At 71.1% G+C, this 183,539-nt stretch carries 154 protein-coding genes, 5 tRNA genes, 3 pseudogenes and 2 riboswitches (1 of these 164 running past the window's edge); of the genes and pseudogenes, 61 read left to right on the forward strand and 101 right to left on the reverse strand.

The annotated features are described in order from the left end of the window. From ACIBK5_RS27030 to ACIBK5_RS27045, 4 genes are all read right to left on the reverse strand, one after another. Nucleotides 1-533, reverse strand: partial view of a DivIVA domain-containing protein gene (locus ACIBK5_RS27030; protein WP_399023299.1) — the 5' end (the start) only. The gene continues 607 nt to the left of window position 1, outside the view; 533 of the gene's 1,140 nt are visible here — the first part of the coding sequence; it begins with the start codon at nt 531-533; its stop codon lies beyond the left edge, outside the window. Between the two features lie 69 nt (nt 534-602). Continuing rightward, complete coding sequence (gene coaD / locus ACIBK5_RS27035) at nt 603-1,082, reverse strand: pantetheine-phosphate adenylyltransferase (protein WP_053668759.1); 480 nt, start codon at nt 1,080-1,082, stop codon at nt 603-605. 26 nt (nt 1,083-1,108) lie between these two features. After that, nucleotides 1,109-1,696 carry a 16S rRNA (guanine(966)-N(2))-methyltransferase RsmD gene (gene rsmD / locus ACIBK5_RS27040; RefSeq protein ID WP_399023300.1) on the reverse strand — a complete coding sequence of 196 codons (588 nt, stop codon included), beginning with the start codon at nt 1,694-1,696 and terminating at the stop codon, nt 1,109-1,111. 85 nt (nt 1,697-1,781) lie between these two features. Beyond that, nucleotides 1,782-4,928, reverse strand: a complete 3,147-nt coding sequence (locus ACIBK5_RS27045) for a helicase-related protein (protein WP_399023302.1) — start codon at nt 4,926-4,928, stop codon at nt 1,782-1,784. A gap of 188 nt (nt 4,929-5,116) precedes the next feature. Between ACIBK5_RS27045 and ACIBK5_RS27050 the strand changes: the two genes are divergently transcribed. Next, a complete protein-coding gene (locus ACIBK5_RS27050) occupies nt 5,117-6,955 on the forward strand; it encodes an HSP90 family protein (RefSeq protein ID WP_399023552.1) in 1,839 nt (612 codons plus the stop codon). After that, on the forward strand, nt 6,952-9,903 hold the full coding sequence (locus ACIBK5_RS27055) for a tetratricopeptide repeat protein (RefSeq protein WP_399023303.1): 2,952 nt from the start codon (nt 6,952-6,954) through the stop codon (nt 9,901-9,903). Before ACIBK5_RS27050 ends, ACIBK5_RS27055 begins: the two co-directional genes overlap by 4 nt. Nucleotides 9,904-10,053: 150 nt before the next feature. Here ACIBK5_RS27055 and ACIBK5_RS27060 read toward each other — a convergent pair whose 3' ends face one another. Continuing rightward, on the reverse strand, nt 10,054-11,892 hold the full coding sequence (locus tag ACIBK5_RS27060) for a DAK2 domain-containing protein (RefSeq protein WP_399023305.1): 1,839 nt from the start codon (nt 11,890-11,892) through the stop codon (nt 10,054-10,056). 247 nt (nt 11,893-12,139) lie between these two features. Between ACIBK5_RS27060 and rpmB the strand changes: the two genes are divergently transcribed. After that, nucleotides 12,140-12,325, forward strand: coding sequence for a 50S ribosomal protein L28 (rpmB, locus tag ACIBK5_RS27065; protein ID WP_004924906.1), 186 nt, complete (start codon nt 12,140-12,142; stop codon nt 12,323-12,325). Nucleotides 12,326-12,423: 98 nt separating this feature from the next. On the opposite strand, the gene thiD is transcribed toward rpmB, so the two are convergent. Together thiD and ACIBK5_RS27075 are read right to left on the reverse strand one after the other, a co-directional pair. Continuing rightward, on the reverse strand, nt 12,424-13,215 hold the full coding sequence (gene thiD / locus ACIBK5_RS27070; protein ID WP_399023307.1) for a bifunctional hydroxymethylpyrimidine kinase/phosphomethylpyrimidine kinase: 792 nt from the start codon (nt 13,213-13,215) through the stop codon (nt 12,424-12,426). Further along, on the reverse strand, nt 13,212-14,177 hold the full coding sequence (locus ACIBK5_RS27075; protein ID WP_382496958.1) for a thiamine-phosphate kinase: 966 nt from the start codon (nt 14,175-14,177) through the stop codon (nt 13,212-13,214). Before ACIBK5_RS27075 ends, thiD begins: the two co-directional genes overlap by 4 nt. A gap of 206 nt (nt 14,178-14,383) precedes the next feature. Between ACIBK5_RS27075 and ACIBK5_RS27080 the strand changes: the two genes are divergently transcribed. Beyond that, entirely contained in the window at nt 14,384-14,617 is a 234-nt protein-coding gene (locus ACIBK5_RS27080) for an Lrp/AsnC family transcriptional regulator (RefSeq protein WP_399023310.1), read from the forward strand. Between the two features lie 59 nt (nt 14,618-14,676). Beyond that, the gene (locus ACIBK5_RS27085; RefSeq protein ID WP_399023311.1) at nt 14,677-15,156 is read left to right on the forward strand and encodes a DUF3515 domain-containing protein; all 480 of its coding nucleotides are present in this window, start codon (nt 14,677-14,679) and stop codon (nt 15,154-15,156) included. Nucleotides 15,157-15,180: 24 nt separating this feature from the next. Here ACIBK5_RS27085 and ACIBK5_RS27090 read toward each other — a convergent pair whose 3' ends face one another. Genes ACIBK5_RS27090 through ACIBK5_RS27100 form a run of 3 tightly spaced genes read right to left on the reverse strand, consistent with a single transcriptional unit; the run spans nt 15,181 to nt 18,208 of the window. Next, nucleotides 15,181-16,338: a D-alanine--D-alanine ligase family protein gene (locus ACIBK5_RS27090; protein ID WP_399023313.1), complete on the reverse strand. Its 1,158-nt coding sequence runs from the start codon at nt 16,336-16,338 to the stop codon at nt 15,181-15,183. A 59-nt stretch (nt 16,339-16,397) separates the two neighbouring features. Further along, a complete protein-coding gene (locus tag ACIBK5_RS27095; RefSeq protein ID WP_399023315.1) occupies nt 16,398-17,408 on the reverse strand; it encodes an NAD(P)H-dependent glycerol-3-phosphate dehydrogenase in 1,011 nt (336 codons plus the stop codon). Then, nucleotides 17,405-18,208, reverse strand: coding sequence for a lysophospholipid acyltransferase family protein (locus ACIBK5_RS27100; protein WP_399023316.1), 804 nt, complete (start codon nt 18,206-18,208; stop codon nt 17,405-17,407). Before ACIBK5_RS27100 ends, ACIBK5_RS27095 begins: the two co-directional genes overlap by 4 nt. A 159-nt stretch (nt 18,209-18,367) precedes the next feature. On the opposite strand from ACIBK5_RS27100, the gene cofC reads away from it, so the two are divergent. Beyond that, nucleotides 18,368-19,006 carry a 2-phospho-L-lactate guanylyltransferase gene (cofC, locus tag ACIBK5_RS27105; protein WP_399023318.1) on the forward strand — a complete coding sequence of 213 codons (639 nt, stop codon included), beginning with the start codon at nt 18,368-18,370 and terminating at the stop codon, nt 19,004-19,006. A gap of 9 nt (nt 19,007-19,015) precedes the next feature. Then, entirely contained in the window at nt 19,016-19,219 is a 204-nt protein-coding gene (locus ACIBK5_RS27110) for a hypothetical protein (protein ID WP_184598572.1), read from the forward strand. Nucleotides 19,220-19,320: 101 nt separating this feature from the next. On the opposite strand, the gene ACIBK5_RS27115 is transcribed toward ACIBK5_RS27110, so the two are convergent. The 4 genes from ACIBK5_RS27115 to leuC all read right to left on the reverse strand — a co-directional run bounded on the left by ACIBK5_RS27115 (nt 19,321) and on the right by leuC (nt 22,637). Continuing rightward, entirely contained in the window at nt 19,321-19,962 is a 642-nt protein-coding gene (locus tag ACIBK5_RS27115) for an HU family DNA-binding protein (RefSeq protein ID WP_215118325.1), read from the reverse strand. Nucleotides 19,963-20,098: 136 nt separating this feature from the next. Then, the gene (locus ACIBK5_RS27120; RefSeq protein WP_359757513.1) at nt 20,099-20,329 is read right to left on the reverse strand and encodes a hypothetical protein; all 231 of its coding nucleotides are present in this window, start codon (nt 20,327-20,329) and stop codon (nt 20,099-20,101) included. A 277-nt stretch (nt 20,330-20,606) separates the two neighbouring features. Then, nucleotides 20,607-21,200 (reverse strand): 3-isopropylmalate dehydratase small subunit, encoded by a 594-nt coding sequence (leuD, locus tag ACIBK5_RS27125; RefSeq protein WP_399023321.1) that lies wholly within the window; start codon nt 21,198-21,200, stop codon nt 20,607-20,609. Nucleotides 21,201-21,206: 6 nt separating this feature from the next. Beyond that, nucleotides 21,207-22,637 carry a 3-isopropylmalate dehydratase large subunit gene (leuC, locus tag ACIBK5_RS27130; RefSeq protein WP_399023323.1) on the reverse strand — a complete coding sequence of 477 codons (1,431 nt, stop codon included), beginning with the start codon at nt 22,635-22,637 and terminating at the stop codon, nt 21,207-21,209. Nucleotides 22,638-22,833: 196 nt separating this feature from the next. Here leuC and ndgR point away from each other — a divergent pair, with 196 nt between their 5' ends. After that, the gene (gene ndgR, locus ACIBK5_RS27135) at nt 22,834-23,550 is read left to right on the forward strand and encodes an IclR family transcriptional regulator NdgR (RefSeq protein WP_184598579.1); all 717 of its coding nucleotides are present in this window, start codon (nt 22,834-22,836) and stop codon (nt 23,548-23,550) included. Between the two features lie 193 nt (nt 23,551-23,743). On the opposite strand, the gene ACIBK5_RS27140 is transcribed toward ndgR, so the two are convergent. The 10 genes from ACIBK5_RS27140 to ACIBK5_RS27185 form a co-directional block, all read right to left on the reverse strand. Next, nucleotides 23,744-23,816: transfer RNA gene (locus ACIBK5_RS27140), tRNA-Glu, on the reverse strand. Between the two features lie 44 nt (nt 23,817-23,860). Further along, nucleotides 23,861-23,932 (reverse strand) — tRNA-Gln (locus tag ACIBK5_RS27145). Between the two features lie 20 nt (nt 23,933-23,952). Beyond that, nucleotides 23,953-24,025: transfer RNA gene (locus ACIBK5_RS27150), tRNA-Glu, on the reverse strand. 41 nt (nt 24,026-24,066) lie between these two features. Beyond that, nucleotides 24,067-24,139 (reverse strand) — tRNA-Glu (locus ACIBK5_RS27155). 21 nt (nt 24,140-24,160) lie between these two features. Beyond that, nucleotides 24,161-24,232, reverse strand: a tRNA-Gln gene (locus ACIBK5_RS27160). A 90-nt stretch (nt 24,233-24,322) separates the two neighbouring features. Then, a complete protein-coding gene (locus ACIBK5_RS27165; RefSeq protein WP_399023325.1) occupies nt 24,323-25,054 on the reverse strand; it encodes an HAD family hydrolase in 732 nt (243 codons plus the stop codon). A 29-nt stretch (nt 25,055-25,083) separates the two neighbouring features. Beyond that, complete coding sequence (locus tag ACIBK5_RS27170) at nt 25,084-27,300, reverse strand: FlgD immunoglobulin-like domain containing protein (protein ID WP_399023327.1); 2,217 nt, start codon at nt 27,298-27,300, stop codon at nt 25,084-25,086. Nucleotides 27,301-27,470: 170 nt separating this feature from the next. Further along, nucleotides 27,471-28,955 (reverse strand): glutamate--tRNA ligase, encoded by a 1,485-nt coding sequence (gene gltX / locus ACIBK5_RS27175; RefSeq protein WP_399023330.1) that lies wholly within the window; start codon nt 28,953-28,955, stop codon nt 27,471-27,473. Beyond that, nucleotides 28,948-29,724 carry a fumarylacetoacetate hydrolase family protein gene (locus tag ACIBK5_RS27180; protein WP_399023332.1) on the reverse strand — a complete coding sequence of 259 codons (777 nt, stop codon included), beginning with the start codon at nt 29,722-29,724 and terminating at the stop codon, nt 28,948-28,950. Before ACIBK5_RS27180 ends, gltX begins: the two co-directional genes overlap by 8 nt. A gap of 173 nt (nt 29,725-29,897) precedes the next feature. Continuing rightward, entirely contained in the window at nt 29,898-30,089 is a 192-nt protein-coding gene (locus ACIBK5_RS27185; RefSeq protein ID WP_399023574.1) for a hypothetical protein, read from the reverse strand. 600 nt (nt 30,090-30,689) lie between these two features. On the opposite strand from ACIBK5_RS27185, the gene ACIBK5_RS27190 reads away from it, so the two are divergent. The 8 genes from ACIBK5_RS27190 (at nt 30,690) to ACIBK5_RS27225 (ending at nt 41,422) form a co-directional block, all read left to right on the forward strand. Next, on the forward strand, nt 30,690-34,571 hold the full coding sequence (locus ACIBK5_RS27190; protein WP_399023335.1) for a nitrate- and nitrite sensing domain-containing protein: 3,882 nt from the start codon (nt 30,690-30,692) through the stop codon (nt 34,569-34,571). A 9-nt stretch (nt 34,572-34,580) separates the two neighbouring features. After that, entirely contained in the window at nt 34,581-34,994 is a 414-nt protein-coding gene (locus ACIBK5_RS27195; RefSeq protein ID WP_030231800.1) for a roadblock/LC7 domain-containing protein, read from the forward strand. A 110-nt stretch (nt 34,995-35,104) separates the two neighbouring features. After that, a complete protein-coding gene (locus tag ACIBK5_RS27200; RefSeq protein ID WP_053668780.1) occupies nt 35,105-35,500 on the forward strand; it encodes a DUF742 domain-containing protein in 396 nt (131 codons plus the stop codon). Beyond that, entirely contained in the window at nt 35,481-36,056 is a 576-nt protein-coding gene (locus tag ACIBK5_RS27205; RefSeq protein WP_104781463.1) for an ATP/GTP-binding protein, read from the forward strand. The genes ACIBK5_RS27200 and ACIBK5_RS27205 overlap by 20 nt, the downstream gene beginning before the upstream one ends. A gap of 377 nt (nt 36,057-36,433) precedes the next feature. After that, nucleotides 36,434-39,763 carry a nitrate- and nitrite sensing domain-containing protein gene (locus ACIBK5_RS27210; RefSeq protein WP_399023337.1) on the forward strand — a complete coding sequence of 1,110 codons (3,330 nt, stop codon included), beginning with the start codon at nt 36,434-36,436 and terminating at the stop codon, nt 39,761-39,763. Between the two features lie 10 nt (nt 39,764-39,773). Continuing rightward, nucleotides 39,774-40,187, forward strand: coding sequence for a roadblock/LC7 domain-containing protein (locus tag ACIBK5_RS27215; RefSeq protein ID WP_003993185.1), 414 nt, complete (start codon nt 39,774-39,776; stop codon nt 40,185-40,187). 94 nt (nt 40,188-40,281) lie between these two features. After that, the gene (locus ACIBK5_RS27220; RefSeq protein ID WP_184598587.1) at nt 40,282-40,860 is read left to right on the forward strand and encodes a DUF742 domain-containing protein; all 579 of its coding nucleotides are present in this window, start codon (nt 40,282-40,284) and stop codon (nt 40,858-40,860) included. After that, complete coding sequence (locus ACIBK5_RS27225) at nt 40,841-41,422, forward strand: ATP/GTP-binding protein (RefSeq protein ID WP_009314218.1); 582 nt, start codon at nt 40,841-40,843, stop codon at nt 41,420-41,422. Before ACIBK5_RS27220 ends, ACIBK5_RS27225 begins: the two co-directional genes overlap by 20 nt. Nucleotides 41,423-41,590: 168 nt before the next feature. Here ACIBK5_RS27225 and ACIBK5_RS27230 read toward each other — a convergent pair whose 3' ends face one another. The 4 genes from ACIBK5_RS27230 to ACIBK5_RS27245 all read right to left on the reverse strand — a co-directional run bounded on the left by ACIBK5_RS27230 (nt 41,591) and on the right by ACIBK5_RS27245 (nt 46,882). Further along, complete coding sequence (locus ACIBK5_RS27230; RefSeq protein WP_391102602.1) at nt 41,591-41,785, reverse strand: acyl-CoA carboxylase epsilon subunit; 195 nt, start codon at nt 41,783-41,785, stop codon at nt 41,591-41,593. A gap of 35 nt (nt 41,786-41,820) precedes the next feature. Then, nucleotides 41,821-43,404, reverse strand: coding sequence for an acyl-CoA carboxylase subunit beta (locus ACIBK5_RS27235; RefSeq protein WP_399023340.1), 1,584 nt, complete (start codon nt 43,402-43,404; stop codon nt 41,821-41,823). A gap of 154 nt (nt 43,405-43,558) precedes the next feature. Then, a complete protein-coding gene (locus tag ACIBK5_RS27240; RefSeq protein WP_399023554.1) occupies nt 43,559-45,892 on the reverse strand; it encodes a polysaccharide lyase 8 family protein in 2,334 nt (777 codons plus the stop codon). Between the two features lie 156 nt (nt 45,893-46,048). Next, on the reverse strand, nt 46,049-46,882 hold the full coding sequence (locus ACIBK5_RS27245) for an SDR family NAD(P)-dependent oxidoreductase (protein WP_399023342.1): 834 nt from the start codon (nt 46,880-46,882) through the stop codon (nt 46,049-46,051). A gap of 382 nt (nt 46,883-47,264) precedes the next feature. Between ACIBK5_RS27245 and ACIBK5_RS27250 the strand changes: the two genes are divergently transcribed. Together ACIBK5_RS27250 and ACIBK5_RS27255 are read left to right on the forward strand one after the other, a co-directional pair. Then, nucleotides 47,265-47,870: a YceI family protein gene (locus ACIBK5_RS27250; protein ID WP_399023344.1), complete on the forward strand. Its 606-nt coding sequence runs from the start codon at nt 47,265-47,267 to the stop codon at nt 47,868-47,870. 235 nt (nt 47,871-48,105) lie between these two features. Beyond that, entirely contained in the window at nt 48,106-48,891 is a 786-nt protein-coding gene (locus ACIBK5_RS27255) for a S1 family peptidase (protein ID WP_399023348.1), read from the forward strand. 75 nt (nt 48,892-48,966) lie between these two features. Here the strand turns inward: ACIBK5_RS27255 and ACIBK5_RS27260 are convergent, their stop codons facing one another. Both ACIBK5_RS27260 and ACIBK5_RS27265 read right to left on the reverse strand, forming a co-directional pair. Continuing rightward, nucleotides 48,967-49,545: a YdeI family protein gene (locus ACIBK5_RS27260; RefSeq protein ID WP_399023349.1), complete on the reverse strand. Its 579-nt coding sequence runs from the start codon at nt 49,543-49,545 to the stop codon at nt 48,967-48,969. A gap of 39 nt (nt 49,546-49,584) precedes the next feature. After that, nucleotides 49,585-50,169, reverse strand: coding sequence for a TetR/AcrR family transcriptional regulator (locus ACIBK5_RS27265; protein ID WP_399023351.1), 585 nt, complete (start codon nt 50,167-50,169; stop codon nt 49,585-49,587). A 72-nt stretch (nt 50,170-50,241) separates the two neighbouring features. Here ACIBK5_RS27265 and ACIBK5_RS27270 point away from each other — a divergent pair, with 72 nt between their 5' ends. Next, nucleotides 50,242-51,180: a DMT family transporter gene (locus ACIBK5_RS27270; RefSeq protein ID WP_399023354.1), complete on the forward strand. Its 939-nt coding sequence runs from the start codon at nt 50,242-50,244 to the stop codon at nt 51,178-51,180. A gap of 161 nt (nt 51,181-51,341) precedes the next feature. Beyond that, nucleotides 51,342-52,517, forward strand: coding sequence for a Cmx/CmrA family chloramphenicol efflux MFS transporter (locus ACIBK5_RS27275; RefSeq protein ID WP_399023356.1), 1,176 nt, complete (start codon nt 51,342-51,344; stop codon nt 52,515-52,517). Nucleotides 52,518-52,556: 39 nt separating this feature from the next. On the opposite strand, the gene ACIBK5_RS27280 is transcribed toward ACIBK5_RS27275, so the two are convergent. After that, complete coding sequence (locus ACIBK5_RS27280) at nt 52,557-53,906, reverse strand: hypothetical protein (protein ID WP_399023358.1); 1,350 nt, start codon at nt 53,904-53,906, stop codon at nt 52,557-52,559. A 182-nt stretch (nt 53,907-54,088) separates the two neighbouring features. Here ACIBK5_RS27280 and ACIBK5_RS27285 point away from each other — a divergent pair, with 182 nt between their 5' ends. After that, entirely contained in the window at nt 54,089-54,748 is a 660-nt protein-coding gene (locus ACIBK5_RS27285) for an SLATT domain-containing protein (RefSeq protein WP_399023360.1), read from the forward strand. A gap of 352 nt (nt 54,749-55,100) precedes the next feature. On the opposite strand, the gene cimA is transcribed toward ACIBK5_RS27285, so the two are convergent. The 6 genes from cimA to ureA form a co-directional block, all read right to left on the reverse strand. After that, nucleotides 55,101-56,705 (reverse strand): citramalate synthase, encoded by a 1,605-nt coding sequence (cimA, locus tag ACIBK5_RS27290; RefSeq protein WP_399023361.1) that lies wholly within the window; start codon nt 56,703-56,705, stop codon nt 55,101-55,103. Between the two features lie 301 nt (nt 56,706-57,006). Further along, nucleotides 57,007-58,254 carry a TolB family protein gene (locus ACIBK5_RS27295; protein WP_399023363.1) on the reverse strand — a complete coding sequence of 416 codons (1,248 nt, stop codon included), beginning with the start codon at nt 58,252-58,254 and terminating at the stop codon, nt 57,007-57,009. A 141-nt stretch (nt 58,255-58,395) separates the two neighbouring features. Then, nucleotides 58,396-59,001: a TetR/AcrR family transcriptional regulator gene (locus ACIBK5_RS27300; RefSeq protein ID WP_399023365.1), complete on the reverse strand. Its 606-nt coding sequence runs from the start codon at nt 58,999-59,001 to the stop codon at nt 58,396-58,398. 16 nt (nt 59,002-59,017) lie between these two features. After that, a complete protein-coding gene (locus tag ACIBK5_RS27305; protein ID WP_399023367.1) occupies nt 59,018-60,055 on the reverse strand; it encodes an agmatine/peptidylarginine deiminase in 1,038 nt (345 codons plus the stop codon). Between the two features lie 9 nt (nt 60,056-60,064). Further along, nucleotides 60,065-61,789, reverse strand: a complete 1,725-nt coding sequence (locus tag ACIBK5_RS27310) for an urease subunit alpha (protein WP_399023369.1) — start codon at nt 61,787-61,789, stop codon at nt 60,065-60,067. Further along, the gene (gene ureA / locus ACIBK5_RS27315) at nt 61,786-62,490 is read right to left on the reverse strand and encodes an urease subunit gamma (RefSeq protein WP_399023371.1); all 705 of its coding nucleotides are present in this window, start codon (nt 62,488-62,490) and stop codon (nt 61,786-61,788) included. The genes ACIBK5_RS27310 and ureA overlap by 4 nt, the downstream gene beginning before the upstream one ends. 146 nt (nt 62,491-62,636) lie before the next feature. Here ureA and ACIBK5_RS27320 point away from each other — a divergent pair. Further along, nucleotides 62,637-64,046 (forward strand): annotated as a pseudogene (locus ACIBK5_RS27320) (cytosine permease); the annotation flags it as partial. A 395-nt stretch (nt 64,047-64,441) separates the two neighbouring features. On the opposite strand, the gene ACIBK5_RS27325 reads toward ACIBK5_RS27320, so the two are convergent. Both ACIBK5_RS27325 and ACIBK5_RS27330 read right to left on the reverse strand, forming a co-directional pair. Further along, a complete protein-coding gene (locus ACIBK5_RS27325; protein ID WP_399023373.1) occupies nt 64,442-65,530 on the reverse strand; it encodes a branched-chain amino acid aminotransferase in 1,089 nt (362 codons plus the stop codon). A gap of 244 nt (nt 65,531-65,774) precedes the next feature. Next, nucleotides 65,775-66,818 carry a 3-isopropylmalate dehydrogenase gene (locus ACIBK5_RS27330; protein ID WP_399023375.1) on the reverse strand — a complete coding sequence of 348 codons (1,044 nt, stop codon included), beginning with the start codon at nt 66,816-66,818 and terminating at the stop codon, nt 65,775-65,777. A gap of 118 nt (nt 66,819-66,936) precedes the next feature. On the opposite strand from ACIBK5_RS27330, the gene ACIBK5_RS27335 reads away from it, so the two are divergent. Next, nucleotides 66,937-68,523 (forward strand): purple acid phosphatase family protein, encoded by a 1,587-nt coding sequence (locus ACIBK5_RS27335; RefSeq protein ID WP_399023377.1) that lies wholly within the window; start codon nt 66,937-66,939, stop codon nt 68,521-68,523. 46 nt (nt 68,524-68,569) lie between these two features. On the opposite strand, the gene ACIBK5_RS27340 is transcribed toward ACIBK5_RS27335, so the two are convergent. From ACIBK5_RS27340 to ACIBK5_RS27355, 4 genes are all read right to left on the reverse strand, one after another. Further along, entirely contained in the window at nt 68,570-68,701 is a 132-nt protein-coding gene (locus tag ACIBK5_RS27340) for a hypothetical protein (protein WP_005479955.1), read from the reverse strand. Nucleotides 68,702-68,945: 244 nt separating this feature from the next. Then, on the reverse strand, nt 68,946-69,488 hold the full coding sequence (locus ACIBK5_RS27345) for a GNAT family N-acetyltransferase (RefSeq protein ID WP_399023379.1): 543 nt from the start codon (nt 69,486-69,488) through the stop codon (nt 68,946-68,948). A gap of 74 nt (nt 69,489-69,562) precedes the next feature. Continuing rightward, nucleotides 69,563-71,194, reverse strand: coding sequence for an L-glutamate gamma-semialdehyde dehydrogenase (pruA, locus tag ACIBK5_RS27350; RefSeq protein ID WP_399023381.1), 1,632 nt, complete (start codon nt 71,192-71,194; stop codon nt 69,563-69,565). Between the two features lie 54 nt (nt 71,195-71,248). Beyond that, the gene (locus ACIBK5_RS27355; RefSeq protein ID WP_399023383.1) at nt 71,249-72,229 is read right to left on the reverse strand and encodes a proline dehydrogenase family protein; all 981 of its coding nucleotides are present in this window, start codon (nt 72,227-72,229) and stop codon (nt 71,249-71,251) included. A gap of 191 nt (nt 72,230-72,420) precedes the next feature. Here ACIBK5_RS27355 and ACIBK5_RS27360 point away from each other — a divergent pair, with 191 nt between their 5' ends. From ACIBK5_RS27360 to ACIBK5_RS27385, 6 genes are all read left to right on the forward strand, one after another. Continuing rightward, the gene (locus ACIBK5_RS27360; RefSeq protein ID WP_399023385.1) at nt 72,421-73,734 is read left to right on the forward strand and encodes a PucR family transcriptional regulator; all 1,314 of its coding nucleotides are present in this window, start codon (nt 72,421-72,423) and stop codon (nt 73,732-73,734) included. A gap of 14 nt (nt 73,735-73,748) precedes the next feature. After that, the gene (locus tag ACIBK5_RS27365; RefSeq protein ID WP_399023387.1) at nt 73,749-74,393 is read left to right on the forward strand and encodes an HAD family hydrolase; all 645 of its coding nucleotides are present in this window, start codon (nt 73,749-73,751) and stop codon (nt 74,391-74,393) included. Between the two features lie 85 nt (nt 74,394-74,478). Further along, the gene (locus tag ACIBK5_RS27370) at nt 74,479-75,975 is read left to right on the forward strand and encodes an ABC transporter substrate-binding protein (protein ID WP_399023389.1); all 1,497 of its coding nucleotides are present in this window, start codon (nt 74,479-74,481) and stop codon (nt 75,973-75,975) included. Nucleotides 75,976-75,980: 5 nt separating this feature from the next. Beyond that, on the forward strand, nt 75,981-77,726 hold the full coding sequence (locus tag ACIBK5_RS27375) for an ABC transporter permease subunit (RefSeq protein WP_399023556.1): 1,746 nt from the start codon (nt 75,981-75,983) through the stop codon (nt 77,724-77,726). Beyond that, nucleotides 77,716-78,684 (forward strand): ABC transporter ATP-binding protein, encoded by a 969-nt coding sequence (locus ACIBK5_RS27380; protein WP_399023390.1) that lies wholly within the window; start codon nt 77,716-77,718, stop codon nt 78,682-78,684. Before ACIBK5_RS27375 ends, ACIBK5_RS27380 begins: the two co-directional genes overlap by 11 nt. Next, nucleotides 78,681-79,394 carry an ATP-binding cassette domain-containing protein gene (locus tag ACIBK5_RS27385; protein WP_399023392.1) on the forward strand — a complete coding sequence of 238 codons (714 nt, stop codon included), beginning with the start codon at nt 78,681-78,683 and terminating at the stop codon, nt 79,392-79,394. The genes ACIBK5_RS27380 and ACIBK5_RS27385 overlap by 4 nt, the downstream gene beginning before the upstream one ends. Here ACIBK5_RS27385 and ACIBK5_RS27390 read toward each other — a convergent pair. After that, the gene (locus ACIBK5_RS27390; protein ID WP_399023394.1) at nt 79,348-79,932 is read right to left on the reverse strand and encodes a TetR/AcrR family transcriptional regulator; all 585 of its coding nucleotides are present in this window, start codon (nt 79,930-79,932) and stop codon (nt 79,348-79,350) included. The two genes, ACIBK5_RS27385 and ACIBK5_RS27390, sit on opposite strands and share 47 nt — an antisense overlap. Before the next feature lie 97 nt (nt 79,933-80,029). On the opposite strand from ACIBK5_RS27390, the gene ACIBK5_RS27395 reads away from it, so the two are divergent. Beyond that, a complete protein-coding gene (locus ACIBK5_RS27395) occupies nt 80,030-81,571 on the forward strand; it encodes an MFS transporter (protein ID WP_399023396.1) in 1,542 nt (513 codons plus the stop codon). Between the two features lie 19 nt (nt 81,572-81,590). Here ACIBK5_RS27395 and serA read toward each other — a convergent pair whose 3' ends face one another. The 6 genes from serA to ACIBK5_RS27425 form a co-directional block, all read right to left on the reverse strand. Next, the gene (gene serA, locus ACIBK5_RS27400) at nt 81,591-83,180 is read right to left on the reverse strand and encodes a phosphoglycerate dehydrogenase (RefSeq protein WP_399023398.1); all 1,590 of its coding nucleotides are present in this window, start codon (nt 83,178-83,180) and stop codon (nt 81,591-81,593) included. Nucleotides 83,181-83,452: 272 nt separating this feature from the next. Next, on the reverse strand, nt 83,453-84,451 hold the full coding sequence (gene ilvC, locus ACIBK5_RS27405) for a ketol-acid reductoisomerase (protein ID WP_399023400.1): 999 nt from the start codon (nt 84,449-84,451) through the stop codon (nt 83,453-83,455). A 121-nt stretch (nt 84,452-84,572) separates the two neighbouring features. Next, nucleotides 84,573-85,097, reverse strand: a complete 525-nt coding sequence (gene ilvN, locus ACIBK5_RS27410) for an acetolactate synthase small subunit (RefSeq protein WP_010048631.1) — start codon at nt 85,095-85,097, stop codon at nt 84,573-84,575. A 21-nt stretch (nt 85,098-85,118) separates the two neighbouring features. Beyond that, nucleotides 85,119-86,969, reverse strand: coding sequence for an acetolactate synthase large subunit (locus ACIBK5_RS27415; RefSeq protein ID WP_399023402.1), 1,851 nt, complete (start codon nt 86,967-86,969; stop codon nt 85,119-85,121). Between the two features lie 225 nt (nt 86,970-87,194). Beyond that, the gene (locus ACIBK5_RS27420; protein WP_399023404.1) at nt 87,195-90,209 is read right to left on the reverse strand and encodes a putative bifunctional diguanylate cyclase/phosphodiesterase; all 3,015 of its coding nucleotides are present in this window, start codon (nt 90,207-90,209) and stop codon (nt 87,195-87,197) included. Between the two features lie 343 nt (nt 90,210-90,552). Further along, complete coding sequence (locus tag ACIBK5_RS27425) at nt 90,553-91,503, reverse strand: 2-hydroxyacid dehydrogenase (RefSeq protein ID WP_399023406.1); 951 nt, start codon at nt 91,501-91,503, stop codon at nt 90,553-90,555. A 77-nt stretch (nt 91,504-91,580) separates the two neighbouring features. Here ACIBK5_RS27425 and ACIBK5_RS27430 point away from each other — a divergent pair, with 77 nt between their 5' ends. Together ACIBK5_RS27430 and ACIBK5_RS27435 are read left to right on the forward strand one after the other, a co-directional pair. Continuing rightward, nucleotides 91,581-92,579: an aldo/keto reductase gene (locus ACIBK5_RS27430; RefSeq protein WP_399023408.1), complete on the forward strand. Its 999-nt coding sequence runs from the start codon at nt 91,581-91,583 to the stop codon at nt 92,577-92,579. Between the two features lie 207 nt (nt 92,580-92,786). Then, entirely contained in the window at nt 92,787-93,959 is a 1,173-nt protein-coding gene (locus tag ACIBK5_RS27435) for a PQQ-dependent sugar dehydrogenase (RefSeq protein WP_399023410.1), read from the forward strand. Nucleotides 93,960-93,964: 5 nt separating this feature from the next. Here the strand turns inward: ACIBK5_RS27435 and ACIBK5_RS27440 are convergent, their stop codons facing one another. From ACIBK5_RS27440 to ACIBK5_RS27470, 7 genes are all read right to left on the reverse strand, one after another. After that, complete coding sequence (locus tag ACIBK5_RS27440; protein ID WP_399023412.1) at nt 93,965-94,147, reverse strand: DUF6191 domain-containing protein; 183 nt, start codon at nt 94,145-94,147, stop codon at nt 93,965-93,967. A gap of 49 nt (nt 94,148-94,196) precedes the next feature. Then, on the reverse strand, nt 94,197-97,241 hold the full coding sequence (locus ACIBK5_RS27445; RefSeq protein WP_399023558.1) for an AAA family ATPase: 3,045 nt from the start codon (nt 97,239-97,241) through the stop codon (nt 94,197-94,199). 89 nt (nt 97,242-97,330) lie between these two features. After that, nucleotides 97,331-97,516: a hypothetical protein gene (locus ACIBK5_RS27450; RefSeq protein WP_399023414.1), complete on the reverse strand. Its 186-nt coding sequence runs from the start codon at nt 97,514-97,516 to the stop codon at nt 97,331-97,333. 210 nt (nt 97,517-97,726) lie between these two features. Further along, nucleotides 97,727-98,299 carry a hypothetical protein gene (locus tag ACIBK5_RS27455; protein ID WP_399023416.1) on the reverse strand — a complete coding sequence of 191 codons (573 nt, stop codon included), beginning with the start codon at nt 98,297-98,299 and terminating at the stop codon, nt 97,727-97,729. A 35-nt stretch (nt 98,300-98,334) separates the two neighbouring features. Then, nucleotides 98,335-98,907 carry a GNAT family N-acetyltransferase gene (locus ACIBK5_RS27460; RefSeq protein WP_399023418.1) on the reverse strand — a complete coding sequence of 191 codons (573 nt, stop codon included), beginning with the start codon at nt 98,905-98,907 and terminating at the stop codon, nt 98,335-98,337. After that, nucleotides 98,885-101,131, reverse strand: a complete 2,247-nt coding sequence (locus tag ACIBK5_RS27465) for an MMPL family transporter (RefSeq protein WP_399023421.1) — start codon at nt 101,129-101,131, stop codon at nt 98,885-98,887. Before ACIBK5_RS27465 ends, ACIBK5_RS27460 begins: the two co-directional genes overlap by 23 nt. A gap of 158 nt (nt 101,132-101,289) precedes the next feature. Further along, nucleotides 101,290-101,760 carry a hypothetical protein gene (locus ACIBK5_RS27470; RefSeq protein WP_399023422.1) on the reverse strand — a complete coding sequence of 157 codons (471 nt, stop codon included), beginning with the start codon at nt 101,758-101,760 and terminating at the stop codon, nt 101,290-101,292. A 191-nt stretch (nt 101,761-101,951) separates the two neighbouring features. Between ACIBK5_RS27470 and ACIBK5_RS27475 the strand changes: the two genes are divergently transcribed. Continuing rightward, nucleotides 101,952-102,755 (forward strand): methyltransferase domain-containing protein, encoded by an 804-nt coding sequence (locus ACIBK5_RS27475; protein ID WP_399023424.1) that lies wholly within the window; start codon nt 101,952-101,954, stop codon nt 102,753-102,755. Between the two features lie 63 nt (nt 102,756-102,818). On the opposite strand, the gene gatB is transcribed toward ACIBK5_RS27475, so the two are convergent. From gatB to ACIBK5_RS27525, 10 genes are all read right to left on the reverse strand, one after another. After that, nucleotides 102,819-104,333, reverse strand: a complete 1,515-nt coding sequence (gene gatB / locus ACIBK5_RS27480) for an Asp-tRNA(Asn)/Glu-tRNA(Gln) amidotransferase subunit GatB (RefSeq protein WP_399023426.1) — start codon at nt 104,331-104,333, stop codon at nt 102,819-102,821. 15 nt (nt 104,334-104,348) lie between these two features. Continuing rightward, nucleotides 104,349-104,588, reverse strand: a complete 240-nt coding sequence (locus tag ACIBK5_RS27485) for a hypothetical protein (protein ID WP_215118383.1) — start codon at nt 104,586-104,588, stop codon at nt 104,349-104,351. Beyond that, entirely contained in the window at nt 104,585-106,078 is a 1,494-nt protein-coding gene (gene gatA, locus ACIBK5_RS27490; RefSeq protein WP_399023428.1) for an Asp-tRNA(Asn)/Glu-tRNA(Gln) amidotransferase subunit GatA, read from the reverse strand. The genes ACIBK5_RS27485 and gatA overlap by 4 nt, the downstream gene beginning before the upstream one ends. 5 nt (nt 106,079-106,083) lie before the next feature. Further along, nucleotides 106,084-106,380 carry an Asp-tRNA(Asn)/Glu-tRNA(Gln) amidotransferase subunit GatC gene (gene gatC, locus ACIBK5_RS27495; protein ID WP_031485327.1) on the reverse strand — a complete coding sequence of 99 codons (297 nt, stop codon included), beginning with the start codon at nt 106,378-106,380 and terminating at the stop codon, nt 106,084-106,086. Nucleotides 106,381-106,479: 99 nt separating this feature from the next. After that, a complete protein-coding gene (locus ACIBK5_RS27500) occupies nt 106,480-108,777 on the reverse strand; it encodes a putative bifunctional diguanylate cyclase/phosphodiesterase (protein WP_399023430.1) in 2,298 nt (765 codons plus the stop codon). 258 nt (nt 108,778-109,035) lie between these two features. Continuing rightward, a complete protein-coding gene (ligA, locus tag ACIBK5_RS27505) occupies nt 109,036-111,231 on the reverse strand; it encodes an NAD-dependent DNA ligase LigA (protein WP_399023431.1) in 2,196 nt (731 codons plus the stop codon). A 15-nt stretch (nt 111,232-111,246) separates the two neighbouring features. Next, nucleotides 111,247-112,203: a methionine synthase gene (locus ACIBK5_RS27510; protein WP_399023560.1), complete on the reverse strand. Its 957-nt coding sequence runs from the start codon at nt 112,201-112,203 to the stop codon at nt 111,247-111,249. Nucleotides 112,204-112,460: 257 nt separating this feature from the next. Beyond that, nucleotides 112,461-113,159 carry an SDR family oxidoreductase gene (locus tag ACIBK5_RS27515; RefSeq protein WP_399023433.1) on the reverse strand — a complete coding sequence of 233 codons (699 nt, stop codon included), beginning with the start codon at nt 113,157-113,159 and terminating at the stop codon, nt 112,461-112,463. Between the two features lie 26 nt (nt 113,160-113,185). Continuing rightward, nucleotides 113,186-113,725 (reverse strand): TIGR00730 family Rossman fold protein, encoded by a 540-nt coding sequence (locus tag ACIBK5_RS27520; RefSeq protein ID WP_391102489.1) that lies wholly within the window; start codon nt 113,723-113,725, stop codon nt 113,186-113,188. Continuing rightward, nucleotides 113,722-114,525 carry a class I SAM-dependent methyltransferase gene (locus ACIBK5_RS27525; RefSeq protein WP_399023435.1) on the reverse strand — a complete coding sequence of 268 codons (804 nt, stop codon included), beginning with the start codon at nt 114,523-114,525 and terminating at the stop codon, nt 113,722-113,724. Before ACIBK5_RS27525 ends, ACIBK5_RS27520 begins: the two co-directional genes overlap by 4 nt. A gap of 80 nt (nt 114,526-114,605) precedes the next feature. Between ACIBK5_RS27525 and ACIBK5_RS27530 the strand changes: the two genes are divergently transcribed. Continuing rightward, the gene (locus tag ACIBK5_RS27530) at nt 114,606-114,929 is read left to right on the forward strand and encodes a DUF427 domain-containing protein (protein WP_399023438.1); all 324 of its coding nucleotides are present in this window, start codon (nt 114,606-114,608) and stop codon (nt 114,927-114,929) included. 61 nt (nt 114,930-114,990) lie between these two features. Next, nucleotides 114,991-115,773, forward strand: coding sequence for an alpha/beta fold hydrolase (locus ACIBK5_RS27535; protein WP_399023439.1), 783 nt, complete (start codon nt 114,991-114,993; stop codon nt 115,771-115,773). A gap of 178 nt (nt 115,774-115,951) precedes the next feature. Here ACIBK5_RS27535 and mnmA read toward each other — a convergent pair whose 3' ends face one another. Then, nucleotides 115,952-117,082: a tRNA 2-thiouridine(34) synthase MnmA gene (gene mnmA, locus ACIBK5_RS27540; RefSeq protein WP_399023441.1), complete on the reverse strand. Its 1,131-nt coding sequence runs from the start codon at nt 117,080-117,082 to the stop codon at nt 115,952-115,954. Nucleotides 117,083-117,142: 60 nt separating this feature from the next. Between mnmA and ACIBK5_RS27545 the strand changes: the two genes are divergently transcribed. Further along, on the forward strand, nt 117,143-117,820 hold the full coding sequence (locus tag ACIBK5_RS27545; RefSeq protein WP_399023443.1) for an N-acetylmuramoyl-L-alanine amidase: 678 nt from the start codon (nt 117,143-117,145) through the stop codon (nt 117,818-117,820). A gap of 41 nt (nt 117,821-117,861) precedes the next feature. Here ACIBK5_RS27545 and ACIBK5_RS27550 read toward each other — a convergent pair whose 3' ends face one another. The 3 genes from ACIBK5_RS27550 to ACIBK5_RS27560 all read right to left on the reverse strand — a co-directional run bounded on the left by ACIBK5_RS27550 (nt 117,862) and on the right by ACIBK5_RS27560 (nt 119,689). Next, complete coding sequence (locus ACIBK5_RS27550; RefSeq protein ID WP_399023444.1) at nt 117,862-119,031, reverse strand: cysteine desulfurase family protein; 1,170 nt, start codon at nt 119,029-119,031, stop codon at nt 117,862-117,864. A 187-nt stretch (nt 119,032-119,218) separates the two neighbouring features. Then, nucleotides 119,219-119,485: a DUF4190 domain-containing protein gene (locus ACIBK5_RS27555; RefSeq protein WP_382497112.1), complete on the reverse strand. Its 267-nt coding sequence runs from the start codon at nt 119,483-119,485 to the stop codon at nt 119,219-119,221. A gap of 36 nt (nt 119,486-119,521) precedes the next feature. Continuing rightward, complete coding sequence (locus ACIBK5_RS27560) at nt 119,522-119,689, reverse strand: hypothetical protein (RefSeq protein WP_184598666.1); 168 nt, start codon at nt 119,687-119,689, stop codon at nt 119,522-119,524. Nucleotides 119,690-119,804: 115 nt separating this feature from the next. Between ACIBK5_RS27560 and ACIBK5_RS27565 the strand changes: the two genes are divergently transcribed. Next, nucleotides 119,805-120,443, forward strand: a complete 639-nt coding sequence (locus tag ACIBK5_RS27565; RefSeq protein ID WP_399023446.1) for a TetR family transcriptional regulator — start codon at nt 119,805-119,807, stop codon at nt 120,441-120,443. A gap of 117 nt (nt 120,444-120,560) precedes the next feature. Here the strand turns inward: ACIBK5_RS27565 and ACIBK5_RS27570 are convergent, their stop codons facing one another. After that, entirely contained in the window at nt 120,561-120,992 is a 432-nt protein-coding gene (locus tag ACIBK5_RS27570; RefSeq protein ID WP_399023448.1) for a hypothetical protein, read from the reverse strand. Nucleotides 120,993-121,101: 109 nt separating this feature from the next. Beyond that, nucleotides 121,102-121,962, reverse strand: a complete 861-nt coding sequence (locus ACIBK5_RS27575) for a thioesterase family protein (protein WP_399023450.1) — start codon at nt 121,960-121,962, stop codon at nt 121,102-121,104. 143 nt (nt 121,963-122,105) lie between these two features. On the opposite strand from ACIBK5_RS27575, the gene ACIBK5_RS27580 reads away from it, so the two are divergent. Beyond that, a complete protein-coding gene (locus ACIBK5_RS27580) occupies nt 122,106-123,341 on the forward strand; it encodes an alpha/beta hydrolase (RefSeq protein WP_399023452.1) in 1,236 nt (411 codons plus the stop codon). Here the strand turns inward: ACIBK5_RS27580 and ACIBK5_RS27585 are convergent. The 9 genes from ACIBK5_RS27585 to ACIBK5_RS27625 all read right to left on the reverse strand — a co-directional run bounded on the left by ACIBK5_RS27585 (nt 123,232) and on the right by ACIBK5_RS27625 (nt 133,187). Next, complete coding sequence (locus ACIBK5_RS27585) at nt 123,232-123,924, reverse strand: trimeric intracellular cation channel family protein (RefSeq protein ID WP_399023454.1); 693 nt, start codon at nt 123,922-123,924, stop codon at nt 123,232-123,234. The genes ACIBK5_RS27580 and ACIBK5_RS27585 overlap by 110 nt on opposite strands. A 46-nt stretch (nt 123,925-123,970) precedes the next feature. Next, nucleotides 123,971-125,128 carry an ABC transporter ATP-binding protein gene (locus ACIBK5_RS27590; RefSeq protein WP_399023456.1) on the reverse strand — a complete coding sequence of 386 codons (1,158 nt, stop codon included), beginning with the start codon at nt 125,126-125,128 and terminating at the stop codon, nt 123,971-123,973. After that, on the reverse strand, nt 125,125-126,207 hold the full coding sequence (locus tag ACIBK5_RS27595; RefSeq protein ID WP_399023458.1) for an ABC transporter ATP-binding protein: 1,083 nt from the start codon (nt 126,205-126,207) through the stop codon (nt 125,125-125,127). Before ACIBK5_RS27595 ends, ACIBK5_RS27590 begins: the two co-directional genes overlap by 4 nt. Next, a complete protein-coding gene (locus tag ACIBK5_RS27600) occupies nt 126,204-127,214 on the reverse strand; it encodes an ABC transporter permease (protein ID WP_399023562.1) in 1,011 nt (336 codons plus the stop codon). The genes ACIBK5_RS27595 and ACIBK5_RS27600 overlap by 4 nt, the downstream gene beginning before the upstream one ends. A 90-nt stretch (nt 127,215-127,304) precedes the next feature. After that, nucleotides 127,305-129,071 (reverse strand): ABC transporter substrate-binding protein, encoded by a 1,767-nt coding sequence (locus ACIBK5_RS27605; protein WP_399023460.1) that lies wholly within the window; start codon nt 129,069-129,071, stop codon nt 127,305-127,307. Nucleotides 129,072-129,079: 8 nt separating this feature from the next. Further along, the gene (locus ACIBK5_RS27610; protein WP_399023462.1) at nt 129,080-130,078 is read right to left on the reverse strand and encodes an ABC transporter permease; all 999 of its coding nucleotides are present in this window, start codon (nt 130,076-130,078) and stop codon (nt 129,080-129,082) included. Between the two features lie 342 nt (nt 130,079-130,420). Then, nucleotides 130,421-131,221 (reverse strand): enhanced serine sensitivity protein SseB C-terminal domain-containing protein, encoded by an 801-nt coding sequence (locus tag ACIBK5_RS27615; protein WP_399023464.1) that lies wholly within the window; start codon nt 131,219-131,221, stop codon nt 130,421-130,423. A 163-nt stretch (nt 131,222-131,384) separates the two neighbouring features. After that, nucleotides 131,385-132,173: an enhanced serine sensitivity protein SseB gene (locus tag ACIBK5_RS27620; RefSeq protein ID WP_399023466.1), complete on the reverse strand. Its 789-nt coding sequence runs from the start codon at nt 132,171-132,173 to the stop codon at nt 131,385-131,387. Between the two features lie 345 nt (nt 132,174-132,518). Continuing rightward, on the reverse strand, nt 132,519-133,187 hold the full coding sequence (locus ACIBK5_RS27625) for an AAA family ATPase (RefSeq protein ID WP_399023564.1): 669 nt from the start codon (nt 133,185-133,187) through the stop codon (nt 132,519-132,521). A gap of 182 nt (nt 133,188-133,369) precedes the next feature. Next, nucleotides 133,370-133,470, forward strand: a riboswitch (glycine riboswitch). A gap of 1 nt (nt 133,471) precedes the next feature. Next, a riboswitch (glycine riboswitch) is annotated at nt 133,472-133,597 on the forward strand. 35 nt (nt 133,598-133,632) lie between these two features. Here ACIBK5_RS27625 and gcvT point away from each other — a divergent pair. The 6 genes and pseudogenes from gcvT (at nt 133,633) to ACIBK5_RS27655 (ending at nt 139,692) form a co-directional block, all read left to right on the forward strand. Then, nucleotides 133,633-134,754 carry a glycine cleavage system aminomethyltransferase GcvT gene (gene gcvT, locus ACIBK5_RS27630; RefSeq protein ID WP_399023468.1) on the forward strand — a complete coding sequence of 374 codons (1,122 nt, stop codon included), beginning with the start codon at nt 133,633-133,635 and terminating at the stop codon, nt 134,752-134,754. Nucleotides 134,755-134,900: 146 nt separating this feature from the next. Then, a complete protein-coding gene (gene gcvH, locus ACIBK5_RS27635) occupies nt 134,901-135,278 on the forward strand; it encodes a glycine cleavage system protein GcvH (protein ID WP_399023469.1) in 378 nt (125 codons plus the stop codon). A gap of 14 nt (nt 135,279-135,292) precedes the next feature. Further along, nucleotides 135,293-136,555 (forward strand): serine hydroxymethyltransferase, encoded by a 1,263-nt coding sequence (gene glyA / locus ACIBK5_RS27640; protein ID WP_399023471.1) that lies wholly within the window; start codon nt 135,293-135,295, stop codon nt 136,553-136,555. A 158-nt stretch (nt 136,556-136,713) separates the two neighbouring features. Next, a complete protein-coding gene (locus ACIBK5_RS27645; RefSeq protein WP_399023473.1) occupies nt 136,714-138,081 on the forward strand; it encodes an L-serine ammonia-lyase in 1,368 nt (455 codons plus the stop codon). A gap of 54 nt (nt 138,082-138,135) precedes the next feature. Beyond that, nucleotides 138,136-138,288 (forward strand): annotated as a pseudogene (locus ACIBK5_RS27650) (IS256 family transposase); the annotation flags it as partial. Between the two features lie 417 nt (nt 138,289-138,705). Next, on the forward strand, nt 138,706-139,692 hold the full coding sequence (locus ACIBK5_RS27655) for a helix-turn-helix domain-containing protein (RefSeq protein ID WP_399023475.1): 987 nt from the start codon (nt 138,706-138,708) through the stop codon (nt 139,690-139,692). Here ACIBK5_RS27655 and ACIBK5_RS27660 read toward each other — a convergent pair. The 3 genes from ACIBK5_RS27660 to ACIBK5_RS27670 all read right to left on the reverse strand — a co-directional run bounded on the left by ACIBK5_RS27660 (nt 139,607) and on the right by ACIBK5_RS27670 (nt 141,874). After that, nucleotides 139,607-140,134, reverse strand: a complete 528-nt coding sequence (locus tag ACIBK5_RS27660) for an amidase family protein (RefSeq protein WP_399023477.1) — start codon at nt 140,132-140,134, stop codon at nt 139,607-139,609. The genes ACIBK5_RS27655 and ACIBK5_RS27660 overlap by 86 nt on opposite strands. Before the next feature lie 131 nt (nt 140,135-140,265). Then, the gene (locus tag ACIBK5_RS27665) at nt 140,266-141,318 is read right to left on the reverse strand and encodes a methyltransferase (protein ID WP_399023479.1); all 1,053 of its coding nucleotides are present in this window, start codon (nt 141,316-141,318) and stop codon (nt 140,266-140,268) included. Between the two features lie 379 nt (nt 141,319-141,697). Next, nucleotides 141,698-141,874 carry a hypothetical protein gene (locus tag ACIBK5_RS27670; RefSeq protein WP_399023481.1) on the reverse strand — a complete coding sequence of 59 codons (177 nt, stop codon included), beginning with the start codon at nt 141,872-141,874 and terminating at the stop codon, nt 141,698-141,700. Between ACIBK5_RS27670 and ACIBK5_RS27675 the strand changes: the two genes are divergently transcribed. Then, the gene (locus tag ACIBK5_RS27675) at nt 141,869-142,585 is read left to right on the forward strand and encodes a helix-turn-helix domain-containing protein (RefSeq protein ID WP_399023483.1); all 717 of its coding nucleotides are present in this window, start codon (nt 141,869-141,871) and stop codon (nt 142,583-142,585) included. The two genes, ACIBK5_RS27670 and ACIBK5_RS27675, sit on opposite strands and share 6 nt — an antisense overlap. A 154-nt stretch (nt 142,586-142,739) precedes the next feature. Here the strand turns inward: ACIBK5_RS27675 and ACIBK5_RS27680 are convergent, their stop codons facing one another. Beyond that, entirely contained in the window at nt 142,740-143,642 is a 903-nt protein-coding gene (locus tag ACIBK5_RS27680) for a trimeric intracellular cation channel family protein (RefSeq protein ID WP_399023484.1), read from the reverse strand. 627 nt (nt 143,643-144,269) lie between these two features. On the opposite strand from ACIBK5_RS27680, the gene ACIBK5_RS27685 reads away from it, so the two are divergent. Continuing rightward, nucleotides 144,270-144,998 (forward strand): SDR family NAD(P)-dependent oxidoreductase, encoded by a 729-nt coding sequence (locus ACIBK5_RS27685; RefSeq protein ID WP_399023486.1) that lies wholly within the window; start codon nt 144,270-144,272, stop codon nt 144,996-144,998. Between the two features lie 15 nt (nt 144,999-145,013). Here the strand turns inward: ACIBK5_RS27685 and ACIBK5_RS27690 are convergent, their stop codons facing one another. Further along, nucleotides 145,014-145,211: a hypothetical protein gene (locus ACIBK5_RS27690; RefSeq protein ID WP_399023488.1), complete on the reverse strand. Its 198-nt coding sequence runs from the start codon at nt 145,209-145,211 to the stop codon at nt 145,014-145,016. A 39-nt stretch (nt 145,212-145,250) separates the two neighbouring features. Between ACIBK5_RS27690 and ACIBK5_RS27695 the strand changes: the two genes are divergently transcribed. Then, nucleotides 145,251-146,663 carry an MFS transporter gene (locus ACIBK5_RS27695; RefSeq protein WP_399023490.1) on the forward strand — a complete coding sequence of 471 codons (1,413 nt, stop codon included), beginning with the start codon at nt 145,251-145,253 and terminating at the stop codon, nt 146,661-146,663. 129 nt (nt 146,664-146,792) lie between these two features. After that, the gene (locus ACIBK5_RS27700; protein ID WP_399023492.1) at nt 146,793-147,350 is read left to right on the forward strand and encodes a glycoside hydrolase family 25 protein; all 558 of its coding nucleotides are present in this window, start codon (nt 146,793-146,795) and stop codon (nt 147,348-147,350) included. A gap of 13 nt (nt 147,351-147,363) precedes the next feature. Here the strand turns inward: ACIBK5_RS27700 and ACIBK5_RS27705 are convergent, their stop codons facing one another. Together ACIBK5_RS27705 and ACIBK5_RS27710 are read right to left on the reverse strand one after the other, a co-directional pair. Further along, entirely contained in the window at nt 147,364-148,050 is a 687-nt protein-coding gene (locus ACIBK5_RS27705) for an NADPH-dependent F420 reductase (protein ID WP_399023566.1), read from the reverse strand. Between the two features lie 42 nt (nt 148,051-148,092). Further along, a complete protein-coding gene (locus ACIBK5_RS27710; RefSeq protein WP_399023495.1) occupies nt 148,093-148,806 on the reverse strand; it encodes a FadR/GntR family transcriptional regulator in 714 nt (237 codons plus the stop codon). 208 nt (nt 148,807-149,014) lie between these two features. Between ACIBK5_RS27710 and ACIBK5_RS27715 the strand changes: the two are divergent. Continuing rightward, nucleotides 149,015-150,730: pseudogene (locus ACIBK5_RS27715) on the forward strand (2-isopropylmalate synthase). Next, the gene (locus tag ACIBK5_RS27720; RefSeq protein WP_399023497.1) at nt 150,727-151,518 is read left to right on the forward strand and encodes an ABC transporter ATP-binding protein; all 792 of its coding nucleotides are present in this window, start codon (nt 150,727-150,729) and stop codon (nt 151,516-151,518) included. Before ACIBK5_RS27715 ends, ACIBK5_RS27720 begins: the two are co-directional and overlap by 4 nt. Nucleotides 151,519-151,624: 106 nt before the next feature. Here the strand turns inward: ACIBK5_RS27720 and ACIBK5_RS27725 are convergent, their stop codons facing one another. The 7 genes from ACIBK5_RS27725 to ACIBK5_RS27755 all read right to left on the reverse strand — a co-directional run bounded on the left by ACIBK5_RS27725 (nt 151,625) and on the right by ACIBK5_RS27755 (nt 158,423). Beyond that, nucleotides 151,625-151,837, reverse strand: a complete 213-nt coding sequence (locus ACIBK5_RS27725; RefSeq protein ID WP_399023499.1) for an EF-hand domain-containing protein — start codon at nt 151,835-151,837, stop codon at nt 151,625-151,627. A 56-nt stretch (nt 151,838-151,893) separates the two neighbouring features. Continuing rightward, a complete protein-coding gene (locus ACIBK5_RS27730) occupies nt 151,894-152,808 on the reverse strand; it encodes a MerR family transcriptional regulator (RefSeq protein ID WP_399023501.1) in 915 nt (304 codons plus the stop codon). Between the two features lie 55 nt (nt 152,809-152,863). Then, entirely contained in the window at nt 152,864-154,042 is a 1,179-nt protein-coding gene (locus ACIBK5_RS27735) for a YncE family protein (RefSeq protein WP_399023502.1), read from the reverse strand. A gap of 111 nt (nt 154,043-154,153) precedes the next feature. After that, nucleotides 154,154-154,762, reverse strand: a complete 609-nt coding sequence (locus tag ACIBK5_RS27740) for an ATP-binding protein (RefSeq protein ID WP_399023568.1) — start codon at nt 154,760-154,762, stop codon at nt 154,154-154,156. Nucleotides 154,763-154,943: 181 nt separating this feature from the next. Continuing rightward, nucleotides 154,944-155,711, reverse strand: a complete 768-nt coding sequence (locus ACIBK5_RS27745; RefSeq protein WP_399023504.1) for an enoyl-CoA hydratase/isomerase family protein — start codon at nt 155,709-155,711, stop codon at nt 154,944-154,946. A 79-nt stretch (nt 155,712-155,790) separates the two neighbouring features. Next, nucleotides 155,791-157,023 carry an Ig-like domain-containing protein gene (locus tag ACIBK5_RS27750; RefSeq protein WP_399023506.1) on the reverse strand — a complete coding sequence of 411 codons (1,233 nt, stop codon included), beginning with the start codon at nt 157,021-157,023 and terminating at the stop codon, nt 155,791-155,793. A 155-nt stretch (nt 157,024-157,178) separates the two neighbouring features. After that, complete coding sequence (locus tag ACIBK5_RS27755; RefSeq protein WP_399023509.1) at nt 157,179-158,423, reverse strand: Ig-like domain-containing protein; 1,245 nt, start codon at nt 158,421-158,423, stop codon at nt 157,179-157,181. Between the two features lie 188 nt (nt 158,424-158,611). On the opposite strand from ACIBK5_RS27755, the gene glgX reads away from it, so the two are divergent. Together glgX and ACIBK5_RS27765 are read left to right on the forward strand one after the other, a co-directional pair. After that, nucleotides 158,612-160,864, forward strand: a complete 2,253-nt coding sequence (gene glgX / locus ACIBK5_RS27760) for a glycogen debranching protein GlgX (RefSeq protein ID WP_399023511.1) — start codon at nt 158,612-158,614, stop codon at nt 160,862-160,864. A gap of 182 nt (nt 160,865-161,046) precedes the next feature. Continuing rightward, on the forward strand, nt 161,047-162,453 hold the full coding sequence (locus ACIBK5_RS27765; protein ID WP_399023513.1) for a sulfatase: 1,407 nt from the start codon (nt 161,047-161,049) through the stop codon (nt 162,451-162,453). Here ACIBK5_RS27765 and ACIBK5_RS27770 read toward each other — a convergent pair. From ACIBK5_RS27770 to ACIBK5_RS27785, 4 genes are read right to left on the reverse strand one after another with little or no spacing between them, the layout of a single operon-like run. Next, complete coding sequence (locus ACIBK5_RS27770; protein ID WP_399023515.1) at nt 162,450-163,091, reverse strand: response regulator; 642 nt, start codon at nt 163,089-163,091, stop codon at nt 162,450-162,452. The two genes, ACIBK5_RS27765 and ACIBK5_RS27770, sit on opposite strands and share 4 nt — an antisense overlap. Further along, complete coding sequence (locus tag ACIBK5_RS27775) at nt 163,084-164,337, reverse strand: sensor histidine kinase (RefSeq protein ID WP_399023570.1); 1,254 nt, start codon at nt 164,335-164,337, stop codon at nt 163,084-163,086. Before ACIBK5_RS27775 ends, ACIBK5_RS27770 begins: the two co-directional genes overlap by 8 nt. A 44-nt stretch (nt 164,338-164,381) precedes the next feature. After that, the gene (locus ACIBK5_RS27780) at nt 164,382-165,131 is read right to left on the reverse strand and encodes an ABC transporter permease (RefSeq protein ID WP_399023517.1); all 750 of its coding nucleotides are present in this window, start codon (nt 165,129-165,131) and stop codon (nt 164,382-164,384) included. Beyond that, nucleotides 165,128-166,030 (reverse strand): ATP-binding cassette domain-containing protein, encoded by a 903-nt coding sequence (locus ACIBK5_RS27785; RefSeq protein ID WP_399023519.1) that lies wholly within the window; start codon nt 166,028-166,030, stop codon nt 165,128-165,130. The genes ACIBK5_RS27780 and ACIBK5_RS27785 overlap by 4 nt, the downstream gene beginning before the upstream one ends. Nucleotides 166,031-166,213: 183 nt before the next feature. Here ACIBK5_RS27785 and ACIBK5_RS27790 point away from each other — a divergent pair, with 183 nt between their 5' ends. The 7 genes from ACIBK5_RS27790 to ACIBK5_RS27820 all read left to right on the forward strand — a co-directional run bounded on the left by ACIBK5_RS27790 (nt 166,214) and on the right by ACIBK5_RS27820 (nt 178,119). After that, nucleotides 166,214-168,025 (forward strand): ABC transporter ATP-binding protein, encoded by a 1,812-nt coding sequence (locus ACIBK5_RS27790; RefSeq protein ID WP_399023521.1) that lies wholly within the window; start codon nt 166,214-166,216, stop codon nt 168,023-168,025. Beyond that, a complete protein-coding gene (locus ACIBK5_RS27795; protein ID WP_399023522.1) occupies nt 168,022-169,884 on the forward strand; it encodes an ABC transporter ATP-binding protein in 1,863 nt (620 codons plus the stop codon). Before ACIBK5_RS27790 ends, ACIBK5_RS27795 begins: the two co-directional genes overlap by 4 nt. Before the next feature lie 22 nt (nt 169,885-169,906). Continuing rightward, entirely contained in the window at nt 169,907-171,661 is a 1,755-nt protein-coding gene (locus tag ACIBK5_RS27800) for an ABC transporter ATP-binding protein (RefSeq protein ID WP_399023524.1), read from the forward strand. Continuing rightward, nucleotides 171,658-173,445: an ABC transporter ATP-binding protein gene (locus tag ACIBK5_RS27805; protein ID WP_399023526.1), complete on the forward strand. Its 1,788-nt coding sequence runs from the start codon at nt 171,658-171,660 to the stop codon at nt 173,443-173,445. The genes ACIBK5_RS27800 and ACIBK5_RS27805 overlap by 4 nt, the downstream gene beginning before the upstream one ends. A 152-nt stretch (nt 173,446-173,597) precedes the next feature. Next, nucleotides 173,598-175,679 carry a M4 family metallopeptidase gene (locus ACIBK5_RS27810; RefSeq protein WP_399023528.1) on the forward strand — a complete coding sequence of 694 codons (2,082 nt, stop codon included), beginning with the start codon at nt 173,598-173,600 and terminating at the stop codon, nt 175,677-175,679. Nucleotides 175,680-175,885: 206 nt separating this feature from the next. Then, entirely contained in the window at nt 175,886-177,529 is a 1,644-nt protein-coding gene (locus ACIBK5_RS27815) for a M4 family metallopeptidase (protein WP_399023530.1), read from the forward strand. 68 nt (nt 177,530-177,597) lie between these two features. Continuing rightward, on the forward strand, nt 177,598-178,119 hold the full coding sequence (locus tag ACIBK5_RS27820) for a DUF1990 domain-containing protein (RefSeq protein WP_399023532.1): 522 nt from the start codon (nt 177,598-177,600) through the stop codon (nt 178,117-178,119). 48 nt (nt 178,120-178,167) lie between these two features. Here the strand turns inward: ACIBK5_RS27820 and ACIBK5_RS27825 are convergent, their stop codons facing one another. Further along, entirely contained in the window at nt 178,168-180,786 is a 2,619-nt protein-coding gene (locus tag ACIBK5_RS27825) for a glycosyltransferase family 1 protein (RefSeq protein ID WP_399023534.1), read from the reverse strand. A 289-nt stretch (nt 180,787-181,075) separates the two neighbouring features. Here ACIBK5_RS27825 and ACIBK5_RS27830 point away from each other — a divergent pair, with 289 nt between their 5' ends. Together ACIBK5_RS27830 and ACIBK5_RS27835 are read left to right on the forward strand one after the other, a co-directional pair. Further along, nucleotides 181,076-182,278 (forward strand): S8 family peptidase, encoded by a 1,203-nt coding sequence (locus ACIBK5_RS27830; RefSeq protein ID WP_399023536.1) that lies wholly within the window; start codon nt 181,076-181,078, stop codon nt 182,276-182,278. A gap of 215 nt (nt 182,279-182,493) precedes the next feature. Continuing rightward, a partial coding sequence (locus ACIBK5_RS27835) for a maltotransferase domain-containing protein (protein ID WP_399023538.1) occupies nt 182,494-183,539 on the forward strand: 1,046 nt, incomplete at its 3' end.

A 183,539-nucleotide genomic window follows, 5' to 3' on the forward strand; every position in this document is an offset into this window, starting at 1 on the left:
TACTCGTCGGCGGTACGGCGCAGGGTCTCCGGGTCGCGGCTCCGCTCCGGGGCGTCCTCGTCCTCGTAGCCCTGCTCGTCGACCCCGGGGCCGGTACCGAGCAGCTTCTCGCGGCCGCGGCCGACGGAGCCGAGGGTCTTGGTGAGGACGACCTCGAAGTTGGCGAGCTTGGAGTCGACGTAGTCGTCGGCCTCGGCGCGGACCTCCTCGGCCTCCTGGCGGGCCTCGGCGAGGATCCGGTCGGCCTCGGCCTGGGAACGGCGGGCGACCTCGGTGTCGGAGATCAGGGAGCCGCGCTCGGCGTGCGCCTGCCCGATGATGCGCTCGGCCTCCTGGCGGGCGTGCTCGACCATCTGCTCGCGGCCGCCGATCAGCTCCTGGGCCTGGGCGAGCGAGTCGGGCAGCGCCGCGCGCACCTCTTCCAGCAGCGAGAGCAGTTCGGCGCGGTTGACCACGCACGAGGCCGACATGGGCATGGACCGGGCGCCGGAGACCGCGGAGACGATCTCGTCGAGCTTCTTCTGCACGTCCACGGTGTGCTCGCCACTCTCTACGGATGCGTTGGAGACGGACGGGACGACTGTAGTCCCCTCAGTGGTCCATCAGTCCTTGCGCAGGCGCTCGTTGAGGACTTCGAGGACCTCCGCCGGGACCAGGTGGGAGACGTCCCCGCCCCAGGTCGCGACTTCCTTGACCAGGGAGGACGACAGGAAGCTGTAGGTGGGGTTGGTGGGGATGAAGAGGGTCTCCACACCCGAGAGGCCGTTGTTCATCTGGGCCATCTGGAGCTCGTAGTCGAAGTCGCTGACCGCGCGCAGGCCCTTGACGATGGCGGGGATGTCGCGCTGCTTGCAGAAGTCGACGAGCAGGCCGTGGAAGGCCTCGACGCGGACATTGCCGTACTCGGCGGTGACCCGGCGGATCAGGTCGATCCGCTCCTCGATCTCGAACAGGCCCTTCTTGGCCTGGTTGATCATCACCGCGACATAGACCTCGTCGTACAGCCTGGAGGCGCGGGAAATGATGTCGAGGTGTCCGTTGGTGATCGGGTCGAACGACCCGGGACAGACGGCGCGGCGCACTTGTGTTCCCTCGCTCTCCGGTCCGGTCATCGTGCGTCTTCGCACGTAGAGGCGGCGCGACCGTACCAAAACGTTCCCTCGCCGTAGCGACGGGCCCGGAGGGCTTCGAAACCCTCGGGCCACCGGAATTCACCGCCTCTGGTGCTGCGCTCCACGGTGACGAGGGCTTCTTCGGCGAGCCAGCCCTCGGTGCGGAGTGTGAGCAGGATCTCGCGAAGATCGTCGTCCGTGACGGCGTACGGGGGGTCGAGGAAGACGAGGTCGTACGGTTCGCCGGAGGGCGGCGTACGGATGATCTGTTCCGCTTTGCCCGATCTGACTTCGGCGCCGGGGAGTCCGAGGTTCTTCACGTTGTCGCGGACCGTGCGGGTCGCTCGCGCGTCGGCCTCTACGAGGAGGGTGTGGCCCGCGCCTCGGGAGAGGGCCTCCAGGCCGACCGCGCCTGATCCCGCGTAGAGGTCGAGGACGCGTTCGCCTTCCAGGGGGCCGCCGAGGAGGGACTGCCAGGTGGAGAAGAGGCCTTCGCGTGCGCGGTCGGAGGTGGGGCGGGTGCCGGTGCCGGGGGGTACGGCGAGTCGACGTCCGCCGGCTGTGCCGGCGATCACGCGCGTCATCTGTGGTCCTTGGTCGTGGGCGGCTTCGGGTTCATTGTGGCTGGTCGCGCAGTTCCCCGCGCCCCTGAAAGAGGGTTGGTCCCCCTCACCCCTTCTCCAGGTACTGCTCCCGTTCCTCATCCAGTAGGGCGTCCAGAGCCGTTCGCAGTGCCGGGAGGTGGGTCAATTCCGGGTCGGTGGCCACTACCGCCGTCGCCTCCTCCCTCGCCTCCGCGATGATCTCCTCGTCCTCGATGACGGCGAGGACCTTCAGGGATGTCCTGGCGCCCGACTGGGCCTGGCCGAGGACGTCGCCCTCGCGGCGTTGTTCCAGGTCGATGCGGGAGAGTTCGAAGCCGTCGAGGGTGGCGGCGACGGCGTTCAGGCGCTGGCGGGCCGCGCTCGCCTCGGGCATCTCGCTGACCAGGAGGCACAGGCCGGGCGCCGAGCCACGGCCGACGCGGCCGCGCAGCTGGTGGAGCTGGGAGACGCCGAAGCGGTCGGCGTCCATGATCACCATCACGGTGGCGTTGGGGACGTTGACGCCGACCTCGATGACCGTGGTGGCGACCAGGACGTCGGTCTCCCCCGCGGCGAAGCGGCGCATGACCGCGTCCTTGTCGTCGGGCTGCATACGGCCGTGCAGGACCTCCACCTTGATGCCCTTCAGCGGGCCCTTGGAGAGCTGGTCCGCCACGTCGAGGACGGCGAGGGGCGGGCGCTTCTCGGCGGCGTCCTCCGGGGACTCGGGGGACTTCTTCTTGCCGGACTTCCTGGGGTCGTCCTCCTCGTCGCCGATGCGGGGGCAGACGACGTACGCCTGATGGCCGTTCGAGACCTCCTCGCGGACCCGTTCCCACGCCCGGGCGAGGAAGTGGGGCTTGTCGGAGGCCGGGACGACATGGCTGGCGATCGGCGAGCGGCCGGCCGGGAGCTGGTCGAGGACGGAGGTCTCCAGGTCGCCGAAGACCGTCATGGCCACTGTGCGCGGGATGGGCGTGGCGGTCATGACCAGGAGGTGAGGGGGCTGTTTGCCCTTGCCGCGCAGGGCGTCGCGCTGCTCGACGCCGAAGCGGTGCTGTTCGTCGACCACGACCAGGCCCAGGTCGTGGAACCGCACCTTGTCCTCGATCAGCGCGTGCGTGCCGATGACGATGCCGGCCTCGCCGGTGGTGAGGTCGAGCAGGGCGTGCCGGCGGGCGGCCGCGCCCATGGACCCGGTGAGCAGCACCACCTTGGTGGCCTGCTCGGCCCCGCCCAGCATGCCGCCCTCGGCCAGTTCGCCCATCATCTCGGTGATGGAGCGGTGGTGCTGCTGGGCGAGGACTTCGGTCGGCGCGAGCATGGCGGCCTGCCCGCCGGCGTCGACCACGGCGAGCATGGCGCGCAGGGCCACCATGGTGTTGTGGGTGACGGTGAAGTTGTCGGTGACGTAGGCACGGCTCGGGTGGGCGACGCTGATGCACTGGACGGGCTTGCGGCCCACATACTCGACTGCCCGGATACCGCGCCGGAACGTGTTGTACTTCGGCCTCGGGCGCACGCGTTCGGCTTTGCGGGTGAGCCTGAACGGGGCGTACTCGTCCGGCAAGGACACCGAGACGTTGTATGCGGCCTTCTTCGAGAGAACCCGCGCCCGACCGCCCAGCGACCGCACGAGCCAGGCGACGTCCTCCGCGAGCCGGCGCGAATCCGAGCAGAAGGAGACGCCCAAGCCGTCGGTATGCACGGTGCCATCTGTGTCCAGAAGCCCTTGGAGCAGGGCGAGGCGGTTCTTGACCGAGGTGTTCTTGAAGTCGCCCGGGACGAACTTTCCGTGGGAGGGCGCTCCCCAGAGGCCCAGGTCACGCAGGGCCTGGATCACGGGGTTACGTACCTCGTCGTCCATGGTGGAGAGCCGGAGATTGTGCCGGAACGAGCCGTCTCCCAGCAGCAGACCGAAGAGGTACGGATCGAGGGGTGGTCCGGAATCGCCGCCGAGATCGACCGGCCTCGCCACAGGGATGTACCACTTCGAGGACCCGTTGGCCTTGAACGTGTCCGCGCGGATCTCCCGCGTCGTCATGACCTTGGGCGCCTGGCCCCGGTGCCGGCCACCGCTCGTGCCGACGATCCAGAGGTGCTCGTCATCGCACTCCACGGAGCTTCCGTCGGACAGGATCAGGCGCCACACGTCGCGCTCCCCCTGCGGGAAGACCCCGTCGACCAGCGCGATGTCCCCGTCCGGCACCACCACTTCCTCCCCGACCCGGAGATCGCCCATGCGGCGGAAGCCCATGGGCGTGAGCACCAGCGAGTCGAGAGGCTGGGCCTTGCCCGAACCGACCTCCCCCTGGAGCAGCCGGTGCATCGGGTGGTCGGTGGCCAGGTCGTCGAAGATCTCTCTGGAGACGCGCTGCTGGCCGTCGGTGAGGGTGAAGGGGAGGCGGGCGTCGAAGGAGGAGAGGAGGCCGTCGGGGGTGGGCCTGCGGGGAACCGCCGGGAGTTGGGCGTCCGCGTGGCGGCGACGGGCCAGGGCTACCTGGAGGACGAAGGCCTCGTCCCACTTGAGGCGGGCGCGGGCGTCCTCGATGTCCGCCTTGGTGTGCGGGCGGTGGATCTTCAGCAGGGCCTCGGGGAGGGGGACCAGGCCGCGGCCCTGGCGCAGGGAGTCCGGCAGCGGGTCGACTGCCTCCTGGGCCGTGGGCAGGACCGTCTGGAGCGCCTTGCCGATCTTCCAGGACTCCAGCTTGGCGGTGGCAGGGTAGATCGGGATCAGCGCGCCGGCCCAGGTCTCGACGGACTCGTCGGTGTCGTCGGGGTTGCCGCGCAGCAACTCGTAGGCGGGATGGGCGAGTTGGAGGCGGCGGTTGAAGACGGAGACCTTGCCAGCGAACATCGCGCGGGTGCCCGGCAGGAGTTCCTTGTGGGGCTTGTGAACACCGGCGCCGAAGAAGACCAGTTGGAGGCGGCCGCTGCCGTCCGTGATGGTGACCTCCAGGCGCTGGCCCTTGCCGCGCGGGGCCTTGGCGGAGGCGAAGGTGTGCAGGCGGGCGTCGGCGACCTGGGCGACCACCGTGACGTGCTCGTCCATGGGGAGCTCGGCGAGGTGGGTGAGCTGGCCGCGCTCCTCGTATCTGCGCGGGTAGTGATGGAGGAGGTCTCCGACGGTGAGCAGGCCGAGGTGCTCGGCCATCACCTTCGCGGTGGCGGGGCCGAGCACCGACTTCAGCGGTTGTTGCAGCGGTTCTTCCAGTGCGGGCACGAGATCCATTGCACACCACACCACTGACATTGCCGTAGAGGCCGCGGCGGACGTTGCCGTATACGTCCCGGAAATCCCTGGTCAGACGGCTGGTTCGGGCCTTAGGATGGCGCGCTCCCGGCCCTTCTTCGCGGTCACCGCCCCACCGGGACCGCCCGACCCCGCGCCGTCGCGAGTCCCCCATCGGCGCCGTGATGATGGATTCCGAGACCTCACAGGCTTCCCAGGCACCCCGTTCGCCCCAGTCACCTCATACGTTCCAGGTCGACCTGCGTGGTCTGGTGGACCTGCTCTCCCACCACCTCTACTCCAGTCCCAAGGTGTATCTGCGCGAGCTGCTGCAGAACGCGGTGGACGCCATCACGGCCAGACGCACGGACGAGCCCGACGCCCCGGCCCGGGTGCGGCTGTACGCGGAGGGCGGCGCGCTGCGTGTCGAGGACACCGGCGTGGGGCTCACCGAGGCGGACGTGCACAGCCTCCTCGCAACGATCGGGCGCAGTTCCAAGCGTGCCGAGGGTCTTCAGGAGGCCCGCTCCGACTTCCTGGGGCAGTTCGGCATCGGGCTCCTGGCCTGTTTCGTCGTGGCCGAGCGGATCCGGGTGGTCAGCCGCAGCGCCCGTACGCCCGGGGCGCCGCCCGTGGAGTGGACGGCCCGGGACGACGGTTCGTACACCGTGCGGACGCTGCCGGACGCCGAGCGGCCCGAACCGGGCACGACCGTGCACCTGGTGGCCCGGGCGGGAGCGGCGGAGTGGCTCACGCCCGAGCGGGTCGCGGCCCTGGCACGGGACTTCGGATCGCTGCTGCCGTACGACGTGCGGGTGGGCGACGAGGCGGTCACCGACCTCCCGGCGCCCTGGGACCGCTCGTATCCGAGCCCGGCGGGCCGCCGCGTCGCCCTCGCCCGGCACTGCCACGACCTGTTCGGCTTCACCCCGCTGGACACGATCGACCTGGCCGTGCCGCTGGCCGGCATCCGCGGGGTGGCGTATGTGCTGCCGTCGGCGGTCAGCCCGGCCCAGCGCGCGGGTCATCGCGTGCATCTCAAGGGCATGCTGCTGACCGAGCGGGCCGAGCAGCTCCTGCCCGACTGGGCGTTCTTCGTGCGCTGCGTACTGGACACGGACAGCCTGCGGCCGACGGCCTCGCGCGAGTCGCTGTACGAGGACGAGACCCTGGCCGCCGTACGGGAGGCGCTCGGCGAGCGGATCCGCGCGTGGCTGACGGGCCTGGCGGCCGGTGATCCGGAACGGCTGGGGGTGTTCCTGTCCGTGCACCACCTGGGGGTGAAGTCGCTGGCCCGGCACGACCGGGAGATGCTGCGCACGATGCTGCCGTGGCTGCCCTTCGAGACGACCGACGGGCGGCTGTCCCTGGAGGAGTTCGCGCAGCGGCACCCGGTGGTGCACTTCACGCGGACCGTCGAGGAGTACCGGCAGGTCGCGCCGATCGCGTCCGCGCAGGGCATCGGCGTGATCAACGGCGGTTACACGTACGACAGCGAGCTGGTGGAGGCGCTGCCGTCGGTGCGGCCGGGGACGGTCGTCGCCGAGCTGGACGCGGACACCGTGACCGCCCATCTGGACGCCGTCGACCCGGCCGAGGAGCTGGCCCTCTCGGACTTCCTGGCGGCGGCCCGGGCCCGGCTCGACCAGCTGGGCTGCGATGTGGTGCTGCGCGCCTTCCACCCGCTCTCGGTGCCCGCGCTGCACCTCGACGACCGGGACGCCCGGCACGAACAGGCCCGGGCCGACGCCGAGGCGCAGGCCGACGACCTGTGGGCGGGCATCCTCGGCTCCCTGCGCGGCAGCGCTCCCCGCGCGCGTCTGGTGCTCAACCACCTCAATCCGCTGGTCCGGCGGATCAGCGCGCTGCGCGACCCCGAGCTGATCGGCACGGCGACGGAGTCGCTGTACGGGCAGGCCCTGCTGATGGCGCAGCGGCCGCTGAGGCCCGCCGACTCGGCGCTGCTCAACCGCGCGTTCCTCGGTCTCCTGGAATGGGCCACGCACAGCGAGGAGGGTCAGGCATGAGTGAGATCACCGACTTCGACGCGCTGCGCCGGGCGATGGCGGAGAACTCCGAGGAGCCGGAGGGGCCCGCCCGCAATGCGCGCGCGGAGGAACTGCTGACGGCGGCCGAGAAGCTGAGCGTCCCACTCGCCGTGATCGAGGCGCTCGGGCACCAGCTGAAGGTCTACAACTACAGCTCCGAGAAGGGGAAGATGTTCGTCCCCTTCGCCCGCCTGCTGCGCCTGTGGGACGAACACCCCGAGGACTTCGACGCGTACGAGACCCACTCGCTGCACTGGGTCTTCAAGTGGGTGTCGTCCGGCATGCTCGACCAGCCGCACATCCCGCTCGCGTCGATCGAGAAGTGGCTCGGTGAGATGGAGCACCGCTACCGGCTCGCCGGGCACTCCGAGCGGGCCGTGCGCAGCGCCGAGCACAGTGTGGCCGCGCATGTCGGGGACATCGCGCGGGCCGAGCGGGCGTACGCCGCCTGGCTGGCCGCCGACCGGGACAGCATGGCCGACTGCCACGCCTGCGAGCTGCACGGGCAGGGCTGGTGGCAGGCGGAGCGGGGCCGGGACGCGGAGGCCGTGGAACTGTGGCGGCCGGTGCTGGAGGGCGAGTACGCCTGCGCCCACGAGCCGCACACGGCCCTCGCCTCCTCCCTGGTGCCGCTGCTGCGGCTGGGCCGCCTGGACGAGGCACGCGCGCACCATCTGCGGGGCTTCCGGCTCGTACGGGCCATGGAGAGCATGCGCGGCGCGTACGCGGAGCACGTGGAGTTCTGCGCGCTGACCGGCAACGAGGCGCGCGGCCTGGAGCTGCTCGCGGAGCGGCCCGCGTACTTCACGGACGAGGGGCAGCCGCAGAGCAAGCTGGACTTCATGAGCGTGGTGGCCCTGCTCATGGACCGGCTGACCGGACTCGGGCTCGGCGACCGGCAGGTGCCGGGCCCGGCCGGCCGGGAGTGGACGGCCCGGGAACTGGCCACGCACGCGCGTGCGGAGACCCTCGCCCTGGCGACGCGCTTCGACGAGCGCAACGGCACGGCATACGTCAGCGAGCGGGCACGCGCGCGTATGGCGCGGGAACCCCTGGTGGAGCGGCTGCCGCTGGGGGTGCGGTCGGTGCGGACGGTCCCTCCGCCGGCTCCCCCGGCCGTGTCGACCGCGGTCACCGGGCAGCCGGATCCGCCCGCCCTGCTGGCCGAGGCACGGCGGCTGTCGGACACTCTGCGGCCGGGCGCCGTGGAGGCCTGGGCGGCGGTCGCCGGGGCCGCGGAGGGCGTCGAGCTGGACCCGCGCGACCGGGCCGAGATCGCGGACCACGAGGCCATGGGCCTCGGCCCCGGGGGTGCCGAGCTCTTCGAGCGGGCGGCCGGACTGTACGCGGAGGCGGGCGATCCGGGCGAGGCCCTGGCGGCACGCACGCGTGCGGCGTACGTACGCGCTCTCGGGGGTGAGGTGGCCGACGCGGTCACGGCCGTGGCCGGCCCGTACGACGAGATCCTCGCGCTGTACGCCGCCGGCGGCACGGGCCTGCGCCAGACGGCGTCCGTCGTGATGGGACGGGCCCGGATCCTGATGCGCCGGGCGCACGCGGCCGAGGGTCCCGGGACGGAGGCGGTGCTCGCGGAGGCCGAAGCCGCCGTCCGCGAACTCCTCGCGCTCGTCGACGGGCGGACCGGGGAGGACGTACGGCTGGCGGCGCGGGAAGCCGAGGCGCAGGCGATGCTCGCCGAGCTGTCGGGACTGGCCGGGGATCTGGAGTCGGCCGCAGAGCTGTTCGCACGGGGCGCGGCGGCGTTCGTCGCGGCGGGGCTGCCCTGGTACGCGGTGGAGTACGAGGCCCGGCTGGCGTCCCTGGCCCACCACCTCGGCGACATGGCGGAGGCGGAACGGGCGCTGCGGGCGGCCCTGGAGCACGGCGGGGCACAGCTGGAGGCGCCGGGGAGGGCCCAGCTGCACCTCCAGCTCGCCGAGGTGACCGGCGGCCGGGGCGAGGCCGTGGAGGCCGCGGAGCACGCCCTGCAGGCCGCGCACTGGGCCGACGAGGCGGGCGAGAGCGCGACGCTGGGTGCCTGGGCACGGCAGCAGCTCGGCGGCTTCCTGCTGCGGCAGGAGCGGTGGGCCGAGGCCGCCGAGGTGCTGGAGTCGGCGCTGCCCGATCTGACCGCCGAGACGCACGGCGACGGGGCGGTCGTGCAGGCGCGGTGGTGGCTCGGCGACTGCCTGAGCGAACTCGGCGAGCACCGCGCGGCGGCCGAACGGCGGCTGCAGGCAGCCGAGATCGCCCGGCACTGGCCCGAGCAGCAGGACCACGCCACCCTCGCCCATCTGGCCGGTGAGTCGCTCGGGCAGGCCGGGCTGGCCACCGAGGCGGACCGGGCCTACACCCGCGCGGGCGACCTGTGGCGCGAACTCGGCAACACCCATGGGCTGGTCCGCTCCCAGCGCGCCCGCGCCTGGCTGGCGTTGCAGGCGCCGGACGGGCTGAGCGAGGCACGGGGCCTGATGGCGAGCGCGGTCCGGGCCTGCGAGACGGCACGGGACGAGGCCGCCGACGAGGAGTCCCGGCTCCCGCTCACGGCCGAACTCGGCCACACCCACCGGCAGTTCGGCGACCTGCTGGCCCGTTCCGTCGCCGAAGGCGCCGAAGGCCTCGAAGGCGCTTCGGCGCGGGCCGTGTTCGAGGAGGCCCTGTCCCAAGTGATCCGGTCGGTAGAGGTGTTCTCGGCGCTCGGGGACGGCGCCCTGCACAGCCGCACCGGCGCCGAGCTGGCCGCGGGCTGGCTGGAGGCCGACCTGGGCCGCTCGGCCGAGGCCGTGGCACGCGCGCGTGCGGTGCTGGCGGCGTACGAGGGACACGACGACTCCGACGACACGGGAGCCGGCGAGGGCCAGGAGGTGCGGGCCCGGCGGGCGGAGGCCGGGCACATGCTCCAGTCCGTGGCGGAGCGGCAGGGGTGAGTCCCGGGCCTGCTCCACACCGGTCCCGTCCTGCCCCGCGCCGATCCTGGCCTGCTCCACGCCGATCCTGGCCTGCCCCGCGCCGGTCCTGGCCTGCCCACGCAGACCCTGGCCTGCCCCACGCAGATCCTGACCCGTGCCGGTCCTGGCCTACTCCACGCCGATGAGGAGCAGCGCTCCTTGCCGTCCGCCCCGGTACACGACCGTGTCGACGGCGAGGTACCCCTCGCGGACCCGGCCCTCCAGGTGCTCGGCGATGGCCTCGGGGGCGTCGTCGCCGAGCACCAGGGTGACCATCTCGCCCCCGGCCGTGAGCATCCGGTCCAGGACGGTCCCGGCGGTGGCCGCGACGTCCGTGCCGATCACGGCCACGTCGCCGTCGATCAGGCCGAGGACGTCGCCTGCCTGGCAGATGCCTGCCATCGTCCAGGACTGGCGTTCGGCGACGGTGACCTCGGCGTAGCGGGTCGCGCCGGCCGCCGAGGTCATCGACACGACGTCCTCGTCGAAGCGGCGCTCCGGCTCGTGCACGGCCAGCGCGGCGATGCCCTGGACCGCCGAGCGGGTCGGGATGAGAGCCACGCGGATGCCCTCCGTACGGGCCTGCTCGGCCGCCGCCGCGGCGGTGTGACGCAGTTCGGCGTCGTTGGGCAGCAGCACGACCTCGCGCGCGTGGGCCCGCCGTACGGCCTGTACGAGCTCGCCGCTCGCGGGCGGCTCCCCGGGGCGTGCGAGCACGGTGGTCGCGCCGGCCTCGGCGTACAGCCCGGCCAGGCCCTCACCGGGCACCACGGCCACGACGGCACGCTGGGCGCGCTCCCGGGGCGGCCGCTCGGCGCCGGTGGTGTGCACGTCACCGGCACCGAAGTGCGTGATGCGGACCCGGTACGGCCGCCCCGCCTCGATGCCGGCCTCGACGGCGGCGCCCGCGTCGTCGACATGGACATGGACGTTCCACAGCCCGTCACCGCCGACCACGACGAGGGAGTCCCCGAGGGCGTCGAGCCGCTCCCGCAGCCGCGTCACGGCCGCGTCCTCGGCTTCCAGGAGGTAGATCACCTCGAAGGCGGGCCCGTCGCGGCCCGGATCGGTGGTGCTGTCGGCGCACTCGTGCAGATCCTCGTCCGGGCCGAGGTACGCCCCGGCCAGGCTCTCAGCCGCCCCGTCCCCGGACCCCCTGGCCCCCGGCACGCTCGCCGCACCAGCCACACCAGCCGCTCCGGCCTCACCAACCGCACCACCGGCCCCCGCAGCCGCATCAGCCGCCGCAGCCGCAGCCGCGCCCTCCACCCCCGCGCTCACCCGCACCGCACCCGCCGCCACCGCCCGCGGCGTCTCCCCCGTGAACGTCTCCACCAGCGCCCCGAGCACCGCCACCAGCCCTCGCCCACCGGCGTCGACCACCCCGGCGCGTTCCAGGACGGGCAACTGGCCGGGCGTCGCGGCGAGAGCCGTGCGCGCTCCCTCGTAGGCCGCCCGGGCCACCTTCCCGCAGTCGCCCTCGGCACCGTCGGCGGAGTCGGCGGCGGCCGAGGCGACCGTGAGGACGGTGCCCTCGACGGGGTGGGCCACGGCCTGGCGCGCGGAGTCGGCCGCGTGCCGCAGGGCGAGCCGCAGGCCCTGGCCGTCGGCGTGGGCGGCCTCGTCGCCGGCCAGCACCTGGGCCATGCCGCGCAGCAGCTGGGCGAGGATGGTCCCGGAGTTCCCGCGGGCACCGATGAGCGCCCCGTGCGCCATCGCCCGGACGGCATCGGCGAACGTCGGCCCCTCGGGACCCGCCCCCGCCGCATGGCCCGCGAACACCGCCTCGACCGCGGCGACCGCGGACTCCACGGTCAGGTACAGGTTCGTGCCGGTGTCCCCGTCCGCCACGGGGTAGACGTTGATCGCGTCGATCTCCTCACGCGCCCGCCCCAGCGTCTCGAGGGCGAGACCGCACCAGGTGCGCACCGCGAGAGCATCGAAGAATGTCTGCGGCACCTGCGCCACCGTGCCTCCCTCAGCTGCTGGACGTGGCACGCAGCGTAGTCTCCGGAGCGGCCCTCACCGGAAGCGGGCCAGGTGAGACCACCGCCCGACCATGGTAGTTTCGTCGTCCTGGGGCAGTCGTTGTATGCTGCTCCGGTTGCCCGATCCCAATCGGGCCATTCCCCTGGCACCGCCACTCAGATCTTCGATCCTGATCCCGGCATGCCGGGATCAACCGTAAGTGCATCTGAAGTCTTTGGAGTGACCCGTGGCTGCCAACTGCGACGTCTGCGGCAAGGGGCCGGGCTTCGGCAACAACATCTCGCACTCGCACCGCCGTACGCCCCGTCGCTGGAACCCGAACATCCAGCGTGTGCGTACCGTGGTGGGCGGGACGCCGAAGCGCGTGAACGCTTGCACCTCGTGCATCAAGGCCGGCAAGGTCTCGCGCTGACGCTCAGCCAGCGCGCGGCCACTGCTGGTTCGCTCAGAGAGCCGGTCCACCTCAGGTGGACCGGCTCTTTGTCATGCCTGAGCGCCGCACCCGAGCGGCTACGCGTCGCCGCGGAACCGCCAGCCGTGGTCGACCGGCCCGATGCCCCCGCCGAGCGCGAAGCCGGCCGCGACGGCTCCCGTGACGTACTCCTTGGCCGCCGCCACCGCCTCCGGCACCGACCGCCCCTTCGCGAGCTGTGAGGCGATCGCGGAGGCCAGGGTGCAGCCCGTGCCGTGCGTGTGCCGGTTGTCATGGCGCGGCGCCCGCAGCCAGTGCTCCTCGGAGCCGTCGGTGAGCAGATCGACGGCGTCCCCGGGCAGATGCCCGCCCTTGATCAGCACCCACCGCGGCCCGTACGCGAGCACGGCCGCCGCGGCCCGCCGCAACTGCTCCTCCGACTCGACCCGCACCCCCGTCAGCTGGGCCACCTCGTCGAGGTTCGGGGTGGCGACCGTCGCCACGGGGAGCAGCTTCGTACGGACGGAGTCCAGCGCCGAGGCGGCGAGCAGGGAGTCGCCGTGCTTGGAGACGCCCACCGGGTCGACGACCGCGGGGGCGTCCGTCCCCGCGAGCAACCCGGCCACCTCCTCCACGAGTTCCGCGGAGGCCAGCATCCCGGTCTTGACCGCCTGCACGCCGATGTCGTCGACGACACTGCGGTACTGGGCCCGCACGGCCTCCACGGGCAGTTCCCAAGCCCCCTGCACACCGAGGGAGTTCTGCGCGGTCACCGCGGTGACGACGCTCATGCCGTGCACGCCGAGCGCGAGCATCGTCTTCAGGTCGGCCTGGATGCCCGCGCCTCCGCCGGAGTCGGAGCCTGCCACGGTGAGGACGTTGGGGATCATGACTCTATGTCTCCGAAGTGGTCCCAGCCGCCCTTGCTGGTCCACGGCGCCCCGTCGACCGTGACCTGGGGCAGCGCCGAGGGGTTGAGGACCTCGCCGATGACCTTCCAGCGCGCGGGCAGTTTCACGTCCGACGGGAACGTCGCCACGATCGCGTGGTCCTCTCCCCCGGTCAGCACCCACTGCATCGGGTCGACGCCGACGGCCTGACCGATGTCGTTCATCTGGGTCGGGATGTCGATCGCCCCGGAGCGGATGTCGATCCGCACCTTGCTGGCCTCGGCGATGTGCCCGAGGTCGGCGATCAGCCCGTCGCTCACATCGCACATCGCGGTCGCCCCGAGCCCGGCGGCGGCCGGACCCGCGTGATACGGCGGCTCGGGACGACGGTGGGCCTCGACGAACGCGCGCGGCGAGCGGAACCCCCGCGACAGCACCGCGTACCCGGCCGCCGACCAGCCCAGCCAGCCGGTCACCGCGACGAGGTCGCCGGGCTGCGCGCCCGCCCGTGTCACCGGCTCCTGGTTGCGCAGATCGCCGAGCGCCGTGATCGACACCATGATCGAGTCCCCGCGTACGACGTCACCGCCGACCACGGCGGCTCCCGCCACCTGGCACTCGTCGCGCAGGCCGTCCATCAGCTCGCTCGGCCAGGTCACCGGCAGGTCGGCCGGGACGACAAGACCGAGCAGCAGCGCGGTCGGTACGGCGCCCATGGCGGCGATGTCGGCCAGGTTCTGCGCGGCCGCCTTGCGGCCCACGTCGTAGGCCGTCGACCAGTCCCGGCGGAAGTGCCGGCCCTCCACCAGGATGTCCGTGCTGGCCACGACCCTGCGGTCGGGCGCGGCCACCACGGCGGCGTCGTCGCCGGGGCCCACCCGGACCGCCGGGGTGGTGGTCAGACGGGAGGTGAGCTCCCTGATGAGCCCGAACTCACCGAGCTCACCAACAGTGCCCTTCATTGCCCTTTCTCCCCTTCTGTCCCTGTCCATACCCGGTCGCGAGGCATCCCTGGCCTCGCTACGGTCGAAGTGACCGTCACGTTCTGCCGGATGCGCACCCCGGCGCGCAAGACCCGGTCCCCGCGGGTCTCCCCGTGGTGAGCGGCGACGCGATACCGTGGCGTTCCTTTTCCCCACATGATCCTCGTGGCCGCCCTGGAGGTTCCGTGGTACAGGCGTACATCCTGATCCAGACGGAGGTCGGCAAGGCGTCGACCGTCGCCGAGACGATCAGCAAGATCCCTGGGGTCGTCCAGGCCGAGGACGTGACAGGACCGTACGACGTCATCGTGCGGGCCCAGTCCGACACCGTCGACGATCTCGGTCGTCTGGTGGTCGCCAGGGTCCAGCAGGTGGACGGCATCACCCGCACCCTGACCTGCCCGGTCGTCCATATCTAGCCCCCGTCTACCCTGTGCCGGTGAACTCTTTCCGTCACCGGCACCGTTCTGTCTTCCGCATGTTCCGCCTGCCCGCTCTCGCGCTGTTGATCACTGTCGCGGGCTGTTCCTCAGCAGACGACAGCGCGTCGGCGGCGGTTCCCAGTCCGGGCGTCAAGGCGACCGAACTGTGCCGGAACCTGGACAAGGTACTGCCCGCGAAGGTGGACGGAGAGCGCCGCGAGGATCCCGAGCCCGCGTCGGCGCTGACGGCGGGCTGGGGCAGCCCGGCGATCATACTGCGCTGCGGTGTTCCGCAGCCGCCCAAGATGATCGATCCGAAGGTGGCGGACGGACGTGATCCGGACGCTGTCGCCGGAGGTGTGAACGGGGTGGACTGGCTGATGGAGGAGCGGGACGACGGCGGGCACGTCTTCACCACCGCCAACCGGGAGGCGTACGTGGAAGTGCGCGTGCCCGAGGGGCCGGACAGCTCCGGGGTGCTGATCGATCTGGCTGCCGCTGTGAAAAAGGCGATCCCCGAGGGGATCGCCTCCTGACGCCTCTCGCGACCCGCCGTCGATTCAGCGCAGGCCCGTCGAACGGCCAAGTGCCGCCTGCACCAGGCGGTCCACCAGCTCCGGGTAGGACACCCCGCTCGCCTGCCACATCTGCGGATACATCGAGATGGGCGTGAAGCCGGGCATCGTGTTGATCTCGTTGATCACGAACTCGCCGTCCTCGGTGAGGAAGAAGTCCGCGCGGACCAGGCCCTCGCAGGACGCCGCCTCGAAGGCGTCGACCGCCAGGCGCTGGACCTCGGCCGTCTCCTCCGGCGTCAGCGGCGCGGGCACGATCCCCGGCGTCGAGTCGATGTACTTGGCCTCGAAGTCGTAGTACGCGTGCGCCTCGGGCGTGGGGATCTCGGCGGGGGCCGATGCGCGGGGGCCGTCCTCGAACTCGAGGACGCCGCACTCGATCTCGCGGCCGCGCAGCGCGGCCTCCACCAGGATCTTCGGGTCGTGCCGCTGGGCCTCGGCGATCGCCTCGTCGAGTCCGGAGAGGTCGTCGACCTTGGTGATGCCGATCGACGAACCGGCGCGGGCGGGCTTCACGAACAGCGGCCAGCCGTGCTCGCCCGCGAAGTCCACGATCTTCTTGCGGGCGCCGGTCTCGTCCCTCTCCCACTCGCGCGGGCGGACCACCACGTACGGGCCGACCCGGAGTCCGAAGGAGGTGAACACCCGCTTCATGTACTCCTTGTCCTGGCCGACGGCCGAGGCGAGCACACCCGAACCCACGTACGGGACGCCGGAGAGCTCCAGGAGGCCCTGGAGGGTGCCGTCCTCGCCGTACGGGCCGTGCAGCACCGGGAAGACCACGTCGACCTCGCCGAGCGCCTTGGGAACCGATCCCGGCTCGCTGTAGACGACTTCGCGGTTGGCGGGGTCGACCGGGAGGATCACTCCGCCCTCGTCCGACTCGGCGAGCGCGTCGACACTCGGCGGGCGCCGGTCGACGATCGCCATCCGCTCCGGTTCGTCCGCCGTGAGCGCCCAACGGCCGTCCTGGGTGATGCCGATCGGCAGGACGTCGTACTTGGTCCGGTCGATGGCCTTGAGGACGGCGCCGGCGGTGACCACGGAGATCCCGTGTTCGGAGCTGCGCCCGCCGAACACGACGGCCACACGCGGCTTGCGAGGCGGCTGCTCTGGGCTCTGGGGGAGGTTCTCGGTGCTCATATCGGCTTGAGAGTACCCGTTGGTAGGGCCCGGAGACAGCGCCCCCGGCGTCGCGTCGCTCAGCGTCGTTCGGGCTTCGCGCTGCGCGACATCAGCTCCTTGAGGGCCACCACCGGAGGCTTGCCCTCGTGCACGATTTCGACGACCGTCTCGGTGATCGGCATGTCGACTCCGTGCCGCCGGGCCAGATCCAGCACCGACTCGCAGGACTTGACGCCCTCGGCGGTCTGCTTGGTGACCGCGATGGTCTCCTGGAGGGTCATGCCCTTGCCGAGGTTGGTGCCGAACGTGTGGTTGCGGGACAGCGGCGAGGAACAGGTGGCCACCAGATCGCCCAGGCCCGCGAGTCCGGAGAAGGTCAGCGGGTCGGCGCCCAGGGCCATGCCGAGCCGGGTGGTCTCGGCGAGACCGCGGGTGATGAGCGAGCCCTTGGCGTTGTCGCCGAGGCCCATGCCGTCCGCGATGCCGACGGCGAGACCGATGACGTTCTTCACCGCGCCGCCGAGTTCACAGCCGACGACGTCGGTGTTGGTGTACGGGCGGAAGTACGGCGTGTGACAGGCGGCCTGGAGCCGCTGGGCGACGGCCTCGTCGGTGCAGGCGACCACGGCGGCGGCCGGCATCCGCGCGGCGATCTCCCGGGCCAGGTTGGGCCCGGTGACCACGGCGATCCGCTCCGGACCGACCTTGGCGACGTCGTCGATGACCTCGCTCATGCGCATCGCGGAACCGAGTTCGACGCCCTTCATCAGTGACACGAGGACCGTGCCGGGAGCGAGCAGCGGGCTCCACTCGGCGAGGTTGCCGCGAAGGGTCTGCGAGGGGACGGACAGGACCGTGAAGTCCGCGTCCGCGGCGGCTTCGGCGGGGTCCGTGGTGGCCCGTACGTTCTCCGGGAGCTCGACGCCCGGGAAGTAGTCGGGATTGGTCCGGGTGGAGTTGATCGCCTCCACGACCTCCGGGCGGCGCCCCCACAGGGTGACCTCGCACCCCGCGTCGGCGAGCACCATGCCGAACGCCGTACCCCACGAACCGGCGCTCAGGACCGCCGCCTTGACCGGCTTGCTCACTTGCCCAGCCCCTCTTCCTGCGCCGACTGCACCGACTGCACCGATTCCTGCCCGCCCCGCTGTGTCTGCGCCTGGGTGCGGCGCCGCTGTTCGACCCGCTCCCGGCGCGGGTCGTAGGGCGTGGCGGGCGCCTTCTCCCCGCGGATCTCCTCCAGCTGACAGGTGACGGCGGCCATGATGACCTCGGTGGCTTCCTTCAGGAGATCCGCGGTCATCTCCTGGTCGTAGAACCGCGTGAGGTCCACGGGCGGCCCGGCCAGCACGCGGTGCGTCTTGCGCGGCAGGAGGTGCGGCTTCTTCGCGTACGGCGGCAGCAGCTCGTTGCAGCCCCACTGGGCGACGGGGATCACCGGGCACTTGGTCTCCAGGGCCACGCGCGCCGCCCCGGTCTTGCCGGTCATGGGCCAGCCTTCCGGGTCGCGGGTGAGTGTGCCCTCGGGATAGAAGGCGACGCATTCACCGCGGTTCACGGCGTCGATCGCGGCCCGGAAAGCGCTGAGCGCGTCCGTGCTCTCGCGGTAGACGGGGATCTGCCCGGTGCCCCGCATGGCGGCCCCGACGAATCCGCTCTTGAAAAGCCCGCTCTTCGCGAGGAATCGCGGGACACGCCCGGTGTTGTACTGAAAGTGCGCGTAAGCGAAGGGATCGACGTGCGAATTGTGGTTCACCGCGGTGATAAATCCACCATCAGCCGGAATGTGCTCGATTCCGCGCCAGTCCCGCCTGAGCAGAACCACCAGCGGCGGTTTGCAGATCACCGCAGCGAAGCGGTACCAGAAGCCGATTCTGCGGCGGGGCACGCGGACACCTTCCTCTAGGGCCTGAAGCGGGGGCCACCGGGGGGCCGCACAAGTGTCGCCCCAGGCCGCCGGTCTGTCGAGAACACCGTACGCCCCGACCTGCCCGCCGCCCGATGCCCCGGGTGACAATGACCGCGACAAGAGAGGGACGGAACACCTGTGCAGTGGACGTTGGTCGTACCCCTGAAACCCCTGGCCCAGGCCAAGAGCAGGCTTGCGGACACCGCGGACGACGGGCTGCGGCCGGGCCTGGCGCTCGCCTTCGCCCAGGACACCGTGGCGGCGGCGCTGGCCTGTCCCGCGGTACGGGATGTGGCAGTCGTCACGGACGACGCCCGGGCGGGCCGTGAGCTGGCGGTACTCGGCGCCGCGATCATCCCCGACGAACCGGGAAGCGGCCTCAACGCCGCTCTCGCACACGGGGCGGGGATCATACGGTCCACTCGTCCCGGAAGTCCGGTGGCCGCGCTCAACGCCGATCTGCCTGCACTGCGCCCGCCGGAATTGACTCGGGTACTCGACGCGGCAGCTGAATTCCCGCGCGCATTTCTCCCGGACGCGGCCGCAATCGGAACGACCCTGCTGGCCGCCGCCCCGGGCCGTGAATTGCTCCCGGCCTTCGGGACCGATTCCCGGGCCCGGCACCACGCGTCCGGGGCCGTGGAACTGGGCCTCGCCGGCGTGGATTCCGTACGCCAGGACGTGGACACCGGCGACGACCTGCGCAACGCGCTGGCCCTGGGGGTCGGTCCTCATACGGCCGCGGCCGCCGCGCGATTGCTGATCCCCGGGCAGTAGGCTGCGGCCATGCAGGCGACCGCTTATACGTACGACCCCGAAAGCCGCAGCGGGCAGGTGCTCCTGGACGACGGCACCCCGGTGCCCTTCGACGCGCCGGCGTTCGACGCGGGGGGTCTCAGGCTGCTGCGCCCGGGGCAGCGCGTGCGTATCGAGGTGGAAGGCGCGAAGGACGACCTCAGGATCACTCTGGTGACACTGCAGACCCTCTGACCTCTGCTTGCACGACCTCTGCTTGATCGACCTGTGCCTGAACACGCCGCGGGCCGGACTCCATGCGGGAGTCCGGCCCGTCGCGTGAGTACCCGGCGCCCTTACTTCTTGCGGGCGGTGGTCTTCTTGGCGGTGGTCTTGCGCGCCGTCGACTTCTTGGCGGGCGCCTTCTTGGCCGTGGCCTTCTTCGCCGGGGCCTTCTTGGCGGTGGTCTTCTTCGCGGCGGTGCTCTTGGCGGTCGCCGTGGTCTTCTTGGCGGGCGCCTTCTTCGCCGTCGTCTTCTTCGCGGCCGCCGTCTTCGTGGTCGCCTTCTTCGCCGTCGTCTTCTTGGCGGTGGTCTTCTTCGCGGCGGCCTTCTTCGCGGTCGCCTTCTTCGCTGCGGCCTTCTTCACCGTCGCGCCGGCACCGCCGGTCAGGCTGCCCTTCGGCGCCTTCTTGACCGAGACCTCGCCGCCACGCGGCAGCTTCTTCGAGCCGCTGACCAGGTCCTTGAAGCCCTGACCCGCACGGAAGCGCGGAACAGAGGTCTTCTTGACCCGAACCCGCTCGCCCGTCTGGGGGTTACGGGCGTACCGGGCCGGACGGTCGACCTTCTCGAACGAACCGAAGCCGGTGACGGAAACCCGCTCACCCGAGACGACCGCGCGGACGATGGCGTCCAGTACGTGGTCGACAGCATCGGCGGCCTGCTGACGGCCGCCCATCTTGTCGGCAATCGCTTCTACGAGCTGCGCCTTGTTCACGTCTTCCCCTTCGGAGACATCGCCAGAACGAATGTGTTCAAGCTTTTTCGCACGTTAGGCAGATATATACCGCAAATCAAACACGAAACGGGCTTCTCACCCTTGTGCCGCAACGAACTCGGCGGTGTCGTCCGGTTCAGCGTTCCTCGTCGGGGAGACGTCCCTCGTCGAGGTCCGCGGTGAACCGTTCCAGCCGCCTTGCCGCGTCGGCGAGATCGTGCTTGGCCGCGGCCGTAATGACCAGCAGCTTCCGGGTCAGCGCCATCCGTACGCCCTCCGGGACTTGCAGTGCGCGCACTCTTGCGTGCGCTTCCTTGAGTTGGCCCGCGACTGCCGCATAGAGCTCGAGTTGGCCGTCGTGTTCCATGCACAGATTGTGCCATCTGGGGCGAGTTGTCGCCTGCGCAGGGGACAACTGCCGCCGCAAACGGCCTTCCGGGCACGCGCGGAAGTCGCGGCTGTACACCTCGCGTACCCCGACAACCACCGGCATAACGCGGGAAGTTGAGCGTCGCATTCCGGGCGGGCAGGGCCGTTCGGGTGCAGAAACGGCTGTACCCCCGATCGGGCTGATCGGGGGTACAGAGGGGGTGTTGCGGTGGCCGAAAGTCGCCTTGTTCAGAGGCGGCGGATCGTGCTCCGGATCAGAGCTGGATCGTCTGCGGCTTGAAGGCGGGACGCTTCGCCTCGTACGCGGCGATGTCCTCCTCGTTCCGGAGGGTGATCGAGATGTCGTCGAGGCCGTTCAGCAGCCGCCAGCGGGAGTTCTCGTCCAGCTCGAAGGCGGCGGTGATGCCCTCGGCGCGCACCTCGCGGCTCTCCAGGTCGACGGTGATCTCGGCCTGCGGGTCCTTCTCGGCGAGCTCCCACAGCGCGTCCACGATCTTCTGCTCCAGAACGACCGTGAGCAGGCCGTTCTTGAGCGAGTTGCCGCGGAAGATATCGGCGAAGCGGGAGGAGATCACGGCCTTGAAGCCGTAGTTCTGCAGCGCCCAGACGGCGTGCTCACGGGAGGAGCCGGTGCCGAAGTCGGGGCCGGCGACCAGGACGGTCGCGCCCTGCCGCTCGGGCTGGTTGAGCACGAACGTCTCGTCCTTGCGCCAGGCCTCGAACAGCCCGTCCTCGAACCCGTCGCGCGTGACCTTCTTGAGCCAGTGGGCGGGGATGATCTGGTCGGTGTCGACGTTGCTGCGGCGCAGCGGGACGGCCCGGCCGGTGTGGGTGGTGAAGGCTTCCATGACTGATCAGACTCCAGCGGGCGTACGGGTGTCGGCGGCGGACAGGTCGGCCGGGGAGGCCAGGTGGCCCAGGACGGCGGTCGCGGCCGCGACCTGCGGCGACACCAGGTGCGTACGGCCGCCCTTGCCCTGCCGGCCCTCGAAGTTGCGGTTGGAGGTGGACGCGGAGCGCTCACCCGGGGCCAGCTGGTCGGGGTTCATGCCCAGACACATCGAGCAGCCCGCGTGCCGCCATTCGGCGCCGGCGTCCTTGAAGACGACGTCCAGACCCTCGGAAACGGCCTGCAGACCGACCCGCGCGGAGCCCGGGACGACCAGCATCCGTACGCCGTCGGCGACTTTGCGGTCCTTCACGATCTCGGCCGCGGCCCGCAGGTCCTCGATGCGGCCGTTGGTGCAGGAGCCTACGAAGACGGTGTCCACCTTGATGGAGCGCAGCGGCTGACCCGCCTCCAACCCCATGTACTCCAGGGCCTTTTCGGCGGCGAAGCGCTCCGATGCGTCTTCGTACGAAGCAGGGTCGGGGACGGACGCCGAAAGGGGTGCGCCCTGGCCGGGGTTGGTGCCCCAGGTGACGAACGGCGCCAGCTCGGTGGCGTCGATGACGACCTCGGCGTCGAACTCGGCGTCCTCGTCCGTCCTGAGCGTCTTCCAGTACTCGACGGCCGCGTCCCAGTCGGCGCCCTCGGGGGCGTGCGGACGGCCCTGGAGGTACGCGAAGGTGGTCTCGTCCGGGGCGATCATGCCCGCGCGGGCACCGGCCTCGATCGACATGTTGCAGATGGTCATGCGGGCTTCCATCGAGAGCTTCTCGATGGCCTCGCCGCGGTACTCCAGGACGTAGCCCTGGCCGCCGCCGGTGCCGATCCTCGCGATGATCGCCAGGATCAGGTCCTTGGCGGTGACGCCGTCGGGCAGTTCGCCGTCGACCGTGATCGCCATGGTCTTCGGGCGGGACATCGGCAGCGTCTGGGTGGCCAGCACGTGCTCCACCTGGGAGGTGCCGATGCCGAACGCCAGCGCGCCGAAGGCGCCGTGCGTGGAGGTGTGGGAGTCGCCGCAGACGACGGTGGTGCCGGGCTGGGTCAGGCCCAGCTGAGGCCCGACGACGTGCACGACGCCCTGCTCGACGTCGCCCAGCGGGTGCAGGCGCACGCCGAACTCGGCGGCGTTCTTGCGCAGTGTCTCCAGCTGGACCCGGGAGACCGGGTCGGCGATGGGCTTGTCGATGTCGAGGGTGGGGGTGTTGTGGTCCTCGGTGGCGATGGTGAGGTCGAGGCGCCGCACCTTGCGGCCGCTCTTGCGGAGGCCGTCGAAGGCCTGCGGGCTGGTCACCTCGTGCAGCAGGTGCAGATCGATGAAGAGAAGGTCGGGCTCGCCCTCGGCGCGCCGGACGACATGGTCGTCCCAGACTTTCTCCGCGAGTGTCCTACCCATCGCTGTTCCCTCCGGCCGACGACGATCCGCCGGCCCAACTAGAGATCTTGAGGAGGCGGGCCCGCGCCCCTGGATTCCGGGCATCCGCCGCCAGGCCCGTACGTCACGGGCCGTTGTGACTTCGTGTCTTCAAGAGTGGCGGGTTCCACGGAAAATTGAACTTGCGTTTCACAGAGTGAGACGCGAGTATCGTTTCATGGACAACAGTAGCGGCGTCGGCGTTCTGGACAAGGCGGCCCTCGTCCTGAGCGCTCTGGAGTCCGGTCCGGCCACCCTCGCGGGCCTGGTCGGCGCTACCGGACTGGCACGACCCACGGCCCACCGCCTGGCCGTGGCCCTGGAACACCACCGCATGGTGGCGCGTGACATGCAGGGCCGTTTCATTCTCGGCCCCCGCCTGGCAGAACTCGCCGCGGCAGCGGGTGAGGACCGTCTCCTCGCCACCGCCGGCCCGGTGCTCACCCATGTCCGTGACATCACGGGCGAGAGCGCGCAGCTCTACCGCCGCCAGGGCGACATGCGGATCTGCGTGGCCGCGGCGGAGCGTCTGTCCGGCCTGAGGGACACGGTCCCGGTCGGCTCGACGCTCACGATGAAGGCCGGCTCCTCGGCACAGATCCTGCTGGCCTGGGAGGAGCCGGAGCGGCTGCACCGCGGTCTGCAGGGCGCCCGTTTCACGGCGACGGCCCTGTCGGGCGTACGGCGCCGGGGCTGGGCCCAGTCGATCGGCGAGCGCGAGCCGGGGGTCGCGTCCGTCTCCGCGCCGGTGCGGGGGCCGTCGAACCGTGTGGTGGCGGCCGTGTCGGTGTCCGGGCCGATCGAGCGTCTGACGCGGCACCCGGGGCGAATGCATGCGCAGGCTGTGATCGATGCGGCGGGGCGCCTCTCCGAGGCGCTGCGACGGACCGGCTGAACCGACTGATCACCCTTGGGGAGAGCAGGCCTCAACGCCGCGGCAGGCTTTCCCCCCGACCCAGCGCCATGGCGGGGGCGGTTTCGTCGTCGGGTGCGGGCCCGGCAGTGGTTGCTCGCGCAGTTCCCCGCGCCCCCAAACAACGGGCGTACGAAGAAGGCCCCCCACCGCAGTGGAGGGCCTTTCTCTGATGTACCCCCGACCGGATTCGAACCGGCGCTACCGCCTTGAGAGGGCGGCGTGCTAGGCCGCTACACAACGGGGGCGTGGAGCCTGCAAGCGTTTAGTACTGCACCGCCGCAGGTCCGAGCTGGTCTACCTGGACTCGAACCAAGACTAACTGAACCAGAATCAGCCGTGCTGCCAATTACACCATAGACCAATGTGGTTTAGACCAGTCAGTACCCCCGACCGGATTCGAACCGGCGCTACCGCCTTGAGAGGGCGGCGTGCTAGGCCGCTACACAACGGGGGCCCTAGCAGTTCCGAGATGATCGTCGATCCTTCGGAACCCTGTACCCCCGACCGGATTCGAACCGGCGCTACCGCCTTGAGAGGGCGGCGTGCTAGGCCGCTACACAACGGGGGCCTTGCAGATGAGCTCTGCGAGCTGGCCTACCTGGACTCGAACCAAGACTAACTGAACCAGAATCAGTCGTGCTGCCAATTACACCATAGGCCACTGGAACGCAAGCCCCTGAGGGGGTTCTTGTTCTAGTTGTGCGCCTGGGGTTCCGGCCTTCCGGCCCGGCCCCGCGGCGCAGGAAGAACATTACCTGAAGGTGGACGGGGCTCCAAAACGACTATCCGTGCCGAGCAGAGAGGGCAGTTCGGCGAGGGAGGCGACGCGGTGCGGACCGACGGGCGGCTCGATCGTGGCGTACATGCCGCCGCGGTCGATCCACACCGACAGCAGCCCGGCGTCGGCGGCGCCCCGCCCGTCGATCTCCGGGTGGTCACCGACGTAGGCGACCTGGTGGGGCGGCAGATCCAGGGCCGTGCAGGCGGCGAGGAACGCGCCGGCCTCGGGCTTGGAGACGCCGAGTTCCGCTGCGCACAGGATGCTCTCGAAGCGGTCGTGGACGCCGAGGACGCGGAGCTTGTGGTCCTGGACGTGGATGCTGGAGTTGGAGAGCACGGCGTGCCGGTGGCTGGCGGCGAGGGCGTCGAGGACGGGCAGGACGTCCGGAAAGAGGGTCCAGACCTCCTCGTAGTGGTCGCGGTAGCGACGGAACCACGCGTCGGCCTCGGCGTCGGTCAGCTGCTGGCCCAGGAACACCCGTACGCGGTCGCGCCGCTGGGCCTCGAAGGTGGCCTCCCCCGCCGCGAAGCGCGCCCATTGCAGGTCGGTGATCTCCCGCCAGCGGGCGAGGGCCTGGTCGACGGTGTCGTAGTCGTCGAGCAGGCCCTCGGTCATCAGGTGGGCGCGCATGCCGAGGCGGTCGGCGGTGGTGTAGTCGAAGAGGGTGTCGTCGACGTCCCAGACCACGGCTTGGATGCTCATGGTCCGACCGTACCCACCGCGCCCCGCGCTCAGCCCAGGGTCATCGTGCCGGAGAGCGTGAGGTCCGGCCCCTGGCCGTCGCGCGGGCGGGCGCTGAGCTTCCAGGTGTAGCCGCCGGAGGGCGCCCCGGCGCCGGTGTCGGTGGTGCCGTCCCAGGCGGGGCGTACGGCGGCGCCGGTGGAGGTGCCGGTCAGGGTGCGGACGGCGGTGCCGGAGGCCGTGGTCAGGGTGAGGGTCCAGGTGGACGGCTTGTTCAGCTGCCAGACCGGTGACCAGGGGAACGATCTGCCGATCACGGTCGGCGAGTAGACCTGGGCCTCCGTCTGCGCGAGCGGCGAGGTCGGAACGCCGCTGGGGACGATCGACACCTCGCCGTAGGTGCCGTTGAGGTAGGCGATGTGGCCGCCGAAGCGGTCGACGGCCCAGCGGCCGTTGCTGCCGCCGGTGTTCTGGTCGGTGGCCGGCAGTCTCACCAGGGCGCGGGTGGTGGCCGTGCCGGTGTGGAAGTCGGTGAGCAGCAGGTCGTGGGTGGTGCGGTTCTCGCGGAGCAGGAAGCCGTCGGCGAGGCGGGCCGGGCCGATGTCGGCCGGGACCGTGATCCTGCGGTTGGTGGCCCGGTCGTAGACGCCCGCCGAGGTGCCGCAGGACCAGTACAGCCAGGTGTTGACGGCCTGGATGTCGGTGGGCGTGCAGGGGGCGCCGGTGGCGATGGTGGTGGTCGTGCCGGTCTTGAGGTTGCGGCCGGTGACCGCGCCCTGGGTGCTGCCCGGGGCCCACAGGGTCTGTCCCCAGACGGCGGCGGCGGTGCGGGCGCGGGTGAGGGTGGTCGTGCCGCTTGTCGCGGCGCGCGGGAAGTCGGTGATCCGCTGGGTGCCGGAGCCGCCGTTGTAGAGCGCGTAGCGGCCGCTGCTGCCGGCGAGGCGGCCCGCGGAGTCGCCGTCCGTGGGGGCGTTGACGACGGTCGTGGTGTCGAGGCCGACGTTCAGGACCGCTTCCCTGCCGTCGGTGTCCGTCCACAGGGAGGCGACGCGGCCGTCGCCCAGGGCCTCCAGCTGGGGGCAGGCGGCGTCGCCGGTGAGGCAGCGGGGCGCTGCCAGACCCGGACTGCGGCGGGTCTGGGAGCCGGTGGGCTTGCCGGCGGCGTCCAGTTGGAAGCTGTTGTACCGGTGGGAGCCGCCCGGCGTGGTGCCGTAGAGGAACAACTCGCCGCCGGCGACGGCCAGTGCCTCCACTCCGGTCGAGAAGGCGGGGACCTGGGCCACCTTGGTGGTGGTGAGGCCGCCGTTGCCGGTGGGGGTGATGCGGTGGATGTTCCAGTCGAGGCTGGAGGGTCCGGCGGTGGCGAGGGCGCCGCCGTCCAGGGTCGGGCCGATGCCCCCGAAGGACGAGGTGAGCACGGTGCTCGTGGCGCCGGTGGGGAGGGAACGGGCGGCGAGCGCGGCTTCGGTGCCACCGACGACGAAGGTGGGGTTGCCGATGAGGAGTCGGTCGCCGACGACGGCTTCGAGCTGGGCGTCGGTCCTGGTGAGGGCGGTGGGCTCGGTGCCGGGTCCGGCGTCCACCCGGATCGCCTTCCAGTCGGCGACCAGCCAGCGGTCGTTGAAGGCGAGCTGCGGGGTCGCCTCGTCGGCGTTGACGTACGTGCGGAAGGCGCCGTCCGCGAGGTCGACCAGGCCCACGGAGGTCTTGTCGTCCAGCACGTACACGATCGCGAGACGGCCGACCGAGCCGCCGGTGCGGTAGTAGACGGGGCGGGCGCCCGCGGGGAGGCCGGTGACCGGGGTGTCCGTGGTGGTGCCGTCGGCGGCGGCGCGCAGCACGTGCAGGGCGCCCGTGCCGTCCATGGTGAGCACGCTCCAACCGACGGTGGCCCGGACGGCGTGGCCGGAGGGGATCGTGACGGTGGCGGTGACGCCCGTGGAGCGGTGCTTCTGCGTGACCGTCTGGCCCGAGCGGGTGTTCACGACGTCGGTGCCGCTGGCCAGGTCGTCCGGACCGGCATGGGCAGGGGGGACCGCGTCGGGGTAGTCCACCGTGGTGACCGAGGTGGTTCCCGGCCGGTACTGGAAGCCGGACGCGCCGGCCCACGGGTAGTCGACGGTCACGCGCTTCTCGGTGACGAGCCGCACCGTGCCCACCGGCTCCCCGGCGTCGGGTGCCGCCTGCGCGGGTGCGGACAGCACGGTGCAGGACAGGGCCACCACCCCGCCGACGGCCGTGTGGACAAGTCTTCGTGAACGGCTCATGTTCCCTCCCCCGGTACCAGGGCGCACACGCGCACCGTGTGCACAGGGGGCATCCAACGTCTCCGCAGGGGACGGGAGTTGGCCGGAAGGGTGAACTCCGGGTGACGGCTGGGCGGACACGACGAGGGCGGCGTCCGAAGCGGACGCCGCCCTCGTCGGTGGGTGGTGCGTTACGCGGCCAGCTTCGCCAGCGCCGCGTCGATCCGGGCCAGGGTCCGCTCCTTGCCCAGGACCTCCAGGGACTCGAAGAGCGGCAGGCCGACCGTGCGGCCGGTGACGGCGACACGGACGGGGGCCTGGGCCTTGCCGAGCTTGAGGCCATGTGCCTCACCGGCGGCCAGGACGGCCTCCTTCAGCGACTCGGCGGAGGTCCAGTCGGCGGCCTCCAGCTTCTCGCGGGCGGTGCGCAGGAGGGCGTCCGAGCCTTCCTTCATGGCCTTGGTCCAGCTGGCCTCGTCCTCGGCCGGCTCCGGCAGGAACAGGAAGTCGACGTTGTCGGTGATCTCGGAGAGCACCTTGAGACGGGTCTGCGCGTGCGGCGCGATGGCCTGCCACTTCGCCTCGTCGAAGGCCTCCGGGGCCCAGGGGGCGAACGGGGCCTGGAGCCAGGGGCGGCAGCGCTCGGTGAAGTCCTTCACATCCAGCAGGCGGATGTGGTCGCTGTTGATGGCCTCGCACTTCTTCAGGTCGAAGCGGGCCGGGTTGGGGTTCACGTCGGAGATCTCGAAGGCCGCGATCATCTCGTCGATCGAGAAGACGTCCTGGTCGGCGGAGAGGGACCAGCCGAGCAGGGAGAGGTAGTTGAGCAGGCCCTCGGGGAGGAAGCCGCGCTCCCGGTAGAGGTTGAGGGAGGACTGCGGGTCGCGCTTGGAGAGCTTCTTGTTGCCCTCGCCCATGACGTAGGGCAGGTGGCCGAAGGAGGGGGTCTCCTTGGCGATGCCCAGCTCGGTCAGCGCCTTGTACAGGGCGATCTGGCGGGGGGTGGAGGAGAGCAGGTCCTCGCCGCGCAGGACGTGGGTGATCTCCATCAGGGCGTCGTCGACCGGGTTGACCAGCGTGTAGAGCGGGGCGCCGTTGGCGCGGACGATGCCGTAGTCCGGGACGTTCTCCGGGGTGAAGGTCAGCTCGCCGCGGACCAGGTCCGTGAAGGTGATCGTCTCGTCGGGCATCCGGAAGCGGACGATCGGCTCCCGGCCCTGGGCCTTGTACTCCTCGACCTGGGCGTCGGTCAGCTCGCGGCAGTGGCCGTCGTAGCCGGAGGGCTTTCCGGCGGCGCGGGCGGCCTCACGGCGGGTGTCCAGCTCGTCCTGGGAGCAGTAGCAGCGGTAGGCGTGGCCGGCGTCGAGGAGCTTGGCCGCGACGTCCTTGTACAGGTCCATGCGCTGCGACTGGCGGTACGGCGCGTGGGGGCCGCCGATCTCGGGGCCCTCGTCCCAGTCGAAGCCCAGCCAGCGCATCGAGTCGAGCAGCTGGGTGTACGACTCCTCGGAGTCGCGCGCCGCGTCGGTGTCCTCGATGCGGAAGACCAGAGTGCCCTGGTGGTGCTTGGCGAACGCCCAGTTGAACAGGGCGGTGCGCACCAGGCCCACGTGGGGGTTACCGGTGGGCGACGGACAGAAACGGACGCGTACGGGAGTGCCGGGTGCGCTAGCCACGCTTGACAACCTTGTTGGTGAGAGTGCCGATGCCTTCGATGGTGACGGCGACCTCGTCGCCGACGTTCAGGGGGCCGACCCCAGCCGGGGTGCCCGTGAGGATCACGTCGCCGGGGAGCAGCGTCATGGCCTCGGAGATGTTGACGATCAGGTCCTCGATGGAGTGGATCATCTCGCTCGTACGGCCGAGCTGGCGCTGCTGGCCGTTGACGGTGAGCTGGATGGTGAGGTCGGCCGGGTCCAGGTCCGTCTCCACCCAGGGGCCGAGCGGGCAGGAGGAGTCGAAGCCCTTGGCCCGGGCCCACTGCTTCTCGCGCCGCTGGACGTCGCGGGCGGTGATGTCGTTGGCGCAGGTGTACCCGAAGATCACGTCCCGGACGCGCTCGCGCGGGACCTCACGGCACATCCGGCCGATGACGACGGCCAGCTCGGCCTCGTGGTGCAGTTCCTCGGAGAAGGAGGGGTACTGGATGTCGTCGCCGGGGCCGATCACCGAGGTGGAGGGCTTGAAGAAGGCGAAGGGGGCGTCGGGGACCTCGTTGCCCAGTTCCCTGGCGTGCTCGGCGTAGTTGCGGCCGAAGGCCACGACCTTGTTGGGGAGCACCGGGGGCAGCAGCCTGACCTTGCTGACCGGCACCTTCGTCCCGGAGAGCTCGAAGTCCGCGAACGGGATGCCCTTGATGATGTCCAGGACTAGCTCGTCCTGCTTTTCGCCCTCGATGGCGCCGAAGGCGACGTTCCCGTCGATGGAGAATCTGGCGATGCGCACGGGATGCTTGGCCCCTTGACTGAAGCGGCTGGAGTCTGACGCTCCAGGCTAACGCGGGCGGGTGTCCGCGCCGTGCTCATGATGAAGGGCGCCCCCCGCTGCCGGAGGGCGCCCTCGATGTTCGTGTCCTGCCGCCTTGAGCAGTCGGCGGCCGGTGCGCGTACTACCTGGTGTCACACCGCGGCCGCGGCGGCCGCGACGGGGACCTCGATGAGGATGGTGCGCTTGGGGTTGGCGGTCTGTGCGGGGAGTTCGACGCTGTGCTCCGGCTGCTCCGGCGTCTGCAGTTCGCCGGCGTCGTCCAGGTGCGCCAGCGTCGTGCGTCGCGGGTTGGCGATCTTGTGGAACATCGTCGTCGTCTTCACTGTTTACTTGACCCTGTCCTGTGACGGCGCCGGGCGGGTCCATGGACCTCGCGCCGGGCGCGGGTTGTCGGTTTTGCCATCTCTGTAAAGCGTCAGGCTAAACATGGGATTCCCGGCCCAATCGCGGAGGGGCCATGATCAGCATGTGAGTTTCCTCACGAATCAGAGTCCGAATCGGTCAATCCGGACTCATGCCCCACCCCCACGAAACGGACATTGACCCCCTGAAGCCATCATTCCGCTCCTGATCATGGCGACTGGGACACCCCTCAGGGCTTGACGACTCGCGGGCTTACGTCCGAAATGGACGAACTCACTTTCTACGTCCGGTGATCCGGCCCTCACGTGGTGTCACCTATGTCACGGCCTGGCCTACGGGCCTTGTTGGAGATCCTGTGCTGTGCTGGAATCTCACGGACCGCCGCAGGATCGAGCCGGCGCACAGGGGGCGCACAGACGCGCCGAGTGGCGGCGAGAAGGGGGAGCCAGCGCCGGTCACTCAAGACCACCACGGGGGCGTACTCAGGGCGTCCCCAGAACGCCGACACCGTGCCCCGCCGCTGACGCGACGGGGTGCCTGGTCCAGAGGTTGCGACGCTAGTGCAGGGACGTTTCAAGAGGGATGGCAGCGCTTCGGCGGAGCCGGAGCCGCACGGCGGGACTGGCGCCATGAAGGGCGGCCCCGCGCCCCAGCACGCCCAGAACCCGGGCTCGGCCGGCGACGGCGGTGAGCACTCGGGGCGGTCCGGTCCATCGGCCCCCTCGGGGGCCTCGAACCCGTCCCCGCCGCTGAAGCCGCCGACGGGCCCCACCGGCCCCGGCCCGCGAATAGCCCTGCGCAACTGGCGCATCTCCACCCGGCTGGTCTCGCTGCTCGCTCTCCCGGTGGTCGCGGCCACCTCGCTGGGCGCGCTGCGTATCAACCAGTCCATGGACGACATCCAGCAGCTCGACAACATGAAGCTGCTGACGGACATGACCAAGCAGGCCACCGAGCTGTCGGCCGCGCTCCAGGAGGAGCGCGACCAGTCGGCCGGCCCGCTCGCGCACGGCGGCAAGGCGACCGACTTCACGGTCAAGGGTCTGCGCGAGAAGACCGACCGGGCGATGAAGAACTTCCTCGACAGTTCCGAGGAGATCGACAGCGCCAGCAAGGAAGGCAACCTCAAGGGCGTCCGCGAGTACCTCATCCAGCTCGCCGGCGAGCTGGGCGACCTGGCGCAGATCCGCAAGAGCGCCTACGCCTCCGAGGGCAACTCCACGCAGACGATCGAGGCGTACCACCGTCTGATCGAGAACCTGGTCGACCTCTCCCAGGACATGGCCGAGGCGACCAGCAACCCGGACATGATCCAGCGCACCCGGGCACTGGCGGCCTTCTCCTCCGCCAAGGAGTACTCCTCCATCCAGCGCGCGGCCCTCGCGGCGGCGCTGCCCGCGAGCAACACCACGACCGGCAAGCTCTCGCCGAACGACCGGCTCTACGCCGAGTCGTCCCTGGAGAGCCAGAAGTCCGAGATCCGCAGCTTCAAGAGCATCTACGGCGAGGACGCCGCCGCCGAGCTGCTGAAGCCGATCGAGGACGGCGGCAACTCCACGATCAAGGCCACCGACACCTACGCGGGCCGTGCCCTGGTCTCCGCGAGCGGTCTCGCCCAGCAGGACAAGCGGTCCTACCGCGACTGGCTGGACGACAGCTCCACCAAGATCCAGCAGATGAAGAACATCGAGCACACGCTGCTCGAGGAGATGGAACAGAAGGCCCGCGAGCTGCGCAGCGCCACGGAGCGCGACGCGATCATCTCCGGTGCGCTGATCCTGATCGTGCTCGGTGTGTCGCTGGTCGGCGCCTTCGTCGTGGCCCGCTCCATGATCCGCTCGCTGCGCCGCCTGGAGGAGACCGCGACCAAGGTCGCCTCCGACCGGCTGCCCGAGCTGGTCAAGCAGCTCTCCGAGTCCGACCCGCAGGACGTCGACACGTCCGTGGAGTCGGTCGGTGTGCACTCCCGGGACGAGATCGGCCGGGTGGCCGCGGCCTTCGACGACGTGCACCGCGAGGCGGTCCGCCTCGCCGCCGAGCAGGCCCTCCTGCGGGGCAACGTCAACGCGATGTTCACCAACCTCTCGCGCCGCTCCCAGGGTCTGATCCAGCGCCAGCTGTCGCTGATCTCCGAGCTGGAGTCCCGCGAGGCCGACCCGGACCAGCTGTCCTCGCTGTTCAAGCTCGACCACCTCGCCACCCGCATGCGCCGTAACGGTGAGAACCTCCTCGTCCTCGCGGGTGAGGAGCCCGGCCGCCGCTGGACCCGCCCGGTCCCGCTGGTCGACGTGCTCCGCGCCGCCGCGTCCGAGGTGGAGCAGTACGAGCGCATCGAGCTGGCCGCCGTGCCGACCACCGAAGTGGCCGGCCGGGTCGTCAACGACCTCGTGCACCTGCTCGCCGAGCTGCTGGAGAACGCGACCTCGTTCTCCTCGCCGCAGACCAAGGTCAAGGTCACCGGTCACGCGCTGCCCGACGGCCGGGTGCTGATCGAGATCCACGACACCGGTATCGGTCTGTCGCCGGAGGACCTGGCCGCGATCAACGAGCGGCTCGCCTCTCCCCCGACGGTGGACGTCTCCGTCTCCCGCCGCATGGGTCTGTTCGTGGTCGGCCGTCTGTCGCAGCGGCACGGCATCCGCATCCAGCTGCGCCCGTCCGACTCCGGTGGTACGACCGCGCTGGTCATGCTGCCCGTCGACGTCGCCCAGGGCGGCAGGAAGCCCCAGCCCAAGCAGCCCGGCCAGCCGCCGCTCGGCGGTGGCGGTCCGGCCGCGGCACAGGCCGCCGCCGGTGTGGCCGCGGCCCGCCGTGGCGCCGGTGCCGGCCAGGGCGGCGGCGCGCTCGGGGCGGGTCCCTCCGCCGCCGGTGCCTTCGGTGCCGGTGCGTCCGGCGCGGGCCGGCTCGGTCCGGGCCAGAGCCCGCGGGCCGCGCTGCCCGGACGGGACGCGGACGGCGGCCGTCCGGGAGCGCCGGGCGGAGCGCGCGGACCCCAGGGTCCCGAGAAGTCCCCGTCGTTGTTCGACCAGGGTGCTCCCTCCGCGCCGCCGCAGGGCCGTCCGGCTCCGGCCGGTGCCGGGTTCGGGCAGCAGGCCCCGGGTGCCCCGCAGGGCATGCAGGCCGCGGGCACGAACGGACCGCAGGGTCAGGACGCCTTCGGTGGCGGCCGAGGCTCGCAGCGCCCGGGCGGCAACGCCGAGCAGGGCCAGGGCCGTCGGCCGCAGCTCCCGCCGCGCGGCGGTCCGCGGGCCGAGCTGCCCGGTGGCGACCAGCAGCCGCGCGTGCCGAGCTGGAGCGACGAGAACGCCCAGCCGCCGGTGCCGCGTGCCTCGCTGGACACCCCGCGTGGTCACGAGGAGCCGGACGTCTCCCGTACGTCCCAGATGCCGCGGATCGACGACCGGCAGGGCCCGGGCGCGACGGCGGAGCTCCCGGCCGTGCCGCGTGACGACGACCGGCAGGGCCCCGGCTCGCCCGCCGACTTCGGCATGGGCGGCCCCCAGCACTCGGACCGGTTCGCCTCCGGCACGAACGGATCGCAGGACCCGGGTCAGTTCGTCCGCCCGGACGTCTTCGGCTCCCCGGCCGGGCGCCGCGACCCGTCGTCCACGACGGGCCAGTACCCGGCACCGCAGGCCCCCCAGTCCTACGACAACGGCTCCACGGGCCAGTACCCGGCACCTCGCCAGGACAACAGCGGCAGCCAGTACCCCGGGCGCCAGGACAACGGGCCGACCGGCCAGTATCAGGCGCAGCGCCAGGACAACGGCTCCACCGGCCAGTACCCGGCACCCCGCCAGGACGGCGGCTCCGGCCGGCCCACCCTTCCGGGTCCGGCCACGCCGGCCGACCCCGGTGGCACGGGCCAGTTCGAGCGGCCGCAGGTCAACGGCGGCCGGGGCGGGTCCGACTTCGGCGCACCGCGGCCGCCCGCCCCGCAGGCCCGGCCCGTCCGGCAGGAGCCCGAGGCCCTGCCGCCGGCGTCCGGTCCGGGCGACGGGCGTACGCCGCTGTACGACACACTGGAGACCAACTGGTTCCACGGCCAACACGGCCAGCAGGAGCAGCAGCCGCAGAACAACGGCTCGGCTCCGTCCCCGCAGCAACCGCAGGGGCCCACCGGTCCGCAGCGGTCGTCCGCACCCGCCGGCTGGCGCAGTTCACCCAACGACGACCTCGGCCGCCAGGCCGAGCGCGTCCGCCAGCCCGCCGCGGGCGGTGTCACCACCTCCGGCCTGCCGCGCCGTGTGCCCCGGGCGAACCTCGTCGCGGGCACGGCTCAGCAGCAGCCGGCGCAGCAGAGTGGTCCGCAGATCTCCCGGGCGCCCGATGACGTCCGGGGCCGGCTGACCAATCTCCGTCGCGGTATCGCACAGGGTCGTCAGGCCGGGTCCACCCAGACCGGCAGCTTCCCTCGACCCTCTCACCAGCAGGAGCGTTAGTTGAGTCCGATGAGCCAGGCGGCACAGAACCTCAACTGGTTGATCACCAACTTCGTGGACAACACCCCCGGGGTGTCCCACACCGTCGTCGTGTCCGCCGACGGTCTCCTCCTGGCGCTGTCGGAGGGCTTTCCGCGCGACCGCGCGGACCAGCTCGCGGCCGTCGCCTCCGGCCTGACGTCACTGACGGCAGGCGCCTCCCGGATCTTCGAGGGCGGCGACGTCGCTCAGACGGTCGTGGAGATGGAGCGGGGGTTCCTCTTCCTGATGTCCGTCTCGGACGGCTCGTCGCTGGCCGTCCTGGCACACCCCGAATGCGACATCGGCCTCGTCGGCTACGAGATGGCGCTCCTGGTCGACCGCGCGGGCGCGGTCCTCACCCCCGACCTGCGAGCTGAGCTCCAAGGCAGTCTGCTCCACTGAACGGCCCGGCACCACCCGTCTCACCACATCACCGTCCGGCCGCCACACACCCCACACAGGCCCCGTCAGACGGCTCGACTGACCGACTTGCTGTCCCGCCCGGAGGACCCATGACCCCGCCCCCCGCCTCTCATGATCCGTACGCGGAGCCGTACGAGGACGAGGGCGACCAGCCGCTGGTACGGCCCTACGCCATGACCGGCGGCCGGACGCGGCCGCGCTACCAGCTGGCCATCGAGGCTCTGATCAGCACGACCGCGGACCCCGCGGCGCTCATGGGGCTGCTGCCGGAGCACCAGCGCATCTGCCACCTGTGCCGTGAGGTGAAGTCGGTCGCCGAGGTCTCGGCGCTGCTCAACATGCCGCTGGGTGTGGCCAGGATCCTCGTCGCGGACCTCGCGGAGGCCGGTCTCGTCGCGATCCACCAGCCGGGCGGCGACGACGCCACCGGTGCACCGGACGTGACACTGCTCGAAAGGGTGCTCAGTGGACTTCGCAAGCTCTGACGCGGGTCGTTCCACCACGTCCGCGAAGATCGTGGTGGCGGGCGGCTTCGGCGTGGGCAAGACCACGTTCGTCGGCGCCGTCTCGGAGATCAACCCGCTGCGCACGGAGGCCGTCATGACCTCCGCAAGCGCGGGGATCGACGACCTGACCCACACCGGGGACAAGACCACCACCACGGTGGCCATGGACTTCGGCCGTATCACCCTGGACCAGGACCTGATCCTGTACCTCTTCGGTACGCCGGGCCAGGACCGCTTCTGGTTCATGTGGGACGACCTGGTGCGCGGCGCCATCGGCGCGGTGGTCCTGGTGGACACGCGCCGGCTCGCCGACTGCTTCCCGGCCGTCGACTACTTCGAGAACAGCGGCCTGCCCTTCGTCGTCGCGCTGAACGGCTTCGACGGCCAGCAGCCCTACCAGCCCGAGGAGGTGCGCGAGGCGTTGCAGATCGGACCGGACACCCCGATCATCACGACGGACGCCCGCCATCGGGCCGATGCGAAGAGTGCCCTGATCACGCTGGTCGAGCACGCTTTGATGGCACGGCTGAGGTAGCACCCAATTCGAGAGCGCCATACGGCAGTTGTCGTAGATACACCGGAGCCGACTGTGTCTTTTGACACGGTCGGCCAAGGTGTTCATAACGTTTCGGCAGAGGAATCGGGTGGTACGGCCACGCGTCGCGCACATCCGGTCTCGCTGCGCGCACAATCGCCCCGCCTTTTGGCGGGGCTCGCTCTTTATGACCGTTTTATCTGGGGCTTACATCACTCGGAATCCCTGCCTCGGACTGTTTGGAAGAGCGCAGGTCGTCGTGCTGGAATGCCTGAACTGCCCAATAGTCAATGACGCACTCGTCCGTCGACGACGTGTTGGGCGCTGAGACACTGCGGCACAACGTTGGTGCCGACCGCCGAGAGGTTGTTGGTCGAGTGAGGCGAAGCAAGAACAGTCCCGAGCCGTCGGCCCGGGGCAACTTCACCCCGCCGCCGCGCACAGCGGCGCCCGCCCCCGTGCCCGGTTCGGAGCCGACGGCCACGCCTGCCGAGAGCAGCGGCCGTCTCTCCCCGCGCAACTGGCGCGTGGCGACCAGGCTCAACGCGATCCTGCTCATACCCGTGCTGGTCGGCCTCGTCATGGGCGGCTTCCAGGTGAAGAGCTCGATCGACACCTGGCAGGAGGCCGAGGACGCGGAGAACACCGCGCGCCTGGTGCGCGCTTCCCTGCTGTACGCCAACGCCCTCTACAACGAGCGCGACACCTCGGCCGCGCCCCTGCTGAAGGGCAGCGCCCAGACGGCCCAGGACAAGGCGACCGTCACCCAGGTCCGCAAGGCCACCGACGAGGCGGCCGACGCCTTCGACACGGCGGCCCAGAGCATGCCGGCCAAGCCCGGCCTCGAGCGCCGTCTGAAGCTGTTCCGCAAGGCGGAGCCGAAGCTGCAGACCCTGCGCCAGGTCGCGTACACCTCCAAGCTCAAGGGTGTGCAGACCGAGGAGGGCTACGTCGAGGTCGCCCACCCGCTGACCGAGTTCGCCAACGAGCTCGGCCTGGGCACCGGCAACATCACCAGCTACGGCCGGACCGTGTACGCCATCGAGCTCACCAAGGCGGCCCTGTCGCTGCAGCGCTCGATCGGCATGCACATCCTGGTCAAGCCGGGCCCGGACGACGGCAACCTGGCCAGCCAGCGCATCGCCCTGTCCTCGTACGCCTACCTCGAGCGCATCGCCATCGAGGAGTACATCGGCGGCGGTACCGAGCAGGACGCGGACAAGCTCAAGACGGCCGAGGCCAAGCTGAAGGCCGACGGCGCCGCGATGGCCCGGGAGGCCAAGGCCAAGAACCCGGACTACGTCCCCCCGCCGGCCAACCCGACGACGATGGTCTCGGCCGTCGCGACGCTGCCGAGCACCGACCCGAGCGCCCGCGCCGCACTCGCCGAGAAGGGCGTCACCGCCGAGAACTGGTGGGCGGTCAACACGCTCAAGTTCAACGCGTACGAGAAGATCGAGGCGGACATGGCCGACAAGGCCGTGGGCGAAGCCTCCGACATCGCCGACGACGCCCAGCGTGACGCCTACATCACCGGTGCCGCGGTCGTGGTCGCCCTGCTCCTCGCCTTCATCCTGGCCGGCGCGGTGGCCCGCCAGATGAGCCGCTCGATGCGCCAGCTGCGCAACGCCGCCTTCGGCATCGCCGAGCAGCGTCTGCCGATGCTGGTCGACCAGCTCTCGCGTACCGACCCCGGCCGCGTCGACACCCGGGTCCAGGCCATCCCGATCACCACCACCGACGAGATCGGCGAAGTCGCCCGCGCCTTCGACCAGGTCCACCGCGAGGCCGTCCGGCTCGCCGCCGAGCAGGCCCTGCTGCGGGGCAACATCAACGCGATCTTCACCAACCTGTCGCGCCGCAACCAGTCGCTGATCGAGGGCCAGCTGACCCTGATCACCGACCTGGAGAACAACGAGGCCGACCCGGACCAGCTGGAGAACCTCTTCCGGCTGGACCACCTCGCGACCCGTATGCGCCGCAACGGCGAGAACCTCCTGGTCCTCGCCGGCGAGGAGCCGGGCCGCCGCTGGGACCAGCCGGTCCCCCTCGTCGACGTGCTGCGCGCCGCCTCCTCCGAGGTGGAGCAGTACGAGCGCATCGAGCTGTCGGGCGTCCCGGAGGCCGAGATCCACGGCCGTGCCGTGACCGACCTCGTGCACCTGCTCGCCGAGCTGCTGGAGAACGCCACGACGTTCTCCTCCCCGCAGACCAAGGTTCGTGTGACCGCCACCCGTCTCCCCGACGGTCGGGTCATGATCGAGATCCACGACAAGGGCATCGGCCTCACCGCCGAGGACTTCGCGGACATCAACCACAAGCTGGCCAACCCGCCGACGGTGGACGCCGCGATCTCGCAGCGCATGGGCCTCTTCGTGGTCGGCCGGCTGTCCGACCGGCACGGCATCCGCGTCCAGCTGCGCCCCTCGGGCGAGCAGGCGGGCACGACCTCGCTGGTCATGCTGCCCGACGCGATCACCCACGGTGGTGGCGGCGAGCAGCACGTGGACCGCGACGAGTTCACCGTCTCGCAGATCATCCCCGAGCAGAACTTCGGCGGCGAGAACTTCAACCAGCAGCCCATGCGCACGGCCGCGGAGCTCGGCTTCGACGACAGCCGTTACTCCGAGGTCCCCGACGACATACGTGAGCTGGACCCCGTCGGCCGCTCCCTGATGCGCGAGGAGCGCAGGGCGGCCCTGGAGGCCCAGTCCCACGAGGAGCAGCCCGCCCTTCCCGGGCGGAACCCGCAGGACCCCGACGGGGGCCACGCGTACCCCGAGGAGTTCAACGGGCAGCAGGGCTACGACACGGGCCAGGCCTACGACACGGGCCAGACCGGCTACCCTCAGCAGCAGCCCTCCGCGTACGACCGTCAGGCGACCTACGGGGACCAGCAGGCGCAGTACGAGGAGCAGCGGCACACGGCGTACGAGGAGCCGCAGCGCCCCGCGTACGAGGAGCAGTACTACGCGCCGAACGGCGGCATGCCGCAGAACGACACCTTCTCGCCGAACGGCGGCTACCCGGACCCCTCCTATGCGGAGCCGGCCCAGCAGGAGCCCCCGTCGCAGGGTGCGGGCGTGCCCGAGAGCTTCCCCGCCTTCGAGCAGCGTCGTCACCAGGACGACTGGCCGCAGCAGGACGGTTACCAGAACGGCTACCCGAGCCAGTACCCTTCTCAGGCCCAGGAAACGGAATCTGCGCAGGCCGCTGACGCAAGTGAGCAGGACCGCGTAGGCTTCGACCGTCCGGGACCGGCCCACTCCGCCGCCCACTCGACGACCGACGCGGGGCTTCCCCGCCGCGGATCCACTGCGAGCGGTGCGAACGGCACGGGCGGCGCGCGGCACGTGAGCCAGGAGCCTCCGGCCTCCACCCCGGAGAGCAACGGCGACAGCGACTGGCGCTCGGCGAACGACGCGCGGTGGCAGCAGGCTTCGCAGCTCCGGAAGCCCAGGGCCGGCGGGGTCACCTCCTCCGGCCTGCCGAGGCGGGTACCCAAGGCCAACCTGATCGAGGGTGCCGCCGAGAGCACCCCCCAGGGAGGCCCCCAGGTCTCCCGCGCCCCGGAGGACGTCCGGGGCAGGCTGAGCAATCTGCGCCGCGGCGTGGAACGCGGACGCAACGCAGGCAGTGAAACGAACGGCCAGGCCACTAGGAATCAGCACAGTGGTCCTGACAGCACCTACAACCAGGAGCGTTAGTGTGAGCCCGATGAGCCAGGCGGCACAGAACCTGAACTGGTTGATCACCAACTTCGTGGACAACACCCCGGGGGTGTCCCACACGGTGGTGGTCTCCGCCGACGGACTCCTTCTGGCGATGTCCGAAGGCTTCCCCCGCGACCGCGCCGACCAGCTCGCGGCCGTCGCCTCCGGCCTGACGTCACTGACGGCAGGCGCCTCCCGGATCTTCGAGGGGGGCGCTGTGAACCAGACGGTTGTGGAGATGGAGCGGGGATTCCTCTTCATCATGTCCGTATCCGACGGCTCGTCCCTCGCGGTTCTCGCACATCCCGAGGCGGACATCGGTCTCATCGGGTACGAGATGGCGCTGCTGGTCGACCGAGCCGGTACGGTCCTGACACCGGACCTTCGTGCGGAGCTCCAGGGGAGCCTGCTCAACTAACGGACGGACGGTGCGTTTTGGCGTCCCGTGGCCGTAAAGTTTCGGGACGCGGCTCCACAGCGATGGGTGCCAGGCACAGTCGGAGGAGGAGAAAGTGGCAACACCCCCAGGCGGTTCGTCTTCGGGCAACTGGTCGTACGGCCCTGCCCAGGGCCAGAACGACGGTGCCCAGAACCCGAACCGTTACAACTTCCCCTCCACACCGAGCCACCGGCAGCCGTACGCGCCGCAGGGCCCCGGCCCGTCGCCGTACGACCAGCCACCGGCCCCGCGTATCCAGCCTGTGCAGCCCCAGCGCCGCACCCCCGAGCCGGCGCCCGCCGGGGCGTCGAACAACCCGCTGGTGCGTCCGTACGCCATGACCGGTGGCCGGACCCGCCCGCGTTACCAGCTCGCCATCGAGGCGCTGGTGCACACCACTGCGCAGCCGCACCAGATGCAGGGCCAGTTGCCCGAGCATCAGCGGATCTGCAACCTCTGCCGGGAAATCAAGTCGGTCGCCGAGATCTCGGCGCTCCTCACGATCCCTCTCGGCGTGGCCAGGATCCTCGTCGCCGACTTGGCGGAGGCGGGACTGGTCGCGATCCATCAGCCCGGCGGCGACGAGAACGCCGGCGGCCAGCCAGACGTGACACTGCTCGAAAGGGTGCTCAGTGGACTTCGCAAGCTCTAGCGGCGGTCCTTCCCGCTCCACCACCTCAGCGAAGATCGTGGTGGCGGGTGGCTTCGGCGTGGGCAAGACCACGTTCGTCGGGGCCGTCTCGGAGATCAACCCGCTGCGTACCGAGGCCGTCATGACGTCAGCTTCGGCCGGCATCGACGACCTCACCCACACCGGGGACAAGACGACCACCACGGTCGCCATGGACTTCGGCCGTATCACCCTGGACCAGGACCTGATCCTGTACCTCTTCGGTACGCCCGGTCAGGACCGCTTCTGGTTCATGTGGGACGACCTGGTGCGCGGTGCCATCGGCGCGATCGTGCTGGTGGACACGCGGCGTCTCGCCGACTGCTTCCCGGCCGTCGACTACTTCGAGAACTCGGGTCTGCCGTTCGTGATCGCGCTGAACGGGTTCGACGGGCAGCAGCCGTACAACCCGGACGAGGTGCGGGAGGCGCTGCAGATCGGGCCGGACACGCCGATCATCACGACGGACGCTCGGCATCGGGCCGATGCGAAGTCGGCGTTGATCACGCTGGTTGAGCACGCGCTTATGGCACGGCTTCGTTAGCCAGTAGATGTGGGGACAGCCCCCGGCGGCCAATGGGTTGCCGGGGGCTGTTGCGTTGCCGGGTGCGGGTTGTGGGTGGTTGTTCGCGCAGTTCCCCGCGCCCCCAAAAAACCAAAGACAAAAGCAAGAGGCCCCTCCGAAGAGGGGCCTCTTTTTCAAGTGCTGGGGTCAGCGCCAGCTGTGGGGGGCTCGGAAGCCCGGCTCGCGTTCCAGGCGGCGCCAGCCGGCCTTGACGCGGCCGCGGTGCGTCGGGGTCGGGTCGGTGGGGCGGGCGGCGGCGCGGGCCAGGAGGATCGCCGTGATGGCGGCGACTTCCTCGGGCTCGGCGTGGCCCTTCTCGACGCGGATGTCAGGCAAGTCCATGGGTGTCAGTCTCCGTGAGGAAGATGTCCGCAGGGTTACTGCGGCGGGTTGCCGTGCTTGCGGGACGGCAGGTCCGCGTGCTTGGTCTGGAGCATCGCGAGGGACTTGATCAGGACCTCGCGGGTCTCGGCGGGGTCGATGACGTCGTCGACCAGGCCGCGCTCCGCCGCGTAGTACGGGTGCATCAGCTCGGACTTGTACTCCTTGACCATGCGGGCCCGCATGGCCTCGGGGTCCTCGGCCTCGGCGATCTGGCGGCGGAAGATGACGTTGGCCGCACCCTCCGCGCCCATGACGGCGATCTCGTTCGTCGGCCAGGCGTAGGTGAGGTCGGCGCCGATGGACTGGCTGTCCATGACGATGTACGCACCTCCGTAGGCCTTGCGCAGGATCAGCGAGATCCTCGGCACGGTCGCGTTGCAGTAGGCGTAGAGCAGCTTCGCGCCGTGGCGGATGATCCCACCGTGCTCCTGGTCGACGCCGGGCAGGAACCCGGGTACGTCCAGAAGAGTGATGATCGGGATGTTGAAGGCGTCGCACATCTGGACGAAGCGGGCCGCCTTCTCGGAGGCCTCGATGTCCAGGACACCGGCGAGCGCCTGAGGCTGGTTGGCGACGATGCCGACGACCTGGCCGTCCATCCGGCCCAGCGCGCAGATGATGTTCCGCGCCCAGCGCTCGTGGACCTCCAGGTAGTCGCCGTCGTCGACGATCTCCTCGATGACCTTGGCCATGTCGTACGGCCGGTTGCCGTCCGCCGGGACCAGGTCCAGCAGGACGTCCGAGCGGCGGTCCACCGCGTCCGTGGCCTCCGCGCGGGGCGGGTTCTCACGGTTGTTCTGCGGGAGCATCGAGAGGAGGTAGCGCACCTCCGCGATGCAGGTCTCCTCGTCGTCGTACGCGAAGTGGCAGACACCGCTGGTCTCCGCGTGCACGTCGGCGCCGCCGAGGCCGTTCTGGGTGATCTCCTCGCCGGTGACCGCCTTGACGACGTCCGGGCCGGTGATGAACATCTGCGAGGTCTCGCGGACCATGAACACGAAGTCCGTCAGGGCGGGGCTGTACGCCGCGCCGCCCGCGCACGGGCCGAGCATCACCGAGATCTGCGGGATCACGCCCGAGGCCTTGGTGTTGCGCTGGAAGATGCCGCCGTAGCCGGCGAGGGCGGAGACGCCCTCCTGGATACGGGCGCCTGCGCCGTCGTTCAGTGAGACCAGCGGAGCCCCGGCCGCGATGGCCATGTCCATGATCTTGTGGATCTTGGTGGCGTGGGCCTCGCCCAGCGCGCCGCCGAAGACCCGGAAGTCATGGGCGTAGACGAAGACCGTGCGGCCCTCCACCGTCCCCCAGCCGGTGATCACACCGTCGGTGTACGGCTTCTTGGCCTCCAGGCCGAAGCCGGTGGCCCGGTGCCGGCGGAGCTGCTCGACCTCGCGGAAGGAATCCGGGTCGAGGAGCAGCTCGATGCGCTCCCGCGCGGTCAGCTTGCCCTTGGCGTGCTGCGCCTTGGTCGCCTTCTCGCTCGGTCCGGCCACCGCCTGCGCACGGATCTCGTGCAGTTCGGCCACGCGTCCGCGCGCGTCGGTCGGCTCACCCGGCGCCTCATCCAAAACGGTCATGTAGTGACCTTACGAAGCCAACCCAGGAAAGCGGGCCGTCGACTCCTCACAGTCTCCGGCGTGTTTTCCTGGTACCCCTGAACAGAACCATGGCGGAGTGCAGCCAATCCGACTGCTCAGGGGGTGTACGGCTTGTAGGGGTCACACAAAGACCTCAACCGAGAGTCACCTCACATCGGTGCATCGCGCATACCTCCCCCGGGGTGACCCGCAGCCTCAGTCGAGGGCCGGTCGAGAGCACCTCGACGCTCTCGTCCGCGCGGACGATCCGGCGGACCGGACGGTCCCAGGTGATCTCCAGCGGCTCGCCGGTGCGGGGCGGCTCGCTCGCACAGAGGGTAGCGGTACGGCCCCGGCGGACGGTCAGCACGCTCGCGCCGGCGGAAGCGGTGAGCGGGCCCGCCGTGCCTGCCTGCCAGAAGTTCGCGGCCGTGCAGCCGAGGGAGGGCACGGTGACCGCCTGGCAGGTCGCGTCGTTGGCGAGGACCGACAGCCAGTGGCGGTCGGCCGCGCGGCGTGCGACCGCGCGGCGGGACGCCCCGGGCATGAGGACGTAGGCGTATGTGGCGGCCTCGGGGTCGGTGCCGTGGTCGAGCCAGAGGGTCTGCCAGCGGCGGGTGCGCCGCTCCGGGGTGCTGCCGGTGTTGATGTCGGCCCAGGCGCCGGTGCGGTCCTCGCGGAGAGCCTTGGGCTCGCCGTCGAGCAGGACCCAGCCGCCGTGGTCCTCCAGGTGGGCCCAGTTCCGGTCCTTGTTCCGGCCCTGGACGAAGGTCTGGGTGCCGGACTCTCCGAGGTTGCGGTTGTCGACGATCGTCTCCACCGGGACGCCGTCGGCGCAGCTGATCCCGGCGCCGAGGCAGATCACCGCGTCCGCGACGCAGAACCAGGACTTGCGGGCCTGGAGGGTGGAGCCGAGGCCCCTGAGGTGCTGGCCGAGCGCCGCGTACGCGCCGTCGGTGGTGCCGCCGACCCAGCGTGCGTCCGGGCGGGCGGTGCCCCACTCGCCGCCTTCCCGGTCGGCGAGGCGTTGGGTGGAGACGGTGGTGCCGGGCAGGCGGTACCAGTCCACCGTCGGCCAGAACCAGTCCGTGTACTGGTCGCTCGTACCGGACCACCAGCTGACCATCCCCGCGCCGGTGTGCCAGCCGCGCGGGTGCTCGCCGTTGCCGCACTCGTAGTGGGCGATGCGGTCGCTGGCCATGGCGATGTTCACGGTGAAGCCCGGGCGGCGGTGGACGGCACGGTCCATGGCGGCGAAGAGGTGGTGTCCGGTGGGTTCGGGTGCGGCCGGGGCGGGCGAGGCGGCGATGGCGTGCAGCCGCGTCAGGTCGGCCACGCCGAACTGGGGTGCCGTCAGGATCGGGGTGACCGTGTCCCGTTCGATCCAGCCCTTGACGCGGGCGTGCCAGCGGTCGCGTTCGGCGGGGCTCGCGGCGGCCGCGAGGAGGGCGATGGCCGCGATGAGCTGCTGTCCGTGGAAGTGGTCGCTCCGCATGACCTTGCGGTCGTCGGTGGTGAGGTAACCACGGCTGACGGCCCGGCCGTTGACGCTGTCCATGACCAGTCCGTCGTGGATGAGCGGGGCGTAGGCGTGCTCGACGCTGTCGAGGATGATCTGCCGGTTCGGGTCGGTGACCGCCCAGTCGGATCCGGCGAGCAGGGCGAAGAGCCGGCCGAGGCCGTCGAGCATGACCTGTCCGTAGGTGCCCGAGTAGGCGACCCAGGTGTGCTGGACGAAGGAGCCGTCGGCGTGGAGGCCGTCGCCCCGGGTGACGTACGGGAAGACCGGGGAGAGCGCGTCACGGGCGAGGGCGATCTTGGCCGGGTCGCGGCCGAGGACGCCGCGCAGGGCGACGGAGCGGCACAGGTCGACGCGGTTGGCGCCGGTGGAGGTGCCGGTGTAGTCGCCGAGGGCCGAGTCGGGGACGAAGTGGTCGACGGCCGCGCAGGCGGCCCGGACGCGGGGGTCGCCCAGCTCGTCGTACAGGGCGGCTGTGATGTCGGTGAGCAGACGGGGGCTGCCGATCTGCCATTCCCACCAGTTGCCGTAGCGGGTGGTGGAGGGGTTGTAGACGGTCGCGGAGAGGTGGTCGAGGCCGCGCAGGACGTCCGCGAGGAGTTCCGGGTCGGCGGTCGAGCCGGTGCCCTGCTGGACGTAGGCCTGGGTCATGCTCCACAGACGGCCGTAGCTGAGCGTGATGCCGGCCGGCGGGTCGAAGGGGTGTCCGGGCCAGAGGGAGTCCGCCGCCGGGGCCATCGTGGCGCGCAGACGGCGCGCGAGTTCACCGGTCTCGGCGAGCCGGGACGCGTACGGCTCCGCGGCCGGGTCGTAGCCCTCGCCGAGGGCGATGCCGAGCCAGCGCCGGCGGAGGGTTTCGTACGGATCCTGGGCTTCGGGAGCAGCCGTGCCGTGGGGCGCGGGCCTCGCGCCCCCGGTCGCCGCCAGCGCCGCGGCCGCGAGCAGCAGAGCCCGGCGGCTGGGGCGCATCGGGGTGGCGGCGGTCTTGGCCGTACGGCGGGGGAAGACACGACGCTGGGGAGTCATGCCCATGCCCTACCACGGGGAGGCGGTCGCCTGAACGGAGGATTCGGCCGGAGTGACTGGGATGGGGGAACGAGGGGATGCGGCGCGTGCCGGCTCCGATCAGCCGAAGCGGTTCGGCATGCGGCGATATAGCCCCAGGGCCCTGAGGCGGCTCGGGAGGGTTCGCCAGGCGGGGGCGTGTGCCTCGTCGCGGTCCTGGCGTACGGACTGGAAGATCTCGCGGGCGACGGAGCCGGGCGAGACGGGACGGGGTGTGGTGCGGTCGTGAGGGCCGCCCCGGCGGGTGGAGCCGGCGCGGGCGGGCACGACGAAGGTCACGCCCACGCCCGTGCCGCGCAGTTCCTGGCGCAGTGCCTCGGCGAAGGCGGCGAGGCCCGCCCTGGCGGCGGAGTGCACCGCTTCCTCCCGTACGCCCGCGCGGCCCGCGACCGAGCCGAGCAGCACCACCCGGCCCCGGCCGGCCGCGATCATGGACGGCAGCACCTCGCGCACGAGGTGGAGCGTGGCGTTGAGGTCGAGGGCCAGCACCCGGTCGATGTCGGTGTGCGGCATGGCGGCGAACGGGCCCGTCCAGCCGATGCCCGCCCCGGCGACCAGGACGTCGATCCGGCCGGTCGCGTGCAGCGCGGACTGGGCCAGCAGGCGGGGGCCGTCCGGGGCGGCGAGGTCGGCGGGCAGTACGAGGGCCGAGGTGCCGGACGCCGTCCGCTCCAGGCACCGCCGGTCGCGTCCGTTGAGGAGCAGTTGCCAGCCGTCCATGGCGAAGCGCCGTGCCGTCGCCGCCCCGATGCCCGAGGAGGCGCCGGTGACGAGGGCCACGCGCCGGTCCAGACGCCGTGCCGGTCCGTGCTCGCGCACCCTGGAAGGGGCCGAGGGGCCGTGTGGTGCGGGGCCCGGTGGGTCGTAGGCCGAGCCGGAGCCGGTGAGTGTCATCGGTCGGTCTCCCTGCGCTGTACGTCCGCCGTGGTCTCGTCTGTCTCCATGCGGGGCCCTGCGGATCCCTTCACACGGAACCTCCTCTTCCAGGACACCGCCGTTCCAGTGCACCGCGCCAGCGCTGGAGCCCCCTCGCGGGCCCGGCCCACCCGGTCCGACGTGCCCGTTTCCGTAGGCGGTCCACGGGCCGGGCCCGTCCGTGACGGCCGCGGCAGGACCACCCCTGCGGGCCGCTCGGTGCCGCCAGGCGGCGGTATCGCGACACAGCCTCCATTGATGTTGAACATTGAACCGGAATAGGTCTACGGTGGTGCGCGTTGATGTAGTTCAAGATTCAACATCAAGAGTCGGCATCACATCACGCGCAGGAGGCGTACCCATGAGCATCTTCAGCCGCAAGGACACCGAGACCGCCACCGCCACGTCCGGGGCCGTACGGCCGGAGCTGGCCGCCCTGACCGGCGACTACACGATCGACCCCGCGCACTCGACGATCGGCTTCGTCGCCCGCCACGCCATGGTCACCAACGTCAAGGGCGGCTTCCAGGACTTCACGGGCACGCTGCACCTCGACGGCACCGACCCCTCGCAGTCCTCGGCATCCCTCGACGTCGTGATGGACAGCATCGAGACGGGCAACGCCGACCGGGACGGCCACCTCAAGAGCGCGGACTTCTTCAAGGCGGACGAGTTCCCGGCCATGACGTTCCGCTCCACCAAGGCGGAGTCCCTGGGCGGCGACGACTACCGCATCACCGGTGAGCTGACGATCCTCGGCACGACCCGCCCCCTCGCCATCGACCTGGAGTTCAACGGCGCCGCGAAGGACCCCTTCGGCAACGAGCGCGTCGGCTTCGAGGGCAAGGCGGAGATCCTGCGCTCCGAGTGGGGCCTGACCTGGAACGCCGCCCTGGAGACCGGCGGTGTCCTCGTCTCCGACAAGATCAAGCTCAACTTCGACATCTCGGCGATCAGGAACGCCTGAACCTCCTGAACCGCCCGCACCTCCGGCCACGCCGTACGGGACGACTCCGTGCGGTGTGGCCGAATCGGGCCTCTTGTGCGAGGACTCGCGGCGTTCTCATAATCCAGCAGCAGAATTTTGACCGGTCCATGCCAGCACATGGACGTTTTTTTGGCCCTGCTGCTGACATGAGCTCGTCAAACGGATGCTTCGGTTGCACATCTCCCCAGGTCAACCCCCCACGGAAGGCATCACGTTGAAGAGACTTCTCACGGCCCTCAAGAGATGCGCGGTCGTCGGCGCCGCCGCGCTCGCGATCGCCAGCCTTCAGCCCGTCACCGCGGCGCAGGCCGCGCCGTCGCCCGTCGTCGGCGGGACGCGTGCCGCGCAGGGCGAGTTCCCGTTCATGGTCAGGTTGTCCATGGGCTGCGGCGGCGCGCTCTATACCCAGCAGATCGTGCTCACGGCCGCGCACTGCGTGGGCAGTTCCGGCAACAACACGAGCATCACCGCCACCGCGGGGGTAGTCGACCTGCAGTCCACGAGCGGCCGGGTCCAGGTCCGCTCCACCAAGGTGCTCCGCGCGCCCGGCTACAACGGCACCGGCAAGGACTGGGCGCTCATCAAGCTCGCCCAGCCGATCAATCTGCCGACCCTGAAGATCGCCACGACCTCGCAGTACAACACCGGTGACTTCACCGTCGCCGGCTGGGGCGCCAACCGTGAGGGCGGCTCCCAGCAGCGCTACCTCCTGAAGGCGACCGTGCCCTTCGTCAGCGACGCCGCGTGCAAGGCCTACGGCGGTCTGTACAGCGGCCTCGTCGCGAACGAGGAGATCTGCGCCGGCTTCGACGCGGGCGGGGTCGACACCTGCCAGGGCGACTCCGGCGGCCCGATGTTCCGCAAGGACAACGCCGGCGCCTGGATCCAGGTCGGCATCGTCAGCTGGGGCGAGGGCTGCGCACGGCCCGAGGCCCCCGGCGTCTACACGGAGGTCTCCACGTTCGCCTCCGCCATAGCCTCGGCGGCGTCCACACTCTGACCCGCCCCTCAGCAGCGACAGAACAGCGCACGGGTCCGGTGCCGTCGGGCACCGGACCCGCCCGCCCGGCCGGGCTCATCGGTCCCGTCCGCCGGTCTCCAGCTTCGCCACCGCCGCGGCCACCTGTGCCGCCCTGGTCCGCGGCGTCCGGGCGCGGAGGACGCCGAGCATGGCGAGGTAGCGGTCCGTCCGTCCGAGTTTCCCGAAGGCCGCCGCGGCCCGTGGGCTCAGGGCCAGCGCCGCCGCGAGATCCTCCGGGACCTCAGCCTCCTGCTGGGACGCGTAGGCCGCTTCCCATCGCCCGTCCGCCTGCGCGGCGGCCACCTCGTCGCGTCCGCCGGGGCGCATCCGCCCGGCGGCGGTCAGTTCCTCGACCCGCCGGACGTTGACCATGGACCAGAGACTGCCCGGGCGCCGCGGGGTGATCCTCTGGAGGTAGTACGACCCGTCGAGGCCCTTGCGCTGCCCGGTGATCCACCCGTGGCAGAGCGCCACGTCGTTGACGTCGGCGGCACTGAGGGAGGGGATGCCCGATCCCTTCTTGGCGACCTTGACCCAGAGGCCGGGATGCGGGGCGGGGTGGGCGGTCAGCCAGGAGTCCAGGCCGGCCGCGGTGGCGAAGGTGAGCGGGTCCCTGCCGTCGGAGGTGGTCATGGCACCACCGTAGGGACCGAGTAGGACAGGATCCGTCCGCTACGCGAGCAGTGCGCGCGCCTGTTCGCGGGCGTCGGCGATGGCGTCCGGGAAGATGTTCAGACCGTGGGCGACGAGCGCGCCCTCGTGCAGCAGCATCAACGCCCGGGCCAGACGGGCCGGTTCATCCGGGGCGATGTCCGCGGCGAGGCCGGTGAACAGGGCGAGCATCCACTGCTTCTGGCCGGTGATGATCGGGTGGGCCGGGTGGGCGGGGTCGCTGATCTCGGCGTGGGCGTTGACCATGCTGCACCCCTTGGGGCTGCTGTCCCGCGCCCATGCGCGTGAGGCGTCGAAGACCGCCAGGACACGCTCCAGCGGGTCCGGCCCGGCCGTGTCGAGGCGCTCGCCGAGGAAGGCCCGCCAGCGCTCGTCGCGATCGGCGAGGTACTCCACGACGATCTGCTCCTTGGAGCCGAACCGGTCGTAGAGGGTCTTCTTCGTCACGCCGGCCTCCGCTGCGATGAGGTCGACCCCGACAGCGTGGATGCCGCGCTCGTAGAACAGCCGCGCGGCGGCCTCCAGGGCGCGGCGCGCGGCAGGCGTCAGTGTGATCCGGCGGGGGTTCTCAGCGGTGGTACCCATGGCATCCGAGTATACCGATCTGTATAGTCGCGAGGGAACGGGTATACCGATCTGTCTATTGGTTGTGATGTCGTGAACATCCTGCTCTCCCTCGCCTTCGTCCTGTGCTGGAGCTCCGGATTCATCGGAGCCAAGCTCGGTGCGGGCAGCGCGTCCGCGCTCACGGTCCTGATGTGGCGGTTCCTGCCGCTGGCCGTCGTCCTCGTCGCCGTCGCCGTCCTCACGCGGTCCGCCTGGCGGGGACTCACCACCCGGGACGTGACCCGGCAGGCCGTGATCGGGGTGCTGTCGCAGAGCGGCTATCTGCTGAGCGTCTACTACGCCATCCAGCTCGGCGTCTCCAGCGGCACCACGGCCCTGATCGACGGCGTCCAGCCCCTCGTCGCCGGAGCCCTCGCGGGACCGCTGCTCGGGAGCCATGTCTCGGGCCGGCAGTGGATCGGCCTGGGCCTTGGGCTGGGCGGCGTCGCCGTGGTCACCCTGGCCGACGCCGCCGCCGGGACCGGCGTGGCCTGGTGGGCCTATGCCATCCCGCTGCTCGGCATGCTGTCCCTGGTCGCGGCGACGTTCCTGGAGAGCCGGTCCCGCTCGCGGGTCGCTCCCTCGGTGTCACTGACCGTCCACTGCGTCACCAGCGCCGTTCTCTTCACCGTGCTGGCACTGGGCGCCGGAGCCGCCGCGCCGCCGGCCGAGGGCGGGTTCTGGGTGGCGGTCGCCTGGCTCGTGGGCCTGTCCACGTTCGGCGGGTACGGGCTGTACTGGCTGATCCTGAAGCGCTCCGGCGTCACCGAGGTCAACACCCTGATGTTCCTCATGGCCCCGGTCACGGCCGTCTGGGGCGCGCTCATGTTCGGCGAACCGTTCGGCGTCCAGACCGCCCTCGGGCTGGCCGTCTGCCTCACGGCCGTCGTCATCGTCCACCGCGGTGGGGGCCGGGGGAACGCGGCCCTGAACGCCGCCCGGAAAGACCGGCAGGAAAACCGGTGGACCCGGTCCTCCGAAGCCGCCTAACGTGCCTGTCGTGTCCAGCCCCGAGGCGTCCAGAGTGCGGCCACCGGCTCTCCGGTGGCTGCTTGTGATGTCGGGCCGCTGAGGCCCCTTCTTCGCTCCGCCGCCGGATCGCCGACCGACGTGTCGTGTTCGTCGTCGACTTCCGGGTGCGGAGTTTCTTCATGCCGTTCGCTCTTCTTCTGCTGGGCCTTGCCGTGTTCGCGCAGGGAACGTCCGAGTTCATGCTGTCCGGGCTGGTGCCGGACATCGCGCGGGATCTGGGGGTGTCCGTTCCCGCTGCGGGCGCGCTGACCTCAGCCTTCGCCGCGGGAATGGTCGTGGGGGCGCCGCTCGTGGCGGGCCTCGCTCGGCGCTGGCCGCGTCGGGGCACGCTGCTGGCGTTCCTCCTCGTCTTCCTCACCGTCCATGTCGCCGGTGCCCTCACCGGCAGTTTCGAGGTCCTTCTCGTCACACGGGTCGTGGGGGCGCTCGCCAACGCCGGGTTCCTCGCCGTCGCCCTCGTCGCCGCCGTGGACATGGTCCCGGCGGACGCGAAGGGCCGGGCGACGTCCACGCTGCTGGGCGGGGTGACGCTGGCGTGTGTGGCCGGGGTGCCCGCCGGGGCCGTGCTGGGCGGACTGTGGGGCTGGCGTACGGCGTTCTGGGCCGTGGCGCTGGTGTCGCTGCCGGCCCTGGTGGCGGTGGCGTGGTCCGTGCCGGGCGGGACGGCCGGGGGCGCGCCGCCCGCGCTGCACGGTGAGCTGCGCGCGCTGCGCGGCCCCCGACCGCTCGTCACCCTGTTGCTGGGCGCCCTGGTGAACGGGGCGACGTTCTGCACCTTCACCTATCTCGCGCCGCTGGTCACCGAGGTGACGGGGCTGGGCAGCGCAGGGGTGCCCGGGGTGCTCGCGCTGTTCGGGGCCGGGTCGTTCGTGGGCGTGACCGCCGCCGGGCGGTTCGCCGACCGGCGTCCCGTGCCGGTCCTCGCCGGCGGGGGCGTCGCGGTCGGCGTGGGCTGGTGCCTGCTGGCCGTCGGGGCCGGGCACCCGGTCCTGGCCCTCGGACTGGTCTTCGTCCAGGGGGCGCTGTCGTTCGGCGTCGGCTCCACGCTGATCGCCCAGGTGCTGTACGCGGCGCCGGGCGCGCCCACGCTGGCCGGGGGTTTCGCCACCGCCGCGTTCAACGTCGGCGCGGCACTCGGGCCTTGGGCCGGTGGCGCGGCGATCGGCGCCGGGTTCGGGTACCGGTCGCCGGTGTGGGTGAGCGCGGGTCTGATCGCGCTCGCGGCCGTCGTGGCCGGGGCGATGTGGCGGCACCGAGGGCGGCTCGCGGGCGTCCAGGAGCCGCTGCGGCGCTGAACTCAGGCGGCGGGGCGGAGCATCACGACGCCGCCGGGTTCAGAACCCACCCCCGAAGTCCCCGCCGCCGAAGCCTCCGCCGCCGAAGTCCCCTCCTCCGAAGCCGCCGCCGAAGTCGCCGGAGTCGAAGTTGGCGCCGGAAACGTCACCGCCCTCGTACCCGCCGAAGTCGCCGTAGCCGGAGCCGTAGTCAGCCGCGTAGGCGGGGGCGGCCATCATGCTGCCGAGCAGGGTGCCGACGAGGAGGCCGGGCAGGATGCCGCCGGCGAAGTAGCCGCCGGCCCAGGGGCCGTACGCCGGACCTGCCTCCCAGTACGGGCGGCGGCCGTAGTCGGTGTCGACCTCGCGGATCACCGGGTCCCGGCCTTCGGCGAGCCGGGCCTGGTCGGCCGCGCAGACCGGGACGTCGCGCACGGTGCCGCCCGAGGGTGTCCAGCTCGCGTCGGCGACCGAGGGGCCGTGGCGCGGGTCGAAGAAGCAGGGCGGGCGGCGCTCCGGCAGCCGGCCGCCCTCGCGCCGGGCCGCGAGTCGGGCCAGGGAGAAACGGCCGTCCTCCACGGTCTGGGTGACGGGCCGGACGTCCTCCGGCTTCGTCGCGGCCGCCATCAGGGACTTCGCCTGCTCGTAGGCGTCCAGGGCACGCTCGTAGTCGGCGCGCATCGCGTCGTCGGCGCCGGGTTCCCCGGGATGGAAGTCGAGGCGGTCCAGCTCCTCGCCGAAGGCGGTGATGTCCTCGTCGACCACCACCCGCAGCTTCTCCAGGGCGGCCCGCTGCTCCTCCTCGTGACGGCGCCGGTTGCGCCGGACCACCGCGTAGGTGCCCACGCCGCCGGCCGCGACCAGGGCGCCGAACGTGATCAGGCCGCCGACCGGTACGTCGGTGCCCGAGCCGTCGCTCCAGCTGCTCGGCGCCGAACCGCCCACGCTGCGCAGGGCGTCGTCGACGAAGTCGTTCAGCTGGGCCTTGGTGTCACCGGTGTCCTGCACGGCCGTGACCAGGTTGGACACCGCCTGGCGGCTCATCACCGCACTGTCGGCACGGGCGTCGAACTCATCTCCGAGGCGAATGCCGTACAGACCGCTGACGCCGGTCTCGGTACGCAGGTTCCGGAAGAGGTCCTGCGTGGGGACGTCGGACGGGAGGACCGCCACGAAGACGGGCTTGTCCGCGTCCTTGATCTTGTCGGCGAGCGCCTCGGCGTCCGAGGCGGCCAGCAGGTCGGAGGCGGCCGGATCGACGTAGACGGGGTTCTCGCGCAGTTCCTCGGCGACCTTCGAGAGGTCGGTGGCCGCGTGCGCGCCCGGCGCACCGGCCATCAGCGCCACCAGTACGGCGGCGACCGGCACGATCAGCAGACGTACGAGGGTACGCACCAGCGCGGCCTTCATATGTTCGAAACTACCTGAATCGGCACAGAAAGGGATATCGGTAGGAGCGGGGATTTCAAGACGCCACTGCGCCTACGATGCCTCTGGCTCACTGCCGTGGGCCGTGCCGGTCCCGGCCGGTCCACCGGTCGCAGCGGAAAGGGCGGATCAGGGGCATGTTCGGTAGACGCAGAGCAGCGGACATGACGGTGTCCGCACTCACCGAGCTGGACCGTTCGCGGGCGCGGGCGGACCTGTTGTGGGAGCTGTTCCGGCATGCCGAGGCGGAGGTGACGACGGCGATCGGCTGGTACCTGGAGCGGCGCCGGGGGCCGTCGCTCTGGTCGCGGTCGCTGCGGGCGCTGGCCGCGCTGCTGGGCATCGTCGGCACGCTCACTCCGCTGGTGCACGCGGCCGCCCCGACGACCGTGCAGCCCGAGTGGGGCTTCGTCTTCCTGGCCGGCGGGGCGGGCTGTGTCCTGTTCGACCGGATCTTCGGCTTCTCGGCGTCCTGGACGCGCTACATCCGTACGCAGCAGGCGCTACAGCAGATCCTCAAGAGGGCGCAGGCCGAGTGGGCGCAGACGTATCTGCGGGCCACGGACTCCCCCAGCGACAAGGAGCAGGCCGCGCTGCTCGGGGTGATCGAGCGGCTGCGGACGGATGCGCAGCGGATCATCGAGGACGAGGGCTCGGCCTGGGTCGGGTATCTGGCCGACGGTGTGGAGGAGCTGACCCGGTCCACGGGCCATACGCCCGGGCAGCGGCCTCATTCGGCGGGTCTCTTCCGTCTCGACCGCGCGCCGGGGCGGGAGCGGGTGGGCGATGCCCAGGTGCCACGCGCCCGCGACTCGGCCATGTGACTTCCCCGTGCTCGGCGTGGGTGCCGGGGCCGGGGCGTTGCGCAGCTCGGCGCGACGAGGTGCCGCTGCGCCCACCCGTGCCGCCCCTAGCGGCACGCTGCCCGCAGCTAGGGCGGCAGGCATGCCTGCAGCGGGGGCGGCACGCTGCCCGCAGCTAGGGCGGCGCGGGGGGCGCGGCTGGGGCGGCACATGCCCGCAGCGGGGACGACTACGCAAGGGGACGTGTCGGGGGGTGTTCGCCCGCAGTGGTTGGCGCGTCAACGGGCAGTGAGTCGGTTCGCAAGTCCATCGCGCCAATCCGAGGACGGACACCCCCCGGCGCGGCCCCGACCCACCACCCGCCCGCAACCGGCTACTCCGCCGGAGCCACCCCGGCCCGCAGCAGGCCGTACGTGTACGCGTCCTCCAGGGACTGCCAGCTCGCCGCGATGACGTTCTCGGCGACGCCCACCGTGGACCACTCGCCCGCGCCGTCGGACGTGGAGATCAGGACGCGGGTCGTGGACTGGGTGCCGTGCTTGCCTTCGAGGATGCGGACCTTGTAGTCCACCAGCTCCAGCTTGGCGAGCTGGGGGTAGATCTTCTCCAGACCCACCCGCAGCGCCCGGTCGAGGGCATTCACCGGACCGTTGCCCTCCGCCGTGGCGACGATGCGCTCGCCCTTGGCCCACAGCTTGACCGTGGCCTCGTTGGCGTGGGACCCGTCGGGCCGGTCCTCGACGATGGCACGCCAGGACTCGACCTCGAAGTAGCGCAGCGGTTTGCCCTGGACCTCGGTGCGCAGCAGGAGTTCGAAGCTCGCGTCGGCCGCCTCGTAGGTGTAGCCCTGGAGTTCGCGTTCCTTCACCCGCTCCACGACCCGGCCGACCAGCTCCCGGTCGCCGCCCAGGTCGATGCCGAGCTCCTTGCCTTTGAGCTCGATGGACGCGCGGCCCGCCATGTCGGAGACCAGCATCCGCATGGTGTTGCCGACCAGCTCGGGGTCGATGTGCTGGTACAGGTCCGGGTCGACCTTGATGGCCGAGGCGTGCAGCCCGGCCTTGTGGGCGAAGGCGGAGAGGCCGACGTAGGGCTGGTGCGTGGAGGGGGTGAGGTTGACGACCTCGGCGATCGCGTGCGAGATACGGGTCATCTCGCGCAGATGGCCCTCGGGCAGGACCTTCTTGCCGTACTTCAGTTCCAGCGCCGCGACGACCGGGAAGAGGTTCGCGTTGCCCACCCGCTCGCCGTAGCCGTTGGCGGTGCACTGCACATGCGTCGCCCCCGCGTCCACGGCGGCCAGGGTGTTCGCCACCGCGCAGCCCGTGTCGTCCTGGGCGTGGATGCCGAGCCGGGCGCCCGTGTCGGCCAGGACCGTGGAGACGACCGCCTGGATCTGCGCCGGGAGCATGCCGCCGTTGGTGTCGCAGAGGATCACCACGTCCGCGCCGGCCTCCGAGGCCGTACGGACGACCGCCTTGGCGTACTCCGGGTTCGCCCGGTAGCCGTCGAAGAAGTGCTCGCAGTCGACGAAGACCCGGCGGCCCTGCTCCTTCAGGAACGACACCGTGTCGCGGATCATCTCCAGGTTCTCGTCCAGCGTGGTGCGCAGGGCGAGTTCGACATGGCGGTCGTGGGACTTCGCGACCAGCGTGATCACCTCGGCGCCCGACTCCAGCAGCGCCTTGACCTGCGGATCCTCCGCGGCCTTCGCTCCCGCGCGCCGGGTCGCGCCGAACGCGACCAGCTGGGCGTGCCGGAAGTCGATCTCCTGCTGGGCGCGGGCGAAGAACTCGGTGTCCCGGGGGTTCGCGCCCGGCCAGCCGCCCTCGATGAAGCCCACGCCGAAGTCGTCCAGGTGCCGTGCGATGGCCAGCTTGTCGGCGACGGTGAGGTTGATGCCCTCCCGCTGGGCGCCGTCGCGCAGGGTGGTGTCGAAGACGTGGAAGGAATCGTCGAGCTCGCTGGTTGCGGTCATGGTCTCAAGGCTCCTGAGGATTGGATCTCGGTCGTACCGGAATGACCGGCTCCACCGCCCCCACATACTCCCTCGCGCTCTCGCTCCTGGCTGCGGGTGGGCCAGAAAAGCGAAAAACCTCTCGCGGGTGCGAGAGGTCTGCGCGCGGGTCGAGGACGACGGTGTCCGCCCGTACCTGGTCGTACGTGGCGGTCACTGCGGACCGGCGCGCCTGCTGCCAATAATCATGGCGAACGAGAGCACGGGGGCAGTCTGGCACAGCCCCCGCGCCTCGCTCACGGTTGTCTCAGGATGCGGTCGGTCACCTGATGTGTCGCACGTAGACGTGCGAGGTGTCGTACGTGTCGCCGGGCACGAGGTCGGGTGAGGAGCTGCTGAAGGCGACCGTGCGGCCGTGCCGGTCGAGCACCGGGGCGGACACGCTCTGGTCGTTCGGCCCGCCCTCGGCGTCCGGGCTGGCCAGGACCGTGCGCCCGGTGCGCAGGTCGCGGACGTAGGCGCGCGCCGTACGGTCCGGGTCGCCCGGGTCGGCCGAGACGAAGGCGAGGTACCGGCTGTCGGCGCTGAGCCGCGGAGAGGCGGTGAACGCGGCAGGGTCGGCGGCGTCGATCCGGCGCAGCTCCCCCGTCCTGAGGTCACGGACGAAGACGTTGTGCCCCTTGTTGGTGTCGCCCTGGGTCAACCGCGAGTCGAGCGAGTTGAAGACCGCGTACCGGCCGTCGGCGCTGACCTGCGGAAACTCGGTCTGCCCGTCGGACTTCAGCCCGTCCGGTGCCCGGTCGGCGTGGAACAGGTCACCGCTCGGCACATCACGGACCCAGGCGTCGCTCCAGTCACCCGAGGACGGGTGCGGGACGAAGAACTGGTAACCGACCCGGCTGCCGTCGGCGCTGATGGACGGGTTGGTGGCGGCGGTCTTCCGGTCGGCCGCGTCGGGCACCTGGCTGATGCGGACGGCCTCGCCGCTGGTGCGGTCGACGCGGTAGACGCGTCCCCAGACGTCGTCGCCCTGCGTGAACTCCGATCGCTGGGCGACGAAGGCGACATAGCGGCCGTCGGCGCTGATGGCGGGCTGCCTGCCGGTGTCGTAGCCGGTGTCGACGGTGTCCTCGACGCGCTGGAGGGTGCCGGTCTTCAGGTCCCTGACCCAGATGTGGCTGCGGCCGTCGCTCGCGGCGGTGGCGGCGAAGGCCAGGTACCGGCCGTTGCCGCTCAGGGCGACGTCGTCGACGGAGCCGTCCACGCCGTCGCTGGCCGACCGGATCGTGCCGGTCTCGAGGTCGCGCACGAAGGCGTCGGCGAGGCCGTCGGAGTCACCGGCGACGAGGTTGCCGGCGCGGGAGACGAAGGCCAGACGGCGGCCGTCGGCGCTGAGGCTCGGCCCGCCCGAGGAGGCGTCGCCGTCGGTGCCGTCCGGGGCGACGCTCGCCTTCTCGGTCCGCGGCACCGGTGCCGGCGCGGCGGTCGCGGGCAGCGCGACGGCGGTGCCGAGCGTGACGGCCAGGGCCACTCCGAGCGCGACGGACGTGGCCCTCCTGGTGCTGGTCATGTGCTGTTCCCCCTGTGGTCCCGCATCCCCGTGTCCCCGTGGACGCTTCTCCCCCGGCCCCGCGCCGAGGGCTCCCCAGAGCCAACATCACCACGGGCCAGGGGGTCAATCCGCCGAATTGAGTACAACGCGGGCGGGCGTTCAGGTGTCCGCGAGGAGGCTGTCCTCAAGGAACTCCCGCACATGCCCGAGGACTTGTGCCCGGTCGGTGCCGCGCAGCCCGATGGCCACGTGGATGGCGAAGCCGTCCAGCAGCGACCGCAGGCGGGTGGCGAAGCGGTCGGGGTCGACGCGGCGGAACTCGCCCCGCGAGATGCCCTCGGCGAGCAGGGCCACCAGGTCGCGGTGCCAGACGCCCTCGATGGCGGCCTGCCGGTCACGGGCGTCCGCGTCGACGGCAGCGGTCTGCGAGCGGTTCCAGACCTCCAGCCACAGGGTCCAGTGCGGGTCGCGATGGCCGTCGGGGACGTAGAGGTCGACATAGGCGTCGAGGCGTTCGCGGGCGGTGGCGGAACGCGTCAGCAGCCGCCCGCGCTCGGCGCCCAGCCGCCCCTCGCTCCACTCCAGGGTGCGCAGCAGCAGTTCGTCCTTGGAGCCGAAGTAGTAGAGCAGATGCCCGCTGCTCATCCCGACCTCGCGGCCGAGCGCCGCCATGGTGAGTTTCTCCAGACCGCGCTCGGCGATCATCTCCATGGCGGCGGCGAGCACGTCCTCGCGGGGCGGCGCCTGCCTGCGCCCACCGGCCATCTGCGGCTCCCGGGTTCTAGATCTTCGGCTGTTGCTGCGTGATGCAGTGGATGCCTCCACCACCAGCGAAGATCGTACGGGCGTCCACCAGTGTCACGGTCCGCTCGGGGAAGAGCCGGCGGAAGATGCCGGCCGCGAGTTCGTCGCGGGGGTCGTCGAAGCCGCACAGGACCACGCCGCCGTTGCAGAGGTAGTGGTTGATGTAGGAGTAGTCGGCCCAGTGGCCGTCGGCCTCGAGGACGGTCGGTGCGGGGACCTCCACCACCTCCAGGCGGCGGCCCCGCGCGTCCGTCCGGGACTTCAGCAGGCCGATGACCTCCTTGGTCACCTCGTGGTCGGGGTGGGCCGGGTCCGGCTGGGAGTGCGCGACGACCACGCCGGGCCGGGCGAAGGCAGCGACGATGTCGACGTGGCCGAGGGTGCCGAAACCGTGGGGCGGGTAGTCCCCGGTCAGTCCGCGCGGCAGCCAGATCGCCTTGCGGGTGCCGAGCTGGGCGTGGATCTCCTCCTCGACCTGCTCCCGCGTCCAGTGCGGGTTGCGCTCCGGCCCGAGCTGGACCGTCTCCGTCAGCAGGACGGTGCCCTCACCGTCCACATGGATCGCCCCGCCCTCGTTGACGAGCCGCGAGGCGTACGTCCGCGCCCCGGCGAGGTCCGCGACGTGTGCGGCGACCTTCGCGTCGTGCTCCCAGCGGGCCCACTCCTGAGCGCCCCAGCCGTTGAACGTCCAGTCCACGGCCGCCAGTCCGCCCTTCCCGTCGGTCAGGAAGGTCGGGCCGATGTCCCGCATCCAGGCGTCGTCGAGGTCGCGCTCGACGGTGTCGATGCCCTCGCCCAGCAGTGTGCGCGCCTGGTCCGACCGGCCCGGGCCGCACACCACCGTCACCGGTTCGAACCGGCGGACGGCCCGGGCGACCGCGGCCCAGGCGACACGGGCGGCGGCCAGCTCCCCCGGGTCGTCGAAGGTCGGGTTCTCGCCCGGCCAGGCCATCCAGGTGCGTTCGTGCGGGGCCCATTCGGCGGGCATGCGGAAGCCGTCGGCGGCTGCGGTCATCGTGGGTCCTCAGAGGAAGTAGAGACGGTTGAGGGAGACGGACTCGGCGGGATCCGAACGCAGGGGCTCGCCGTCGAGGGTGACCAGACCGGTGCGCTGGTCGACGTCGACCGTTCCGGTACGGGAGTTGCGGCGCAGATCGGCCGGGCCGATCCCGCGGGTGCCGCGCACGGCGACCCTGCGGCGGCGCGTCGGCATCGCGTCACGCCCCTGGTCCACGGCGGCCTGCGCCACGAAGGCCACCGAGATGTCGGCCGGTGTCGCCCCGTGCGCGCCGAACTGCGGCCCCAGCACGAGGGGTTCGCAGGTGTCGGTCGCCGCGTTCGGGTCGCCGGTCACGCCGTAGGCAGGGAAGCCGGACTTCAGCACGAGCTGCGGCTTGGCGCCGAAGTACTCCGGGCGCCACAGCACGATGTCGGCGAGCTTGCCGACTTCCAGCGACCCCACCTCGTGCGCGAGGCCGTGGGCGATGGCGGGGTTGATGGTCAGCTTGGCCATGTAGCGCAGGACGCGCTCGTTGTCGTGGCCGTGGTTGTGGCCGTCGTCGGTGGCGCCGGACTCGGCCTTCATCTTCCCGGCCATGGCGAAGGTGCGGCGGACCGTCTCGCCCGCGCGTCCCATGCCCTGCGCGTCCGACGAGGTGATGCCGATCGCGCCCAGGTCGTGCAGCACGTCCTCGGCGCCCATGGTGCCGGCGCGGATGCGGTCGCGGGCCATGGCGGCGTCGCCGGGCAGGTCGGTCTTGAGGTCGTGGACGGAGACGATCATCCCGTAGTGCTCGGCGACGGCGTCACGGCCGAAGGGCAGGGTCGGGTTGGTGGAGGAGCCGATGACGTTCGGCACGCCCGCCATCTTCAGCACGTTGGGGACGTGCCCGCCGCCGCAGCCCTCGATGTGGAAGGCGTGGATGGTGCGCCCCTCCAGGACGCGCAGGGTGTCCTCGACGGACAGGCACTCGTTCAACCCGTCACTGTGCAGGGCGACTTGGACGTCGTGCTCCTCTGCGACGCGCAGGGCGGTGTCCAGGGCGCGGGTGTGGGCGCCCATGTCCTCGTGCACCTTGAAACCGGAGGCGCCGCCCTCGGCGAGGGCCTCCTCGAGCGGGGCCGCGTGGGACGACGAACCCCGGCCCAGGAAGCCGATGTTGACCGGCCAGGCGTCGAACGCGTTGAACGCGTGCCGCAGCGCCCAGGGCGAGTTGACGCCGACACCCCACACGGGCCCGAACTCCTGCCCGATGATCGTGGTCACGCCGGAGGCCAGCGAGGCCTCCATGACGCGCGGCGACAGCAGGTGGACGTGGGTGTCGACGCACCCGGCCGTGGCGATGAGACCCTCGCCGGAGACGATCGACGTGCCGGTGCCGACGACGACGTCGACCCCGTCGAGGGTGTCGGGGTTCCCGGCCCGCCCGATGGAGCAGATCCGGCCCTCGCGGATGCCGATGGACACCTTGCGCACGCCCTGCACGGCGTCGATCACGACGACGTTGCTGATGACGACGTCACAGGTCTCCCGGACGGCGGCGGCCCTGAGGTGCAGTCCGTCGCGGGCGGTCTTGCCGAACCCGGCGAGGAATTCCTCGCCGTAGCGCTGGGAGTCGGACTCGACCTCGACGGTGAGGCCGGAGTCGCCCAGCCGGATCCGGTCGCCGGCACGCGGGCCATGGGTGGCGGCGTACTCGTAGGGGGTGAGGCGGCGGGCCTCGGCGGGGTGTCCTCCTGGGCGGCTCATCGACCGGCCTCCTGATCAGCTGTGTCCGGTACGCCGAGGTAGCCGCAGGCGGCGGCGCGGCGCAGTGCCTCCTCGCGGGCGCCGGGCGCGTCCAGCGCCCCGTCGACCAGACCGGCGAACCCGATCGCGATCCGGTCGCCGCCCATGGGCACCAGTCCGACCTCGACGCTCTCGCCCGGCCCGAACCGCACGGTGGACCCGGCGGGCACGGCGAGCCGCATCCCATAGGCACGCTCCCGTGCGAAGTCGAGCCGCGGGTTCGCCTCGAAGAAGTGGAAGTGGGAGGTGACGGAGACCGGCACGGTCGCGGTGTTGGTGACCGTCAGCCGCCCGGCCGGCTCGGGTTCGGCGTGCTCAGGCCCGGGCAGCAGCGCGCCCGGGGCGTCCGGCCCCGAGCCGCCGCCGATGGGGCAGGAGACGACCGCGAGCCGTGAGCCGTCGGCGAAGACCGCCTCGACGTGCACCTCGGTGACGACGTCGGCCACACCGGGCAGCACGTCGTCGGGCCCGAGCACCGTCCGCGCGCGCTCGATCGCCTCCGCGAGCCTGGCACCGTCGCGCGCGGCCTCGCACACGGTGTCCGCGACCAGCGCGGTGGCCTCCGGCACGTTGAGCCTCAGGCCGCGCGCCTTGCGGGCCCGGGCCAGCTCCGCGGCCGAGAAGAGCAGCAGCCGGTCACGTTCCGTGGGAGTCAGTCTCACGCCTCGGCACCTCCTTGCCATCCGACGGATTAGAGCATCACTCTAAACGCAGGATTCCCGCAACCCACCCGTTGACGGATCCACGCCGCTCACGTCACATTGAGCGTCGCTCTAAAAGTGATGGCGGCGTCGAAGGAGACCAGCCCATGCCGATCGAACAGCGCGGAGTCGACACCATCCCCGAGGAGGAGCGCACCAGCGGGCCGCGCGACCTCGTCTCGATCCTGCTCGGCTCCAATCTCTGCCTGGGCGTGATCGTCTTCGGCTGGCTGCCGCCGTCGTTCGGCCTGGACTGGTGGGGGTCGGTCAGCGCGGTGCTCGCGGGCACCGTGGCGGGGGTGGTGTTCACGGCTCCGCTGGCGCTGGTCTCGCTGCGCACGGGCACCAACCTGTCGACCTCATCCGGCGCCCAGTTCGGGGTGCGCGGGCGGCTGGTCGGCTCGGTGGTCGGGCTGCTGCTGGCCCTCGGCTACACCGCGCTGACCGTGTGGATCGGCGGGGACGTGATGGTGGGCGTGCTGGGCCGGCTGGCCGGACTGCCGCAGGACGGGATGGCGTACGGGGTCGTCTACGGGCTGCTCGCCGCGGCCACCGTCGCGGGCGCGGTGTACGGCTACCGTGTGCTGCTCGCGATGTCCCGGGTGCTGGCGTTCGGCATGACGGCCCTGCTCGCGCTCGGTGTGGCCGCCTACGCCCCGGGCTTCACCACCGCCGCGCTGCCGGAGGCCGGTGGCTATCTGCTGGGCGGGTTCTGGCCGACGTGGCTGCTCGCGGCCGTGGCGGCCGGACTGTCCGGGCCGATCGCGTTCATCACGCTGCTCGGCGACTACACCCGCTACATCTCCCCGGCCCGCCACCCCTCGCGCCGGGTACTGCACGCGACCTGGCTGGGGCTGACGCTGGGCCTGCTGGTGCCGCAGCTGTTCGGCACCTTCACGGCGTACGCGGCCGGGGCGGCCCTCGACTACGCGGGCCCGCTGGTCTCCGCCGCCCCGGCCTGGTACCTCGTCCCGCTCCTCCTCGCGGCCTCCGCCGGCTCGGTCGGCAACGCGGGCCTGATGCTGTACTCGATGGGCCTCGACCTGGACGCGATCCTGCCGCGCGCCTCCCGCGCCACGGCCACGTACACGGTCGCCGTCGTGGCCACGGCCTGTGTCTTCGCGGGGCACTACTACTCGACCGCGCAGCACGCGATGACGTCCTTCGTGCTGCTGCTGACGGCGATCGGCACGCCCTGGGCGGTCATCACCCTCATCGGCTTCGCCCGCTGCGGTGGGGTGTACGACGCGGAGGCCCTCCAGGTGTTCAACCGCCGCGCACAGGGCGGCGTCTACTGGTACCGCGCCGGCTGGAGCCTCCCGGCAACGCTCTCCTGGGCCGCCGGAGCGACCGTCGGCGTCATGGCGGTGTCCCTCCCGTCGTACGAGGGACCGCTGCTGTCACTGACCGGCGGGGTGGACTGCAGCTTCCTGCTGTCGGGCCTGGTGGGCGGGGTGACGTATGCGCTGACGACCCCGAGCGCGGCGACGCCGGCCCCCGGGGCGAACACGGCGAGCCGGGCTCCTTACCCGCCCGCTTCGGACGCCACCGCTGCTCAGGCTTCCTGCCCGACCGATTCCGGCGCCACCGCCGCTCAGGCTTCGCGCTCGACCGATTCGCACACCACCGCCGCTCAAGCTCCCTGCCCGACCGATTCCGACGCCACCGCCGCTCAGGCTTCGCGCTCGACCGATTCGCACACCACCGCCGCTCAAGCTCCCTGCCCGACCGATTCCGACGCCACCGCCGCTCAGGCTTCCCGTCCGACCGATTCGCACGCCACCGCCGGTCCGGCTTCCTGTCCGACCGATTCCGGCGCCGCCGCCGCTCAGGCTTCTCGTCCGACCGATTCGGGTGGTGGGTGGGCATAGGCCGGGGGTCCGGGGGCGGAGCCCCCGGAGAGCCGGGCCGCTCAGCCCAGCTGGTGCATCCAGCCGTGCTTGTCCGAAGCCGTACCGCGCTGGATGTCCAGCAGCGCCTGACGCAGCCGCAGCGTGACCTCGCCCGGCTCGCCCCCGCTCTGCTTCCACTCCGCCCCGGCCCTCTTCACCGTACCGACCGGCGTGATCACAGCAGCCGTACCGCAGGCGAACACCTCGGTCAGCGACCCGTTCTCCGAGTCCCGCTGCCACTGCTCGACCGAGACCCGCCCCTCCTCGGCCTCGTACCCGAGGTCACGGGCGACGGCGAGCAGGGAGTCCCGGGTGACGCCCTCCAGGATCGACCCGGTCAACGACGGCGTGACGATCCGGTCCCCGTACACGAAGTACAGGTTCATCCCGCCCAGCTCCTCGACCCACGTGTGCTCGACGGCGTCGAGGTAGCAGACCTGGTCGCACCCCTTCGTCGCGGCCTCGGCCTGCGCGAGCAGGGACGCCGCGTAGTTGCCGCCCGTCTTCGCGTCGCCCATACCGCCGGGGACGGCACGCACCCGGTCCTCGGAGACCCAGATGGAGACCGGCTTCACGCCGCCCGGGAAGTACGCCCCGGCCGGGGAGGCGATGACCAGGAACAGGTACTCGTTGGCCGGCTTCACGCCCAGCCCGACCTCGGTCGCGATCATGAACGGACGGAGGTACAGGGACTCCTCACCACCGTGCGCCGGAACCCACGCCTTGTCCTGCCTCACCAGCGCGTCGCACGCCTCGATGAACGTCTCGACCGGCAGCTCGGGCATCGCGAGCCGCCGCGCGGACCGCTGGAAGCGCTCGGCGTTCTTCTCCGGCCGGAACGTGGCGACCGAGCCGTCGGGCCGGCGGTACGCCTTCAGCCCCTCGAAGATCTCCTGCGCGTAGTGCAGCACCGTGGTGGCGGGGTCGAGGGAGATCGGCGCGTACGGCACGAGCTGTCCGTCGTGCCAGCCGCGGCCTTCCGTCCACTTGATCGTCACCATGTGGTCGGTGAAGTGGCGGCCGAACCCGGGGCTGGCCAGGATCGCGTCGCGTTCTGCGGCGGAGAGCGGGTTGGCGGAGGGCTTGAGCTCGATCGTGGGCGTCGTCATGGGTTGATGTCCTTCACCGGTTGTAGTGACGGGCCGCGCTCGGTACTGCGCTGAATGTGACCAGTGCTAGGACGTCCGAGCATTCCCTCATTCCGCGGCCTCGCGTTCGATTATCGCCCGTGGGCGGCGGAGGAAGGAACGGGGTGAATGCGACCCGGTGGTCGATGGTGACACCCGGCGGGGAACATGCGAAAGCCGCCGGGTGCGGATGCGACCCGGCGGCTCTGCGAAAAGCAGCGGCGGGTCAGCCGGCTACTCGTACGGCGAGCGCGTCGCCGATCTCCGTGGTGGAGCGGGCGGGCTTGCCCGTGCGCTCTGAGAGGTCGGCGGCGACCGCCTCGTCGATACGGTCGGCCTCGGCCTCGTGGCCGAGGTGGCGCAGGAGCAGGGCGACGGACAGCACGGTGGCGGTCGGGTCGGCCTTGCCCTGGCCGGCGATGTCCGGGGCCGAGCCGTGCACGGGCTCGAACATGGACGGGAAGTCTCCGGACGGGTTGATGTTGCCGGAGGCGGCCACGCCGATGCCGCCGGAGACGGCCGCGGCGAGGTCGGTGACGATGTCGCCGAAGAGGTTGTCCGTGACGATGACGTCGAAGCGCTCGGGCTGCGTGACGAGGTAGATCGTCGCCGCGTCCACGTGCATGTACTCGGTGGTGACCTCGGGGAACTCCTCGGCCACCTTGTTGAAGATGTTCGTCCACAGGTGCCCCGCGAAGGTCAGCACGTTGTTCTTGTGGATCAGCGCCAGCTTCTTGCGCGGACGGGCCTGGGCACGCGCGAACGCGTCACGCACGACACGCTCCACACCGAAGGCCGTGTTCACGGAGACCTCGGTGGCGACCTCGTGCTCGGTGCCCTTGCGGATCGTGCCGCCGTTGCCGGTGTACGGGCCCTCGGTGCCCTCGCGGACCACGATGAAGTCGATCTCCGGCTCGCCGGCCAGCGGGGTGGCGACACCCGGGAGCAGCTTCGACGGGCGCAGGTTGACGTGGTGGTCGAAGGCGAAGCGGAGCTTGAGCAGGAAGCCGCGCTCCAGGACGCCGGACGGCACGCTCGGGTCGCCGATCGCGCCGAGCAGGATGGCGTCGTGCTTCTTGAGGGCGTCGAGGTCGGCGTCGGTGAGGGTCTCACCGGTGGCGTGGTAGCGCCGGGCGCCGAAGTCGTACTCCTTCGTCTCCAGCTTCACATCCTGCGGGAGGACGGCGGAGAGGACCTTCAGCCCTTCGGTCACGACCTCCTGGCCGATTCCGTCACCGGGGATCACTGCGAGATTGATGCTGCGAGACATGCGGGCACCCTACTCCTCGTCCCATGGGATGACACACGGTGTCCGCGATACGGACACGTCGCCCCTCGTTCACCCGTATGTCGGACCGGTGTTGGGCCCAGCTGGGAAATTGACTCGCATGGAGACTCCCGACTTCGGCATTCCCCGGCGGCTCGCGGACCGGATGAGCATGGCGGAACAGCACGAGTACCTGCGGACACGGCTGTCGCGGCGGCGCACGCTGGTGACGGCCGGCGCGGTGGCGAGCGGGCTGCTGACCGGCTGCTCGGGGTCCGGCTCCGGCTCCGGCTCCGGCTCCGGGAGCGCCACGGCGACCAGGGACCCGTCGCCGAGCACATCGAAGGCGCCCGGCTCCTTCATCACCCCCTTCGGCCGCCATCTCGCCTTCGGCGCCGACCCGAAGACCCAGATGCGGATCTCCTGGCAGGTGCCGCTCGCGGTGAAGAAGCCGTACATCCGGGTCGGCACGCGCCCCGACGATCTCGGCCGCAAGGTCGAGGCGGAGCTGCGCGATCTGCACACCCCGGAGCTGAAGGGCGCACGGGCGGCGGTCGACCAGTTCTATCTGCACGCGGCACTGGACGGCCTGCGCCCGGGCACGACGTACTACTACGGCGTCGGCCACGAGGGCTTCGACCCCGCCTCCCCCGACCACCGGTCCACCATCACCTCCTTCCGCACGGCACCCGCGAGCCCGCCCGAGCGGTTCGTGTTCACCGCGTTCGGCGACCAGGGCGTCGGCGAGGAGGCGGCCCTCAACGACCGTCTGCTGCTGCGCCAGAGCCCCGCCTTCCATCTGCACGCCGGTGACATCTGCTACGCCGACCCGACCGGCAAGGGCAAGGAGTCGGACGTCTTCGACGCCGGGCAGTGGGACCGGTTCCTCAAGCAGACCGAGCCGGTCGCCAGGTCGGTGCCGTGGATGGTGACGACCGGCAACCACGACATGGAGGCCTGGTACTCACCGGACGGCTACGGCGGCCAGCTCGCCCGCTTCTCCCTGCCGGACAGCGGTTTCGACGCGCGTACGGCACCGGGCGTGTACGCCTTCACCTACGGCAACGTCGGCGTGGTCGCGCTGGACGCGAACGACGTGTCGTACGAGATCCCCGCCAACTTCGGCTACACGGAGGGGAGGCAGACGAAGTGGCTGGACAAGAAGCTCGGAGAGCTGCGGGCCGCCAAGGGCGTCGACTTCATCGTCGTCTACTTCCACCACTGCGCGTACTCGACGTCCACGCACGCCTCCGACGGCGGGGTGCGCGCCGAGTGGCTGCCGCTGTTCGCCCAGCACGAGGTGGACCTGGTGATCAATGGGCACAACCACGTGTACGAGCGGACCGACGCGGTCAAGAACGGCGAGGTGGGCAGGCCGGTGCCGGTCGGCGGGACGACGGACCCCAGGCGGGACGGGATCGTGTACGTCACCGCGGGCGGCGGCGGCAAGGAGCTGTACGGCTTCCCTGACGGCGTGAAGGAGAGCTACGAGGGGAACGCCGCCGACCACGAGTCCGTCGCCACGTTCCGGTGGACCAAGTCCCAGGACACCAAGGCGGAGTCGGTGCAGTGGTCGCGGGTGCGCTACCGCGGCTTCTCGTTCCTCTCCGTGGAGGCGGAGAGCGGCGCCGCGCCGAAGCTGAAGGTGTCGGCGCTGGCGTCGAGCGGTGAGCGGATCGACCATTTCGAGGTGCGGCGCGGGGCGTGAGGCCCCGCACCGCGCCCCGTCGGGCGGCTCCCGGTCCTGGGGCGGCTCAGTGGCCGGTGGATCCGCCGTTGTCCCTGCGGTCGAGGGCGCGCTGGAGCGCGGCGGCGGCGTTCTTGCGGTCGGACTCGGTCGTCCGGGAGACGTGACGGACTCGGCGGCGGACGGTCGTCTCGGCCATGGGAGATCGACTCCTTCGACAGCATGGAGCGCGGAGAGATGGGAGACGCCGGAGGGGGCGGGGAGCGGTGCCGCAGGGGTTGCCTGCACGGGGCCCGGCTCACGACCGCCATTCGCTTGGTCGAGCGAGACGTTCGGCTCCTACAAAAGTAAGGGAGGCCGGAGCGTCTGTCTCCACAATTACTCGGACTTCCTACTATCTGAGACGGTGGACTAGGTCACACCGAGCTGACCTGCACCGATTCTCAGAGCACGTCGCCGTCGCGCCAGTCGAAGACGAGTTCATGCCCGGGGTCGAGGGGACCTGCGAGGGCCGGCCGGACGTAGGTGCTGTCCTCCTCCTCAGGCAACCGGACGATGCCGTCCCGCGGGCTGAGGGCGTGCACCTCCCCGCCCCACAGCCGCCAGCCGCGGGAGGTGTAGAGGCGGGCGCCATCGTCACTGGCGGACAGGGCGCCGAAGTCGTAGGCACGCTCGACGACCCGCTCGAGCTCTCCCATGACCCGCCCGCCGAGGCCGCCGCGGCGGGCGTCGGCGCGGACCGCGACATTCTCGACGTACCCGGCCCGCAGCCACCGCCCACGGTGCCGCACCCGGCGCATCACGACAGCCCCGTGCGCGGCGAGCCCGGAGCCGTCCTGCACGAGCACGTGCATGCCGCCGAGACCATGATCCCAGTCCTCGTCCCCGAAGTCGCCGTCGAAGGCGGCGTCCAGCAGGCCGCGTACGGCGTCGAGTTCGGCGGGGGTCAGATCGGCGGTGTGGGCGGTGCGCACTCGGGTGGTCATCGGACCAGTCTTTCCCCCGGACATGCCGACGGGCCAGGTCTTTTCGACCTGGCCCGTCGGTGTGGCGGCTGGTGTCAGCCCATGTGCGGGTACGTGTAGTCGGTCGGCGGGACCAGGGTCTCCTTGATGGCGCGGGTCAGGGTCCAGCGCATCAGGTTCTGCGGGGCGCCGGCCTTGTCGTTGGTGCCGGAGGCACGGCCGCCGCCGAAGGGCTGCTGGCCGACCACGGCACCGGTCGACTTGTCGTTGATGTAGAAGTTGCCGGCCGCGTAGCGGAGCTTGTCCGCCGTGTAGGCCGCCGCCGCACGGTCGTTCGCGATGACCGAGCCGGTCAGGGCGTAGTCGGAGACGGACTCCATCTGGGTCAGCATCTCGTCGTACTTGTCGTCCTCGTAGACGTGCACGGCGATGACCGGGCCGAAGTACTCGGTGCGGAAGACCTCGTTCTCCGGGTCGCTGCACTCGATGACGGTCGGGCGGACGAAGTAGCCCTCGGAGTCGTCGTAGGTGCCGCCCGCGACGATCGTGCAGGAGGCGTCCTCCTTGGCGCGGTCGATGGCGGCCTTGTTCTTGGCGAAGGCACGCTCGTCGATGACGGCGCCGATGAAGTTCGACAGGTCGGTGACATCGCCCATCTTGATGCCGTCGACCTCGGCGGCGAGCTCCTCCTTGAAACCGGAGTTCCAGATCGAGGCGGGGATGTACGCGCGGGAGGTGGCGCTGCACTTCTGGCCCTGGAACTCGAAGGCACCCCGGGTGAACGCCGTCTTCAGGATCGCCGGGTCGGCCGACGGGTGGGCGACGAGGAAGTCCTTGCCGCCGGTCTCGCCGACGAGGCGCGGGTAGGTGCGGTACTTCTCGATGTTCGCGCCGACCGTCTTCCACAGGTACTGGAAGGTGGGGGTCGAGCCGGTGAAGTGGATACCCGCGAGGTCGCGGTGCTCCAGGGCGACCTTGGAGACCTCGATGCCGTCACCGGTGACGAGGTTGATGACGCCCTTGGGCAGACCGGCCTCCTCCAGCAGCTGCATGAGCAGCACGGCGGCGTGGGTCTGCGTCGGGGACGGCTTCCAGACGACGACGTTGCCCATCAGGGCGGGGGCCGTCGGGAGGTTGCCCGCGATGGCCGTGAAGTTGAAGGGCGTGACCGCGTAGACGAAGCCCTCCAGCGGGCGGTGGTCCAGACGGTTCCACACGCCCTGGGAGTTCGCCGGGGGCTGCTCCGCCAGCAGGTTGCGGGCGTAGGAGACGTTGAAGCGCCAGAAGTCGATCAGCTCACAAGGCGTGTCGATCTCGGCCTGCTGCGCGGTCTTGGACTGGCCCAGCATGGTGGAGGCGGCGAGCGTCTCGCGCCAGGGGCCGGAGAGCAGCTCGGCGGCGCGCAGGATGATCGCCGCGCGGTCGTCGAAGGACAGGGCACGCCAGGCGGGGGCGGCGGCCAGGGCCGCGTCGATGGCGTCCTGGGCGTCCTGCTGGGTGGCGTTGCGGTACGTGCCGAGCACGGCCTGGTGGTTGTGCGGCTGGACGACCTTGAAGGCCTCGCCGCCGCCCATCCGCTTCTCGCCGCCGATGGTGCAGGGCAGGTCGACGGGGTTGTCGGCCAGCTCCTTCAGCCTGGCCTCCAGCCGGGCACGCTCGGGCGAGCCGGGGGCGTAGCCGTGCACCGGCTCGTTGACGGGGGTGGGGACCTGGGTCACAGCGTCCATGTTTTCCCTAACTCCTTACTGAGCGGTGGTTCGGTCTCGGCCCTGGAAGGGCTGTCAGCCCTTGGTGAGCATCGATCGTGCGAAGAACCGCAGGTTGGCCGGTTTCTCGGCGAGCCGGCGCATGAAGTAGCCGTACCAGTCGGTGCCGTAGGCGGTGTAGACGCGCATGCGGTGGCCCTCGGCGGCGAGGCGCGACTGCTCGTCGCCGCGGATGCCGTAGAGCATCTGGAACTCGTACTCGTCCAGTTTGCGCCCGGCGCGGTGGGCGAGCTCCTGGCCGATCGCGATCAGGCGTGGGTCGTGGGACCCGATCATCGGGTACCCCGTCCCCTCCATCAACGTACCGAGAATCCGTACGTACGCCCGATCGATCTCGTGCTTGTCCTGGTAAGCGACCGAGGCGGGCTCCTTGTACGCGCCCTTGACCAGGCGTACCCGGCTGCCGTTCGCGGCGAGGCGGCGGGCGTCGGCCTCGGTGCGGAAGAGGTAGGACTGGATGACGCAGCCGGTCCCCGGGAAGTCCTTCCGCAGCTCCTCGTGGATGGCGAACATCGAGTCGAGGGTGGTGTGGTCCTCGGCGTCCAGCGTGACCGTGGTGCCGATCTCGGCGGCGGCCTCGACGACCGGGCGGACGTTCTTCAGGGCCAGCTCGTGGCCGTCTCGGAATGTGGGGGTGGGCCCGGAGGGCCCTTCGAACAGGGCGGTGGTGGGCGACGGGAGGGCCTGCCCGAACATCGACAGCTTCACCGACATCTCGGCGCGGGTGCCGAGCTCCAGCGGCTTGAGGCGGTCGATCAGCTCCAGGTAGGCGTCCCGGGCGGCGGCGGCCTGCGCGGGGTTGGTGATGTCCTCGCCGACGACGTCCATCGTCAGCTCCAGACCCCGGTCGGCGAGGTCCCGGACCACCGGGACGATGTCGTCGACGCCCTCGCCCGGGATGAAGCGGTCGACGACCTGCTTGGTCACCGGGGCCGCCGAGATCAAGCGTCGCATCCGGTCGCTGCGAGACGCGGCGAGAATCACGGGACCCAGCACGGGGCACCTCCAGAGCACAACCAAACGGATGGCCGGACCCCGGGCGGATGACGCTTCGGGTACGGCGCGGAGAACCACCGTGAAACCTAGGGATCCCTTCGATCGTCGGCCATCGACAGCTGTCACGCATCCGTGCCGCAGATCTCAGACAGATGTATGAAGGCTCTTGGCCGGTGGGGGACAATGCCCGCATGACGTCGGAACACCGGGGCGACTACGAGGAGCTGGTCGACGAGATCTCCGAGCTGCTCGGCGCGCCCGCGACGCTGGAGAACCGGGACTTCGAGCTGATCACCTTCGGGGCGTACGACAGCGAGGGCGACCTCGATCCGTCGGCCCTCGATCCGGTGCGCACCCGTTCGATCCTCACCCGCCGTTCGACCGCGGCCGTCCGGGCGTGGTTCGAGGGCTTCGGCATCACGCGTGCGACCGGCCCGGTGCGGATCCCGCCGACGCCGGAGGCGGGGGTCAACCGGGGGCGGATCTGCCTCCCCGTCCGCCACCGGGGCGTGGTCCACGGCTATGTCTGGCTCCTGGACGACGATCCCGGCCCGAGCGAACACCGGCTCTCCGCCGCCATGGAGGTCACGACCCGGATCGGCGCGCTGCTCGCGGACGAGGCCCAGCACGGTGCCGACCTCAGCCGTGAACTGCGAGCCGTCCTCACCGCGGAACGCGACTGGCAGCGCGACATGGCCATCGCGGAACTCCGCACCGCCCTCGGCTCCCGCGCCGACGGTCTGCACACGGTGGTGTGCGTGGCCCCCTGGCCGTCGGCCGACCCCGACGACGCTCCCTCGGTCCGCACGATGCCGGGCGCGACAGCCCTGTGCACGCTGCCGTGGGGGGCCTCGGCCCAGTGCGTGGCCCTGCTGATCCGCCTGCGCTCGACGGACGTGCTGACTCCGGCGACCACGGCGGCGGCGCGACTGCTGGAGCGGGCGGGCGGTGGGGCTGCCGGCCGCGGGACTTCAGGAAGTACGGCTGCCGGCAGGTCGGGCGGTACGGCTTCTCGCGGCACGCGCGGTGCCTCCGCCGGGTCCGGTTCCCGATCCGCGTCCGGGCAGCCCGGTACCTCCGCCCACGGACCGACCGGCCCCGCCGCCGGTCTCGCCACCCCCCGCTCCGGCCTCGCGGAGCTGGGCACCGCCTGGTGGGAGGCGTCCGCCGCGGCCCGGGCCGCGCTGGCCGAGGCCCGGCTGGGGCCGGTCGCGCAATGGTCGGAGATCGGGCCGTTCCGGCTGCTCACCGCGCTGCCGCCGGACCTGGCCCACGACCCCGCCGTCCACGCCCTGCTCTTCCCGGTGCACCGGGAACTCGCCCGTACCGCCGAGATCTACCTCGACTGCGCCGGCCAGGCCGCCCGGGCCGCGGCCGAGCTGGGCATCCACCGCCAGACCCTGTACTACCGCCTGTCCCGGATAGAGAAGCTGACCGGCCTGGACCTGGACGACGGCGAGGACCGGCTGCTGCTGCACATGGCCCTGAAGGCGCACCGACTGTGAGGACCGGCCCGGACATGCCTCTGCTGCTGCTCGACCTCGACAACACCCTCATCGACCGGGACGCGGCGTTCCGCGGCGCGGTGACGGCGTTTCTCGCCGAGTACGGACTGCCCCCGCACGACATCGAGTGGGTCATGACCCTCGACGCGAGCGGCTACACGCCCCGCCAGGAGGTGGCCCGGGCCCTGCACGGCCGGTACGGCGTCGACCAGGACGCCGTCCGCTCCTTCCTCGACCGGGGCGCGGCCGACCGGGTCGTCCTGGACGGCCCCACCCGCACCGCCCTCGACCGGGCGGTCGGCGCCGGCTGGACCCTGGCCATCGTCACCAACGGCCGTACCGCACAGCAGGAGGCGAAGATCCGGAACACCGGCCTCGACGAGCTGGCGCACGGCTGGGTCGTCTCCGAGGCGGTCGGGCACAAGAAGCCCGCCCCGGAGATCTTCCACGCCGCTGCCGCAACCGTCGGCGCCTCCCTCGACGGCGCCTGGGTGATCGGCGACTCCCCGCACGCCGACATCGCCGGAGCGGCGGCCATCGGCGTCCCGAGTGTCTGGGTGTCGGCGGGCCGCCCCTGGCCCGAGACGGCCCTCCGCCCCACCAGGACCTCCTCCGACGCCGCCTCCGCCATCGACTCGGTCGTGCGCACCCGTATGTGATCCAACCGTCAATTGTTGAAAACGATTGTCAATGCTAGGGTCAGCGCAACCGCTCTCTTGACCACCCCTTTACCCGGAGGGTTCCGTGCGCCTGCCCGCTCGCCGCCTGCTTCCCGCCACCGCCCTCACCGCCGCCTCCGCCCTGCTCACCGGCTGCTTCACCGGCACCCAGCAGGCCACGGACGACTCCGGGCCCGGAGGCAAACGCATACGCGTCGCCATGCTCCAGCCACCCCGCTCCGGCCTCTCCCCGCTCTCCGACGACGCGTTCAAACTGTCGCGCTGGTCGACCGCCGAGACACTCGTGAAGCTGGACGCGGAGGGCGACGCCCGCCCCGCGCTCGCCACCGAGTGGAAGCAGTCCGGCCGGACCTGGACCTTCACCCTCCGCGACGGCGTCACCTTCCACGACGGCACCAAGCTCACCCCCGAGGCCGTCGTCCACGCCCTCACCAAGGCCGCCACCGCCTCCCCCAAGCCCCGCATCCTCGACGGCGTGGACCTGACCGCGAAGGCCGACGGCGACCAGGTCACGGTCACCACCGCCACCGAGGACCCCCTGGTCCCGCAGCGGCTCAGCTCCCCGCAGCTGGCGATCCTGGCGGCGAAGGCCTACCAGGGGAAGACGGTCGATCCCGTCGGCGCCGGCACCGGGCCCTTCGAGCTGACGAAGGTCGACGGCACCTCCTCCGCCACCCTCGACCGGTACGACGGCTACTGGGGCGGGAAGGCCGAATCCCCCGGCATCGACGTGAAGTTCGTCCCGGACGGCACCGCCCGCGCGGCGGCGCTGCGCAGCGGCGAGGCGGACATCGTCGAGGCGATCCCCGTCTCGCAGGCAGCCGTCCTCGACCAGGACCTGGTCACCGAGGTCCCGATGCCGCGCACCAACACCCTCTACCTCAACACGGAGAAGGGCGCCTTCGAGGATCCCGCGATCCGGGCGGCGGCCCGGGAGGCGGTCGACGCCGGGTCGATCGTGAAGGGTGTGTACGAGGGCCGCGCCGACGTCGCCAGGGGCCTGCTCGGACCCGCCCTCCCCTGGGCGGCCGACCTGCGCACACCCGTCAAGCGGGCCAAGCCCGGCGACCCGGCGGGCAAGACCGTCACCATCGGCACGTACACCGACCGCTCCGAGATGCCCGAGGTCGCCGCCGCGCTGCAACAGCAGCTCCAGAAGGCCGGGTTCAAGGTGAAGCTGGACGTGCGCGAGTACGCCAACATCGAGTCCGACGCGCTCGCGGGCCGCTTCGACGCGTTCGTCCTCTCCCGCGCCACCGTCCTCGACTCCGGCGACCCGGCCGCGTACCTCTACAGCGACTTCGCCTCCAAGGGCACGTTCAACCTCTCGCACTTCGCGGACCCCGAGGCCGACAAGGCACTGAAGAAGGCGACCGACACCCGGGTCGGCGACGCCCGCCGCAAGGCGGCCGTCGAGGCCGAGGCCGCGGTCCTGGCCGCGGACGCGGCCGTACCGCTGCTCCACGAGCGCGTGATCCAGGGCGATGCCACCGGTGTCGTGAACGCCGCGCACGACCCGCGCGAGCGGGAACTCGTCACGGCCGACACCTACGTCAAGTGAGGTTCCTGGCGAAGAGGGCGGCAGGGCTGACCCGTTGCGTCGGCCTCCTGGCCGTCCTGGCCGTCGTCGGACTCCTGCCCTGGCTCTCCCACCGCGACCCGGCGCTCACCGTGCTGCGTGCCCGGTCGGCCGAGCAGGAGGCGACCGAGGAGGCCCTGGCCGCGATCCGCCGGGACCTCGGCCTGGACGCCGGCCCGTTGTCCCTGCTCGGGCAGTGGGCCACCGACCTGCTCCACGGCGACTTCGGCACCTCCTGGGTGTCGGGGCACGACGTCCTGCCCTCCGTGGTCGCCGGGCTCCAGGTGTCGCTGGGGCTGATGGGCGCGGCGCTCGGCGTGGCGGTGCTGCTGGCCGCCGCGCTGGTGACGCCGGTGCTGGTGCGCGGGCGCGGCTCGGCCGGGGCGTTCGCCGCGATGCTGGCCGCCCTTCCCGAGTTTCTGCTGGCCACCGTCGTGCTGTTGGTCTTCGGTGTGTGGCTGGGATGGCTGCCCACGTCCGGCTGGCAGAGCGTTGAGTATCTGGTGCTGCCCGCACTCGCCCTGGGCGTCCCGGCGGGCGGGCTGCTCGGGCGGCTGGTGGCGGACGCGCTGCCCGCCGTGCTCGACGAGCGGTGGGCGGAGCTGTGGCGGGGCGCCGGGGTGAGCCGGGCGCGGATCGCGGGAGCGGCGCTGCGGCGTGTTCTACCGCCGCTGGTCCCGCAGTTCGGAATGGTCGCCGTCGGTCTGACCGGCGGCGCGGTGGCCGTGGAGACGGTGTTCGCGGTGCCGGGCATCGGCCGTACGGCCCTCGGCGCCGCCCGGTCGCAGGACCTTCCGCTGCTCCAGGGCTCGGTCCTCGCGCTGCTGCTGCTCGGACTGGTCGCGGGCGCGGTGGCGGCGGGCGTACGGCGCCGGCTGCTGGGGCCCGCGCTGCGGGACGCCGGGCTGACGCTGCCGCCGGCCCGCCCCGTCCGCGCGCACCCGGCGGTCCCGGTGGCGCTGGCCGCCGTCCTGCTGCTGACCATCGGCTGGGGCCTGCTGCGCGACCCGTACGCCGTGGACACCACCGTCCGTCTCGCCGCGCCCTCCTGGGCGCATCCCCTCGGCACCGACGGTCTCGGCCGTGACGTGCTCGCCCGGCTCGGTCACGGTGCCGCCTCGACGGTCGGCACGGCGACGGCGGTCTGCCTGCTGGGCCTGCTGATCGCGCTGCTGCTGGGTTTCCTGCCGGGCGTCGCGGCGGGCGCGTCGGACATCGCCAACGCCCTGCCCCCGGTGATCGTCGGCATCCTGGTCGCGGCGGCCGCCGGACCGGGCACCGGCGGGGCGGCCCTGGCGGTCGCGCTGATCTCCTGGCCGGCCCTGTCCGCGCACGCGGCGGCCCTGGTGCAGGAGGTACGGGCGTCGGCGTTCCTCACCGCCCAACGGGCCATCGGGGCGAGCCCGTTCTGGATCCTCACCCGGCACGTCCTGCCGTCCGTCGCCGCCCCGGTCGCCCGCCATGCCCTGCTGCGGCTGCCGGGCATCGCCCTGGCCCTGGCCTCCCTCGGCTTCCTGGGCCTGGGCGCCCAGCCGCCCGCCCCCGAGTGGGGCCTGCTCCTGGAGGAGTCCCGGGTCTATGTGGAACGCGCCCCGTGGGCGGCCCTCGCCCCGGCGGTGGCCCTGGCCCTGCTGGCGGGACTCGCGGTGTCGGGCGCGGCACTCACCCAGGGCCGGAGGGTACGGCGAGCCACCCCCGCCCCCGCCGAGAAGGAGACCGTCGTTGAAGTCTGAGGCACTGATCTCCGTCAGCGATCTCCGTATCTCGTTCGACGGAGTCGAGGCCGTGCGCGGCCTGTCCTTCGACGTGCTGCCGCGTGAGGTCCTGGCGATCGTCGGCGAGTCGGGGGCGGGCAAGTCCCTCACGGCCCGCGCGCTCCTCGGCATGCCGCCGCGCGGCGCGACCATCAGCGGGACGATCACCCCGGACCTCTCGGCCCACCGCGGCCGCCGCATCTCCCTCGTCCCGCAGGACGCCCTGTCCGCCCTCTCCCCCGTGCACCCGGTCGGTGACCAACTCGCCGCCGCCGTACGGTCGGTGGCCGGGGTCTCCCGCAAGGAGGCCCGGGCCCGGGCGGTCGCGGCCCTGGACCGGGTCGGCATCCCGGACGCGGCACGCACGGCGCGGGCGTATCCGCACGAGTACTCCGGCGGCATGCGGCAGCGCGCCGTGATCGCCATGGCCACGATCAACGAACCCGACCTCGTGGTCGCCGACGAGCCCACCACCGCCCTCGACGAGGAGCGCCGCGACCAGGTGCTGCGGCTGCTCGCCGAGCAGCGGGAGGCGGTCGGGGCCGCGCTGGTCCTGGTCACCCACGACATGGACGCCGTAGCGGGCCACGCAGACCGGATGCTGGTCATGTACGCCGGGCGTCTCACCGAACTCGGCCCCGCGGACGAGGTGCTGGCCCGTCCCCGCGCCCCCTACACGGCCGGGCTGCTGGCGTCGCTCCCCCAGCACGCTCCCCCGGGCCGCAGGCTCCCCGCCCTGCGCGGCACCCCGCCCGCCCCGGGCACGCTCCCGCCGGGCTGCGCCTTCGCCCCGCGCTGCCCGCTCGCCGCGGACCCCTGCCACACGGCGGAACCGGAACCCCGGCAGGCGGCCGGACGTCTGGTCGCCTGCCATACCTGGGAGGAACTCCCCCACCCCGCCACGGAGTTGTTCATGAAGGAGGGACAGTCGGCATGACCGATGCCCTGCTCGACGTCCGCGACCTCGTCGTCCGCTACGGCCCGGTCACCGCCGTGGACGGCGTCTCCTTCTCCCTGGCCCCCGGCGAGACCCTCGCCCTGAACGGCCCGTCCGGCTGCGGCAAGTCCTCGACGGCCCTGGCGGTGCTCCAGCTGCGCCGCCCGGCGAGCGGGGAAGTCCGTTTCGAGGGACGGGAGTTGACGTCCCTCCCGGAACGCGAACTGCGTCCGCTGCGCCCCCGTATGCAGCCCGTCTTCCAGGACCCGTACGGCTCGCTGAGTCCCCGCCACCGCGTCCGGGACGCCATCGCCGAGCCGCTGAAGGTCCAGGGCCGCTGGCACCCCGCCGACGGCCCCGCCCGCGTCACCGAACTCCTCGACCGGGTCGGACTCGACCCCGCGTACGGCGACCGCCGGCCGCACGAACTCTCCGGCGGCCAGTGCCAGCGCGCCGGCATCGCCCGCGCCCTGGCCTGCGACCCACGCCTGCTGGTCCTGGACGAGCCGGTGTCGTCGCTCGACCCGTCGGTGCGGGCGGGCGTGCTGAACCTGCTCGCCGACCTCCAGGACGACCTGGGCCTCGGCTACCTGTTCATCTGTCACGACCGGGCGGTCGTACGGCACTTCGCGGACCGGGTGATCGAGATGCGCGAGGGACGCGTCACGCCCGGTCGGCGGCCTCGATCACCTGGCGCAGCCCTTCGGTGAGCGCCTCGCCGTCGGGCGCACGCTCGGGGTCGAAGCTCCACTGTGCGATGAGCCCCGTCATCAGCGTCGTGTAGAACCTGCCGAGCGTGTCCAGGGTCTTGTCCTGGATGTCCTCCTCACGGACACCCATGAAGAGCGCGACCAGGGCGCGCTCGGCATCCCGCTGCTGATCCGCCAGGTGGTCGCGCACCACCGGCAACTGGTCCCCCATGGCGACGATCTCCATGCTGAGGCGCCACATCGAACCGGGCCCCCGCATGGTCCCGATGATGTTGGACCACACCTCCTGGAACCGCTCCAGCGAGCCGGGCTCAGCGTCGCTCGCCCCGGGCTCCTCCCCTTCGAAGGCGTCGGAGAGCCCACCGACCAGCGACAGGTACGCCTCGGCGAGCAGCGCGTCCTTCGAGCCGTAGTGATAACCGATCGACGCCAGGTTGGTCCCCGACTCCTTGACGATGTCGCGCGCCGTCGTGCGCACGAACCCCTTCGCCAGCAGGCAGCGCTTGGCGCCCTCGAGCAGATCCTCACGGTGTCCCATGACGTCACACTACCCCGGAATCCATACATCCGTACCAGACGAGCGTATTACACAACCGTACTAGACAAGCGTTTAAGACGGTCGTACAGTCCTGCCCATGACGACAGAACCGCACTCTCCCGCCCGCGCCGGGCGCCGCGAATGGACGGCCCTGGGCGTGCTGATGCTTCCGCTTCTGCTGGTCTCGATGGACGTCTCCGTCCTCTACTTCGCGATCCCCGCGATCAGCGCCGACCTGGAGCCGAGCGCCACCCAACAGCTGTGGATCTTCGACATCTACGGCTTCGTCCTGGCCGGCCTGCTGATGACGATGGGCTCGCTGGGCGACCGCATCGGCCGCCGCAGGCTCCTGCTGTTCGGCGCCGCCGCCTTCGGTACGGCCTCCCTGGTGGCGGCCTACGCGAACAGCGCCGAGACCCTGATCGCCGCCCGTGCGGTGCTCGGCATCGGCGGCGCGACGCTGATGCCGTCGACGATGGCGCTGGTGCGCACGATGTTCACCGACCCCGCGCAGCGCACCAAGGCGATCGGTCTGTGGTCGGGCGTGATGACGGCCGGCATCGCCCTCGGCTCGGTGATGAGCGGCGTGCTCGTCGAGCACTTCTGGTGGGGCTCGGTCTTCCTGGTCAATCTGCCCGCGATGGCGCTGCTCCTGATCCTCGGGCCCTTCCTGCTGCCCGAGTCGAGGAACCCGCGCCCCGGCCGCTTCGACCTGCTGAGCGTTCCCCTGTCGATGGCGGCCGTGCTCCCCGTGATCTACGGCCTGAAGGAGCTCGCGTCGCAGGGCTGGGACGTGCGGTACGCGATGTCGGTGACCGTCGGACTGCTCTTCGCCGCGCTCTTCGTCCACCGCCAGCGCACGGCGGTGTCCCCGCTGATCGCACCGGAACTGTTCCGGGCCCGCGGCTTCACCCCGGCCGTCGTCCTCAACCTCGTCGCCGCCTTCGGCATGATGGGCTCGGCGTACTTCACGACCCAGTACATCCAGTCGGTCCTGGACATGGGCCCCCTGGAGGCGGCGCTGTGGAGCCTGCTGCCGTCGGTGCCCATCGGACTGGCGGCCGTGGCCGGCGCACAGCTGGTGCAGCGGGGCGTTCCGCGCGCCTACGTCGTCTCCGGAGGCTTCGCGGTCACCGCTTGCGGTTATGTCCTGCTGGCCCTGGCCGGCACGGACTCACTGTGGCTGCTGCTCGCCGCGTGCGCCGTCCTGGCCTCCGGCGCCGTGGTCGTCATGTCACTGTTGGCGGACCTGGCCCTGAACGCCGCCCCGGTGGAGAGGGCGGGCGCGGCCTCGTCCCTGCTGGAGACGGGCACGGAGTTCGGCGGCGCGCTGAGCATGGCGTTCCTGGGCTCCATCGGTACGGCCGTCTACCGCCACGAGATCCCGGCCTCGGCACCCGCCCCGGCCCGCGAGACCCTGGGCGGCGCCCTGGCCGTCGCCGAACAGCTGCCGGGGCGCGCGGGGGACGCCCTGGCGACGGCGGCACGCGAGGCGTTCACCAGCGGTATGCACGCGGCGGCGATCACCAGCACGGTGCTGCTGGCCGGAGCAGCGGTGGCTGCCACCGTGACCCTGCGGCGCGTTCCCGCACAGCAGAACGCCGAACGGGCTGATCAACTCAGCCCGTCCGGCGTTTGAGAGCGAAGCCCCAGAAAGGTCAGACGAGGTTCACGGAACGGGCGGAGGTCGCACCGATCTCCTCCGCCACCTCGGCCAGCACCCCGGCGGTCACCGTGTCGTCCACGGTCAGCACCGCCAGCGCCTCGCCGCCGACCGCGGCACGCGACACCTGCATGCCGGCGATGTTGATGCCCGCCTCGCCGAGGATGCGGCCCACCGTGCCGACGACACCCGGACGGTCCTCGTACCGCAGCACGACCATGTGCTCGGCGAGCGCGAGGTCGACGTCGTACTCCCCGACCGCGACGATCTTCTGGAGGTGCTTCGGGCCGGCCAGCGTGCCGGAGACCGACACCTCCTCGCCGTCGGCGAGGGTGCCGCGCACGGTGACGACATTGCGGTGCTCGGACGCCTCGGAGCTGGTCGTCAGGCGTACCTCGACACCGCGCTCCTGCGCGAACAGCGGGGCGTTCACATAGGACACCGTCTCGTCGACGACGTCCTCGAAGACACCCTTGAGTGCGGACAGCTCCAGCACCTTCACATCGTGCTGGGTGATCTCGCCGTACACCTCGACGTCGAGGCGGACCGCGACCTCACCGGCGAGCGCGGTGAAGATCCGGCCGAGACGCTCGGCGAGCGGCAGGCCCGGCTTGACGTCCTCGGCGATGACACCGCCCTGCACGTTCACCGCGTCCGGGACGAGCTCACCGGCGAGGGCGAGTCGCACCGAGCGGGCGACGGCGATACCGGCCTTCTCCTGCGCCTCGTCCGTGGAGGCACCGAGGTGCGGGGTGGCGACGACCTGGTCGAACTCGAAGAGCGGGGAGTCGGTGCACGGCTCCTTGGCGTACACGTCGAGACCGGCACCGGCGACCCGGCCCTCCTTGAGGGCGGAGTACAGCGCCTCCTCGTCGACGATCCCGCCGCGCGCGGCGTTGACGATGCGCACGCTCGGCTTGACCTTGCGCAGCGCCTCGTCGCCGATCAGGCCGAGGGTCTCGGGCGTCTTGGGGAGGTGGACGGTGATGAAGTCGGAGACCTCGAGCAGCTCGTCCAGCGACACGACCTTGACGCCCATCTGAGCGGCGCGGGCCGGCTGCACATAGGGGTCGTAGGCGACGACCTTCATGCCGAAGGCCGACATGCGCTGGGCGACGAGGGCACCGATACGGCCGAGGCCGACGACACCGAGGGTCTTCTCGGCCAGCTCGACGCCCGTGTACTTGCTGCGCTTCCACTCGCCGTTCTTCAGCGCGGCGTTGGCCTGCGGGATGTTACGGGCGGTGGCGACGAGCAGACCGCAGGCCAGCTCGGCGGCGGTCACGATGTTCGAGGTGGGGGCGTTGACGACCATCACGCCGGCCTTGGTGGCGGCGGAGACGTCCACGTTGTCCAGGCCGACGCCGGCTCGCGCGACGACCTTGAGCTTGCTCGCGGCGGCGATCGCCTCGGCGTCGACCTTGGTGGCCGAACGGACCAGGATCGCGTCCACATCGGCGATGGCCGGGAGCAGCTCGGCCCGGTCCGCTCCGTTGCACTGCCGGATCTCGAAGTCCGGGCCAAGCGCGTCAACGGTGGCGGGCGACAGCTCTTCAGCGATGAGTACGACGGGTTTCGAGCTCACGTGAGTCCTCACAAGTCCAATGCTGCGGACGGCCGTCCCGACGGCCGCAGGCGGTGGAGGGGTGCTTGCCGCGTGGAAGACGCACGACGCTGTGGGCCTGACGCGATGTATGTGTGCAGCAGTCTAGTGGCGCACCTGGCGTCGTCCTGTGCCGCTGCGGAAGGATCACCCGTCCGTGGCCGGACGGGATGGACAACGCCGTAGCACCGACGTTACCCCGGGTTCGCCGAAGGGGCCGGAGCGGGGATGCTCCGGCCCCTCGGCCGTGAGGCTTACGCCTCCTCGTCGACCCAGCTCATGAGCTTGCGCAGCTCCTTGCCGGTGGTCTCCAGCAGGTGCTCGGAGTCCTGGGTCTTGTACTCGTTGTACTTCTTCAGACCGCCGTGGTACTCGTCCATCCACTGCTGGGCGAAGGTGCCGTCCTGGATCTCGGCGAGGACCTTCTTCATCTCGGCCTTGGTGGCGTCCGTGATGATGCGCGGGCCGGTGACGTAGTCGCCCCACTCGGCGGTCTCGGAGATCGACCAGCGCATCTTCTCCAGACCGCCCTCGTACATGAGGTCGACGATCAGCTTCAGCTCGTGCAGGCACTCGAAGTAGGCGATCTCCGGCTGGTAGCCGGCCTCGGTCAGGGTCTCGAAGCCCGCCTTGACCAGCGCGGCCGTACCACCGCAGAGAACGGCCTGCTCGCCGAAGAGGTCGGTCTCGGTCTCCTCGGTGAAGGTCGTCTTGATGACGCCGGCACGGGTGCCGCCGATGCCCTTGGCGTACGACAGGGCCAGCGCGAAGCCGTTGCCCGTGGCGTCCTGCTCGACGGCGGCGATGCACGGAACGCCGCGGCCCTCCTCGTACTGGCGGCGGACCAGGTGGCCCGGGCCCTTCGGGGCGACCATGGCGACGTCGACGCCGGCCGGGGGCTTGATGAAGCCGAAGCGGATGTTCAGGCCGTGGCCGAAGAACAGCGCGTCGCCGTCCTTCAGGTTGTCCTTGATGTGCTCCTCGTAGACCGGGGCCTGGATCGGGTCCGGGACGAGGATCATGATGACGTCGGCCTCGGCGGCGGCCTCCGACGGGCTCACCACGCGCAGGCCCTGCTCCTCGGCCTTGGCCTTGGACTTGGAGCCCTCGTGCAGACCGACGCGGACGTCGACACCCGAGTCACGGAGCGACAGCGCGTGGGCGTGGCCCTGGCTGCCGTACCCGATGACCGCGACCTTGCGGCCCTGGATGATGGACAGGTCGGCGTCGGCGTCGTAGAACAGCTCGGCCACTTTGGGTTCTCTCCTCGGGAGTGCAGGTGTTGCGTCCCACCGTATGACGGGGGGCGGAAGGGAAGTCTGAGGGTCTCGGAATACGGGCGGCCGACGGCGCGCCGACCGCCCGTTCCAGGTCTTACGCCGACCGGTCCAGGGCGCGCAGCGACCGGTCCGTGATGGAGCGGGCGCCACGGCCGATCGCGATCGTGCCGGACTGGACCAGCTCCTTGATGCCGTACGGCTCCAGCATCTTGAGCATGGCGGAGAGCTTCTCGCCGGATCCGGTGGCCTCGATGGTGACGGCCTCCGGGGAGACGTCGACGGTCTTGGCGCGGAACAGCTGGACGATCTCGACGATCTGGGAGCGCGTCTCGTTGTCGGCGCGCACCTTCACCAGAACGAGTTCGCGCTGCACCGCCTGCGACGGCTCCAGCTCGACGATCTTGAGCACGTTGACGAGCTTGTTGAGCTGCTTGGTCACCTGCTCCAGCGGCAGGTCCTCCACCCCCACGACGATGGTGATGCGGGAGATGTCGGGGTGCTCGGTGACACCGACGGCGAGCGAGTCGATGTTGAAGCCGCGGCGGGAGAACAGGGCGGCGATCCGGGCGAGGATGCCGGGCGTGTTCTCCACCAGGACGGAGAGCGTGTGCTTGGACATGATCTTTTACGTCTCTCTCGCTCAGTCGTCTTCGTTGTCGCCGAAGTCGGGGCGGACGTCCCGGGCGGCCATGATCTCGTCGTTGGAGGTGCCGGCGGCGACCATCGGCCAGACCATCGCGTCCTCGTGGACGATGAAGTCGACGACGACCGGGCGGTCGTTGATCGAGTTCGCCTCCTCGATGACCTTGTCGAGGTCGTCCGGGGACTCGCAGCGGATGGCGTAGCAGCCCATGGCCTCCGACAGCTTCACGAAGTCGGGGACGCGGGTGCCGCGGGCCTGCGGGTTGACGTCGTCCGGGCCGGAGTGCAGGACGGTGTTGGAGTACCGCTGGTTGTAGAAGAGGGTCTGCCACTGGCGGACCATCCCGAGGGCGCCGTTGTTGATGACGGCGACCTTGATCGGGATGTTGTTCAGGGCGCAGGTGGTGAGCTCCTGGTTGGTCATCTGGAAGCAGCCGTCGCCGTCGATGGCCCAGACCGCCCGCTCGGGCGCTCCGGCCTTGGCGCCCATGGCGGCCGGGACGGCGTAGCCCATCGTTCCGGCGCCGCCGGAGTTCAGCCAGGTGCCCGGCTTGTCGTACTCGATGAAGTGGGCGGCCCACATCTGGTGCTGGCCGACGCCCGCCGCGAAGATCGTGCCCTCGGGCGCGAGCTGGCCGATGCGCTGGATGACCTGCTGCGGGGAGAGCGAGCCGTCCTCGGGCTGGTCGTAGCCGAGCGGGTAGGTGTCGCGCCAGCGGCTCAGGTCCTTCCACCACGAGCTGTAGTCGCCCTGGTGGCCCTCGCTGTGCTCCTTCTGGACGGCCTGGATCAGGTCGGCGATGACCTCGCGGGCGTCTCCGACGATCGGCACGTCGGCGGCGCGGTTCTTGCCGATCTCGGCCGGGTCGATGTCCGCGTGGACGATCTTGGCGAAGGGGGCGAAGCTGTCCAGCTTGCCGGTGACGCGGTCGTCGAAGCGGGCACCGAGGGCGACGATCAGGTCCGCCTTCTGCAGGCCGGTGACGGCGGCCACCGAGCCGTGCATGCCGGGCATGCCCAGGTGCTGCGGGTGGTCGTCGGGGAACGCGCCGAGCGCCATCAGGGTGGTGGTGACGGGCGCGCCGGTCAGCTCGGCGAGCACCTTCAGCTCTGCGGTGGCCTTGGCCTTGAGCACGCCGCCGCCGACGTACAGCACGGGCCGCTTCGCCTGGGTGATCAGCTTGGCGGCCTCGCGGATCTGCTTGGCGTGGGGCTTGGTCACCGGGCGGTAGCCGGGCAGGTCCATGGCGGGCGGCCAGGAGAAGGTGGTCTTCGCCTGGAGAGCGTCCTTGGCAATGTCGACCAGGACCGGGCCGGGGCGGCCCGTGGAGGCGATGTGGAAGGCCTGCGCGATGATCTGCGGGATGTCCTCGGCCTTGGTGACGAGGAAGTTGTGCTTGGTGATCGGCATGGTGATGCCGACGATGTCCGCCTCCTGGAAGGCGTCCGTGCCGATCGCCTTGGACGCCACCTGGCCGGTGATCGCGACCAGCGGCACGGAGTCCATGTGCGCGTCGGCGATCGGGGTGACCAGGTTGGTCGCGCCGGGGCCTGAAGTGGCCATGCAGACGCCGACCTTGCCGGTGGCCTGCGCGTAGCCGGTGGCGGCGTGACCGGCGCCCTGCTCGTGCCGGACCAGGACGTGGCGCACCCTGGTGGAGTCCATCAGCGGGTCGTAAGCGGGAAGGATCGCCCCGCCGGGAATGCCGAATACCGTGTCGGCGCCGACCTCCTCGAGAGAGCGGATGAGGGACTGCGCGCCCGTCACCTGCTCGGGGGCGGAGTGTCCTCCGGATCGGGGCCGGGGCTGCGGGTGATGGGCCCCGGTGGCCTGCTCGGTCATCGGCATTCTCTTCTCAGATGCTGAGGGTTTTTTGCGAGGTTTGTGCGGTTTTCGTCTGCTGCACGTAAGGCCCCTGTGCAACAAAAAACCCCTCGTGCCATAAGGCAAGCGAGGGGAGCGCGCCGGGTGGAGTCACTGAGCGGTCGAGGCTCAGCGTCAGCCGACGCGCTTTCCAAGTACGAGAATTCGGGTGCGCATGGCACAGACCCTCCCCCCGGCACACACTCACTGTCAAGTGGGTGGGACGGGAGTCTCATTATGTGAGCGTAGGGCCGTACCGCCTCCGATGACGGCGGACACTCCCGAGCTGTACACCCGCGGGGCACCGCCCGCGAACGCCGGCTCGGCCGGTCCGTTCGGCACCGGATAGTGACCGCCGGCCAGGGCCCGGCGCAGCCGGTACTCGTCGAGCGGTCCGGAGAACGCCATGCCCTGCCCGTGCGTGCAGCCCATCGCGCGCAGGGCGACGACCTGCTCGGGCAGGTCCACCCCCTCGGCCACGGACTTCAGCCCGAGATCGGTGGCGATGCGCAGCAGTCCACTGGTGATCTTGTACAGCCGGGCGGACTCGACGACACCCTCGACCAGGGCGCGGTCGAGTTTCAGGATGTCGACGGGGAGCCGCCTGAGGGCCGTGATCGCCGCGCAGTCACCGCCGAACCCGTCGAGGGCGATCCGGACGCCGACCCGCCGCAGGGCGCCGAGACGCCGCTCCAGCTCGTCCGGCGAGACCTTCGGACCGGCGTCGGACAGCTCGATGATCAGCGACCCGGACGGCAGCCCGTGCCGGGTGAGCAGCGTCTCGATCGAGCCGAGCGGCATCGACCGGTCCAGCAGTCGGCGGGCGCTCATCCGGACGACGACCGGCACGGACAGCCCGGTCGCCTGCCGCTCGGCGGCCTGCTCGACGGCCTCCTCGATCATCCACCGGCCCAGCTCGGCGGTCTTGTCGCTGTCCTCGGCCACGCGCAGGAACTCCGCCGGGGTGAAGAGCACCCCCTGCGAGGAGCGCCAGCGCGCCTGCGCCGACACCGACGTGATCCGGCCGTCCTCCAGGCAGACCACCGGCTGGTGCAGCAGGGCGAACTCGCCGTCGTGCAGCGCGGCCCGCAGGCGCGTGGCCAGCTCCGCCTTGCGGACGACGTCCTGCTGCATCTGCGGCTTGTACAGCTCCACGCGGCCCTTGCCGCCGGCCTTGGCGCGGTACATGGCCAGGTCGGCGTTGCGCAGCAGCTCGCCCGCGCCGAGGCCCGCATCCGCGAAGGCCACGCCGATGGAGGCGTTGACACGGACATCGTTGCCGTCGATGAGATACGGCTGGGACAGCGTCCCCCTGAGGCGGTCGGCGAGTTCCACTATGTGCCGTTCCCGGGCGGCCCGGTCGCGGGTGTTGTCCCCGACGATCAGGGCCGCGAACTCGTCACCGCCCAGCCGGGAGGCGGTGTCGCCCTGCCGGACGGAGTCCTGGAGTCTGCGGGCGGCCTGGACGAGCAGCTCGTCCCCCGCCTGGTGCCCGATCGTGTCGTTGACGGCCTTGAAGCCGTCGAGGTCGATGAACAGCACGGCCGTGTTCCGCAGGGCCACGCCCCGGTCGGAGGCCCGGCGGCCCGAGAGCGCGTGCTGGACGCGCTTGGTGAACAGGGCGCGGTTGGGCAGGTCCGTGAGCGGGTCGTGCTCGGCGTTGTGCTGCAACTGGGCCTGGAGCCGGACCCTTTCGGTCACGTCCCTGCTGTTGAAGATGAGGCCGCCGTGATGGCGGTTGACGGTCGACTCGACGTTGAGCCAGCCTCCGTCGCCCGACCGGAAACGGCACTCGATGCGCGTGGTGGCTTCCTCGACCGGGTTGGCGGCGAGGAACCTGCGCGCCTCGTGCACGACGCAGCCCAGGTCCTCCGGGTGGATGAGACTGGCCAGTTCCGTACCGACCAGATCCTCCGCAGAGCGGCCGTACACCCCGGCGGCCGCCGGGGAGACGTACCGGAGGACGCCGCTGGGCGCCGCGATCATGATCACGTCGCTGGAGCCCTGCACCAGGGAGCGGAAGTGGTTCTCCTTCTGCGCCAGTTCCTGGGTGAGGGTGATGTTGTCGAGGAGCATGATGCCCTGGCGCACGACCAGCGCGAGCACGACCGTGCCACCGGTCAGCAGGACCACGCGGTCGACGCTGCGGCCGTTGAGGACGTTGTAGAGGATCCCCAGCGTGCACACGGCGGCCGCGAGATACGGCGTGAGGGCGGCGAGGGAGCCGGAGATGGGCCGGGCGGCCGGATACCGTCCGAGCTCGCCTACGGGTGTGGGCGGCTGGTGGTGCGGGCCGCCGCGCTGCCCTGGCACATGCTCGTGCACCACGCGTGTGCGCCCCGCCGTGCCCTGCCGGTCCGGGCCGTGCCGGTCGGTGTCCGGCGTGCGGGGCGCGGCCCACGGGGCGTAGGCCAGGAGCAGCGAGCCGGCGAACCAGCCCGCGTCCAGCAGCTGGCCGGAGCGGTAGTCGTGGTGCATCAGCGGCGAGGTGAACAGGGCGTCGCACATCACGGTCAGCGCGAGCGCGCCGATGGCGGTGTTGACCGCGGAGCGGTTCCCCGCCGACCGCCTGAAGTGCAGCGCGAGGACCATACTGACCAGCGCGATGTCGAGCAGCGGGTAGGCCAGCGACAGCGCGGTGTGCGCCACGCCCGGCCCTTCCGACTTCGCGGCCTGGGCGAGGGCGAGGCTCCACGCCAGGGTGAGCAGCGAGCCGCCGATCAGCCAGGCGTCCAGCCCGAGACAGACCCAGCCGGCCTTGGACACCGGCCGCTTGGCGAGCACGAGCAGTCCGACGATCGCGGGCGGCGCGAAGCACAGGAAGAACAGGTCGGCGTAGCTGGGGCTGGGCACGGGCAGTCCCAGGACCACCTCGTACCACCCCCAGACCAGGTTGCCGAGGGCCGCCATGGCCGAGGAGAGGCCGAACAGGAGCCAGGCGGGCCGAAAGCGGGTGCGGCGGTTGCGGGCGTAGAGGAAGCACGAGACGGAGGCGGTGGCCGCCGCGGCGCTCAGCCCGAAGTCGCCCATGATGAGGGCCACTTGGTATGAGCCCCAGCCGAGCGCGGAACCGACGGCGTATCCCGCGCAGACCAGGGTGAGGACGAGTTGGAGGGCCAGGCCCGGCCGATGGCCGCGGGCCGGCGTACGGGGCAGCAGCACCCCCGGCGACGGAGGCTGTGCCCGCAGCGCTCCGTCCAGCATCGGGGTCGGCGGCGCGCTCACCGGACCCTCCCGGTCCGTACCGCTTGATGGTGATCACTGTGATGGGTGTGGTGGCCGCCGTGATCGGCGTGCCGGCCGCGTCTGAACGCGGCCGTCCACCAGGGTCGCCGCCGGCCGCCCCGTCCCGTCGGATCGCTCGTCCATAGGCCGCGCATCGCCTGTCGCCCCCCTCACAGTCCGAAGTGTCCGTCCCCGGCGCCGAAAGTCCCCCGGCGCTGCCCCTGTCGGGACGATACACCAGTCTCGTCACTCAGGGACATAGGTTCTCTACGCTCCGTGACGATCAACAGATATATGAGTACCCACCGCACCCGAAGGATTGCGGACGGTACCCGAGGTCGGTTCAGCCTGTTGATGCACCCGTCGTAAGGATCACGTTGCGGAGCGGCTCCCGGTTCACATAACGGTTCAACTGGTCCACCAGGAGCCGCTTGGCGCGCGGAAGGAACGCGGAGGTGGGTCCGCCGACGTGAGGGCTGATGAGTACCCCCGGCGCACGCCACAGCCGGTGTTCGCGCGGCAGGGGCTCGGGGTCGGTGACGTCGAGGGCCGCGGTGATACGGCCGGTCTCCACCTCGGCGAGCAGGGCCTTGGTGTCGACGACGGGGCCGCGGGCCACGTTGACCAGGAGCGCGCCGTCCTTCATCCGGGACAGGAAGTCGGCCCCGGCCAGGCCTCGGGTGGCCTCGGTGAGCGGCGTGGACAGGATGACAATGTCCGCTTCCGGGAGCAGGGAGGCGAGTTCGGTGAGCGGATGCACCGGACCGCGCGCCGTGGTGCGCTCGGAGCGCGCGACGCGCGCCACCCGCGCCACCTCGAACGGAACGAGCCGGTCCTCGATGGCCGCACCGATCGAGCCGTATCCCACGATGAGGACGTTCTTGTCGGCGAGCGCGGGCCGGAACCCGCCGAGCCACTCCCCCCGGTCCTGTGCGCGGACGAAGTCGGGGATCCCGCGCAGCGAGGCCAGGATCAGCGCGAGGGTGAGCTCTCCGGTGCTGGCCTCGTGCACCCCGCGCGCGTTGCACAGCCGCACGCCCGGACGCAGGTGCCGCAGCCCGGGCTGCACGTGGTCGATCCCGGCCGAGAGGGTCTGCACGACCTGGACGTGGCTCATCTCCGGCATCGGGCGCACGCACAGCGGGCTGGGCTTCATGTAGGGGACGACGTAGAAGGCGCAGTCCGCCGGGTCCGCGGGGAACTCGTCCCCGCCGTTCCAGTAGCGGTAGCCGGGCCCCTCGGGGAGCCCCTCGATCTCGTCCGGCGGGATGGGCAGCCACACGTCAGCAGTCATGCTCCGGAGGCTATGTCAGGAGCCTGCGACGGCAGAGGTTAGGTTGGGGTGGCCGGAACAGGGAGGGTCACGACCAGGTGGAGCGCAGGACGATCGGCGCGGCGGCGCTCGCGGTGGGGGCCGTCGGACTCGGGTGCATGCCGATGAGCTGGGCTTACAGCACGTCGCGACAGCGTGGTGACGAGTCGCTCAGGGCGGTGCACCGGGCGCTCGACCTGGGCGCGTCCCTGCTGGACACGGCCGACATGTACGGCCCCTTCACCAACGAACTGCTGGTGGGCCGGGCGTTGAAGGAGCGCCGGCCCGACGCGTTCGTGTCGACCAAGGTCGGTCTGCTCGTGGGCGACCAGCACATCGTCGCCAACGGCCGCCCGGGGTATGTGAAACGTGCCTGCGACGCCTCGCTGCGGCGGCTCCAGACGGACGTCATAGACCTCTACCAGCTGCACCGGGCCGACCCGGAGGTGCCCGTCGAGGAGACGTGGGGCGCGATGGCGGAGCTCGTCCAGGCCGGGAAGGTGCGGGCGCTCGGCCTGTGCGCGGTCGGCGCGCGGGCCGGCCGGCGCGGCGGGGCCCGGCTGCACGACGCGACGATACGGCAGCTGGAGCGGGTGCAGCAGGTCTTCCCGGTGAGCGCGGTGGAGGCGGAACTGTCGGTGTGGTCGCCCGAGGCGCTGGAGGCCCTGCTGCCGTGGTGCGAGACCCGGGGTGTCGGCTTCCTCGCCGCGATGCCGCTGGGCAACGGCTATCTGACCGGCAGGCTGCGGACCGGCGCGGGCTTCGAGGCGGACGACCTGCGCGCCCGGCACCCCCGTTTCACGGGCGAGATGATGGCCGCGAACCAGCCGATCGTCGCGGGCCTGCGCCGCGTGGCCCGCCGCCACGGCGAGCACATCACCCCCGCCCAGGTCGCCCTCGCCTGGGTCCTCGCCCAGGGCCCGCACGTGGTCCCGGTCCCGGGCACGAAGCAGGAGCGCTGGGTCACCGAGAACGCGGCCGCGACGACCCTGCGCCTGACGCCGGACAACCTGCGGGAAGTGGCGGACCTGCCCCGGGCCCAGGGGTCGTGGGACTGAGCCTCGGCCTGGCGCCGTGGCGTTCGAAGCGTTGGGGCCGTGCAGCGCGTTCGGACCGTTCGGAGTGTTCAGCGCGTTCGGACCGTTCGGAGTGTTCGGCGCAAACCCGCCCATGGCCCCCTGTTCTCGGTTCGGGGTTCGGCGATCGGGAACTTGTGAGGCGCGAGCGGTGTATGACAAGGAGAACCCCGCCGCGTCGAAGGGACCATGATCGTGCAACGTCGAGCCGTGCCGGCCGTGTTGGCCGCCGCCGCGCTCCTGCTGACGGCCGGTTGCTCCTCCGACGGCGGAGGATCTTCCGGCTCGGACGAGGGCGCCTCCCCGAGCCGTACGGCACCGCAGTCCTCCGCGCCGCCGGGGAAGGCCGGCGAGGACTCACCTCCGGCCAAGGGCTCGGTGCAGGTGGTGCGCACCGTCGCCGAGGGCCTGGACTCCCCCTGGGGCCTCGCTCCCCTGCCGGGCGGCGGCCTGCTCGTCTCCTCCCGGGACGACGGGACGATCGTCCGGGTCGACGAGAAGACCGGGAAGAAGACCGAGCTGGGCGAGGTGCCGGGCGTATCGGCCGCGGGTGAGGGCGGCCTGCTGGGCATCGCGCTGTCACCCGACTACGCCTCGGACCACATGGTCTACGCATACTTCACCTCGGCCTCGGACAACCGGATCGTCCGGATGCTGTACGACGAGAAGAAGCCCTCCGGCGAGCAGCTGGGCGCTCCCGACACGGTCTTCAAGGGCATCCCCAAGGGCTTCATCCACAACGGCGGCCGGATCGAGTTCGGCCCCGACAAGATGCTCTACGCCGGCACCGGCGAGAGCGGCGACACCGGCCTGTCCCAGGACAAGGACTCCGTGGGCGGCAAGATCCTTCGTCTGACCCCGGAGGGCGAGCCGGCGCCCGGCAACCCGTTCTCCGGCTCACCGGTGTACTCGTACGGCCACCGCAATGTGCAGGGCCTCGCCTGGGACACCAGGCAGCGGCTCTTCGCCTCGGAGTTCGGCCAGGACACCTGGGACGAGCTCAACGCGATCAAGCCGGGCGACAACTACGGCTGGCCGGAGGCCGAGGGCAGGTCGGGCGACGGGGACTTCCACAACCCGATCGACCAGTGGACCACGGCCGAGGCGTCCCCCAGCGGCATCGCCTACGCCGAGGGGTCGATCTGGATGGCGGGTCTGCGCGGCAAGCGGCTGTGGCGCGTCCCGCTGGACGGCACGCAGGCCTCGGCCGAGCCGCAGGCCTTCCTGGACGGCGAGTACGGCCGGCTGCGCACGGTGGTCCCCGCGGGCGGCGACCGGTTGTGGCTCGTGACCAGCAACACGGACGGCCGGGGCAGCCCGAAGGACGGGGACGACCGGATCCTGGAGCTGCGGGTGAAGTAGCCCGCTCACTCCTCGGTGTTCTCCGGCTCCTGCGGCGGGCGTACGACGACCTTCCCGGACGACAGGTCTATCGGGCCGCGTCCGGGATCGCCGTCCCCGGTGTCCTCGCGGGTCAGTTCCAGGCGGTTCTGCTCGTCACGGGTGTGCTTGCGGCCGGGCGAGAACAGTTCCTCGAACACGTTGAACACGGATCCTCCCTGAACCGCGACACCCCCGACGTCCCTTACAGCGTATGCCTCAGCTCACCGGACCTGGCAGGACGGATTCCGCCGGAAAGAGCCCCAGCCGGTGCGCCACCGCCGCCGCCTCGCCGCGCCCGGAGACACCGAGCTTCGCCAGGATGTTGGAGACGTGGACGCTCGCGGTCTTCGGGGAGATGAACAGTTCCTCGGCTATCCGGCGGTTGGTGTGGCCGACGGCGACCAGGCGCAGCACGTCCCGTTCCCGGCTGGTGAGACCGAGGGCCTCGGCGGGGTCGGCGGGGGCGAGAGCCGGTTCCGGGACGGACGTGAGCGGGAGGCGGGCGCGCTGGGCGAGCGCGGCGGCGGACTCGGCCAGGGGCCCGGCGGCGAGGTGGCGGGCGACGGCGTGGGCGAGGCGCAGCAGTTCCGTGGCGCGGTCGCGCTCGTCCTCGCCGCCGTCCGTCAGCAGGGACTCGGCCAGGCGGTACCGGACCCGGGCGAGGTCGTAGGGCCGCTCCAGGGGTTCGAAGGCGGAGACCACCTCCGACCAGGTGTCCGGGGTGCTCCGGCCCTCGGCGCGGTGGAGTTCGGCGCGGACCCACCGCTCGTGGGCGAGCCAGACGGGGGCGTTGGTGGTGACGCGCTTTGCGGCCCCCGCGATGCCGTCGAGGGCCTCCGCGCGGCCGTCCCGCGCGGCGGGCAGGGCCCGGGCGTCGGCCTCCGCGGTGGCCGCTTCGAGCAGCAGCGGCCAGGCGTAGCGCTGGGTGCCGGGCGGGAAGCCGGACCCCAGGGTGCGCGCCAGTTCGGCGCGGGCGTCGGAGAGGCGGCCCTCGGCGACGGCGACGGCGATCGTGAGGCAGGAGACCGGGAGGTCGTGCTGCGGCACGGGGTCGAGCGGGCCGTAGGCGGCGCGGCCCTCAGCGAGGTGGCGGGCGGCCTCGGAGAGCCGGCCGCGGGCGAGCGCGAGGAACGCCAGGCTGTTGGCGCCGGAGCCGTGCGGCCCGGCCGTCTGCCCGCGCCGCTGGGCGTTGCCGGCGGCTTCGACGGCCTCGTCCCAGCGGCCCAGCGAGATGAGCGACTCCGCGAGGTTGCTCCAGATCCAGGCCTCGGCGACCCGCAGGCCCATCGCCCCGGTGAGCCGCAGGCCCTCGCGCAGGATGTCGACGGACTCCTCGGAACGGCCGACGCCTTCGAGGACGGACGGCAGGTTCACATGGCTGCGGCCCACGATCGACGCGAGGCTCCGGGCGACCACCTCGTCCCTGACCTCGTACATGTGCGTGAGTCCGGCCTCGATCTGCCCGGCGTCGACCATGAGGCCGCCGAGGGTGAGCCGGGCGTTGGCCTCGATGTCCTCGGCGCTCACCATGCGCGCGTACTCGACGGCCCGCTCGGCGGCCGTCAGTGCTTCCGGGCCGGGCTCGTGGAGCATCGACCAGTGGGCGGCCGTGGCGAACACCTCGGCATGCACCTCGGACGGCGGCAGCCCCCGGACCAGCTCCTGTGCGGTGGCGATCTCCTGCCGGCCGTCGCCGCGGGCGAGGCTCTGCACCAGCCGGGAGCGCTGGATCCAGAACCAGGCGGCACGCAGGGGGTCGTCCTCGTCGTCCAGCAGGCGCAGCGCCCGCTTGGTGATCTTCAGGGCGCGTTCGCGCTCCCCGCAGAGCCGTCCGGCCACGGCGGCCTCGGCCAGCAGGTCGAGGTGGCGCAGCGCGGTGGCGGCCGGGTCGCAGCCGCAGGGCGGGTAGACCTCGGCGTGGTCGACGGGGCGCAGGGTGCGGCGTACGGCTTCGGGGGCGGCGTCCCACAGTTCCATGGCCCGTTCCAGCAGCCGCAGTTGCTCGGAGTAGGCGTGGCGGTGGCGGGCCTCGACGGCGGCGTCGAGGACGGCGGGCAGGGCCTTGGCGGGGTCGTGGGCGTGGTACCAGTAGCTGGCCAGGCGGGCCGCGCGCTGGTCGGCCGGGACGAGGGTCGGGTCGGTCTCCAGGGCTTCGGCACAGCGGCGGTTGAGGCGGGAGCGTTCGCCGGGGAGGAGGTCGTCGCTGACGGCCTCGCGGACCAGGGAGTGGCGGAAGCGGTAGCCGTCGCCGCCGGTTGCGGGGGCGAGGATGCTGGCGTTCACGGCGGCCCGCAGCGCCTCGATGAGGTCGTCCTCGGGGAGCCGGGCGACGGCGGCCAGCAGCCGGTACTCGACGGTGGAGCCGCCCTCGGCGACGATCCGGGCGACCTGCTGGGCGGTCTCCGGCAGCCCTTCCACGCGGACGAGCAGCAGGTCGCGCAGGGAGTCGGTCAGGCCCGTGCGGCAGCCCTCGTGGCCTGCGACGGCGAGTTCCTCGACGAAGAAGGCGTTGCCGTCGGAACGTTCGAAGATCGCGTCGATCCGGTCCGGGTCGGGTTCGTGGGCGAGGATGCCGGCGACCTGGCGGCACACCTCCTCGCGGCTGAAGCGGGCGAGTTCGACGCGGCGGACGGTGCGGAGCCGGTCGAGTTCGGCGAGCAGGGGCCTGAGTGGGTGCCGGCGGTGGATGTCGTCGGAGCGGTAGGTGGCGAGGACGACGAGGCGGCCGGTGCGCAGGGTGCGGAAGAGATAGGTGAGCAGGTGGCGGGTGGAGGCGTCGGCCCAGTGCAGGTCCTCCAGTGCGAGGACGACCGTGTGATCGGCGGCGACGCGCTCCAGCAGGCGTGCGGTGAGCTCGAAGAGGCGGGCCATGCCGTCCTCGTCGTGCCGTCCGGTGCCCGACTCGCCCAGTTCGGGCAGCAGCCGGGCCAGCTCCTCCTCCTGTCCGGCGGCCGCGGCGGCCAGCTCGCCGGGGAGTTCGCGGTGCAGGGCGCGCAGCGCGGTGGAGAACGGCGCGAAGGGCAGTCCGTCGGCGCCGATCTCCACACAGCCGCCCAGTGCGACGACCGCTCCCCGGCGGCGGGCGGCGGCGGCGAACTCCTCGACCAGGCGGGTCTTGCCGACTCCGGCCTCCCCGCCGATGAGCAGGGCCTGCGGCTCGCCCTCCCGGGAGCGGGCGAGCGCGTCCTGCAGCGTGCCCAACTCCTCGGCACGGCCGACGAACACGGGGCTGACGGACCTGGTCTCCACGGCTCCGAGCATCGCATGCGCGTCTGACACGACGGCACCGGTTTTCCGCTGAGCAGACAGGACATCGACGGCCGCCGCTCCGACCGGTGCCGTCCCGCCGTTCACGCGGCCCGTGCGGACCGGGTTCGGCGCAAGCCCCGGGTATGGCTTTCGTGCTCGGCGGAGTTCCCGGCCGCCGCGCGGCGGGCGGTGCGGCGGGCGCGGGTGGCCTCGCGGACGAGGCGCTGGTGGTCGGCCCGGCGGATGAGGTCGGCGGTGCGCAGTCGCTGGAGCTCGTACTCGAACATGGCGTGTCCTTGGTGAGAGGTGAGAGGTGAGAGGCCGGTCACGGAGGGGTTCTCCGTGATGGCTTCACTCTCGTCTCCCAGGCGGGTCGGCCACATCGGGAGAGTTCCGCATCTTCGGCGGCGATCGGGGCCTTAGACACGGCTGAGGGGCCCCAGGGGCTCCGTAAGGTGCTTACGGAACTCCTAAGACCCCTCAGGACCTGCGGTGACTCAGCCTGCGGAGGGCAGTCCGAGCAGGATGCCGGTGTACTTGAGGACGGCCAGGAACAGGCCGATGACACCGAGCGCGACGCCCGCCCAGGCGACGGACTTGATCCAGGGGGCCTGGATCCTGCCGGGCGTGCCGAACGCGGGCCTGGCCAGCGTCACGACGCCGACGACCAGCGCGACCACGGCGAACAGGCCGCCCCACAGGGCGGTGGCCTGCCAGGCGTCGCCGTAGACCGCCTGGATCTGCTGGGCCACGCCGGCCCCCTGTGCGGTCTCCAGCTGACCGACCAGGTTCTGGCGCGCCGCGGCGATCGTGCCGACCCAGCTGCCGGTGAGCGAGACGACGCCCAGTGCGGCGGAGACCACGGCGGCGGCACCCTGGCCGATGCCGGAGGGGGCCTCCTCCTTGGTCTCGGCGACGGTCTCGGTGACCTCTGTCTCGACGACCTCGGCCTCGGCCGGGGCATCGGTCTCGGTCTCGGTCCGGGTCGCCTCGTCGGACTCGGTGGTGTCCACCGCCTTCTCGGTCGTGGCCTCGGTGGCCTTGGTCTCGTCCACTGCGTTCGTTGCCATGTCTCGCACCGTAAAGTCGCTGTCTGAGAAGTCTCTTAATGATCGTTGTGAGTGGCACGCGCGCGTGCGGCGCGCCACTCGGGTGCCAGCACCGACCAGACTTCGAGATCGTGCCGTACGCCACGATAGGGGTGCGCCTCGCGTCGCACACCGTCGCGGGTCATGCCGAGGCGCTGGGCCACGTTCAGACTCGGCTGATTTCCCGAGGCGGCGACCCACTCGATCCGGTGAATGCCGCGCTCTTCGACCGCCCAGTCGATGAGGACGCGCATCGCCCGGGTGACCAGGCCGCGCCCGGTCCCGGCGGGCTCCAGCCAGCAGCCGACCTCGCAGTTGCCGGTCGCCGCGTCGAAGTTCAGGAGCAGCACGCCGCCCACCAGCTCGCCCTCCAGCCACAGGCCGTGCAGCGACCCCGTGTCGGCGGCGCGCATGTCGGCGTACAGCTGGAGCTTCGCACGGGCCGAGGCCGGGTCCGTCTCGGTCGTCCCGAACGGGATGTACTGCCCGATGAACTCCCGCCCCCGCTCCAGGTGTGCCAGGAACTCCTCGGCGTGCCAGGGCTCAAGGGGTTTCAGCTGGGCGTCGTCACCCAGGGATATCGCGTACATCCCGCTGCCGCTCCTCCTCCGCCAGGACGTCCGCAACCTCGGCGTCCGTCGCGGCGGCCAGCCTCTCATGGGCGGCCCGGGCCTCGGGCGGTTCGATGCTGATCCGCGGCAGGCGCTTGTCGAGCCAGCGGGGCAGCCACCAGTTGGCGCCGCCGAGCATGTGCATGAGGGCGGGGACGAGGAGCGTCCGCAGGACGAAGGCGTCCAGGGCGACGGCGGCGGCCAGGGCGATGCCGAACATGGCGATCACCCGGTCGCCGCTGAGGACGAAGGCCAGGAAGACGGAGATCATGATGACCGCCGCCGAGTTGATCACCCGGCTGGTCTCGGCGAGGCCGACGCGCACGGCTCGCCGGTTGTCGCCGGTCTCCAGCCACTCCTCGTACATCCGGCTGACCAGGAACACCTGGTAGTCCATCGAGAGGCCGAAGAGCACCGACACCATGATCACCGGCAGGAAGGGCTCGATGGGGCCGGCGCTGCCGAGGCCGAGGAGTTCGCTGCCCCAGCCCCACTGGAACATCGCGACCACCACCCCGAAGGCGGAGGCCACTGCGGCCACGTTCATCGCGGCGGCCTTGAGCGGGATGCCGATCGACCGGAAGGCGAGCAGGAGCAGCAGACAGCCCAGGCCGATCACGACCCCGACGAAGACGGGCAGCTTGGAGACGATGACGTCGGCGAAGTCGTCGTAGCCGGCCGTCATGCCGCCGACCTGCACATCGAGCGAGGTGCCCGTCTCGGCGCGCGGCAGCACCTCGCCGCGCAGCCGGTCGACGAGGTCGCTGGTCTGCTTCGACTGCGGCGAGGAGTCCGGTACGACGGTCAGGTACGCGGTGTGACCGCCGGAGTCGAAGGTCACGGGGGTGACCGAGGCGACGCCGTCGGTGGCGCGGAGGGTGCCGTCGAGGTTGTCCAGGGCGAGCTTGTCGTCGCCTCCGTCGACCTTGGTGACGAGGGTGAGCGGGCCGTTCACCCCGGGCCCGAACCCGTCGGCGAGGAGGTCGTAGGCCTGGCGGGTGGTGGCCGCCTTGGGGTCGTTGCCCTGGTCGGAGGTGCCCAGGTGCAGGGAGAACGTGGGCAGCGCGAGGACGGCCATGACGACCAGGGCGACCGCGCCGAGCACCTTGGGGTGGCGTTCCACGAACGCCGACCAGCGGGCGGCGAAGCCGGTGGGCAGCTCCGGTTCGGGCCCGTGCTCCGCCAGGCGGCGGCGTTCGCGGCGGCTGAGCGCGCGCATGCCGATGAGAGACAGCAGGGCGGGCAGCAGGGTCACGGAGGCCGCGACGGTGAGGACCACGGTCAGGCTGGCCGCGATGGCGACGCCGTTGAGGAAGCTCAGCCGCAGGATCAGCATGCCGAGCAGGGCGATGCAAACGGTGGCACCCGCGAAGACGACCGCCCGTCCCGTGGTGGCGACGGCGTTCGTGGCCGCCTCGGCGACCGGGAGACCGCGTTTCAGCCCGCGCCGGTGGCGCGTCACGATGAACAGCGCGTAGTCGATGCCGACGCCGAGCCCGATCAGCATGCCGAGCATGGGGGCGAAGTCGGCGACGGTCATCGCGTGCCCGAGCAGCACGATCCCGGCGTAGGCGGTGCCGACGCCGACCAGGGCGGTGGCGATGGGCAGCAGGGAGGCGGCGAGCGAGCCGAAGGCCAGGAACAGCACAACCGCGGCGACGACCACGCCGACGATCTCGGCGACGTGCCCGCCGGAGGACTGGGTGAGGGCGACGGCGCTGCCGCCCAGCTCCACCTGGAGCCCGTCGGTCTCCGCGCTCTTCGCGGTGTCGACGACGGCCTTGGCCTCGCCCTGGTCGATGTCCTCCGCCCGGTCGTCGAAGGTGACCGTGGCGTACGCCGTACGGGCGTCCTCGCTGATCCGGCCCGTGCCCGGCCCGTCGTAGGGGCTGGTCACGGAGGCCACACCGGGCAGATTCTCGACCCGGTCCAGGGTGCGGGTCATGGTCTGCTCGACGTCGGCGGCGCGGACGGTGCCGGACGTGGTGTGCCAGACGACGGTGTCGCTGTCGCCGCCGAGCTGCGGGAAGCCCTCGTGCAGCAGCTCGGTGGCGCGGCCCGACTCGGTGCCGGGGACCTGGTAGTCGTTCGAGTAGGCGGAGCCGGCGACGGCGGCGCCCGCGGCCACCCCCGCGCAGGCCAGCAGCCAGAGCAGAACGGTGACCAGACGGCGTTGGACACACCAGCGTGCTAGGGCTGCCACGAAACGTGCTCCCAGGGTGACTTTTTGTGGATCTTTGGCCGGGAGCGGTCGTCCATGACCTGAACATCCAGCAAAGAACGCATGAGCAATGCGGAGCCACTCTTACAGGCGCGTGAGATCGTTTGTCGCTTTCGTGGGCTTATTCACAACGACCGTGATCAGTCGAACTGGTCCCCCAGCGCCATCACCATCGTCCCCGCGATCAGCAGCCACAGCGCCCGCCGGGTGCGTCCACGGGAGCCCAGCACGGCGGCGCCGGCGCACACGACCGCCCCGCAGGCGTACGCCGCCGGGACGAGCGCCGGGGCGGCGGGGCGGGTGAGGCGGAGCAGCGCTGCGGCCAGGCCCGCGAGGGTCAGCAGGACACCGGTTCCGGCGGCGGTCCAGCGAGCCCGCCGCGCGTCCTCGTCATCGTCATCCGGATCGTCGTCGTCCGGATCGCCATCGGCGTCGTCGTCCGGATCGTCGTCGGCGTCGTCGTCCGGCTCATCGTCGGCGTCGTCGTCCGGATCGTCCGCGTCGTCGTCCGGCTCGTCGTCCGGCTTCTCGTCCTGGTCGGCTTCCTGAACGGCGGCCGTCTCCGAGTCCGCTATCTCTGCGTCGGTGTCGGAATCAGCGCGTCCACTCATGGCCGAGACGGTAGCGCGTCGTGAACGAAAACCGGGTGCGGGGTCGTACGGCCCCCTGTTAGCGTCCGCCGGTCCGAGGAAACGCCCGCGGCAGCCCGCCGCCCGGCCGAAGCAGGTGCATTGTTTGACGGTCCGACCGAGCTCCGACGCATCCCCTTTCCTCCTCAAGGACTCAAGGAGCCCGTTCACCGATGTCGGACATCACTTCCCGGACCTCGAACGACCCCCTCTCTGACCGCACCGGCCACCCCGGCTACCCGCGCAGCAACCGCTACGACGCCCGCTGGACCATCGACAACCAGATGGGCCCGCACGCGCTCTGGCTGCTGGAGTGGCTGGCCCCGGCCCTGGGGCTCGACACCCTGAGCCCCGGCTCCCGCGTGCTCGACCTGGGCTGCGGACGCGCCATGACGTCGATCTTCCTCGCCAAGGAGTACGACGTGTCGGTCACCGCCGCCGACCTGTGGATCAAGCCCGACGAGAATGCCGGGCGTATCGCCGAGGCCGGCGTGGCCGACCGCGTGCTGCCCGTGCACGCCGAAGCGCACGACCTGCCGTTCGGCGAGGGCGGCTTCGACGCGATCGTCTCCGTCGACGCCTACCAGTACTTCGGCACGAACGACCTGTACCTGCCCCAGCTGACGCGACTGCTGAAGCCCGGCGGGCGGATCGGTGTCGTCGTACCGGCGCTGCGCGAGGAGATCGACGGCGTCGAGCCGCCGGAGCACCTCAAGCCGTTCTGGGAGCCCGACTTCTGGTGCTTCCACACCGCCGCCTGGTGGCGTCGCCACTGGACCCGCAGCGGGGCCGTGGAGGTCGAGACGGCCGACTGGCTCGAGGACGGCTGGCGCGACTGGCTGCGCTGGTGCGAGGTCATCGCCGACGAGCACACCGACGAGTGGCACATCCGGATGGCCGGCCGGTGCGCCGAGATGCTGCGCCTCGACCAGGGGGCGAATCTGGGCTTCGTCCGGGTCGTGGGACGCCGCCTGTAGAGACACGCACAGGGGGGATGCACCGGGTCTTCCGGTGCATCCCCCCTGTCGGGTCCGCGGGGGTCAGCCCTCGCTGACGCCCAGCTTCTCCAGGATCAGCTCCTTGACGCGTGCCGCGTCGGCCTGGCCCCGGGTCGCCTTCATGACCGCGCCGACCAGGGCGCCGGCCGCGGCCACCTTGCCGCCGCGGATCTTGTCCGCGACGCCCGGGTTGCCGGCGATGGCCTCGTCGACGGCCGTGCCCAGCGCGCCCTCGTCGGAGACGACCTTCAGACCGCGCTTGTCGACGACCTCGTCCGGGGTGCCCTCGCCCGCGAGGACGCCCTCGATGACCTGCCGGGCCAGCTTGTCGTTCAGGTCGCCCTTGTTGACCAGCTCGGTGACCCGGGCCACCTGCTCCGGCGTGATCGCCAGCTCGTCGAGGGCCTTGCCCGACTCGTTGGCGCTGCGGGCCAGCTCGCCCATCCACCACTTGCGGGCGGAGGCGGCGTCGGCCCCGGCCTCGATGGTGGCGACGATCGGCTCCAGCGCACCGGCGTTGAGGATCGCCTGCATGTCGACGGCCGAGACGCCCCACTCCTCACGGAGCCGGCTGCGGCGGACCAGGGGCAGCTCGGGCAGGGCGCCCCGCAGCTCCTCGACCCACTCGCGCGACGGCGCCACGGGCACCAGGTCGGGCTCCGGGAAGTACCGGTAGTCCTCGGCCTCCTCCTTCACGCGGCCCGAGGTCGTCGACCCCGTGTCCTCGTGGAAGTGCCGGGTCTCCTGGATGATCGTGCCGCCGGAGGAGAGCACGGCCGCGTGCCGCTGGATCTCGAAGCGGGCCGCGCGCTCCACGGACCGCAGGGAGTTGACGTTCTTCGTCTCCGAGCGGGTGCCGAACTTCTCCCGGCCGTGCGGGCGCAGCGACAGGTTCACGTCGCAGCGCATCTGGCCCATCTCCATCCGGGCCTCGGAGACGCCGAGCGCCTTGATGAGCTCGCGCAGCTCACGGACGTAGGCCCGCGCGACCTCGGGGGCACGCTCGCCCGCGCCCTCGATCGGCTTGGTGACGATCTCGATGAGCGGGATACCGGCGCGGTTGTAGTCGAGCAGGGAGTGGGACGCGCCGTGGATACGGCCGGTGGCGCCGCCGACGTGCGTCGACTTGCCGGTGTCCTCCTCCATGTGGGCGCGCTCGATCTCCACGCGGAAGGTCTCGCCGTCCTCCAGCTGTACGTCGAGGTAGCCGTTGAAGGCGATCGGCTCGTCGTACTGGGAGGTCTGGAAGTTCTTCGGCATGTCCGGATAGAAGTAGTTCTTCCGGGCGAAACGGCACCACTCGGCGATCTCGCAGTTCAGCGCGAGGCCGATCTTGATCGCGGACTCGACGCCGGTCGCGTTGACGACCGGGAGCGCGCCGGGCATGCCGAGGCAGACGGGGCAGGTCTGCGTGTTGGCGTCCTGGCCGAGCGCGGTCGAACAGCCGCAGAACATCTTGGTCTTGGTGCCGAGTTCGACATGGACCTCGAGGCCCATGACGGGGTCGTACGACGCGAGTGCTTCCTCGTACGACGCCAGGTCGGTCGTGGTGGTCACGGTGAAACTTCCCTCTCAGCCCAGCAGGACGTCGTCGTCGCCCAGCCGCTTCAGCTCGCGGTAGAGGATGGCGAGGCCGGTGACGATGGCGACGGCGGACACGGTGGCGTCGATCAGGACCAGCGTGTCCTGCTCGGCGCGGGCCTTCTTCAGCCGCTTGGCGACGCCGATCGCGCCGAACGCGGTCCCGGCCATGGACAGGTACGTGCCGGACTTGGACTTCTTGAAGCCCTTGGCCTTGGTCAGTGCACTCACAGCGACGGAGCCTCCTCGATCAGCGGATGGCCCCACTTTTCCACGAAGGCGGCCTCGACGGCGGCTCCCACCTTGTAAAGGCGGTCGTCCTTCATGACGGGGGCGATGATCTGCAGGCCGACCGGGAGGTTGTCCTCCGGGGCGAGACCGCACGGCAGCGACATGGCCGCGTTGCCCGCCAGGTTGGTCGGGATGGTGCACAGGTCGGCGAGGTACATCGCCATCGGGTCGTCGGCGCGCTCGCCGATCGCGAAGGCGGTGGTCGGGGTCGTCGGCGAGACGATGACGTCGACCTGCTCGAACGCCTTGTCGAAGTCCTGCTTGATCAGCGTGCGGACCTTCTGGGCGCTGCCGTAGTAGGCGTCGTAGTAACCGCTCGACAGGGCGTACGTGCCGAGCATGATGCGGCGCTTCACCTCGGGGCCGAAGCCCGCCTCACGGGTGATCGACGTGACCGCCTCGGCGGAGTTCGTGCCGTCGTCGCCGGTCCGCAGGCCGTAGCGCAGGCCGTCGAAGCGAGCGAGGTTGGAGGAGCACTCGGACGGCGCGATCAGGTAGTACGCCGACAGCGCGAGGTCGAAGGACGGGCAGTCCAGCTCGACGATCTCGGCGCCCAGCTCCTTCAGCAGCGCGACGGACTCGTCGAACCGCTGGATGACGCCGGCCTGGTAGCCCTCGCCGCGGAACTGCTTGACGACGCCGACACGCATGCCCTCGACGCTGCCGTTGCGGGCGGCCTCGACGACCGCCGGGACGGGCTCGTCGATGGAGGTCGAGTCGAGCGGGTCGTGTCCGGCGATGACCTCGTGCAGCAGGGCCGCGTCCAGGACCGTGCGGGCGCAGGGGCCGCCCTGGTCGAGGGAGGACGAGAAGGCGACCATGCCGTAGCGCGAGACCGCGCCGTACGTCGGCTTCACACCGACCGTGCCGGTGACGGAGGCCGGCTGGCGGATGGAGCCGCCGGTGTCGGTGCCGATGGCGAGCGGGGCCATGTGCGCGGCCAGCGCGGCGGAGGAGCCGCCACCGGAGCCGCCGGGGATCTTGGTGAGGTCCCAGGGGTTGCCGGTCGGGCCGTAGGCGCTGTTCTCGGTGGAGGACCCCATGGCGAACTCGTCCATGTTGGTCTTGCCGAGGATGACGACGTCGGCGGCCTTCAGGCGCTGGGTGAGCGTCGCGTCGTACGGCGGGATCCAGCCCTCGAGGATCTTCGAGCCGACGGTGGTCGGGATCCCCTCGGTCGTGAAGATGTCCTTGAGCGCCAGGGGAACGCCAGCCAGCGGACCGAGCTTCTCCCCCTTGGCGCGCTTCTCGTCGACGGCACGGGCCTGGGCGAGGGCGCCCTCGCGGTCGACGTGCAGGAAGGCGTGCACCTTCTCGTCGACGGCCTCGATGCGGGCGAGGTGGGCCTCGGTGACCTGGACGGCCGTGAGTTCGCCGGAGGCGATCTTCGCGGCGGTCTCGGCGGCCGTGAGCTTGATGATGTCCGTCATGGCGATTAGTCCTCCCCCAGGATCTGCGGCACCTTGAAACGCTGCTGCTCCTGGGCCGGGGCGCCGGAGAGCGCCTGCTCGGGGGTGAGCGACGGACGGACCTCGTCCACGCGCATGACGTTCGTCAGCGGGAGCGGGTGCGAGGTCGGCGGTACGTCTTGGTCGGCGACCTCGCTGACGCGGGCGACCGCGCCGATGATGTCGTCCAGCTGTCCCGCGAAGTGTTCGAGCTCTTCGGGCTTCAGCTCCAGACGCGCCAGCCGGGCGAGGTGGGCGACCTCCTCGCGCGTGATGCCAGGCATGCAGCGATCCTCTGGGGTGAGTGAATGTGGTTTGGCCTAATCCTATGGGGCGGGAGGCCATGCCCGTGAAACGGTTTGCCGGGCCCTGTCGCGCGAGGGCTAGCCGACCCGGCCCGAGTCGTCCGCCGTCGCCGCCGGGAGGGCTGCCCGGGGCCGCTGCCAGCCGCGGGAGCCCCGGGCGCGGAGCCAGGCCGTGGTCTCGTCGGGGGGCATCGCGGCGGCGACCAGCCAGCCCTGGACGGCGTCGCAGCCGAGGTCGCGCAGGCGCTCCCAGGTCTCGTCGTCCTCGACGCCCTCGGCGACGACGAGCAGGCCGAGGGAGTGCGCGAGGTCGACCGTGCAGCGCACGATCTCCGCGTCCTCGGTGTCGACCGCGAGCCGGGCCACGAACGAGCGGTCGATCTTCAGTTCGCTGACCGGGAGCCGGCGCAGGTGCACGAGCGAGGAGTAGCCCGTGCCGAAGTCGTCCAGGGACATCTTGACGCCGTGCCCGGTCAGGGCGTTGAGGGTGTCGGCGGCGCGCTGCGGGTCCTCCAGGAGGACGTGTTCCGTTATCTCCAGTTGGAGCGCTCCCGCGGGGACGCCGTGCCGGGCCAGCCGGGCGGCGACGGAGCCGGCGAAACCGGGAGTGTGCACGTCACGCGGGGAGACGTTCACCGCGACGGGTACGAACAGGTCCTGGGACCGCCAGCGCGCGACCTGGGCGAGCGCGGCCTCCAGGACGTACTCGGTGAGGTGGGGCATCAGGCCCGAGGACTCGGCGATCGCTATGAACTCGTCCGGCGGCACCTTGCCCCGCTCCGGGTGCACCCAGCGGACCAGGGCCTCCAGGCCCACGACCTGTCCGTCGAAGCGGACCTTCGGCTGGTAGTGCAGATGCACTTCATTGGCTTCGAGGGCGCGGCGCAGATCGCCCAGCAGACCGAGCCGGTCGGGGGTGTTCGAGTCGCGCTTGGACTCGTAGACCTCCACGCCCGTACGGTCCCGCTTCGCCTGGTACATCGCCACGTCCGCCCGCCGCAGCAGCCCCTCGGCGTCCAGGGCGTGGTCGGGGAAGACGGCGACTCCGGCGCTGGCCTCCAGGACGAGGGTGAGGCCGTCCAGGTCGAGGGGGGAGCTGAGCGCGGTGACCAGACCCCGGGCGACCTGGGTCGCGGACGTCGTGGAGTCGGCGACCGGCAGTAAGACGGCGAACTCGTCTCCGCCGAGCCGGGCGGCCTCCGCCCCGCGCGGCAGCGCCACCCGCAGCCGGTCGGCGATCTGCAGCAGCAGCCGGTCACCGGCGAGATGACCCAGCGTGTCGTTGACCGACCGGAACCGGTCGAGATCGATCAGCATCAGGGCGGCGCGGGCGTCGATCCGCTCGGCGTCGTCCAGCGCGGTCCAGATGCGCTCCAGCAGCCACTGCCGGTTGGGCAGCCCGGTCAGCGGGTCGCGCAGCTGCTCCTCGGCCCGCGCCCGGGCTATCCACAGGGTGGAGTCCAGGGCGATGAGGGGGATGGAGAACAGGGGCAGCAGGATCGGCTTGGCCACGGCCACCACGCAGACCAGCGGTGCGATCCCCAGCAGCGCGACCGCGACCAGGCCTTGTCTGACCAGGGCGGTGCGGGCGACGGTGGGCAGCCCTGGGCGCGGGGCGTGCAGATACCAGAGCAGGACGCGGGTGACCATCAGGTAGGCGGCGGCGACCAGGGCCACCTGAGGTGCGGTGGAGAGCGTCCAGGCGGCGGGCTGCGCGGGCGACTCGACGGACGGCACGGTTCCGAACGCGGCGAGCACCAGGGCGCCGGCGCCGATGCCGAGGAGGTCGACCGATCCGTGCAGCACGCCCTGGCGCCAGCGGTTGCGGCGGGCCACGCCGACCAGCACGACGACGGTGAGGCTGACCATGCCGGCCGGTACCCAGCCGTAGAGCAGCAGCACGGCGAGGGTGAGGGCGGCGCCCGAGCCGGTGCCGCCCCACCAGCGGGAGCGGCCGAGCATGACGAGGTGGCCGACGATGATGCCGGTCAGCACGGCCAGCGCCCAGCCGGGCGTGCCGGACGGGAACAGCGCGTGGCCGCCGGTGAAGGCGCGGTAGAAGCCGGCGCCCAGGACGAACCCGGCCGCCGCGACGACCGCGGCGGGCAGCGCGGGCCAGGAGTGGTGCCGTTCGCCGTCCGCGTCCGCGCCGGTCAGTCCGGGGGTGTGCTCGGTGGCCGGCTGCGTGGCGCCGCGGCCGGCCGCAGCGGCGCGTCCCCCGGCACCCCGCCCGTCCGCGGTGTACTGTCCGACGGCGCGCACCTCCGCACCCGGACGCACCGCCGGCCGTCCGACCCCGCGGACCGCACGCCATGCGACCGCCATGCGGCGCAGGCGCAGCCGTGCGCCCGGCACGGCGCTCTCGGTCGGTTCCATTCCCGTCCCTCTCACAGCCGGCGGTGCCCACGCCCCGCGGCCCGGTGCCCGACAACCCTCAACGGCCCGCGTTGGAAAACCCTTCCCCGCGCTCTGTGCGAGCACGAAGATGCCCCGACCGCAGCTGGGCACGGCAGGCGCACATCTCAACAGTAGGCCGCAGAAGGCTTCCACGGGCAGCGGTCGCGGACGGTTGCCCGAATGCGCCCCGGCCACCCGTATGCATCTGATATGCGCTGAACGGGTGGCCTTCAACCGCTACTCCTCGGCCGAAAGCGCGACTTCGGCCGCCGCGTCCGGTCCCTGCTCCAGCAGGACGCCGAAACCCTCCTCGTTCAGGACCGGCACTTTCAGCTGCATCGCCTTGTCGTACTTCGATCCGGGGCTGTCACCCACCACGACGAACGACGTCTTCTTCGAAACCGAGCCGGTCACCTTCGCTCCGCGGCTCTGCAGCGCCTCCTTGGCGCCGTCCCGCGTGAAGTGTTCGAGGGTGCCGGTGACGACGACGGTGAGCCCTTCCAGCGGGCGCGGCCCCTCGTCCTCGCCGGAGCTCTCCTCCTCCATGCGGACGCCGGCGGCCTTCCACTTACGGATGATTTCGCGGTGCCAGTCCTCGGCGAACCACTGCTTGAGGGAGGCGGCGATGGTCGGACCGACGCCCTCGGTGACCGCCAGTTCCTCCTCCGTGGCCTGGTCGATGCGCTCGATCGAGCGGAATTCCCTGGCCAGTGCCTCGGCCGCGACGGGTCCGACGTGACGGATCGACAGGCTGGTGAGGATGCGGGCGAGCGGGCGCTGCTTGGCCGCCGCGATGTTCTCCAGCATGGCGAGCGCGTTCTTGCGGGGGTTGCCCTCCTGGTTCGCGAAGATCGTGGCGACCTTCTCCTCGCCGGTCTTCGGGTCGCGCTTGGGCAGGCCGCTGTCCGAGTCGAGGACGTACGCCTTGATGGGGAGAAGCTGGTCGATGGTGAGGTCGAACAGGTCGCCCTCGTCGACGAGGGGCGGGTCCTTCGGCTCCAGCGGCGCGGTGAGGGCCGCAGCCGCCACATAGCCGAAGTGCTCGATGTCCAGCGCCTTGCGGCCGGCGAGATAGAACAGGCGCTCGCGCAACTGGGCCGGGCAGGTGCGGGCGTTCGGGCAGCGCAGGTCGATGTCGCCCTCCTTCATCGGCCGCAGCGCCGTACCGCACTCGGGGCACTCGCCCGGCATCACGAACTCGCGCTCGCTGCCGTCGCGCAGGTCGGCGACCGGACCGAGGATCTCGGGGATGACGTCACCGGCCTTGCGCAGCACCACGGTGTCGCCGATGAGGACGCCCTTGGCCTTGACGACGTCCTGGTTGTGCAGCGTGGCGAACTCGACCTCGGAGCCCGCGACCGTGACCGGCTCGACCTGGGCGTACGGCGTGACCCGGCCCGTGCGGCCCACGCCCACGCGGATGTTGACGAGCTTGGTGTTGACCTCCTCCGGCGCGTACTTGTACGCGATGGCCCAGCGCGGCGCGCGCGAGGTGGAGCCGAGGCGGCCCTGGAGCGGGATCTGGTCGAGCTTGACGACGACGCCGTCGATCTCCCACTCCACGGAGTGGCGGTTCTCGCCGAAGTACGCGATGAACTCCCTGATGCCGTCCAGGCCGTCGACCACCCGGTTGTGGCCGGAAACGGGCAGGCCCCAGGTCTTCAGCAGGTCGTAGGCCTGGGAGAGGCGGGTCAGGCCGGTGAAGCCCTCCAGGGCGCCGATGCCGTGGACCACCATGTGCAGGGGGCGGGTGGCGGTGACGCGCGGGTCCTTCTGGCGCAGTGAACCGGCCGCCGCGTTGCGCGGGTTGGCGAAGGGCTTGTCGCCGGCCTCCACCAGCCGGGCGTTGAGCTCCTGGAACTTCTCCATCGGGAAGTAGACCTCGCCGCGGATCTCCACGAGGTCGGGGACGGAGTCGCCCTTGAGGCGTTCCGGGATCTCGGCGATCGTCCGGACGTTCGGTGTGATGTCCTCGCCGGTGCGGCCGTCGCCGCGGGTCGCCGCGCGGGTGAGACGGCCGTGCTCGTAGGTGAGGTTCACGGCGAGGCCGTCGACCTTCGTCTCGCACAGGAAGTGGTAGTCCTGCTCGCCCAGTTCGCGGGCGATGCGCTCCGTCCAGGCGGCCATCTCCTCGTCGTTGAACGTGTTGTCGAGGGAGAGCATGCGCTGGCGGTGCTCGACGGCCGTGAACTCCGTCTCGTACGACCCGGACACCTTCTGGGTCGGCGAGTCCGGCGTGCGCAGCTCCGGATGCTCCTCCTCCAGCGCCTCCAGGGAACGCAGCAGTTCGTCGAACTCCGCGTCGCTGACGACGGGAGCGTCCTTCACGTAGTACCGGAAGCGGTGCTCCTCGATCTGCTCAGCGAGGCGCGCGTGCTTCTCCCGTGCCTCGGCGGGCACCGTCGTCGTCTCCGCTTGCTTGTCCCCGGCCACCGTGTCGTCCTCCCGTTACTCTGGGTTGTCCGCGAGAGATCTCGCCGCCCGGACGCAGTGGGCGAGAGCCGTGCGCGCGTACCCCGGGGAGGCCCCCGCGAGTCCGCACGCCGGGGTGACTGTGACCGCCTCCGCGAGAAGCCCCGGTGACAGTCCCAGCCTGCGCCACAGCGTCCTGACACCCATGACGCTACCGGCAGGGTCTGACAATGGGCCCTCCGTGCCCGGGACGACACCGGTGAAGAGCCGGGTGCCGGCCTCCACCGCCTCACCGATCGCGTCGTCGTCACGCTCGGTGAGCAGGGAGAAGTCGAAGGAGACGGCCGCCGCGCCCGCCCTGCGGAGCAGGGCGAACGGGACGTCCGGTGCGCAGGAGTGGACGACGACCGGGCCGTCGGCGTGCACCCCGACGGTGTCGCGGAGCGTGGCCTCGACGATCTGCCGGTCGACGGCCCGGTGGGTGCGGTAGCCGCTGGCGGACTTCACCTGGCCGCGGAGCACGGCCGTGAGGGAGGGCTCGTCGAGCTGGAGGACGAGCTGCGCGCCGGGGATCCGCCGCCGCACCTCCCCGAGATGCAGGCGCAGCCCCTCGGCGAGGGAGGCGGCGAGGTCGCGGCAGGCTCCGGGGTCGGAGAGGGCGACTTCGCCGCCCCGCAGCTCCAGGTTGGCGGCGAGGGTCCAGGGCCCGACGGCCTGGACCTTCAGCGGCCCCTCGTACTCCTGTGTGAACTCCTCCAGCGCGTCGAGGTCCTCGCCGAGCCAGGAGCGGGCCCGTTTGGTGTCCCGGCCGGGGCGGTCCCCGAGGCGCCAGCCGCTGGGCTCCACGCGTGCGTACAGCTCGACGAGCAGTCCGGCGGTCCGCCCGATCATGTCCGCTCCCGGTCCCCGGGCGGGCAGTTCGGGCAGGAAGGGGAAGTCCTCGAAGGTTCCGGTGACGGTTTTGGCGGCTTCTCGGGCGTCGCCGCCGGGCATGGATCCGACGCCGGTGGCGGGGGCGAAGGTGGGATGTGCGTTCACGCCCCGAAGCCTATGTTTTCCGCCCCCGCCGCCCCTACCCGTCCCGTCCCGTCCCCGGGGGCTGCCGCCCCCGGGCCCCCGCTTCGGCCTGAACGGCCTCGTCCTCAAACGCCGGACGGGCTGAAAACTCAGCCCCTCCGGCGTTTGAGGAGCGGGGTCTGGGGCGGAGCCCCAGAAGGACGGGACGGGTAGGGGCGGCGGGGGCGAGGAGGTCAGCGGCCCGGTCGCACCGTCAGGTCGTTGACCTCGGCGTCCCTCGGCAGGTCCAGCGCCGTCAGGATCGTCGTGGCCACGGACTCCGGGTCGATCCACTTGGCGGCGTCGTACTCCTTGCCCTCCTGCTGGTGCACCTTGGCCTGCATGGGGCTGGCCGTGCGGCCGGGGTAGACCGAGGTGACGCGGACGCCGGCCGCGTGCTCCTCGTGGCGCAGGGAGTCGGCGAGGGCCTTCAGGCCGTGCTTGGAGGCGGCGTACGCGGACCAGCCGGCGTGGGCGTTGAGGCCGGCGCCGGAGTTGACGAACACCACGTGGCCGCGGGCGAGGCGCAGCTGGGGCAGGAAGTGGCGGGTCAGCTCGGCGGGGGCGACGAGGTTGACGTTGAGCTGGTGGCGCCAGGTCTTCGGGGTGAGCTCGCCGACCGGGCCGAGGTCGACGACCCCGGCGATGTGCAGCAGCGAGTCCACGCGGTCGGGCAGCGACTGGTGGGAGAAGGCCCAGGAGAGCTTGTCGGGGTCGGCCAGGTCGCCGACGAGGGTCCGCGCCCCCGGGAACTCGGCGACCAGCTCCTTCGCGCGGCCCGCGTCGCGCGCGTGCAGCACGAGCTCGTCCCCGCGCGCGTGCAGACGGCGGGCCACGGCCGCGCCGATGCCGGAGCCCGCTCCGGTGATCACATGAGTAGCCATGCCCGCCATGCTCGCATCAGCGTCAGGGGCAGCGGTCACTCGATGCCGCGGCTCTCCTCCAGGTATGCCAGCGCCCCCACCGGCTCCTCCGCGAAGAACACCAGGTCGGTGAGCGGGCGGGGCAGGAAGCCCTCGTCCTCCATGCGGCGGAACTGCTCCTTCAGACCGTCGTAGAAGCCCGCGGTGTTGAGCAGGACGACGGGCTTGTCCGTGTGGCCGTGCTTCTTCAGTTCCAGGATCTCGGTCGCCTCGTCGAGGGTGCCCGTGCCGCCCACCATGATGACCACGGCATCGGCCTTCTCCAGGAGGAGCCTCTTGCGCTCGGCGAGGTCCTCGGCGACGACCATCTCGTCGACGCCCGGGCGGGCCTTCGCCGAGAGGAATTTCACGGAGACGCCGGTGAGCCGGCCGCCCGCCTCCTGCACCCCGTCGGCGACCACCTTCATGAGGCCGACGTCCGAGCCGCCCCACACAAGGGTGTGTCCGCCCTTGCCCAGCAGGGTGGCGAACTCCCTCGCGGGCCGGGTGTAGCGCTCGTCGAGGTCTGCGGCGGAGAGGAAGACACAGATGTTCATGAGCCCACCGTACGGGCACGGTCGGGCGCCGTGGTGACCCGCATTTTGGACTGCCGGTGCGGGAGTTCCTCCCAGTCGTCCATGAACCGGGCGTTCAGGCCGTGCTTCGCGGCGAGTTCGGTCAGGGTCCGGGTCCGGTAGTAGAAGTCCTCGTGGAGCACCTGGTGCTCCTCGCCCTCGGTGCGGTCGAACGTGAAGTCGAAGAAGCCGCCGGGCGCGAGGATCCGGCCGACGTGGGCGAAGCACTCCTCTATGACGTGCGGCGGAGAGTGCGAGAAGACGCTGTGCGCGTGCACGACGTCGAAGTGCGCGTCGGGCAGGAAGGCGAAGGTGAGGTCGTCGGCGAGCGCCAGGTAGGGCATTTTGGACTGGAGGCCCTCGGACACCAGGGTGTCCTGGGCGGCGAGCAGGATGTGCGGCGAGATGTCGATGCCGTAGTAGTGCCCGGCGTCGAGATGGTCGATGAACAGGCGCCCGGCGCGCAGATTGCCGCAGCCGATCTCCAGCATCCGATGCTCCGGCCGGAGGCCGTGCCCCACCAGGTAGTCGAACTGCATGCGCCCGATCCGCTGCCACGCCTCGCGGGAGGGGTTGTGCCCGACCGCCGCCTCCGCGCTGCGGGCCGCGTCGGAGGCCATGACGGCGCGGTAGTAGGAGATGTGGTCGCGGTACCGCAGCCGCAGCCAGGCGTCCCGTGCCGCGCGCCGGGCGTGCGCCGGTACCCGCCCCGGGTGGCGCAGTGCGTACCTGACCTGGTGGGCCAGGGTGCTGCGGTCTCCGGCCGGTTCTGCTGCTCGCATGGGGGCCTCCTGCGGCGAGGGAAGAACTCCGCTACAGCGTGCGCTGTATCGAAGGACTCGGCTACCCAAGGAGGGCGATCGTGACCAGAGGGCATCGCATCACCGTCGAACCGAGCGGGCGGCACGTGCGCGTGGTGCACGGCGAACAGATCCTGGCGGAGAGCGACCGGTCGCTGGTCCTGCGCGAGACGGGCTGTCCCGAGCGGTACTACATCCCGTCCGAGGACGTACGCCTGGACCTGCTCACCCCGTCCGGCACCCGGACACACTGCCCCTTCAAGGGCGACGCCTCCTACTGGTCGCTGCCGGACGCGGCGGACCTCGTGTGGGCGTATCCGGACCCCAAGCCGGACGTCGCGGAGATCAAGGACCACCTGTGCTTCTACGAGGTCGAAGTGATGTGATCGGCTGACGCACGGCCCGCCTCACCGATGAACACCCTGCCGTGCGGCAGTCTGCATGAGCATGGACAAGAAGATCCTTTCGCGCGACGGCACCCGCATCGCCTACGAGGGCACCGGACAGGGCCCCGCGGTCGTCCTGGTGAGCGGCGCGATGTCGACGGGCGGCACCCTGGCGCCGCTGGCCGTGTCGCTCTCGGAGCGTTTCCAGGCCGTCGTGTACGACCGCCGGGGCCGCGGTGCCAGCGGGGACACCGCGCCGTACGCCGTGGAGCGTGAGCTCGAGGACCTGGCGGCGGTCATCGAGGCGGTGGGCGGCGAGGCGCTCCTGTACGGCATCTCGTCGGGCGGGGCGCTGGCCCTGGAGGCGGCGGCGAGCGGACTGCCGGTGCGCCGCGTCGCGGTGTACGAGACGCCGTTCGCGATGTCCGAGGAGGGCGCCGAGGAGCGCGCGGAGTACACCGGGCGGTTGACGGAGGCGCTCGGCGAGGGGCGTCGCGGGGACGCGGTCGAGCTGTTCCTGCGGCTGGCCGGCCTGGCCGAGGGGGTGATCCAGGGGGCTCGCCAGTCCCCCATGTGGGCGGGCATGGAGTCGATCGCCGCGAGCCTCGCCTACGACGACGCCGTCATGCGCGACGGCCGGGTGCCCCGCGACCGGCTGGCCGCGGTGGGCGTCCCCGTGCTGGCGGTCGCGGGCGACGCGAGCCCCGCCTGGCTGCGCGAGGCGGCCCGGGCGATCGCCGACTCGGTGCCCACGGGCGCGTACCGCACGCTCCAGGGCCAGACGCACATGGTCGAGCCGAATGTGCTGGCGCCGGTGCTGACGGAGTTCTTCCTGCAGGGCTGAGGGCCCGGCCAGGCCGTGTCCGCAAAGTCCCGTCGTCCGCCCGGACGGCGTGCGGCGAGTCGGGGGCACCTCCGGGCACCTCCCACGCCCCTGAGGCAGCGGGCACCTCCCACGCCCTTGAGGCAGTGGGGGGAGCGTGCCAGGCGTCGCGGGGCGGGCGGGACTCTGCGGGACCGGCCTAGGCCACGCCCGCCGTCGCCCGGGTCGTCGAGGCGATCGTCGCCGATCCCACCACGCGTGTGCCGTCGTACAGCACGATCGCCTGGCCGGGGGCGACGCCGCGGACCGGCTCGGTGAAGGTGACCTCCAGGGAGCCGTCGACGAGTTCGGCACGCACCTCGGTCTCGCCGCCGTGGGCGCGGAGCTGGGCCGTGTAGGTGCCGGGGCCGGTGGGGGCGGCACCGCACCAGCGCGGCTTGATCGCGGTCAGGGCGCTGACGTCCAGCGCGGCGGCCGGGCCGACCGTGACGGTGTTGTCCACCGGGGAGATGTCGAGGACGTAGCGCGGCTTGCCGTCGGGGGCCGGGGTGCCGATGCGCAGGCCCTTGCGCTGGCCGATGGTGAAGCCGTAGGCACCCTCGTGCGTGCCGATCCGGTTGCCGGACTCGTCGACGATGTCGCCCTCGGAGCGGCCGAGCCGGTTGGCGAGGAAGCCCTGGGTGTCGCCGTCGGCGATGAAGCAGATGTCGTGCGAGTCGGGCTTCTTGGCCACCGCCAGGTCCCGGCGCTCGGCCTCCGCGCGGATCTCGTCCTTCGTGGTGACCGTGTCGCCCAGGGGGAACAGCGCGTGGGCGAGCTGCCTGTCGTCCAGCACGCCCAGGACGTACGACTGGTCCTTGGCCATGTCGGAGGCGCGGTGCAGCTCACGGGTGCCGTCCTCGCGCACGATCACCTGCGCGTAGTGGCCGGTGCACACCGCGTCGAAGCCCAGGGCGAGCGCCTTGTCGAGGAGGGCGGCGAACTTGATCTTCTCGTTGCAGCGCAGGCAGGGGTTGGGGGTGCGGCCGGCCTCGTACTCGGCGACGAAGTCCTCGACCACGTCCTCGCGGAAGCGGTCGGCGAGGTCCCACACGTAGAACGGGATGCCGATGACGTCCGCGGCGCGGCGGGCGTCGCGCGAGTCCTCGATGGTGCAGCAGCCGCGCGCGCCGGTCCGGAAGGATTGGGGGTTGGCGGAGAGCGCGAGGTGGACACCGGTCACGTCGTGGCCGGCCTCGGCCGCGCGGGCGGCGGCGACGGCGGAGTCGACTCCGCCGGACATGGCGGCCAGGACGCGGAGCGGGCGGGAGCGCTGCGGGGTTTCAGTCATAACCCTTCCAGGGTAAGGGGGCGCGGGAACCAGGGCCCGCGAGTATCCGTTGACGATCACATGGGACAGCGGAAGGCTTCGAAGGACGGCGACCGGAAGGTCGGGCGCCGCGCGCTGCTGATCGGCGGGGCGGCGGCAGCGGCGGGCACGGCCGTGCTGGCCCGGGACGAGCTCGCGCGGCTGTGGTGGCGGGCTCCCGGCGTCGAGAAGCCGCGCAAGCCGGGCGAGGTCGACTTCACGGGTGCCCGCTGGGTGGCGGCGTCGGAGGCGAACTGGCGCCGGGCGGACCGCCCCGACGACTTCGGCATAGACATGGTGATCGTCCATGTCACGCAGGGCAGCTTCGACAGCGCGGTGAAGGCCTTCCAGGACCCGGGGCACAAGGCGGCCACCCACTACATCGTCCGCCAGGACGGGCACGTCACACAGATGATCCGCGAGCTGGACGTGGCGTACCACGCGGGCAACCGCGACTACAACGAGCGCAGTGTCGGCATCGAGCACGAGGGCTTCGTGGACCGCCCGCAGGACCTCACGGAAGAGATGTACGAAGCCTCGGCCCGCCTCACGGCCCGCATCTGCGCGCGCTACGACATACCCGTCGACCGCGAGCACATCATCGGCCACGTGGAGGTCCCGGGCACGGACCACACGGACCCGGGGCCGCACTGGGACTGGGACAAGTACATGCGGCTGGTGAAACAGGCGGTAAAGCAGGCACGTACGGCTCCGGCCTGACCGGCCGGCCCCGGCGCGCTGTGTCAGCCCCGCCGCCCGCGCTACGTCAGCCCCGCCGCCCGTGCCCGTTCCACCGCTGGGCCGATGGCCTTTGCGAGGGCCTTGATGTCGGACTCGGTGGAGGTGTGGCCGAGGGAGAAGCGGAGGGTGCCGCGGGCGAGGTCGGGGTCGGTGCCGGTGGCGAGGAGGACGTGGCTGGGCTGGGCGACGCCTGCGGTGCAGGCGGAGCCCGTGGAGCATTCGATGCCCTGGGCGTCGAGCAGGAGGAGGAGGGAGTCGCCCTCGCAGCCGGGGAAGGTGAAGTGCGCGTTGGCGGGGAGGCGGCCCTCCGGTGCGGGGTCGCCGCCGAGGATCGCGTCCGGCACGGCCGAGCGGACGGCGGTGACCAGGGCGTCGCGCAGGGCGCCGATCTCGCGGGCGAACCACTCGCGCTGTTCGGCGGCCAGCCGCCCGGCGACCGCGAAGGAGGCGATGGCGGGCACGTCGAGGGTGCCGGAGCGCACATGGCGTTCCTGGCCGCCGCCGTGCAGGACCGGTACGGGGGCGTACTCGCGGCCGAGGAGCAGCGCCCCGATGCCGTAGGGGCCGCCGATCTTGTGGCCGGACACCGTCATCGCGGCGAGGCCCGAGGCGGCGAAGTCCACGGGGATCTGGCCGAAGGCCTGGACGGCGTCCGAGTGCAGGGGGACACCGAACTCGGCGGCCACGTCGGCAAGTTCGCGGATCGGCAGGATCGTCCCGATCTCGTTGTTCGCCCACATGACGGTGGCGAGGGCCACGTCGTCGGGGTCGCGGGCGATCGCCTCGCGCAGGGCGTCCGGTTGGACGCGGCCGTGGGCGTCGACCGGCAGGTACTCGATGGTGGCGCCCTCGTGTTCGCCGAGCCAGTGGACGGCGTCGAGGACGGCGTGGTGCTCGACGGGGCTGGCGAGGACGCGGGTGCGGGCCGGATCGGCGTCGCGGCGTGACCAGTACAGGCCCTTGACGGCGAGGTTGTCGGCCTCCGTGCCGCCCGAGGTGAAGACGACCTCGCTGGGGCGGGCGCCGAGGGCTTCGGCGAGGGTCTCGCGGGCCTCCTCGACGGTACGGCGGGCCTGCCTGCCGGATGCGTGGAGGGAGGAGGCGTTGCCGGTGGCACCCAGGTGCGCGGTGAGCGCCTCTGCCGCCTCCGGAAGCATCGGGGTGGTCGCGGCGTGGTCGAGGTAAGCCATGGTGAGCCCGATTCTACGGCTCCGGTTCCACGGGCCTCAGAGCAAGGTTGGCCGAACGTGAACCGCTTTCCCGCGCGGCTGCGGCCCGTCGTCCACGGGCCCGGCCGCGCCGTGCCGGCGCACGGTCGTCCGACGGCGGCTCAGAAGCTCCGGGAGACGACAGCTCAGAGCTCCGGGAGACGGCGGCTCAGAAGCTCCAGGAGATCGTGCTGTCGAACTCCATGAAGGCCGCAAGCACCAGCAGGTCGGCGATGCCCAGGCCCAGACCCAGGTAGGCGCGGCCGGGGCGCGCGGTGCCGCGCCACAGGGCGACGCTCGCCAGCACGATGGCGGTCGGACCGAGGAAGAGGTTGAGGACGAGCAGGCCGAGCAGGCCGAGGACGAAGGACGCGACGGCCATACCGTCGGTGTCGCGGATACCGGTGCGGCGCGTGGCCGGAGCGGTGAGCTGCATGATGATCGACTCCCAGTCGGATCGGCGGGACGGTGGTCAGTGGGCCTGCGTGTGGCGCCGGCGGCTGTGGCGCTCGCGGATCGCGAAGATGCCGAGCCAGGCGGCGATGACCACGCCGGCGGCGACGGAGAAGGTGAGCGGCGCGTGGGCCACGGTGCCCAGCACGACCCCCAGCAGCAGGAGTGCGGCGACGATGAACAGCATGGGAAAAGCCCCCAGGGTTTCGGTGAACGGTTGTGGTTACAGTTGTTCACTGACTTCCCAGTCTAGCGTCTCACATGACTTTCCAATTCCAGAGAACAGTTGTTAACTGCATGGTATGAGTCACACCCTCGGCATCCGGCAGGCCCAGAAACAGAAGACCCGGCAGGCACTCCTGGACGCGGCCCTGGGGCTGCTGGAGGGGCAGAGCCTGAGCAGCCTCGGGCTGCGCGAGGTCACGCGCGCCGTCGGCGTCGCCCCGACGGCCTTCTACCGGCACTTCCGCTCCACGGCGGATCTGGGCGTGGCCCTGGTCGAGGAGGCGCTGGGGAGCCTGCACCCGATGATCCGGACGACGGTGTCCGCAACCGGCGACCACGAGGAACGCATCACGCGCGCCATCGAGCTGATCGCCCGTCACGTCGACGGGTACCCCGCACATGTCCGGTTCATCGCCCGTGAACGCCATGGCGGAGTCCAGCCGGTACGGGAGGCGATACGGGACCAACTGGCCCGGTTCGCCCAGGAGGTCAAGGACGAGCTGGCCAAGGACCCGGTGTCCGAGGGCTGGACCGAGGACGACCTGCTGATGCTCGCGCACCTCTACGTCGACCAGATGCTGATCACGGCGTCGCTCTTCCTGGAGGCGCTGGAGGGCCCGGAGAAGGAGCGTGCGGAGCGGACCCGGCACGTCACGCAGGTGGCGACCCGCCAGATGCGGCTGATCGGCCTCGGCCGCCACCACTGGCTGGACTGACACCAGGCGCGCAACGCGGCGGGGCGGCACGCCCGTTCGCCGAGCGCGCCGCCCCTGTCGTGTTCCGGAGGGCCCTGGTCGGGGCCCCCGACCATCGACACCTCTACACCTCTACACCTACTGCTCCTTCTGCGCCTGCGGGGTCTGCTGCCCCTGCCCGCCCGAGGCCTGACCGCCGCCGGGCCCACCGCAGCCGCCGCCCTGACCACCGCCGGGACCGCCCTGCCCGCCGCCCTGAGCACCGCCCGGCGCACCACTGGGCGCACCCGAGGGCGCCCCGGACGGCGCACCCGACGGCTTGGCGCCTCCGGAAGCAGCCCCCGACGGCGCTCCGGAGGGAGCCCCCGACGGCGCTCCGGACGGTGCGCCCGACGGAGCCCCGGAAGGGGCACCCGAAGGCGCCCCCGACGGCGCCTGGCAGGCCTGCTGCTGTCCGGAGCCGCCGCTACTGCCCGAGGACGACGAGGAGTCACCCGAGCCGCAGGCCACCAGGGCGAGCGGCGAGAGCGCCAGCAGGGCCACGGCAGGGAGGAGACGAGCACGCTTCATGAGAGACAGCTCCAGGGAAGGTGAGGAAGTCCTGAGGCGAGCACTCAACCAACGCCGCTCAGGACTCTCCTCGGCACGCCCTGTGATCCGCCTGTCAGTGAGGCAAAGTTCACCCGAGCCTGACCCGGGCGAGCTGTCGGGACTGGGCGACCAGCCGGTCGGCGCTGTCCCAGACCTCGGCGTCCTCCTCCAGGAAGCCGCCGGCGAGGTTGCGCGTGGTGATCGAGACGCGCAGGGGGCCCGGGGCCGGGCGGCAGCGGACGTGCACGGTCAGCTCGACCGTGGGGACCCAGCCCTTGAGCCCGATCTCGAAGGCGGTGGGCGGCAGGGCGTCCACCGCGAGCAGCAGGGAGAGCGGGTCGTGGTCGCGGCCGTCCGCGAGCCCGAACCAGGCACGCATCTCGCCCTTGCCGGACGGCTGCCCGAGAGCCCAGCCCAGCGTCGACGGGTCCAGCTTGAGCATCAGACGGTCGGCGATGGCCGAGCTGCCGTCGACGGGCGCCGGCCCGTCCTCGGGGCCGAAGCAGTGCTCCATCGGCGGGATCGCGGGCGGCTCGGCCGTCGTACGGACGTCGTCGGGCAGGGCGTCCAGGTCGCCGTAGGAGGCGAGGACGCGGATGCGTTCCACCTCTCGGCCCTCTTCGTCGTACTGGAAGAGGGAGGCCTGGCCGGTCGACAGGGTGCGGCCGGTGCGGGCGACGTCCGTGCGGACGACCGCCGGGCCGGGCTGGGACGCGGTCAGATAGTGCGCCGAGACGGTGAACGGGTCGGAGTGCGGCAGGGCGTCCGCGAGCGCGCGGCCCAGGACGGCCAGCAGATAGCCGCCGTTGACGGCGCTGATGATCGTCCAGCCGGCGGAGAGGTCGATGTCGTAGACGCCGGGTGCGCGGAGGGTGAGCGCGGTGTCGCGGTCGAACTCGCTGTCGCCGATCGTGGCCCGGACGGCCGGGGCGGTGGCTGCTTCTGGCATGGCTGAACAGTACAAGAACTAACTACTAAGCGGTAGCTTTCCCCTCTCCCCCAGCCTTCGAACTCGGTGAGACACGGGCAATATCTCGGTAAGTGTCCGACTCGTCCGGACACCTGCGGGCCGTTCCCGTCCTCTGTACGGGCATGAGCCTCACCGGGACCCCGTTCCTCTGCACGCTGGTCGTGCTGTCCGTCGTCGCCCTCGTGCTGCCCTTGGTCCTCTGGTCGCGCCTGCGCGGGCCCCGGGTCGTGCGCGCCGCGGCCCGGACGCTGATGCTGCTGTTCGCGCAAGGGACGGCCGTGGCCCTGGTCTTCACGCTGGTCAACAACGCCAACAGCCTGTACGACACCTGGGGCGATCTGCTGGGCACCGGCGACCATGTGCGGCAGGCCGCCGATCTGGGCGCCGACGGCACCGGCGGCCTCGCCCTGGAGCGGCTGCCCAGGGTGCGCCAGGTCTTCGAGCCGGCCACCGGGCCCGGGATGCGTGCGGCCGGCGGGGTGCGGGTCACCCAGCTCAAGGGCCGGGTGTCGGGCGTGAACGCCGAGGTCTACGTCTGGCTGCCGCCGCAGTACGGCGAACCGGCCTACCGGCATCACCGGTTCCCGGTCGTCGAGCTGCTGCCCGGCTATCCCGGCTCGGCGAAGGCCTGGTTCGGCTCGCTGCACGCGCACGAGCAGCTGCTGCCGCTGATGCGCGACGGGCAGGTCGCCCCGTTCATCCTGGTCGCGCCGCGCACCAGCCTGCTGCCCGGGGTGGACACCGGGTGCGCCAACATCCCGGGCACGGTCGACGCCGACACCTGGCTGAGCGTCGATGTGCCGAGGATGGTCATGGACAACTTTCGCGCCGAGTCCGCCCCCGAGGGCTGGGCCGTCGCCGGCTACTCGGCCGGGGCGCACTGCGCGGCCAAGCTCGCCGTCGCCCACCCCGACCGCTACCGGGCCGCCGTCAGCCTGTCCGGCTACAACGACCCGATCGGCGAACGCGACTCGCTCGCCCCGCAGAGCCCCGCCCTGCGGGCCGGGAACAACCCCTGCGTGCTGCTGCGCGAGGCGCCCGCCCCGCCGCGGGTGGCGCTCTACCTCTCCGGCCAGCCGCACGACGGCTACGAGGCGGCCGTGGCGCTGGAAGAGACCGCGAAGGCCCCGACGACGGTGCATGTGGTGTTCGTGCCGAGGAGCGCGGGCGGTCACACCATGGCGCTGTGGCGGCCCCAGGTCGTCCCGGCGTTCCGCTGGCTGACGGAGATGACGGGTCGCCGGCCCGTCACGGCAGGAGGGGCTGCTCCTCCTCGCTCACCGTCGACCGCCGGTGCCACGCCCGCGGAGCTCGCCAGTGGTATCGCATGGCCAGCAGCCGCAGGACGAAGGCGGTGATCACCGCGAGGGCGCTGGTCAGCGGGGACAGGACGTCGTAGCGGATGCAGAGCACCACCATCGTCGCGCCGACGATCGCCGGGACCGCGTACAGGTCGCGGTCCCAGCGCAGCAGCGAGGGCACCTCGTTGGCGAGCACGTCCCGCAGCACGCCCCCGCCCACCGCGGTGGCCAGGCCCAGACAGGCGGAGGCGGTCAGGCCGAGCCCGTACTCGTACGCCTTCATCGTCCCGGCGACGCAGAACAGGCCGAGGCCTGCCGCGTCGAAGACGTTCACGGCGACCTGGATGCGTTCCACATGGGGATGCAGGAAGAAGACCAGGAGGGTGGCGAGCAGCGGGGTGAGGAAGTACCCCAGGTCCGAGAAGGCGGCGGGCGGTACGGCCCCGATGACCAGGTCACGGAAGAGACCGCCGCCCAGCGCGGTGACCTCGGCGAGGACGGCCATGCCGAACACGTCGAAGTTCTTCCGGACGGCCAGCAGCGCGCCGGAGATCGCGAAGACGAAGATGCCGATCAGCTCGAGCGAGTGCTGGACGGACGGGGTGAAGAGTTCCTGGAGCACCCGAACATTTTTACCCATGGCCGAGCCCCCGCCCCCGGGTGAGGGGGCGGGGGCTCGGGTGGAATCACTTCTCGACGGAGGGCGTGCTGTTCTCCGCGGCGGCTTCGTGAGCCGAGGACAGCAGCTTGGTGTCCTGCGGCTGCTGGTCCTCGAAGTTCTCCGGGTGGTGGCAGGCGACGCGCTGCCCGGCCCGCAGCTCCACCAGCGGCGGCTCGGTCGTCTTGCACATCTCGGTCGCCTTCCAGCACCGGGTGTGGAAGCGGCAGCCGCTCGGCGGGGCGATCGGCGAGGGCACGTCGCCCTTGAGCAGGATGCGCTCGCTCTTGACGCCCCGGCGCTTCGGATCCGGTATCGGCACGGCCGACAGCAGGGCCTTGGAATACGGGTGCATCGGCGACTTGTACAGCTTGTCGCGTTCGGCCAGCTCGACGATCTTGCCGAGGTACATCACCGCGATCCGGTCCGAGACGTGCCGGACGACCGACAGGTCGTGCGCGATGATCACGTACGTCAGGCCCAGTTCCTCCTGGAGGTCGTCCAGCAGGTTCACCACCTGCGCCTGGATCGACACGTCCAGCGCGGAGACCGGCTCGTCCGCCACGACCAGCTTGGGGTTGAGCGCGAGCGCGCGGGCGATGCCGATGCGCTGGCGCTGGCCGCCGGAGAACTCGTGCGGATAGCGGTTGTAGTGCTCGGGGTTGAGGCCGACCACCGACAGCAGCCGCTGGACCTCCTTCTTCACCCCGCCCTCGGGCTCGACGCCCTGGAGCTTGAAGGGGGCGCCGACGATCGTGCCGATCGTGTGCCGCGGGTTCAGCGAGGAATACGGGTCCTGGAAGATCATCTGCACGTCACGGCGCATCGGCCGCAGCTCGCTCGTGCCGAGGTGCGTGATGTCCTTGCCCTCGAACTCGACCCTGCCGTCGGTCGGTTCGAGCAGCCGGGTGATCAGCCGGCCCATGGTGGACTTGCCGCAGCCCGACTCGCCGACGACACCGAGGGTCTCGCCCCTGCGGACCTCGAAGTCGATGCCGTCGACGGCGCGCACCGCGCCGGTCTGCCGCTGGAGCAGGCCCTTGCGGATCGGGAAGTGCTTCTGGAGGCCGGTCACCTTCAGCAGGACATCGCCGTCGGCGGCGGAGTCCTTGGTGAGGGTGGCCCCGCTGGTGTCCGGTTTCTTCACCGGTTCGCTGTCTTTGCTCACCGTTTTGTCGTCGCTCACAGCTTCGGCGCAATCTCTTCGGTCCAGATACGCTCCCGCTGCTCCTGGGTCATGTGGCAGGCGGCCCAGTGCCCGCCGCCGACCTCGGTCAGCTCGGGGCGGACCGTGCGGGTGACGTTGTCCTTCGGGATGTCCGCGTACGGGCAGCGCGGGTTGAAGGCGCAGCCGGACGGGAGGTTGATCAGGGAGGGCGGCGCGCCCTTGATCGGGATGAGCCGGTCCGTCTCCTCCCGGTCCATACGCGGCATCGAGCCGAGCAGGCCCCAGGTGTAGGGGTGCCGGGGCTCGGAGAACACGTCCTCGGCGGGACCGCGCTCCACGCAGCGGCCGCCGTACATCACCAGCAGGTCGTCGGCCATCTCGGCGACCACGCCCAGGTCGTGGGTGATCATGATGACCGCGGAGCCGAACTCCTTCTGCAGGTCATGGATCAGATCGAGGATCTGCGCCTGCACGGTGACGTCCAGGGCGGTGGTCGGCTCGTCGGCGATGAGCAGCTCGGGGTTGTTCACCAGCGCCATGGCGATCATCGCGCGCTGGCGCATACCGCCGGAGAACTCGTGCGGGTAGCCGTCCACGCGCTTGGCGGGCTCGGGGATGCCGACCCGGTCGAGCATCTCGACCGCCCGCTGCCTGGCGACCTTCTTGTTGACGTCGTGGTGGACCCGGTAGGCCTCGACGATCTGCTGCCCCACCGTGTAGTAGGGGTGCATCGCCGACAGCGGATCCTGGAAGATCATGGCCATCTTCCGGCCGCGCAGCCGCCGCACCTCGTCGGGGTCGGCCGCGATCAGCTCCTGGCCGTCCAGCCACACCTCGCCGGAGACCTTGGCACGCGCCGAGCGGTGCAGGCCCATCACGCCGAGCGAGGTGACGGACTTGCCTGAGCCGGACTCGCCCACGATGCCCAGGGTCTTGCCCTTGCGCACATCGAAGCTGACGCCGTCCACCGACCTGACCAGACCGTCGTCCGTGTCGAAGTGGATGCGCAGATCCCGTACGGACAGGAACACGTCGTCCGCGGTGGACGGGGCGACGGAGTCCGGTTCGCCGAGCGCGGCTTTGTCGAGCTTGCTCACGAGTACCTCACCCGGGGGTCGATGGCGGCGTACACCAGGTCGACGATCAGATTGCAGAAGACGATGAAGAACGCGGCGACCAGGGTCACGCCCATCACGATGGGCAGGTCGTTGTCCTTGATGGCCTGGACCGAGTAGGCACCGATGCCCTGCAGGGAGAACACGGTCTCGGTGAGCACCGCGGTGCCGACGAGGGTGCCGAAGTCCATGCCGAAGATGGTGACGATCGGGGTGAGCGCGGAGCGCAGGCCGTGCTTGGCCACGACCGTGGTCTCCTTCAGGCCCTTGGCCCTGGCCGTCCGGATGTAGTCCTCGCTCATCGTCTCCAGCATGCCCGCCCGGGTGAGCCTGGCGTAGAGCGCGGAGAAGAGGAAGGCGAGGCTGACCCAGGGCAGCACCATGTGCCAGGCCCATTCGGCCGGGTTCTCGGTGAACGGGACGTAGTCGATGCTCTCCCAGATGGGGATCTCGTAGACGAAGAGCGCGAGCAGGATCTGGCCGGTGAAGAAGATCGGGAGCGAGACGCCGGCGAGCGCGATGAACATCGAGAAGCGGTCGATCGGCTTGCCCTTGCGCAGGGCCGAGATCACGCCGGTGGTCACACCGGAGATCAGCCAGATCACCGCCGCACCGATGGCCAGCGAGAAGGAGACCGGGATCCGCTGCTCCAACTGGGGCCACACCTCGATGTGGCTCTTGAAGGAGTACCCGAAGCAGGGTGCGCCGCAGTGCGTCGCGTCCGGACCGAACTTGTAGTCGGCGCCGATCACGAGGCCCTTGATGAAGTCCCAGTACTGGACGTAGACCGGCTGGTCCAGCCCGAGGTTCTGCTTGATCGCGGCGACGGACTCGGGGTTCGCGTCCTTGCCGACGTACTGGGTGGCCAACTGGTCGGCCGTCTGGCCCCCGAGGCGGGGCACCAGGAAGAAGATGGCGAAAGTGACTGCGCTGACCACCAGCAGCAACAGCACCGCGCCCATGACGCGTCGGAGGATGTACGCAGCCACAGCTGTACGGCCCCGGGTGGCCGCGGCGGGGTCGTCCGCCGCGGCCACCCGGTGCCTTCACCTGCCTTTCGAAAGGATCCGGCCTGCTGGTTACTTCGCGGAGCTCATCAGCAGGTAGTCGTACATGCCGAGGTAGGCCTGCGTCACCGTGACGTTGGCCGCGGACGTCGGCCTGAGCAGCAGGTTCTTGCGGTAGATGACCGGCACGACCGAGGCGTTGTCGAGCACCATCTTGTCGATGTCACCCCAGGCCTTGGTGCGGGCCGCGTCGTCGGTGTTGGCGATCGCGTCCGTCAGGGCCTTGTTGATCTTCGGGTCGTCCAGCTCCATCAGGTTGTTGCCGCCCGAGGGCTTGATGGCCGCACCGTTGATGATCTGGTCGAGGAAGCCGTAGCCGGTCGGCCAGTCGGCGCCCCACGCCATCGAGAGCATGCCGAGCTTGTTGTCGTGGACGTAGCTCGGGACACCGGCGAAGTTGGAGAAGTACTTGCCGGAGGGGAACTGCTTGATCTCGATGTTGATGCCGATCTTCTTCAGCGACGCCTGGACGGCCGTGGCCTGCGCCACCTCGGCGGGCCGGTCGGAACGGGCCGTCAGGATCGTGTTGAAGCCGTTCGGCTTGCCGCACGCCTTCAGCGCCGCCTTGGCCTTGGCCACGTCACCCTTGTGACCTTCGGTCGCGTAGGTGTCGAACTTGGTGTAGCCGTTGACCGACGGCGGCAGCAGCGTGGTCGCCACGTCGCCCTTCGGCGAACCGCCCATGGCGTCGAGCACCGACTGCTTGTCGAGGCCCCACTGGACGGCCTTGCGGCAGTCGGCGTTGTCGAACGGCTTCACGTTCACGTTCAGCGCGATGTACTGCGTCGCACCGGCGTACGAGCTGTCCGTCTGGTTGGCGTACTTGCCGCGCAGCACCTTCGGCTGGGTCTGCGGCTGCACACCCGTGCCGGCCGCGTCAGCCGTGATCTTGTCGGAGAGCAGGTTGTTGTCGACCGTGACCGGGTTGACCTTGAACTTGATCGTGATCTTGTCCGGCAGGGCCTTGCGGTTCGGGTCCGTCTTCGCGTCCCACTGCGGGTTGCGCACGAGGGTGGCGCTGCGGCCCTCCTCGTAGGACTGGAACTGGTACGGGCCCGTGGACTGGATGGCCTGCACGTACTTCGCGCCGGTGTCCTTGGACTGCGGCACCGGGGCCGTCTGCGAGAACGTCGCCAGGTAGTCGAAGTCGGCGAACGGCTGCTTCAGCTTGAAGACGATCGTCTGGTCGTCCGGCGTCTCGATGGACTTGATGCCCTCGGCGGACTTGTCCTTGTACGGGCCCTTGTACTTGTCGCCGCCCTCCAGGTACGCCTTGAAGTACGTCGGGCCGTTGGACAGGGCCTCGGGCGCGAAGTTGGAGCGCTCGATGGCGTACTTGACGTCCTTGGACGTCACCGGGGTGCCGTCCTGGAACTTCACACCCGAACGCAGCTTGTACGTCCAGGTCTTGGCGTCCGGGCTGGACTTGCCGAGGCCCTCGGCGAGGTCAGGCACGACCTCCAGGCCGTCCTTGCCCGCCGCCGGTTTGAACGTGGTGAGCGTTCTGCCGTAGAGGCGGGAGAAGTTCTGTACCCAGCCGTAGTACGTGTTGCCCGGGTCGAGGGAGTCCGGCACGTCCGAGTGCTCGTACGAGACCGTCCCGCCCTTCTTGCTCGACGCGTTGACGATCGAGTTCAGCGCGGCGTCCTTCTTGCCGCTGCCTCCCCCGTCGTTGTCGTCACCTCCGCCGCCGCACGCGGCAGCACCCAGCGACAGTGCCAGGACCGACGCAACGCCGGCGGTCACCCTTCTCGTCTTCACCTGAGGAAGCCCCCTCATTCGATGGATCACTTGCTGCGAGGGTCGAGGGCGTCACGCAGCCCGTCACCCAGCAGGTTGAAGGCCAGGACGGTGATGAAGATCGCCAGTCCGGGCACGAACATGTACTGCGGATCAGCCGTGTAGAGATCCACAGCGTTGCTGAGCATGCCGCCCCAGGAGGCCTGCGGCGGAGCGATGCCGACACCGAGGAAGCTCAGCGCGGCCTCGAAGAGGATGTTCGTCGGGATGATCAGCGTCGAGTAGACGAGGATCGGCGCGACGAGGTTGGGGAGCAGTTCCCGGAACAGGACGTATGGGCCCCGTGCCCCGAGGCTGGTGGCGGCCTCGATGAACTCCCGCTTGCGCAGGGTCATCGTCTGGGCGCGCACGATGCGGCCGATGTACGGCCAGCTGAAGAAGCCGATCACGAAGATCAGCACACAGATGCGCAGGGACAGGCCGTCGAGACCGAAGAAGCCGTCCTGCACCGAGGCCGAGATCGAGATGGCGAACAGCAGCAGCGGGAACGCCAGGAAGGTGTCCATCAGCCTGCTGATGACGCTGTCGATCCAGCCGCCGTAGTACCCGGCGACGACACCGAGCACGGTGCCGATGCACACGGACAGCAGCGTGGCGCCGCCCGCGACCAGGAGGGAGACCCAGGAGCCGTCGATGATGCGGGCGAGCATGTCCCGGCCGTACTGGGGGTCCACGCCGAGCGGGTGGTCCCAACTCATGCCTCCCCAGCCGCCCTTGGGTGCGAGCAGCGCGGGGTCGATGAGGTCCTGGTTGAACTTGTTGGGATCGAGGTTGAAGATCCACTGGATCGGCTTGGAGAGCACCGCCATCGTGACGAGCAGGATGACGACGACGCCTCCCGCCATCGCCACCTTGTCCCGCTTGAAGCGCATCCAGGCGATCTGGGTGAGCGAGCGCCCTTCGATCTGGCTCTTCTTGACCCCGGCGAGCACGGCCTCGGGCTGTGCTCCGGCTTCCGCCCCGGTGGTCTCGATGGGTGCGGTCACGGTGCGATTGACCCCTCTCGGGCCGGCGATCGCCGTCCCCTGGCTGCCGCTGTAGCGGTTTTGTTTGTCTCGTACACGAGACCGACCCGGCCCGTGTCTTGCGGGGAGTCTTCAACGCTTTGGCGATCTGTTGCCAGACTTGGCGATGAAAGGATGCGTAAACGTGATGCTGTCTGCAGGGTTCCGTTATCCGGACAACGGGTAACAGCGGCCGGACACGCCGCGTCAGGGGGATATTAGGACATCTCTGCCCATTTAACCCTTATCTACGCGCGGAGAGTTGAACGGTTGTCGCGTTCGGGGGCGGTGCGGGAACGGCCTTCGGGGGACCTGCGGAACGGGTCAGTACCTGCCCTGGGCCGGGGGGTATCCGTAGCCCGAGACGGGGGCCTGGACAGGAGCGGTGGCGTGGGCCTCACGGTCGTAGAAGGGGCGTGCGCCGGCGCGCAGCCACATGGCGACCGGGTCGTGCTCGTCGGACATCGCGACGGTCGAGACGGGGAGCCCGTCCGGTACGGCGCCGAGGGACTGCTGCATCATCGCGCGCACCGAGTCCACGGCCGGCGGCGAGGTGTCGTAGACGTCGAGTCCGATGGCGAGATACGGCGCGCCGAGCGCGGGTTGCACCCAGGCGCGGCGCAGCGAGCGGACGGCCGGGGTGCGGTGGGCGTTCTGCGCGAGCAGGGCGTAGAACTGCGGGATCTCGATGGCCGGTTCGGACAGCCGCAGGGGTCCGGCGGGCTGGCGGTCCAGGCCCGTGGCGATCCGGCGCAGGTCGAGCCAGGGGATGCCGACGCCGCCGCCGGGGGCGTGCGGGTTGAGCCAGAGGCCGTAGTGGTCGGGATAGAGGGCGCGGGCCACGTCGACTCCGTCGACGACCTCGTAGCTGCGGTTCCAGCCGCTCGCCGAGAGCTCCTGGGCGGAGGTCACACAGGGGGCGTAGCCGCAGCCCTGGACCTCCATGTTTCCGTACTGGGCGTCGGGGGATCCGGCCTGACCGTGCCACAGGAGCATCCAGATCTGGCCGCTGTGCGGGGTCGCGAGCGCGCGCAGGAGAGCCTCATAGGCGTCATAACGCCCGGGCGTGACCTGGCGCAGCATGTGCTCGACCTGTCCGGCCGCGGCCGTGCCGCTCGCGCTCACCTTTACCGCCCCTTCGTACAACGCCTCGACCGTGACCTAGCTTAAGCCCGCGCAGGTGCCCGGGGCTTGGTGCCGGTTCGCGAGTGCGGGTCGTGTGTGGCTTGTCGCGCCCACGCGGCGGAGCCGCATGGTGTCACAGCCCCGCGCCCCTGAGGTATCTGACCTACTGCTGGTAAAAGGGTCGGACCCTGTTCTTCATCCACTCGCCCACCGGGTCCTCCGCCACGTCCAGCAGGACCAGGTTGACGGGCCAGGGGGCCGGGGCGGCGGTGACGGCGCGGGTGAGGGCGTCCAGGGGCAGGGCCCGCAGGTCGCCTTCCCACTGGGAGAGTTCGACGCCGACGAACATCACCGGATCGGCGGTCTCGATCGCGGCGAGGCAGCGGCGGGCGGTGGCGACGACGCCGATCGCCTCGAACTCGGCGGAGGCCGCGGCGAGGAAGTCCACCGGGTCGTCCTGCCAGTCGGGCTCGAAGAGACGGACCCGGCCGCCGCTCGCGGGACCGTCCAGCGGGGTCCGGCCGGCCCGGCACAGCTCGGCGACGGCGGGCGGCGGAAGCGGGATGCCGACCACGCCACCGGGGTTGATGGCCATCCCCGCGTGCGGGGGCAGACCACGGGCGAACTCCACGGCCGGCGCGATGGTGTACGACATGTGCGAGCCGACGACCTGGCGGAACTGCTCCTCGGAGCTGAACACCGGCACGAACGCCTGGCCGTCGATCTCGATGCCGGGGAGGTCGAGGGGGCCGCTCTGCGGGCCGCCGCCGCTGGGCAGCGGGATCCACACGAAGCTCCGGCCGAGCACCTCGACGATCCGCCCGCCGGCCGAGGGGCCGGCGCCGAGGGATGCCGAGAGCACCTCCTCCAGCTCGTTGCCGGGCCATCCGCCGTGCGGGTGGGTCTGCGTCTGCGCCGGGAAGTCCGCGGAGAAGTCCGCCGGGAAGTCCATCTGCCTACCGCCTGCCTGAAACCACTGCTGTGGCTCAAAGGCTAGCGGCTCGGGAACGGGGGACGACCACCCCGTGAACCACGCCGCGGGGCCGCGGGCGGCCGACCCGCGTTCTCCGGGCTCACCGACCGCGGCTGCCCACCCGTGAACACGCTTCACCGACTCCGGCGCCCGACCCCATGAACACGGATCACCGACCACGGCCGCCAAGCCCCACGAATACGGCTCATCAACCCGGCCGCCGGCCCCTGAACACGGATCACCGGCCACGGCCGCCGGCCCGATAACCAGAGCCGTCGGCCGCGGACCGCCGGCCCGGCCGTGCCGGACCATGGGCCGGGGGCGTCAGCCCGCGAAGCCGATGTGGTGCAGGGTGTTCGCCGCGTCGCGGTCGGCGAGGATCGCCGAGCCGCAGCCCGTGGGGAGTTCGCCGCGCTCCACCTCTCGCAGGAGGCGGGTGGTGGCCGCGCGGTGGCGCAGGAACGCGTACCGCGAGACGCCGCGGCCGCGGTCGCGCTGGCCTGCCAGGGCCTGCTCGGGGGTGACGTCGAGCATCAGCAGATGGAGCGTGCCGCCCCGGCGGCGGGCCTCGCGGGCCAGCCAGCGGCGGACCCAGGCCTGTGTTCCGCAGTCGTGCACGACGACGCCCTCGCCGGTGCGCAGGGCGCGGCGCAGCCCCGCGTAGTGGGCGAGGCGGACGAGCGGGCGGTAGACCGCGTACGGCAGGGCGCGCGGCATGCGGCCGGCCCAGTGGTCGCGGGTGTCCTGGGAGTCGATGCGCCGGCCCGGCACGGTGCGCCGCATCAGCGTGGACTTGCCGCTCCCGGGCAGGCCCGTGACCACGACGAGGTCGCGGGGGCCGAACAGCAGCGCGTGCGGGCCGAGGCCGGCGCGCTCGCGCAGATCGCGGACGACCGGCACCGGCTGCGGGCCGCAGGCCGCGCGCACCGGAGCGGTCGGCTGCTCGGGCAGCGCGATGCCCGATGTCGTGGCGTACGCGGTGGTCCTGTTCACCGTGATCGTCCTCCCCTGGGGCCAGGTACGGAGTCCCATGCCCGCCGAGTGTAAAGAGAAGGTAATGCCCGATGTCTCTGGATTTAGTCCTCTTCCTGCAACATCCCTGCTACAGGGTGGTCCCCCTGCCACCCCGCGACAATGCGTGCAATGATGTGCGCGCCAACTGCATACCGGCCGTTTGAATCCGCGCGGGAGAGTCCCCAGCACCGTCCGACGCTGGGGCGCCGAAGGAGCAAGTCCCTCCCTTGAATCTCTCAGGCCCCGTTACCGCGCGGGCGAGGCACATCTGAAAAGCGGGCCGCACCCTTCTCCGGAGTCCGGGGAGTGGCGTGGCTCCACCCAAGGTGCAAGCCGTGTCCCGTGTGGTCATGGCGAACCTCTCAGGTTCCGATGACAGATGGGGAGGAACGACCTCGCCGTCATGCCTGGGAGACAACGACCGATGAGCAGTACAGGAGAACTCCGCCACACCGCGCTCGATGCCCTGCATCGTTCGCTCGGCGCGACGATGACCGACTTCGCCGGCTGGGACATGCCCCTGCGCTACGGCTCCGAGCGCGACGAGCACAACGCCGTGCGCACGAAGGCCGGGCTGTTCGACCTCTCCCACATGGGCGAGATCACCGTCACCGGCCCGGGGGCCGCCGACCTCCTCGACTTCGCCCTGGTGGGCAACATCGGCGGGGTCAAGCCCGGCCGTGCCCGCTACACCATGATCTGCCAGGCCGACGGCGGCATCCTCGACGACCTGATCGTCTACCGGCTGGGCGAGACCGAGTACATGGTGGTCGCCAACGCCTCCAACGCCCAGGTGGTCCTGGACGCACTGGTGGAACGTTCCGCCGGCTTCGACGCCGAGGTGCGCGACGACCGGGACGCCTACGCGCTGCTCGCCGTCCAGGGCCCGGAGTCCCCGGGGATCCTGAAGTCCCTGACCGACGCCGACCTCGACGGCCTGAAGTACTACGCCGGTCTGCCCGGCACGGTCGCGGGTGTCCCGGCCCTCATCGCCCGCACCGGGTACACCGGCGAGGACGGCTTCGAGCTGTTCGTGAAGCCGGAACACGCCGTCGAGCTGTGGCAGGCCCTGACCAAGGCGGGCGAGGGCGCCGGCCTGGTCCCGTGCGGGCTGTCCTGCCGCGACACGCTGCGCCTGGAGGCGGGCATGCCGCTGTACGGGCACGAGCTGAGCACCTCCCTGACGCCCTTCGACGCCGGGCTCGGCCGGGTGGTGAAGTTCGAGAAGGAGGGCGACTTCGTGGGCCGCGAGGCCCTGACCGAGGCCGCCGCACGCGCCGAGCAGAACCCGCCGCGCGTCCTGGTCGGCCTCGTCGCCGAGGGCCGTAGGGTCCCGCGCGCCGGGTACCCGGTCGTCACCGGCGGCGAGGTGATCGGCGAGGTCACCTCCGGCGCCCCCTCCCCCACGCTCGGCAAGCCGATCGCGATGGCGTACGTCGACCCCGCGCACGCGGCGCCCGGCACGTCCGGTGTGGCCGTGGACATCCGGGGCAGTCACGAGCCGTACGAGGTCGTGGCGCTGCCGTTCTACAAGCGCCAGAAGTAGCGACCGGCCAAGCGCCGGAAGCGGACACCGGCCGCGGGCCGCCACAGCGGTCCCGGGCGTCTCTCCCCCCCGCTCACCAGCGGTTTCCTTCATCAACATTCATCAGCATTTATCAGCACTCCCGCGCGTACAGGAGAATCCAGGCCATGAGCAACCCCAAAGAGCTGCGGTACAGCAAGGAGCACGAGTGGCTGTCGGGCGCCGAGGACGGCGTCTCGACGATCGGTATCACGGAGCACGCGGCGAACGCGCTCGGCGACGTCGTCTTCGTCCAGCTCCCGGAGGTCGGTGACGCCGTGTCCGCGGGCGAGACCTGCGGCGAGCTGGAGTCGACCAAGTCCGTGTCCGACCTCTACTCCCCGGTCTCCGGCGAGGTCACCGAGGTCAACGAGGACGTCGTGAACGACCCGTCGCTGGTGAACTCGGCCCCCTTCGAGGGCGGCTGGCTGTTCAAGGTGCGCGTCACGGACGAGCCGGGCGACCTGCTCTCCGCCGACGAGTACACCGCGTTCTCCGCCGGCTGAGAGGTCGTAGCCGTATGTCCGTCCTGAACACGTCCCTGCACGAGTTCGACCCGGCCGTGGCCGCCGCGGTCGACGCCGAGCTGCACCGGCAGCAGTCCACGCTCGAGATGATCGCCTCGGAGAACTTCGCCCCGGTCGCGGTCATGGAGGCACAGGGCTCGGTCCTGACCAACAAGTACGCCGAGGGCTACCCGGGCCGCCGTTACTACGGCGGCTGCGAGCACGTCGACGTGGTCGAGCAGATCGCGATCGACCGCGTCAAGGAGCTGTTCGGCGCCGAGCACGCCAACGTCCAGCCGCACTCCGGTGCCCAGGCCAACGCCGCCGCGATGTTCGCTCTGCTCAAGCCGGGCGACACCATCATGGGTCTGAACCTCGCGCACGGCGGGCACCTCACCCACGGCATGAAGATCAACTTCTCCGGCAAGCTCTACGACGTCGTCGCCTACCACGTCGGCGACGACGGCCGGGTCGACATGGCCGAGGTCGAGCGGCTGGCGAAGGAGTCCCGGCCGAAGCTGATCGTCGCGGGCTGGTCCGCCTACCCGCGGCAGCTGGACTTCGCCGAGTTCCGCCGGATCGCGGACGAGGTCGGCGCGTACCTGATGGTCGACATGGCGCACTTCGCCGGGCTGGTGGCGGCGGGGCTGCACCCGAACCCCGTACCGCACGCGCACGTGGTCACCACCACCACCCACAAGACGCTGGGCGGCCCGCGCGGCGGTGTGATCCTCTCCACGGCCGAACTGGCCAAGAAGATCAACTCCGCTGTCTTCCCCGGTCAGCAGGGCGGTCCGCTGGAGCACGTGATCGCGGCCAAGGCGGTCTCGTTCAAGGTCGCCGCCTCCGAGGACTTCAAGGAGCGCCAGCGCCGTACGCTGGAGGGTGCCCGCATCCTGGCCGAGCGTCTGGTGAAGGACGACGTCCGGGCCGTGGGCGTGGACGTCCTGTCCGGCGGCACGGACGTGCACCTGGTCCTGGTCGACCTGCGCCACTCGGAGCTGGACGGACAGCAGGCCGAGGACCGCCTCCACGAGGTGGGCATCACGGTCAACCGCAATGCCATCCCGAACGACCCGCGCCCGCCGATGGTGACGTCCGGCCTGCGGATCGGCACGCCGGCCCTGGCGACCCGGGGCTTTACGGCCGAGGACTTCGCGGAGGTCGCGGACGTCATCGCCGAGACGCTCAAGCCGTCCTACGACGCGGACGCGCTCAAGGCCCGGGTGCAGGCCCTGGCCGACAGGCACCCGCTGTACGCGGGCCTGAACAAGTAGCGCCCGCAGAGCGACACCTGCACAAGCAACACCTGCAAAAGCACCACCTCACAAGCAGCACCTCATAAGTAGCGAAGAAACCTTTCAGGGCGCCGTGCCCGCCACAAGCGGTCGCGGCGCCCGGCCCCACCGCACCACCCCCGTAGTCAGGAGTTCCCGTGGCCATCTCGGTCTTCGACCTGTTCTCGATCGGCATCGGCCCGTCCAGCTCCCACACGGTCGGCCCGATGCGCGCGGCCGGCCTGTTCGCCCGGCGGCTGCGCAACGAGGAGCTGCTGGAGTCGGTCGCCTCGGTCCGTGCCGAGCTGTACGGCTCGCTCGGCGCCACCGGCCACGGCCACGGCACGCCCAAGGCGGTCCTGCTCGGCCTGGAGGGCGACTCCCCGCGCACGGTCGACGTGGAGAAGGCCGACGACCGGGTGGAGGCGATCAAGACCGACGGCCGGCTGAATCTGCTGGGCGAGCACGAGATCGCGTTCTCCTTCGACGACGACATGGTCCTGCACCGCCGCAAGGCCCTCCCGTACCACGCGAACGGCATGACCCTGTGGGCGTACGACGCCTCGGGCGCGGAACTGCTGACGAAGACCTACTACTCGGTCGGCGGCGGCTTCGTCGTCGACGAGGAAGCCGTCGGAGCGGACCGCATCAAACTCGACGACACGGCCCTGAAGTACCCCTTCCGCACGGGCGACGAGCTGTTGCGCCTGGCGGAGGAGACGGGCCTGTCCATCTCGGCGCTGATGCTGGAGAACGAGCGCGCCTGGCGCACCGAGGAGGAGATCCGGGCCGGCCTGCTGGAGATCTGGCGGGTGATGGAGTCCTGCGTGGCGCGCGGCATGTCCCGCGAGGGCATCCTGCCGGGCGGCCTCAAGGTGCGCCGCCGCGCCGCGAACACCGCGCGCAAGCTCCGCTCCGAGGGCGACCCGCTGGCCCTGGCCATGGAGTGGATCACCCTCTACGCGATGGCCGTCAACGAGGAGAACGCGGCCGGCGGCCGGGTCGTCACCGCCCCGACCAACGGCGCGGCCGGCATCATCCCGGCGGTCCTGCACTACTACGTCAACTTCGTGCCCGGCGCCGACGAGGAGGGCGTGGTCCGCTTCCTGCTCGCCGCGGGCGCGATCGGCATGCTGTTCAAGGAGAACGCCTCCATCTCCGGTGCCGAGGTCGGCTGCCAGGGCGAGGTCGGCTCCGCCTGCTCGATGGCCGCGGGCGCCCTGGCCGAGGTCCTCGGCGGCTCCCCCGAACAGGTCGAGAACGCCGCCGAGATCGGCATGGAACACAACCTCGGCCTCACCTGCGACCCGGTCGGCGGGCTGGTCCAGATCCCGTGCATCGAACGCAACGGCATGGCCGCGGTCAAGGCCGTCACCGCCGCCCGCATGGCCATGCGCGGCGACGGCTCCCACAAGGTGTCCCTGGACAAGGTCATCAAGACGATGAAGGACACCGGGGCGGACATGTCGGTGAAGTACAAGGAGACGGCCCGGGGCGGGCTGGCGGTGAACATCATCGAGTGCTGAGGGGGTGGGCCCCGACCAGCGCGTTCGTTTCTTTCGGCGCTGTCAGGGCCTTCCCTGGTCGCCGCGACCATCCGCACCATCTTCGCCCAGCCCGGCCAGGACGCTGTCCGCAATCAGCTCCACACGGTCGCCGACATGCTTGGCGCACAGTTTCCCCAGGTCAAACAGATGTTCCTGGACGCCAAGGATGACCTCACCGCCTTCGCCCCGGGCGTCCCAGCAGCAACGGCTTCGCGATCTCCCACAAGCCGTCCGGGACGATCCAGCTCGATCTGTCCCCGATCGACCAGGTGAACCGGCGGGCAACCGCCGTCCTGCGGTACTTGGAGGGCGCGCACCACGCGACGTGGCGACCCAAGCGGTACAGCCTGCTATACCGCTTCTCGGGGTGTACACGGCAACGACCGCCGGGGTCCGTGGCTGATGTGCTTGACCCGTCGCATCAGCCACCCCTTGAAGGGACACCGCGGTGAACTCCGAAGTACCCGCCCTCGTTACGCCCCTGACGACCACTCAGGCAGCGGATATCTCCCCTTGAGCACCGTGCGCAGCGACTGTTCGAGTCGAACAATAGTGCTATAAAATGGAGTTGGAGTATCGACTGTGAGGTGGAACCGACTGGCGATGGACAGCGATGGAGCGGTGGCCGATTCGTCGCGCAGGAGCTTCAGCTGGGACTCCACAGACTTCGAGGCCTTCAGATGCGAGTGGGAGGCACGGCTTGGCCCGGGCTTCCCACTGACGACCTTCACTCGGGCCACCACGGATGCCTTCTGGGTCAAGGGCCGCGCTGTCATGGTGCGCGATGTGGCCCTCACCGATTTCCGCACTGCGTTGCCCCTTCGCACCGCGCCCGCGCCGGACATTGATGAAGACTGGGTGCAGTTGTTCGTCGTACGCCGCGGCGCATGGATGATCGACAGCTCGTCCGATCACGCCGTGCACACCGTATCCGGCGGGCAGTTCCTGCTCCGGTATTCGGGACGGCAGACGACGTACGAGACGTCGTCACACATCAGCGCGCAGAATTTCCTTCTGCCCGCCGGGGAGCTCAAACCGTTGGTCGGGGGCCGGACCAGCATGGGGTCGGCGGATACGGCTGAGATGCGCCTGCTGTCGGCCTACGCGAACACGGTCCACGCCGTCCTTGCCGACCTGGGCCCGGCCGGTGTGCAGGCCGTTTGGAGCACGCTGATCGAGCTGGCCAAGGCGGTGGCGATGCGTCGTTTGGACGTTGTGGAGCCCCAGCTGGCTCCCGCGCTCGCCCAGGCCGCGAAGGACCTGGCGAACAGCCACCTCGCCGAGCCCGAGCTTTCTCCCGCGATGCTCGCCCGCGAGCTGAGCGTCTCCGTCCGTACCCTCCAGCGGGCGTTCGCCGTGACGGGAGAGTCGGTGACCGCCTACATCCGTGACCGACGGCTGGAAGGGGCCCGGACGGCTCTCATCGCTCCGGCCGGCCGACTGAGCGTCTCGGAACTCGCCGCTCACTGGCAATTCGCCGACAGCAGTCACTTCATCCGTGCCTTCAAAAAGCGCTACGGCGAGACGCCCACCGAGTACGCCCGGTCGGCTGCCGCGCATGAGGCGGGAGAACCGCGCCGCGGCACGTGATGCCCCGCCTCACCACGTGGTAGAGGTTGAGTGACCGGCCGGCGACCAGGTTGTCGGTCTCGGTCCAGTAGGACATCTCCGGCAGGTTGGTCTTCGCCAACGGGATGCCGCCCGCAGCCCGCAGCCGTGCCACGGAGGTGGCGTCGGCCTCCGGTACGTGATCGGCGAACAACGACGATCCCCGGGTGGTCCGAACACCCTCGGTGTCGAACGAGTCCTTGATCGTGAACGGCACACCACCCAGCGGCCCGGTACGCGGGTGCGCGGCAGCGGCGAGGGCCTGCTCGCCCAGCACGGTGACGAACGCGTTGACCCGCTCGCCCAGCGCCTCGATGCGATCCAGATGCACCTGCACGCCCTCGATCGCGGTGACCTCGCCGACGGCTATCAGGCGCGCCAGCTCGGTCGCGTCGAGCCAGACCAAATCCACAGTGTCCGCCATCGATGATCGTAATGATGGGAGCCGGCACCCGTCGTTGGCGGCGGCCCAACGAACCGCGTTACAACAGCTCGCCGGCGACCGGTCACCCGGACGCCGGCGAGGCCGGAAGCGAGAGCATCGTGCGGCTGCCGTCAGACGGCAACGAGTTCCAGGCCGAAGTAACCGCCACCGACGGGGTACGTCTTCGACCGGCGCCATCCCGAGGCAGCGAAGAGCGCGTCGAATTCGTCCAGATCGCGTTCCATGCCGTTCGTCATGGTGAGCATGGCCATGTCCGACCGGGTGGCGAAGTCGTCGGGCTGACCGATCTCGCCGATGACCATCTCGACGACCAGCGCGCGTCCCCCCTCGTTCACGGCGGACCTGCAACTGCGCAGGATGGTCGCGCTCTGGGCATCGTCCCAGTCGTGCAGGATCGTCTTCAGCAGGTAGAGGTCCGCCGGGGGGACCTCCGCGAAGAAATCGCCCGCCACTGCGGAGAAGCGGTCGGACAGACCACGCTTCTCGGCCTCGCTGCGAGCGCCCTCGACGGCGTGAGCCAGATCGAGGACCTGCCCGCTCAGCCGGGGGTTGGCCTCCATCAGCGACAGGACGAAATCACCGTTCGAACCGCCGACGTCGACAACGGTGGACACGTCGGCGGTGGAGACGGCGGCCACGGCGCCGTGCGTCACCAGGCTGGACAGGTCGCCCATCGCCTGCGCGAAGAGAGCTGCTTCCTCGGCGTGCTCCGGCTTCGCGTAGTACTCGAAAATGTCCATCCCCAACGCCTGCCTGGTCTGGGTCCTGCCTTGCCGCACAGCATCGGGGAAGTGGTCCCAGGACTGCCAGTGCGCGCCGCCGGCCTGGGCCAGTACCAGGGAGCGCAGGGAGCCGGGCACATCCGAACGCAGCAGTCGGCCTCGACCGGTGAGAGCGAACCGATGCTGCCCCTCGTGGCTCAGCATGCCCAATGACGAGGCCGCGCGCATCAGACGGTATGTGGCCTGCGGGTGACTGCCCTCGCGCTCGGCCACCTCCTCGGCCGTCATGACTCCGTCGGAGAGGTGATCGGCTATGCGCAGCGCCGCTATGCCCCTCAGGGTCTGGGCGACGACAAGGCCGGTCAGCATGTCGAAGACAGCGGCAGCATCGGCTACGGGATCGTTCGACGCGACGTCAATACCACGGTTGGTGTCAGGCATGACAGTTGAGACCCTTCAGGATTCACAGTGAGGCGGAAGCCAGCCCTGAGCTGCCGTCCGCCTGTTTCGCAAGGGGCGCCACCCGGGGTCTTCGCGTCGCGCTCGGCGACGTCGTCCGCGCTCCTCACCTTAGGGAGACGGCCACGGCGTGCGCTTGGACCACAGCGACACTCTGATGGGACGGCAGTGCCGGGAAGACGCGTGCCGTGGTGGGATGAGGCCGCAAAAGTGCGGCTACCGATGAACTGAGGCGATGGTGATCAGCGACACGGGGAACGGTGAACCGCGGCCCGACGGACCGCGGAGGAACTTCTTCGCCGACGTCACAGCCTCTGGCACCGCGCGGGACGGTTTCGACGTCTTCCGGCGTCAATGGGAATCACAGACCGGAGAGGCGCTCCCCCTGCCGCCCCTGGAGCCGCTCGGATCGGACGGCTTCCGGGTCCGTGTCCGCGCGGCCAAGCTGCACGACACGGTGGTCGCGGGCCTCCAGGGTTCGGTGGCCGGCGTCACTCGGGGCGCCTCCCACCACCTCGACGACCGAGTCCTCGTGCATGTGGTGGAGCGAGGCGAGTGGCGCTTCGTCCGTCCGCGCGACCGGGGCGAGGCCTCCATACCGGCCGGGCAGTTCATCGTGCGGCACAACGGTCCCCCGACGCGATTCGAGGTGGAACCGCGCACCACAGCAAAGGTGCTGATCCTGCCGGCCTCGCAACTCAGGCCGCTGATCGGTGACCGGGCGATCGTCGGGCAGGCCGACTCTGCCGAAATGCGTCTGCTCACGGCGTATACCAAAATCGTGGAGTCGACGTTGAACGACCTCACCGATGCCGGCGTGCAAGCCGCTCGGAACTCTCTGATCGAACTGGTCAAGGCAGTCCTCGTGCAGGCGTTCGACGACCGTGAGCCACAGCTCACCCTCGCCCTGGCCCAAGCGGCCAGAGACATCGTGGACAGGCGCCTCACCGATCCCGACCTCTCCCCCACGGCCCTGGCGCGCGAACTCAAGGTCTCCGTACGGACGCTGCACCGGGCGTTCGCCGAGGCCGAGGAGTCAGTGGCCACGTACATACGCCGCAGGCGGCTGGAACGAGCAAGCCTCGAACTGACAGCGCCCGTCGGCCGACCGACCATTTCGGAGCTCGCGGCACGCTGGCAATTCACCGACAGCAGCCACTTCACTCGTGTCTTCAAGAAGGAGTACGGCCAAACGCCCACCGAGTACGTCCGGTCGAGCAGCGGTCGCGTTCACCGGGCTGCGCGGTGAGAGCGCGCCGGGTCTCTTCCAGCCGCCGGCGGCGGATGTGGGCGGTCGGTGGCTCCCCCGATTGAGCTAGCGGCACTGACCTGGATCAGGTGGTCGACGGCCTCTACACCACTCAACTGCCCGTACGCCGTGGGTCCCGAAGGTCTCACACGGTCTACTCCCCCTGCGGGGCCTGGTCTCGCTCCCTCTGTTCCGGTCGTGGCGGCTGACGGAGGAGGAGTCGCGGGTCCCGGCCGGGGGAGGGGAGCTGAGCCGGGGGCAGTGTGCTCGTCTCCCCCTTGCTCGTCTCCCCCTTGAGGGAGGGCAGCATGATCGTATCCGCTTCTGTCGTCGGTAACGGTGACGGAAACGATGCGGAGCCTGCGGCCGGTTCCACCGTTGGCAACTGCTGCCGCATACCTGCGAACGGATTGCGCCAGAAGTGGGAGCGCGGGGTTCGCCAGTTGTAGCGCAGCGCGAGGAGGCGTAGTCCGAAGGCGAAGAGAGCGGTGCCGACGGCGGTGCCGACGTTCAGCAGTCCGGTGTGGTGCAGCAGAGCGACCGAGGTCCCGCCGACGAGGGCGGGCAGTGCGTACAGATCACGGTTCCAGCGGAGCAGCGCCGGCTGTTCGAGGGCGAGGAGCTGGGCGAGCACGCCGCCGCCGACTGCGCTGGCGCAGCCGAGCGTGACCGCGGCGGGAACGTTGAGGCCGTGGGCGAGCGCCTTCATCGTGCCGGTGACGCTGAAGAGTCCGAGCGCCGCCGCGTCGGAGATGTCGAACAGTCTGGCCTCGTCCACCTTGTCGTCATGACGCAGCCGGTGACCGAAGTACACGATCGCCGCTGCGGCGCAGGGCGTGAAGAAGTAGCCGAGATCGGTGAAGGCGACCGGGGTGACCCTGAGGACCAGGTCACGGAAGAGGCCGCCGCCGAGGCCCGCCGCCTCGCTGAGGATGACCGTGCCGAAGATGTCGTAGTCCTTGCGTACGCCGAGGAACGCCCCGGAAAGGGCAAAGGCGAAAATGCCCAGGAGATCCATCAGGTACTGGACGGCGCCACTCAGTTCTTCTATCGGCATCGATGTCAGGACCTCTCTGAGTGCTGGTGAGGAGGTGGGCTCTTGAAGGCGGGGGCGCTTCCGCAGCCTGTTGGGTGCCGTGAAATGCCGTGCGCTACGGCGCTGACATCGCCGCAGTGTAGTCACACGATTCCGGCCCCCGTCCTGTGCCGGGTGGTACTGGCGTCAATTCAACTGCATTACTGCTCCGGGACGTTCTGGTGGCGCTTATGTCCCACGCGAATGTCGCTGTGATTCAATCGTGTGCTGCGCTTCCGCACCTAGGCTGCAACGGGTATAGGCGGTCCCGGGGATACTCCGGGTCCGACGCTTCCCGGGTCTGACCGGCCATCACCACAAGGACCACCTGATGAAGCACGTCCCTCCGTAGCGATCCGCCCGCAGCTCCGACACATCTCCTGGTCGAGGGCGGCCCAGGGGCGGCCGGCTCAGTTGGCGCGGCTGGAGCGGGCGTTGGGGTGTGGCCGCTCGCGCATGGATGGCCTGACAGTTGGGACTCGACGGACCGCCACCAGCCTCACCGGCGCGTTGTCAGTCGCCATTCTCAGATCAACCACTATGACTATTACCGAATGCCACATGCGTTGCACGAGCGAGCACGGTGGACATGTGCGAAACAGGAGAGCAATGAGCACGATTGCAATAGTTGGCGCCGGACCCCAGCTGGGCTTGGCGATCGGCCGAAGGTTCGCGGCGGAAGGCTTCAATGTCGCCTTCATCGCCCGCCGCGAGGCCGCGCTGCGCGAACTGGTCGACGCGCTTTCCACGGCCGGGGGTAACGCGGCCGCGTTTCCCGCGGACGTCACCGACCGGCCCGCCCTGAGGGCCGCGCTGAAAGATGCCGAGCGCCACTTCGGTACGATCGACGTGCTGGAGTACTCGCCTGCTCCCAGCCGCGCCGATATGGCCAGTCGGCCAATTGTCGAAGCGTCTCAGATCACGGTCGAGTCAGTGATTCCCGAGCTGGAAGTGTACGTACACGGGGGTATCACCGCCGTGCAGCAGGTCCTGCCCGGCATGCTCGAACGTGGCTCCGGCACGATCATCGCCACCACCGGTGGGGGCTCCGGCCCCATGATCATCCCTCAGGTCGCCAACGCTCAGATCGCGACAGCCGGTCTGCGCAACTGGCTGTTGAACCTCAACTCCTCGGTCGCACAGCACGGCGTCTACGTCGCCCATGTCGCCCTCGCCGCGGCGATCGGCCAGGGCCGCCCCAACTCCGAACCCGACGTCATCGCCGACGCTTACTGGCGGCTGCACCAGCAGCGGACCGAACCCGAGTTGTTCTACCACGACCTGCCCGAGGATTGGGAGTTCCAGCTCGCCGACAAGTTCCTCATCGATGCCGAGTAGACGCTGCGCTCTCCTTCAGGCCGCCCTGTCGGAGCGTTTGCCCAGCTCAGGGGCGCCCGCGGCCAGCATGAGGGTGAAGTACAAGGAGACCGCCCGGGGCGGGCTGGCGGTGAACATCGTCGAGGCTGAGCGCCGGGCCACCGGGCCACGGGGCCACTGAGGCGTCGTCTTGCGATGCGAGATGGCGATACCGAAAAACAAGATGGCTGACATCGTTGCAGTGTCCATGTTTCATGCGTGAAGGACCGATCGATGCCCGCCCCAGCCACTGGTTCAGCCCCGACGCCCGTCAACCCGCGGTCCCGCGTCCTCGTCGCCAGCCTCATGGGCACGACGATCGAGTTCTACGACTTCTACATCTACGCGACCGCCGCGGTGCTCGTCTTCCCCCAGCTCTTCTTCCCGAGCAGCGACCCGACCACCGCGCTGCTGTCGTCCTTCGCGGTCTTCGGCGCCGCGATGGTCGCCCGCCCGATCGGCGCCGTCGTCTTCGGGCACCTCGGTGACCGGCTCGGCCGCAAGAAGACACTCGTCGTCTCGCTCCTGACCATGGGCATCGCCACGTTCCTCATCGGCGTCCTGCCCACCTACGCCCAGGCCGGCTGGGTGGCCACCGCGCTGCTCGTGCTGATGCGGCTCGCGCAGGGCTTCGCGCTCGGCGGCGAGTGGAGCGGTGCCGCCCTGGTCGCGACCGAGAACGCCCCCAGCGGCAAGCGCGCCCTGTACGGCACCTTCCCGCAGTTGGGCGCCCCGCTCGGCTTCATCATCGGCAACGGCCTGTTCCTGGTCATCGGCGCGCTGCTGCCGTCCGCGGCCGGCGCCGACCCCTCGCAGCCCTCCGACGCCTTCGTCAGCTGGGGCTGGCGGATCCCGTTCCTGTTCTCCGCCGTGATGGTCGCGATCGGCCTGTGGGTGCGCTCCCGGCTCGTCGAGTCGGCGGTCTTCGCCAAGACCCGCGAGTCCGGCGGGGTGCGGCGGCTGCCGCTCGTCACCGTGGTCCGCGGCCACGGGAAGCAGTTGGTCCTGGGCACCTTCATCATGCTGGCGACGTATGTGCTCTTCTACCTGATGACCACGTTCTCGCTCAGCTACGGACGCGCGGCGAAGAACGCCGCCGTGCCCGGACTCGGGTACGACTACACCACGTTCGTGCTCATGATGATCTTCGGCGTGCTGTTCTTCGCCGCGTTCACCCTGGTCTCAGGCCCGCTCGCGGACCGGTACGGGCGGCGCGCCACCCTGATCTGGATCACCGCCGCGATCGTGGTCTTCGGACTGGTCTGGGTGCCGCTGATAGAGCTGGGCACCCTCGGCGTGGTGCTGTGGCTCGTGCTCGGCTTCACCCTGATGGGCATGACCTTCGGCCCGATGGGCGCGCTGCTGCCCGAGCTCTTCCCGACCAGCGTGCGCTACACCGGCTCCGGCATCGCGTACAACGTCAGCTCCATCCTCGGGGCGGCGGTCGCCCCGTTCATCGCCGTGGCGCTGTGGGAGACCGGGGACGGCTCGCCGTGGCTGGTCGGCGTCTACCTCTCGGCGATGGCGGTGCTGACGCTGATCGCGCTCCTGCTCGGCAAGGAGACCAAGCACGTCTCCCTGGACGACCGCGAAGCCGCTCCCGCCGACGACGCGCCCCGCGCCGAGGCCGCCTCCCCCACCTCCTGAAGCCGACCGGCGTTCACCACCGCCGGGCCGCGAGCCTCCTCGCGCCCGGCGTACGGCCGCCCTCGCGGGGCATAACAACAACCTCCGGCCCAAGGGAACTTCAGCCCCACCCGCACCAGAGGGAGCCCCATGCTGCGCGGCATCGACGTGAGCGCCTACCAGTCCTCCTCCTACGGCACCGACGGCCTCTCCTTCGTCTTCGTCAAGGCGACCGAGGGGCGGTCCTACGTGAATCCCAAACTGGCCGCCCAGACGAAGCGGGCGCGTGACGCCGGGCTGGTCGTCGGCTTCTACCACTTCCTGTGGCCCGGCAACCTCCAGGCCCAGGCCGAGTACTTCGTCGGCAAGGCCCCGGACCGGGCGGGCGACATCCTCGCCGTCGACTGGGAGACGACCAGCAACGGAACCCACGCGAGCAACGCGGAGAAGGACCTGTTCATCCGCAAGCTGAAGGACCTCCGGCCGAACAACCAGGTCATTCTCTACGCCAACCGAAACTTCTGGCTCAACATCGACACGACGTCCTACGCGGGCGACGCCCTGTGGATCGCCGACTACGTCTCCGCGGGCAAGCCCCGCATCAAGGCGAAGTGGCGCTTCCACCAGTACACCGACAATCCGCTGGACAAGAACGTCGCCGACTTCGAGAGCAAGGCCGCGCTGCGGAGATGGGCCGAGGACGCCTGACCGGCCGGGGGGCCTAGCCGCTGAACCCCGGCGTGCGTTCCGGGGACGCCTCCGTCAAGGCCTTTGTGACCGCGGCGGTGCCGGCACGGAGGCCGTAGACCGGGGTGCCGGGTTGCTGACGCCAGGAGTCGTCGATGCCGCCGGCGTCCACCGTGTCGAAGCCGAGGGCGTCGATGAGGTCCCGTACCTTGCGCTTGGCCGGCTCGTCGTCGCCGGCCACCGGGAGGGCCATGCGGCCGGGGTCGCCGGGCGGGAGCGGGCGTTCCAGGATGTCCTGGGCGTAGGTGCCGTTGAAGGCCTTGACGACCGCGTGGCCGATCCGGCGTTCCGTCCAGCGGCTCTCGGTGAGGCCGTCGTCCTCGATCGCGGCGATCCTGCCGTCCCGCTCCCGGGGGTAGTAGTTGCCGGTGTCGATGACCGCGACGCCGTCCGCCGCCTTGGCGAGGAGACCGGACGGCAGGTCCGGGACCGCCTTCAGCGGGATGGTGATCACGACGATCTCGGCGCCCTGCGGCGCCTCCTCGACCGTCACGGGCGTCGCGCCGGTCTCCTCCGCGAGGGCCGTGAGGGTGTGCGGGCCCCGGGAGTTGGCGACCGACACGTCATGACCGAGGGCGGTGAGCCGCCGGGTCAGGTTGCCGCCGATGTTGCCCGCTCCGATGATGCCGATCTTCATGTCTCGCCTCGCCCTTCCGGGGATCGATAGCGCCTGGGCCTCCTCGCGGAGCCTTCGTGACCAGGGTCAACCTCCGGGGCAGAAGGGCTGTTCCGACTTCCCGGCAAGTGCGAACGGGTCCTCCAGTTCCCCGCGCAGCACCTCCGCCGCCCCCTCCTCGTCCCCGTCCGCCACCGTCCGGACGAGTTCCTCGTGGGCCTCGTCGCCGGTGTTCGGGTCGTGGCCGCGCAGGCCCGTCAGGGACAGCAGCTCGATCAGACCGTCCCGGAGGACCGGCGTGAACTCCGTGAACAGGTCGGCCAGCACCGGGTTGCGGGCGGCGGCGATCACGGTGGCGTGGAAGGCGATGTCCGCGTCGACGAAGACGGCGTCGTCGGCGCTGGCGGCGGCGCGGCGGGTCTCCAGCGCCGCCCGCAGCGCCGCGATGTCGTCGTCGGTGCGGCGGCGCGCGGCGAGCCGGGCCGCGTGGACCTCGACCGCCATACGGACCTCGTAGACGTCGGTCACGGCGGCCCGGCGCAGCCGGGTGGGCCAGTCCTCGACCGGCTCGGTCGCGAGGACGAAGACGCCGGCGCCCTGGCGTGGCCGCACCAGCCCGGCACCCGCCAGAGCGCGCAGCGCCTCGCGGACGGTCGAGCGGCCCACGCCCAGCTCCTTCGCCAGGGTCGTCTCGCCGGGCAGTTTGGTGCCGACGGGCCAGTGGCCACCGGTGATCTGCTCGCGCAGCCGGGCGGCGGCCTGCTCGACCAGGGGGCTGGGGCGGACGGCGCCGAGCGGCATGTACTTCACCAACTTGTCTGAGGAGTAGGGGGATTCTATCGAGGTTTCACTTGTCTGAGGAGCTGAGGAGTGGCTAGCGTACGGCGCATGACGTTCCGCGGTCTCGTTCTTCTCGGCTGCCGCGGCGGGGCCTGACGCGACCGGCACCCCGCCGCGGGGCGCCGTGCCGCCGGTCACCGTCCGACCGAGCCGAAGGCCACAGCCGACGATGACCACCACCCCCGCCCCGGTCTGGAATCCCCAGCGCCCGGGCCCCATGCCCTTCCACCGCTACCGCCCCTTCCAGGACCGTGTGCACGTCCCCGCCGCCGGCCGCGACTGGCCCGCCGCCCGGACCGAGCGCGCTCCCCTCTGGGTCCCCGTCGACCTGCGCGACGGCAACCAGGCCCTCGCCGAGCCGATGGACACGTCCCGCAAGCGCCGCTTCTTCGACCTGCTGACCGGCATGGGCTTCAAGGAGATCGAGGTCGGCTACCCCTCGGCCAGCCGCACCGACTTCGACTTCGTACGGCACCTGGCGACCGGCGACGCCGTACCGGACGACGTCACGCCGGTCGTGTTCACCCCGGCCCGCAGGGACCTGATCGACCGCACATTCGAGGCGATCGAGGGGATGCCGAGGGCCGTCGTGCATCTGTACATCGCGACCTCGCCGGTGTGGCGGGACGTCGTCCTGGGGCGGGACCGGGCGGAGGTGTGGCGGACCGTGCGGGAGGCCGCCGAGCACATGGCCCGCCGGGCGGACGAGGCCTCGTACGTCCGTTTCCAGTTCTCGCCGGAGACCTTCAACCTGACCGAGCCCGACTTCGTCCTGGAACTGTGCGACGGGCTGACCGAGCTGTGGGACGCGAGCCCGGACCGGCCGGTGACCCACAATCTCCCGGCGACCGTGGAGATCGCGACGCCGAACGTCTACGCCGACCAGATCGAGTACGTGCACCGCCATCTCGCCCGGCGCGACAGCGTGATCCTCTCCGTGCACCCGCACAACGACCGCGGCACCGGTGTCGCCTGCGCCGAACTGGCCGTCCTGGCCGGAGCCCAGCGCGTCGAGGGCTGTCTGTTCGGGAACGGTGAGCGCACGGGCAACGTCGACCTGGTGACCCTCGCGCTGAACCTGTACGCGCAGGGCGTCGACCCGATGGTCGACTTCCGGGACATCGACACGGTCAGGGAGACGGTCGAGCACTGCAACCGGCTGCCCGTGCACCCGCGCCATCCGTACGCCGGGGACCTCGTCCACACCGCTTTCTCGGGCACCCACCAGGACGCGATCAGCAAGGGCCTGGCCCGGCACGCCGAACGGGCGCGGGAGCTGGGCGTGCCGGAGCGGCAGGCGCCCTGGTCGGTGCCGTACCTGCCGGTCGACCCCGCCGACGTGGGCCGCTCCTACGAGGCGGTGATCCGCGTGAACTCGCAGTCGGGCAAGGGCGGCACGGCCTATCTGCTGCGCGCCCACCACGGTGTCGACCTCCCCGCGCGCATGCGGCCGGACTTCTCCCGGGCCGTGCAGGAGGCGACGGACGGCAGCGGCCGGGAGATGACGGCGAAGGAGCTGTACGAGCTGTTCCGTTCGACCTACGTCGTGGAGGACGGGGACGTGGCGCTGGAGTCCTGGTCCGTGCACCCGGACGGGGCCCGCGGTGGCCATCGCTTCGTGTGCACGCTGCGGACGGGTGACCGGACCGGCGACTACGAGGGCACGGGTGGCGGCCCGGTCTCCGCGTTCGTCGACGCGCTGGCCGGCGCGGGGGTCGACGTGGAGGTGCTCGACTTCCACGAGCAGGCCGGTGAGGGCGGTGCGAACGCCTTCGCCGAGTGCCGGGTCGGCGGTACGACGTGCTGAGGCGCGGGCCAGGACTCCTCGACCCTGGCCGCGTCCGTCCGGGCGGTGCTGTCCGCGGTGAACAGGGCGCTGCGGTGACGGCGGTCGTCCTGCGCGCCGAGGACGCCCACGTCGTACGCGACGGCCGGGCGATCCTTCAGGAGGTGTTTCTCACGGTCCGGGCCGGTGAGCACTGGGCACTGCTCGGGGCCAACGGCGCGGGCAAGTCCACCCTGCTCGGGCTGCTCGGCGCGCGCGTCCATCCCACCCGGGGCACCGTGGAGGTGCTGGGCCACCGGCTGGGCCGGGTGGATCTGCGGGAGCTGCGCGCACACGTGGGGCATGTCGACCCGCGGCATCCGCTCGGCTCGCCGCTGCGGGTACGGGACGTCGTCCTGACCGGTCTGACCAACTCCGTGGAGCCGCTGCCCCGGTGGCGCCCGACGCCGGTGCAGGAGGAGCGGGCGGAGCGGCTGATCCGGACGCTGGGGCTGGCGGAGCACCGTGAGGCGCGCTGGCCCACCCTCTCCCAGGGCCAGCGCGGCCGGGCCCTGATCGCCCGGGCCCTCATGCCCGAGCCCCGGCTGCTGCTCCTGGACGAACCCGCCACCGGCCTGGACCTGCCCGGCAGGGAGCGGCTCATCGGGGCGCTGGAGGAGCTGCGCCGGGGCCATCCGCGGCTGGCGACGGTCCTGGTCACCCACCATCTGGAGGAGCTTCCGCCGCACACCACGCACGCCCTGCTGCTGCGCGAGGGCCGTCCGCTGGCCGAGGGCCCGGTGGCCGAGGTGCTGACCGCCGACCGGCTCGGCAAGTGTTTCGACCTGCCGCTGGCCCTGGAACGGCGGGGCGGCCGCTGGAGCGTGCGCACGGCTCGCGGGGGATGACGAGGGGCCCGGTCCGACCGAGGTCGGACCGGGCCCCTTCGCTCGGGAGGCGGAGCGCCTCCGGCAGCGGGCGACCACCGATTCAGGCGGCCACCGGTTCAGGCGACTACTTGTTCAGGTAGGCCCAGAACTCGTCGAAGCTCAGCTTCTTGTCGCCGTCGAGGTCGCGGGTCTTGATGACGACCTCGGCGACCGACTCGGTGACGTTCCAGTCACCCGATCCGGCCAGGGCGGCCTTGAACTCGGCAGCGGTGATGTACCCGTCACCGTCCGTATCGATCCGCTCGAACTGCTTGCGTGCTTCCTCGATGTCCGCCACCGATCCGCCCCTACTCTCGTGCTCTCGTGTTCCGCGTCGTGCTGACGCAGGTCAGATTAACTGGCCGTGCGTGCCTCCAGCGCGGCGACCACCCAGGCGAACTCCTCGTCGTAGGTCGGCTGGGGCCCGAGGCCGTTGACGACGGCCTGGAGTTCCCGATAGCGGGCGACCCGTACGTTGGAGGCGGCCGTGAGGCGTTCGAGCACGGCGGCCCGGTCGGTGTCGCCGAGCAGGTCCCTCAGCACCTCGTCGGCCTCGGGCTCCCCGGGGGCGATGCCGCGCTGCCGTGCCTCGGCGGCGAGCCGTACGAGCCGGCTCATGAACCACAGGGACGAACCGGCCGGGACGTCCGGCCCCCGGTCGGCCGCGTTGAACTCGATCATCTGCCGCATCTGCGCGCGGAAGCCGGGGTCCTGGATCAGCTCGGCGAGCTCCACCCAGGCGTCCACCTGCTCGGGAGTGGGTTCGTCGGGCAGCTCGGCGGCCGCGAATCGCAGTCTGCCGCGGATGTCCGGGTCGGCGGTGTCGATCCCCTCGAAGATCTCCGCCATGAAGTCCTCGACGATCCGGCGCCGTTCGGCCGCCGAGAGCCGTGCCAGTCTGTTCATGAGTGTCATCTCCTCCGCGCTGGAACCCCGTCTGGCCACCGTCGACAGCACCGCACGGGTCACCTTGAGCGACCGGATCTGCGCGTCCAGCGCGACCACGTGCGCGGCGGCGACCTGCGCGACCGTCGTCTCGCCGGCCAGGACCCGGCGGACGTCCGCCAGGCCGAGGCCGAGTTCGCGCAGGCTGCGGATCAGCTCCAGTCGGGCCACGGACGCGGCGTCGTACAGCCGGTAACCGCCCGCGGACCGGGTCACCGGGGGCAGAACGCCCTCGTCGGACCAGTAGCGGACGGTGCGCACGGTCAGTCCGGTGACCCGGGCCAGCGCCCCGATGGTGAGCAGTCCGGTGCCGTCGTCGGTCATGTCCGCGAGTCTGGGCCCTCCAGTGGGTGGAGACTCAACCGCCGCCTCCCACGGCTCACCGGAAGATGCCCGTGTGGCCGAGGGAGTAGCGGCCGGGCTGTGGGTAGACCGCGAGGCCGTGCGGGCCGCTGCCGACGGGGATGCGGGCGAGCTGGGCGCCGGTGCGGGTGTCGATGGCGTAGACCTCGGCGTCGTAGCGGCCGGAGAGCCACAGGACCTTGCCGTCGGCGGAGACGCCGCCCATGTCGGGGCTGCCGCCGTCGGGCAGGTCCCACTTCTTGGTGAGCTTGTTGCGGGTGAAGTCGAAGACGGAGATGGTGCCTTCGCCGCGGTTGGAGACATACATCTCGCGGGAGTCGCGGCTGACGTAGAGGCCGTGGCAGCCCTTGCCCGTGGGCAGCAGGGTGGGCTCGGTGAACTTGTCGCCGTCCAGGACCCACATCCCGTGGGCCATCATGTCGGCGATGTAGAACCTCTTGCCGTCCGGCGAGACCTTCACGTCCTGCGGCATGGCGCCCTCGAACGGCAGTCTCTGCTGCCCCACGACCTTCATCTTCTCGGTGTCGACCTTGAGCAGCTCGCCGCTGAACTCGCAGGAGACGATGAAGTAGCGGCCGTCGAGGGAGAAGTCGGCGTGGTTGACGCCGTAGCAGGAGACCGGGACGGTCTTCCTGATCTCCATGGTGTGCGGGTCGCGGAAGACCAGCTCGCGGTCGAGGGAGGCCATCACGACGGCGTACCTGCCGTTGGGCGTGAAGTAGAGGTTGTACGGGTCGTGGACCTCGACCTCCTTGCCGGCCTTGCCGGTCTTCGGGTCGATCGGGGTGAGGGTGTGGCCGCGGTTGTTGTTGACCCAGAGCGTCTTCAGGTCCCAGGAGGGCACGACGTGCTGGGGCTGCCGGCCCACGGGGATCGTCTCGATGATCTCGTACGTCTTCGGGTCGATGACGGAGACGGTGTCGGACTCGGTGTTGGGGACGTAGACCCGGGACGGGAAGCCCTTGACCACGGGTGACAGCTTGTTCGGGCGGTCGGCCGCGTACACGTCCTTCGGGTCGAGGACGGGCGGCATGCCCGGCAGGCCCTGGACGGTCTTCTTCTCGGGCGGTGCGGGCACGGCGGCCTTGGTGGGGCGTGTCCCGGAGGTCCGCTCCTCGCCCTGGGTGCCGCAGGCGGCGAGGACGGCGAGGGCGGCGCCCGCGACAAGGGCGCGCTTGACGAAGTGGCGGTGCATTGGACCATTTAAGGGGCGCCTCACCAGGAAACCGGTGATTCGCCCGATCGACGTCCAGGTGAGTCGTCGCAGGTCACACCCACGGTCGAGCCTTGGCCCCGCCCGCGGCCGTCAGCGGTCGACGACCCGCATCTCGAACCATGTCGTCTTGCCCCGGGGCAGCAGATCGACCCCCCAGCGGTCGGCCAGCTTGTCGACGAGGAAGAGGCCCCGGCCGCTGACGTCCATCTCCTGGACCGGCATCAGACAGGGCAACCCCCGGGAGGGGTCGCGGACCTCGACGCGGATCCAGCCTCGGCGCCGGTGCAGACGCAGCCCGAAGACGCGGGCGCCGGTGTGGCGTACGGCGTTGCCGACCAGTTCGGAGACGAGCAGGACCGCCTCCTCGGTGATCTTGGGGGTGAGTCCCCAGTGGCGCAGGACCACGACCTGGGTGAGCCGTCTGGCGGTGGCCGCGGACTCGGGGCGGGACGGCAGTGGAACCTCTGCCTCCGTCGGGTTGCCGTACAACTCCAGCGCCTTCAGCGCGCGTTCGTCCTCGACGGTCGGCGACCAGCGCGCCGCGGCCGCATGTGCGTGTCCCCGCGGCTGTTCCATACCCTCCAGCCCCGCCATGCCCCCATCATGGCCGTCCGGGGCGCCCGTCGGGGCCGTTCCCGGGGAATAGACCCCCTGGAACGGGCCCGGAACCGGCATTCGGACGGCATATGCCAACGGCACTTCGGAGCCTTCCACGGCCCTCGTGACCTGCGAATACGGCACGTTTCGGGGCAAGCGTCGAAGCCCCCCGTCCGGACACGCTTAAGGCTGTCTTAAGGCTGCCATAAACCCCTCCGTCGGGGGACCCGGGATCAGACGCCGTGTCAATTGCAAGCCCCCGGAGGGGTGTTCAGCGGACGTGTCAGAGGAACTTCGCCTTGCCCGGGCCCTCCTCCACGAAGCTGCGCATGCCGCGCTCACGGTCCTCGGTGGCGAACAGGCCCGCGAACCAGTTGCGTTCGATCGTCAGGCCCGTCTCGATGTCCGTCTCCAGGCCGGCGTCGATCGCCTCCTTGGCGGCGCGCAGCGCGAGCGCCGGGCCCTGCGCCAGCTTGGCGGCCCAGGCGTGCGCCTGCGCGTAGACCTCCTCGGCGGGCACGACCCGGTCCACCAGGCCGATCTCCCGCGCCTCGTCGGCCTTCACCATCCGGCCGGTGAAGATCAGGTCCTTGGCCTTGGAGGGGCCGACCAGGCGGGCCAGGCGCTGGGTGCCGCCCGCGCCGGGGATCAGACCGAGCAGGATCTCGGGCTGGCCGAGCTTGGCGTTCTCGCCGGCGATGCGGTAGTCCGCGCACAGCGCGAGTTCGCAGCCGCCGCCGAGCGCGTAACCCGTGACGGCCGCGACGACGGGCTTGGGGATACGGGCCACCGCCGTGAACGAGTCCTGCAGGGCGCGGGCGCGCAGGACCATCGCGGCGTGGTCCATCGCCTGCATCTCCTTGATGTCCGCGCCGGCCGCGAACACTTTCTCGCCGCCGTAGACCACCACGGCCCGCACGTCGTCGCGGCGCGTGGCCTCCTCGGCGAGTTCCTTCAGCCGGTCCTGGGTGGCGATGTCCAGCGCGTTCATGGGCGGGCGGTCGAGACGGAGCGTGCCGACGCCTTCAGCGACTTCGAGAGAGACGGTCATGGGCAGCAGGTTAACCAGGACTAACGCCGAAGGCCCCGGTGCGGTCCGTCACACCGGGGCCCTTCAGGTCATCGGGGAGCTACTTCTTCCACTTCTCCCACGACATGTTCCAGCCGTTGAGCCCGTTGTCCGGGTCGACGATCCGGTCCTCGGAGTTCTTGACGACCACCACGTCGCCGATCATCGAGTGGTTGAAGAACCAGGCGGCCGGCACCTTCTTGTCCCAGCCGCCGCGCACGTCGCGCAGGCCGATGCAGCCGTGGCTGGCGTTGTACTCGCCGAAGGCTCCGCCCGCCCAGTAGTTGCCGTGCAGGAAGGTGCCGGAGGTGGTGAGGCGGATGGCGTGCGGGACGTCCTTGATGTCGTACTCGCCGCCGTAGCCGACGGTCTCGCCGTTCATCCGGGTCACGGGGAGCATCTCGCTGACGACCATCTGGCCGTTCCAGGTCTCCATGCCGGGCTTGCCGGTGGTGACCGGGATGGTCTTGATGACCTTGCCGTCGCGCATGACCTTCATCGTGAGCTTCTTGGCGTCCACGACGGAGACCTGGTTGCGGCCGATGGTGAAGTCGACCGTCTTGTCCTGCTCGCCGTAGACACCGGAGCGGCCCTCGACGCCGTCGAGGTTCAGGTCGACGGTCACCTTGGTGCCGGGCTTCCAGTACTTCTCGGGACGGAAGTCGAGACGGTCGTTGCCGAACCAGTGGCCCTCGACGTCCACGGCCGGCTCCGTCTTGATGCGGATGGCCTTCTCGACGTCCTCCGGGTTGGTGATGCCCCGGTCGAAGCGGATGGAGAACGGCATCCCGACGCCGACCTTCGAGCCGTCCTCGGGGGTGAAGGTGCCGGTGAAGGTGTTCTCCGGCGTCAGCGTGGTGAAGCCGGCGTCCTCGGCGGCCGTGCGGCCCTCGGAGTCCTTGGCGACCGCGTGGACCGTGTACTTGGTGGCGGCGGCCAGATGGCCGGCCGGCGTCCAGGTGGCGCCGTCGCCGGATATCTCGCCGTCGACCTTCTTGCCCTTGGCGTCTTTGACCTCGACCTCGGTCAGTTTGCCCTTGGCGGCGGTGACCTTCAGCTTGCCGCTGGTGTCGACGGACTTGGCGCCGTCCTTGGGGGTGATGCTCACCACGGCCTCGGACTGCTTGCTCTGCGCGCTGTCCGAGCCCTTGCCCGTGCCGTCGCCCCCGCCGGCACCGGCTCCGCTCTCCCCGCCGCCACACGCCGTGACGGCGAGGAGCAGCGAGCCGAGTATCAGCGCGAGCAGTCCGTGCCTGCCCCCAACCGACGCCCCCGATATCGGTCGCCCGTTCAAGTCGTTCTCCCCTCCCCGGGCCTGGTCAGGCCCACAACCCCTGCGCGTCCCCCGCGCACCGGCGCATAGTAACCACAAGGCGCCGGGCACCGGCGGCCCGCGATTGTCACTGTTCCGTCCCAACGGCAGCGCGGGGTCGATCCGCCCCTGTCGGACTACTTCACCGCACTGCCCGCTTTCCATGCGTTCCAGGCCATGTTCCAGCCTCCGAGGCCATTGTCGGGAGAGACCTCTTTGTCCTTGCTGTTGACGACCTCGACGACGTCCCCGACCAGACTGCGGTCGAAGAACCAGCCCGCCGGGGTGTCCGAGCCGCCGCCCTTCACATCGCGCAGTCCGATACAGCCGTGACTGACGTTGCTCCGCCCGAAGACGGTGTGGTCCGCCCAGTAGTTGCCGTGCAGGAAGGTGCCGGAGTCGGTCAGGCGCATGGCGTGCGGGACGTCCGGGATGTCGTACTCGCCCTTGCCGTCGCGCTTCTTGAAGCCGACCGTGGCGCCGTTCATCCGGGTGACGTCGAGCATCTCGGTCACCACCATCTTCCCGTTGTACGTGGTCGTCTCGGGGGCGCCGGCCGTGACCGGCACGGTGGCGAGGGTCTCGCCGTCGCGCCGGACCTCCATGGTGTGCCGGGCGGCGTCGACCACGGAGACCTGGCCGCGCCCGACGGTGAAGGAGAACGTCTTGTGTTGCAGGCCGTAGACGCCTGGCGCGCCCTCGACATCGCGCAGGCGGAGGTCGACGGTGACCTGGGTGCCGGGTTTCCAGTAGTCCTCGGGGCGGAAGTCGAGACGGCTGCGGCCGAACCAGTGCGGGCGGATCTCGACGGCCGGGCGGGAGGTGACCCGCACCGCGCGCTCGACGACGGCGCGGTCGGCGATCTCGCGGTTGAACTCCAGGGAGACGATCATGCCGGTGCCGACCGTGGCACGGTTCTCCGGGGCGACATAGCCGATGAAGCGTTCCTCGGGGACGTACGTCGTGAACGTGGTGTGCCGGGCCGAGCGGTGGCCGTCGCCGTCCACGGCCACCGCGTCCACCGTGTACTCGGCGGCGAGCGCCAGCCGCTTCTCCTCGGGCTCCCAGGTCAGGCCGTCGGCCGAGACGCGGCCTGGCACCGGGGACTCCTGTGCGTCCTGGGACCTGGTGACCTTCACCGACTCCAGCCTGCCGTCGGGCACGCGCACCCGCAGCGTCCTTCCGGGGCGCACGCCCCTGCTGCCGTCGTCGGGCGAGACCTTGATGACGTCCTCGGGCGCCGGGGGCGCGCCGAACGCCCCGGCGATCCCGCCCGCGTCGTCCGAGGTACAGCCCGTGGCCCCGGCCAGGAGCCCTGCCCATGTCACTACGGCGGCCAGCGCGGCCCTCGCGCGCCGCGCGCGCCCTTGTACGTGCCTCACGGGGTACCCAACGACCGGCCGCGTCCCCGGGAAACGACCATGCCCGCCCCCGGGGAAACGTGAGTGCGACCCACGCTCTGGGCAGAACAGTGTGGAGGACGACGCGCAGGGGAGCCGCGGCCCGGGCCGCAGTACAGGTCCGCACCCCTCTGTCACCCGTCGTTCCACGAGCCGCGGGAGGCTGACAGGTGTCCAGCGCAGCCGAGCAGGAGGCGGTGGCCGGCCATCAGGCCACCGGGAACGGGCGCCAGGCCGCCGCCGCGAACGGCGTACGGCGGCCCGCGCCGCCGCCCACGGTGCCCGCCTGGCCGGGCGCGGCGACACCGCTGGGCGCCCGGTTCCGGGTCGGCCCCGACGGGGTGGCGGGGACCAACTTCGCATTGTGGGCGGGCGGGGCGGAGGGGGTCGAGCTGTGCCTCTTCGACGAGGCGGGCAAGGAGTCGCGGGCCCGGCTGACCGAGCTGACCCACGAGATCTGGCACGGCTTCGTCCCGGGCGTGCTGCCCGGACAGCGCTACGGCTACCGGGTGCACGGCCGCTGGGACCCGTGGACCGGCGCCCGCTGGAACCCGGCGAAACTGCTGCTCGACCCGTACGCGCGCGCGGTGGACGGAGACTTCGGCCTGCCGCCGGAGGTGTACGGGCATGTGCGCGACTGGCCGCAGCAGCACGTCGCCGACACCGTGCGCGACGACCGGGACTCGGCGCCGTACGTCCCCAAGGGCGTCGTCGTCCACGATGACGACGACTGGGCCGACGACCGCCGCCCGAAGACGCCGTGGGCGGACTCCGTGATCTACGAGGTGCACGTCAAGGGCTTCACCCAGCTGCACCCGGACATCCCCGAGGACCTGCGCGGCACCTATGCCGGGCTCGCGCACCCGGCCGCGATCGAGCACCTGGTGAAGCTGGGCGTGACGGCGGTGGAGCTGCTGCCGGTGCACCAGTTCGCGCACGAGGACCATCTGCTGCGCAGAGGCCTCGGGAACTACTGGGGCTACAACTCCATCGGCTACTTCGCCCCGCACGCGGCCTACGCGGCCTCCGGGACGAGGGGCGAGCAGGTCGGCGAGTTCAAGCGCATGGTGCGCGCCCTGCACGCGGCGGGGATCGAGGTCGTCCTCGACGTGGTCTACAACCACACGGCGGAGGCGGGCGAACTCGGCCCGACGCTGTCCCTGAAGGGCATCGACAACCGCGGCTACTACCGCCTCCAGGACGACCCCCGCCGCTACGCCGACTACACCGGGTGCGGCAACACCCTGCACGTGGTCCAGCCTCAGGTGCTGCGCCTGATCACGGACTCGCTGCGGTACTGGGTGACGGAGATGGGCGTCGACGGCTTCCGCTTCGACCTGGCGGCGGCGCTGGCCCGCTCGATGCACGACGTCGACATGCTCTCCCCGTTCCTGGCGGTCATCGCCCAGGACCCGGTGCTGCGCCGGGTGAAGCTGATCGCCGAGCCGTGGGACGTGGGGTCGGGCGGCTACCAGGTGGGGGCGTTCCCGCCGCTGTGGACGGAGTGGAACGACCGGTACCGCAACGCCGTACGGGACTTCTGGCGGCACGCGCTGCCCGACGTACGGGAGATGGGCTACCGGCTGTCGGGCTCCAGCGACCTGTACGCCTGGGGCGGGCGGAGGCCGTACGCGTCCGTCAACTTCGTCACCGCGCACGACGGCTTCACCCTGCGCGACCTGGTGTCGTACGAGCGCAAGCACAACGAGGCCAACGGCGAGGGCAATCGCGACGGCACGAACGACAACCGGGCCTGGAACTGCGGGGCCGAGGGCGAGACGGACGACGAGGGGATCGAGTCCCTGCGGCGCCGGCAGCTGCGGAACCTGCTGACCACGCTGCTGCTGTCCACCGGGGTGCCGATGCTGGTCGCGGGCGACGAGCTGGGCCGCACCCAGCGCGGCAACAACAACGCGTACTGCCAGGACAACGAGATCAGCTGGCTGGACTGGGGGCTGCTGGAGGATCCCGGGTGGCGCGCCCTGTTCGAGCTGACCTCCCGGCTGATCGAGCTGCGCCACCGGCACCCGGTGCTCAGGCGCCGGGCGTTCTTCTCGGGCCGGGCCCAGACCGCGGACGGCCTGCGCGACCTGGCCTGGTTCACGTCCCGGGGCACCGAGATGACGGAGCGGGACTGGTACGCGCCCGCCGCGACGCTGGGGATGTACCTGTCCGGGCGGGACATCCCGGGCCGTGACGAGCGCGGGGCGCAGATCCTCGACGACAGCTTCCTCGCCGTGCTGCACGCGGGCGAGGCACCGGTGCGTTTCGAACTGCCGGGGCCGCCCTGGGCGGAGCGGTACGAGGTGGTCGTCGACACGAGCCTGGAGGAGCAGCGGGAGGCACCGGGCGTGGAGCACCCGGCGGGGACGGAGATCACGATGCCGGCGCGGGCGGTGCTGCTGCTGCGGGTGACGGGCTGAGGCATCGTTTCGCCTGGCAAGGCTGCCGCATTGTTGCGGGGTGTTGCGCGGTGTTGCGAGGCATTGCGGGTCCGTGAACTCGGCGGGGATCTTCTTGCCACGTCGTCGGACCGCTGGCAGCGTCCATTCCGAGCCGTGGCCTCTCTCCCCCCTGCCTCTCTAGGAACTTCCAGGATCTCCGCATGCCTGAAATATCCCGTCGTGCCCTGGGTGCCCTCGTCGGTGGTGGCGCCGTGGGTGCCGTCGCCGGTACGGCCACCGGTGCCGAAGCCGTCCCCGCCGAACGGCCGTTCAGGGCCCGCCCCGGTGCCGGGTCCGGACCCCGCCCCAACGTTCTCGTCATCCTGGGCGACGACCTCGGCTGGGCCGACCTGTCCTCCTACGGCGCCCCGCACATCAGGACGCCCAACCTGGACCGGCTGGCCCGCCAGGGCGTGCGCTTCACGGACGCCTACTCCGGCTCCTCCACCTGCTCTCCGACCCGGTTCAGCCTCTACACCGGGCGCTATCCGGGCCGTACGAAGGGCGGCCTCGCCGAGCCGATCGCCGACCGGTCGCAGGGCCTGGACCCGAACCACCCCACGCTCGCCTCCCTGCTGAAGAAGGCCGGCTACGCCACCGCGCTCATCGGCAAGTGGCACTGCGGCTGGCTGCCCGACTTCAGCCCCACCAAGTCGGGCTGGGACGAGTTCTTCGGCAATCGCGGGGGCGTGCTGGAGTACTTCTCCAAGCTCGGCCAGCTCGGCGACCACGACCTCTACGAGGGGGACGCCGAGTACAAGGACCTGCGGTACTACACGACGGTGCTCACGGAGCGGGCCGTCGAGTACGTCGGCCGGGACCGCGACCGGCCCTGGCTGCTGAACCTCAACTTCACCACCCCGCACTGGCCCTGGCTCGCCGAGGGTGACGAGGAGACCGGTGCCGAGATCGCGGCGAGGATCCGGGAGGCTACGTCACAGGCCGAGGTGAGCAAGGCCCTGAACCACTACGACGGCGGGTCGGTCGCGAAGTACACCCAGATGGTTCAGAGCCTGGACGCGGCCGTCGGCGAGGTGCTCGCCGCCCTGCGCCGCTCCGGGCAGGAGGAGAACACCGTCGTGCTGTTCGCCAGCGACAACGGCGGCGAGCGCTGGTCGTACCTGTGGCCTCTCAGCGGCCAGAAGTTCTCCCTCCAGGAGGGCGGCATCCGGGTGCCCGCGATCCTGCGCTGGCCCGCCCGGATCGACGGCCGTCAGGTCAGCCACGAGCCGAACTTCTCCCCCGACTGGACGGCGACCCTGCTGGAGCTGGCCGGTGCCCGGCCCGACCCGGCGTATCCGCTGGACGGCACGAGCCTCGCCGGGTACCTGCTGCGCGGCGAACGGCTGCCCGAGCGGGACCTGTTCTGGCGGGTGCGCGGCAACCGGGCGCTGCGGCGCGGGAGCTGGAAGTACTACCAGGACTCCGACGGTAAGGACCACCTGTACGACCTCGCCGCCGACGCGCGCGAACAGGCCGAACTCGCCCCGGACCAGCCGGAGTTGCTCGCCGAGCTGAAGACGTCCTGGGAGAAGACCGCGGCGGGGCTGCTGCCGTACCCGGGCTAGCCGAGGATGCCTCGCTCGTAGGCCGTGGCCACCGCTGCCGCCCGGTCCTTCACGCCCAGCTTCGCGTAGAGATGCGTGAGATGCGTCTTGACCGTGGCCTCGCTGATGAAGAGTTCACGGGCGATCTCGCGGTTGGAGGTGCCCTTGGCGACGAGGGCCAGGACCTCGCGCTCGCGGGCCGAGAGGGTGTCGCTGCCGGGGGTCCGGGGAGTGCGGACCGCCGAGACCAGGCGGGAGGCCACGGCCGGGGAGAGGACGGTCCGGCCCTCCGCCGCCGCGCGGACCGCCGCGAACAGTTCGTCCCTCGGGGCGTCCTTCAGGAGGTAGCCCGTCGCGCCCGCCTCTATCGCGGGGAGGGTGTCGGAGTCGGTGTCGTACGTGGTCAGGACGAGGACCTTGGCGCGGGCGCCGGTGCGGGTCAGTTCGCGGATGGCGTCCACGCCCCCGCCGCCCGGCATGCGGAGGTCCATGAGGATCACGTCCGGGTCCAGGGCGGCGGCGAGCGCGACCGCCTCGACACCGTTCGACGCCTCCCCCAGCACGCGGAAGCCCGGCGCGGACTCGAACATGCCGCGCAGGCCGTCCCGTACGACGGGGTGGTCGTCGACGATGAGCAGGGTGATCGCGGCGTCAGTCATGGCGGACCAACGGTACGCGAGCGGAGACCGCCGTACCGTGGCCCGGCTCGGACTCGACGGTGAGGGATCCGGCGACACGTTCGGCGCGGGCCCGCATGCCGTCGAGGCCGAAGCCGCCGGCTCGGGTGCGTTCGGGGACGGCGAGCGGGTCGAAGCCGCGGCCGTCGTCGCGGATGTCGAGGATGACCTCGTCGCCGAGGAAGGACAGGGTGACACCGACGCGGCCGGCGGCGGCGTGCCGGGCGGTGTTGGAGAGGGCCTCCTGGACGATCCTCAGGAGCGTGGCCGCGATCTCCTCGTGGAGTTGCTCGTCGGTGCCGGTGACCGTGAACTCGGCGCGCACACCCGCCCGTTCGCCCCACTCGGCGACCGTCTTCTTCAGGGCTTCCGGCAGTCCGGCGTCGGCCAGCGCCACGGGGGCGAGGTTGTGCACGGAGCGGCGGGCCTCGCCGAGGCTGTGCCGGGCCAGGTCCGAGGCGCGTTCGAGATGGGTGCGGGCCACGGCCAGGTCGGGGGCGTTCGCGACGACCTGGAGCTGGGCGATGATGCCGGTCAGCCCCTGGGCGATGGTGTCGTGGATCTCGGCGGCCAGCCGCCGGCGCTCGTCGGCGACTCCGGCCTCCCTGGCCTGCACCAGGAGCTGGGCGTGCAGGGCGGCGTTCTCGTCGAGGGCCTGCTGCAGGGCGGCGTTGGTGCGCTCCAGTTCGGTGATGCTGGCGGTCTGGATCCGGGTGCGTTCCTCCTCCCGCGCGGCGAGCTGGCCGAAGACGACCAGCAGCCCGATGTGGACGCAGAGCAGGGCGCCGAACACCGCCCAGTTCAGCGGCCCGTGCAGGGGCATGCCACCGGACTGCGACCCCGCGATGGTCACCGCGGTCGCCAGCAGACCGAGTTTGAGCGGGCGCCCGCGCAGCAGCCGGTCGGGGCCGACGAACCCGGCGGCGGCGTAGAAGGCGAAGAACGGGTTGAACCAGCTCAGCGCGAACCCCAGCGCCCAGCGCGTGAAGTAGTAGCAGGCGCCCGGCACCGACGGGGCCAGCGGCCGGTCGCGGGACCAGCGCCCCCACCACACCTGGAGGACCACCGCGGCGCCGACCAGGGCGACGGCGGCGTAACGCTCCACCGTGGTCATGCCGACCGCGTCGACCGTGGCCGCGGCGAGCACGGTGCCCGCCGCGAGCATCCCGTACGGCCCCCAGCGGAAGTACGCCGCCCACCGCTGCTCCACGCCCGCCACGTCCGTCATGCCCACAGTGTCGGTCACGGCCGTGTCCCCTCCCCGGGCGCCGGTCACTCCCAGCGGAACCAGCGCGCGGCCGACGCCGAGAGCACCGCCGTCCACGCGGCGAGGACGGCCAGGTGGCCCCAGCTCGGCCAGTCGCCCGCGGCGGCCTGGTCCAGGGCCCGTGCGGCGGCGCCGAACGGGGTGCACTGGACGATGCGGCCCAGCAGGTCCGGCATGGCCTGCACGGGCACCCAGACCCCGGCGCAGAACATCATCGGGAAGGACACGGCGGTCCCGATCGCGGTCGCGATCTTCGTCGTGCGGGCCCGTGCCGACATCACCGCGCCCAGCGAGATGGCGGCGAGCACGGCGAGGAGCAGCGCGAGCAGGTACCCGGCGAGCTGTTCGGGCAGCCGGACGTCGTAGGCGACCCGTCCGACGGCGAGCGTGAGCAGCGCGGAGGCCAGGGCCGCCACGCCGTTCACCAGCATCTGGGCGGCCAGCAGGGCCGAGGGCCGCACGGGAGTGGTGGAGAGCCGGCGCAGGATGCCGTTCTCGCGGTAGCCGGTGAGGGTCGGCGGCATCGCCTGCACCCCGGCCATGATGAGGGCGACCAGTACGCACACGGGCACGTACACGTCGACGATCCGCAGCCCGCCGAGCCCGTCCTGCGCCTCGCGGAACGACGGCACGGAACCGAGGATGCCCAGCAGCAGGGGCGGGAACAGCAGGATCCAGAAGAGACTGCCGGGCTCGCGTCGGAAGAGCCGGAACTCGCTGCGCAGAACGGCGGGGTTGATCAGTGCCGTGCTCATGCCGGGGCCTCCGTCAGGTCCAGGAACGCGTCGTCCAGCGTGGCGTCGGTGACGCGGAGCTGACGGGCGGTGATGTGGTGGCGGGCCAGCAGCGACAGCACGGCGTTGACCGTGTCGTCCGTGCCGGACAGGGTGATCCGGCCGTCCTTGTTCTCGACGGCCACCAGGGCGGGGAGCGTGTTCAGCTCACTGTCGTCCAGGGGCGTGGACGGCGTGAAGCTGATGACGGTGGCGCCCGCCGAGCGGCGGATCAGCCCGGCCGGGGTGTCCAGGGCCGCGACCCGGCCCTTGTCGATCACCGCGATCCGGTCGCACAGCCGCTGCGCCTCCTCCATGAAGTGGGTGACGAGGAGGACGGTGACGCCGTTCGCGCGGATGTCCTCGATGAGCTGCCAGGTGTCGCGGCGGGCGCGCGGGTCGAGGCCGGTGGTGAGTTCGTCCAGGACGACGACCCGGGGGTCGCCGATCAGGGCGAGCGCGATGAACAGGCGCTGCTTCTGGCCGCCGGACAGCTTGGCGAACCGGGTGGTCAGCTTCTCCTCCAGGCCGAGGCGTTCGGCCAGCGGGCGCCAGTCGACGGGGCGCGGATAGAACGCGGCGTACAGCTCCAGCGCCTCCCTGACGGTGAGTTTGGGCTGGAGCCGGCTCTCCTGGAGCTGGGCGCCCAGGACCTGGGCGACCCGCTCGTGGTCGGCGACCGGGTCGAGGCCGGTGACGCGGACGCGGCCGGAGTCGGGGACGCGCAGGCCCTCGACGCATTCGACGGTGGTGGTCTTGCCGGCGCCGTTCGGGCCGAGGATCCCGAAGATCTCGCCCTCCTCGACGGCGAAGGAGACGCCGTCCACGGCCGGGCGGCCGGCATAGGCCTTGCGCAGGTCGGTGACTTCGATGACGGACATGGACCGAGGGTCCCGGTGCGGCGGGTCCGCGCACATCGGCCGTCGCGCTCGAACGGGCATCAGCCGATCGGCTGATGTTCGCCGTACGACCCCCGAACAGGCAGGTCGTAGGACCAAGGACGGACCCTGACCGGGAGAAAACTCGGTGGGCAGTGTCAGTGGCGATCCGTAGGCTCACTGCTGATGGCCACCACATCTGCCCCCACCCGGAATCGTTCTGCCGTGCGCACACTGCTGCGCCTGTGGCCGTACGTGCGGCCCGCGCGGGCACGGCTGTTCAGCGCCGCGTTCGTGGCGATACTCGCCTCCAGCACGGGCCTGGTGATCCCGCTCGTCCTGAAGTGGATGGTGGACGGGCCCGTGGCCGGCCGGGACCCGGCCGGGGTGTGGCTCGGGGCGCTGTGTCTGCTGCTGCTCGGCTTCGCGGAGGCCCTGCTGTTCGGCCTGCGGCGCTGGCTGGTGGCGCGGCCGCTGGCGCACGTCGAGGCGTCGATGCGGGCGGATCTGTACCGGCATCTGCAACGGCTGCCGGTGTCCTTCCACGACCGGTGGGCCTCCGGGCAGTTGCTGTCCCGGGGGATCGCGGACCTGGGCCTGCTCCGTATGTTCCTCGCCTTCCCGTTGACGTTCCTGCTGGTCAACGGGGTGACAATAGTGATCGGCGTGATCATCATGCTGCTCCAGGACTGGACGCTCGGTCTGGTGATCCTCGGGCCCGCCGTGCCCGTGATGGTGACCTGCGTGATCTTCGAGAAGCGGTACGCCGAGGTGGCGCGGCGCGCGCAGGACCAGGTCGGCGACCTGACGACGGTCGTCGAGGAGAGCGTGCTCGGCATCCGCGTCATCAAGGGGTTCGGACGCCACCGGAGCCAGGCGCGGGCGTTCCGCGACCTGTCGGGGAAGCTGCGCGGCACGGAGCTGCGCAAGGCGCGGCTGCTGGCGACGATCTGGGGCGTCATCGTGACGCTGCCCGAGCTGGCGATCGGGGCGGCGCTCGTCGTGGGAGTCGTCCAGGTCGCCGATGGTGGCCTGTCGGCGGGGACGCTGGTGGCGTTCCTGTCGACGGCGCTGGCCCTGCGGTGGCCGGTGGAGTCGATCGGCTTCCTGCTGGCCATGAGCCAGGAGGCGGCGACGGCCACCGAGCGGTACTTCGAGGTGATGGACGAGGAGGTGGAGGAGCGCCGGGTCCCGGCTGTGGGCGGCCGGTCAACAGCCCTGGGAGAAAGAGGACTTCGCTTCGACGGCGTCACCTTCCGCTACCCCGACGCCCCGCCCGGTTCCCCGCCCGTCCTCCAGCGCATCGACCTCCACATCCGCCCCGGCGAGTCCATGGCCCTGGTCGGTTCCACCGGCAGCGGCAAGACCACCCTCACCGCGCTCATCCCCCGTCTCCACGAGGTCACCTCGGGCCGCATCACCCTCGACGGCGTCGACATCACCGCACTGTCGAGGGAAGCCCTGCGCGCCAAGGTCGCCGTCGCCTTCGAGGAGCCCACGCTCTTCTCGGCCGCGGTCGGCGACAACGTTCTCATGGGGGCGGCCGACGGCACGGCCGGGACGCCGGAGCTGGAGCGCGCCCTCGCCGTCGCCCAGGCCGACTTCGTGCACGCCCTGCCGCAGGGGACGGACACCCAGGTCGGCGAGCAGGGCCTCAGTCTCTCCGGCGGGCAGCGGCAGCGACTCGCGCTGGCCAGGGCTGTCGTCGGGCAGCCGGAGTTCCTGGTGCTGGACGACCCGCTGTCGGCCCTGGACGTGCACACCGAGGCCGCCGTGGAGGCCGCCCTGCGGCAGGTCCTCGCGGACACGACGGCCCTGATCGTGGCGCACCGGCCGTCCACCGTGCTGCTCGCCGACCGGGTCGCGCTGCTGTCCGGCGGGCGGATCACCGCGGTCGGCACCCACCACGAACTGCTGCGGACGAACGCCGAGTACGCGCACCTGATGTCCGGAGAGCGGTCAGGGGAATTCTCAGGGGAACAGGAGGGCGCACGATGACGGCGGCCACCAGCACACCGGCCGACAGGAAACCCGGCGACGAACCCGACGACCGGTCCGCCACCACCGGCGACCCCTTCGACCAGGACGTCCTGCCCACTCCCCCGGGCGCCACCGCCGCCCTGCTGCGCTCGCTCCTCGCGCCCCTGAAGGCCCGTGTCACGGTCACGACGGTCCTGCTGCTGCTCCAGCAGGCGGTCGTGCAGGCGGGCCCGCTGCTCGTGGCGTACGCCATCGACCGTGCCGTACCGGCGTTCCGGGCCGGGGACCACGGGCCGCTGATCACGGTGGGCGTGGGCTATCTGGCGTGCGCGCTGGCCGCGGGCGGGCTGCAGTGGGCGTTCGTCTCGGCCGCTGCCCGCGTCAGCCAGGACGTGCTGCTCGACCTGCGGGGCCGGATCTTCCGCCACGCGCAGGCGCTGAGCGTCGACTTCCATGAGCGCTACACCTCGGGCCGGCTCATCTCCCGCTCCACGGCGGACGTGGAGTCGCTGCGCGAACTGCTCGACGAGGGCCTGCAGGAACTCGTGACGGTCATCCTGTCCTTCGTCTACATCTCGGCGATGCTGCTCTGGCTCGACCTGGGCCTCGGCGGCGTGGCGGTGGCGTCCCTGGTGCCGCTCTACGCCCTCGTGCGGCTGTACCAGCGGCGCGCCGGGCGGGTGTACCGGGCGCGGTCCACCGCCATCGCGGCCGTCATCGTGAAGTTCGTCGAGACGATGAACGGCATCCGGCCGGTGCGCGCCTTCCGTCGCGAGGCCGTCAACGACGCGGACTTCGGCGTGCTCAACGAGCGGCACGAGCGGACCAACGGCAACGCGCTGCTGGAGATGGCCCGCTATGTCACCGGCTCGCGGCTGGTCGCCAACACGGCGGTCGCGGCGATCGTCCTGTGGGGCGCCTACCGGGTCGCGGGCGGCACCCTGGCCCTCGGTGTGCTGGCGGCGGCCGTGCTGTACCTGCGGCGGCTGTACGACCCGATCGACCGGCTCGGGATGTTCCTCAACTCGTACCAGTCGGCGGCGGCCTCGCTGGAGAAGATCGCCGGGCTGCTCGCCCAGACCCCGTCCGTCCCCCAGCCGGCGGACCCCCGGCCGCTCCCGCCCCCGGCGAGCGAGCACCCGGGCCGCGAGGTCGTCTTCGACGGCGTCAGCTTCGGCTACCGCACCGGCGGCGAGGTGCTGCCCCGCTTCGACCTCACGGTCCCGGCCGGGCAGACGGTCGCGGTCGTCGGCTCCACGGGCGCCGGAAAGTCGACCCTGGCCAAGCTGCTGGCCCGGTTCTACGACCCCTCCGAGGGCCGGGTGCTGCTGGACGGCGTGGACCTGCGCGATCTCGCCGTGCCGGAGCTGCGGCGCGGGGTGGTCATGGTGACGCAGGAGTCGTTCCTGTTCTCCGGCACGGTCGCCGAGAACATCGCGATCGGCCGCCCGGACGCCACCCGCGCCGAGATGGAGCGGGCTGCGAAGGAGATCGGCGCGCACGACTTCATCAGCGCCCTGCCCGACGGCTACGACACCGACGTACGCAAGCGGGGCGGCCGTATCTCGGCCGGGCAGCGGCAACTGGTCGCGTTCGCCCGGGCGTTGCTGGCCGACCCGGCGGTGCTGATCCTCGACGAGGCGACCAGCTCGCTGGACATCCCGGGCGAGCGCGCGGTGCAGCGGGCGATGGCGACGGTGCTGAGGGGCCGTACGGCGGTCGTGATCGCGCACCGGCTGTCGACGGTCGAGATCGCGGACCGCGTGCTGGTGATGGAGCAGGGGAAGATCGTCGAGGACGGCACACCGGCCGAACTCATCGCGGGCACGGGCAGGTTCGCCGATCTGCACCGGGCCTGGCGGGACAGTCTGGCGTAGCGCGGCGGCGGAGGGCGGGCGGATGATCGACGCGTACGAGGACCCCGGCACACCCGACCGCCGTGGCGGGGCCCGCTACCTGTGGTGGCTGGTCGCCCGGCAGCCCTGGCGGTGTGCGGCCGGGGCCACGTTCGGCACCGTGTGGATGGTGCTGCTGGCGGCCACGCCGTATCTGATGTCCCGGGCGATCGACGACGGCCTCGAGCCCGGCGACATGGGCGAACTGGTCCTGTGGAGCGGGGCGCTGTTCGCGGTGGGCGCTTTCAACGCCTGGCTGAGCATCATGCGGCACCGCACGATGACCCGGGTGCGGATGGACGCCAACTTCCGCACGGTGAAGGTGGTCGTAGGGCAGGCGGTGCGACTGGGCGCCTCCCTGCGGCGGCAGGCGGGCGCCGGGGAGGTCGTCACGATCGGCGTGGGCGATGTGCAGACGGTCAGCCAGTCGCTGACGGTCGTGGGGCCCGGGATCGGCGCGGTCGTGGGGTATCTGGTGATCGCCGTGCTGTTGGTGTCGGTCTCAGGGGTGGTCGCGCTGGTCGTGCTGCTCGGCATTCCGGTGCTCGCGCTGCTGGTCGGTCCGTTGCTCGGCCGGTTGCAGGGGTCGGAGGCGGAGTACCGCGAGCGGCAGGGCGTGCTGACCGCGCGGATCGGCGACCTCGCGGGTGGACTGCGGGTCCTCTCCGGCCTGGGCGGCAAGCAGCTGGTGGCGGACGCCTTCCGGCAGGACTCACGGCGGCTGCGTGAGCAGGGGTACCGGGTGGGGGCGGTGACGAGCTGGGTGCAGGCACTGGGGGCCGGGCTGCCGACCCTGTTCCTCGCGGTGGTGACCTGGCTCGCGGCCCGGCTCGCGGCGCAGGGCGACATCACGGTGGGTCAGCTGGTGTCCGTCTACGGCTATGCGGCGGTGCTGGTGTGGCCGGTGGCCTTCCTGGTCGAGTGCGGCTACCAGATCAGCCGCGGCGTGGTGTGCGCACGCCGGGTCGTACGGTTCCTGCGCCTGGAGCCGATGGCCGACACGGGCACGCTGGACGCCCCGTCGGAGCCGTCCGCCCTGTACGACCCGGAGTCCGGGGTCCGCATCCTGCCGGGCCGGCTGACGGCCCTGGTGGCGGAACATCCGGCGGACGCGACGACGTTGGTGGACCGCCTGGGCCGCTACGCCCCGTCGAACGCGACGTGGGGCGACACTCGCCTCGACGACATCGCGCTGAACCAGATCCGGTCACGCATCCTGGTGGCCGACCACGAGTCCGACCTGTTCGCGGGAACCCTGCAGGACATGATCGCCCCGCCTCTAAGGGGCGCGGGGAACTGCGCGAACAACCACAACGCACCCGCGGCCGCCGAACAACCCGACATGGCCCCCCTGAAGGCGCTCCACGCGGCCGCAGCCGATGACATCATCCAGTCACTCCCGAACGGCCTCGACACCCCCATGGACGCCCAGGCCAGAAACCTCAGCGGCGGCCAGCGCCAACGCGTCCGCCTGGCCAGAGCCCTCCTCACCGATCCGGAGATCCTCCTGGCCATAGAGCCCACCTCAGCCCTCGACGCCCACACCGAGGCCACGGTCGCAGCCCGGCTGCGGACGGCGAGAGAAGGTCGCACCACGGTCGTGACCACCACCTCTCCGCTCGTCCTGGACCGCTCGGACACCGTCCACTACCTCAAGGACGGCAAGGTCGAAGCCTCCGGCACCCACCACGAACTGCTCGGCACCAACCCCCGCTACCGGGCCCTCGTCGCGAGGGACACCGAGGAGGCCGTGGGATGAGCCACCGTCACCTGCCGGTCGCCGAACGGGCCGACGTCCGGCGCGCCCTGGCCGGCCTCGTGCGCGCCGACGCCCGCGCCTTCGGTGTCGTCCTCGGCCTGAACGCGCTGGCGGCCGTGGCCGCACTGGCCGGGCCGTGGCTGCTGGGCCGGATGATCGACGAGGTGCGGGCCGGGCGCGGGACGGCCGCCGTGGACCGGCTGGCCCTGCTCCTCCTGCTGTCCGCCCTCGCGCAGGTACTGCTGGCCCGCTGGGCCCGGTACGTGGGGCACCGCTTCGGGGAGCGGACCCTGGCCCGGGTGCGGGAGCGGTTCGTGGACCGGGCCCTGACCCTGCCCGCGTCGGTCGTGGAGCGGGCCGGCACCGGTGACCTGACGGCACGCGGTACGGCGGACGTGACGACCGTCGGCAACACCCTGCGCGACGCGGGTCCCGTCCTGCTCGTCAACCTGGTCCAGGCGCTCTTCCTGGTCGCCGCGGTGTTCCTGATGGACCCGCTGCTCGGCGCTCTCGCGGTGCTGGCGCTGACGCCGATCTGGATCGCGCTGCGCTGGTATCTGCGCCGGGCCCGGGACGGGTACCTCGCCGAGGGCGCCGCCGTCTCGGACGTCGCGGAGATCGTGGCGTCGACGGCGGCCGGGGCACGCACGGTGGAGGCGTTCGGGCTCCAGGAGCGGCGTACGGCCGCGAGCCGGGACGCTCTGGAGACCTCCCGCCGCACCCGCCTCTACACGCTGTTCCTGCGCTCGGTGTTCTTCCCGGTGATGGAGACGTCGTACATCCTCCCGGTCGCCGGAGTGCTGGTGGTCGGCGGCGCGCTGCACGCGTCCGGCTCGATGAGCCTCGGAGCGGTGGTGGCGGCGGCGCTGTATCTGCACCAGTTGAGCGCGCCGCTGGACGAGGTCCTGGTACGGATCGAGCAACTCCAGGCCGGCGGCGCCTCCTTCGCCCGGGTGGAAGGGCTCGCCCTGGCCCCGCGCGCCCCCGGCGAGGGCGAGTGTCCGGATCCGGCCGGCGACCGCATCGACGTCATCGGCGCGCGCTACGCCTACGACGGGGGCGTCGAGGTGCTGCGCGGCGTCGACCTGACGGTGACACCCGGGGAGCGGCTGGCCATGGTCGGGCCTTCCGGGGCCGGCAAGACCACGCTGAGCCGGCTGATGGCGGGCATCGACGCGCCGACCGCCGGCTCGGTGACGGTCGGCGGCGTGCCCGTGGTCGGACTCGGACCGGAACGGCTGCGCCGCCAGGTCGTCCTGGTCACCCAGGAGCACCATGTGTTCCTCGGCTCGGTCCGTGACAACCTGCGGATCGCCGAACCAGCCGCGAGCACCACGCAGTTGTGGGACGCGCTGGCCGTGGTCGGCGCCGACACCTGGGTGCGGGAGCTGCCGGAGGGCCTGGACACCCGGCTGGGGCAGGGCGGTCACCGTACGGACGGTTCACAGGCGCAGCAACTCGCGCTCGCCCGGGTGGTGCTGGCGGATCCGCACACGCTGATCCTGGACGAGGCGACCGCCCTGCTCGACCCGACGACCGCCCGGCACACCGAGCGTGCCCTGGCCGCCGTCCTCGAGGGACGCACCGTCATCGCCGTCGCCCACCGGCTGCACACCGCGCACGACGCCGACCGGGTCGCGGTGATGGAGGACGGCCTGCTGACCGAACTCGGCACGCACGACGAGCTGGTGGCGGCCGGCGGGGCGTACGCGGCCCTGTGGCACTCCTGGCACGGGGACCTGCCCGAGGGCCGGGAAGGGCCCGGACAGCAAGAGTCCGTATAGCGAACATGAACTTCCGGTCAACGAACCTTTTCCGGCCATAGTCTTGACGCGGTCCTGACAGAAAGCGCACTCCCCTGCCACGCTTCCCACGACTGCTCTACAGAAACCCCACTGCAACACCTCCACCTCCCCAGGCCGGGCGACCCCCGGCCATGCAGAAGGAGTCAGTGTTGAGAAGCAGTTCCTCGCGAAGAGGCACCTCCCACAGACGCACTCCCCACACCCCTCGCCGTACCGCGGCCGTGGCCCTCGCCGGCGTCGCCGCGCTGATCGCCACCGCCGTCCAGGCCGGCACCGCCACGGCGGCCCCGGAGGACAGGGCTCCGGCGGCCGCGAGCAAGGCGAAGCCGGGCTCGGAATCGATCAAGCTCACCCCCGCCCAGCGCGCCGCGCTGATCCGGGAGGCGAACGCCGGCAAGGCCCGGACCGCGAAGGACCTGGGCCTCGGCGCCCAGGAGAAGCTGGTCGTCCGCGACGTCCTGAAAGACCGCGACGGCACCGTGCACACCCGCTATGAGCGCACCTACGCGGGCCTGCCCGTCCTCGGCGGCGACCTGGTCGTGGAGAGCACGAAGGCCGACGCCACCGCGTCCGTCACGAAGGCCACCCGCGCCGCGATCAAGCCCGCCACGACGAAGGCGGCGGTCTCCGTCGCGAAGGCCCGGCAGCAGGCCCTCACCGCGGGGAAGGCCGACGAGGCCAAGAGCCCGGACATCAACCGCGAGCCCCGCAAGGTGATCTGGGCCGCGAACGGCAAGCCGGTCGTGGCGTACGAGACGGTCGTCGGCGGCTTCCAGCACGACGGCACCCCGCAGGAACTGCACGTGGTCACCGACGCCACCAGCGGCGCGAAGCTGTACGAGTGGGAGGCCATCGAGACCGGGACCGGCAACACGGTCTACAGCGGCACGGTCGACCTCACCACGACCCAGTCCGGCTCGACGTACAACCTCACCGACGGCGCCCGCGGCAACCACAAGACGTACAACCTCAACCGCGGCACCTCCGGCACCGGCACCCTCTTCTCCGGGCCCGACGACGTGTGGGGCAACGGCACGCCCTCCAACCTGGAGTCGGCCGGCGCCGACGCCCACTACGGGGCCGCGCTGACCTGGGACTACTACAAGAACGTGCACGGCCGCAGCGGCATCCGCGGCGACGGCGTGGGCGCGTACTCCCGGGTCCACTACGGCAACAACTACGTCAACGCCTTCTGGTCGGACAGCTGCTTCTGCATGACGTACGGCGACGGCTCGGGCAACGCGAACCCGCTGACGTCGATCGACGTGGCCGCCCACGAGATGACCCACGGGCTGACGTCGAACACCGCGGGCCTCAACTACAGCGGCGAGTCCGGCGGTCTGAACGAGGCGACCAGCGACATCTTCGGCGCGACCGTCGAGTTCTACGCCAACAACTCCTCCGACGTCGGTGACTACCTCATCGGCGAGGAGATCGACATCAACGGCGACGGGACCCCGCTGCGCTACATGGACAAGCCGAGCAAGGACGGCGCGTCCAAGGACAGCTGGTACTCGGGCATCGGCTCGATCGACGTGCACTACTCGTCCGGTCCCGCGAACCACTTCTTCTACCTCCTGTCGGAGGGCAGCGGCACCAAGACCATCAACGGTGTCACCTACAACTCGGCCACCTCGGACGGGCTTCCGGTCACCGGCATCGGCCGGGACAAGGCGGAGAAGATCTGGTTCCGCGCGCTGACCACGAAGTTCACGTCCACGACCAACTACGCGGGCGCCCGCACCGGCACCCTCGCCGCGACCGGTGAGCTCTACGGCACCGACAGCGCCGAGTACAAGGCGGTCCAGCACGCGTGGGCGGGCATCAACGTCGGCACCCGTCCCGGCGACGGGGGCGGCGGCGGCACGTCCTTCGAGAACGCCGCGGACGTGGCGATCCCGGACCGGGGCGCGGCGGTCACCTCGCCGGTCACCGTCACCGGCCGGACGGGCAACGCGCCCGCCAACCTCCAGGTCGCCGTGGACATCGTCCACACCTACATCGGTGACCTCAAGGTGGATCTGGTCGCCCCCGACGGCACGGCGTACACGCTGAAGGGCTACGGCACCGGCGGCAGCTCGGACAACATCGACGAGACCTACACGGTGAACGCCTCCTCCGAGGTCGCCAACGGCACCTGGCAGCTCCGGGTCCAGGACAACGCGGCCATCGACACCGGTTACATCAACAGCTGGAAGCTCACCTTCCCGTAGGCCGACGGGCCTCTGAGTCAGGGCGCCGCCCCGGTGGGTTCGACTCCCCCGGGACGGCGCCCGCTTCACATGCCCGGAACCGTCAGCCGGTCGTCGATTTCCGGCCAACATCACGCGTTACTCCTGACATGTACGCGCCCTTGGTGCCACTCTTCCCCCACCCGCCGCACAGCACCCCAGCAGTTCCCCCACATCAAGGAGCTCGTGTGACCCCCCTCTACGCGCGTCACAAGCGCACCACGCTGGCCATCGCCACCGCCGTCGCCGCAGGCGCCCTGCTCACCACCGGTCTGACCTCCGGCAGCAGCGTCGCCGCCGACTCCTCCTCCGGGCCGGCCCTCGCCGCCGCCCCCGTCCTGCTCTCCGCGCCCGCCCGCACGGCTCTCGTCAAGGAGCAGCAGGCGGACGCCCCGAAGACCGCCGACGAGATAGGCCTCGGCGAACAGGAGAAGCTGGTCGTCAAGGACGTCGTGAAGGACGCCGACGGCACGGTCCACACGCGCTACGAGCGCACCTACGCGGGCCTGCCGGTCCTCGGCGGCGACCTCGTCGTGCACGAGTCGAAGTCCGGCGCGACCCAGGGCGTCACCAGAGCGACGAAGGCCACTGTGAAGGTCGCCTCCCTCAAGCCGGCGGTCGCCGCCGCCAAGGCCGAGAAGCAGGCCGTGACGCTCGCCAAGGCGGCCGGCTCGGAGAAGACCGAGGCGAACTCCGCTCCCCGCAAGGTGATCTGGGCGGCCGACGGCAAGCCCGTCCTCGCCTACGAGACCGTCGTCGGCGGCCTCCAGGAGGACGGCACGCCGAACGAGCTGCACGTCGTCACCGACGCCGCCACCGGCAAGAAGCTCTACGAGCACCAGGCCATCGAGACCGGCACCGGCAACACCACGTACAGCGGCAAGGTCGACCTCACGACCACCAAGTCCGGTTCGACGTACAACCTGACGGACAGCACGCGCGGCGGCCACAAGACGTACAACCTGAACCGCGGCACCTCCGGCACCGGCACCCTGTTCTCCGGCGCGGACGACGTCTGGGGCACCGGCAACCCCTCCAACCTGGAGACCGCCGCCGCCGACGCGCACTACGGCGCCCAGGTGACCTGGGACTTCTACAAGAGCGCCTTCGGCCGCAGCGGCATCCGCAACGACGGCAAGGCCGCCTACTCGCGCGTCCACTACGGCAACGCCTACGTCAACGCCTTCTGGTCGGACAGCTGCTTCTGCATGACCTACGGCGACGGCGAGGGCAACGCCAACCCGCTGACCTCGCTCGACGTGGCCGCCCACGAGATGAGCCACGGTCTGACCTCGGCCACGGCCGGCCTCAACTACAGCGGCGAGTCCGGCGGTCTGAACGAGGCCACCAGCGACATCCTCGGCGCGGGCGCCGAGTTCTTCGCGAACAACTCCGCCGACGTCGGTGACTACCTCATCGGCGAGGAGATCGACATCAACGGCGACGGCAGCCCGCTGCGCTACATGGACAAGCCCAGCAAGGACGGCTCGTCCAAGGACGCCTGGTCCTCCAGCCTCGGCGGCCTGGACGTCCACTACTCGTCCGGTCCCGCCAACCACTTCTTCTACCTGCTGTCCGAGGGCAGCGGCTCGAAGACCATCAACGGCGTGACCTACGACTCGCCCACCTCCAACGGCTCCACGGTCACCGGCATCGGCCGGACCAAGGCGCTGCAGATCTGGTACAAGGCGCTGACGACGTACATGACGTCGACGACCAAGTACGCGGCCGCCCGTACGGCGACCCTGAACGCGGCCAAGGACCTCTACGGCGCGAGCAGCACCGAGTACAAGGCGGTCGCGTCCGCCTGGTCCGCGGTCAACGTCGGCTGACCGAAGCACGACCACGGGCGGTACCCGGAGCGAAGGCGGCTCCGGGTACCGCCCTACTCTTGGGGACCATGTCTTCGGAGGACTTCACGTACGCCGATGTCGGCGCCACCCGCGAGGAGCACTTCTGCCCGCCGGGCTTCCACCCCATGAACGTGCGCACCCGCCTCGGGGAGGGCGAGGAGGTCTTCCGCCGGGCCTCGGAGGCGGTGCTCACCTGGGAGATGCACCGGGCCATGGGCGTCGGCGTCGACGCGAGCGCGGAACGGGCCGCCCCCGGCGTCGACGTCACCGTCACCCTCGCCGGCATGATCAAGGCCCCCTGCCGCGTGGTGTGGACCCTGGAGGAACCCCGCCGGGCGGGCTGGGCCTACGGCACCTTGCCTGGCCACCCGGAGAGCGGCGAGGAGTCCTTCGTGGTCGACCGCACGGGAGACGGCACGGTGTGGCTGACGGTGAACGCGTTCAGCCGCGCGGCCAAGTGGTACGCGAGGGCGGGCGGCCCGGCGACCAGGGGGTTCCAGCACGCGTATGCGCGCAGGTGTGGAACGGTCCTACGGAACATTGCAACGCAGGGTGGCGAAGACACCTAGGGGCGCGGGGAACTGCGCGACCAGCCCCCACGCGCCCGCGGACAACACTCAACGCATCAACAACCCGGCAGCCTCCACCAGCTCCTCAGAAGGCCCGGCCACCAGCCCCAACTCCGCACTAGAGGCCAACAGCCGATGCGCGGGAAGGATCCGCACCGTGTACCCGAAAGGCCCGGTGCGATCCAGGGACAAGGCCCCTTCGTACACCCACCGCCCGTCCTCCCCGGGGGACCCGACCGGCTTCAGGGAAACAACCGCCGCGTCCCCGATCCGGTCCTCCTCGTCCACCCGCCCCGACACCACCTGAACCTCGACATCATCAGGCCCGAGATTCCCGAGCCCGACCCGCACCCGAAGCCCCAGCGTCGTACCCAGCTCCGCCAGCGCCTCCGACACCGACGTCTCCACATGGTCGACGGTGACCCCCGGCCAGGCGGCCCGCACCCTGCCCTTCCACTCGGCGAGCTCACGCGCGGGGTCCGGCCCCATCGAGCGATGCGCGAGGGCCGCCGGTGTGTAGAGCCGCTCGACGTACTCGCGGACCATCCGCCCGGCCAGCACCTTCGGCCCGAGCAGGCTCAGGGTCCGGCGGACCATCTCGATCCAGCGGTCGGGCAGCCCGCTGCGGCCGCGCTCGTAGAAGCGGGGCGTCACCCGCTGCTCGAGCAGGTCGTACAGCGCCGCGGCCTCTATGTCGTCGCGGCGGTCCGGGTCGGTCCCGACACCGTCGGCCGTGGGGATGGCCCAGCCGAAGTCCGGCTGGAACCACTCGTCCCACCATCCGTCGAGGACGGACAGATTGAGACAACCGTTGAGCGCCGCCTTCATACCGGACGTGCCGCAGGCCTCCAGCGGCCGGAGCGGATTGTTCAGCCAGATGTCGCAGCCCGGGTACAGCTTCTGCGCCATCGCCATGCCGTAGTCGGGCAGGAACACGAGCCGGTGCCGCACCCGCGGATCGTCCGCGAACCGCACCAGCTCCTGCACCAGCCGCTTCCCGCCGTCGTCCGCGGGGTGCGCCTTGCCCGCCACGACGATCTGGACCGGCCGCTCGGAGTGCAGCAGCAGGTCCATCAGCCGGTCGCGGTCGCGCAGCATCAGCGTCAGCCGCTTGTACGACGGGACCCGCCGGGCGAAGCCGATGGTGAGGACGTCCGGGTCGAGCACGCCGTCGATCCAGCCCAGCTCGGCCGTACCGGCCCCGCGCTGCCGCCAGGAGGCCCGCAGCCGCTCCCGCACCTCGGTCACGAGCTGCTCGCGCAGGCCCCGCCGCAGTTCCCAGATCTCCTGGTCGGCGATGTCCGCCACCGCGTCCCAGCGGTCCGAGCCGCCGACGGTCAGCGCGTCCTCGGCGCGCTGCACACCGATCTGCCGGGCGCCGAGCCGGAACACCTCCGGGGCGACCCAGGTGGGCGCGTGCACCCCGTTGGTCACGGAGGTGATCGGCACCTCTTCGGCGTCGAAGCCGGGCCACAGGCCGGAGAACATCTCACGGCTGACGTTGCCGTGCAGCAGGGACACCCCGTTGGCGCGCTGGGCCAGGCGCAGGCCCATCACGGCCATGTTGAACAGGTTGGGCTCCCCGCCGGGGTAGGTCTCCATGCCGAGCTTGAGGACGCGCCCGACGTCGATGCGGGGCAGCTCCGCGTCGGGGCCGAAGTGACGGGCGACCAGCTCGCGGTCGAAGCGGTCGATACCGGCCGGGACGGGGGTGTGGGTGGTGAAGACCGTCCCGGAACGGACCGCCTCCAGTGCCGCGTCGAAGTCCGAACCCGCCGCGCAGAGTTCGGCGATCCGCTCCAGGCCGAGGAACCCGGCGTGCCCCTCGTTGGTGTGGAAGACCTCCGGCGCGGGGTGCCCGGTCAGCCGGCAGTACGTCCGGACCGCTCGCACACCTCCTATCCCCAGCAGCATCTCCTGCAGCAGCCGGTGCTCGCTGCCGCCGCCGTAGAGCCGGTCGGTCACGCCGCGCTCGCCGAGGTCGTTCTCCTCGACGTCCGAGTCCAGCATCAGCAGCGGCACGCGGCCGACCTGCGCCAGCCAGATCCGGGCGCGCAGCTGCTTGCCTCCGGGCAGGGCGAGGGCGACCTGGGCGGGGGTGCCGTCGGGCTCCTCCAGGAGGACCAGGGGCAGCTCGTTCGGGTCGAGCACGGGGTAGTGCTCCTGCTGCCAGCCGTCCCGGGAGAGGGTCTGGCGGAAGTAGCCGTGCCGGTAGAGCAGCCCGACGCCGATCAGCGGGACGCCCAGGTCGCTGGCCGCCTTCAGATGGTCGCCGGCCAGGATGCCGAGGCCGCCGGAGTACTGCGGCAGGGCGGCCGTGATGCCGAACTCGGGTGAGAAGTAGGCGATCGCGGCGGGAAGTTCCTCGGGCTGGGCCTGGTACCAGCGGTCGCCGGTCATGTAGTCGTGCAGATCGCCCGCGACCGCGGCGAGGCGGCGCAGGAACCGGCGGTCCTCGGCCAGGTCCGCGAGCCGCGCGGGCGGCACGCTGCCCAGCAGCCGGACCGGGTCGCGCCCGGAGGCGGCCCAGCGCTCGGGGTCGACGGACTGGAACAGATCTCGGGTCTCCGCGTGCCACGACCACCGCAGATTGCGGGCGAGATCGCCGATCGGCCGGAGGGGGTCGGGGAGAACGGGTCGGACGGTGAATCGACGGATCGCCTTCACGGGTTCCACCTCGGCGCGTTCGCTGGTTGACGCAGGGCTTTGACACAGGGCTTCATCGACGTCTCCTACGACAGTACCGGCGGATGTGCCGCCGCCGCTGAGGCTCCGCCGTCGCACCCCCGATCGGCCTGAACAGCACCATCCACGGATATGGCCGATTCCACCCCCATAGGCGTCCTTGTGGTGTTTCACGGGCCACGAGAGGCTGCCCCTGGCGTACCGGCCCGAGCCCGCCGTACGCGGCGCCGCGCGGCAGCCGTACGCCGAGTCGAGGAGGGGAACTCGGACCATGGCACGGACGCGCACACGGCGCCCGCGCTGGACGGGGGGCCTGGCCGCGGCGATCTGCGCCGCGGCCTTTTCGGCCATCACCCTGCCCGCGCACGCCGTACCGGAGGGGCGGATACTCGGCGCCGGAGGACCCGGCACCGTGCACGGCAGCTATCTGGTGACACTGAAGGAGGGCACACGGGCACCGTCGGGGGCCGGAAAGAGCCTGGCCGAGACATACGGGGTGGACATCAGCCACACCTACGGCACGGTCCTGAACGGCTACGCGATCAGGGCGAACGCGAGACAGGCCGCACGGCTCGCCGCCGATCCGCGGGTCGCCTCGGTCGTCCAGGACACCCGGGTGCGACTGGAGGGCACCCGGCGGAACCCGGCGTCCTGGGGACTGGACCGCGTCGACCAGCCGAGTCTCCCCCTGGACCGGAGCTACACCTGGCCCGAGTCGGCGGGTGCCGGGGTGACGGTGTACGTGATCGACACCGGCGTGCGGACCACCCACCGGGACTTCGGGGGCCGGGCGAGCCACGGCTGGGACTTCGTGGGGAACGACAAGGTCGCGGCGGACGCCAACGGGCACGGCACGCACGTCGCCGGCACGGTCGCCGGGAAGACCCACGGCATCGCCGGCAAGGCACGGATCGTCTCCGTGCGCGTCCTCGACGCCGCGGGCGCGGGCACCACGGCCCGGGTGATCGCCGGGATCGACTGGGTGACCCGGCACGCGAGGAAACCCGCGGTCGCCAACCTCAGTCTGGGCGGCCCGCGCAATGACAGGCTCGACGCCGCCGTCCGCGCCTCCATCGCCTCCGGCGTCAGCTACACGATCGCAGCGGGCAACGACGGCAGGCCGGCCGGGCTCTACTCCCCGGCGAGCGTCAAGCAGGCGATCACGGTCGGCGCGACCGACCGCGGGGATACAAAACCGGCCTTCTCCAACCACGGTCCGGCCCTCGATCTCTTCGCCCCGGGCGTCGGCATCACCTCCGCGGCCGCCGCCAGCGACACCGCGCGGGCCACGTTCTCGGGCACCTCGATGGCCTCTCCGCACGCGGCGGGCGCGGCCGCGCTGTATCTGGCCGACCATCCGAAAGCGGCTCCGTCCCAGGTCGGGAGGGCTCTGACGGCGGGAGCGGCGACCGGGAAGATCTCCGGCCGGGGCATTGGTTCACCGGACAAGTTACTGCGGGTGCCGCACCCGTAGGGCGAAGGAGCAGCCACACTCAGGGGCCGGCCTCGTCCGTCGCGGACGAGGCCGGTCTTGTGTGTCGACATACCCCTGAGTAGTTAACAAAGTGCCGGATTGCCCACCCGAATAGGGTGGGAAGGCTCCTCCGGGTACCCCTCTCAGGAGCACCACGCAGGACCCACCTCCCCATAGACATCCGCCCACCCACGTTGACGCGGACAGGAGCGGTCATGCCCGCCAAGCACCATTCGTCACCACCCCCGACCCGCCGCACCGGGGCGCGCGCGCCCGGCGGCGAGGAACGTCCCGTGCGCCCGGCCGACGCCGGCCCACCGGTCCCGCAACCGCCCCCCGCGGCCGCGGCGACCGCCGTCGGGCGCATACCCGTGCTCGATGTCCGCCCGGTCGTCCAGCAGGGACGCCGGCCGGCCAAGGCCGTGACCGGCGAGACCTTCCAGATCTCGGCGACCGTGTTCCGGGAGGGGCACGACGCGGTCGCCGCCAACGCCGTCCTGAAGGACCCCGAGGGCCGCCCCGGGCCGTGGACACCCCTGCGGGAACTGGCCCCCGGCACCGACCGCTGGGGCGCCACGGTCACCGCCGGGGAGCCCGGCCTGTGGACGTTCACGGTGGAGGCGTGGGGCGACCCGGTCGCCACCTGGCGCCACCACGCGCAGATCAAGATCCCGGCCGGCATGGACACGGACGTCGTCCTGGAGGAGGGCGCGCGCCTGTACGAGCGAGCCGCCGAGGGCGTACCCGAGGAGGACGGCCTGCGGGACGTGGTCCTGGCAGCCGTCGACGCCCTGCGGGACGAGAGCCGCCCGGCGGCCGCGCGGCTTGCGGCGGCGTTGACGCCGGAGGTGGAGGAGGTGCTGGCCCGGCATCCGCTGCGGGACCTGGTCACCACCTCCGAGCCGCTGCCGCTCCTCGTCGAGCGGGAGCGGGCCCTGTACGGCTCCTGGTACGAGTTCTTCCCCCGCTCCGAGGGCACCCGGCAGCAGCCGCACGGCACCTTCCGCACCGCCGCCCGCCGCCTCCCGGCCATCGCCGCGATGGGCTTCGACGTCGTCTACCTGCCCCCGATCCACCCCATCGGCACGACCTTCCGCAAGGGCAAGAACAACACTCTCTCCCCCGGCCCCGACGACGTCGGCGTCCCCTGGGCCATCGGCTCCCCCGAGGGCGGCCACGACGCCGTCCACCCCGACCTGGGCACCCTGGAGGACTTCACCTGGTTCGTGAACCAGGCCCGCGACCTGGGCATGGAGGTGGC

Source organism: Streptomyces sp. NPDC050546 (genome assembly GCF_044457425.1).
Lineage (GTDB): Bacteria > Actinomycetota > Actinomycetes > Streptomycetales > Streptomycetaceae > Streptomyces.

Coding starts and splice junctions, on each gene's coding strand:
- rsmD (WP_399023300.1), bottom strand. CDS start 1,696: ATGACGCGCGTGATCGCCGGCACAGCCGGCGGACGTCGACTCGCCGTA.
- ACIBK5_RS27045 (WP_399023302.1), bottom strand. CDS start 4,928: ATGGATCTCGTGCCCGCACTGGAAGAACCGCTGCAACAACCGCTGAAG.
- ACIBK5_RS27050 (WP_399023552.1), top strand. CDS start 5,117: ATGGATTCCGAGACCTCACAGGCTTCCCAGGCACCCCGTTCGCCCCAG.
- ACIBK5_RS27055 (WP_399023303.1), top strand. CDS start 6,952: ATGAGTGAGATCACCGACTTCGACGCGCTGCGCCGGGCGATGGCGGAG.
- thiD (WP_399023307.1), bottom strand. CDS start 13,215: ATGATCCCCAACGTCCTCACCGTGGCAGGCTCCGACTCCGGCGGAGGC.
- ACIBK5_RS27075 (WP_382496958.1), bottom strand. CDS start 14,177: ATGAAGGGCACTGTTGGTGAGCTCGGTGAGTTCGGGCTCATCAGGGAG.
- ACIBK5_RS27085 (WP_399023311.1), top strand. CDS start 14,677: ATGTTCCGCCTGCCCGCTCTCGCGCTGTTGATCACTGTCGCGGGCTGT.
- ACIBK5_RS27090 (WP_399023313.1), bottom strand. CDS start 16,338: ATGAGCACCGAGAACCTCCCCCAGAGCCCAGAGCAGCCGCCTCGCAAG.
- ACIBK5_RS27110 (WP_184598572.1), top strand. CDS start 19,016: ATGCAGGCGACCGCTTATACGTACGACCCCGAAAGCCGCAGCGGGCAG.
- ACIBK5_RS27120 (WP_359757513.1), bottom strand. CDS start 20,329: ATGGAACACGACGGCCAACTCGAGCTCTATGCGGCAGTCGCGGGCCAA.
- leuD (WP_399023321.1), bottom strand. CDS start 21,200: ATGGAAGCCTTCACCACCCACACCGGCCGGGCCGTCCCGCTGCGCCGC.
- leuC (WP_399023323.1), bottom strand. CDS start 22,637: ATGGGTAGGACACTCGCGGAGAAAGTCTGGGACGACCATGTCGTCCGG.
- ndgR (WP_184598579.1), top strand. CDS start 22,834: ATGGACAACAGTAGCGGCGTCGGCGTTCTGGACAAGGCGGCCCTCGTC.
- ACIBK5_RS27165 (WP_399023325.1), bottom strand. CDS start 25,054: ATGAGCATCCAAGCCGTGGTCTGGGACGTCGACGACACCCTCTTCGAC.
- ACIBK5_RS27170 (WP_399023327.1), bottom strand. CDS start 27,300: ATGAGCCGTTCACGAAGACTTGTCCACACGGCCGTCGGCGGGGTGGTG.
- ACIBK5_RS27195 (WP_030231800.1), top strand. CDS start 34,581: ATGAGCCAGGCGGCACAGAACCTCAACTGGTTGATCACCAACTTCGTG.
- ACIBK5_RS27200 (WP_053668780.1), top strand. CDS start 35,105: ATGACCCCGCCCCCCGCCTCTCATGATCCGTACGCGGAGCCGTACGAG.
- ACIBK5_RS27215 (WP_003993185.1), top strand. CDS start 39,774: ATGAGCCAGGCGGCACAGAACCTGAACTGGTTGATCACCAACTTCGTG.
- ACIBK5_RS27230 (WP_391102602.1), bottom strand. CDS start 41,785: ATGGACTTGCCTGACATCCGCGTCGAGAAGGGCCACGCCGAGCCCGAG.
- ACIBK5_RS27235 (WP_399023340.1), bottom strand. CDS start 43,404: ATGACCGTTTTGGATGAGGCGCCGGGTGAGCCGACCGACGCGCGCGGA.
- ACIBK5_RS27240 (WP_399023554.1), bottom strand. CDS start 45,892: ATGCGCCCCAGCCGCCGGGCTCTGCTGCTCGCGGCCGCGGCGCTGGCG.
- ACIBK5_RS27245 (WP_399023342.1), bottom strand. CDS start 46,882: ATGACACTCACCGGCTCCGGCTCGGCCTACGACCCACCGGGCCCCGCA.
- ACIBK5_RS27250 (WP_399023344.1), top strand. CDS start 47,265: ATGAGCATCTTCAGCCGCAAGGACACCGAGACCGCCACCGCCACGTCC.
- ACIBK5_RS27260 (WP_399023349.1), bottom strand. CDS start 49,545: ATGACCACCTCCGACGGCAGGGACCCGCTCACCTTCGCCACCGCGGCC.
- ACIBK5_RS27265 (WP_399023351.1), bottom strand. CDS start 50,169: ATGGGTACCACCGCTGAGAACCCCCGCCGGATCACACTGACGCCTGCC.
- ACIBK5_RS27275 (WP_399023356.1), top strand. CDS start 51,342: ATGCCGTTCGCTCTTCTTCTGCTGGGCCTTGCCGTGTTCGCGCAGGGA.
- ACIBK5_RS27280 (WP_399023358.1), bottom strand. CDS start 53,906: ATGAAGGCCGCGCTGGTGCGTACCCTCGTACGTCTGCTGATCGTGCCG.
- ACIBK5_RS27285 (WP_399023360.1), top strand. CDS start 54,089: ATGACGGTGTCCGCACTCACCGAGCTGGACCGTTCGCGGGCGCGGGCG.
- cimA (WP_399023361.1), bottom strand. CDS start 56,705: ATGACCGCAACCAGCGAGCTCGACGATTCCTTCCACGTCTTCGACACC.
- ACIBK5_RS27295 (WP_399023363.1), bottom strand. CDS start 58,254: ATGACCAGCACCAGGAGGGCCACGTCCGTCGCGCTCGGAGTGGCCCTG.
- ACIBK5_RS27300 (WP_399023365.1), bottom strand. CDS start 59,001: ATGGCCGGTGGGCGCAGGCAGGCGCCGCCCCGCGAGGACGTGCTCGCC.
- ACIBK5_RS27305 (WP_399023367.1), bottom strand. CDS start 60,055: ATGACCGCAGCCGCCGACGGCTTCCGCATGCCCGCCGAATGGGCCCCG.
- ACIBK5_RS27310 (WP_399023369.1), bottom strand. CDS start 61,789: ATGAGCCGCCCAGGAGGACACCCCGCCGAGGCCCGCCGCCTCACCCCC.
- ACIBK5_RS27325 (WP_399023373.1), bottom strand. CDS start 65,530: ATGACGACGCCCACGATCGAGCTCAAGCCCTCCGCCAACCCGCTCTCC.
- ACIBK5_RS27330 (WP_399023375.1), bottom strand. CDS start 66,818: ATGTCTCGCAGCATCAATCTCGCAGTGATCCCCGGTGACGGAATCGGC.
- ACIBK5_RS27335 (WP_399023377.1), top strand. CDS start 66,937: ATGGAGACTCCCGACTTCGGCATTCCCCGGCGGCTCGCGGACCGGATG.
- ACIBK5_RS27340 (WP_005479955.1), bottom strand. CDS start 68,701: ATGGCCGAGACGACCGTCCGCCGCCGAGTCCGTCACGTCTCCCGGACG.
- ACIBK5_RS27345 (WP_399023379.1), bottom strand. CDS start 69,488: ATGACCACCCGAGTGCGCACCGCCCACACCGCCGATCTGACCCCCGCC.
- pruA (WP_399023381.1), bottom strand. CDS start 71,194: ATGGACGCTGTGACCCAGGTCCCCACCCCCGTCAACGAGCCGGTGCAC.
- ACIBK5_RS27360 (WP_399023385.1), top strand. CDS start 72,421: ATGACGTCGGAACACCGGGGCGACTACGAGGAGCTGGTCGACGAGATC.
- ACIBK5_RS27365 (WP_399023387.1), top strand. CDS start 73,749: ATGCCTCTGCTGCTGCTCGACCTCGACAACACCCTCATCGACCGGGAC.
- ACIBK5_RS27385 (WP_399023392.1), top strand. CDS start 78,681: ATGACCGATGCCCTGCTCGACGTCCGCGACCTCGTCGTCCGCTACGGC.
- ACIBK5_RS27390 (WP_399023394.1), bottom strand. CDS start 79,932: ATGGGACACCGTGAGGATCTGCTCGAGGGCGCCAAGCGCTGCCTGCTG.
- ACIBK5_RS27395 (WP_399023396.1), top strand. CDS start 80,030: ATGACGACAGAACCGCACTCTCCCGCCCGCGCCGGGCGCCGCGAATGG.
- ilvN (WP_010048631.1), bottom strand. CDS start 85,097: ATGTCCAAGCACACGCTCTCCGTCCTGGTGGAGAACACGCCCGGCATC.
- ACIBK5_RS27415 (WP_399023402.1), bottom strand. CDS start 86,969: ATGCCGATGACCGAGCAGGCCACCGGGGCCCATCACCCGCAGCCCCGG.
- ACIBK5_RS27425 (WP_399023406.1), bottom strand. CDS start 91,503: ATGACTGCTGACGTGTGGCTGCCCATCCCGCCGGACGAGATCGAGGGG.
- ACIBK5_RS27435 (WP_399023410.1), top strand. CDS start 92,787: ATGATCGTGCAACGTCGAGCCGTGCCGGCCGTGTTGGCCGCCGCCGCG.
- ACIBK5_RS27445 (WP_399023558.1), bottom strand. CDS start 97,241: ATGCTCGGAGCCGTGGAGACCAGGTCCGTCAGCCCCGTGTTCGTCGGC.
- ACIBK5_RS27450 (WP_399023414.1), bottom strand. CDS start 97,516: ATGTTCGAGTACGAGCTCCAGCGACTGCGCACCGCCGACCTCATCCGC.
- ACIBK5_RS27455 (WP_399023416.1), bottom strand. CDS start 98,299: ATGGCAACGAACGCAGTGGACGAGACCAAGGCCACCGAGGCCACGACC.
- ACIBK5_RS27460 (WP_399023418.1), bottom strand. CDS start 98,907: ATGTACGCGATATCCCTGGGTGACGACGCCCAGCTGAAACCCCTTGAG.
- ACIBK5_RS27470 (WP_399023422.1), bottom strand. CDS start 101,760: ATGAGTGGACGCGCTGATTCCGACACCGACGCAGAGATAGCGGACTCG.
- ACIBK5_RS27475 (WP_399023424.1), top strand. CDS start 101,952: ATGTCGGACATCACTTCCCGGACCTCGAACGACCCCCTCTCTGACCGC.
- gatA (WP_399023428.1), bottom strand. CDS start 106,078: ATGACGGACATCATCAAGCTCACGGCCGCCGAGACCGCCGCGAAGATC.
- gatC (WP_031485327.1), bottom strand. CDS start 106,380: ATGCCTGGCATCACGCGCGAGGAGGTCGCCCACCTCGCCCGGCTGGCG.
- ACIBK5_RS27500 (WP_399023430.1), bottom strand. CDS start 108,777: ATGGAACCGACCGAGAGCGCCGTGCCGGGCGCACGGCTGCGCCTGCGC.
- ACIBK5_RS27510 (WP_399023560.1), bottom strand. CDS start 112,203: ATGCCCGGCGGCGACGCCCGAGAAGCCGCCAAAACCGTCACCGGAACC.
- ACIBK5_RS27515 (WP_399023433.1), bottom strand. CDS start 113,159: ATGGCGGGCATGGCTACTCATGTGATCACCGGAGCGGGCTCCGGCATC.
- ACIBK5_RS27520 (WP_391102489.1), bottom strand. CDS start 113,725: ATGAACATCTGTGTCTTCCTCTCCGCCGCAGACCTCGACGAGCGCTAC.
- ACIBK5_RS27525 (WP_399023435.1), bottom strand. CDS start 114,525: ATGCGAGCAGCAGAACCGGCCGGAGACCGCAGCACCCTGGCCCACCAG.
- ACIBK5_RS27535 (WP_399023439.1), top strand. CDS start 114,991: ATGGACAAGAAGATCCTTTCGCGCGACGGCACCCGCATCGCCTACGAG.
- mnmA (WP_399023441.1), bottom strand. CDS start 117,082: ATGACTGAAACCCCGCAGCGCTCCCGCCCGCTCCGCGTCCTGGCCGCC.
- ACIBK5_RS27545 (WP_399023443.1), top strand. CDS start 117,143: ATGGGACAGCGGAAGGCTTCGAAGGACGGCGACCGGAAGGTCGGGCGC.
- ACIBK5_RS27550 (WP_399023444.1), bottom strand. CDS start 119,031: ATGGCTTACCTCGACCACGCCGCGACCACCCCGATGCTTCCGGAGGCG.
- ACIBK5_RS27555 (WP_382497112.1), bottom strand. CDS start 119,485: ATGCAGCTCACCGCTCCGGCCACGCGCCGCACCGGTATCCGCGACACC.
- ACIBK5_RS27560 (WP_184598666.1), bottom strand. CDS start 119,689: ATGCTGTTCATCGTCGCCGCACTCCTGCTGCTGGGGGTCGTGCTGGGC.
- ACIBK5_RS27565 (WP_399023446.1), top strand. CDS start 119,805: ATGAGTCACACCCTCGGCATCCGGCAGGCCCAGAAACAGAAGACCCGG.
- ACIBK5_RS27570 (WP_399023448.1), bottom strand. CDS start 120,992: ATGAAGCGTGCTCGTCTCCTCCCTGCCGTGGCCCTGCTGGCGCTCTCG.
- ACIBK5_RS27575 (WP_399023450.1), bottom strand. CDS start 121,962: ATGCCAGAAGCAGCCACCGCCCCGGCCGTCCGGGCCACGATCGGCGAC.
- ACIBK5_RS27580 (WP_399023452.1), top strand. CDS start 122,106: ATGAGCCTCACCGGGACCCCGTTCCTCTGCACGCTGGTCGTGCTGTCC.
- ACIBK5_RS27585 (WP_399023454.1), bottom strand. CDS start 123,924: ATGGGTAAAAATGTTCGGGTGCTCCAGGAACTCTTCACCCCGTCCGTC.
- ACIBK5_RS27605 (WP_399023460.1), bottom strand. CDS start 129,071: ATGAGGGGGCTTCCTCAGGTGAAGACGAGAAGGGTGACCGCCGGCGTT.
- ACIBK5_RS27620 (WP_399023466.1), bottom strand. CDS start 132,173: ATGGACTTCCCGGCGGACTTCTCCGCGGACTTCCCGGCGCAGACGCAG.
- gcvT (WP_399023468.1), top strand. CDS start 133,633: ATGAGCAGTACAGGAGAACTCCGCCACACCGCGCTCGATGCCCTGCAT.
- gcvH (WP_399023469.1), top strand. CDS start 134,901: ATGAGCAACCCCAAAGAGCTGCGGTACAGCAAGGAGCACGAGTGGCTG.
- glyA (WP_399023471.1), top strand. CDS start 135,293: ATGTCCGTCCTGAACACGTCCCTGCACGAGTTCGACCCGGCCGTGGCC.
- ACIBK5_RS27655 (WP_399023475.1), top strand. CDS start 138,706: ATGGACAGCGATGGAGCGGTGGCCGATTCGTCGCGCAGGAGCTTCAGC.
- ACIBK5_RS27660 (WP_399023477.1), bottom strand. CDS start 140,134: ATGGCGGACACTGTGGATTTGGTCTGGCTCGACGCGACCGAGCTGGCG.
- ACIBK5_RS27665 (WP_399023479.1), bottom strand. CDS start 141,318: ATGCCTGACACCAACCGTGGTATTGACGTCGCGTCGAACGATCCCGTA.
- ACIBK5_RS27670 (WP_399023481.1), bottom strand. CDS start 141,874: ATGCACGAGGACTCGGTCGTCGAGGTGGTGGGAGGCGCCCCGAGTGAC.
- ACIBK5_RS27680 (WP_399023484.1), bottom strand. CDS start 143,642: ATGCCGATAGAAGAACTGAGTGGCGCCGTCCAGTACCTGATGGATCTC.
- ACIBK5_RS27685 (WP_399023486.1), top strand. CDS start 144,270: ATGAGCACGATTGCAATAGTTGGCGCCGGACCCCAGCTGGGCTTGGCG.
- ACIBK5_RS27690 (WP_399023488.1), bottom strand. CDS start 145,211: ATGTCAGCCATCTTGTTTTTCGGTATCGCCATCTCGCATCGCAAGACG.
- ACIBK5_RS27695 (WP_399023490.1), top strand. CDS start 145,251: ATGCCCGCCCCAGCCACTGGTTCAGCCCCGACGCCCGTCAACCCGCGG.
- ACIBK5_RS27700 (WP_399023492.1), top strand. CDS start 146,793: ATGCTGCGCGGCATCGACGTGAGCGCCTACCAGTCCTCCTCCTACGGC.
- ACIBK5_RS27710 (WP_399023495.1), bottom strand. CDS start 148,806: ATGCCGCTCGGCGCCGTCCGCCCCAGCCCCCTGGTCGAGCAGGCCGCC.
- ACIBK5_RS27730 (WP_399023501.1), bottom strand. CDS start 152,808: ATGACCGACGACGGCACCGGACTGCTCACCATCGGGGCGCTGGCCCGG.
- ACIBK5_RS27735 (WP_399023502.1), bottom strand. CDS start 154,042: ATGCACCGCCACTTCGTCAAGCGCGCCCTTGTCGCGGGCGCCGCCCTC.
- ACIBK5_RS27745 (WP_399023504.1), bottom strand. CDS start 155,711: ATGACCGTCTCTCTCGAAGTCGCTGAAGGCGTCGGCACGCTCCGTCTC.
- ACIBK5_RS27765 (WP_399023513.1), top strand. CDS start 161,047: ATGCCTGAAATATCCCGTCGTGCCCTGGGTGCCCTCGTCGGTGGTGGC.
- ACIBK5_RS27770 (WP_399023515.1), bottom strand. CDS start 163,091: ATGACTGACGCCGCGATCACCCTGCTCATCGTCGACGACCACCCCGTC.
- ACIBK5_RS27775 (WP_399023570.1), bottom strand. CDS start 164,337: ATGACGGACGTGGCGGGCGTGGAGCAGCGGTGGGCGGCGTACTTCCGC.
- ACIBK5_RS27780 (WP_399023517.1), bottom strand. CDS start 165,131: ATGAGCACGGCACTGATCAACCCCGCCGTTCTGCGCAGCGAGTTCCGG.
- ACIBK5_RS27785 (WP_399023519.1), bottom strand. CDS start 166,030: ATGTCCGTCATCGAAGTCACCGACCTGCGCAAGGCCTATGCCGGCCGC.
- ACIBK5_RS27790 (WP_399023521.1), top strand. CDS start 166,214: ATGGCCACCACATCTGCCCCCACCCGGAATCGTTCTGCCGTGCGCACA.
- ACIBK5_RS27795 (WP_399023522.1), top strand. CDS start 168,022: ATGACGGCGGCCACCAGCACACCGGCCGACAGGAAACCCGGCGACGAA.
- ACIBK5_RS27800 (WP_399023524.1), top strand. CDS start 169,907: ATGATCGACGCGTACGAGGACCCCGGCACACCCGACCGCCGTGGCGGG.
- ACIBK5_RS27805 (WP_399023526.1), top strand. CDS start 171,658: ATGAGCCACCGTCACCTGCCGGTCGCCGAACGGGCCGACGTCCGGCGC.
- ACIBK5_RS27810 (WP_399023528.1), top strand. CDS start 173,598: ATGCAGAAGGAGTCAGTGTTGAGAAGCAGTTCCTCGCGAAGAGGCACC.
- ACIBK5_RS27820 (WP_399023532.1), top strand. CDS start 177,598: ATGTCTTCGGAGGACTTCACGTACGCCGATGTCGGCGCCACCCGCGAG.
- ACIBK5_RS27830 (WP_399023536.1), top strand. CDS start 181,076: ATGGCACGGACGCGCACACGGCGCCCGCGCTGGACGGGGGGCCTGGCC.